Origin of the sequence: Streptomyces sp. NPDC047028 (assembly GCF_040644095.1) — a bacterium.
Lineage (GTDB): Bacteria > Actinomycetota > Actinomycetes > Streptomycetales > Streptomycetaceae > Streptomyces.
In genome coordinates this window covers 1-226,921 of sequence record NZ_JBEYVS010000003.1, presented here as the reverse complement: position 1 = coordinate 226,921, position 226,921 = coordinate 1, and the positions used below count along the sequence as shown (strand labels likewise).

The 226,921-nt window shown below is 71.1% G+C and carries 217 protein-coding genes, 2 tRNA genes and 3 pseudogenes (1 of these 222 cut by a window edge); 109 read left to right on the top strand and 113 right to left on the bottom strand.

Going from position 1 to position 226,921, the window contains the following annotated elements; translation table 11 throughout:
• The 8 genes from ABZ854_RS04595 to ABZ854_RS04560 all read left to right on the top strand — a co-directional run.
• Positions 1 to 771 carry the 3' portion of an amidohydrolase gene (locus ABZ854_RS04595; protein WP_361204122.1) on the top strand. Its footprint begins 627 nt before the window's first position, so only the last 771 of its 1,398 coding nucleotides appear in the window; its start codon lies beyond the left edge, outside the window; it ends in the stop codon at positions 769 to 771.
• A 509-nt stretch (positions 772 to 1,280) separates the two neighbouring features.
• The gene (locus tag ABZ854_RS04590) at positions 1,281 to 1,682 is read left to right on the top strand and encodes a DUF4234 domain-containing protein (protein ID WP_361204119.1); all 402 of its coding nucleotides are present in this window, start codon (positions 1,281 to 1,283) and stop codon (positions 1,680 to 1,682) included.
• 852 nt (positions 1,683 to 2,534) lie between these two features.
• Positions 2,535 to 4,118, top strand: a complete 1,584-nt coding sequence (locus ABZ854_RS04585) for a hypothetical protein (RefSeq protein WP_361204116.1) — start codon at positions 2,535 to 2,537, stop codon at positions 4,116 to 4,118.
• A 12-nt stretch (positions 4,119 to 4,130) separates the two neighbouring features.
• Positions 4,131 to 4,271 (top strand): helix-turn-helix domain-containing protein, encoded by a 141-nt coding sequence (locus tag ABZ854_RS04580; protein WP_361204347.1) that lies wholly within the window; start codon positions 4,131 to 4,133, stop codon positions 4,269 to 4,271.
• Positions 4,272 to 4,303: 32 nt separating this feature from the next.
• A complete protein-coding gene (locus tag ABZ854_RS04575; RefSeq protein ID WP_361204344.1) occupies positions 4,304 to 5,437 on the top strand; it encodes a site-specific integrase in 1,134 nt (377 codons plus the stop codon).
• Between the two features lie 579 nt (positions 5,438 to 6,016).
• The gene (locus ABZ854_RS04570) at positions 6,017 to 7,810 is read left to right on the top strand and encodes a DUF4231 domain-containing protein (RefSeq protein ID WP_361204113.1); all 1,794 of its coding nucleotides are present in this window, start codon (positions 6,017 to 6,019) and stop codon (positions 7,808 to 7,810) included.
• Between the two features lie 662 nt (positions 7,811 to 8,472).
• Positions 8,473 to 9,384, top strand: coding sequence for a hypothetical protein (locus ABZ854_RS04565; protein WP_361204111.1), 912 nt, complete (start codon positions 8,473 to 8,475; stop codon positions 9,382 to 9,384).
• Positions 9,385 to 9,410: 26 nt separating this feature from the next.
• On the top strand, positions 9,411 to 9,917 hold the full coding sequence (locus ABZ854_RS04560) for a hypothetical protein (protein ID WP_361204108.1): 507 nt from the start codon (positions 9,411 to 9,413) through the stop codon (positions 9,915 to 9,917).
• A gap of 6 nt (positions 9,918 to 9,923) precedes the next feature.
• On the opposite strand, the gene ABZ854_RS04555 is transcribed toward ABZ854_RS04560, so the two are convergent.
• Both ABZ854_RS04555 and ABZ854_RS04550 read right to left on the bottom strand, forming a co-directional pair.
• Positions 9,924 to 10,601 (bottom strand): AAA family ATPase, encoded by a 678-nt coding sequence (locus ABZ854_RS04555; protein ID WP_361204105.1) that lies wholly within the window; start codon positions 10,599 to 10,601, stop codon positions 9,924 to 9,926.
• The gene (locus ABZ854_RS04550) at positions 10,598 to 11,356 is read right to left on the bottom strand and encodes a GntR family transcriptional regulator (protein WP_361204102.1); all 759 of its coding nucleotides are present in this window, start codon (positions 11,354 to 11,356) and stop codon (positions 10,598 to 10,600) included. Before ABZ854_RS04550 ends, ABZ854_RS04555 begins: the two co-directional genes overlap by 4 nt.
• Positions 11,357 to 11,807: 451 nt before the next feature.
• Here ABZ854_RS04550 and ABZ854_RS04545 point away from each other — a divergent pair, with 451 nt between their 5' ends.
• The 15 genes from ABZ854_RS04545 to ABZ854_RS04475 all read left to right on the top strand — a co-directional run bounded on the left by ABZ854_RS04545 (position 11,808) and on the right by ABZ854_RS04475 (position 23,531).
• The gene (locus ABZ854_RS04545) at positions 11,808 to 11,972 is read left to right on the top strand and encodes a hypothetical protein (RefSeq protein WP_361204099.1); all 165 of its coding nucleotides are present in this window, start codon (positions 11,808 to 11,810) and stop codon (positions 11,970 to 11,972) included.
• Positions 11,973 to 12,077: 105 nt separating this feature from the next.
• Entirely contained in the window at positions 12,078 to 12,347 is a 270-nt protein-coding gene (locus tag ABZ854_RS04540) for a DUF6284 family protein (RefSeq protein ID WP_361204096.1), read from the top strand.
• Entirely contained in the window at positions 12,344 to 12,793 is a 450-nt protein-coding gene (locus ABZ854_RS04535; RefSeq protein WP_361204093.1) for a Pycsar system effector family protein, read from the top strand. Before ABZ854_RS04540 ends, ABZ854_RS04535 begins: the two co-directional genes overlap by 4 nt.
• Complete coding sequence (locus ABZ854_RS04530) at positions 12,790 to 13,911, top strand: conjugal transfer protein (RefSeq protein ID WP_361204089.1); 1,122 nt, start codon at positions 12,790 to 12,792, stop codon at positions 13,909 to 13,911. Before ABZ854_RS04535 ends, ABZ854_RS04530 begins: the two co-directional genes overlap by 4 nt.
• Positions 13,911 to 14,258 carry an RRQRL motif-containing zinc-binding protein gene (locus ABZ854_RS04525; RefSeq protein ID WP_361204086.1) on the top strand — a complete coding sequence of 116 codons (348 nt, stop codon included), beginning with the start codon at positions 13,911 to 13,913 and terminating at the stop codon, positions 14,256 to 14,258. The genes ABZ854_RS04530 and ABZ854_RS04525 overlap by 1 nt, the downstream gene beginning before the upstream one ends.
• 2 nt (positions 14,259 to 14,260) lie before the next feature.
• Positions 14,261 to 14,581: a hypothetical protein gene (locus tag ABZ854_RS04520; protein WP_361204083.1), complete on the top strand. Its 321-nt coding sequence runs from the start codon at positions 14,261 to 14,263 to the stop codon at positions 14,579 to 14,581.
• A 2-nt stretch (positions 14,582 to 14,583) separates the two neighbouring features.
• Positions 14,584 to 14,754 carry a pRL2-8 gene (locus tag ABZ854_RS04515; RefSeq protein ID WP_361204080.1) on the top strand — a complete coding sequence of 57 codons (171 nt, stop codon included), beginning with the start codon at positions 14,584 to 14,586 and terminating at the stop codon, positions 14,752 to 14,754.
• Between the two features lie 146 nt (positions 14,755 to 14,900).
• Positions 14,901 to 17,024 carry an FtsK/SpoIIIE domain-containing protein gene (locus tag ABZ854_RS04510; RefSeq protein ID WP_361204077.1) on the top strand — a complete coding sequence of 708 codons (2,124 nt, stop codon included), beginning with the start codon at positions 14,901 to 14,903 and terminating at the stop codon, positions 17,022 to 17,024.
• A 207-nt stretch (positions 17,025 to 17,231) separates the two neighbouring features.
• On the top strand, positions 17,232 to 17,726 hold the full coding sequence (locus ABZ854_RS04505; RefSeq protein WP_361204074.1) for a hypothetical protein: 495 nt from the start codon (positions 17,232 to 17,234) through the stop codon (positions 17,724 to 17,726).
• A 16-nt stretch (positions 17,727 to 17,742) separates the two neighbouring features.
• Positions 17,743 to 18,036 carry a hypothetical protein gene (locus ABZ854_RS04500; RefSeq protein ID WP_361204071.1) on the top strand — a complete coding sequence of 98 codons (294 nt, stop codon included), beginning with the start codon at positions 17,743 to 17,745 and terminating at the stop codon, positions 18,034 to 18,036.
• A gap of 89 nt (positions 18,037 to 18,125) precedes the next feature.
• Complete coding sequence (locus ABZ854_RS04495) at positions 18,126 to 18,863, top strand: DNA methylase (RefSeq protein WP_361204068.1); 738 nt, start codon at positions 18,126 to 18,128, stop codon at positions 18,861 to 18,863.
• Positions 18,860 to 19,699, top strand: a complete 840-nt coding sequence (locus ABZ854_RS04490) for a bifunctional DNA primase/polymerase (RefSeq protein ID WP_361204065.1) — start codon at positions 18,860 to 18,862, stop codon at positions 19,697 to 19,699. Before ABZ854_RS04495 ends, ABZ854_RS04490 begins: the two co-directional genes overlap by 4 nt.
• Before the next feature lie 2 nt (positions 19,700 to 19,701).
• Entirely contained in the window at positions 19,702 to 21,177 is a 1,476-nt protein-coding gene (locus ABZ854_RS04485) for an ATP-binding protein (protein ID WP_361204062.1), read from the top strand.
• Between the two features lie 382 nt (positions 21,178 to 21,559).
• Complete coding sequence (locus ABZ854_RS04480) at positions 21,560 to 21,964, top strand: helix-turn-helix domain-containing protein (protein WP_361204059.1); 405 nt, start codon at positions 21,560 to 21,562, stop codon at positions 21,962 to 21,964.
• A gap of 58 nt (positions 21,965 to 22,022) precedes the next feature.
• A complete protein-coding gene (locus ABZ854_RS04475; protein WP_361204056.1) occupies positions 22,023 to 23,531 on the top strand; it encodes a LacI family DNA-binding transcriptional regulator in 1,509 nt (502 codons plus the stop codon).
• Positions 23,532 to 23,650: 119 nt separating this feature from the next.
• On the opposite strand, the gene ABZ854_RS04470 is transcribed toward ABZ854_RS04475, so the two are convergent.
• The 3 genes from ABZ854_RS04470 to ABZ854_RS04460 all read right to left on the bottom strand — a co-directional run bounded on the left by ABZ854_RS04470 (position 23,651) and on the right by ABZ854_RS04460 (position 25,588).
• Positions 23,651 to 23,724 (bottom strand) — tRNA-Pro (locus ABZ854_RS04470).
• 32 nt (positions 23,725 to 23,756) lie between these two features.
• Positions 23,757 to 24,548 (bottom strand): Pr6Pr family membrane protein, encoded by a 792-nt coding sequence (locus tag ABZ854_RS04465; protein WP_361204053.1) that lies wholly within the window; start codon positions 24,546 to 24,548, stop codon positions 23,757 to 23,759.
• A gap of 107 nt (positions 24,549 to 24,655) precedes the next feature.
• A complete protein-coding gene (locus tag ABZ854_RS04460) occupies positions 24,656 to 25,588 on the bottom strand; it encodes a metallophosphoesterase (protein WP_361204050.1) in 933 nt (310 codons plus the stop codon).
• A gap of 116 nt (positions 25,589 to 25,704) precedes the next feature.
• Here ABZ854_RS04460 and ABZ854_RS04455 point away from each other — a divergent pair, with 116 nt between their 5' ends.
• A complete protein-coding gene (locus ABZ854_RS04455) occupies positions 25,705 to 26,172 on the top strand; it encodes a GatB/YqeY domain-containing protein (RefSeq protein ID WP_129307747.1) in 468 nt (155 codons plus the stop codon).
• Positions 26,173 to 26,310: 138 nt separating this feature from the next.
• On the opposite strand, the gene ABZ854_RS04450 is transcribed toward ABZ854_RS04455, so the two are convergent.
• Positions 26,311 to 28,617 (bottom strand): transglycosylase domain-containing protein, encoded by a 2,307-nt coding sequence (locus tag ABZ854_RS04450; RefSeq protein ID WP_361204046.1) that lies wholly within the window; start codon positions 28,615 to 28,617, stop codon positions 26,311 to 26,313.
• Between the two features lie 508 nt (positions 28,618 to 29,125).
• Here ABZ854_RS04450 and wblA point away from each other — a divergent pair.
• Positions 29,126 to 29,464 (top strand): transcriptional regulator WblA, encoded by a 339-nt coding sequence (wblA, locus tag ABZ854_RS04445; protein WP_361204341.1) that lies wholly within the window; start codon positions 29,126 to 29,128, stop codon positions 29,462 to 29,464.
• A gap of 65 nt (positions 29,465 to 29,529) precedes the next feature.
• On the opposite strand, the gene ABZ854_RS04440 is transcribed toward wblA, so the two are convergent.
• A complete protein-coding gene (locus tag ABZ854_RS04440) occupies positions 29,530 to 30,996 on the bottom strand; it encodes an ArsA-related P-loop ATPase (protein ID WP_361204043.1) in 1,467 nt (488 codons plus the stop codon).
• On the bottom strand, positions 30,993 to 31,970 hold the full coding sequence (locus tag ABZ854_RS04435; RefSeq protein WP_361204040.1) for an ArsA-related P-loop ATPase: 978 nt from the start codon (positions 31,968 to 31,970) through the stop codon (positions 30,993 to 30,995). The genes ABZ854_RS04440 and ABZ854_RS04435 overlap by 4 nt, the downstream gene beginning before the upstream one ends.
• A 162-nt stretch (positions 31,971 to 32,132) precedes the next feature.
• Between ABZ854_RS04435 and ABZ854_RS04430 the strand changes: the two genes are divergently transcribed.
• From ABZ854_RS04430 to ABZ854_RS04415, 4 genes are all read left to right on the top strand, one after another.
• Positions 32,133 to 32,294 (top strand): DUF4177 domain-containing protein, encoded by a 162-nt coding sequence (locus ABZ854_RS04430; protein ID WP_129307744.1) that lies wholly within the window; start codon positions 32,133 to 32,135, stop codon positions 32,292 to 32,294.
• Entirely contained in the window at positions 32,291 to 32,755 is a 465-nt protein-coding gene (locus ABZ854_RS04425; protein ID WP_361204036.1) for a RidA family protein, read from the top strand. Before ABZ854_RS04430 ends, ABZ854_RS04425 begins: the two co-directional genes overlap by 4 nt.
• A 324-nt stretch (positions 32,756 to 33,079) precedes the next feature.
• A complete protein-coding gene (locus ABZ854_RS04420) occupies positions 33,080 to 34,006 on the top strand; it encodes an NUDIX hydrolase (protein WP_361204033.1) in 927 nt (308 codons plus the stop codon).
• Positions 34,003 to 34,833 carry an MBL fold metallo-hydrolase gene (locus tag ABZ854_RS04415; protein ID WP_361204030.1) on the top strand — a complete coding sequence of 277 codons (831 nt, stop codon included), beginning with the start codon at positions 34,003 to 34,005 and terminating at the stop codon, positions 34,831 to 34,833. Before ABZ854_RS04420 ends, ABZ854_RS04415 begins: the two co-directional genes overlap by 4 nt.
• Positions 34,834 to 34,935: 102 nt before the next feature.
• Here ABZ854_RS04415 and ABZ854_RS04410 read toward each other — a convergent pair whose 3' ends face one another.
• Positions 34,936 to 35,742, bottom strand: coding sequence for a nucleotidyltransferase domain-containing protein (locus tag ABZ854_RS04410; protein WP_361204027.1), 807 nt, complete (start codon positions 35,740 to 35,742; stop codon positions 34,936 to 34,938).
• A 77-nt stretch (positions 35,743 to 35,819) separates the two neighbouring features.
• Entirely contained in the window at positions 35,820 to 36,494 is a 675-nt protein-coding gene (locus ABZ854_RS04405) for a Crp/Fnr family transcriptional regulator (protein ID WP_361204024.1), read from the bottom strand.
• Between the two features lie 344 nt (positions 36,495 to 36,838).
• On the opposite strand from ABZ854_RS04405, the gene nth reads away from it, so the two are divergent.
• From nth to ABZ854_RS04390, 3 genes are all read left to right on the top strand, one after another.
• Complete coding sequence (gene nth, locus ABZ854_RS04400) at positions 36,839 to 37,633, top strand: endonuclease III (RefSeq protein ID WP_361204338.1); 795 nt, start codon at positions 36,839 to 36,841, stop codon at positions 37,631 to 37,633.
• 265 nt (positions 37,634 to 37,898) lie between these two features.
• Positions 37,899 to 38,684 (top strand): CoA pyrophosphatase, encoded by a 786-nt coding sequence (locus ABZ854_RS04395; RefSeq protein WP_361204335.1) that lies wholly within the window; start codon positions 37,899 to 37,901, stop codon positions 38,682 to 38,684.
• Positions 38,685 to 38,782: 98 nt separating this feature from the next.
• Positions 38,783 to 39,982 (top strand): MarP family serine protease, encoded by a 1,200-nt coding sequence (locus ABZ854_RS04390; protein WP_361204021.1) that lies wholly within the window; start codon positions 38,783 to 38,785, stop codon positions 39,980 to 39,982.
• Positions 39,983 to 40,043: 61 nt separating this feature from the next.
• Here ABZ854_RS04390 and ABZ854_RS04385 read toward each other — a convergent pair whose 3' ends face one another.
• The 6 genes and pseudogenes from ABZ854_RS04385 to ABZ854_RS04360 all read right to left on the bottom strand — a co-directional run.
• The gene (locus ABZ854_RS04385) at positions 40,044 to 40,223 is read right to left on the bottom strand and encodes a hypothetical protein (protein WP_129307738.1); all 180 of its coding nucleotides are present in this window, start codon (positions 40,221 to 40,223) and stop codon (positions 40,044 to 40,046) included.
• A 166-nt stretch (positions 40,224 to 40,389) separates the two neighbouring features.
• Positions 40,390 to 41,325 carry an alpha/beta hydrolase gene (locus ABZ854_RS04380; RefSeq protein ID WP_361204017.1) on the bottom strand — a complete coding sequence of 312 codons (936 nt, stop codon included), beginning with the start codon at positions 41,323 to 41,325 and terminating at the stop codon, positions 40,390 to 40,392.
• A complete protein-coding gene (locus ABZ854_RS04375) occupies positions 41,322 to 41,810 on the bottom strand; it encodes a phage holin family protein (RefSeq protein ID WP_361204014.1) in 489 nt (162 codons plus the stop codon). Before ABZ854_RS04375 ends, ABZ854_RS04380 begins: the two co-directional genes overlap by 4 nt.
• A 77-nt stretch (positions 41,811 to 41,887) precedes the next feature.
• Entirely contained in the window at positions 41,888 to 43,324 is a 1,437-nt protein-coding gene (gene nhaA, locus ABZ854_RS04370) for a Na+/H+ antiporter NhaA (protein WP_361204011.1), read from the bottom strand.
• Between the two features lie 203 nt (positions 43,325 to 43,527).
• Positions 43,528 to 45,483: an acetate--CoA ligase gene (acs, locus tag ABZ854_RS04365; protein ID WP_361204008.1), complete on the bottom strand. Its 1,956-nt coding sequence runs from the start codon at positions 45,481 to 45,483 to the stop codon at positions 43,528 to 43,530.
• Between the two features lie 171 nt (positions 45,484 to 45,654).
• Positions 45,655 to 47,175 (bottom strand): annotated as a pseudogene (locus ABZ854_RS04360) (SulP family inorganic anion transporter); the annotation flags it as partial.
• A 299-nt stretch (positions 47,176 to 47,474) separates the two neighbouring features.
• Between ABZ854_RS04360 and ABZ854_RS04355 the strand changes: the two are divergent.
• The gene (locus ABZ854_RS04355; RefSeq protein WP_361204001.1) at positions 47,475 to 48,740 is read left to right on the top strand and encodes a hypothetical protein; all 1,266 of its coding nucleotides are present in this window, start codon (positions 47,475 to 47,477) and stop codon (positions 48,738 to 48,740) included.
• A gap of 40 nt (positions 48,741 to 48,780) precedes the next feature.
• Here the strand turns inward: ABZ854_RS04355 and ABZ854_RS04350 are convergent, their stop codons facing one another.
• The gene (locus tag ABZ854_RS04350) at positions 48,781 to 49,773 is read right to left on the bottom strand and encodes an ATP-binding protein (protein ID WP_361203998.1); all 993 of its coding nucleotides are present in this window, start codon (positions 49,771 to 49,773) and stop codon (positions 48,781 to 48,783) included.
• Positions 49,774 to 49,874: 101 nt separating this feature from the next.
• Here ABZ854_RS04350 and ABZ854_RS04345 point away from each other — a divergent pair, with 101 nt between their 5' ends.
• Complete coding sequence (locus ABZ854_RS04345; protein WP_361203995.1) at positions 49,875 to 50,699, top strand: oxidoreductase; 825 nt, start codon at positions 49,875 to 49,877, stop codon at positions 50,697 to 50,699.
• Positions 50,700 to 51,075: 376 nt separating this feature from the next.
• Here the strand turns inward: ABZ854_RS04345 and ABZ854_RS04340 are convergent, their stop codons facing one another.
• Complete coding sequence (locus ABZ854_RS04340; protein ID WP_361203992.1) at positions 51,076 to 51,909, bottom strand: HAD-IB family hydrolase; 834 nt, start codon at positions 51,907 to 51,909, stop codon at positions 51,076 to 51,078.
• Between the two features lie 582 nt (positions 51,910 to 52,491).
• Between ABZ854_RS04340 and ssd the strand changes: the two genes are divergently transcribed.
• Together ssd and ABZ854_RS04330 are read left to right on the top strand one after the other, a co-directional pair.
• Complete coding sequence (ssd, locus tag ABZ854_RS04335) at positions 52,492 to 53,598, top strand: septum site-determining protein Ssd (RefSeq protein WP_361203989.1); 1,107 nt, start codon at positions 52,492 to 52,494, stop codon at positions 53,596 to 53,598.
• A pseudogene (locus ABZ854_RS04330) lies at positions 53,595 to 54,200 on the top strand (ATPase, T2SS/T4P/T4SS family); the annotation flags it as partial. The gene ssd and the pseudogene ABZ854_RS04330, both read left to right, overlap by 4 nt.
• A 199-nt stretch (positions 54,201 to 54,399) precedes the next feature.
• On the opposite strand, the gene ABZ854_RS04325 reads toward ABZ854_RS04330, so the two are convergent.
• The 4 genes from ABZ854_RS04325 to ABZ854_RS04310 form a co-directional block, all read right to left on the bottom strand.
• The gene (locus tag ABZ854_RS04325; RefSeq protein WP_361203986.1) at positions 54,400 to 55,053 is read right to left on the bottom strand and encodes a class I SAM-dependent methyltransferase; all 654 of its coding nucleotides are present in this window, start codon (positions 55,051 to 55,053) and stop codon (positions 54,400 to 54,402) included.
• Between the two features lie 73 nt (positions 55,054 to 55,126).
• Positions 55,127 to 55,627 carry a hypothetical protein gene (locus ABZ854_RS04320; protein ID WP_361203983.1) on the bottom strand — a complete coding sequence of 167 codons (501 nt, stop codon included), beginning with the start codon at positions 55,625 to 55,627 and terminating at the stop codon, positions 55,127 to 55,129.
• Positions 55,624 to 55,902, bottom strand: a complete 279-nt coding sequence (locus tag ABZ854_RS04315) for a hypothetical protein (protein WP_361203980.1) — start codon at positions 55,900 to 55,902, stop codon at positions 55,624 to 55,626. The genes ABZ854_RS04320 and ABZ854_RS04315 overlap by 4 nt, the downstream gene beginning before the upstream one ends.
• Before the next feature lie 2 nt (positions 55,903 to 55,904).
• The gene (locus ABZ854_RS04310; RefSeq protein WP_361203977.1) at positions 55,905 to 56,138 is read right to left on the bottom strand and encodes a hypothetical protein; all 234 of its coding nucleotides are present in this window, start codon (positions 56,136 to 56,138) and stop codon (positions 55,905 to 55,907) included.
• A gap of 110 nt (positions 56,139 to 56,248) precedes the next feature.
• Here ABZ854_RS04310 and ABZ854_RS04305 point away from each other — a divergent pair, with 110 nt between their 5' ends.
• Positions 56,249 to 57,004: a GntR family transcriptional regulator gene (locus ABZ854_RS04305; RefSeq protein WP_361203974.1), complete on the top strand. Its 756-nt coding sequence runs from the start codon at positions 56,249 to 56,251 to the stop codon at positions 57,002 to 57,004.
• Between the two features lie 57 nt (positions 57,005 to 57,061).
• Here ABZ854_RS04305 and ABZ854_RS04300 read toward each other — a convergent pair whose 3' ends face one another.
• From ABZ854_RS04300 to ABZ854_RS04085, 44 genes are all read right to left on the bottom strand, one after another.
• A complete protein-coding gene (locus tag ABZ854_RS04300; protein ID WP_361203971.1) occupies positions 57,062 to 57,322 on the bottom strand; it encodes a hypothetical protein in 261 nt (86 codons plus the stop codon).
• Positions 57,319 to 57,504, bottom strand: coding sequence for a hypothetical protein (locus ABZ854_RS04295; RefSeq protein WP_361203968.1), 186 nt, complete (start codon positions 57,502 to 57,504; stop codon positions 57,319 to 57,321). The genes ABZ854_RS04300 and ABZ854_RS04295 overlap by 4 nt, the downstream gene beginning before the upstream one ends.
• Positions 57,505 to 57,507: 3 nt before the next feature.
• Positions 57,508 to 58,383 (bottom strand): glycoside hydrolase family 25 protein, encoded by an 876-nt coding sequence (locus ABZ854_RS04290; protein WP_361203965.1) that lies wholly within the window; start codon positions 58,381 to 58,383, stop codon positions 57,508 to 57,510.
• A 65-nt stretch (positions 58,384 to 58,448) separates the two neighbouring features.
• Positions 58,449 to 58,949, bottom strand: a complete 501-nt coding sequence (locus tag ABZ854_RS04285) for a hypothetical protein (protein WP_361203962.1) — start codon at positions 58,947 to 58,949, stop codon at positions 58,449 to 58,451.
• Positions 58,950 to 58,959: 10 nt separating this feature from the next.
• Entirely contained in the window at positions 58,960 to 62,121 is a 3,162-nt protein-coding gene (locus ABZ854_RS04280; RefSeq protein WP_361203959.1) for a hypothetical protein, read from the bottom strand.
• Positions 62,122 to 62,130: 9 nt separating this feature from the next.
• Positions 62,131 to 64,389 (bottom strand): phage tail tape measure protein, encoded by a 2,259-nt coding sequence (locus ABZ854_RS04275; RefSeq protein WP_361203956.1) that lies wholly within the window; start codon positions 64,387 to 64,389, stop codon positions 62,131 to 62,133.
• A 169-nt stretch (positions 64,390 to 64,558) separates the two neighbouring features.
• On the bottom strand, positions 64,559 to 64,957 hold the full coding sequence (locus tag ABZ854_RS04270; protein ID WP_361203953.1) for a hypothetical protein: 399 nt from the start codon (positions 64,955 to 64,957) through the stop codon (positions 64,559 to 64,561).
• A 16-nt stretch (positions 64,958 to 64,973) separates the two neighbouring features.
• Positions 64,974 to 65,483 (bottom strand): hypothetical protein, encoded by a 510-nt coding sequence (locus ABZ854_RS04265; protein ID WP_361203950.1) that lies wholly within the window; start codon positions 65,481 to 65,483, stop codon positions 64,974 to 64,976.
• The gene (locus ABZ854_RS04260; protein ID WP_361203947.1) at positions 65,483 to 65,893 is read right to left on the bottom strand and encodes a phage tail tube protein; all 411 of its coding nucleotides are present in this window, start codon (positions 65,891 to 65,893) and stop codon (positions 65,483 to 65,485) included. The genes ABZ854_RS04265 and ABZ854_RS04260 overlap by 1 nt, the downstream gene beginning before the upstream one ends.
• Before the next feature lie 73 nt (positions 65,894 to 65,966).
• Positions 65,967 to 66,701 carry a hypothetical protein gene (locus tag ABZ854_RS04255; protein WP_361203944.1) on the bottom strand — a complete coding sequence of 245 codons (735 nt, stop codon included), beginning with the start codon at positions 66,699 to 66,701 and terminating at the stop codon, positions 65,967 to 65,969.
• Positions 66,701 to 66,880 (bottom strand): hypothetical protein, encoded by a 180-nt coding sequence (locus ABZ854_RS04250; RefSeq protein ID WP_361203941.1) that lies wholly within the window; start codon positions 66,878 to 66,880, stop codon positions 66,701 to 66,703. The genes ABZ854_RS04255 and ABZ854_RS04250 overlap by 1 nt, the downstream gene beginning before the upstream one ends.
• Positions 66,880 to 67,329, bottom strand: coding sequence for a hypothetical protein (locus ABZ854_RS04245; RefSeq protein ID WP_361203939.1), 450 nt, complete (start codon positions 67,327 to 67,329; stop codon positions 66,880 to 66,882). The genes ABZ854_RS04250 and ABZ854_RS04245 overlap by 1 nt, the downstream gene beginning before the upstream one ends.
• Positions 67,330 to 67,339: 10 nt before the next feature.
• Positions 67,340 to 67,942 (bottom strand): head-tail connector protein, encoded by a 603-nt coding sequence (locus ABZ854_RS04240; RefSeq protein WP_361203937.1) that lies wholly within the window; start codon positions 67,940 to 67,942, stop codon positions 67,340 to 67,342.
• A gap of 1 nt (position 67,943) precedes the next feature.
• The gene (locus ABZ854_RS04235; protein ID WP_361203935.1) at positions 67,944 to 68,153 is read right to left on the bottom strand and encodes a hypothetical protein; all 210 of its coding nucleotides are present in this window, start codon (positions 68,151 to 68,153) and stop codon (positions 67,944 to 67,946) included.
• A 75-nt stretch (positions 68,154 to 68,228) separates the two neighbouring features.
• Entirely contained in the window at positions 68,229 to 69,617 is a 1,389-nt protein-coding gene (locus ABZ854_RS04230; RefSeq protein WP_361203932.1) for a hypothetical protein, read from the bottom strand.
• A gap of 140 nt (positions 69,618 to 69,757) precedes the next feature.
• Positions 69,758 to 70,429: an HK97 family phage prohead protease gene (locus ABZ854_RS04225; RefSeq protein ID WP_361203929.1), complete on the bottom strand. Its 672-nt coding sequence runs from the start codon at positions 70,427 to 70,429 to the stop codon at positions 69,758 to 69,760.
• The gene (locus tag ABZ854_RS04220) at positions 70,426 to 71,649 is read right to left on the bottom strand and encodes a phage portal protein (RefSeq protein WP_361203926.1); all 1,224 of its coding nucleotides are present in this window, start codon (positions 71,647 to 71,649) and stop codon (positions 70,426 to 70,428) included. Before ABZ854_RS04220 ends, ABZ854_RS04225 begins: the two co-directional genes overlap by 4 nt.
• A gap of 10 nt (positions 71,650 to 71,659) precedes the next feature.
• The gene (locus ABZ854_RS04215; RefSeq protein WP_361203923.1) at positions 71,660 to 73,222 is read right to left on the bottom strand and encodes a terminase; all 1,563 of its coding nucleotides are present in this window, start codon (positions 73,220 to 73,222) and stop codon (positions 71,660 to 71,662) included.
• A complete protein-coding gene (locus tag ABZ854_RS04210) occupies positions 73,185 to 73,463 on the bottom strand; it encodes a hypothetical protein (protein ID WP_361203920.1) in 279 nt (92 codons plus the stop codon). The genes ABZ854_RS04215 and ABZ854_RS04210 overlap by 38 nt, the downstream gene beginning before the upstream one ends.
• 173 nt (positions 73,464 to 73,636) lie before the next feature.
• Positions 73,637 to 73,936: an HNH endonuclease gene (locus ABZ854_RS04205; protein WP_361203917.1), complete on the bottom strand. Its 300-nt coding sequence runs from the start codon at positions 73,934 to 73,936 to the stop codon at positions 73,637 to 73,639.
• A gap of 58 nt (positions 73,937 to 73,994) precedes the next feature.
• On the bottom strand, positions 73,995 to 74,255 hold the full coding sequence (locus tag ABZ854_RS04200) for a hypothetical protein (protein WP_361203914.1): 261 nt from the start codon (positions 74,253 to 74,255) through the stop codon (positions 73,995 to 73,997).
• Positions 74,256 to 74,445: 190 nt separating this feature from the next.
• A complete protein-coding gene (locus ABZ854_RS04195; RefSeq protein WP_361203911.1) occupies positions 74,446 to 74,646 on the bottom strand; it encodes a hypothetical protein in 201 nt (66 codons plus the stop codon).
• A 187-nt stretch (positions 74,647 to 74,833) separates the two neighbouring features.
• On the bottom strand, positions 74,834 to 76,954 hold the full coding sequence (locus tag ABZ854_RS04190) for an FtsK/SpoIIIE domain-containing protein (RefSeq protein ID WP_361203908.1): 2,121 nt from the start codon (positions 76,952 to 76,954) through the stop codon (positions 74,834 to 74,836).
• An 80-nt stretch (positions 76,955 to 77,034) separates the two neighbouring features.
• On the bottom strand, positions 77,035 to 77,220 hold the full coding sequence (locus ABZ854_RS04185) for a hypothetical protein (protein WP_361203905.1): 186 nt from the start codon (positions 77,218 to 77,220) through the stop codon (positions 77,035 to 77,037).
• 2 nt (positions 77,221 to 77,222) lie between these two features.
• On the bottom strand, positions 77,223 to 77,531 hold the full coding sequence (locus tag ABZ854_RS04180) for a hypothetical protein (protein WP_361203902.1): 309 nt from the start codon (positions 77,529 to 77,531) through the stop codon (positions 77,223 to 77,225).
• Positions 77,528 to 77,704: a hypothetical protein gene (locus ABZ854_RS04175; RefSeq protein WP_361204367.1), complete on the bottom strand. Its 177-nt coding sequence runs from the start codon at positions 77,702 to 77,704 to the stop codon at positions 77,528 to 77,530. The genes ABZ854_RS04180 and ABZ854_RS04175 overlap by 4 nt, the downstream gene beginning before the upstream one ends.
• Positions 77,701 to 78,804: a hypothetical protein gene (locus ABZ854_RS04170; RefSeq protein ID WP_361203899.1), complete on the bottom strand. Its 1,104-nt coding sequence runs from the start codon at positions 78,802 to 78,804 to the stop codon at positions 77,701 to 77,703. Before ABZ854_RS04170 ends, ABZ854_RS04175 begins: the two co-directional genes overlap by 4 nt.
• Positions 78,801 to 78,944 (bottom strand): hypothetical protein, encoded by a 144-nt coding sequence (locus tag ABZ854_RS04165; protein ID WP_361203896.1) that lies wholly within the window; start codon positions 78,942 to 78,944, stop codon positions 78,801 to 78,803. The genes ABZ854_RS04170 and ABZ854_RS04165 overlap by 4 nt, the downstream gene beginning before the upstream one ends.
• Positions 78,941 to 79,102 carry a hypothetical protein gene (locus tag ABZ854_RS04160; protein WP_361203894.1) on the bottom strand — a complete coding sequence of 54 codons (162 nt, stop codon included), beginning with the start codon at positions 79,100 to 79,102 and terminating at the stop codon, positions 78,941 to 78,943. The genes ABZ854_RS04165 and ABZ854_RS04160 overlap by 4 nt, the downstream gene beginning before the upstream one ends.
• Before the next feature lie 99 nt (positions 79,103 to 79,201).
• Positions 79,202 to 79,411, bottom strand: coding sequence for a hypothetical protein (locus ABZ854_RS04155; protein WP_361203891.1), 210 nt, complete (start codon positions 79,409 to 79,411; stop codon positions 79,202 to 79,204).
• 56 nt (positions 79,412 to 79,467) lie between these two features.
• Complete coding sequence (locus ABZ854_RS04150; protein ID WP_361203889.1) at positions 79,468 to 79,638, bottom strand: hypothetical protein; 171 nt, start codon at positions 79,636 to 79,638, stop codon at positions 79,468 to 79,470.
• Complete coding sequence (locus ABZ854_RS04145; protein ID WP_361203886.1) at positions 79,638 to 80,261, bottom strand: hypothetical protein; 624 nt, start codon at positions 80,259 to 80,261, stop codon at positions 79,638 to 79,640. Before ABZ854_RS04145 ends, ABZ854_RS04150 begins: the two co-directional genes overlap by 1 nt.
• Entirely contained in the window at positions 80,258 to 80,563 is a 306-nt protein-coding gene (locus ABZ854_RS04140) for a hypothetical protein (protein WP_361203883.1), read from the bottom strand. The genes ABZ854_RS04145 and ABZ854_RS04140 overlap by 4 nt, the downstream gene beginning before the upstream one ends.
• A 14-nt stretch (positions 80,564 to 80,577) precedes the next feature.
• Positions 80,578 to 81,105: a single-stranded DNA-binding protein gene (locus tag ABZ854_RS04135; protein WP_361203880.1), complete on the bottom strand. Its 528-nt coding sequence runs from the start codon at positions 81,103 to 81,105 to the stop codon at positions 80,578 to 80,580.
• Positions 81,106 to 81,179: 74 nt separating this feature from the next.
• Complete coding sequence (locus ABZ854_RS04130; protein ID WP_361203877.1) at positions 81,180 to 81,656, bottom strand: hypothetical protein; 477 nt, start codon at positions 81,654 to 81,656, stop codon at positions 81,180 to 81,182.
• Positions 81,653 to 81,838, bottom strand: coding sequence for a hypothetical protein (locus tag ABZ854_RS04125; protein WP_361203874.1), 186 nt, complete (start codon positions 81,836 to 81,838; stop codon positions 81,653 to 81,655). Before ABZ854_RS04125 ends, ABZ854_RS04130 begins: the two co-directional genes overlap by 4 nt.
• 183 nt (positions 81,839 to 82,021) lie before the next feature.
• Positions 82,022 to 83,638 (bottom strand): YfjI family protein, encoded by a 1,617-nt coding sequence (locus ABZ854_RS04120; protein WP_361203871.1) that lies wholly within the window; start codon positions 83,636 to 83,638, stop codon positions 82,022 to 82,024.
• On the bottom strand, positions 83,635 to 84,489 hold the full coding sequence (locus ABZ854_RS04115) for a toprim domain-containing protein (RefSeq protein ID WP_361203868.1): 855 nt from the start codon (positions 84,487 to 84,489) through the stop codon (positions 83,635 to 83,637). Before ABZ854_RS04115 ends, ABZ854_RS04120 begins: the two co-directional genes overlap by 4 nt.
• An 85-nt stretch (positions 84,490 to 84,574) precedes the next feature.
• Positions 84,575 to 84,829 (bottom strand): hypothetical protein, encoded by a 255-nt coding sequence (locus ABZ854_RS04110; RefSeq protein ID WP_361203865.1) that lies wholly within the window; start codon positions 84,827 to 84,829, stop codon positions 84,575 to 84,577.
• On the bottom strand, positions 84,826 to 85,017 hold the full coding sequence (locus ABZ854_RS04105) for a hypothetical protein (RefSeq protein WP_361203863.1): 192 nt from the start codon (positions 85,015 to 85,017) through the stop codon (positions 84,826 to 84,828). The genes ABZ854_RS04110 and ABZ854_RS04105 overlap by 4 nt, the downstream gene beginning before the upstream one ends.
• Positions 85,014 to 85,343 (bottom strand): hypothetical protein, encoded by a 330-nt coding sequence (locus ABZ854_RS04100; RefSeq protein WP_361203860.1) that lies wholly within the window; start codon positions 85,341 to 85,343, stop codon positions 85,014 to 85,016. Before ABZ854_RS04100 ends, ABZ854_RS04105 begins: the two co-directional genes overlap by 4 nt.
• Entirely contained in the window at positions 85,340 to 85,573 is a 234-nt protein-coding gene (locus ABZ854_RS04095) for a hypothetical protein (RefSeq protein WP_361203857.1), read from the bottom strand. Before ABZ854_RS04095 ends, ABZ854_RS04100 begins: the two co-directional genes overlap by 4 nt.
• The gene (locus ABZ854_RS04090) at positions 85,570 to 85,848 is read right to left on the bottom strand and encodes a hypothetical protein (RefSeq protein ID WP_361203854.1); all 279 of its coding nucleotides are present in this window, start codon (positions 85,846 to 85,848) and stop codon (positions 85,570 to 85,572) included. The genes ABZ854_RS04095 and ABZ854_RS04090 overlap by 4 nt, the downstream gene beginning before the upstream one ends.
• Before the next feature lie 66 nt (positions 85,849 to 85,914).
• Complete coding sequence (locus ABZ854_RS04085) at positions 85,915 to 86,265, bottom strand: helix-turn-helix transcriptional regulator (RefSeq protein ID WP_361203851.1); 351 nt, start codon at positions 86,263 to 86,265, stop codon at positions 85,915 to 85,917.
• Between the two features lie 144 nt (positions 86,266 to 86,409).
• On the opposite strand from ABZ854_RS04085, the gene ABZ854_RS04080 reads away from it, so the two are divergent.
• The gene (locus tag ABZ854_RS04080; protein ID WP_361203848.1) at positions 86,410 to 87,273 is read left to right on the top strand and encodes a hypothetical protein; all 864 of its coding nucleotides are present in this window, start codon (positions 86,410 to 86,412) and stop codon (positions 87,271 to 87,273) included.
• Here the strand turns inward: ABZ854_RS04080 and ABZ854_RS04075 are convergent.
• Complete coding sequence (locus tag ABZ854_RS04075) at positions 87,270 to 88,757, bottom strand: recombinase family protein (RefSeq protein WP_361203845.1); 1,488 nt, start codon at positions 88,755 to 88,757, stop codon at positions 87,270 to 87,272. The two genes, ABZ854_RS04080 and ABZ854_RS04075, sit on opposite strands and share 4 nt — an antisense overlap.
• A 42-nt stretch (positions 88,758 to 88,799) precedes the next feature.
• On the opposite strand from ABZ854_RS04075, the pseudogene ABZ854_RS04070 reads away from it, so the two are divergent.
• The 6 genes and pseudogenes from ABZ854_RS04070 to ABZ854_RS04045 form a co-directional block, all read left to right on the top strand.
• Positions 88,800 to 89,552 (top strand): annotated as a pseudogene (locus ABZ854_RS04070) (ATPase, T2SS/T4P/T4SS family); the annotation flags it as partial.
• 1 nt (position 89,553) lies between these two features.
• Positions 89,554 to 90,405, top strand: a complete 852-nt coding sequence (locus tag ABZ854_RS04065) for a type II secretion system F family protein (protein ID WP_361204332.1) — start codon at positions 89,554 to 89,556, stop codon at positions 90,403 to 90,405.
• Positions 90,402 to 91,187, top strand: a complete 786-nt coding sequence (locus tag ABZ854_RS04060; protein ID WP_361203842.1) for a type II secretion system F family protein — start codon at positions 90,402 to 90,404, stop codon at positions 91,185 to 91,187. Before ABZ854_RS04065 ends, ABZ854_RS04060 begins: the two co-directional genes overlap by 4 nt.
• A gap of 182 nt (positions 91,188 to 91,369) precedes the next feature.
• The gene (locus ABZ854_RS04055) at positions 91,370 to 91,570 is read left to right on the top strand and encodes a DUF4244 domain-containing protein (protein ID WP_361203839.1); all 201 of its coding nucleotides are present in this window, start codon (positions 91,370 to 91,372) and stop codon (positions 91,568 to 91,570) included.
• A 22-nt stretch (positions 91,571 to 91,592) separates the two neighbouring features.
• Positions 91,593 to 91,964, top strand: coding sequence for a TadE family type IV pilus minor pilin (locus ABZ854_RS04050; protein ID WP_361203836.1), 372 nt, complete (start codon positions 91,593 to 91,595; stop codon positions 91,962 to 91,964).
• 224 nt (positions 91,965 to 92,188) lie between these two features.
• Entirely contained in the window at positions 92,189 to 92,590 is a 402-nt protein-coding gene (locus tag ABZ854_RS04045) for an Rv3654c family TadE-like protein (protein ID WP_361203833.1), read from the top strand.
• A 75-nt stretch (positions 92,591 to 92,665) separates the two neighbouring features.
• Here ABZ854_RS04045 and ABZ854_RS04040 read toward each other — a convergent pair whose 3' ends face one another.
• The gene (locus tag ABZ854_RS04040) at positions 92,666 to 95,215 is read right to left on the bottom strand and encodes a DEAD/DEAH box helicase (RefSeq protein WP_361203830.1); all 2,550 of its coding nucleotides are present in this window, start codon (positions 95,213 to 95,215) and stop codon (positions 92,666 to 92,668) included.
• A gap of 81 nt (positions 95,216 to 95,296) precedes the next feature.
• Between ABZ854_RS04040 and bldG the strand changes: the two genes are divergently transcribed.
• From bldG to ABZ854_RS03985, 11 genes are all read left to right on the top strand, one after another.
• Positions 95,297 to 95,638: an anti-sigma factor antagonist BldG gene (gene bldG, locus ABZ854_RS04035; RefSeq protein WP_009189842.1), complete on the top strand. Its 342-nt coding sequence runs from the start codon at positions 95,297 to 95,299 to the stop codon at positions 95,636 to 95,638.
• 294 nt (positions 95,639 to 95,932) lie between these two features.
• The gene (locus ABZ854_RS04030; RefSeq protein WP_361203827.1) at positions 95,933 to 96,370 is read left to right on the top strand and encodes an ATP-binding protein; all 438 of its coding nucleotides are present in this window, start codon (positions 95,933 to 95,935) and stop codon (positions 96,368 to 96,370) included.
• A gap of 657 nt (positions 96,371 to 97,027) precedes the next feature.
• Positions 97,028 to 99,433 (top strand): sodium-translocating pyrophosphatase, encoded by a 2,406-nt coding sequence (locus ABZ854_RS04025; RefSeq protein ID WP_361203824.1) that lies wholly within the window; start codon positions 97,028 to 97,030, stop codon positions 99,431 to 99,433.
• Positions 99,434 to 99,690: 257 nt separating this feature from the next.
• Positions 99,691 to 100,311, top strand: a complete 621-nt coding sequence (locus ABZ854_RS04020) for a small secreted protein (protein WP_361203821.1) — start codon at positions 99,691 to 99,693, stop codon at positions 100,309 to 100,311.
• A 152-nt stretch (positions 100,312 to 100,463) separates the two neighbouring features.
• Positions 100,464 to 101,984, top strand: coding sequence for a class I SAM-dependent methyltransferase (locus ABZ854_RS04015; RefSeq protein WP_361203818.1), 1,521 nt, complete (start codon positions 100,464 to 100,466; stop codon positions 101,982 to 101,984).
• Positions 101,985 to 102,350: 366 nt separating this feature from the next.
• Complete coding sequence (locus tag ABZ854_RS04010) at positions 102,351 to 102,548, top strand: hypothetical protein (RefSeq protein WP_361203815.1); 198 nt, start codon at positions 102,351 to 102,353, stop codon at positions 102,546 to 102,548.
• A gap of 269 nt (positions 102,549 to 102,817) precedes the next feature.
• The gene (gene topA, locus ABZ854_RS04005; RefSeq protein WP_361203812.1) at positions 102,818 to 105,643 is read left to right on the top strand and encodes a type I DNA topoisomerase; all 2,826 of its coding nucleotides are present in this window, start codon (positions 102,818 to 102,820) and stop codon (positions 105,641 to 105,643) included.
• Between the two features lie 197 nt (positions 105,644 to 105,840).
• Positions 105,841 to 109,155, top strand: a complete 3,315-nt coding sequence (tmk, locus tag ABZ854_RS04000; protein ID WP_361203809.1) for a dTMP kinase — start codon at positions 105,841 to 105,843, stop codon at positions 109,153 to 109,155.
• Between the two features lie 154 nt (positions 109,156 to 109,309).
• Positions 109,310 to 110,515 carry a DNA polymerase III subunit delta' gene (locus tag ABZ854_RS03995; RefSeq protein WP_361203806.1) on the top strand — a complete coding sequence of 402 codons (1,206 nt, stop codon included), beginning with the start codon at positions 109,310 to 109,312 and terminating at the stop codon, positions 110,513 to 110,515.
• 163 nt (positions 110,516 to 110,678) lie between these two features.
• Positions 110,679 to 112,268 carry an alpha/beta hydrolase gene (locus ABZ854_RS03990; RefSeq protein ID WP_361203803.1) on the top strand — a complete coding sequence of 530 codons (1,590 nt, stop codon included), beginning with the start codon at positions 110,679 to 110,681 and terminating at the stop codon, positions 112,266 to 112,268.
• Positions 112,269 to 112,376: 108 nt separating this feature from the next.
• Positions 112,377 to 112,453: transfer RNA gene (locus tag ABZ854_RS03985), tRNA-Thr, on the top strand.
• A gap of 107 nt (positions 112,454 to 112,560) precedes the next feature.
• Here the strand turns inward: ABZ854_RS03985 and ABZ854_RS03980 are convergent.
• From ABZ854_RS03980 to ABZ854_RS03945, 8 genes are all read right to left on the bottom strand, one after another.
• Positions 112,561 to 112,791: a hypothetical protein gene (locus tag ABZ854_RS03980; protein WP_361203800.1), complete on the bottom strand. Its 231-nt coding sequence runs from the start codon at positions 112,789 to 112,791 to the stop codon at positions 112,561 to 112,563.
• A gap of 89 nt (positions 112,792 to 112,880) precedes the next feature.
• Positions 112,881 to 114,368, bottom strand: a complete 1,488-nt coding sequence (locus tag ABZ854_RS03975) for a hypothetical protein (RefSeq protein ID WP_361203797.1) — start codon at positions 114,366 to 114,368, stop codon at positions 112,881 to 112,883.
• Positions 114,365 to 116,083 carry a hypothetical protein gene (locus ABZ854_RS03970; protein ID WP_361203794.1) on the bottom strand — a complete coding sequence of 573 codons (1,719 nt, stop codon included), beginning with the start codon at positions 116,081 to 116,083 and terminating at the stop codon, positions 114,365 to 114,367. The genes ABZ854_RS03975 and ABZ854_RS03970 overlap by 4 nt, the downstream gene beginning before the upstream one ends.
• 107 nt (positions 116,084 to 116,190) lie before the next feature.
• On the bottom strand, positions 116,191 to 120,153 hold the full coding sequence (locus ABZ854_RS03965; RefSeq protein ID WP_361203791.1) for an AAA family ATPase: 3,963 nt from the start codon (positions 120,151 to 120,153) through the stop codon (positions 116,191 to 116,193).
• On the bottom strand, positions 120,057 to 120,752 hold the full coding sequence (locus ABZ854_RS03960; RefSeq protein WP_361203788.1) for a hypothetical protein: 696 nt from the start codon (positions 120,750 to 120,752) through the stop codon (positions 120,057 to 120,059). Before ABZ854_RS03960 ends, ABZ854_RS03965 begins: the two co-directional genes overlap by 97 nt.
• 207 nt (positions 120,753 to 120,959) lie before the next feature.
• Positions 120,960 to 122,111, bottom strand: a complete 1,152-nt coding sequence (locus ABZ854_RS03955) for a serine hydrolase domain-containing protein (protein ID WP_361203785.1) — start codon at positions 122,109 to 122,111, stop codon at positions 120,960 to 120,962.
• 215 nt (positions 122,112 to 122,326) lie between these two features.
• Positions 122,327 to 125,152: an N-6 DNA methylase gene (locus tag ABZ854_RS03950; protein WP_361203782.1), complete on the bottom strand. Its 2,826-nt coding sequence runs from the start codon at positions 125,150 to 125,152 to the stop codon at positions 122,327 to 122,329.
• A 157-nt stretch (positions 125,153 to 125,309) separates the two neighbouring features.
• Positions 125,310 to 125,837 carry an ATP-binding protein gene (locus ABZ854_RS03945; RefSeq protein ID WP_361203779.1) on the bottom strand — a complete coding sequence of 176 codons (528 nt, stop codon included), beginning with the start codon at positions 125,835 to 125,837 and terminating at the stop codon, positions 125,310 to 125,312.
• A 154-nt stretch (positions 125,838 to 125,991) separates the two neighbouring features.
• Here ABZ854_RS03945 and ABZ854_RS03940 point away from each other — a divergent pair, with 154 nt between their 5' ends.
• From ABZ854_RS03940 to ABZ854_RS03930, 3 genes are all read left to right on the top strand, one after another.
• On the top strand, positions 125,992 to 128,877 hold the full coding sequence (locus tag ABZ854_RS03940; protein ID WP_361203776.1) for a helix-turn-helix transcriptional regulator: 2,886 nt from the start codon (positions 125,992 to 125,994) through the stop codon (positions 128,875 to 128,877).
• Between the two features lie 372 nt (positions 128,878 to 129,249).
• Positions 129,250 to 129,534, top strand: a complete 285-nt coding sequence (locus ABZ854_RS03935; protein ID WP_361203773.1) for a hypothetical protein — start codon at positions 129,250 to 129,252, stop codon at positions 129,532 to 129,534.
• A gap of 452 nt (positions 129,535 to 129,986) precedes the next feature.
• Positions 129,987 to 133,373 carry a BTAD domain-containing putative transcriptional regulator gene (locus ABZ854_RS03930; RefSeq protein WP_361203770.1) on the top strand — a complete coding sequence of 1,129 codons (3,387 nt, stop codon included), beginning with the start codon at positions 129,987 to 129,989 and terminating at the stop codon, positions 133,371 to 133,373.
• A gap of 36 nt (positions 133,374 to 133,409) precedes the next feature.
• On the opposite strand, the gene ABZ854_RS03925 is transcribed toward ABZ854_RS03930, so the two are convergent.
• Positions 133,410 to 135,095: a bifunctional 3'-5' exonuclease/DNA polymerase gene (locus ABZ854_RS03925; RefSeq protein ID WP_361203767.1), complete on the bottom strand. Its 1,686-nt coding sequence runs from the start codon at positions 135,093 to 135,095 to the stop codon at positions 133,410 to 133,412.
• Positions 135,096 to 135,302: 207 nt separating this feature from the next.
• The gene (locus ABZ854_RS03920) at positions 135,303 to 136,073 is read right to left on the bottom strand and encodes a Clp protease N-terminal domain-containing protein (RefSeq protein WP_361203764.1); all 771 of its coding nucleotides are present in this window, start codon (positions 136,071 to 136,073) and stop codon (positions 135,303 to 135,305) included.
• 132 nt (positions 136,074 to 136,205) lie between these two features.
• On the opposite strand from ABZ854_RS03920, the gene ABZ854_RS03915 reads away from it, so the two are divergent.
• The gene (locus tag ABZ854_RS03915) at positions 136,206 to 137,327 is read left to right on the top strand and encodes a DUF2786 domain-containing protein (protein WP_361203761.1); all 1,122 of its coding nucleotides are present in this window, start codon (positions 136,206 to 136,208) and stop codon (positions 137,325 to 137,327) included.
• 44 nt (positions 137,328 to 137,371) lie between these two features.
• On the opposite strand, the gene ABZ854_RS03910 is transcribed toward ABZ854_RS03915, so the two are convergent.
• Both ABZ854_RS03910 and ABZ854_RS03905 read right to left on the bottom strand, forming a co-directional pair.
• Positions 137,372 to 137,890 (bottom strand): DUF4232 domain-containing protein, encoded by a 519-nt coding sequence (locus ABZ854_RS03910; protein WP_361203758.1) that lies wholly within the window; start codon positions 137,888 to 137,890, stop codon positions 137,372 to 137,374.
• Between the two features lie 187 nt (positions 137,891 to 138,077).
• A complete protein-coding gene (locus ABZ854_RS03905; protein WP_361203755.1) occupies positions 138,078 to 138,581 on the bottom strand; it encodes a hypothetical protein in 504 nt (167 codons plus the stop codon).
• A 451-nt stretch (positions 138,582 to 139,032) separates the two neighbouring features.
• On the opposite strand from ABZ854_RS03905, the gene ABZ854_RS03900 reads away from it, so the two are divergent.
• Positions 139,033 to 139,251 (top strand): DUF397 domain-containing protein, encoded by a 219-nt coding sequence (locus ABZ854_RS03900; protein WP_048910258.1) that lies wholly within the window; start codon positions 139,033 to 139,035, stop codon positions 139,249 to 139,251.
• 108 nt (positions 139,252 to 139,359) lie between these two features.
• Here the strand turns inward: ABZ854_RS03900 and ABZ854_RS03895 are convergent, their stop codons facing one another.
• On the bottom strand, positions 139,360 to 139,848 hold the full coding sequence (locus ABZ854_RS03895) for an ATP-binding protein (RefSeq protein ID WP_361203752.1): 489 nt from the start codon (positions 139,846 to 139,848) through the stop codon (positions 139,360 to 139,362).
• Between the two features lie 371 nt (positions 139,849 to 140,219).
• On the opposite strand from ABZ854_RS03895, the gene ABZ854_RS03890 reads away from it, so the two are divergent.
• From ABZ854_RS03890 to ABZ854_RS03880, 3 genes are all read left to right on the top strand, one after another.
• Positions 140,220 to 141,044 carry a helix-turn-helix transcriptional regulator gene (locus ABZ854_RS03890; RefSeq protein WP_361204327.1) on the top strand — a complete coding sequence of 275 codons (825 nt, stop codon included), beginning with the start codon at positions 140,220 to 140,222 and terminating at the stop codon, positions 141,042 to 141,044.
• A 120-nt stretch (positions 141,045 to 141,164) separates the two neighbouring features.
• A complete protein-coding gene (locus tag ABZ854_RS03885) occupies positions 141,165 to 142,625 on the top strand; it encodes an aldehyde dehydrogenase family protein (protein WP_361203749.1) in 1,461 nt (486 codons plus the stop codon).
• A 60-nt stretch (positions 142,626 to 142,685) separates the two neighbouring features.
• Positions 142,686 to 143,327 carry a PadR family transcriptional regulator gene (locus tag ABZ854_RS03880; protein ID WP_361203746.1) on the top strand — a complete coding sequence of 214 codons (642 nt, stop codon included), beginning with the start codon at positions 142,686 to 142,688 and terminating at the stop codon, positions 143,325 to 143,327.
• Positions 143,328 to 143,372: 45 nt separating this feature from the next.
• Here the strand turns inward: ABZ854_RS03880 and ABZ854_RS03875 are convergent, their stop codons facing one another.
• Both ABZ854_RS03875 and ABZ854_RS03870 read right to left on the bottom strand, forming a co-directional pair.
• Positions 143,373 to 144,779: a glutamate decarboxylase gene (locus ABZ854_RS03875; RefSeq protein ID WP_361203742.1), complete on the bottom strand. Its 1,407-nt coding sequence runs from the start codon at positions 144,777 to 144,779 to the stop codon at positions 143,373 to 143,375.
• 94 nt (positions 144,780 to 144,873) lie between these two features.
• Complete coding sequence (locus ABZ854_RS03870) at positions 144,874 to 146,160, bottom strand: ion channel protein (protein ID WP_361203738.1); 1,287 nt, start codon at positions 146,158 to 146,160, stop codon at positions 144,874 to 144,876.
• Between the two features lie 122 nt (positions 146,161 to 146,282).
• On the opposite strand from ABZ854_RS03870, the gene ABZ854_RS03865 reads away from it, so the two are divergent.
• On the top strand, positions 146,283 to 147,044 hold the full coding sequence (locus tag ABZ854_RS03865; RefSeq protein ID WP_361203735.1) for a MerR family transcriptional regulator: 762 nt from the start codon (positions 146,283 to 146,285) through the stop codon (positions 147,042 to 147,044).
• A 45-nt stretch (positions 147,045 to 147,089) separates the two neighbouring features.
• Here ABZ854_RS03865 and ABZ854_RS03860 read toward each other — a convergent pair whose 3' ends face one another.
• On the bottom strand, positions 147,090 to 147,455 hold the full coding sequence (locus ABZ854_RS03860) for a YbjQ family protein (RefSeq protein WP_361203732.1): 366 nt from the start codon (positions 147,453 to 147,455) through the stop codon (positions 147,090 to 147,092).
• Between the two features lie 156 nt (positions 147,456 to 147,611).
• Here ABZ854_RS03860 and ABZ854_RS03855 point away from each other — a divergent pair, with 156 nt between their 5' ends.
• Entirely contained in the window at positions 147,612 to 148,472 is an 861-nt protein-coding gene (locus tag ABZ854_RS03855) for a VTT domain-containing protein (RefSeq protein WP_361203729.1), read from the top strand.
• 94 nt (positions 148,473 to 148,566) lie between these two features.
• Here ABZ854_RS03855 and ABZ854_RS03850 read toward each other — a convergent pair whose 3' ends face one another.
• Both ABZ854_RS03850 and ABZ854_RS03845 read right to left on the bottom strand, forming a co-directional pair.
• Complete coding sequence (locus ABZ854_RS03850; protein ID WP_361203726.1) at positions 148,567 to 150,228, bottom strand: threonine/serine exporter family protein; 1,662 nt, start codon at positions 150,226 to 150,228, stop codon at positions 148,567 to 148,569.
• Between the two features lie 102 nt (positions 150,229 to 150,330).
• Entirely contained in the window at positions 150,331 to 150,822 is a 492-nt protein-coding gene (locus ABZ854_RS03845) for an inorganic diphosphatase (protein ID WP_129311870.1), read from the bottom strand.
• 124 nt (positions 150,823 to 150,946) lie between these two features.
• On the opposite strand from ABZ854_RS03845, the gene dacB reads away from it, so the two are divergent.
• The 8 genes from dacB to ABZ854_RS03805 all read left to right on the top strand — a co-directional run bounded on the left by dacB (position 150,947) and on the right by ABZ854_RS03805 (position 159,855).
• On the top strand, positions 150,947 to 152,518 hold the full coding sequence (gene dacB / locus ABZ854_RS03840) for a D-alanyl-D-alanine carboxypeptidase/D-alanyl-D-alanine-endopeptidase (RefSeq protein ID WP_361203723.1): 1,572 nt from the start codon (positions 150,947 to 150,949) through the stop codon (positions 152,516 to 152,518).
• A gap of 306 nt (positions 152,519 to 152,824) precedes the next feature.
• Complete coding sequence (locus ABZ854_RS03835; protein ID WP_361203720.1) at positions 152,825 to 153,973, top strand: zinc-dependent metalloprotease; 1,149 nt, start codon at positions 152,825 to 152,827, stop codon at positions 153,971 to 153,973.
• 191 nt (positions 153,974 to 154,164) lie between these two features.
• Positions 154,165 to 155,223: a tRNA lysidine(34) synthetase TilS gene (gene tilS, locus ABZ854_RS03830; RefSeq protein WP_361203717.1), complete on the top strand. Its 1,059-nt coding sequence runs from the start codon at positions 154,165 to 154,167 to the stop codon at positions 155,221 to 155,223.
• Positions 155,224 to 155,269: 46 nt separating this feature from the next.
• Positions 155,270 to 155,830, top strand: a complete 561-nt coding sequence (gene hpt / locus ABZ854_RS03825; RefSeq protein WP_129307679.1) for a hypoxanthine phosphoribosyltransferase — start codon at positions 155,270 to 155,272, stop codon at positions 155,828 to 155,830.
• 231 nt (positions 155,831 to 156,061) lie between these two features.
• A complete protein-coding gene (ftsH, locus tag ABZ854_RS03820) occupies positions 156,062 to 158,101 on the top strand; it encodes an ATP-dependent zinc metalloprotease FtsH (RefSeq protein ID WP_361203713.1) in 2,040 nt (679 codons plus the stop codon).
• 106 nt (positions 158,102 to 158,207) lie between these two features.
• Positions 158,208 to 158,813, top strand: coding sequence for a GTP cyclohydrolase I FolE (gene folE, locus ABZ854_RS03815; protein ID WP_361203710.1), 606 nt, complete (start codon positions 158,208 to 158,210; stop codon positions 158,811 to 158,813).
• 102 nt (positions 158,814 to 158,915) lie between these two features.
• Positions 158,916 to 159,458, top strand: coding sequence for a hypothetical protein (locus ABZ854_RS03810; RefSeq protein ID WP_361203707.1), 543 nt, complete (start codon positions 158,916 to 158,918; stop codon positions 159,456 to 159,458).
• Positions 159,436 to 159,855, top strand: coding sequence for a hypothetical protein (locus ABZ854_RS03805; protein ID WP_361203703.1), 420 nt, complete (start codon positions 159,436 to 159,438; stop codon positions 159,853 to 159,855). The genes ABZ854_RS03810 and ABZ854_RS03805 overlap by 23 nt, the downstream gene beginning before the upstream one ends.
• Positions 159,856 to 159,891: 36 nt before the next feature.
• Here the strand turns inward: ABZ854_RS03805 and ABZ854_RS03800 are convergent, their stop codons facing one another.
• From ABZ854_RS03800 to ABZ854_RS03775, 6 genes are all read right to left on the bottom strand, one after another.
• Entirely contained in the window at positions 159,892 to 160,380 is a 489-nt protein-coding gene (locus ABZ854_RS03800) for a DUF3180 domain-containing protein (protein ID WP_129307676.1), read from the bottom strand.
• A 58-nt stretch (positions 160,381 to 160,438) separates the two neighbouring features.
• Positions 160,439 to 161,050, bottom strand: coding sequence for a 2-amino-4-hydroxy-6-hydroxymethyldihydropteridine diphosphokinase (gene folK, locus ABZ854_RS03795; protein ID WP_361203699.1), 612 nt, complete (start codon positions 161,048 to 161,050; stop codon positions 160,439 to 160,441).
• The gene (gene folB / locus ABZ854_RS03790) at positions 161,047 to 161,406 is read right to left on the bottom strand and encodes a dihydroneopterin aldolase (RefSeq protein ID WP_129307674.1); all 360 of its coding nucleotides are present in this window, start codon (positions 161,404 to 161,406) and stop codon (positions 161,047 to 161,049) included. Before folB ends, folK begins: the two co-directional genes overlap by 4 nt.
• Positions 161,407 to 161,688: 282 nt before the next feature.
• A complete protein-coding gene (locus ABZ854_RS03785) occupies positions 161,689 to 162,240 on the bottom strand; it encodes a nuclear transport factor 2 family protein (protein WP_361203696.1) in 552 nt (183 codons plus the stop codon).
• Positions 162,237 to 163,151 (bottom strand): dihydropteroate synthase, encoded by a 915-nt coding sequence (gene folP, locus ABZ854_RS03780; RefSeq protein ID WP_361203693.1) that lies wholly within the window; start codon positions 163,149 to 163,151, stop codon positions 162,237 to 162,239. The genes ABZ854_RS03785 and folP overlap by 4 nt, the downstream gene beginning before the upstream one ends.
• Before the next feature lie 148 nt (positions 163,152 to 163,299).
• Complete coding sequence (locus ABZ854_RS03775) at positions 163,300 to 165,114, bottom strand: phosphatidylglycerol lysyltransferase domain-containing protein (protein WP_361203690.1); 1,815 nt, start codon at positions 165,112 to 165,114, stop codon at positions 163,300 to 163,302.
• Positions 165,115 to 165,340: 226 nt separating this feature from the next.
• On the opposite strand from ABZ854_RS03775, the gene ABZ854_RS03770 reads away from it, so the two are divergent.
• Entirely contained in the window at positions 165,341 to 166,465 is a 1,125-nt protein-coding gene (locus tag ABZ854_RS03770) for an alpha/beta hydrolase-fold protein (protein WP_361203687.1), read from the top strand.
• 63 nt (positions 166,466 to 166,528) lie between these two features.
• Entirely contained in the window at positions 166,529 to 167,764 is a 1,236-nt protein-coding gene (locus ABZ854_RS03765) for a hypothetical protein (RefSeq protein ID WP_361203684.1), read from the top strand.
• A 160-nt stretch (positions 167,765 to 167,924) separates the two neighbouring features.
• Here the strand turns inward: ABZ854_RS03765 and ABZ854_RS03760 are convergent, their stop codons facing one another.
• Entirely contained in the window at positions 167,925 to 169,265 is a 1,341-nt protein-coding gene (locus ABZ854_RS03760; protein WP_361203681.1) for a PH domain-containing protein, read from the bottom strand.
• Complete coding sequence (locus ABZ854_RS03755) at positions 169,262 to 169,765, bottom strand: PH domain-containing protein (RefSeq protein WP_361203678.1); 504 nt, start codon at positions 169,763 to 169,765, stop codon at positions 169,262 to 169,264. Before ABZ854_RS03755 ends, ABZ854_RS03760 begins: the two co-directional genes overlap by 4 nt.
• A 31-nt stretch (positions 169,766 to 169,796) precedes the next feature.
• On the opposite strand from ABZ854_RS03755, the gene ABZ854_RS03750 reads away from it, so the two are divergent.
• Complete coding sequence (locus ABZ854_RS03750; RefSeq protein ID WP_361203675.1) at positions 169,797 to 170,948, top strand: NADH-quinone oxidoreductase subunit D; 1,152 nt, start codon at positions 169,797 to 169,799, stop codon at positions 170,946 to 170,948.
• A gap of 13 nt (positions 170,949 to 170,961) precedes the next feature.
• Here ABZ854_RS03750 and ABZ854_RS03745 read toward each other — a convergent pair whose 3' ends face one another.
• Complete coding sequence (locus ABZ854_RS03745; RefSeq protein ID WP_361204324.1) at positions 170,962 to 171,921, bottom strand: SAM-dependent methyltransferase; 960 nt, start codon at positions 171,919 to 171,921, stop codon at positions 170,962 to 170,964.
• A gap of 223 nt (positions 171,922 to 172,144) precedes the next feature.
• Between ABZ854_RS03745 and ABZ854_RS03740 the strand changes: the two genes are divergently transcribed.
• Both ABZ854_RS03740 and ABZ854_RS03735 read left to right on the top strand, forming a co-directional pair.
• Positions 172,145 to 173,350, top strand: coding sequence for a sensor histidine kinase (locus tag ABZ854_RS03740; RefSeq protein ID WP_129307665.1), 1,206 nt, complete (start codon positions 172,145 to 172,147; stop codon positions 173,348 to 173,350).
• A 46-nt stretch (positions 173,351 to 173,396) separates the two neighbouring features.
• The gene (locus ABZ854_RS03735; protein ID WP_361203671.1) at positions 173,397 to 174,068 is read left to right on the top strand and encodes a response regulator transcription factor; all 672 of its coding nucleotides are present in this window, start codon (positions 173,397 to 173,399) and stop codon (positions 174,066 to 174,068) included.
• A 44-nt stretch (positions 174,069 to 174,112) separates the two neighbouring features.
• Here ABZ854_RS03735 and ABZ854_RS03730 read toward each other — a convergent pair whose 3' ends face one another.
• Complete coding sequence (locus ABZ854_RS03730; protein ID WP_361203668.1) at positions 174,113 to 175,273, bottom strand: beta-eliminating lyase-related protein; 1,161 nt, start codon at positions 175,271 to 175,273, stop codon at positions 174,113 to 174,115.
• 184 nt (positions 175,274 to 175,457) lie between these two features.
• On the opposite strand from ABZ854_RS03730, the gene ABZ854_RS03725 reads away from it, so the two are divergent.
• From ABZ854_RS03725 to ABZ854_RS03680, 10 genes are all read left to right on the top strand, one after another.
• The gene (locus ABZ854_RS03725; protein WP_129307662.1) at positions 175,458 to 176,414 is read left to right on the top strand and encodes a DUF2520 domain-containing protein; all 957 of its coding nucleotides are present in this window, start codon (positions 175,458 to 175,460) and stop codon (positions 176,412 to 176,414) included.
• 35 nt (positions 176,415 to 176,449) lie between these two features.
• On the top strand, positions 176,450 to 177,451 hold the full coding sequence (panC, locus tag ABZ854_RS03720) for a pantoate--beta-alanine ligase (RefSeq protein WP_361204321.1): 1,002 nt from the start codon (positions 176,450 to 176,452) through the stop codon (positions 177,449 to 177,451).
• Positions 177,448 to 179,193 carry an L-aspartate oxidase gene (locus tag ABZ854_RS03715; RefSeq protein WP_361203665.1) on the top strand — a complete coding sequence of 582 codons (1,746 nt, stop codon included), beginning with the start codon at positions 177,448 to 177,450 and terminating at the stop codon, positions 179,191 to 179,193. Before panC ends, ABZ854_RS03715 begins: the two co-directional genes overlap by 4 nt.
• Positions 179,194 to 179,198: 5 nt before the next feature.
• Positions 179,199 to 180,176, top strand: a complete 978-nt coding sequence (nadC, locus tag ABZ854_RS03710; RefSeq protein ID WP_361203662.1) for a carboxylating nicotinate-nucleotide diphosphorylase — start codon at positions 179,199 to 179,201, stop codon at positions 180,174 to 180,176.
• 5 nt (positions 180,177 to 180,181) lie between these two features.
• Positions 180,182 to 180,979 carry a type III pantothenate kinase gene (locus ABZ854_RS03705; protein ID WP_129307659.1) on the top strand — a complete coding sequence of 266 codons (798 nt, stop codon included), beginning with the start codon at positions 180,182 to 180,184 and terminating at the stop codon, positions 180,977 to 180,979.
• A 248-nt stretch (positions 180,980 to 181,227) separates the two neighbouring features.
• Entirely contained in the window at positions 181,228 to 181,890 is a 663-nt protein-coding gene (locus ABZ854_RS03700; RefSeq protein WP_361204319.1) for a hypothetical protein, read from the top strand.
• A 117-nt stretch (positions 181,891 to 182,007) separates the two neighbouring features.
• Entirely contained in the window at positions 182,008 to 182,187 is a 180-nt protein-coding gene (locus ABZ854_RS03695) for a hypothetical protein (RefSeq protein WP_361203659.1), read from the top strand.
• A gap of 223 nt (positions 182,188 to 182,410) precedes the next feature.
• Positions 182,411 to 182,842: a BlaI/MecI/CopY family transcriptional regulator gene (locus ABZ854_RS03690; RefSeq protein ID WP_361203657.1), complete on the top strand. Its 432-nt coding sequence runs from the start codon at positions 182,411 to 182,413 to the stop codon at positions 182,840 to 182,842.
• 9 nt (positions 182,843 to 182,851) lie between these two features.
• Positions 182,852 to 183,385 carry an amino-acid N-acetyltransferase gene (locus ABZ854_RS03685; RefSeq protein WP_129307657.1) on the top strand — a complete coding sequence of 178 codons (534 nt, stop codon included), beginning with the start codon at positions 182,852 to 182,854 and terminating at the stop codon, positions 183,383 to 183,385.
• A 203-nt stretch (positions 183,386 to 183,588) separates the two neighbouring features.
• Positions 183,589 to 183,924, top strand: a complete 336-nt coding sequence (locus ABZ854_RS03680) for an Lsr2 family protein (protein WP_361203653.1) — start codon at positions 183,589 to 183,591, stop codon at positions 183,922 to 183,924.
• On the opposite strand, the gene ABZ854_RS03675 is transcribed toward ABZ854_RS03680, so the two are convergent.
• Entirely contained in the window at positions 183,903 to 184,565 is a 663-nt protein-coding gene (locus tag ABZ854_RS03675) for an SCO3374 family protein (RefSeq protein ID WP_361203650.1), read from the bottom strand. The two genes, ABZ854_RS03680 and ABZ854_RS03675, sit on opposite strands and share 22 nt — an antisense overlap.
• 442 nt (positions 184,566 to 185,007) lie before the next feature.
• On the opposite strand from ABZ854_RS03675, the gene ABZ854_RS03670 reads away from it, so the two are divergent.
• On the top strand, positions 185,008 to 187,533 hold the full coding sequence (locus tag ABZ854_RS03670; RefSeq protein ID WP_361203648.1) for an ATP-dependent Clp protease ATP-binding subunit: 2,526 nt from the start codon (positions 185,008 to 185,010) through the stop codon (positions 187,531 to 187,533).
• 288 nt (positions 187,534 to 187,821) lie between these two features.
• The gene (locus ABZ854_RS03665) at positions 187,822 to 188,121 is read left to right on the top strand and encodes a hypothetical protein (RefSeq protein WP_361203645.1); all 300 of its coding nucleotides are present in this window, start codon (positions 187,822 to 187,824) and stop codon (positions 188,119 to 188,121) included.
• Here ABZ854_RS03665 and ABZ854_RS03660 read toward each other — a convergent pair.
• Both ABZ854_RS03660 and ABZ854_RS03655 read right to left on the bottom strand, forming a co-directional pair.
• Complete coding sequence (locus ABZ854_RS03660) at positions 188,108 to 188,743, bottom strand: response regulator transcription factor (protein WP_361203642.1); 636 nt, start codon at positions 188,741 to 188,743, stop codon at positions 188,108 to 188,110. The two genes, ABZ854_RS03665 and ABZ854_RS03660, sit on opposite strands and share 14 nt — an antisense overlap.
• Complete coding sequence (locus ABZ854_RS03655) at positions 188,740 to 190,053, bottom strand: sensor histidine kinase (protein WP_361203638.1); 1,314 nt, start codon at positions 190,051 to 190,053, stop codon at positions 188,740 to 188,742. Before ABZ854_RS03655 ends, ABZ854_RS03660 begins: the two co-directional genes overlap by 4 nt.
• A 149-nt stretch (positions 190,054 to 190,202) precedes the next feature.
• Between ABZ854_RS03655 and ABZ854_RS03650 the strand changes: the two genes are divergently transcribed.
• Both ABZ854_RS03650 and ABZ854_RS03645 read left to right on the top strand, forming a co-directional pair.
• Positions 190,203 to 191,294, top strand: a complete 1,092-nt coding sequence (locus ABZ854_RS03650; RefSeq protein WP_361204316.1) for an ABC transporter permease — start codon at positions 190,203 to 190,205, stop codon at positions 191,292 to 191,294.
• Positions 191,291 to 191,977 carry an ABC transporter ATP-binding protein gene (locus ABZ854_RS03645; protein ID WP_361203635.1) on the top strand — a complete coding sequence of 229 codons (687 nt, stop codon included), beginning with the start codon at positions 191,291 to 191,293 and terminating at the stop codon, positions 191,975 to 191,977. Before ABZ854_RS03650 ends, ABZ854_RS03645 begins: the two co-directional genes overlap by 4 nt.
• Positions 191,978 to 192,047: 70 nt before the next feature.
• On the opposite strand, the gene ABZ854_RS03640 is transcribed toward ABZ854_RS03645, so the two are convergent.
• Positions 192,048 to 192,707, bottom strand: a complete 660-nt coding sequence (locus ABZ854_RS03640) for an HAD family acid phosphatase (RefSeq protein WP_361203632.1) — start codon at positions 192,705 to 192,707, stop codon at positions 192,048 to 192,050.
• A 684-nt stretch (positions 192,708 to 193,391) separates the two neighbouring features.
• On the opposite strand from ABZ854_RS03640, the gene ABZ854_RS03635 reads away from it, so the two are divergent.
• Entirely contained in the window at positions 193,392 to 193,940 is a 549-nt protein-coding gene (locus tag ABZ854_RS03635; RefSeq protein ID WP_361203629.1) for a M23 family metallopeptidase, read from the top strand.
• Between the two features lie 88 nt (positions 193,941 to 194,028).
• Here ABZ854_RS03635 and ABZ854_RS03630 read toward each other — a convergent pair whose 3' ends face one another.
• A complete protein-coding gene (locus tag ABZ854_RS03630) occupies positions 194,029 to 194,628 on the bottom strand; it encodes a helix-turn-helix domain-containing protein (protein WP_361203626.1) in 600 nt (199 codons plus the stop codon).
• 125 nt (positions 194,629 to 194,753) lie between these two features.
• On the opposite strand from ABZ854_RS03630, the gene ABZ854_RS03625 reads away from it, so the two are divergent.
• The 3 genes from ABZ854_RS03625 to ABZ854_RS03615 all read left to right on the top strand — a co-directional run bounded on the left by ABZ854_RS03625 (position 194,754) and on the right by ABZ854_RS03615 (position 197,471).
• A complete protein-coding gene (locus tag ABZ854_RS03625) occupies positions 194,754 to 196,367 on the top strand; it encodes an MDR family MFS transporter (RefSeq protein WP_361203623.1) in 1,614 nt (537 codons plus the stop codon).
• 157 nt (positions 196,368 to 196,524) lie between these two features.
• On the top strand, positions 196,525 to 197,031 hold the full coding sequence (locus ABZ854_RS03620; protein ID WP_361203621.1) for a helix-turn-helix transcriptional regulator: 507 nt from the start codon (positions 196,525 to 196,527) through the stop codon (positions 197,029 to 197,031).
• Entirely contained in the window at positions 197,028 to 197,471 is a 444-nt protein-coding gene (locus ABZ854_RS03615; protein ID WP_361203619.1) for a VOC family protein, read from the top strand. The genes ABZ854_RS03620 and ABZ854_RS03615 overlap by 4 nt, the downstream gene beginning before the upstream one ends.
• Positions 197,472 to 197,506: 35 nt before the next feature.
• Here the strand turns inward: ABZ854_RS03615 and cseC are convergent, their stop codons facing one another.
• From cseC to ABZ854_RS03590, 5 genes are all read right to left on the bottom strand, one after another.
• Entirely contained in the window at positions 197,507 to 198,856 is a 1,350-nt protein-coding gene (gene cseC, locus ABZ854_RS03610; RefSeq protein WP_361203616.1) for a two-component system sensor histidine kinase CseC, read from the bottom strand.
• Positions 198,857 to 198,867: 11 nt separating this feature from the next.
• Positions 198,868 to 199,572, bottom strand: coding sequence for a two-component system response regulator CseB (cseB, locus tag ABZ854_RS03605; protein ID WP_361203613.1), 705 nt, complete (start codon positions 199,570 to 199,572; stop codon positions 198,868 to 198,870).
• A 77-nt stretch (positions 199,573 to 199,649) separates the two neighbouring features.
• Positions 199,650 to 200,306, bottom strand: a complete 657-nt coding sequence (locus ABZ854_RS03600; RefSeq protein WP_361203610.1) for a hypothetical protein — start codon at positions 200,304 to 200,306, stop codon at positions 199,650 to 199,652.
• On the bottom strand, positions 200,294 to 200,833 hold the full coding sequence (locus ABZ854_RS03595) for a SigE family RNA polymerase sigma factor (RefSeq protein ID WP_361203607.1): 540 nt from the start codon (positions 200,831 to 200,833) through the stop codon (positions 200,294 to 200,296). Before ABZ854_RS03595 ends, ABZ854_RS03600 begins: the two co-directional genes overlap by 13 nt.
• Positions 200,834 to 201,104: 271 nt before the next feature.
• On the bottom strand, positions 201,105 to 201,980 hold the full coding sequence (locus tag ABZ854_RS03590; RefSeq protein ID WP_361203604.1) for an A/G-specific adenine glycosylase: 876 nt from the start codon (positions 201,978 to 201,980) through the stop codon (positions 201,105 to 201,107).
• 202 nt (positions 201,981 to 202,182) lie between these two features.
• Here ABZ854_RS03590 and ABZ854_RS03585 point away from each other — a divergent pair, with 202 nt between their 5' ends.
• A complete protein-coding gene (locus ABZ854_RS03585; RefSeq protein ID WP_361203601.1) occupies positions 202,183 to 202,992 on the top strand; it encodes a hypothetical protein in 810 nt (269 codons plus the stop codon).
• Between the two features lie 242 nt (positions 202,993 to 203,234).
• On the opposite strand, the gene disA is transcribed toward ABZ854_RS03585, so the two are convergent.
• Positions 203,235 to 204,359 carry a DNA integrity scanning diadenylate cyclase DisA gene (disA, locus tag ABZ854_RS03580; protein ID WP_129307640.1) on the bottom strand — a complete coding sequence of 375 codons (1,125 nt, stop codon included), beginning with the start codon at positions 204,357 to 204,359 and terminating at the stop codon, positions 203,235 to 203,237.
• 80 nt (positions 204,360 to 204,439) lie between these two features.
• Complete coding sequence (radA, locus tag ABZ854_RS03575) at positions 204,440 to 205,849, bottom strand: DNA repair protein RadA (RefSeq protein ID WP_361203597.1); 1,410 nt, start codon at positions 205,847 to 205,849, stop codon at positions 204,440 to 204,442.
• Between the two features lie 196 nt (positions 205,850 to 206,045).
• Here radA and ABZ854_RS03570 point away from each other — a divergent pair, with 196 nt between their 5' ends.
• Positions 206,046 to 207,791, top strand: a complete 1,746-nt coding sequence (locus tag ABZ854_RS03570; protein ID WP_361203594.1) for a hypothetical protein — start codon at positions 206,046 to 206,048, stop codon at positions 207,789 to 207,791.
• Positions 207,792 to 207,859: 68 nt separating this feature from the next.
• Here the strand turns inward: ABZ854_RS03570 and ABZ854_RS03565 are convergent, their stop codons facing one another.
• The gene (locus tag ABZ854_RS03565; protein WP_361203591.1) at positions 207,860 to 208,276 is read right to left on the bottom strand and encodes a hypothetical protein; all 417 of its coding nucleotides are present in this window, start codon (positions 208,274 to 208,276) and stop codon (positions 207,860 to 207,862) included.
• A 313-nt stretch (positions 208,277 to 208,589) separates the two neighbouring features.
• On the opposite strand from ABZ854_RS03565, the gene ABZ854_RS03560 reads away from it, so the two are divergent.
• Positions 208,590 to 211,604: a BTAD domain-containing putative transcriptional regulator gene (locus ABZ854_RS03560; RefSeq protein ID WP_361203588.1), complete on the top strand. Its 3,015-nt coding sequence runs from the start codon at positions 208,590 to 208,592 to the stop codon at positions 211,602 to 211,604.
• A 158-nt stretch (positions 211,605 to 211,762) separates the two neighbouring features.
• Here the strand turns inward: ABZ854_RS03560 and ABZ854_RS03555 are convergent, their stop codons facing one another.
• A complete protein-coding gene (locus tag ABZ854_RS03555; RefSeq protein WP_361203585.1) occupies positions 211,763 to 212,599 on the bottom strand; it encodes a hypothetical protein in 837 nt (278 codons plus the stop codon).
• Positions 212,600 to 212,670: 71 nt separating this feature from the next.
• Between ABZ854_RS03555 and ABZ854_RS03550 the strand changes: the two genes are divergently transcribed.
• From ABZ854_RS03550 to ilvD, 4 genes are all read left to right on the top strand, one after another.
• Positions 212,671 to 213,606, top strand: coding sequence for a Ppx/GppA phosphatase family protein (locus ABZ854_RS03550; RefSeq protein ID WP_361203582.1), 936 nt, complete (start codon positions 212,671 to 212,673; stop codon positions 213,604 to 213,606).
• A 143-nt stretch (positions 213,607 to 213,749) separates the two neighbouring features.
• Entirely contained in the window at positions 213,750 to 214,562 is an 813-nt protein-coding gene (locus ABZ854_RS03545; RefSeq protein ID WP_361203579.1) for a sugar phosphate isomerase/epimerase, read from the top strand.
• The gene (locus ABZ854_RS03540) at positions 214,559 to 215,191 is read left to right on the top strand and encodes a TetR family transcriptional regulator (protein ID WP_361203576.1); all 633 of its coding nucleotides are present in this window, start codon (positions 214,559 to 214,561) and stop codon (positions 215,189 to 215,191) included. The genes ABZ854_RS03545 and ABZ854_RS03540 overlap by 4 nt, the downstream gene beginning before the upstream one ends.
• A 133-nt stretch (positions 215,192 to 215,324) precedes the next feature.
• Positions 215,325 to 217,178, top strand: coding sequence for a dihydroxy-acid dehydratase (gene ilvD, locus ABZ854_RS03535; protein ID WP_361203573.1), 1,854 nt, complete (start codon positions 215,325 to 215,327; stop codon positions 217,176 to 217,178).
• Positions 217,179 to 217,401: 223 nt separating this feature from the next.
• Here the strand turns inward: ilvD and ABZ854_RS03530 are convergent, their stop codons facing one another.
• The gene (locus ABZ854_RS03530) at positions 217,402 to 219,549 is read right to left on the bottom strand and encodes a serine/threonine-protein kinase (protein ID WP_361203570.1); all 2,148 of its coding nucleotides are present in this window, start codon (positions 219,547 to 219,549) and stop codon (positions 217,402 to 217,404) included.
• Positions 219,550 to 219,802: 253 nt separating this feature from the next.
• On the opposite strand from ABZ854_RS03530, the gene ABZ854_RS03525 reads away from it, so the two are divergent.
• From ABZ854_RS03525 to proC, 5 genes are all read left to right on the top strand, one after another.
• Positions 219,803 to 220,123, top strand: a complete 321-nt coding sequence (locus ABZ854_RS03525) for an SH3 domain-containing protein (RefSeq protein ID WP_361203567.1) — start codon at positions 219,803 to 219,805, stop codon at positions 220,121 to 220,123.
• 108 nt (positions 220,124 to 220,231) lie between these two features.
• Positions 220,232 to 220,747 (top strand): EamA/RhaT family transporter, encoded by a 516-nt coding sequence (locus tag ABZ854_RS03520; RefSeq protein WP_361203564.1) that lies wholly within the window; start codon positions 220,232 to 220,234, stop codon positions 220,745 to 220,747.
• Positions 220,748 to 221,041: 294 nt separating this feature from the next.
• Complete coding sequence (locus tag ABZ854_RS03515; protein ID WP_361203561.1) at positions 221,042 to 221,881, top strand: ABC transporter ATP-binding protein; 840 nt, start codon at positions 221,042 to 221,044, stop codon at positions 221,879 to 221,881.
• Positions 221,878 to 222,672: an ABC transporter permease gene (locus ABZ854_RS03510; protein ID WP_361203558.1), complete on the top strand. Its 795-nt coding sequence runs from the start codon at positions 221,878 to 221,880 to the stop codon at positions 222,670 to 222,672. The genes ABZ854_RS03515 and ABZ854_RS03510 overlap by 4 nt, the downstream gene beginning before the upstream one ends.
• A 79-nt stretch (positions 222,673 to 222,751) precedes the next feature.
• Entirely contained in the window at positions 222,752 to 223,564 is an 813-nt protein-coding gene (gene proC, locus ABZ854_RS03505) for a pyrroline-5-carboxylate reductase (RefSeq protein WP_361203555.1), read from the top strand.
• 29 nt (positions 223,565 to 223,593) lie between these two features.
• Here the strand turns inward: proC and ABZ854_RS03500 are convergent, their stop codons facing one another.
• Positions 223,594 to 224,214, bottom strand: a complete 621-nt coding sequence (locus tag ABZ854_RS03500) for a cysteine hydrolase family protein (RefSeq protein WP_361203552.1) — start codon at positions 224,212 to 224,214, stop codon at positions 223,594 to 223,596.
• Positions 224,215 to 224,289: 75 nt separating this feature from the next.
• On the opposite strand from ABZ854_RS03500, the gene ABZ854_RS03495 reads away from it, so the two are divergent.
• A complete protein-coding gene (locus ABZ854_RS03495; RefSeq protein ID WP_361203549.1) occupies positions 224,290 to 225,267 on the top strand; it encodes a helix-turn-helix domain-containing protein in 978 nt (325 codons plus the stop codon).
• On the opposite strand, the gene trpS is transcribed toward ABZ854_RS03495, so the two are convergent.
• Positions 225,228 to 226,283 (bottom strand): tryptophan--tRNA ligase, encoded by a 1,056-nt coding sequence (trpS, locus tag ABZ854_RS03490; RefSeq protein ID WP_361203546.1) that lies wholly within the window; start codon positions 226,281 to 226,283, stop codon positions 225,228 to 225,230. The genes ABZ854_RS03495 and trpS overlap by 40 nt on opposite strands.
• Positions 226,284 to 226,921 lie beyond the last annotated feature (638 nt).

Sequence of the window (226,921 nt, the reverse complement as noted above, 5' to 3'; positions counted from 1 at the left end):
GTGGTCTTCGAGGGGGACGGAGGGCACGCGGCCACCCCGCATCTGACGGTCGATCCGCTGCTGGCGGCGGCCGGGGCGGTGACCCGGCTCCCGGTCGTCGCCGCCCGCGAGACGGAGCCGGCCGAGCGGCTGCTGGTCACCGCGTCCTCGCTGCGTGCCGGGGACACCGGGCGCACCGGGAACGTCATAGCCACCCGCGCCGAACTGCGGGTCACCGTCCGCGCCCTGTCGGAGGCGGCGCTGGTCAGGGGCACGGCGGCGGTGGAGCGGGTGGTGCGCGCGGAGGCCGCCTCGGCCGCGATGGCGCCGCGGGTCACCGTGCGTGAGCTGGCCCGCTCCGGGGTCACCCGGCCCGACCCCGGTGTCACCGCGGCCGTACGCGCCGCCCACCGGGCGGCCTTCGGCGCCGCCCGCGTCACGGGCTGGCCCGCGTCGTCGGCGACGGAGGACTTCTCGCTGCTCACCGGCGCGGGCGGCCATCTGCACGGGCGGCCCGGCATCCGGGGCGCCTACTGGATGCTCGGCTCAGTCGGCCCCACCCAGTGGGCTGCGGCCCCCGGCACCGGGCCCGCCGAGAAGTTCCGCGGCGTCCCCCACAACCACTCCTCCCGCTACCTCCCCAGCGTCCGCCTCACGCTGGCCACCGGCACGGCCGCCCTGGTCACGGCCGCACTGGCCCAACTGGACCCGGCGGCCGTGGGTCAACCGCGCCCGGCCGGAGACACCGGCCTCGCCGGAGAACCTGGTGCTGGCCCGTACCGTGCGGAGTGAACCGTGTTGCTCGCACAGCCGGTCCGTGCGGTCCCGCTGTGGGGCCGGCACGCCTCTCTCATCGTCAGGAGGCCTCCCGGGTGCGGCGCTACACGGTGCGGACCACCTATCGGCATGGCTCCCAGGCGGCTCCCAAGAGCACCCCAGAAACCACTCAGGGACCCGACCCGCTAAGCGGATCAGGCCCCTGACCTGGTAATTCACTGTCGGGGTGGCGGGATTTGAACCCACGACCTCTTCGTCCCGAAGCAACTTGGGCGGGGGCGCTGCCTTGGGCTGGTGCGGCCCTCGCCTGCGCTGATGGTCCGCTGGCGTTCGCGCTCGTCCGCCGTTGTTCGTCGGCGTTGTCACGCAGATAGATACCCACCTGGCTGTCCAGGGTGAGGATGCCTTGTGGCGGGGGCCCGAACGAAGCCTGTGTCGTGGCGCCAGGGGTGCCTGCCTGCCCCACGCGCACGACGCGCGCGTGGCGGCTGGTCGTGATGCACTGGGTTTATGGGAGGTGCGTCATGTCAGGTCGCGCTGGCAAGACCCGCAACATCTTTCTCGTTTGGCTGATCTGGCCACTGATTACGCTGGGTATCTACCACCTAGTCTGGTATTACAAAGTGAATCGCGAAGCTCGGGATTTTGATCAGCGGATCGAGGTCAATCCGGTGATGGCTCTTTTGGCTATCACTGTCGGCTGGCTGGTGATTATTCCCCCCTTCGTATCGGTCTACAACACCGGTCTGCGCATTGCCCGTATGCAACAGTCGGCCGGGATGCAGCGGAGCTGCAATCCCTGGATCGGACTCATCCTTTCCATCGTGGCCGGCCTGTACTCGCTCTACTATCAGCACGAGTTGAACCAGATCTGGGCCCACTACCAGATCCCGGAAGAAGGCGAGCAGGTTCCTCTTGCAGCCTGACGTGTGCCGTGCCACGGCTCCGGAGGGCGCTGCGCCTCATGATTAACGTGCTGGTCAGAGGCTCGATCGCGTCAACTTGTCAGAGATCTGTCCACAAATAGTCCAGAGTCGTGCCGAGGAGCTGCAGGTGCGGGGCGAGGAGCTCACAATGAGTGAGGCCCCTCGCGACAGGTACGCCCCATGTCATGTCAGCCGGTGGTGACGCCCCTGAGGATCTGCGGCTCGAACTCGCCCTCACGGGCCGGCGGGGCCTCGGTCTCAAGCGGCTCGACCTGCGTAATGGGCACGAGGCGTCGACCGGGGCTCTTGCCTGGGTGTGTCCACGCCGCTCTGGCCTCTAGCACAGTCACTCCTCCGGAGCTTTCCCAAGTTGCTACTGCGGACACATGGAGGGACTCTGGCCTGAGAGCGTCGACGTGCGAAAGTGCTCAGGCCCATTCGGGAAAGAGGACTTCGATGACTACAGCGCAGGCTCCTCGCTCGTCGAGCAGTCCGCTCGTGGCGGCTGTGACGAGGCACTTGGACGCCTTTCCCCCCTCTGCCGAGACACGAGCCTGGCTCGCGGCGACAGCGTCGCCGGATGAACGGGCGCGGGCGCAGGACGCGGTGAGGCGTCTTGATACGGCAGTGGGAGCCTTCGAGAGGGAAAGAGCCCTCACCGTCACCGAGATTCCAGACAGCTCCGTCGAACCGCCACCCACCCAGAAAGAGCTTCTCGAAGTCTTGACAAAGCTCTTTGACGCGGTTCCGGCAGCGGCCACCATGCCTGCAGACGAGCTCTATGAAGCAATTAAACGAGGTGCTTCCGACGAACAAGTAATTCCGGCAACATCGCCTTCAAGGGAGAAGTAAATGTCCGATCCAACGGCGATAGTTGGAGTCCAAGTAACCCAACAAGTAAAGGCTCTCAATAGAAAGCAAAAAAGACTGCTAAAGAAGGCGACTCTAACACAGGTGCAAGCTGCGACTCAACTAATCACAAGTGCGACCGAAACTGCGCCCACGACGACAACGACAGGTACACCTAAGCGTAACCCGAAGGAGATGAAGTTCAGCGGAATAGGAGACGATAATGCCATGACAATACAGGCATCATTCAACTATCATGTCGACATTATGAAAGAAGGTGCGCGTAAAATACTTTATTTTGCAGAGGACAGTGACGATTATTCCGAGAAATCACTGAAAGAAGTTTCTGAGGGTGACGACGGCATCATTGTGCGCATACGTCTTGGTAAGGAAAAATCCGGTGAATGCTGGTACGAGGAGACTACGCAGGGAAAGCTGAAGAATTACATTCCACTCAAGTATCGGTTCGATGGCGTCGCCACGGGGCGACAGCAACCGACGCAGCAGATTACGCCGTTCAGTACTGCACGCGACAGAGCCGCAACATTCCTGATTGCCTCTGCTCCGGCGGGAAGCTCGCTTTGGGCGTGTGTCGATGTGCTACCCAGTTCAGGACTCTACGTGATCTATAGGGATCTTACCTGGTACCATGCAACGAGTAAAAAATGGGACGCGCTGGAAAAGCAGCCCACCGGTGTGGATAAGAACACAAACATGTACGCACTATCCCGAGGCCAGAAAGATTGTTTTCGTCTCAATCAAGACCCGAAAAAGCTAGAGGAAGTCGTGAACCTCTGGCTCGAGTCAGAGTTTGTACTCAAAGAGAAGAAGTCAAAAGAAAAGAAGTCTAAATTTGAAGACGGCATGCGCACCATGACGGACATGACTGAGAACATTTGGACTGACAAGAGCGACGGTAATAAGCTGAAATATAGAAACGTGCTCCTTCAAAGCTCTCCGATAACGTTCCTAGGTCAAGAAGTCTCCGTGAGCGGCACAGGCGACGTCACGGCAGGCGGTGATCCACTCTATACCGGCGGAAAAGGTCATGATATCCAATGCAAGATCACCGATCTGTCTGACATAAGGCCCCAGGCTGACCTTTTTGTCGATGATCAAAGCCCTCTGCACAAGCGAGATGGTCACGCATTCCGCTTCGGAATGCGTATCGAGGACTACCGTTACTACGCCCAATTTATGATCGATCGGATCAAGGGGACACAGGGAATCGAACTCGAGCCGGCAAAGTTGATTATCAATCTTGCATTTCCTAGTATGAGGGCCCACTATTCCCTGTTCAACACCCCCGAAAGCACGGTTCAAGGCGCTATAGAGAACGCCCTCGAGAACGGACAGGATCCTGGGACTGTTGTGGCTCAACGGTTGCTCACGGCAAACGGTGCTCATGCCACTCTGGAGCCCACAGGATTCTCCACTACAAATATAAATGTATATGCCGATGGACGTGTAATTTATCAGGGTGGTGCTACGCCGGTCCAATATCAACTCGCCGGGTCGCCGACCTTTGCAGTTCTAACCGGCGGTACCATTACAGCGGCGAAGTTGAACCAATGGATGAGGCCTTAGGCCGTGTCCTACATGGTCAGTTTGAGGAGCCGTAAGGTCTACGACCTGATCCGCACTCACCGGCTCGCCTCCCTCAAGATCGATGGCGCTCGCCGCATACCCGTTGACGCGGTGCGGGACTTCATCCAGAGCCAGCTGGCGGAGGCCGCCTGATGACCTAGCGTCGTAGCCGCGGTGACGGCGGCCTGCACTGGGACGAGAAGCGACAGCGTTGGATCGCCACAGCGAACCTCGGCTTCGACCCGAGCGGGAAGCGGATCGTCAAGCGGGGGAGTGGCAAGACCAAGACGGAGGCGAAAGGCAAGCTCAAGGAGGTGCTCCGAGATCACGAAGACGGCCTCGCCATCGCTCCCACGGGCTACACGGTCGCTGACGCCGTGAACGACTGGCTTGAGTACGGCCTGGCTGGCCGCGACCCGGGCACCGTCGAGACCTGCACCATCCTCAGCAAGAATCACGTGATTCCGGCTCTGGGCGCCCGGAAGCTACGGGACCTTAGCGCGGAGGATGTCGACCGCTGGCTCGCCACGAAGGCTAGGACCCTCAGCACGCGCACGCTGCAGGGCGTCCACTCCTGTCTGAACCGCGCGGTCAAGCGGGCCATGGCGAGGGACAAGGTGAAGCGCAACGTCGTCGAGCTGTGCCAGGTTCCCCAGGGCCAGCCAGGGCGGCCGTCCAAGGCGCTCACCTTCGCCCAGGCGGAGGCCGTCCTCAAGGCCGCCGAGGGGACCTCGATGCACGCGTACGTCGTCGTCGCCCTGCTGACTGGTGCCCGTACTGAGGAGTTGCGGGCGCTCACCTGGGACCACGTCTTCCTGAAGGGACGGCCGGACGCCGATCCGCCGCAGCCTCCGCACATCGCGGTGTGGCGATCGGTCCGGCGTGGCGGGGACACGAAGACCCGGAAGTCCCGGCGAACGCTCGCTCTGCCGGCGCGTTGCGTCGAGGTCCTGTGGCAGCAGTTCGAGGACCAGGGTTGGGAGCGGCTCGCCGCTGGCGACAGCTGGGAGGAACACGGACTGGTCTTCTCCTCGGCCGTCGGCAAGCCGCTCGATGCGACCAACGTCCGGCGGGCCTTCCGCCAAGCGCTCAAGGACGCCGAGGGGATCAACGCCGAAGAGTGGACGCCCCGGGAGCTCCGGCACAGCTTCGTGTCCCTGCTGTCCGACCGTGGCGTCCCGCTGGAGGAGATCTCCCGGCTCGTCGGCCACTCCGGCACGGCTGTCACCGAGGAGGTCTACCGGAAGCAGATCCGGCCCGTGATCCAGACCGGCGCCGTGGTCATGGATGGCATCTTCAGGCGTGGTCCGGAGCGGTAGTCACGCAGATAGACACGCACCAACAGCAGAGGGCCCTCACCGAATCGGTGAAGGCCCTCTGAACTGCTATTTGGCTGTCGGGGTGGCGGGATTTGAACCCACGACCTCTTCGTCCCGAATTAGGCTCTGGAAGATCGCCGACCTGGGACGCAAGTCAAAGATGCAGGTCAGAGCGTCGTGATGTGTCGGTCTCCGGTGGTGCTCCGGGGCCGCTATCTCAAGATCGTCTCCAGGATTTCTCCATGGCGGTATAGCGAGGCTGCGTGGTGGGTTCGCTGGGTTACCGCCCGCTCCAGTGTTGTAGAGAGCGAGGCTTCACCGTCAACAGGCTGATAACGAGACGCAGGTGTGGGAACGCAGGGCGGGCCACTCCATCCCGAGGAGAGCTCCGCCACGGCAGCCTGATTCTGGTCAACTCCCATGTTTCCCAGGTGGGTTGACCACGGCTACAGTCCGTGGCGCCGGTAGCCTTACCGAGTCCCCAGCGTCATCCGGCATTTAGCAGACCACACCACCAAGGGGAGAGCTGACATGCCCCACTTCGCTCCGGCCCCAATCGACATCACGGTGGACTGACCCATGCCGTACGCCCCCTGGGTCTTCGCCATCCTCGCCAAGATGCCGCCGGATGAGCCAACTCTCACGTACGACGACGCGTTCAGGCCGATCCTCGGTGAACCTATCGACTGGGGGCTAGTCGATGACTTCCTCGACGCCGCCACAGCCGCCGGCGTCGAGTGGCTTGACCCGTGGTTCGTCCATCCGTACCGCAAGAAGCCCGAAGGCGCCTTGATCCGCTGTAGCAACGCCGACGGCACCGAAAGCCTGTGGACCGGCGTTCACATCGCAGATCACCGACCGCCTGCGTCTACCCCGACATGGGGTGACGTCATTTCCTGGACCCTGACGAGCATGACCGCTCTGTCGAAGGGAATCGCAACGATCCGCCGCTCAGTCCGCGGCGTCGTCGAGCTCCCCGCCGCCGAGTACGAGTCAGAGCAAGACCCCGAGGAGAACAAAGAGGTGAGCTCGGACGAGCACGTGCCCAAGGGCGGAGTCGACCCGGAGGAGCACATCCCGGGGGAGGAGGAATCCGAGGAGTACGCGCCTGAAGGGGGAGCGTCCCTGGCTGCACGGAAGCCCGGCAAGCGACAGCACAGCGAATGGGTGCGCATCATCCTCGCCCACCTCGGCGAACACGCGGACGCACCCTTCGACGGTGCAACTGAATGGGGCCATATAGCAGATTTCTTTGACGCTGCCCGTGAATCCGATATCGACTGGTTGGCATTTTGGGAAGTCTTGCCGTACCGAAATGATCCGGAACATGCTCTGATTCGCCACGTCAATATCGACGAAGACGGCGCTGAGGAAGTACTTCAGTGGGACCGCGTCGACATACGAAGCCACACCCCGAGAGACACTGCCCCTACGTGGGGGGAGGTTGTTGCCTACGCTGCGCACAGCGTGACTGGGCTACTCGGCAGCGGCCCAACTGTCTACACGCCGGTTTCCAACGGCGAAAGCCACGCACCGGAAGGAGACGAGCAGGCTCAGTCCGCCAGCGAGGAGCACATCGACCGGCTACTGTCCTACCGGCGTACGGCCGCCGCTCTGAACAGCCAGATACGGACTTCTCGAATAGCGCGCTCTCTCGCTGCCGGATCCACCGTGACCGCTTTCGTTGTGGTGGTCGGAGCGCTTTCCGCCAACGCTGCCACGTGGCGGCAGGTGGACATGAAGCCGTACAACGTCGCCATCGGCGCCCTCCTGGCTCTCCTCTTCATCGTGTTCGCTACCGGAATGCGTATGGACTCCGGCCAACCGAAGGACGAGGAAGCAAAGTCGCTTGCTGCGCTGAAACTTGAACTGGACCTTCTGGAGGAGCGGCGCATTCTGGAAGCTGTGCAGGGAGCCCGATCCTCGAAAGACCGCCAGCACTCTTACAGGGAGTCAATCCCGCAGGAGATAGACCGACTACGCGGCGAGACGCGGCGCTACCGGCGGGTGCACAACTTCTTCCAGTGGGGACTCTTCAGTGCCTCGGTGGCGATATCGGTGACCACCGCCATCTACGATCCTCCACAGCCTGGTAAGGGAATCCTGATCAGTTTGGGAGCGTTCGTCAGCTTCACCACTGCCGTAACTGGATACTTCAAGTTCAGGGAACGCGCTTTTAACCTTCAGCAGACTGCCGACGCAATTGAGCAGCACGTCACTGCCTATGACCTGGCCATCAACCCCTATAACCAAGCAGACGAAGAGGCCAACCTGGAACGGCTGGCTGAAACCGTGGAGTCATTACGGGTGGAGCAGCGCAAGCGCGAACAGCAGCTAGAGCAGCCCCACCAGGGACAGCAAGAGGTCATCTGACCGGTCGCCAGGAATTGATGCGGCGAGGTTGAGGGTGCGCTCCGTACGGGCTCAGCGGCAGATCGACCGCCACTACGGCGATACCGATAGATGGGCATCCGCCGGCCCTCCCGGCCGCTCAACGCTGCCGGGGCAGGCGACAAGGTCACCGACCCGCGTGGACGGGTGAGTACCGAGTCTCCCCCCGCCGACCAGCTGTGCCGTAGTTGTCCGGAGGGTGCAGCCTCACGGAGCCCTCTGGGGTCCAAGGAAGCTGCGACTTCGTCGTCCCGATTTGGGCCCTGGAAGATCGCCGGCCTGGGGGTCCATCCCAAAAGTGCAGGTCAGAGTGTCGGGATGCGTCGGGCTCCGTTGGTACTCCCCGGCTCCTACTTCAAAATGATCTCTAGGATTTCTCCATGGGCCGGCAGGGGCCCCCGGCCAGTCCTATCGGTGGCAACGTCGAGTGGCGCATGACTCTCGTGGCTAGGTGATCCTGGCCCTGCCCCGGGGCATGCCGAGGAGGGGCAGTGTCAGACCCATGGTCCATACTGAAACCTGTGATAGATCAGCGCATAAACGCAGGTCAGATCACTTGTGAGTCACTGTCATCGAACATAGAATCGAATCTATGAGTGTCGCTTTCAGTAGTCGCATGTTAACCAGGGAGCTAACATGACGTCATGTTGAAGCGAAGGCTGATATTCCACCGCTGGGGCTCAGTGCACGGCAAGCCCGACTTCGATCCGCGCGACGTCGCTGCACGTCTCGAAGCCGCGATCGCCAATGATGGTGACTTTGCGATCTTCGATGCCGGTGACGCCGTGACTGCGGTCGAGGTGGTGGAGGTCGGTGTAGGGGATGCGCCAACCAACTTGAGACTTTTCGCCTTGAGGGGGGCGGACAATCGGCCGTTTAAGTGGGACAGCGCTGGCAGTGTGAGCCCAATTTCGTTGAGGGATCATGAATATCCTGCGGACGTCAGCCATGTTTCACTGTGGCCGGACGGTATATGTGCTCACGACTACGCCAAGGAGGTCCCGCGCATCTCGCGTCTCTCGCTGTTCATGCGGCGAAAGATGAATTCGCACGTAAAGTTCGATGCTCTATATCGAGAGGACATGCTTGACAAGTTGAAGGCCATGAAGGGGCAGATGCGCTCCGTTGAAGTGGCGATGACTCAGAGGCATGCGGACGCTTCAGGTGGCGTGTTCGGAACCCTCGTTCCGGAAAGCTTCGGACGAAAAGCTCCGTCTATACGATTTAATCTCGGAATGGGGCGTTACGGGCCGCGAGACCGGTATCTTGATGGAGAGACGGAAGAGCAAGTTTTCGCCTTGGCCGAGCAGGCTGACGACTTCGTTTCTAATATGATCATACGGGGGCGGAATCGGAACTCTGAGAGGGTTGAAACCATCAACCTTCTTCACGAAAGACTGCAAGTCGAAACGCAGTTTCGGCAGAGTTCATCCGTGCCCTCTATGCCTGACCCGGGCGAGGTCTTTTTGGCTTTGGATCAGGCGTACAAGGACTTCCAGCGGGACGGCAAGCTCGCGTCAGCTGTTCAGGGGCAGAAGATGCGAGGTAAGGGGTAGCCGTCGAATTCTAGGGGGGAATCTGCATGGCACGGCGAGTAGCGCAGTGGCTTGATCGGCATCTGTGGGTCATCCCCCTTTTGGTCTTCCTGGCCATCGAGGTCGCCCTTGTCGGTATCCGCATTTTCGATACGGACAAGCCTCTTCTCGCCTCTGTGGATATGGAGAATCGAAAAGAGATTTATTCGTCACTGACTGGCTCGTCTAGCGGACTGCTTGGATTCGCGCTCGCCGCTGTAGCAATCATGGCGGCCTTTGGTCGAAGGGGTGTTAGCACGCAAGAGTCTCGCGACCGTGAAAATGCACTTGCAGACGCCAGGGTGGGAATCAGTAAGGTTCTGCTAGCGACTAGTGTATTCTTGATGGTCATTCTTGTTGCTGCCACAGTGGCAATCGGAATCGATGACAAGAAGGCTGGTAGCTTCACTTTGACGAGCGTCATTACTTCTGCCGCCGTGTCTAGCTTGGTGGGGCTTATGGTTAGCGGAGCGGGTCTAACCTTGTCTCTTATGGAAAGGAGCCGCGATTCCTGAGGTTCCTCAGGAGCCAGAAGCTTCCATTGCCGCGATCACGTCCGCAGTGTCGCCCCCGTAGAGGAGGTGCGGTTCGTCTGCTTTAGGAGGGATGAACCGGGTTCGGTACCGCTGAAGGTCGCTCTCTGCGAAGAAGATCGAGTTCGGATCGTCTGCATGGAATTCGTTCCGCTTGCTGATCCTCGCCCAGAGTTCATCATGGCTGGCCGCGAGATAGACGAGTACAGGGGTGGCGCCGGCGTCCATGGCGATAGCTCGCCATCTAGTCCGATCTTCCGGGGTCCAAAAGCCGTGGTCAACGACGACATCGTGCCCCGCCTTGAGCTGATCCCCGAGTTCAACTGCCACATCTTCGAGCACCGGCCGTTCAAGGGTCGGGAACGTGCCTCGAGGGAAGTCGACCCCGTAGACGCCGTGCCGGCGGTACATCTCTTCATCCGGGCACAGGCGAACGAACCCGCGATCTGTGAGGGCGCGGGACAGAGTGGTCTTGCCGGAGCCGGGGAGCCCGGCCATCAGGACGCAGAACGGTGGACGTGGTGACATCGGTCTCGTCATGGTCTGGGAGATGGCGGCCATCTCCGCTTCGGCTTCGAGCGTGATTGTTCCAGCCCTGCGGGCTGCAAGTAGCGACCCTAGGCGCTCTTCGAGCACGTTCGCGAGCGTGTCATCCATCACCGTCATGGGGAGACCTCCGATTCCGTACGCCATGTGCGCCCGGGGCCCCCAAGGTCTACGCCGTATTCCACGATGTTCCCCTCGCTGTCCACGAACTTTGCCGTCATCACGACCACTGGCTCCGTCGGTGGGTGTTCGGGGTCCAGCTCCAAGAGCTGTGCGTACTCCGGCGTCACCAGGCGCGCTGAGGCCGTGTCGATGCGATGGCTGATTGGATGGCCGGTCACCTGGGCGATGAGCTGGAGTGAGGTTCCCCCTGTCAGCCGTTCGCTCTCCGCTAGTTGCGGGATCAGCTTCCTGTAGCGAGCGGGAATCCAGGAGGTGCTGTGGGCCACGATGCCGTGCCGGTCTCGGTAGACCCGGCTTCGGCGGATCACGTCGGAGCCGGGCTGAACGTCCAGCGCTTGGGCCACTTCGGCGGGGGCGGCCACTACGGCTGCTCGATGTGAGTCGGACCTCTCGCCGGCCCCCCAACTAGATCCGGTACGGCGCCCTCGGTCCTGGCGCTGAGACCCCGACGACATAGGAGCGGGCTGGTCCAAGACCTCTGTCCCGATCCCATGGATGCCTCGCACAAGTCCCTCGTTGCGCAGCTTGCGCAGAGCCTTTTCAGCGGTCGCGGTGCTCACTTTCCACTCTTCCGCGAGGTTCTTGATGCTCGGCAAGAGGGTTCCTGGCTCTAGCTCACCAGACGTAATCAGCTCCGTGTAGTGGGCGGCAATCTTCGCGTACGGGGCCCGATTGTCGGCCTGGCCTGCCATGTCGCCTGCTCCCTGTAGTCACTTCCCTGAGGTTCCCTACCTTACCGCTTGACACCGCAGGGAACCCTAGGGAACCTTAGGGATGTGCCCGCCGGTCACTTCGGAGAGCGGCGGTCGCTGAACCTCGGCACACCTGCGTGCAAAACGGGCGTGAACCGAGGGTTGCGCCAACGCCCGGAGGGCTCCGTGAAACGGGCTCGAAGGAAGCGACTGTGGCTTGAGAACTCAATAGCGTGCCGAGGGAGACCGCCCCACCTCTGCGAGCAAGAGGGCGGCGTGCGCGGGTTCTGTCCCCGTGTGCGAGTACAGCGCGATTCGACCTTCCCGCAGCTCAACGGCTGCGGCCGGTTGCCTCCCCCGTCCGTCCGGCCCGCGGTTCGTGCGGTATCCGTACGGGCGGGGTGGCAGGGAGCCGGGTCTACCGACTTCATCCGCCGTGAGAGGACATCGCATGTTCGGCAGTCGCCACCACGTCTCCATCTGGCCCGCCCGCGGCGGCCGCAAGGTCCAGTTCCGCTGCTCCTGCGGCGCCCGTGGCTGGGAGACGGACAGTTCCGCCCGTGCCCGGCAGATGGGCAACGACCACATCGCCAAGGCCAACGCCAAGCGCAAGTAGCGCACGTTCGAGAGCCGATCCACACCACAACGGCGCGCGCCCCCGGAGCGGGAACTCCGGGGGCGCTGTTCGGGCCGTTCCACCTGTGAGAGGAACCACGACCCAATGAGCCACATCGTCACTGTTCAGGATGCTGTTACCGCGTTTGCCGACTTCATCGAGCCGACGGATGCGGAGCTGGACGCGATCGAGCGGGAGATGCCGCTGATCCTGGCGCGCGTCGACCTGCTCGACGCGCAGATCATCACCCTGGACCGCGCCCCGACCGAGCTGGACACCCGCCGTATCCGCCGTGCGCGGCGGCGGGTGCTGGTCGAGGGTCGGGCCCTGGCCAATCGCGCCGCCGCCGCCACTCTGCCGGGCGGTGCCGCATGAACACCACCGACCAGAACCTGACCGCCGCTCACGCCGAGGTCAAGGCGGAGATTGCACGGACCGACAACAAGGTCGCGCTGCTGCTGGCGTTCGTCGGCGCGGTGCTGGCCGGCGCCTGGTCCATCGCCCAGGGCCTGCCGCTGAACCTGCCCGCGTTGGTGGTGGGCGGGTTCGGGATGACGCTGCTGGTCGCGGCGGCCGGACTGCTGCTGCGGTCGGTGCGGCCGAACCTACGGGGCCGGCACGGCTTCCCGCTGTGGGCCACCCTCACCCCCCAGGAGATCACCGCCACCGTCAACGGAGGTGACCTCGCTGCTGACGTCGCCGGTCTGTCGCGGCTGGCGGTCGCCAAGTTCACCTGCCTGCGCCGCGCGGTCGACCTCACCCAGGTCGGCGGCGCCCTGCTCGTCCTCGCGCTCCTGCTCACGGCGGGGGGTGCGGCATGAGCAGGCCTGGCACGGAGCTGACGAAGGTGCAGATCGGTGTGCTGACGGCCGCGTTCGTGCCGATGCTCGCCACGGGTGTGGTCGGCGGGATCGGTACGTACAGCAACATTGGGCACGCCTACGGCAAGGGCACCGCCCTGGGTGCGCTGGGTGCCGGTGAGGGTGCCACGGCCGTGCTCGCCTTGGTCCTGCTGGGACTGACTCTGCTGGGCCAGTCCTCCCCCCGCATCATCCGCACGGGGTTGTGGGCGCTGCCGGCCGCCGCCGCTGTCATGGGCGCCATGGCCGCACCGGACCCGGGCCGCACCGTGATCTACGCCCTGACCCCGTTGGGTATGTCCGTCTCGGCTGAGGGCATGGCGTTCCTGGCCCGGCGGATCGTGGTGCACACCGACGGCCGCGACGCGGAGCACGAGCGGCACACTGCCGACCTTGTGCAGGCGCTTGCCTACCACCGTGCCCGTGCCGCTCAGCACCCGAGCAGCCGGGTTCAGTGGTGGTCGGAGCGCAAGTCGTGGCGCCTGGCCCGCCGGATCGGCGTGGGTGACACGGCGCTGGGATCGAGGCTGCTCGACGTCCAGCGCGATCGAGTCACCGAGGGCGCAGATGCCGCCCTCGCGTCGATGTTCGGCACCCCCGCCACACCCGCGCTCACCGCATCAGCGAATGCGGATGAATCCACCGAGATCATCAGGAAACGGTCTACGGCTGACCTGGGCGAATCGACTCCGGCCCCGGCCGTGACGCTGACCCGGCTGGCCGTGCCGGAACCGATCGCGATCGACCTCGGTAAGTCGATTCTTCCGCTCAAGCCGATGCCCGCCATCCCCGCCCCGACCCCGGCACCGATCGAGGCGGCAGGGCGGAGCGTGGCGGCGGGATCGACTCCGCCGCGTGGGGTGACCGGTCGAGTTCCCGACGCTGCCCGATCCCCCCGGCCCAAGCGCACACCCGATCAGTTGCTCGCTGAGGCCCGGTCGGCGACCGCCGGCCTGCCGGACGCGAAGGTGACCGCTGAGGGCATCCGCCGCGCGATCCACACCTCGCCGGCCAACGCCCGGATGCTGCGTGACACGCTGCTCGCCGAACGCGCCGCTACGGCCGTGCAGACGCCCTGATGGGTGCGCTTCCGGTGTTCCGGTGGCGCCTGGCTCCGGACGGCTACGCCACCCGCCGACAGCTCCGGGCGCTCGACTTGCGCCCTGGTGGTCAGGACGTCGCGGCGCAGCTCGAACGACCGCGCCGCCGCCGGGGCCCGCTGGTCGCCTACCTGTACCGCGTCGACCTGGCCAAACCGGTCCGCCCGATGACGCCGGCACGGTGGGCGGCCCTGGCCAAGGCCAATACCGCGCGCCGCACCTGCCCCGAGTGCCGCCGGGATGCCGGATACGTCATCCCCGCCTCGCTCGGCATGTGCGTGACCTGTGCCTTCCCCGACAACTCCCCCTCCCTCAGGAGTGCTTGACCATGAGCAAGCCCAACACCCGCCGCCTGGACAAGGAGATCAGGCTGACGGAGCGCAAGTTGGAGGCGGTCCGCAACGAGGAAATGTGGCCCCTGACCAGCTCGGAACGGCGTCAGGTCATGGGCGCCCTGGTCGGTGGCTCCTACCGCACGCTGCGGTCCAAGAGCACCGGCCGCGCGGAACGCAAGCTGGAGAGCGTGTGGCAGTCGGTGCAGACCCGACTGATCGCCGAAATGACCGCGCTTCAGAGCGAGCGTCAGCGCATCGTCAACGAGGCCGCCACCGCCAAGGCCGCCAAGAAGTCCTCCGGCTGGATGTGGTGAGCATGGCCGCGACGCAGACCCCTCCGGGTGAATGCCCGCAGTGCTGGGAGCACGCCCACAACAAGAGCATCCACCGCCGCCTCAAGCCGCGCGAGGACTGCCAGCCGTGCCTGGACCACATGCACAACGGCTGCCCCTACCTCGTGCCCAAGAAGCCGTCCCGCTGGTGGTGACCGCGCCCATCAGCGCTCTTCCCGCCGCCTGACGAGCGGCCCGTACACCTCGCCCGCCGGGGTGGTCGTCCTTGCCACGGACCCGGCCACCCCGGCACCCTCCCGCAACTCCCGCCCTACTCGGGGCAGTCAGGAGTACTTCCAGCATGTCCGAGAACGTCGTCAGCCTCCACAAGACCACCGAATCCCCTGATGAGAGCGCGTCCGTGACCACCTTGACCGTGGTCCCCGACCCGGCCCCAGCCAAGCCCGTTCCGCTGTGGGTGCGCTCCTACCGCGGCGTGCGCACGGTCGTCACCCACGAGACCACTAGGACGACCGCCCGCGCGGTCGCCCGCCACGGCCTCTACACCTTCAACGGGGGCCGGATCGTGGCCCGCCGCACTTGGGACGGCCGCACCGGTTCCCGCTACGAACGCCTGCTGCGCGCGGCGGAAGCCGCCGGGAACTACGAGGTGGCGGAGGAGTGGGAGGAGCGGCTGCAGCGCTTCCGCGAGGCCCGCCACCGCCGCCGCATGGACCTGCTCCATTCGCCGGTGGATGTGGCCAAGGGGGTCGGGGTTGGCGTCGGCATGAGCGTCGGCACGCTGGTCGCGCTCGGGGTCGTGATGGCGATCAACAACAAGGACGTCACCGACGTCATCACCCCCCTGAAGGCCACGATCGAGTTCATCGGCACCCTGATCCGGATCGTGCAGATCGTGTGGGGCCCCGCCCTCACCATCGGCCCGCTTGTGGCCCTGCTCGCCCTGTGGGCGGTCGGCAGCAAGCAGCAGGCCGCACCCGCGTGGGCCCTGCCCGCCAACGTCCGCTCCGGTGAAGGCGAGCCGATCACCCCGTCCATCGTCGTCAAGGCCCTGCGCGACCTCGGGGTGCCCGCGCTGCGCAAGGCGATCACGGAGATGGGCGACGCCGGCGCCTCGATGCTCGGGCCGATCCGGATCGCCGGATGCGGGGTCGAGGTCGACGTCACGCTTCCGTCCGGGGTGGCCACGAACGAAGTGCAGGCCAAGCGCCGCAAGCTTGCCGAGAACCTGACCCGGCATGAGCACGAGGTGTTCATCACGATCCCGGAGGCCGCCCGCACGGTCCGGCTGTGGATCGCCGATTCCGGGGCGCTGGACGAGCCGATCGGCCCGTCCCCGCTGGTCACCGACGAGACGATGACCGCGAACTACAAGACCGGCAAGGCCCCGTGGGGCCAGGACCTGCGCGGCGACGCCGCCCTGATCAGCCTGTATCAGCGACACCTGCTGGTCACGGGCCTGTCCAACCAGGGCAAGACCGCCTCCCTGCGCGCGCTCGCCCTGTGGCTGGCCCTGGACCGCTCCGTACAGTTCTGGATCGCCGACCTGAAGGGCATCGGCGACTGGGCCATGTTCGAAGGCATCGCACAGGTACTGATCGAGGGCCCCTCCGACGACCACGTCATCCAGGCGACCGAGATGGTCGAGGACGCGGTCGAGGAGATGAACCGGCGGATCGAGGAGCGTCGCCGTGACTCGGGCATCGTGTTCGATCCGCTGATCGTGCTGGTGGACGAGGCGCAGTTGGCGTTCATGTGCCCGGTCGTCGGCGACGACAAGCGGCCCTACGGCGGCGCCAAGGCCACCTCCCGCTACTTCATGGCCGTCCGCAAGATCCACAACCAGGGGCGTGCGGTCGACGTGCTGATGTGGCAGGGCACCCAGGACCCCACCGACCAGAACCTTCCCAAGCTGGTCCGCGAGGGCGCCCACACCCGCGCATCCCTCGTGGTGGGCACCGAGTCCCAGGCAGAGATGGCGCTGGGTGCCAAGGCCGTCAACGCCGGCGCAGCTCCGCACCTCCTGCGTCAGGGGCTGGACAAGGGAACCCTCGTGGTCGCCTCCGACGGCATCACCATCCCCGCCGGGCAGGCGTCCATCACCGTGCGCACCCACTTCATCGACGACGAGCCCGCCACCGAGGTCGCCGCCCGCGCCAAGGCCCTGCGCGAGGGCGTCACCACCCTGCGCGCGGTCGACGAGGGCAAGGAGAGCGACGCGCTCGCCGACATCGCCTCCGTGCTCGGGGAGGCCGAACGCGTACTCACCCGGGACATCCTCAAGCGACTCGATGTGCTCAACCACGACGCCTACGGCGACTGGACGTTCGCCGACCTCAAGCGCGTGCTGGAGGCCGTTGGCGTCGAGGCGTACAAGTCCCACGGCCTCATGAACGTCCGCCGGGACGACATCCTGCGAGCACTCGCCAACCGCGACGCGGACGGTTCCGCTTCCGCCTCCTGACCCCGGGGAGGCACACCCACCCGACACGGGGAGGCGGGGAGAACTCCCCAACCGCCTCCCCAACCCCGCCTCCCCGCCCTGATCAGCAAAAACATCGTTTCAGGGAGGCGGGGAGGCACCCCAGGTCAGCCCCCCGAAGCCCCCTCTAGAAGCCTCCCGGCAGGGGGTGCCCCTGCCTCCCCGAACCACCTTCGGAAGGGATTCCGTATGCACCCCGAACACACCCCTGACACCATCCGGTCGGACGCCGGAATGACCGAGGACGAGGCCGCCGCAGAGGCCCGCCGGATCATCACCGACGCCTACCGGCCCGCACCCGAGACGCCAACGGCCTACCGGGACGACACCCCGGTGCCCGCCCACGGCAGCATGCCGCCGGTCGCTCAGCCGGGCCGGCCGCCAATGAGTCAGGGCGCCACCGACGCGAGCGTCGTCATGCTCGCCGGCGGGGCAACGGTCTCCATGATCGGGCTCACCGCCGCCGTGCTCATGTACGTCTCGCAGTACGCCGACCCTGTGGTCTGCGGCCTCGTCTTCGGCGCCCCCACCACCCTGGTGCTCGCGCTCGCCAAGCTCGCCAAACGAGCCAAGCCCGCCCCGGACATCCACCAGCACTACACCGGCCCCGTCCGCCAGGAGCACACCACCACGCACACCCGCGCACTGATCGCCCGCACCCACAACGACCACCGCCGCCGCTGAGGAAGGAACAGCCCGCATGAGGCCCCTCACCTTGCCGCGCCTGCGCATCCAAGTCGCGCACTGGCCCCGCAGGGCCCTGGTCCTGACCGACACCCCCGACCCCGACTGCCCCGCCTGCGAGGGCGACGGCGGCACGGAGTACCCGTACGGCGACTACGACACCGGCGAGTACGCCGGAAGCGACTGGGACCCCTGCGGCTGCTGGAACGAAGACCGCCGCTGGACCCTACTGCCCCTGCCGCACCGGCCCCGATGGATGCGCCGACGCAGGCGTCACGCCGACCCGTGGGCCACGGAACCGCCCTTCTAGCTACGCCAAGGGCGACCCCCTCGTCTCGCCAAAGTCGCGGGGTCGCCCTTGTCAGCCAGTCACCCATCAAGGAACTGGAGACATCCAGCATGACCCATCGTCTCGTCATCGGGCGACTGCTCGCCCTGCTCGAACCCCTGCGGGTGTTGGACGCCTTCTGCTGCATCGGGGGCGCCACCACCGGCTACCGGCGCGCGTTCGGCAACTGCCACATCACCGGCGTCGACCTCCAGGCACAGCCCGACTACCCGGGCGACGCCTTCCACCAGGCAGATGCCATCGAGTACATCCGCGCCCACGGCCACGAGTACGACTTCATCCACGCCTCCCCGCCCTGCCAGGGCGAGGGCGCCCCCACTAAGGGCACCAACAAGGCCCGCAACGCCATCATCGGCCGCACCTACCCCCGCCTCATCGCCCCCACCCGCGCCGCGCTGGAGGCGACCGGCCGGCCGTGGGTCATGGAGAACGTGCCCGGCTCCGAGGTCCGCAAGGACATCCGCCTGTGCGGGGAACAGTTCGGCCTCGACGTGCTCATGCACCGCTACTTCGAACTCGGCGGCTGGACAGCCCTCCAGCCCGCCCACCCCAAGCACCGTGGCTACGTGCGCGGTTGGCGACACGGCGAGTACCGCGAGGGCCCGTACGTGGCCGCCTACGGGCAGGGTGGCGGCAAGGCCACAGTGGAGGAGATCCAAGCAGCCAAGGGCATCGACTGGTCAACCGATCACCTCCGGCTGCGGGAGGCTCTGCCGCCCGCCTACACGGAATGGATCGGCCGCGCCTTCCTCGACACCCTCACGCCTGCGTGGGGGGTGGCGGCGTGAGTGAGCACCTGCGCACCGCGCTGCGTCTCGCAGCATCCGGCATTCCGCCCCTGCCCCTGCGGGCGGGCAAGCTGCCGTTCGGGAACTGCCGCTCCTGTGCAGACAACGCGTGCGGCGGCCGGCCGAACATGAAGACCCCGGGCCCCTGCACCTGCGCGTCTCTTTGCCACGGATGGGCCGCCGCCACCCTCGACCCCCAGGTCATCAACTCGCCGACGTGGGCGCGCGCGTGGTGGGAAGCGGCAGCGGTCGCCTACCACCCCGGCGGCGCCGGCCTCACCGTCGTCGACCTCGACAACGCGGACGCCCTCGCGTGGGCCCGCGAGACCCTGCCTGCGACCCGGACCGTGACCACCACCCGGGGCGAGCACTGGATCTACCGGGGCACCATGGCGTCCTCGAACGCGGTCCGGCCCGGTGTCGACATCAAGTCCCTTATGCAGTACGCCCGTTGGCTCGGTCCGGGCGTGGGCGCCACGGCCGCTCTCCCGGACGCTGTCCGCGCCCTGGCAGTAAAGGAGCCGTCCCCGGCTCGCAGGGCGCCGCAGACGCTCACAATGCCCCTGAGGGGCAAAAGCGGAGAATGCCGACACCGCGCACCCGCCTACCTGGACCGTGGCATCGCCATGGCGGAGCAGCGCATCACCGAGGCCACCAGCGCCGTGCACGCCACGGTCTACCGCACGTTCCTCGCCGTGCTCTCCACCCACGGCCAGTGCGGCTGCCTCACCGACGCCCATGTCGCCAGGCTGTTCACCGCCGCGCAGACCAAGGGCGAATCACCCCGGCACTGCACCGACGCGTGGACCAACGCCCGTACCGCACTGGGGATGTGACCGTGTCCGAGGACGAGAAGACTCCGGCCCGCCAGATCATCACCGACTACGCGCAGGCGCACTTCCGGTACTTCCGCACCGTCGACGGCACCGTCTACGCGCAGAAGAACGGCCACCCCGTCGCCCGGCCCATCCGCTCCCAGGGCACCACCGGCAGCCACCGGCAGGAACTCATGGTCGGCCTCTTCAAGGACGGGGTCGGCGTGTTCAACGGCACGGCACTCAAGGAGGCACTCGACTTGATCGAAGCACTCGCCCTGACCGAGGACGTCCAGCCCACCCACATCCGCGTGGCGCCCGGGTTCGACGGCGCGACCTGGCTCGACCTGGGCCGCACCGACGGCCAGTCCGTCCGCATCCACCCCACCGGCTGGGACATCCGCACCCCCGACCCGCAGGAAGTCTGCTGGCGGCGCACCCAACTCACCGGGGAACTGCCCCTGCCCGCAAAAGACACCAACGGCAAGGGCATCGACCTCCTGCTCCGCCTGTGCAACTTCGCCACCGCCGAGACCGAATGCCTGGCCATCGCCTGGCTGATCGGCTGCCTGGAACCGTCCGTGCCCGTGCCCGCACCCTTCCTCACCGGTCCCCAAGGGGCGGGCAAGTCCACCGGCGGCCGGATGCTCGTGCGAATCATCGAGGGGATGAGCGGCGACCTGCGCCGGGCCCCGAAGGACGAAGAGAACATGATCACGGCCGTTGCTGCCGGATGGGTCACCGCCCTGGACAACCTCTCCCACCTGCCCCCGGACCTGTCCGACCTCATGTGCTGCATCGTCACCGGCGCCGAGAGCATCAAGCGTGCGCTCTTCACCGACGGCGACGTCGTCCGCTCCCGCTACCGGCGCCCCATGCTGCTGACCGGTATCGACGTCGGCGTCATCCGCCCCGACCTCGCCGAACGCCTCCTCCCGCTCCGTCTCGTGCGGCCCCGGGTACGGCGCACCGAGGCAGAGCTGTGGGCGGAGTACGCAGAGATCCTCCCCGTCGTTCTCGGCTCCCTGCTGGACCTGACAGTCAAGGTGCGGGCCGCGCAGGCGGACACCCCCACCGACCTGCGGATGGCCGACTTCGCCCACCTGTGCGCGCAGCTCGATGCGGCTACCGGCTTCGGCTCGCTGGCCGCATACCGGGCCAGCCTCGACGACCTCAACGACGACGTCATCGAAGGAGACCTGCTCGCGCAGACGGTCCTCAAGCACGCCGCCGACCTCGATGCGGGAGCGGAAGTCCGCATGACGTCCTCGGAATGGCTGCACTGCCTCACCACCCTCTACAGCGGCGAGGAGTGCCGTCCCCTGCCCAAGGGCTGGCCCACCACCGGCAAGGTCCTCTCCGACCGCCTCAAGCGGCTGCAACCCACCCTCGCCGCACGCGGCGTGCTCATCGACTGGGGACGCACCAGCTCCGCCCGCTACATCGAGATGACCCGCGCCGCCGCACTCGCCCCCCACCAGCAGGAAACGGCGTTCTGACCCGCCACCCGGCGGCGCGGACAAGCAAGAGGAGCACCCCCGCCCGGCGGCGGGTGCTCCTCTTGTTGTTCCGGTGGCTTGCCGCCGCAGAGTCGTGCCGCTGCGCGGCTCCTTCTTCATGTCCTGAGCCGCACCGCACCACCACAGACACCACCCCGTCTCTTTCCTAAGAGAAGAGACTCTGCGTCACCCACGTCACCAGCCACCCGAAACCGGTCGCTGACCAGCGGCTACAGCGGTGACGCAGACGGCCGAAACCTGCGTCACCGCCCGTCATCCGCGTCACGGGTGACAGAACCACGCCCCGCCCTGTGACACGCACCGAACTACCCGCGTCACCACATAACCACAGGTCAGAACCACAAATGACGTGCGTGACGCGATGACGCAGAAATCCGCACCTCGGACAGGTCCAAGCGTCGGAACCCCCGAAGCGAGCCCAAGAGGAGACATGAAAGTGCGTCAGAAGATCACTGACTTGCCTCAGCTCTACTCCGCTGCGGATGTTGCCCAAGCTCTCCGTTGCTCTGAGTGGTGGGTGAAGGAACAGGCCCGCAGGGGACGCATTCCCTTCACCAAGCCCGGAGGCAGCTACCGATTCACGGCTGAGCACGTTGCGGAGATAACGCGCATCTTCGAGAGCCGTCCCACTGGAAGCAGCAGCGCTGCCGTACCAGTCTCACAAGCGGCGCGCCGCCGGGCGGCCACCGCGGTGTCCGTCACCTCGCTGAAGGCAAGGCCCCCGCGCAGGGCACGACACGGCCAATCGCAGTCCACCGCAGCCTGATTCCGTATGCCGCCCGGCCTTCGAGCCGGGCGGCAACCCCGCCCATAGGGAGAGCAAGTTGGGTTACGCCGAGAACCTCGGCAGCTACTGGCGCGGCCGGTACAAGGTCGCGCCCGGCAAGTACGCCACTGTGCGCGACGCCGATGGTGACGCCATCCGCTTCCGGACCAAGGCAGCGGCAAAGAAGGCGGCGGACGCCGAAGAAGCGAAGCTGCTAGCCGGAACGAAGAAGGCGCCTCCCGAGCGGATCACTTTCGGTGCCTACGTGAACCGCTGGTACGCCGCGCAGGACTTGGCGGCATCCACCATGCAGAACTATCGGCGGCACATCGAAGAACACTTGCTCCCCGCGTTCGAGGATTTCGCCGTCGCCGACATCCTGAGCACCGACATCGCCGCTTGGGAGAAGCGCGAACGCGCCGTTCCTTACGCGGCTACCAGCGTCAAGACATGGCGGGCGACCCTGCATCTGATCCTCGCTGACGCTGTTGACGAGGGACTGCGCGATTCCAACCCGGCAACCAAGCGGCGCGGACGAGGGAAGCGCGCCGGCCGCTCCCGCAACCGTGGCCCGGAGAAGGCTGTCACCACAGCGCTCGGCATGCTGCTGCTCGCCGAAAGGATGGCGCTGCTGTCCGGCCGGGACGATGAGTTCGTTGGCGGCATCCTCAAGGGCTACACAGGAATGCGCTGGGGCGAGATCGTTGGACTTGAGACCGAGTTCGTCCGGCCGAAGAGCATTCGCGTTGAGTGGCAGCTCTACGAGCTGGATACCGGCGAACTGCACCGTTGCCCGCCCAAGGACGACTCCTACCGGGACATTGACGTTCCGGATTTCCTCGCCTCACTAGTTGCGAGCCACATCGCCCGGACGAAGCCGAAGCCTTGTGAGTGCCACGGACTGGCCTACGTCTTCCGTGGTCACGGCGCCGCCAACGGCTCTGCGAGCCGCCCCGGAGCGAAGCTGGTCGACGTCGCTCGCCGCGCCGGCGTCTCGACGGGCACGGTGTCCAACGTCCTCAACCGTCCTGGCGCTGTGGCGGAGCCGACTCGCCTGACGGTACTGGAGGCCATCACCGATCTCGGGTACGTCCGTAACGCGGGAGTGGGGGAGTTGGCTGCACACTGGCGGCGCTCGGGCTTTGCCACCTGGCTTTTTCGACCTGCCGCCACGGGACGGTACCCCGGACGCGGCAATCAGGAAGAGCACCCTGTGCCGGTGGTCGCTGAGCCGTGGCCCGGGATTCCCGCACGAGGGCGAGGCGCCTCCAAGCGGGCTGAGGCGTGCTGGGTGCCGATCGCTCCGGGGCTGACGCCGCACGGACTGCGCCATACGCACAAGACCCTGATGAGAGAGGTGGGGACCCCGCCGAAGCTGATGGACGAACGCATGGGTCACGAGGACGGCTCGGTGCAGTCCCGCTATGACCACATCACGGCTGGCATGCGGCAGGCGCTGATGACCGCGCTCACCGGAATGTGGGAGGAGGCGTTGGACGCGCGCCGGGCGATGAGCCCCGGCTCGCCCGTTGCTGCTCTGGATGCGCTGCTGAGGGCTCGCGTGTAGGGCGCTGGTCTGGAGACGATTTCCAAGATCTTCTCCAGGATTTCTCCAGAGAGCCTCTGGAGAACAGTTCAGGGCCGGTGCTGAGAGATCAGCACCGGCCCTGAACTGGTGTTTCACTGTCGGGGTGGCGGGATTTGAACCCACGACCTCTTCGTCCCGAACGAAGCGCGCTGCCAAGCTGCGCTACACCCCGATGTCGCTGCTGTCGCGGCGACGTCGTTTACTTTAGCCCACCGGTGGCCGGAGACGAAATCCGGTTTTGGTGGGGCGGCGGGCCGGGTTCGGGCGGGCGTGGTCCAGGGCGATCAGGAGGATGGCCAGGCCGTAGCAGGCGAGGCCGAGGAGGAGGGCGTTCGCGAGGGTGTGGCGGTAGCCGTCGGCCTGGACGTCGAGGAAGGGGTAGAGGTAGCGGGCCGGGTTGGCCTCGGTGAGGAACTCGGGGCGGGCGAGGGTGAAGGCCAGGTAGGCCAGGGGGTACAGGAGCCAGCTCGCTGCCTGGCGGACGTGGAGGCGGGCCGCCGGGGTGAGGAAGAGCCAGTCGACGAGGACCGCCGCGGGGACCGCCGTATGCAGGACCTGGAGAACGGCCCACTGGGCGTGCCAGCGTTCCGGCGGCGTCGTCGCGGCCGTCATGGAGAACGGGGGCGTCGTCTGCGCCAGCAGCAGGTGGTAGGTGAGGGCCGTGATGAGGGCGTAGAGCAGTGTGGCTCCTGTGACGGACGCCGGCAGAGGGCGGCGCGCCCGCCACGCCCTCGCCGCCGACAGGAGCATCGTCACCGCGATCAGGATGTTCGTCTGGACGCTGAAGTAGCTCAGCGTGCGCGCCGGCGACCCCAGGAGCAGTTCCAGGACTACGGCGGCTGCCGCCAGCGCGGCGGTCAGGAGACGGAACATCCCCGCCAGGGGGCGGCGGACCGGGGCCACCACGGCCGTGGCGGGGACGTACGAGGGCAGCAGCACGGGCGAGCCCGGGACCGCGGGCAGGTCCGGGATGTCCCTGGGTATCGGGGCGGTCATGCCCCTCACGCTAGGCAGAGGGGAGGAATCGGGCCATTTGGGGTAAGCCGGGTGGGTGGGCCCGGTCCCCTTCGGCTCTTTCCACCCCGAAGCCAGGCCGCTGCTGACTACCTCTCCTCGCGCCCCACCAGCGTCAGCAGCGTCGCCTCCGGCGGGCACGCGAACCGTACCGGGGTGTAGCGGTTCGTGCCGCAGCCCGCCGAGACGTGCAGGTAGGACGTGTGGTCCGCCGCTGTGTGCGTGGAGAGGCCCTTCACCCGGTCCGTGTCCAGGTCGCAGTTGGTGACCAGGGCGCCGTAGAAGGGGACGCAGAGCTGGCCGCCATGGGTGTGGCCGGCCAGGATCAGGGGGTAGCCGTCCGCCGTGAAGGAGTCCAGGACGCGCAGGTAGGGCGCGTGGACGACGGCCATCGAGAAGTCGTACGTGCCGGACGGGCCGCCCGCGACCCGCTCGTAGCGGTCCCGCTTGATGTGAGGGTCGTCCAGGCCCGTCAGCTCGATCGACACACCCTCGGTCTTCAGCACGCCCCTCGTGTTCGTCAGGTTCTGCCAGCCGGCCGCGTCGAAGCCGTCCCGCAGGTCCTCCCAGGGGTTGTGGATCGCGCCGACCGCCGGGGCGTTGCCGTTCAGGCCGTGTTTTCCGCTCGTCTTCTCCAGCAGGTAGCGGGCGGGGTTGCGGAGCTTCGGGCCGTAGTAGTCGTTGGAGCCGAAGACGTACGCCCCCGGGAACTCCATGAGCGGGCCCAGGGCGTCGAGCACCTCCGGTACGCCCTCGGGGTCCGACAGGTTGTCGCCCGTGTTGATCACGAAGTCGGGGCGCAGCCCGGCCAGCGAGCGCAGCCAGCGCTGCTTCTTGCGCTGGCCGCCGACCATGTGGATGTCGGAGACCTGCAGCACGCGCAGCGGGCCCATGCCGGGGGGCAGTACCGGGACCGTCACCCGTCGCAGACGGAAGGAGCGGACCTCGAACGCAGCCGAGTAGACGATTCCGGCGGCGCCGGCCGCCACGATTCCCAGGGGTACTCCGTATCGCGCGCGCATATCTCCATCGTGTCAGACCGGGCTGGCGTTCCCGGACGGGCGTCCGTCGGCCCGCGCGGGGCACCGGGCCGTTAATCAGCGGGCGTTCGGGCCGGCACACCTGCGACAATCGAGCCATGACCACCACGCTCAAGTCGAAGCTGCAGGCCGACCTCAACGCTGCCATCAAGGAGCGCGACGAGCTGCGCTCCTCGACGCTGCGGCTGACGCTCGCCGCGATCACCAAGGAGGAGGTCGCGGGCAAGGAGAAGCGCGAGCTCTCCGACGACGAGGTCCTCAAGGTGATCACCAAGGAGGCCAAGAAGCGCCGCGAGGCGGCGGACGCCTTCGCGCAGGGTGGTCGTGCGGAGTCGGCCGAGCGGGAGAAGGCGGAGGGCGAGGTCCTCGCCGCGTACCTGCCCAAGCAGCTGTCCGACGACGAGCTGAACGCGATCGTCGCCCAGGCCGTCGAGGAGGCGAAGGCCGCCGGGGCCGAGGGGCCGCGGGCGATGGGCGCCGTGATGAAGATCGTCAACCCGAAGGTGGCCGGCCAGGCGGAGGGCGGCCGCGTCGCCGCCGCGGTGAAGAAGCTGATCCAGGGCTGACCGGTCCGAAAGGGATGTCAGGGCTGACCGCTCTGAGAACAAGGTCTGACTGGGCCTGGAGCGCTGATACGGCGGCGGGGCCGCACCCTTCTCCCGGGTGCGGCCCCGCCGCCGTATGCGTGTGGAACGGTCAGTGCCTCAGCGCCGGCCCCCGTTGCCGTTCCCCTTGGTCCCGCCGTCCCCCTGGCCCTGGATGAAGTTGCCCGGGAGGGTGAACGTGGGGTCGGGGACGGGGCCACCCGTCGTGCCGCCGGTGGTGCCGCCGTTCGCGCCGCCCATCAGGCCGCCGATGAGGCCGCCGATGGTGTCGCCGTTGTTCCCGTCGTCGTGGCCGCGGTGCCGGCCCTTGCCCTTGTCGCCGCCCTTGTCACCCTTGTCGTCCGGGATGTTCACCAGGTTGAAGTCCGGCGCGTCCTTGCCCTGCAGCGCGCCGTTCATGGCGTCCCGCCAGATCGGGCCGGGGACATCGGCGCCGAAGACCACGTCGTGGTAGACCCCGCCGATGGTGATGTTGGTCATGCTGACCTTCTGCGTGGCGCTGCCCACCCAGACCGCGCCCGCCAGGTTGGGCGTGTAGCCGACGAACCAGGCGTTCCGGCGACCGTCCGTCGTACCCGTCTTGCCCGCGCTCTCGCGGTCGCTCAGGCCCGCCTTCTGGCCGGTACCGGAGTCGATCACGCCGCGCAGCAGGGTGTTGACGGTGTCGGCGGTCTTCTCGCTCATCGCGCGCGAGCAGGTCGACTTCGGCACCGGGATCGACTTCTGCTCGTCACCCACCTGGCGGGTGATCGACTCGATCGCGACCGGCGTGCAGTACATGCCGCGGGAGGCGAACGCGGCGTAGGCGCTGGCCATGGTCAGCGGGGTGAGGCCCTTCGAGCCCAGCGCGATGGAGGGCACCTCGGGCAGCTTGGCGCCGCTGCCCTGGACCACGTGCAGGTTGTCGGTCATCTTCACGACCGGGCAGAGCCCTATGTCGGAGATCAGCTGCACGAAGTAGGTGTTGACCGACTTGGCCATCGCCTCGTTCATGCCGTACGGGCCCTTTTCGGACGCGCTCTCGTTCTCCACGGACTCGTTGTTCTGGTTGACCCACGGCTTGCCGGAGCAGGTCTGGACCGGGCTCGGGTACGTCATCTTGTTCGGCGAGGAGTACTTCTGGGTCGCCGGCTTGCCGCCCTCGATGGCGGCGGCGGCCACGAACGGCTTGAACGTCGAACCGGTCGGGAAGCCGTAGTTCGACCCGCCCATGGAGTGGTTGACCGAGTAGTTGTACTCGGTCTCGTTCTTGCTGTAGCCGAGTGGCTTCGACTGGCCCATCGCCAGGATCCTGCCGGTGCCCGGCTCGACCAGCGTGGACGCGGCGGCGACCTTGTCCGACTTGTTGACATGGTCCTTCAGGGACCGCTCCACCGACTCCTGGGACTGCGGGTCGAGCGTCGTACGGATCGTCAGACCGCCGCGGTTCCAGAGCTTGGCGCGCTCCTCGCGGGTCTTGCCGAAGACCGGGTCGGTGAGGAACACGTGCTCCACGTACTGGCAGAAGAACGCGGAGCCCTTGGTGGCGGTGATGCAGCCGTTCTTCGGCTGGCTGACGTGCAGCCCGAGCGGCGCCTTCTTGGCCTGGTCGGCCTCCTGCTGCGAGATGTCGCCGACCTCGGCCATCCGCTCCAGCACGATGTTGCGCCGCTTGGTGGCCTCGGCCTCGTCGTTGACCGGGTCGTAGCGGCTCGGGGACTGCACGATGCCGGCCAGCAGCGCCGACTCCTGCAGGTTCAGGTCCTTGGCCGGCTTGGAGAAGTAGCGCTCGGAGGCCGCCTCGACGCCGTAGGCCTGCTCGCCGAAGAAGGTGATGTTGAGGTAGTTCTCCAGGATCTTCTTCTTGCCGAGCTTCTCCTCGATCTGGATCGCGTACTTCAGTTCGCGGATCTTGCGGCCGAGGGTCTGCTGGGTGGCCTGGGCGACCTTCGTCGGGTCGTCGCCCGCCTCCTCGACGAAGTAGTTCTTCACCAGCTGCTGGGTGAGCGTGGAGGCGCCCTGGGCGACCCCGCCGCTCTGCGCGTTCTTGTTCAGGGCGCGCAGGACGCCCTTGAGGTCGATCGCGCCGTGCTGGTAGAAGCGCGAGTCCTCGATCGCGACGATCGCCTTCTGCATGTACGGCGAGATGTTCTTGAGGTCCACCACCGTGCGGTCACGGGAGTAGACGGTCGCGAGCTGGTCGCCCTTGCTGTCCAGGATCGTCGTGCGCTGGCTGAGCTGCGGGCTCTTGAGGTTGGCCGGGATCTCGTCGAAGCCCTTGACCGAGCCCTTGGCCGCTAGGCCCAGCGCGCCGGCCGCGGGCAGCGCGATGCCCGCCATCACGGCTCCCGCGAGCACACTGACACCGAGGAACTTCGCGGCCTGCTGCGTTGGCGACAGACCACCGCCCGAGCGCTTCTTTGCCATGGGGGCAGCCTAATCCGTCCCTGTCGGGGTTCCGATGGAGCCGCCGTACGGCGCGGCACGCCGGACGGGTGCCTCATGCGCGGCATGTCACGGCACGGCAAAGGAGACGCCTACGTTCTCATTCGCCGGACACGCGCGCAGGCCTTGGCCTAAGCTGCTATCAACTGTCACAGCAGTGCGGCCACGTATCAATACGTCCGGCGACCCCGAATCGTTCCGGAAGTACCCCGACTTTCACACAGGGGAGTGCCCGAATCCGCCTTGTGTGTCACCTGGCGTCCGGTGTGACGTAGCACAGCTGTCCCGGTTTGCCGGGATGATCGCGTATGTCGCCAGCTCACTCCCGCGGGTGATCTGCCGCTAACCCATAGTCCGTTCGGGCCATTCAAGATTGGGCCCGAAGGGGGTGTTGCGCTGCCCCCACCTTCCGTAACGTCCTCAACTGGCGGCGGTGAATATGCCGCTGCCGCCGTGGGGGAGCCTCGATTCGGGAGAGGACGGCGCCGGTATGGGCTGGGTAACCGACTGGAGTGCGCAGGCCGCCTGCCGCACTACTGATCCGGATGAACTGTTCGTTCAAGGAGCAGCGCAGAACAGGGCCAAGGCGGTGTGCACCGGATGCCCGGTACGTACCGAATGCCTGGCCGATGCGCTGGACAACCGCGTCGAGTTCGGCGTGTGGGGAGGCATGACGGAGCGGGAGCGCCGCGCACTGCTGCGCAGGCGGCCGACCGTGACCTCGTGGCGCAGACTGCTGGAAACCGCCCGCTCCGAGTACGAGCGCGGCATGGGCATCGTCCCCCTCGACAGCGACGAGGTGTACGAGAACTACGCGGCGGTCGGCTGAGGGCCGAGGGCTGAGAGTCGAGGGCTGAGGAGAGGACGCCTTCCGGCTACGGCCCCTGCTTGCGGCTACGACCCCTGCGCGCCCCCGGTCGCCAGGCGTGCCCCGATGTCCCGCAGGCCGGCCAGGTCGTGGACGTCGCCGGGCAGCGCGGGAACTTCGACCACCGCCACCTCGGGGTGGCGGGCGGTGAAGCGGTCCCGCGTGCGCTGCTCGCGGGCGAGCAGGTGCATGCGCTCGGCGTGCAGCCTCAGCAGGCCCGCGGTGAGCTGTTCCACGGAGCGCTCCGTGGTGTCGGGTTCGGGTGAAGTGCCGGACGGGTCAGGGGAGTTACGAAGTCCAGCTTTCCCGTCCCCCTGATCCACAATGCGGGGGTCCTCAAGATTTTCCGCGTCTTCCGCGTCTTCCGCGTCTGCGTCTTCCGCGGCGAGGACTACCGCGGCGGCCAGTGCCCGCTCGGCCGAGAGTCGCTCGGCGCCGCTGCCGTGGACGCGGTTGAGCACCAGCCCCACCAGGGGCATGTCCTCCGCGGCCAGCCGCTCCACGAAGTACGCGGCCTCGCGCAGCGCGTCCCGCTCCGGGGCCGCCACCACCAGGAACGCCGTGCCGGGCGCCTGAAGCAGCTTGTACGTGGCGTCCGCGCGCGTACGGAACCCGCCGAACGTGGTGTCCATCGCGGCCACGAACGTCTGGACGTCCTTCAGCAGCTGACCGCCGAGCAGCTTGCCCAGCGTGCCGGTCATCATCGACATGCCGACGTTGAGGAAGGCCATGCCCGCGCGGCCGCCGAGCTTGGCCGGAGCGGTCAGCAGGCGGATCAGCCGGCCGTCCAGGAACGAGCCGAGCCGCTTGGGCGCGTCCAGGAAGTCCAGCGCCGAGCGGGACGGCGGGGTGTCCACCACGATCAGGTCCCACTCGTCCCGGGCCCGCAGCTGGCCCAGCTTCTCCATCGCCATGTACTCCTGCGTGCCGGCGAAGCCCGCGGAGAGCGACTGGTAGAAGGGGTTGGCCAGGATCGCGGCCGCCCGCTCGGGGTCCGCGTGCGCCTCGACGACCTCGTCGAACGTGCGCTTCATGTCGAGCATCATGGCGTGCAGTTCGCCGTCGCTCTCGGTGCCCTTCACCCGGCGCGGCACGTTGTCGAGCGAGTCGATGCCCATCGACTGGGCGAGCCTGCGGGCCGGGTCGATGGTGAGGACGACCACCTTCCGGCCGCGCTCGGCCGCGCGCAGGCCCAGCGCCGCCGCCGTCGTCGTCTTGCCGACGCCGCCCGAGCCGCAGCACACGACGATCCGGGTCTCCAGATCGTCCAGCAGCGGATCGACGTCGAGCACGCGCGCGGGGGAGAGGGGGTGCCGCGTCTGCTCCCGGCCGTCGGCCTGCTCTTGCCCGTCGGCCTGCTCCTGGCCGTCCGCCTGCTCCCGGCCGTCCGCCGGCGCCCCGCCGTCGGCCCGGTTCTCGCTGCCGGTCCGGTTCTGGTCCTCGGGCTGCCCCTGTGCCGGCTGCCCCTGTGCCTCGGCCGGGTCCGGACTCATGACAACCCCTGCTTCCGCAACTCGGTGGCGAGCTCGAACAGCCCCGCCAGGTCGATGCCATCGACGAGCAGCGGCAGTTCGTGCAGCGGCAGGTCCAGCTCGCCGAGGACCGCACGCTGCTCCTGCTCCAGCGCGAACCGCGCGCCGTACTCCGCGGCCTGCTCCAGCAGCGGGTCCACCAGCCGCTCGGCGTGCCCGCCCCGCCGCGCCCCGCCCAGGCCGGCGGCGGACAGTGCCTGTGCCACCGAAGAACGAGTCGCGGTCCGTACGAGTTCCAGATCGGCCGCGTCCAACACGTCCGGCCGGACCATGTTGACCACGACACGGCCCACCGGAAGCCGCGCCGCGCGGAGCTCCGCGATGCCGTCGGCGGTCTCCTGGACGGGCATCTCCTCCAGCAGCGTCACCAGGTGGACCGCCGTCTCCTCGGACTTCAGCACCCGCATCACGGCCTGCGCCTGATTGTGTATCGGGCCGATCTTCGCGAGGCCCGCCACCTCGTCGTTGACGTTCAGGAAGCGGGTGATGCGGCCGGTCGGCGGGGCGTCCATCACCACGTAGTCGTACGCGAACCGGCCCGCGCGGTCCTTGCGGCGCACCGCCTCGCACGCCTTGCCGGTCAGCAGGACGTCCCGCAGGCCCGGCGCGACCGTGGTGGCGAAGTCGATCGCGCCGAGCTTCTTCAGGGCTCTGCCCGCGCCGCCGAGCTTGTAGAACATCTGGAGGTAGTCCAGAAGGGCCAGTTCGGGATCGATGGCGAGGGCGTACACCTCACCGCCCCCGGGAGCGACCGCGATCTTCCGCTCCTCATAGGGCAGCGCCTCGGTCTCGAATAGCTGTGCGATGCCCTGCCGGCCCTCTACCTCGACGAGAAGCGTCCGCTTCCCCTCGGTCGCGAGGGCCAGCGCGAGGGCGGCGGCGACCGTCGTCTTTCCGGTCCCGCCCTTGCCGCTGACGACCTGGAGCCTGCTCACGTCATCGAGCCTAACCAGTCCGGCCGACAGTCACGTGGCAGGCTGTGGACAAACAGGGGGCGGGGTCGGTCACATGCCCGGCCGACAGGGGTTCCGTCGCGTGGGCGGGGGCGGCGGAAGTCGGCCACGGGACGGCCACCGACAGCGGATACAGTCGGCCACATGAGCAAATGGGAATACGCGACGGTGCCGCTGCTCGTCCACGCCACGAAGCAGATTCTGGACACCTGGGGCGAGGACGGCTGGGAGCTCGTCCAGGTCGTGCCCGGGCCCAACAACCCCGAGCAGCTGGTCGCCTACCTGAAGCGGGAGAAGCAGGCATGAGCGCGGTCGAGGCCAAGCTGGCCGAACTGGGTCTGACCCTGCCCGAGGTCGTACCGCCGCTGGCCGCGTACCAGCCCGCCGTGCGCTCCGGGGTGTACGTCTACACCTCCGGGCAGCTGCCGATGGTCGAGGGCAAGCTGCCGGTCACCGGCAAGGTGGGCGCCGAGGTCACGCCGGAAGAGGCGAAGGACCTGGCCCGCACCTGCGCGCTGAACGCCCTGGCCGCCGTCAAGTCCGTCGCCGGTGACCTGGACCGCGTCGCGCGCGTGGTGAAGGTCGTCGGCTTCGTCGCCTCGGCGACCGACTTCAGCGGACAGTCCGGTGTCATCAACGGCGCCAGCGAACTCCTCGGCGAGGTCCTCGGCGACAAGGGCGTCCACGCGCGCAGCGCGGTCGGCGTGGCGGTGCTGCCGCTGGACTCCCCGGTGGAGGTCGAGATCCAGGTGGAACTGGCGCCGTAGTCGGGCGGACGGGGCGCCGGCGGGGGACGGCCGCCGACGCGCGGATCGTCGCTGGTGCCGGATCCCGCCGGCGGTTCGGCGGGGTGGGCCTGTCGGCGCGCGCTGCGCCCGCGCGGGTCGCGTTTTGTGTCGTACGACCCCGGCGCGGCGACCCGGTGCCGTACGACATGGTCGGGGTCGGCCGGGGGCTGGACCGGGGCCGGCCTGGGGCCGGCCTGGGGCGCTGCGGTCGAGCCGGGCCGGCGAGGCGCCGCAGGGCGGCCGTCGCCCCGTTGACCTCGGGCAGCTCTCGAACATTCGCCCTACACGGGATAGCCTCCGGCCATGGCGAATGGGCAGTGGTACCCACCCGAGTGGCCGGACCGTATCCGCGCGCTCGCGGACGGCACCCTCACTCCGGTGTCCCCGAGGCGCGCGGCCACCGTGCTGCTCCTGAAGGACACTGACGCCGGCCCGGTCGTCCACATGCTGCGCAGACGCGCCTCCATGGCCTTCGCGGGGGGCGCGTACGCGTACCCCGGCGGCGGGGTCGATCCGCGCGACGACGACCACACCGTCCGCTGGGCGGGTCCCACGCGCGCGTGGTGGGCCGAGCGGCTCGGTGTCGACGAGGCCGGCGCCCAGGCGATCGTCTGCGCGGCCGTCCGGGAGACGTACGAGGAGGCGGGCGTCCTGCTCGCCGGGCCGGACGCGGCCTCGGTCGTCGGCGACACCACCGGCGACGACTGGGAGGCCGACCGAGCCGCCCTGGTCGCGCGCGAGCTGTCCTTCGCGGAGTTCCTGGACCGCCGCGGGCTGGTGCTCCGCTCCGACCTGCTGGGCGCCTGGACCCGGTGGATCACCCCGGAGTTCGAGGCCCGCCGCTACGACACCTGGTTCTTCGTGGCCGCCCTCCCCGAGGGCCAGCGCACCCGCAACGCCTCCACGGAGGCCGACCGCACGGTGTGGATCCGGCCCGAGGAGGCCGCCGCCGGGTACGACAAGGGCGATCTGCTGATGATGCCGCCCACCATCGCCACCCTGCGCCAGCTCCTGCCCTACGCCACCGGCGCCGAGGCGCTGGCCGCCGCCCCCGCGCGCGACATGACGCCGGTGATCGCCGGCGCCCGCCTGGTGGACGGCGAGATCGTGCTGTCCTGGCCGGGCCACGGCGAGTTCACCAAGCACATCCCGACAGCTCCGGGCACCGCATCGCCCGCCGCGTCCCCGGCCACTCCGGGCACCCCCAGCACCGGTGGAGACCCCGCATGACCGCCGCCGCCGACCTGCCCGGGCAGCCGCGGGGCGGGGTCCTCTCCGGCCCCGCCACCGAACGCGCCGTCAACGTCCTCGCGCCCAACGCCTCCGCCATGACCCTGGACGGCACCAACACCTGGATCGTCTCCGAACCCGGTTCCGACCTGGCCGTGGTCATCGATCCCGGCCCGCTGGACGAGGGACACCTGAAGAACGTCGTCGACTCGGCCGAGCGCTCCGGCAAGCGGATCGCCCTCACCCTGCTCACCCACGGCCACCCCGACCACGCCGAGGGCGCCGCCCGCTTCGCCGAACTGACCGGTACACGCGTGCGTGCCCTCGACCCGGCGCTGCGCCTCGGCGACGAGGGCCTGGCGGCGGGGGACGTGATCCGGGTCGGCGGCCTGGAGCTGAGGGTCGTACCGACCCCTGGGCACACCGCGGACTCCCTGAGCTTCCACCTCCCGGCCGACCGCGCGGTGCTGACCGGCGACACGGTCCTCGGCCGCGGTACGACGCTCGTGGCGCACCCCGACGGCCGCCTGGGCGACTACCTGGACTCCCTGCGGCGGCTGCGCTCCCTGACCGTCGACGACGGCGTCCACACCGTGCTGCCGGGACACGGTCCGGTCCTGGAGGACGCCCAGGGCGCCATCGAGTTCTACCTCGCCCACCGCGCCCACCGCCTCGCCCAGGTGGAGACGGCCGTGGAGGACGGCCACCGCAGCCCTCAGGACGTCGTCGCCCACGTGTACGCCGACGTCGACCGCTCCCTGTGGCCGGCCGCGGAACTGTCGGTACGCGCACAGCTGGACTATCTGAGCGAGCACGGCCTGATCTAGTTCCTTGCGCCCCGAAGGGGCGCGGGGCACTGCGCGACCAGCCACGACGGAGCCGAGGCCGAGCGACGGCATCAGTACGGGTACTGCACCTCGGCGTAGCGTCTACGCGGGCCCGGGTGCCTTCACGCCGTGCACGCGCGCGTACTCCCGCGCCAGCCACGGCCCGAGGTCGTCGACGTAGGACCGCAGGACGTCCGGGTCGCCGACCGGCTCACGGCCGTACTCGGCGGCCGCGCGCATCCGGTCCGCCCGCTCCGGGTAGTACGCGCCGAACACCTCCGCCATCTCCCGCAGATCACTGGTCCAGCCCTGCCAGCGGGGCATGACGAGCGTGAAGCCGGTGCGCACCAAGTGCCGGGACATGAAGCGGACCAGTGGCCTGCGGGCCTCCTCGGTGCCGGCCGCACCCGCGATGCGGTCGCGCCAGCGGGGCAGCACGAGGGCGAGGTCGCCGTTGGTCTCGCGGGCCAGCGGGGAGTCGGGCCGGTAGCGGGGCAGGCGCTCGGCGAGGTCCTCCCCGAGGAGGGGCGTGCACAGGCAGGCCACGAACCATCCGAGGTCGTACGTCTCCCGCTCGCTCAGCAGCCGGTCGCGGCTCGCCAGCAGGACGCCGACCCCGTCGATCTGCGGGAACTGCGCGTCGAGGGCCGCACCGAGATCGCGTACGGCCTTCCGGTCGCCGGCACCGGGCTCCTCCCGGAGTGCGACCAGCAGGTCCAGATCACTGCGCCCCACGCGCGCGGTGCCGCGCGGGATCGAGCCGTAGAGGTACGCACTGTGCATCCGCGCCCCGAAGGCGCTCGGCAGGCGGTCGCGCGCGGCGTCGACGACCGGCCGGAAACCGTCCTGCACGCGTGCGAGGGAGCCTTCCCGCACGAACCACCCGTCGGCGTCGAGCCCGTGCGGCACGGGAAGGCCTGAGCCGGGTGACCGTGAGCCGGGCGTCCCGAGGGACCGGCCGGCCGGGTCCGGGCCCGGGCCCGGGGTCAGCGGGACCGCTTGGCCAGGCGCTCCACGTCCAGCAGGATGACCGCCCGCGCCTCCAGGCGCAGCCACCCCCGCTGGGCGAAGTCGGCCAGCGCCTTGTTGACCGTCTCGCGCGAGGCGCCGACCAGCTGGGCCAGCTCCTCCTGCGTGAGGTCGTGGACGACGTGGATGCCCTCCTCGGACTGCACGCCGAAGCGGCGGGACAGGTCCAGCAGGGCGCGGGCGACACGGCCCGGGACGTCGGAGAAGACCAGGTCGGACATGGCGTCGTTGGTCTTGCGCAGCCGGCGTGCGACGGCGCGCAGCAGGGCGCCGGCCACCTCGGGCCGCACGTTCAGCCAGGGCTGGAGGTCGCCGTGGCCGAGGGCGAGCAGCTTGACCTCGGTCAGCGCGGTCGCGGTCGCCGTGCGCGGGCCCGGGTCGAACAGGGAGAGCTCGCCGATCAGCTCGCTGGGGCCGACCACGGCGAGCATGTTCTCGCGGCCGTCGGGCGAGGTGCGGTGCAGCTTGACCTTGCCTTCGGTCACGACGTACAGCCGGTCACCGGGGTCGCCCTCGTGGAACAGCGAGTCGCCGCGCGCGAGGGTCACCTCGCTCATCGAGGCGCGAAGGTCCGCGGCCTGCTCGTCGTCAAGAGCCGCGAAGAGCGGGTTGCGCCGCAGAACGTCGTCCACGAGTTCTCTCCTTGTCGACCTGCTCAGGGGATCTTGCTCCCCCACGTGCCAGGGGACCGTGTTCCCCATTTTGCCGGACGGTCCAAACAGTGTGATCTGTCACAAGGATGCCGCACAGGTGTCCCAAGGTAAGCGGCAGGGGTCCAATCGGGGGCTGATCTTCCGGGTCCGGGGCGGATGTCGGTGCCGGGCTTTAGGCTGGCCGGGTGTCCAAATCGCCGGTGAGAGCACAGGCCAAGGGGGCTGGGCGGGTGGTTGTACGTCGTGATTCCGCTGTGGGCGAACAGGGCCCGGGCGGAAGTAGGAAAACCGTCAAAACGGATAAGAAGGCGCCCGTAAAGAAGATCGCCGTGAAGTCCCCGGCAGGCGAGTCCCGTACCGCCCTGGTCCGCAGGGCCCGCCGTGTCAACCGCGAGCTCGCCGAGGTGTATCCGTACGCCCACCCGGAGCTGGACTTCGACGACCCCTTCCAGCTCCTGGTCGCCACGGTGCTGTCCGCGCAGACGACCGACCTGCGCGTCAACCAGACCACCCCGGCGCTGTTCGCCAAGTACCCCACCCCCGAGGAGTTGGCCGCGGCCAACCCCGAGGAGGTCGAGGAGATCCTGCGCCCCTGCGGCTTCTTCCGGGCCAAGACCAGGTCGGTCATAGGGCTGTCCAAGGCGCTCACCGAGGACTTCGGCGGCGAGGTGCCGGGCCGTCTTGAGGACCTGGTCAAGCTGCCCGGCGTCGGCCGCAAGACGGCCTTCGTCGTCCTCGGCAACGCGTTCGGGCGGCCCGGGATCACCGTGGACACGCACTTCCAGCGGCTGGTGCGGCGCTGGCAGTGGACCGAGGAGACCGACCCCGACAAGATCGAGGCGGCCGTCGGCGCGCTGTTCCCCAAGAGCGACTGGACGGACCTGTCCCACCACGTGATCTGGCACGGCCGCCGGATCTGCCACGCCCGCAAACCGGCCTGCGGCGCCTGCCCCATCGCTCCGCTGTGCCCGGCGTACGGCGAGGGCGAGACCGACCCGGACAAGGCGGCGAAGCTCCTGAAGTACGAGAAGGGCGGCTTCCCGGGGCAGCGGCTGAAGCCCCCGCAGGCCTACCTGGACGCGGGCGGCAGGCCGGCGCCGCCGCTGGGGTCCGCATGACGGGTCAAGCGGGGCCCGGTTCCGCTCTGCCGGGTGAATCCGGCCCGGACGCGGAACGATCTCGGCACCCCCGGGCGTTGGACACGGCAGGACGGGGGTGGGCATGAGGCACACGAGCAAGACGCAGGACGGTCCCGTGACGCTGAGCAAGGAGGGCCTGCCGGGCTGGCTGGACCCGGTGGTGCACGCCGCGGAGACGGTCGAGCCGCTCCAGCTCAGCAGCTTCCTCCCCCCGGCCAACGGCTCGGGCCGGCAGTCGGCCGTACTGGTGCTGTTCGGCGAAGGCGGCGCGGGCCGTGGCGGTCGGAGTGCAGGCGAAAGCGACGCGAGCCCGGTAGGCGACGGGCGTGCGGCGGGTGAGGCGGGCGGAGGCCCCGGCGGCGATGGACGTGCGCACGGCGGCACGGACCCGGTCGGCCGAGGACGCGGGGAAGAAGCCGGTGGAGTCGCCGGCACCGGCGGGCACACACGTGTCGGCGGCATACGGGCGCCCGAGGGCGGCGCACGCCCGGCTGGCGGCCGACGCCCGGAGGAGCGCAGCCGCGGGCCCGAGCTGCTGCTCATGGAGCGGGCCGGGTCGTTGCGGTCCCATGCCGGGCAGCCCTCCTTCCCCGGTGGTGCCCTCGACCCCGAGGACGGCGATCCGCAGGCCGACGGCCCGCTGCGGGCCGCGCTGCGCGAGGCCGAGGAGGAGACCGGGCTCGACCCCGCCGGCGTACAGCTGTTCGGTGTGCTGCCCCGGCTGTACATCCCGGTCAGCGGATTCGTCGTCACACCCGTGCTCGGCTGGTGGCGCGAGCCCATCCCGGTCGGCGTCGTCGACCCGAACGAGACGGCGCGGGTCTTCACCGTCCCCGTGGCGGATCTCACGGACCCCGCCAACCGCGCCACAGCCATCCACCCGAGCGGCTACCGAGGTCCGGCATTCCTGGTCGAATCGACGCTCGTCTGGGGCTTCACCGCCGGCGTCATCGACCGCCTGCTGCACTTCGCGGGCTGGGAGCGGCCCTGGGACAGGGGGAAGCTGGTCCCGCTCGACCGGCGGTCATGACAGGGTGTCTGCCGTGCTGTGGCCGCCCGGGCCGACGAAACCTCCCGGCCCGCGGCCGACCGGAGTGACCGCGAAGCGATGAGGCGAGGCCCGAAACAGTGAACGCGCTGGACATCCTGTTGCTGGTCGCGGCCGTGTGGTTCGCAGTCGTCGGCTACCGCCAGGGCTTCGTCGTCGGCATCCTCTCGGTGATCGGGTTCCTCGGCGGCGGACTCGTCGCCGTGTACACGCTGCCCGTCATCTGGGACGCCGTGACCGACAACGCGCAGGTCGGTACCACCGCCGCCGTGGTCGCCGTGATCATCGTCATCGTCTGCGCGTCCATCGGGCAGGCCCTGACCACCCACCTCGGCAACAAGCTGCGCCGCTACATCACCTGGACCCCGGCCCGCGCCCTCGACGCCACCGGCGGCGCCCTCGTCAACGTCGTCGCCATGCTGCTGGTCGCCTGGCTGATCGGTTCCGCCCTCGCCGGGACGACCCTGCCCACGCTCGGCAAGGAGGTCCGCGGCTCCAAGGTGCTCCTCGGCGTCTCCCGCGCGCTGCCCGCCCAGGCCGACACCTGGTTCGCCGACTTCTCGTCCGTGCTCGCGCAGAACGGCTTCCCGCAGGTCTTCAGCCCGTTCTCCGACGAGCCCATCACCGACGTCCGCCCGCCCGACCCGGCGCTCGCCGCGAGCCCGGTGGCCGCCCGCGCCCAGCGGTCCATCGTCAAGGTCACCGGCACCGCCCAGAGCTGCGGCAAGGTCCTCGAAGGCACCGGCTTCGTCTTCGCCGACCGCAGGGTCATGACCAACGCGCACGTCGTCGGGGGCGTCGACGCGCCCACCGTGCAGATCGGCGGGGTCGGCCGCAGATACGACGCGAAGGTCGTCCTGTACGACTGGAAGCGCGACATCGCCGTCCTCGACGTTCCGGACCTGAGAGCGACCGCCCTGCGGTTCTCCGGCCAGGACGCGGCCAGCGGCGACGGCGCCATCGTCGCCGGTTTCCCGGAGAACGGGTCGTACGACGTCCGCGCCGCACGCGTGCGCGGGCGCATCACCGCCAACGGCCCCGACATCTACCACCGCGGAACCGTCCGCCGAGACGTCTACTCCCTCTACACGACCGTGCGTCAGGGCAACTCCGGCGGACCGCTGCTGACCCCCGAAGGGCGCGTCTACGGCGTGGTGTTCGCCAAGTCCCTCGACGACGCCGACACCGGTTACGCCCTGACGGCGGACGAGATCCGACCCGACATCACCCGCGGCCGTACGGCGAACGAGCAGGTGGGCACCGACAGCTGCGCCCTGTGAGCGGGCGGTGGTGCGGGGCTCGTACGTCGCCTCGCGCGGGTGGTCCGGCGCGGACGGCGGTTCAGCCGCGCGGGTGACGCAGGCGCATGGAGACCCAGCGTGCCCGGCGGCGCAGGATGCGCGGAATCCCCACGCGGAGGTCCGCTTCCGCCAGTTGCGGCGTGCCGCGCTGAGGGGTGCTCAGCCCGGCGGCCGAGCGACGGTTGCGGGGTGCGTCACTGTAGTCGTGCGTCCAGCCCATACCCCGACGTCTGCCCCCGCCCCAAGGTCGATAACCGCTTCCGCGCCCCCCAATTGGCCTATGCGGCAGGCATGTGGCCGTTCGAGGGACAGGTGTTCCAGCGGACGCCTACGGCAGGCTCCGGCACCGTCACTATGGGTGGCGCGGGGCGGCTCGCCGACCGGTCTCAGCGGTCGGGTTCGGGGTCCTTCAGCCAGTTGATCAGCTCGCCGGAGAAGGCCGTCGGGTCCTCCTCGTGCGGGAAGTGCCCCAGTCCGTCGAACAGCCGCCACCGGTACGGCGCTTCGACGTACTCGCCCGAACCCGCCGCGCTGCGCGTCCGCGTCACCGGGTCCAGCGAGCCGTGCAGATGCAGGGTGGGCACCCGGACGGGCCGCTTCATCCGGCGGTTGAACTGGATGCCGTCCGGCCGCGCGAGCGAGCGCACCAGCCAGCGGTACGGCTCGATCGCACAGTGCGCGGTGGACGGGATGCACATCGCCCGCCGGTACGCCTCCACCGCCGCGTCCTCCGGCGGGCGCGGCCCGGACCAGTCCCGGATCAGCCGGCCCACCAGCGTGCCGTCGTCGGCGGTGAGCTGCCGCTCGGGGATCCAGGGCCGCTGGAAGCCCCAGATGTAGGAGTTGGCGGCGGTCTGCCGGGCGTCCCGGAGCATCGCCGCGCGCCAGCGCCGCGGGTGCGGCATCGAGGCCACGGCGAGCCGCCGTACCAGCTTGGGGCGCATCGCGGCCGCCGTCCACGCCAGATAGCCGCCCAGGTCGTGCCCGACGAGCGCGGCGTCCGGCTCGCCGAGGGAGCGGATCACGCCGGTGACGTCCAGGGCGAGGTTGGCCGGGTCGTAGCCGCGCGGGGTGCGGTCGCTGCCGCCGACGCCTCGCAGGTCCATGGCGACCGCCCGGAACCCGGCGTCGGCGAGCGCGACCAGCTGGTGCCGCCACGTCCACCAGAACTGCGGGAAGCCGTGCAGGAGCAGCACCAGCGGGCCGTCGCCGAGTTCGGCGATGTGGAAGCGGGCACCGTTGGCCGCGACGTCCCGGTGGCTCACTTTTCGTCCGCCGGGAACGTCGATCCGTACGGCCGCGGGCGCGGCGGGCTCGGTCATGAGGACGAGCGTGCCACAGCCTCGATCGCCGCGGGCGTGCGGTCCTCGGGCAGCTCGGGGCGCGGGTGCGGCTTGGCGTTCTGCAGGACGCCCGCGGTCTCCTTCATCGACGCGGCGACCTTCTGCGGGCCCTTGCTCTTCTTGGCCTTCTTCGCGAACACCATGCCGATCAGGCCGAGCCCGCCGGCGACCAGCACGTTCGCCGCGAAGGACAAAAGGAAGCAGACCGCCAGGTTCCAGTGGCTCCAGGTTCGGATGCCGTACGCCAGCGCGAAGTTGAGCATCGGCAGGGAGAACACCAGTACGGCGCCGGCCACCGAGAACGCGCCGCCGCTCACCGCGCCGCGCTTGACGTCCTGCTTCAGCTGGGCCTTGGCCAGGGCGATCTCGTCGTGCACCAGCGCCGACATTTCGGTCGTCGCCGAGGCGAACAGCTGGCCGATGCTGCGTTCGGCGCCGACCGGGCTGCCGTCGGGTGCGCTCATCGCGGTCTCCCTCTGAGGTCTTTCAAGCCGTGTCTACGGGGCTGTCGGGGCTCTTGATTTTGTACCGTCCCGTCAGATCATGCCGGACGGCCGCCCTCCTCGCCTGCCCCGCCCGGTACTTCGGCAAGCTTGTGGCGCGCCTCTTCCGCCCGCTCGGCGGCGATCCGGCGGTGCTCGGCGGCCTTGCGCTCGTGAATTTCGGCCATGCGCAGGTGGTACGCCGGGTCGTCCTGCTCGTACACGTCCGGGATGCCGTCGAGGTCCTCGTCGCGGTCCTCCTCCTCGCACATCCGGCGGTACTTGGCGTTGCGGACCTTCAGCAGCGCCGTCGCGCACACCGCCGCGATCAGCGACCCGCTGAGGACGGCGGCCTTCACCTCGTCCGTCAGTACGGCGTCGCCGGCGAAGGCCAGTTCGCCGATGAGCAGGGAGACGGTGAACCCGATCCCGGCGAGGGACGCCACCGCGAACACGTCGGCCCAGGCGAGCCCCTCGCCGAGCGAGGCGCGGGTGAAGCGCACGGTCAGCCAGGTGCCGCCGAAGATGCCGAGCGTCTTGCCGACGACCAGCCCCAGGACGACCCCCAGCGTCTCCGGCTTGGTGAACACGTCGCCGAGCGCCCCGCCGGACACCGACACACCCGCGCTGAACAGGGCGAACAGCGGCACCGCTAGTCCGGCGGACAGGGGGCGCACCAGGTGCTCGATGCGCTCGCCGGGGGAGTGCTGTTCACCCTCGCGGGTGGTGCAGCGGAGCATCAGGCCCATCGCCACGCCGGCGATGGTGGCGTGCACGCCGCTGTTGTACATCAGCGCCCAGATGACCAGGGCCAGCGGCACGTACACGTACCAGCCGCGTACTCCCTTGCGCAGCAGCAGCCAGAACACCACCAGGCCGGCCGCCGCCCCGCCGAGTGCGGCGAAGTCGATCCGATCGGTGAAGAAGATCGCGATGATGAGGATCGCGAACAGATCGTCGACGACGGCGAGGGTGAGCAGAAAGGCCCGCAGGGCGCTGGGCAGCGAGGTGCCGATGACCGCGAGGACGGCGAGCGCGAAGGCGATGTCGGTGGCGGTGGGCACCGCCCAGCCCTGCAGCGATCCGTGGCCGGCGAGGCCGGTGACGGTGTAGACGAGCGCGGGGACGGCCATCCCGCACAGCGCGGCCACCACGGGCAGCGCGGCGGCCTTGGGATCGCGCAGGTCACCGGCGACGAGTTCCCGCTTGAGTTCGATGCCGGCGACGAAGAAGAAGACCGCGAGGAGTCCGTCGGCCGCCCAGTGCGCGACGGACAGGTGCAGGCCGAGGGCGCCGGGTCCGAAGTGGAAGTCGCTGACCGTCTCGTAGCCGTGGTGCAGAGCCGGGATGTTCGCCCAGACGAGGGCGGCGACGGCGGCGACCAGGAGGAGGACACCGCCGACGGTCTCGGTGCGCAGCGCGTCCGCGACGAAGGTCCGCTCGGGCAGGGACAGACGGCCGAGGGCCTTGCGGGGGGACAGGCGGGGCGCGGTCACGGGAGACCTCCGGTGGGTGGGCAGGACGGCTCACATGCCGACCAGACTTCCCGGCGCACCCATACTGCTGTTCTCGACGCTTTGTTTAGTTTACCTAATGTGCTGGGGGGCCGGTACCGGGGATCCTCACGATAGGCACCGCGGGCGGACGACGCAGAAGGGCACCCGCGCCTCGCTCGGCCGGGTGCCCCTCGTGCTTCCGCTCAGTCCTCGCTCGACGCGGCCGGGAGCTTGGCCTGGATGAGATCCATGACCGTGGAGTCGGTCAGCGTGGTGACGTCGCCGAGCTGGCGGTTCTCGGCCACGTCGCGCAGCAGCCGGCGCATGATCTTCCCGGAGCGGGTCTTGGGCAGCTCGGCCACCGGGAGGATCCGCTTCGGCTTGGCGATCGGCCCGAGCGTGGCACCGACGTGGTCGCGCAGCGCACCGATCAGCGAGTCGTCCTCGGAGGCCGTGCCGCGCAGGATGACGAAGGCGACGATCGCCTGGCCGGTGGTCTCGTCGTTGGCCCCGACGACGGCCGCCTCGGCGACCGAGGGGTGCGAGACGAGCGCCGACTCCACCTCGGTGGTGGAGATGTTGTGCCCGGACACGAGCATCACGTCGTCGACCCGGCCGAGCAGCCAGATGTCGCCGTCGTCGTCCTTCTTCGCGCCGTCACCCGCGAAGTACCTGCCCTCGAACCGCGACCAGTAGGTGTCGAGGAACCGCTGGTCGTCGCCCCAGATGGTGCGCAGCATCGACGGCCACGGCTCGGTCAGCACCAGGTAACCACCGCCGCCGTTGGGCACCTCGTTCGCCTCGTCGTCGACGACGGTCGCGCTGATGCCGGGCAGCGGACGCTGCGCCGAGCCGGGCTTGGCGTCCGTGACACCGGGCAGCGGCGAGATCATCATGGCGCCGGTCTCGGTCTGCCACCAGGTGTCCACGACCGGCGTCCTGTCGGCGCCGATGTGCTTGCGGTACCAGATCCACGCCTCGGGGTTGATCGGCTCGCCCACCGACCCCAGCACCCGCAGCGAGGACAGGTCGAACTTCGCGGGGATGTCGTCGCCCCACTTCATGAACGTCCGGATCGCCGTCGGGGCGGTGTAGAGGATCGTGACCTTGTACTTCTGGATGATCTCCCAGAAGCGGCCCTGGTGCGGGGTGTCCGGCGTGCCCTCGTACATGACCTGCGTCGCGCCGTTGGCCAGCGGGCCGTAGACGATGTACGAGTGCCCGGTGACCCAGCCGACGTCGGCCGTGCACCAGTAGACGTCCGTCTCCGGCTTGAGATCGAACACCGCCCAGTGGGTGTACGCGCACTGGGTCAGATAGCCGCCCGAGGTGTGCAGGATGCCCTTCGGCTTCCCCGTCGTACCGGAGGTGTAGAGGATGAACAGCGGGTGCTCCGCGTCGAACGCCTCCGGCGTGTGCTCGGCGGACTGGCGCCCCACCAACTCGTGCCACCACTGGTCGTGCTCGCCGTTCCAGGCCACCTCCTGGCCGGTCCGGCGCACCACCAGCACATGCTCGACGTTGCCGGCCTTGGCGACCGCCTCGTCGACGGCCGGCTTCAGCGCGGAGGGCTTGCCACGCCGGTAGCCGCCGTCGGCGGTGATGACCACCTTGGCGTCCGCGTCCTGGATGCGGGTCGCGAGCGCGTCCGAGGAGAAGCCGCCGAAGACGACCGAGTGCGCGGCGCCGATCCGGGCCGACGCCAGCATCGCGATCGCGGTCTCGGGGATCATCGGCATGTAGATGGCGACCCGGTCGCCCTTGCGGACACCCAGCTCCAGCAGGGCGTTGGCCGCCTTGGAGACCTCGTCCTTCAGCTCGGCGTAGGTGATCGCGCGGCTGTCGCCCGGCTCACCCTCGAAGTGGATCGCCACGCGGTCGCCGTGCCCGGCCTCGACGTGCCGGTCCACGCAGTTGTACGCCACGTTCAGCGCGCCGTCCTTGAACCACTTGGCGAACGGCGGGTTGGACCAGTCCAGCGTCTCGGTCGGCTCCTTGGCCCAGGTCAGCCGGCGGGCCTGCTCGGCCCAGAAGCCGAGCCTGTCAGCCTTGGCCTGTTCGTACGCCTCCGCGGTGACGTTGGCGTGCGCGGCCAGGTCGGCGGGGGGCGCGAACCTGCGTTCTTCCTTCAGCAGGTTGGCCAGGCTCTCGTTGCTCACGACATCTCCCTTTCCAAGGGTGTCCGTTGTGTCCCAGGCCACAGCTCATCAGACCGGGGGGCCCGATGACAAGGGCCGACGGCAAAATTGGTTTAGACCTGTAGGGTGAACCGGAGCGGCGCCTGCTCAGCCGGGGGAGACGCCCTGGCCGGCGGGGCCCAGCGGTCGGTGCCGCCCGGTCAGCTCGGCGGTACCACCCCGCACGGTGTGGGTGCTCCGCCAGTCGTGCAGTGACTCGTACGCCGCGTGGTCCATGAACGAGCCGCGCAACTCCACGACGGCGTGGGCTCCTTGGGGCACGAGATGCAGGGCCTGGCTGAGCCGGGGCACCGCGAGGAACGTCAGCTGGCCTCGGACCTGGACGTGATGGACTCCTTCTCTCTCTTCGTGCGTGATGCGGGTGCGGGCGAGGCGGTGCAGGGCGAGCGCGACCGCAGTGGCCACCCCGACGGCCACGCCCTGGAGGACGCCGAGGAAGACCACGCCGACTGTGGTGGCGGCGTACACCGGCACCTCGCGGTGGCGGGTCACCGTACGGATGTGGAGCAGGGACACCATCCGGATGCCGACGGCCATCACCAGGGCGGCGAGGGAGGCAAGCGGGATCCGCTCCAGGAGAGGGACCATCAGCAGTGCGGCGGCTACTACCAGAACGCCGTGCAGCATCGTGGAGTTCCGGCTCACCGCACCGGATTTCACGTTCGCCGTACTGCGCACGGCCACCCCTGCGACCGGCAGCCCACCCAGCGCGCCGGAGACGATGTTGGCGGCGCCCTGGCCCAGCAGCTCCCGGTCCAGGTCGGCCCGGCCGGCCCGGCCGCCGCGGGCCGGGGGACCGGGCCGGCCGGCGACCAGCTTGTCCACGGCCACCGCTCCGAGCAGCGACTGCACGCTGCACACCAGCGTCGTGGTCAGGACGGCGGCGGCGATCCCGAACGCCGGACCGTCGGGCAGTCCCGCCAAGGCATGGCTGCTCCAGGACGGCAGGTCGACCCGGGGCAGCCCCAGCCCGGTGAGCCCGGCGACGGCGGTGGCACCGGCCACGGCGACGAGGGCGGCCGGGATCCTGCCCAGCACGTGTCTCGCGCGGCCGGGAACGCGGGGCCAGGCCGACAGCAGGGCCAGGGTCAGCGCGCCCATCGCCACTGCGGCCGGGTGCGGGTCGGCCAACTGCGCCGGCAGCGCCCGGAGGTTGGCGAGGACGGAGCTGTCCGGGGTGCCGCCGAGCACGATGTGCAGTTGGGCCACGGCGATGGTGATGCCGATGCCCGCGAGCATGCCGTGCACGACGGCCGGACTGACGGCGAGTGCGCCGCGCGCCACCCGCAGGCAGCCGAGGCCCAGTTGCGCGAGCCCGGCGAGGACGGTGATCCCGCAGGTGGCACGCCATCCGTAGCGGTGGATGAGGTCGGCGGTGACCACGGTGAGACCGGCGGCGGGTCCGCTGACCTGGAGGGGGCAGCCGCCGAGCCGTCCCGCGACGATCCCGCCGACGGCGGCGGCGACCAGGCCGGCCCTCAGCGGCGCGCCGGTGGCGAGGGCGATGCCGAGGGACAGGGGCAGGGCGATCAGGAACACCGCGAGCGAGGCGGACAGATCGGCGCCTTCGGCGAGCCGGCGGCGACGCCGGGCCTCGGGCGGCCCGTGCGGCGGATGAGGGTGCGGGGTGCGGCACGGTGCGGGGGTCGGCATGGATCGCCTCCTTCAGATCCTCGATGGACGCGCGTCACGGCGTACGGGCACGAGCAGGCTGGAAATAGTTCAACGATCGGTAAATGAATCGTAACGCAAAGTAAAAATCACGCATAGGTTTTCTGGGCGAACGGCGCATTTCTTCCCTCGAGTGGGTGAACCGGGCAGTTGATCGGCTTGTCGTACTAATTCCTTCTCGACCCCGTGCGACCTTGACCGCGCTGTCGGCAAACCCGGCACACCGCCAGAAAACGCCCTCGTCGGCGTAGGTCTGAGAGAAGGAAGAAGGTGGGCGGAACATGGCCGCCACTCAGAGGATCGCCATTGGTGCCATGGTCGCCGCGGCCTGTGCCGCGTCTCTCGCCGGTTGCGCGACCGGCTCCAGTGGTTCGAAGGAAGGGGCGCACGGCCCGCAGCAGGCGGTGCAGGCACCCAAGCACGTGTTCCGTCTGATCGGTGACGGATCGACCGCGTACACCGGCCTGCAGCCGCACCTGGCGAAGCCCGAACGGCTGAAGCCGGGCCAGAAACCGCCCCAGTTCGTGGTGTTCTCCTGGGACGGGGCGGGCGAGGACAGCCAGAAGCTGTTCTCCCACTTCCGCGAGGTCGCCAAGGAGAACAACGTGCACATGACGTTCTTCCTCAGCGGCGTCTACATGCTGCCGAAGGACAAGCGCGACCTCTATCACCCGCCGAAGCACTCGCCGGGCAGCTCGGAAATCGGCTTCAACGACCTGCAGGGCATCTCCGACACGGCCAAGCAGGCCCGGTTGGCCTGGCTGGCCGGCAACGAGATCGGCACCCACTTCAACGGCCACTTCTGCGGCCCCGACGGTGGCGTCGGCACCTGGTCGGTGAAGGAGTGGAAGAGTGAGATCAACCAGGCCAAGCAGTTCGTGAAGACCTGGAAGACCAACTCGGGCCTGAAGAACGCGGCTCCGCTGCCCTTCGACTACGACAAGGAGCTGATCGGCGGCCGCACCCCCTGCCTGGAGGGGCAGAAGAACTTCATGAAGGCGGCGAGCCAGATGGGCTTCCGCTACGACTCCAGCGGGGTCGACGATCAGGAGTGGCCCAAGAAGAAGGACGGCCTCTGGGACCTGTCCATGCAGCTGGTCCCGTTCCCCGGCCACACCTACGAACAGCTGACCATGGACTACAACTTCATGGTCAACCAGTCCGGCAACAGGACCCAGGGCGACCCCGACAAGTTCGACTACTGGGGCGACCAGATGCGCGACGGCCTGCTCAAGGGCTTCTACCGGGCCTACGACGGCAACCGCGCGCCCCTCATCATGGGCAACCACTTCGAGTCCTGGAACGGCGGCACCTACATGCGCGCCGTGGAGGACGTGGTGAAGAGCGTCTGCGGCAAGCCGGACGTCCGCTGTGTCTCCTTCCACGAGCTGTCCGACTGGCTGGACGCACAGGACCCCAAGACCCTGAAGAAGCTGCGCACCCTGAACGTGGGCGAGGCCCCCAGGCAGGGCTGGGCGTCCTTCCTCTCCGGCAAGCCGGCACCGGCGCCCAAGGGTGTGCCCGGGGCGCCGGCCGAGAAGAAGTAGCCGCCTGGCGGCCGCCGGACAGCCGGTCCGGCGGCCGCCGTCAGGCGGGAGCGGCAGCGGGGGACCGGACGTCCTCGCCGAGCACGAACGCCGGGTCGACCTGGGCCGCCAGGTCGGCCCCCGTGCGCTCATTGCCCCAGGACTCCGCGTTCTTCAGGTGGAAGTGCACCATCTGCCGGGTGTAGCGCTCCCAGTCCCGCATCCCGTACGTGCCGTCGGCGGCGGCCCGAAGCGCTTGCAGGGCGCGGGAGTTGTCCTCCTCCAGGAGGTCGAACCGGGGCGGCCGGCCCTTCTCCATGGCCCGCACCCAGTCCGAGTGCCCGACCGTCACGAGCAGGTCGTCCCCCACCTCCGCACGGAGATAGTCGATGTCGTCCTGCCCCTGGACCTTGTTGCCGACGACCTTCAGGGCGACGCCGAAGTCGCGGGCGTACTCCTTGTACTGGCGGTAGACGGAGACCCCCTTCCGGGTCGGCTCGGCGACGAGGAACGTCATGTCGAAGCGGGTGAACATGCCGGAGGCGAAGGAGTCCGAACCCGCTGTCATGTCGACCACGACGTATTCGTCGGGGCCGTCGACGAGGTGGTTCAGGTACAGCTCCACCGCTCCCGTCTTGGAGTGGTAGCAGGCGACCCCCAGGTCGGCGTCCGTGAAGGGGCCCGTGACCATCAAACGGACGGCGCCGCCGTCGAGTTCCACCGGGCGCGCGCAGGCGTCGTACACCGGGTTGGGCTCCCGCACCCGGACCAGTCGCGAGCCCTCGCCCGGCGGTGTCGTCTTGATCATCGTGGCGGTGGAGGCGATCCGCGGGTTGCTGCCGCGGAGGTAGTCCTTGATCACCGCCAGTCGCTCGCCCATCGCGGGCAGGGCCGCCGCCTCCGCCTCGTCGAGGCCGAGCGCGGGGCCCAGGTGCTGGTTGATGTCGGCGTCGATGGCGACGACAGGCGCGCTCGCCGCCACGAGGTGACGGACGAAGAGGGAGGAGAGCGTGGTCTTGCCGCTGCCGCCCTTTCCGACGAAAGCAATTTTCATGTTCACGAAGAGTAGTCGGTCGATAGCTGTATGTGGCAGGTGGAAGTGAAGAAGACCACTCCTTCGTGGGGTGCGACCCGGACATGCGTAGGGTCGTACTCATGAGTACGACAGGCGCGTCCGCCGATCCGCTCGCGGCCCTGGGTTCGCTGCCCGGCGTGGCCGAGTCCGTGGAGTCCGTGCGCAAGTCCGTGGACCGGGTCTACGGGCACCGGATCATGCGGCGCCGCAGCAACGAGATCACCTCCGAGGCGGCGCTGCGCGCGTCCCGCGGCTCGGCGGCGCTGTCCGGTGCCGACTGGGCCCTGGAGGAGGTGCGACGGCGCACCGACTTCGGCGCCGGCGCCGAGGCGCGGGTGATGGGCGCCGCCCTCCGGCTGACCGCCGAGGCGGGCCAGCTGCTGTCGATCTGGCGGCAGTCACCGCTGCGGGTGCTGGCCAGGCTGCACCTGGTGGCGGCGGCGACCGACGGGGACGACGTGGGCCGGCCGCGGCAGGCGGGCGAGGAGGCCGACGAACCGCTGGTCGAGCTGGCGCTGCCGGACGCGCGGGAGGTGACCGGCAGGCTGGAGGGCCTGGCGGACCTGATCATCGCGGGGACCTCCGCGCCCGCACTGGTGACGGCCGCCGTGGTGCACGGGGAGCTGCTCGCTCTGCGCCCCTTCGTCTCGTACAACGGCCTTGTCGCGCGCGCGGCGGAGCGGATCGTCCTGGTCGGCAGCGGCCTCGATCCGAAGGCGGTCTGCCCGGCCGAGGTGGGCTACGCCGAACTGGGCCGCGCCTCCTATCTGGCGGCTCTGGACGGATACGTCTCGGGCACCCCGGAGGGCATGGCGGCGTGGATCGAGCACTGCGGCAAGGCGGTCGAGCTGGGTGTGCGCGAGTCGACGGCGGTGTGCGAGGCGCTGCAGCGCGGAGCGGCATGAAGGCGGCCCGGAACGGGTTGCGGCGGTACGAGTTCTCGTACCGCCGCTGGTATGAGCACCGGGTTACCAAGCGTCCTCGATGTATTGCCCATCAGGTCGGGGTCTTTGCCCGTCACCTGGTGCGGCTGGCCCGTAATCGACGGGTCGACGTCGCGTGGGTGCCTGGTGTTCATACGGGGTCCGTGGGGCCAACTGCGTAGTGGTAGGGGATCCTCTCGGATGTCCTCTGGTCTCGCGGGCCGTTAAAACCTTTGTACTGCACGTCGGGCACCAAGCGGAACCCCTGCTCGCACTTCTTTACTTGTAGGTTCAAACAGGTGCGAACCGGGCACCGGCCCGACGCCGTTTCGATGTCGGTCCGCTCGACGGGAAGGCGTCAGGAGACCGTGGCGCGGCGCCGGCTCGCGTACCAGACGAGGCCCGCGGTGGCGGCCGCCGCTCCTACGGCCGCCGCGGCCACGAGGACCGGGCGGGGCGCCACGGAGAACGTGGACAGCCGCTGCTTCAGCCGGACCGGCCGGCGGAACTCCAGAATCGGCCACCCGCGCGCGGAGGCCTCGCGGCGCAGCGCGCGGTCGGGGTTCACGGCGTGCGGGTGGCCGACGGCCTGGAGCATCGGCAGGTCGGTCGCGGAGTCGCTGTAGGCGTGGCAGCGGTCGAGGTCGTACCCCTCGGAGGCGGCCAGTTCCCTGATCGCCTCCGCCTTGGTCGGGCCGTAGGCGTAGTACTCGACCTCGCCGGTGAAGCAGCCGTCCTCGCCGACGACCATGCGGGTGGCCACCACCCGGTCGGCGCCGAGCAGTTCACCGATCGGCTCGACCACCTCGGCGCCCGACGTGGACACGATCACCACGTCGCGCCCGGCCGCGTGGTGTTCCTCGATGAGGGAGGCCGCCTCGTCGTAGATGATCGGGTCGATCAGGTCGTGCAGGGTCTCGGCGACGATGTCCCGCACCTGCTGGACGTTCCAGCCCCGGCACAGGTCGGACAGGTACTCGCGGGTGCGCTCCATCTGGTCGTGGTCCATGCCGCCGACCAAGAAGACGAACTGGGCATATGCGGTACGCAGTGCCGCCCTGCGGTTGATCAGTCCGCCCTGGTAGAAGGACTTGCTGAAGGTGAGCGTGCTCGACTTCGCAATGACCGTCTTGTCCAGGTCGAAGAAGGCTGCCGCGCGAGGCAAGGAGTGGTTTTCCACGCCTCTGAGCATAGGCGCCCACCATTCGGCGTAAGGTGGGGCGCGTGGGTTTGCCTGAGAGGGCTCTCGGGTACACCATGGAAGTCACGGATCGTTCGCGACCGTGCTAACCCGGTCCGGCTCCTCCCCCCCCGAGTCGGCCGTGGGGACGACCCCCGCTCTCCCCCCCGGCGGGGGTCGTCGCATGTCCGGGTGGGTTTTCCAGCATTCCGCGTGGCCGCATGGCCGGAGGCGGTCCCTCCGCGTGCGGCGTTCTGTCATGCCCATGTTTGATTACTGATGGTAATCCACGGGCTGCTCTCCGGAAGTCGTACGACGAACCGCGCAGAGGTCACCGGTATGGGTGAAGACGATTTCCACAAGGGACGACTTGTCCACAGTTTTCGACCAAGATCCACAAGATTTCCGGGATCGCTGCACCGTGATTCCAGCGCACTCCGGCGACGGCGAGTTCATGGCCGGTTCCGAATGCCGGAGCGCGTATGGCCGGTTTCCGCCGGCCGCTCATATGGAGGCCGCTCGCCGGTTCTCCACACGGTGGGGAATGGCGTGGCCACGGGGTCGCGCCGCCCACGCAGCGAAGGGGGAACACACATGACCGGAACCGTCACCCACGACCCGTCGTCCGCCACCGCCGGGCGGCCCGGACAGCCTCTCATCGTCACCGAGGACGCCAGCCTCCTCGACGACCTGCTGCGCCTGTGCGCCGCCGCCGGCGCCACCCCCGAGGTGCACCACGGCGTACCGGAACCGGGCGGTGGCTGGGAAGCCGCCCCGCTCGTCCTCGTCGGTGACGACGCCGCCCGCCGGGTCCGCGGCGCCGTGCGGCGCGGCGGGGTGGTGCTGGTCGGCCGGGACCAGGACGACTCCGAGGTGTGGAAGCGGGCCGTCGAGATCGGCGCCGACCACGTCCTGATGCTCCCCGACGGCGAGCAGTGGCTCGTCGACCGCATCGCCGACGTCGCCGAGGGCGTCGGACGCCCGGCCCTCACCGTCGGCGTCATCGGCGGCCGCGGCGGAGCCGGGGCCTCCACCCTGGCCTGCGCCCTCGCCGTCACCTCCGCCCGCGAGGGACTGCGCACCCTGCTGGTCGACGCCGACCCGCTCGGCGGCGGGCTCGACGTCCTCCTCGGCGGCGAGAGCGCCGAGGGACTGCGCTGGCCCGCTTTCGCTGCGTCTCGCGGCCGGGTCGGCGGCGGCGCCCTGGAGGAGTCGCTGCCCGAACTGCACGCCCTGCGGGTCCTCAGCTGGGACCGCGGCGACTGCGTGGCCGTCCCCGCCCCCGCCGTGCGCGCCGTGCTGGCCGCCGCCCGGCGCCGAGGCGGCACAGTCGTCGTCGACCTGCCGCGCCGCCTCGACGAAGGCGTCGCAGAGGCGCTCGCCCAACTCGACCTGGCGTTGCTCGTCGTCCCCGCCGAACTGCGCGCGGTGGCGGCCGCGGGACGGGTCGCGTCCGCCGTCGGCATGGTCGTACGGGACCTGCGCGTCGCGGTGCGCGGACCGTACGCGCCCGGGCTCGACGACCGCGAGGTGGCCCGCGTGCTCGGCCTCCCCCTGGCCGGCGAGGTACCCGTCGAACCGGCCCTTCTGCGCGCGCACGGCACGGCGAAACCACCCGGCGCGAGCGGACGCGGGCTCCTGGCCCGGTTCTGCTCGGACTTCTGGGAACGGACCCTCGCCGAGGCGGGAGGCCCCCGATGAGCCTCCCCGGACTCGACCGGGCGGACGGCGCCGCCCTGCTCGACGGGGTCCGGCGCAGACTGGCCGAGAGCGGCGCCGAACCCACCCCCGCGCGCGTGGCCCAGGCCCTGCGCGAACAGGGCCGGGTGCTCGGCGACGCCGAAGTCCTCGGCGCGGCCGAACACCTGCGCTCCGAACTCGTCGGCAGCGGCCCGCTGGAACCACTGCTCGCCGAACCGGCTGTCACCGACGTCCTGGTGTCGGCACCCGACCGGGTCTGGGTGGACCGGGGCCGCGGCCTGGAGCTGACCGCGGTGACCTTCCCCGACGCCGCGGCCGTACGACGCCTCGCGCAGCGCCTGGCCGCCGTCGCCGGACGCAGGCTGGACGACGCCCGGCCCTGGGCGGACGCCCGGCTGCCCGACGGCACCCGGCTGCACGCGGTGCTGCCCCCGGTGGCCGTCGGATGCACGTGCCTCTCCCTGCGGGTCGTACGGCCCCGGGCGTTCACGCTCGACGAACTCGTCGCGGCCGGCACGGTGCCACCCGGCGGGGACCGCGTCCTGCGGGCGCTCCTGGACGCCCGCCTCTCCTTTCTGGTCAGCGGAGGTACGGGGACGGGGAACCCCAATATGTCGCTAGGACACCTCTATATGGATCATGAACAAGCTGGACGTGTGTCATGCACGCCCAGCCTTCTGACCTGCGGTTATGGAGCCGATTTCCACAGCCTGTGGACCAGCCTTCGAATCCAAGGTGAGCATGAAAAACGGCCCCGGCCAGTGGTTGAGGTCGCCGTCCGGGGCCGCATCGAGGAGACGATCAGGCGCACGCGCTCACGACGAGCGTGCCGATGTGCCCCGCCTTCGGGGCCTCCACCACCCGCGCATCGGCGGTGGTGAACCCCGCACGGAGCAGATGGCGTTCCCACACGGCGGGCTTGTAGCTGTACCGGTAGGTGAACATCGCCTTCCCGGCGAACCCGCCCTTGTACATGCCCTGCGGGCCGTAGGCGCCCGGGATGGCCGGCGGCTGCGAGAACACGAACACTCCGCCCGGCGTCAGGTGCTTGCGGACGAGGGGGAACAGCCGGGACGGGTCGGTGAACCAGGCCGCGCCGAAGATGGAGTACACCGCGTCATACCGGCTGGTGTCGGTGGCGAGCCAGTCGAGGACTTCCGCCTGCTCGATCCGGGCCCCGAGTGGCGCCCACCGCTCACCCGCGAGCTGCACCATGCGCGGCGACAGGTCCACGCCCGTCGCTTTCACGCCTTGCTGTGCGAGGTAGGCCAGTGCGCGGCCGGTGCCGCAGCCGATCTCCAGTACGGACTCCGGTGAGTTCAGCAGTTCGGGGCCGGGCCCGTGGCCGGCGTACTGCGTCCAGTGGAACGAGGGCTCGGCTTCGGCGTCGAACGCGCTCTGCGCGAAGGCGTCCCACAGTTCGGTCTCGGCGGGGATGTCGTGCGGTACGGGCACAGCGGTTCTCCTGGTCGTCGGGAGGCCCCCGCCCTCGAAGGTGCTGTGAGGGCAGGGGCCGACTGTAGCGGGGTCAGTGGCTGTCGGGGACCTTGTCGTCGCACGGCGAGCAGTCCGCGCCGTCGATGGCCCACAGCTCGTCGTCGATCGGCCAGCCTTGGGACCGGAGGAACTCGCCGGTGCGGAGGCACAGGCCGTCGCGGCGGCGCTGGATGAAGGGGGCGTGATGCTTGAACCGGCCGCCGTTGTAGAGGCGGCAGATGCCCCACCAGACGGGTGTGTCGAGGATGAGCTGGTGGACGCCGATGTCGACGAGCTTGCCGACGCCGAGGTGTACGTCAGGGTTCTCGATGGAGCCCATGACGTACATGACGGCGTTGCCGAGGATCCGCTCCGCCATGTCCCGCACCATGGTGTGGTCACGCAGCAGCAGCGCGATTTCGCGCTCCCACAGGCTCATGCCGGAGTCGAAGACGTTGACGGTCAGCTCGGTGATGTGCGGTGCGACCGCGTTCAGCAGCTCCTGCGGGTCGCGGGTGCTGGTCACGGCGGCGTGGTCTAAGGCGACGGTCACAGGTTCCTCCTGTTGTGGACGGTTGCCCCCTGGGTTGAGGGCCTGGCCCCGCCCGCCTCGCTGGTGGGCTGGTGAGAAGGGCGGGAGATCGTGGGCGCGCAGGCCGGGCAGGCGTACACCTCGGTGTCGAGGACGTGGGCGCCGAGCCTGCCTCGCGCGATTCCGGCGCTGGTGCCGCCGGTGTGGAGTAGGGATGCGCCGCACCAGGCGCACGCCCAGCCGGAGTACACCGCGCGCGGCAGGTGCAGCGCGGACGGCAGCTGGCGGCCGCTCATCTCTACTCGCCCTTCCGGACGGAGGCCCACATGCGGACCTCGCCGGTGCCGTCGCTGCTCCCCCATGCCTCGGCGCGACGCAGCACTTCGAGCAGTGCCTGGAACACCTCGCCGCGGGCAGGCGCCGGAACGGACACCCGGATGTGTGTGCCACGGTCGCTGACGGTCGACTTGGCGCCGGTCGCCTGCTCCATGGCGGAGCGAAGGGCGTGCAGCGGTAAGCGGGCAGCAGGCATGACGGAACCCCCGGACTCTTCGAGTAGAGCCGAACTCATCTCGAAGAGTAGACCGAAGGGCCGTAGTCTGTCAGGTGCGTCACACCCGAATCCACCCTTGGAGGTCCCCCGTGGCGGACCCGGCGCCGTACCTCGTCATCGCCGAGCAGCTGCGTGGCCGGATCGTCGGTGGCGAACTGCAGCCCGGTGACCGGCTGCCGTCCGTGGCCGAGCTGGGCCGCGAGTACGGCGTGTCGCCGTCGGTCGGTGCCCGCGCCTACTCGGTCCTCGTCCAGGACGGGCTGGTCGTGTCCCGGCACGGTGCCGGCCACTACGTGCGCGGCACCGAGACCCCGGAGGTCCTCGTCCGGCAGCACCGTCGGCGCAGCGAGGACAGCCCGTTCGCGCAGGGCGCGGCCGAGCAGGGCGCGGCCGGCACCTGGCGGCATGAGTCCACCACGGCCTCGGCCGACGCCAGCACAGCCGGGCGGCTGAACGTCGTCGAGGGCGACCCGGTGATGCGAACCGAGTACGTGTACCTCCTCGACGAGGTGCCGGTGCAGTTGGCGACGTCGTGGGAACCGATCGCAATCACGGGCCAGTCGATGATCGTGCTGCCGGAGGCGGGCCCGTATGCCGGCGTCGGGGTTGCCGCGCGCATGCGGGTGATCGGTGTGGACGTGGGAGACCCGGTCGAGAAGGTGAGGGCTCGCGCTGCGACTCGCACCGAGGCACAAGCCTTGGGCATCAACCCGGCCGCGCCTGTCCTGTTCATCGAGCGAACCTACTACGACCAGACCACCGGCCGCCCGGTGGAGACAGCGGACATTGTGATGCGCGGTGACCGGTGGGTGGCGGTGTACGGGCAGCAGCCCCTCGGGGCCTGATCCGGAACGCACGAAAGCGGCCCCGCCCTCCCGAAGGAGAGCGGGGCCGCAGCGTGTTCAGTGGGCGAAGAGAGCGAGGGCACCGGTGATTGCGCCGGCGGCTCCGGCGAGGACACCGATTGTGGGCATGGGCCAGCGGGCGCGTTCGAGGGTGCGGAGCCGGGACTCGTGGTCGGCGACGTCGGTGCGGATGTCCTTGGTCTCGTTGAGGATTCCGTCGATCTTCGTCTCGATCCTGCCGACCGCCTGCGCCAGTCCCCTCACCTCCTGGTACATCTGCGCCGGGCTGATGTAAACGCCCGGGTCGGGGGTCGTCATGCGCCCTCCGTCGGCGTCCGGTTGGGCACCCGCCAGGTGATGCCGTAGGCGCCCAGGATGGCGAGCACGATGGTGACGGCCTCGGCCGGGGTCACCTTGCCGTCCTGCACCGCCGTGACGGCCGCCGCAGCACCCGCCGCCACTCCGCTGGCGACGGCCTTCCACACAGCGCTGATCTTCATGGGTTAGTCCTTCAGTCGGGTGGCCAGCAGGTCGGCGACGTTGACGGCGAGGGCGTCCAGGTCGACGCCGCCGACGGAGAGGGAGTCGACCTTCGTCTTGATGCCGGCCACTACCTCGGCGAGCGCGTCGACCTTCGCTTCGGTCTTCCGGCCCGTGAGTACTGCGGTGCTGAGGGCGTAGCTCGCCTCCCAGAACTTGTTCTTGTCGAAGTCGCTGTTGTTGTACGGCGGGGCGGCGGCCGGGATGACGTCCGCCTTCCACACGTCGCTGGCTGTCGGCATGTCGTCCTCTTCGGGGGTAGTACTGGCCGCCCATTCGGCGAGTGCGGCGCGGGTGGGGAATGCGGCGACGTCGTGGTCGATGCCGCCTGCGGTGGAGTACTGGTGGAACGTCCACTTGGCCTTGATGCCGGGCTGGCCGGCTGCGGCGCCGGCGGTGGCGATCCACAGGAAGTCCCCACAGTTGCCGGTGGTGTCGACGTGGAGCCAGTAGTCGGTGTTCGCGTACATGCCGACCCGGTGGCCGGGCATGACGCTCTTCACGTACTTCAGCCACGCGTCGCGGTAGGCGACCTGCCGGGACTTGGGGACGCCCTTGTTGTAGGCGTCGTAGCCTTCCCAGTCGAGGACGATGATGTCGCCCGGCTTCCAGTTCACCTGCTGGAGGAAGTAGGCGGCCTCCGCGCGCGGGTCGTTGGCCATGTGCGGGTAGTGGTAGGCACCCCACACCAGCCCGGCAGCCTTGGCCCGGTCCCGCTGCTGCGCCCAGCGCGGATTGGTGTACGTCAGTCCCTCCGTGACCTTCGTGAACACGAAGTCCAGACCGGACGTCGAATACGTCGCCGACTGGTAGGCGGAGACGTCGATGCCGTGGATCATCAGGCCTCCAGGCATGAGAAAGGCCCCAGGCCGGACGGCGAGGGGCGAACGGGGGTGGGGCCGGATCAGGAGGCGGCGCGGTACTGGAACAGACCGTGCAGGGCATTCCCGGACGCCCACGTCCACGGGGATACGGCGTCGATGATCCCGGCGTTGGTGACGGCCGTGGAGTCGACGCGACCGGAGTCGATGCTGAGCCGGATGGAGTCGGATCCGTTGTACTGGACCCGGCCGATCAGTTGTGCGCTGTCGGACTGGCGCATCGTGATGAAACCGAGGGTGTCCCCGGACGATGCCGCGCACGCCACTGGCAAACCGAACGCGTAGTTGTCCGATCCGCCTCCGCCGCCGAAGCTCGTCGTCGACCCGAACGCGATGTCGAACGAACAGACCACCAGATTGCCGGTCTGGCAGTAGTCGCAGGCGATCGTCGCGTTCCCATACGACGGCGAGTGCGCGCCCGTCGTTGTGGTCCAGGCAGGCGTCCACGTCTGCCAGGTCGCCGAGATCGACGCGAGCCGTCCAGCGGTGATCCGCATGCCGGCCTGCCACGGTTCGTAGGTCACAGGCTGCTCCTTACAGTGCGGCGATCGCCGGGTCGGTGAGGCGGACGTCGGTGCCGTCGGTCTGCGCCTTGACCACGCCGTTCAGGCTGCGGACGACGGTGAATGTCTGCGGCGTCGTGGTGCCGGAGATGCCGGTCACCCGCATGCGTTCCCCGCCGACCGTGATGTCGAAGGGGAACTCCGCCGGGTACGTCGTCGAGTCCACCCACACCGGGCCCGCCGTGGTGGCAACGGACAGGCTGGTTGCCGTGGCTGTGGCGTCGGCGGCGAGTTCGCTGCCGTCGGTGTCTGCCCGCATGGGTGACCGGTTGAAGGTGAGGTCGTCGATCCATACGGCGTCCTCCCCGTCGCCGCCCGAGTTGTCCTTGGCGTACTGGAAGGTGACCGCGGCCGCGCCGGTCACGTCGATGGTGGTCGACGTCCAGGCGGTCTCGCCCTGCGCGCGCAGCACTTGGGTGTCGTCGACGAGGACGAGGAGCCGGTCGCCTTCGAAACCGGCCCCAGCCGCTTCGGACGAGGTGCGGTACCAGAACGTCAGCTCGGTCGCCCCGGTGGGCACCGTCAGGACCCAGTCACTGGTCTGGTTGTTGGTGATCGCGCCCGACTGCAGCGACCAGGACCCCGTGTTGAAGTGAGTCTGCGTGCGACCCCAGGGCAGGTCCCCGCCATCGGATGCGGTGACGGTGAGGGTGCTGTCCTCGAAGTCCTCGCTGATGGCGACCTCGGCGACCGTCCACGGCGAGGCTGGGGTGCAGTTCAGTTGCACGTCCCAGTCGTTGGGGTGCCCGATCACCTCGCCGTAGCCCTGCACGATCAGGTCGATCGGTCCGGGAGGCAGCCAGGCCGGCGGGTTCGCGATCTGAATGCGGTCCCCGGAGTCCAGGTCGGTGACCTGGTCGATCAGCGACGGGCCGGCGGCCAGGTTGATGTTGACGACCGGGTAGCGGGCCTCGTCCACGGTACCCAGGTGCAGACGCCATGCCGCCTGCGGCTCGGTCTGGTCGTCGTCGTACAGGTTGAGGGTGACCTGCTCGTCGTAGACGCCGACCCCGTCCGGCGGGGCCTGCGTGGACAGGGCGCCGCTGTCGAGGGTGACCCGCGCGGAGCTGCCACCGTCGCGGGTGACAGTGACGTCGTTGCGGACCTTCTGGTCGTCGTCGACGGGCTCCAGCGGCGGCGCCACGTGCCCGCGGGTCGTGTAGTCCAGCAGCAGGGCCGGCACCTGGCTGTACAGGGTGGCGCGGTCCCGGTAGACGAGGCCGAGGACGTCACGGCGCTCGTACAGGATGCCGCCGTCGACGTCCGCGGCCTCCTCGATGAGGTCGAGGTAGGTTTCCGGGCGCTGCGCGCCGACCAGTTCGTCTTCGCTGACGTCGGCGTAGACGGTGACGGGCTTGTGCTCCTCGCTGCCCAGCCGGATCATGCGCTCGGCGGCGGTCTCCCCGGCAAAACCGATGTCGCCGAGGTTGTAGGCGACGGTGTTGGCTTCGGTAAAAACTCCGATGTGCCCGATCGACGCCCCGGCGAGTTCGCTGGAGTACCCGGGCGGCCCCATCACCTTGGAGATCCGTCCCAGCGTCCCGGTGTAGCTGCCGCTGAACTGGCTGGCGGACTCGCCGACAGCCGTCCAGTTCTCCACCCAGTCCACGCTGCTGCCGTTCTGGGTGGCGTAGATCTTCCACCGGTACCACTTGCCGTACAGGGCGGAGAACGCGCCCAGTGAGGTGACGACGGCGGTTCCGTCAGCGTCGTACCCGTGGAGGTTCGCACCGCTGGACGTGACCTCGATCGTCCACGTCTTGACGGTGCCCGTGCCGACCCACTGCAGCAGGGTCTGCGTGGTCGACGGGGCCGTGTCCATGCGGAACAGGAACTCGGTGTGCCACTCGGTCGGGGATCCGGCCGGCATGGGCACGGTCCCGGACAGGGTGGCGCCTTCCCGGATGACGGGCAGCGGCTTCGAACCGGCGAGGGTGTCGTTGGACGCCATGTCGAAGCCGGACAGGGTCAGCGGCGCCACGCCGTCGATGGGGCTGTAGCACTGGACGGCATTGGCGCCTTCCTCCATCGGCCAGTACGCCACCGGGTTGAACGAGGGCACGCGGCGGGTCAGGGCGGAGTCGAGGGATTTGGCGCCCTGGCCGTAGCGGCGCAGGATGCCGGCGGCCTCCACGGGGACGCGGACGTCCTTGCCGGAGACGTCCCAGCGCGCGGGCCAGGACGAGACCTCGCCGACGAACCGGGTGCGCCGGTTGGAGACGACCGCGTCACCGTTCACCGTCCAGTCCAGGCCGGCGGAGTCGGTGAAACTCTCCGTTCCGGCGGCCTGCGCGGTGAAGTCGGGGGCGGCGACGACGGTGCCGTCGATGCCGTTGCGGACCTCGGCCTTGTACACCCGGCCGGTGACCGGTAGCCGCTGCGGGTCGACCAGGTCGAGTTGCTCGGGCGCGATGGTCAGCGGTGCGGTGGAGGCGAAGATGGTGAGTGTGCCGCTGCTGACGATGTCGGAGGCGATCTGCTCCCAGGGGCCGTCCAGGGTAGGCGCCCAGTACATGCGGGCCGTGGCGCCGCTGGCGCCGTTGTCGACGTCCACGGTGGCGCGCAACGCTGCGTGGGGTGGCAGGGCGGGCAGGGTCGCAAACCAGCTGTGACCGGATGTGCCGTCCTGGGTGGTGTGCAGGTAGAGGTCACCGTTCTGCAGGCGCAGATGGTAGGACCGCTGCCCGGCGTCCCCCCACTTGCCGATGAGGATCTGCGCGCCGGCCGCGTTCCAGTCGGCCTCGCCCTCCCAACGGATGTCGAGGTCGCCGGTGATGTCCAGGGCGGCGGCGTCGGGGGTGGAGGCGGTGTTGGCCGGGTTCCCGTCGACCTCCAGGTAGGTGGTGGGGCCCGGCACGGACACCCGGAGCGGGGTGTTGCGGCCGATCAGCCCGTACAGGTCGCTGAGCGGGTTGCGGGGCGAGTACCGGCCCGAGATCCCGGCGACGATGTTGGAGTCGCCGTTGTTGAAGGTGAGCGTGCACTTCCCGGGGTCGGTGCGGGCCGCCTCGTCCGCCCGCCCCCGGGAGATGCTGATCTTCTCGCTGACGTAGACGTCGTCGGTGACGTCGGTCCACACCCCGCTGAGGGACAGCTCGACACGCACGTCCAGCGGCGTCTGAGGGAACGTCACGACGGCTCCTTACTGTCCGAAGGCGGTCTGTACGTTGCCGCGCCCCTTGACCCGGGTGATCTTCCGCATGAGCTTGTGCAGGTCGTCCTCGGCTCCGGCGGTCTCGTACCGGATGACCAGGACGTTCGCTCCGGGTGCGTTGAGAGGCGCGGCCAGCGCGGCGCGGGCTCCGGGGGCGGCCATTGCCTGACGTCCGCCGGCCGCCGTGGCGCCGAGGGCGTCCGTCATCGCGGTCTGCGCCTCGCCGGAGCTGTCCTGGATGCCCTGCGCGAGGCCCTTCATGAGGGAGTGCCCGGAGTACAGGGTCCAGCCGCGCCCGGAGAACGGGCCCACCTTCGCCGGGCTGAACGGCAGGTAGTTACGGGCCTTGGACAGCACGCCGCTCACCGCGTTCGCCGGGGCGGACGCCATCGACTTGATGCCGTTGACGAAGCCGGCGATCAGCGACCGGCCCGAGTTGTAGAGGTAGTTTCCGAGACTGCCCAGGGCCGCGCGGGCCCTGCCGGGCAGGCCGCGCACCCAGTTGACGGCAGACGTGCCGCGGGAGACGGCGGCCGACTTGAACCGGTTGAACGCCGACGACGCGGTCGCATAGAGCCGGCCTCCCAGGGAGGCGAGGGCGGCGATCGTCTGGCCGGGCAGGCCCTTGAGCCAGTTGACCATGCCGGTCGCGATGCGCACCGTGTTCGACTTGATGCTGTTCCAGTGCTTGATGATCAGCCCTGGCAGGGTCCAGTTCAGGAAGAACTGGACGATCTTGCCGGGGATGGCCTTCACGAAGTTGACCACGGCGTTCCACGCGGTGGTCGTGCCGTGCTTGATGCTGTTCCAGTGGCCCATGATCAGGCCGACCAGGGTGAAGTTCATGAACAGCTTCACCAGCAGGTCCCAGCCCTGCTTGACCATGCCGACCACCCACGTCCAGGCCACCGAAACCGCCTGGGTCATCGCCTTCCAGGCGTCCTGGAACCAGTGCGTCTTGGTGGCGATCAGCACGATCGCGGCGATCAGCGCGATGATGCCGATCACGATCCACGTCATGGGGTTGGCCAGCAGCGCCGCTGTGGACGCCCAGATTTCGGCGTTCCAGATGGTCTGTGCGGCCGAGGCGATCGCCGTGTAGGCGGCGTACACCTTCTGCGCGGCCGACACGGCGAGGACGGCGACGGCGACCCCGGCGAGGATCCCGGCGAGCGGCCCGAAGATCGCCTTGTTCTTCATCGCGAACTGGATGAACTTGCCCGCGACCTGGGTGGTCGCCACGGTCGCGGACCGCTGGAACGACTCCAGGGCGGCCTTCGGGTTGTTGCCCAGGGTGTCGGTCATCTTGTCGGTGGCGCCCTTGACCTTGCCGAGGGCCTGCACGGCGTGCGCCGGGTCCAACGACATCAGCGCCTTCTGCATGTCCTCGGACTGGGTTCCGAAGATGGACGCGGCGATGGAGGCCTTCTTGGAGCTGTCCGGGTACTTCCGCAGCGCGTCCAGGGTCTTCTGCAGCGCGGCGGTGGCCTTGGGGCCGCCCTTGGCGACGTCGGCGGCCATCTGCTTGGCGTTCAGGCCGAGCGCCTTGAACCCGGCCGGCGCCGTCGAGGTGATGTCACGGGCCCGGAGGTTGAACTCCTTCAGCGAGTCGGCGACCAGGTCGGCGTCCCGGGCCCCGCCCTTCAGGCCTTGGGAGAGCAGCCCGGTCGCCATCTGCCCGTTCAGGCCGAGCGCCTTGAACTGCACCCCGTACTCGTTGAGGGTGTCCAGGAAGTCGTCGGCCTTGTTGACGCCCTTCTGGAAGCCCTTGGTGACGATGTCCAGGGCCTCGTCGGCGTTCTTCGCCAGGCCGGTCTTCATCATCTGCCCGACCGCGGCGGTGACCCCTTCGAGGTCCTGGCCGAAGGTGTCGCGCAGCGCGATGACCTTCGTGGTCACCCCCTGCAGACCGCCCTCGGCCTTGGAGACGTCCCCGATGTTCTGGTAGACGCCGCGGATGGCGTCGTTGACGTCCTCGGTGGACTCCCCCCACGCGTTCTTGTAGACGTTCGCGCTCACCTTCGCCAGCTTGGCGGCCTCCGCCTGCCCGACGCCCAGCTGGGCGGCCAGCTTGTCGTTGGCGGCCTCCACGTCCATCGCGGACACGAACGAGGCCCCCACGCCCACGCCGAGCGCCGCACCGATCGCGGTGCCGGCCGAGGAGAACTTCTCCTGCAGCGAGCCGAGTTCCTCCGACGCCTGGTCGCGGGCCACCAGGTTGAACACCAGGGAGGTATCCGACGCCACGACAGATCACCCCCCATCCGTCTTCAGTTGTCCAGGTCCTGGCGGGCCTCGTCGATCTGCCGCTCGTAGTCGTCCAGCCAGGCCAGCAGCGCGTCCGTCTCCTCGACCGTGAGGAGCGCCCACTCCCAGGGCCGCACGTGCAGCAGGTTCGCCGCGTTGCCCAGCTGTCTCAGACGGCGATCGGCGGCAGGGCTTTTCCCTCGGACTCTTCGTCGATGGCGGTGGCGATCTCCCGGTTGAGGGCGTCGATCTGCTCGGGGTCGGCGTTGCCGGCCTCGATGATCTGGTCCCGCATCAGCTCGTACTCCTGCTTGGAGTACTCCAGGCGCAGCTCGTCCCAGGAGAAGTCCACGTCCTCGTACTTCAGCACCGGGTGCTCACGCTTGAGCAGCACCCACAGCAGCGCCCGCCGGCACACCGCATTGCCGTTCAGGACGCCCTTGGTGAAGTCGGCGAAGTCCATGCGCGAGCGCCGCTCCAGCGCCTCCCGCTCCGCCGACATCAGCTTCTGCGGCTTGTACGGGAAGCGCTGCGCCTCGCCCCCGTCGGGCTTGTACACCAGATACACGGAAGGGCTCCTCTGTTCAGTTGCGGACCCGGCTGGCGATGCGCTGGGCCATCTCTTCCATCGCGTCGTGGACGGCCTGCTTGTAGATGCCCTCACGGCCAGTGAAGGAGCGGTCGAACCACTTGAGCTTGCCGCGCTGGTGCGCCCACACCTCACGGTTGCCGTAGACGGGGTGGCGCCAGCCGCGCGGGTTGTTGGTGCGCTTGGGCGCGTTGGGGAAGCCGCGGACGTTCTTCGTCTTGAAGGCCTTCACCCGGGCACCCGTCCACCGGCCGCCGAGCTTCACCTCGGGCCGGATCTTCTTCGCGATCGCCGACCGCAGGGCCGGCGCCGGGTGGGAGTGCAGGGAGATCATTCCCATGACGCTGCCCTTGGCCTGCTCCGCCCCCGGCTTGAGGGCCTCGCGCAGGTTCGCGGCGAGTTCCTTGCGCAGTTCCTTGCCGTCGGCCTCCGCCTTCAGCGCACGGGCGAGCTGGTCCAGGCCCTCATGGGTGGCCCGGATCTCGAACGGCGGCCCGCCGGCCATCAGGCGGTCGCGCGGGCCACGGCGCCCGACGTGGGGTAGCTGACGCCGACGGTGGCCTCGTCACCGACGGACCCGCTCACGGGGTTCCAGCCGTTGATCAGGATGCTGCCGGTGTAGGACGGGTTGGAGGTACCCACCGCCGCGTTGTCGGGCCGCACCTCGAAGGTGACCACGGTGCCGAGCAGCGGCCACATGATCGAGTCGAGAGCGGAGGCGGCGAAGTCCTGCAGGAAGTCCAGGGCCAGCTCGCCGGACTTCAGGCCGCCGAGCAGTTCCTTCCAGCCCTCGGACCCGTAGGTCGTGACGTCCTTCTCCTCAACCTTCGTGGTCAGTTCGGCCTTCTTGGCGTAGTCGGACAGGTCGGTGCCGTTGATCGCCACGTACTCGGCGAGCAGAACCATCTTGGCCATGACAAAGCCCCCTTCCAGGGCGTGAGAGACGGCCCCGGCCGGGCCAGATCAGGGAGTAGCCGCGCGGGGGCGGTTACTGGACGCCGAGCGTCGCAGCGAACAGGAACGACGGCGACGTGCCGGTGATGGTCCAGGCGATCCGCCACCAGGCGTCAGTGATCGCGCTGGCGTCGGTGCGCAGGATCTGCCCGCCGCCGGCCGTGGCCGCGGTGAACGTCAGCCGTGTGGTGGGCGAGCCGAAGGTGTTGTCAGCGGAGGACTCCACCCGGGCCGTCAGGCTCGGCGTCGTACCCGAGGCGGACAGCACATGCAGCGCCGCGTACAGCCGCTTCCCGGTCGCCACCGCACCCAGGTTCAGGCCGGTGCCGTTGCCGTCGGCGGTCCGCGCCGTGCCGGGCGGGTGGGCGAACTGGCCGCGCACCAGCGGCCAGGCACTCTTCCCGCCGGACGTCCACGGGGCGACCTCACCCACCTGGTCGCCGAGCTTGTAGTCGCAGCGCAGCATCCGTGTCGCGTAGGCGAGATCACCGACTGAGGCGCCGACGGGGCCGATGGACCAGGCGCCCACCCCGCCCAGCTGCGTCCAGGCCGCATCGTCGACCTTGCCTGCGTCGCCGGCCTCCCACTGGCCCTCGCCCGCGACCTCGGCCGAGGCGAGGCCACCGAGCAGCTCCTTGTAGCCCTCGGAGCCGTAGTTGGTGGTCTCCTTCTCCTCGACCTTCGTGGTCACCTCGACCTTGTTCGAGACGGACGTCAGGTCTGCGCCGCCGGTGAGGAGGCGCACATTGGTCAGCACGATCTTGCTCATCAGTCCGCCTCCTTCTTGGTCTTGACGCGCCGCTGGGCGGCCACGGGCTCGGCGACCCCGGCGGCGACCAGGTGCCGGGCCTCACCGGTGGGAATGTCCTCGGCCTTGCCCTTGTCCGGCCACGGCTGCCCGTTGCGGCGGGCGCCCGGCGGCATCTGCACCAGCATGCGGATCCGCATCAGCTGCTCCCGTCTCCGATGACCTTCACGATCAGTTCGGCGCCCACGAACTGGGCACCCTCGTGCTCGTACCAGCGGTATCCCTGGACCCGCATCACGTGCAGGTCGTGGGCCAGGCCGCCGAGCGCGTACTCGCCGGGCGCACCCCGCGCCGTCTCAATCGCCGCCTTCAACGAGGCGGTCCCGGAGCCGGACAGCATGCCGTCCAGAATTCGCTGAGACGCCCGGTCATCCGAGCGGGACACCAGGACCCGGCAGGTGAACTCCAACTCGTCCAGCGAGCGGCGCATCGCCTTGTCGTAGTCCTGGGTGTACTCGGCGACGAAGAAGTGCGGGGCGACGATCGAGTCCGGCGTGTACCCGGAGCACGTCAGCTTGCCGATGCCGTCGGGCAACACGACCGCGGCGGCCGCGTCCGCGATGGCGTCACGGACAGCAGAGATCTGCACGACGCACCCCCTATCCGAAGCCGGCCAGGATGTACGGCTCGATCAGGTTCCACACGTCCGGGTCCCGGCGGGACAGCCGGACCACACCCCACTCAGCGGACCCCATGACGCCCTCGGGGGAGTCCTTCCGCTTGAACAGCCGCGAGGCCTGGATCAGGCAGGCCTGCGCCACGTCGTCCGGGACAGCCGGCCATCCGAACTTCGCCGTGACCCGGATCCGCGTGAAGGCGGTGCCCCAGATCGTCAGAGGCTGCAACAGACCAGTGACCGGGTATCCGTCGACGATCGCGTTGTCGGGGGTTGTCTCGTAGCGAGTGACGGCTGTGAACGTGCCGCCCCCGGTCGATGCCGACTCCACCGTCATGCCGGTGGTGTCGCCGATGTCGTCGACCAGGAGCACGTCCCCGTCTTCCTCGCGACAGATCCGCTGGTGCAGCCGGTACGTGCGCGCCGTCGGCGCATCGTCCAGCCAGAACCGGCGGCCCGTCGCCCGGTCGATCCCCCGGGACGCTGCGGTGAGCGCCTTGCTCAGCAGCGTGTCGCGGGTGGTGTCGTCCGTCTCGATGCCCATCTGGGCCTTCAGCTCGTCGAGGGTGGCGTACTCCGTGGCCATGTCAGGTGGTCTCTGTCTTCCTGGCCCGGCGCCCCTTGGGCGGGGTCGACCGGGTCGACGGCGCCCCGGATCCGGACCGGCCGTCCGCCGGCGGTGTGGCGCCGCGCAGCCGCAGCTGCTCGTCGACCTGGGCCACGCGGTCGACCAGGCCACGCTGGACCAGGCCCTCACGCTCACGCAGGAGCGCGGCGACCATCGTGTCTTCGCTCATCGGGTTGCTCCAGACTGTGAGAGAAAGCGCGGTGCGGGCCCGCCGGAGTCGGGGCGGGCCCGCACGGATGAGGGATCAGACGCCGGTGAACGTCGGCGTCACCAGGCCGGTGCCAGCGATCTTCCGGGCCTGCGTGTACCGGGCGTGGGTGTACGCGAAGTAGCCGTACACGACCATCAGCACACCGAGGTTGGCGAGCTTCGGCTGCTCCGCCCGGATGTACATCGGGGCGTTCGGGTCTTCCCACAGGTGGCACTCGTTGCGGTCGACGAGATAGATCTCGTCCTCGTCGGTGCCCGAACCGAGGTTCGTCGCGATGTTGTTGTCGACGATGACCGGCGTGCCGTTCGGAAGCGCGCCACGCACACCGCTGCCGTAGGTCGTGCCCAGGTTCGTGCCGGACATCTGCGCGGCGATACCCGGCTGGCTGATGAGCGGCCAGGTGCTGCTCATGGCGTTCTGCATCCAGTACCAGCGCCGCGAGTGCATCACCGCGATGTTCTCCCCGGACGCCATGTCCAGCAGCGCGGACTCGACACCCGCCAGCGCCTCCAGAACCTTCGGGTAGGCCTCGGCGACGGTCGGCGTGGTGTCGGTGTAGGCGACGGACGTGGCCACGGCGCTCAGGCCGTTGGTGGCCTGGTTGATGAGAGTGGAGTCCAGCGTCGTCGAGTACTGGCGGAACAGGTCGTCCAGCACAACCGGCTCCACGCCGGAGCCGCGCTCGATGGCCTGCCGGGACAGGGTCTGCTGCCCCGCGTTGGTCTGCACGTTGATCGTCATCAGCGTGTCGTCGATGTTCGTCTCGTCGACGGCGCTGTTCTCGGTCTGCAGGTCGGTGCTCGTCGACGTGGTGATCCTCGACAGGTTGACCGTCATGCCCTGCGCGGGCAGATCGTGTCCGCGGATGGCGTCCGCGAACGGGCGTCGGGCGGCCGCGGCCGGCGCGTACAGGTCCGTGAGGTACTGCGGCACCACCAGACCGGAGAACGCGCCCGTACCGGCCGCACGCACCAGCTGGTCGCCGCGCTCGGCACGCTCCTCGGCCATGTGCCGGGCGAGCCGGTCACGGGCCTCGTAGTCGCCGAGGAACGCCGCCGCGACGTCCCGCTCGAAGGCGGAGCCGCGCCGGTCCTGGTCGGGCCGGTAGGTGCGCTCCTCGGCGCCCACACGGGCAACCCGGTCGTAGGCCGGGGCGCGGGTGACGGCCGGGACGGTGCGGGCCTGCAGCGCAGCCAGCTCGTCCTCCCGGACCTGCTCCGCCTCCAGCTGCTCCAGGGCCTGCTGGCGGCGGGTCACCTCGGCGTCCGCAGCGTCACGGCGGGCGACCTGTGCGGCGACGGCCTCTTCGGTCAGGTTCTCGTCGGAACGCAGCGCGACCAGCGCGTCCTGCTCCTGCTGTCGGGTGGTGATCGCCGTGTCCAGCGCGGTGCGCGCCTGGGCGATCAGCTCGGCGAGAGTCATCTCGTCGGTCCTCTCTACGTGTGGATTCCAGGCGCCCCGTGTCCAGGTCAGACGGCCGCCCGAGGCATGGCGCCGGGCGGTCTCGTGCGCGTAGAGCGCAGGGCTTCAACTCCCGCCGGACGGCGGGAAGCTTGAGATGCTCAGCGGGCCAGCGCGATCTCCAGGAGCGCGCGGGCCCTGCTGCTCGGTGCGGCCGCGCTCTGGCGCATGCTCGCCCCGGTGTACGGGTTGGCGCCGTAGCCGACGATCGCGACGTCGCCGCGGTGAATGTCGTACCGGTTGATCCGGTACTCGGTGTAGTCCGGGGACCACTGCCCCGACTCGATCCGGAACGCGAACGACATCTCGTCGATCAGCCCCGACCGCAGCTTCGGCGCGATGTAGGCGACGTCGTAGTCGGACGGGTCCAAGGCCGGCGCGCGCACCGACAGGCCTGTGCCGTCCTCGGACAGGAACAGCGTGCCGGTCGTCGTGCGAGCCATGCGCCGCAGCTGATCGTGACCGAGTACGAGGGGCACGTCGAGGTCGGCGCGAGCCAGCGAGTCGGCACCCGCACCCTCGGTGACGATCTCCGTGTACGGGCCGAACATGTCGTACATCTCGTAGGCCTGCTCGTACACCGAGGCATGGCCCTGGAACTCCAGGGTGCTGCCGTCGGCGGCCTCGCGGACCTGCACGCCGGACAACGCCGCGCGCACCATGGCCCGGGACCCGGACGGCTCAGCGCTGCGCCGCTGCGAGGGCCGGTCGCCGCGCTGGCGGACATGCTGGGCGCGCTCCGCCGCAGCGGCGGCGAGCATAAGTGCGGTCATGACGTGGCTCCCGTCGGTGCGGTCGGAGGAGGAGGCGTTGGCACGGAACGCGAGCCGAACAGCCGGTCGAACTCGGCGAGCTGTTCCTCGGTGAACGGCGGCCGGTCTTCGAGCGCGCGGGCCTCGGACGGCGCGAGCGTGCGGGAGTTGATCTGCGAGGCGATCATGCTGGCCCGGGACTGGGGATCCATCCGCAGCAGCGCATCGGTGTTGAGCTTCACGTACCGCGGGTTCGACACCAGCTTCCGGCTGAACGCGTCCTCGCGGCGGCCCACGGCCGGCCCCAGGTTCATGATGAGGAACTGCAGGTTGCGCTGGCTGATGTTGGCGTAGGTGACGCTGCTGCCGGACACGGCCGCGTCGATCAGGTCGCTGGGCACTCCGAAGAACCGGGCGATGTCCCCCATGCCGAACTGGCGGGCCTCGATGAACTGCGCCTGCTGGGCGACGGCCTGGATCGGCTTGTACTCCCAGTCGGCGCCGTGCACGAACACGTCCCCGTTGGAGACAGCCGCCCGAAACGCTTCCTTGGCCCCGCGCGCTGCCTGCTTGTCGATCGTCTTGGCGGTGTTCTTCAGCGTGCCCGAGGGGATGATGCCGGCCCCGAACCAGTCCCGCGCGAACTGCTGCGCGTTCAGGGACTCCTCGATCGTCCACGCCGCATACGCCACCGGGGACAGGCCGAGCGGGAACCCGGCGACGGTGTACTGCTTCTCGTGCCAGACGTCCCACGGGTCGTACTCGACGCCGCAGATCTTGTACTTGCGGATCCGTGGACCGTTCGCCTGAACCGTGACGTCACCCAGTTCCACCAGGTCGATACGCCCGGGCAGGCCACGGCCGTCCGGGCCGATCACCCCCGTGCGTTCCGTGATCAGCCCGAAGCAGTTCCCGGCCCGGTCCAGGTCGAACTCGGTGGAGTACATCCACTCCTTGATGCCGACTTCACCGCCGCCCGGACTGACCAGGACAGGCGGCTTGGGCACCTCCACCTGCAGGCCCTGCACCTTGCGGTACACGTCGATCGGCATCATCGACACCAGGTCCGCACGCAGCCGCAGCGCCCCCCACACCGCGGAATGCCGCAGCGCGGTGTCGTTGGTGACATGCACGCTGTGTCCGCCGAGCCGATCCTCGCGGGCCAGGTTCAGCAGATCCTCGGCCGTGACGATGTTCGCGTCCCGCTTGAAGACGCGCCGCACCTTCGACCAGGTGCCCATACGTGCCTCCCTACGCGAACGAGTCGCCGACGTCGTAGTCCTCTTCGACCTGCGGGCCCCGGATGAGCAGCGCCCAGCGGGCGAAGACAGCCGCGCACAGCGGGCTGATGTCGACCAGAGAGGCCGTGCGGTCCAGCACCCAGGCGTCCCCGTTGCGGCGCGTCCTGGCCCCGTTCACCGCAGCGGTGAGCGGCACCTGGTCGATGTGCGCGACGGTGCCCTGGTTCAGCGCGTCGGCCAGCTGCCCGCACGCCTCCGTGATGTCCCCCGACCGCATCACGGCCAGGTCCCCGCGCTCGGGATGCTCCTTGTCCTTCGGCACGTCGATCCCGGCCGCCGTCAGGTCGTCGATGAGCGACCCAGCCGGCGCCCCCGACGAGGCGATGGCCACCGCGACCGGCTTCCACAGCGTCCGCAGCTTGACCACCGCAGGGACCACCCAGTCGGTGCCCGGGCGGCGGGCGACCACTTCCAGGTGCACCCGGCCGTCCGCCCGCTTGGAGGCCGCAGCGATCGACGCATACGAGCGGTCCTGGGAGACGTCCACGGCGAGCGCCACGCTCTCGGCCACCGGCCGGCTCTTGGCGTCCACCAGGCCCGGCCACTTGGCCTTGGGAACATTCGGATCCGACGGCGGGGTCGGCTTCCGCGTCCGGTTCAGGTAGGCCCGGTCGAACTCGGCCGGGTCCATCTTCTCCAGCTCGGCGGCGATGATCTCCTCGGTCACCGTGTAGCCGAGCGCGGGCAGCGTGGCCCGCCAGGTCGCCGGGTTCGCACGGTCCATGTCCTCAGGCGCGAACCACTCGAAGTACGCCGCCCGCGGCCGGGCCGCTGCCGCATCCTCGGCGAGCGCCGCCCACAGCGCCTCGATCAGCGCGCGGCCGTTCGCCCGCTTCTTGTTCAGCCACACCGACTTGGTGGTGCCGCCGGCCGACGCCCACCACAGCTGTGCCATCGGCCGGGTCAGCATCGCCGGGCTGAACGCCTGCTCCAGGCGGTCGTCCTCGTGGGCGAACGCCTCGTCGATGAAACCCAGGTCGAGCGGCGGCCCGTGGCCCGCCTTCTCCGTGTTCGCGGTGATGCCCATCCGTGAGCGCGTGCGGCCCCACAGGATCGCCTCGTTGCCGTTGGACTTTCGGATGCGGGCCAGCCGCGCGAGGTCCGAGCCGGAGATCTTCTCCCAGAACTCGTCTTCCCACCGCTGGCGGGCCATGCCCCGGGTCTGCGCCGCGTAGACGATGTTCTGCCGCTGCCAGGCCAGCCCCCGGTGCACCTGCGCGCCCAGGCACAACTCCGTCTTGCCCTGCTGCCGGGACACCGACAGCCCGACCTCGCGATGCGCGAACAACCCCGTGTCGGGGTCGATCTCCAGGGCCACGTCGCTGACGTACTTCTGCCAGGGCATCGGCGGTGCCCCGAGCTTGGTCATGACCTTCCACAGCTTCGGCCCGAGCGACGGCCGGCCCGGATGCCGGGGTGTGCCCCAGCGCGGCGGGCAGGTCAGTCCGTACCGCTCCTTGAGGTCCTCGGCGAACTCAGTCGGGGGATCCCAGGTCTCCGAGGTCGTCGTCATCGTCAGCGGCCCGCCCCTCCAGCAGCTGGGCGAGCGTCTGCCTCAGCTCGCGGTTCAACTGGGGCAGCTGGCGTCCGTCCTCCCCGCCGCCTGCGTCGATCTCGCGGGCCAGGGTGAACGCCATCTCGGACAGGGTCGGCTCGACGCCGACCAGGTCGCCGAGTTGTTCGACGTCGTCCCGGACGGCCCGCTCGACGGGCCCCCCGGCCGCCTGGCCGGCGGCGTGCTCGGGCGTGGCCATCGCGCCCCCTCCATGATCGTCCGGCCGAGATCGGGCCGGGGGGAGAAAAATGAAAGCTGGTCGCGGGGTTGAGAAGACGATCTTGGCTAAAAAATCTTGGGAATCTTGATCAGATTTGATCTGATCATTTCAATCCGACCAAGATCGAAAGGCTCTTGACCTGCATGTTTGTGTCATGGTCCGGCGAACCAGTCGACCGAGGTGACCAGCTGCACCACGTCGGCGAGGGGGCGGTTGCCCTTCTCGCTGTTGCACTTGCGGAGGCAGACGGGGCAGCCGGTCACGCCGTGGATGGGTGCGAGGTTGTCCAGGTCGAGGCGGGCGCCGCCCTTGCTGACGGGCTGGATGTGGTCGACGGCGGTGGCTGCACCGTGGCCGCAGACGACGCAGATGTCGGACTCGGCGAGGACGCGGGCGCGGAGCCGGCGGTATTGGTAGGTGGTGAGTTCACGGCGGTTGGTTGCCACGCTCACCCCCGGACATGGTGAGGCCCGGCCTCGCGGGGTGCGGGCCGGGCCGGGTGGTGCTGGGTCAGCGTCGGCGGAACAGGCAGACGAGTCCGATGCGTTCGCCTCCGAGGGTCTTGCTCTCGGCGGCCGCCATGTTGGCGAGCGCCCAGCCTTCTGCCTCTACGGCTTGGATTTGTTCGCCGATCCCGGTCATGGGCGCTGTGGTTGAGCTGGTCTTGTTCGCCTCGATGAACTTGTAGACGAGTACGTGCTGGCCGTTGGCGTATGCCTTCCTTGCCTCGTCTGTGGCCATGTTCGCCTTGGCGTTGTTGATGAACCCCATGGTCCCCCCTTGGAGTGGTGGTGAGGGGCCCAGTGTGTCGCCGTGTGCAGGTGGCGTGTAGGCGTTGTGGCTGGGTTGTGACACGACGAAGCCCCGGCCGGGGGGACCTGGCCGGGGCTTCGCGTGTGTTTGTGGTGCCGCGTGTGGGCACAGTTGTACACCGAGATCGTGACACCGCCCTGAGCTGGGGTCAAGCGGCGTCTCGTGTGGCGCGCTTGAGGGCGAGGGCTTGGACGTCGGCGACGGCGTACCAGGGTTGGCGCGGTGTGCCGCCGGAGCGGGTGAGTTGGCCGCGCCGGACGAGCTGGCGGACGCCGGCCAGGCCGATGCCGAGGACCTGGGCGGTCTGGTGGGCGGTGAGGTGGCCGGGCCGGATGATCTGCGACTCCATGGGCCCAGTGTGGCGTACCGGTGTCGTCTGCAGGGCAGCTCCCGGAGGGCCGTTTCGGGGGCGGAGCGGGGCTCTGCGGCACGGGCCGAAACCTGAAACTGTGCAGGTGGGGGCCGGTATCGGGGGCGAAACCGGTTTCGGATCACGGTGAAACCAGATCCTTGATCCGAAACCGGTTCGGCGGCCTCTACTCGTCGTCCTCGGCGGCCGGGATGTCGGCCTGGCGGAGGCCCTTGGCGCCGCCGCAGCAGTCCCGGATGGTGAGCTGCCGGGTGGAGACCTTGAAGGGCTTCAGCGCGGCGCTGAGCGCCGTGGACGCGGCGGCGGCGTCCATCTCGGTCCACGGCTTGTACAGGTCCGGCCGGTAGGTCGCGAGGGCCTCGACAAGGCGGTGGGAGTGCACCGACTCCACCCCGTCGGGCCAGATGGCGCGCAGGTGGTCGACGACGGTCTCCACGTCCAGTTCCTCGACCTGCTCGCCGACGGACTGGCCGGAGAGGGTGCCGGCAGCGGTGCGCAGGGCGAGTGCGCGCTTGGCGATGTCCTCGGCCTCGGTCTGCTTGATGAACGCGGCGCGCACCGTCATGCCTTCGCGGCCGCGGGCGAGGATGCCGGTTCCCTGCTCGTCGATGCTGATGTCGGTGGCGCGCAGGCCGCGCTCGTAGGCGCTGGTGCCGAGCACGTTGTTGTTGGCCCGCCAGTCCATGACCGCGAGGCACAGGCGGGTGCCCACCGACGAGGAGACCGAGGTGGGCAGGGACGGGGCGTCGGGGTTCTGGGTGAGCAGGATCAGGATGATGCCGTAGGCGCGGGCCTTCTTGATGAGCCGTGTGGCCAGGGCTGCGGCCTCGTCCTTGTAGTCGGCGTGGGTGAACAGCTCCTGCACCTCGTCGATGACGATGACCCGCGGGCCCAGGTTCTGCTCGGGGTACTTCTCTGCGAGGGCGCGGGTGACCTTGCGGCCCTCGGGGACCTCGGAGGCGGGCAGGCCACGGATGAACGCGGCCCTGCGCTGGTACTCGGCGATCCCGGAGCGCATGCCGGTGAGGGCGGCCTCCAGGTCTTCGTCTTCGTCACCTGACACGTACCGGTGGCAGATGGGCTTGACCGCGTCGAGGTCGCCAGAACCCTTGAGTTCGTAGATCCACAGTTCGGCGGTGGGGTCGAGGGCGACTCCGAGGACGATGGCGAGCGCGCAGGAGGTCTTGCCGGAGCCGGGGATGCCGCCGACCAGCAGGTTGGAGTACATGAGGGTGATCTCGATGAGGTTGCCGCGCGGGTCGAAGCCGTAGGGCAGCGGCTGGTAGACGTCGGCCTGGCCCTCGCGCATGAGGGGCCACAGCTTGCGGCCGGCCTTCGCCGGGTCCCGCTGCGCCACCCAGAGCACGAGGCGGCCGGGGTGGGCGGTGCGGTCGCCCTCCGGCCAGACGGTGCTGATGGGCCGTCGCATGGCGGCGGCGAGCGCGGCTCGCTTCTCCAGGACGGCGGTGGCCTCCACGCCCGGGGGCAGGTCGACTTCGGCGCGCCAGCCGGGGCCGTCGCGCATGACCTCGGCGGCGAACTCGACACCGCGGCGGCCCTTCTTGCCCTCGATGCCGATCGCGGCGAGCGCCTCGATCACCTCCGTGGAGTCGAGGCGGCGGAGCACGTTGGTGGCGACGTAGCGGGTGACCAGTGGTTTGCCGTCGCGGGGCTTGCCGCCCAGGCCGAGCAGGGCGGCGGCGGCGATCGCGGCGGTGAGGGTCCAGCCGGGCACCAGGAACGAGGAGACGAGCGTGGTGATGCCGGTGGCGGTGGCCACGGCGATGGAGGCGATGCGGCGCGGTCGGACCCGGCGGGAGTGCTCGCGGGACAGGCTGAGCCAGGCCTCGATGTCGGCGGAGGCGGCGGCCTTGGCCTCCACCGGGCGGGCGTCGGTGTCGGCGACCCACTTGCCCCACCGGATGAGGAGGCGTCCGGCGCCGCGCGGTGCGCGTAGCAGGAGACGGCCGAGGTAGACGGGGGCGCGCAGGGCGTGGAAGCCGAGGGTGTGCGCGTAGTACGAGAGCGTCCAGCGGGTGGCGTCGGCGAACTCGGTGGCGCTGCGCAGGAACGTGGGCACGACGGGCGGGGCTTCGGCGAGGTAGGCCTGTTTGTCGGCGAGCCAGCTGCCGGCGGCCGCGCTCTGCTCGGGCGGGTCGACGGGCCTGGGCTGGGCGTCCTGGACGACGTCGATGATGGTCTCGGTGAGGGTGTCGGCGGCGGCGTCGGCGACTGGGGCCGGGGCGGCCGGCTGGTCTTTGTGGAGCTGGATGACGTTGTTCGTCATGCTGAGGTCCTGTCTCCCTGGCGGGGATGGGTACGGGGCGGCCGACGTCCTGGCCGGTGGACGGCCGCCCCGTGGCGTAGCTACTTGCGGCGGGCCTTCGCGCGGGCGTCCTCGCGGGCCTGCGCCTTCTCACGGATGCGCTCCACCTCCCGCTCAAGCGCCTTGGTGGGCTTGCCCAACTCCTGACGGCGGGCGATCTTGACGCCGAGGGCGACGGTGCGAGCCAGCTCCCGCAGGTTGTGCGGGTCCTTGCTGGTGAGCGCCATGGTCAGTGGCCCTTCTGGAGGTCGCGCCACATGGCGCGGAGGACGAGGGCGAGGATCGCGACGGACACGGCGCCGATGGCGACCGCGACCGCGAACACCGCGGCGACCAGGCCGACGGAGACGACGACTCCGCCGACGACCAGCCACTGCGTCGGGCTGAACTCCCGGCGGACGGGCGCCGGCTGCTGCGGCTGCTGCTGGGTGGCCTGCTGGGCGGCGAGGACGGCGGCCACGATGCGGACGACGTCGGTGTCCGCGGCGGCCTCCCTCGCGGCAGCCTCCGCCTTGGCGAGCGGGCTGGGATCGGTCACCGGGACCACCGCCGGATGCGCGGCAGATGCGGGCGGGCGGCCAGGCCGAGGCCGAACGCGACCAGCAGCGGCTTGCCGAGCAGCGCGGTGGCGAGGGCGGCGGCGAGGGTGAGGAGGGACGGGACGGCGAGCAGCACCCCGAGCAGGGCGCCGAAGAGGAGCCAGCGCATCACGCGTATCCGCCTTCCATCGGCTCGGCCGGCTTCTCCGGCTTGGGCTTCTTCGCGGCCCGGGACAGGGCGGCCCGGATGTAGGGCTCGTCAACGAGGAGCCGTCGGTGAGTGGCGAGATGCTCGGCGATCTCGCGGGCCTTGACGTCGGGGCCGAGGATGGATGCGGCCTCTTCGACGGCTCCCTGCAGGTTGACCGGTTCCAGAGCGCTGACCTGCTGATGCGCGGGCGCATCATCGCGCTTCACGTCGTACAGCGGAGGCTCGGCGCCAAGGACCAGGGCGACCGCGACGGGGTCGACGGGCACGCCGTAGGTGCCGAGCAGGTGGGCAAGTTCGGCCGGGGGCGCATCAGGTCGCGCATCGTGTGCGAGGCGGATGGCGGCGGCCGGGTCCATCGCGGCGAACCGCTCGCGCAGAACCTCGGTGGCGGACGCCGGGCGGGGCCGGTCGGGTGTGGGCTGGGTGACGTCGAGCATCCCGGCGAGAGCCTTGTCCGCACCCTGCCGCAGCCGGGTGCGGGAGACGTCGACCAGGCCCTCGGCGAGCCCGGAGTCGCCGACGCCGACACGACCGATCAGCTTCCACGCCTTCCGAGTCGCGCTCTCCCGGGTTTCTTCGTCGGGGTGGCCGGCGGCGAGCGCCTGCTGATACGCCAGCTGCTGCACGACGTCGGCGTTGCGCCGGTCGGTCTCGGCGTCGCGGCCCGTGCGGTAGACGACAATCCGGCGGGCGATCAGGCCCAGCCCTTCAGCGGCCCCGCTCATGGCGAGCGGGGTGACGGCGTACACCACAGCATCCGTGCGGGTGGCCGCGACGGAGAGGCCGGTGAAGCAGGCGCTGAGCGGGGCCAGCCAGAGTCCGGCGCGGATCACGGCGGGTGCGGCCTGGCCGAGCATGGTCAGCCCGAGCATGGTGAGGGCGAGGATGAGGGTGAGGCCCTCGCCGGCGGCCACGACGCCGGCGGCGGTCGCCTGCCGGTGGAAGGCGGCCATGACGTTGCTGTAGGTACCCCAGGCGCCAAGGCCTCCGACGCCGGCCATGATGACGGCGGCCCCGCCGAGGACGACGCTCTGCCCGCGAGTCAGTTCCCGGGTGCTCACTGGTCGCCGACCCCCTTGTTCTGCTGGGGGAGCGGCTGGGCGGCGAGGTGCTTGGCGAGCTGGCGGGCCTGCGCGGCGGTGGCCGGGTGGCGGAGGCTGGAGCACAGCTGGCAATCACGCGGGTTGTGGGTGGCGGTCACCGGATCACCGCCTTGCGGATGGTTCCGGTAGCGCCGGCCGCGGTGACGCGCACGGTGATGGTGCGGTCCGGGGTGCGGCGGATGATGCCCGCGGCGATGAGACGCCGGGCGGGGCTGACCTGCGCGCATGCGGGCGCGCTAAGGTGCTGCTGGTCCATGACGAGGTCCGATCTCGTTCGTGGGCTAGAGGGTCGGGCGGTGCGCGCGCCTCCTCGGTGTTCCAGCACCGTGGGGAGCTACTGTCCGGCCCTCACTGTCTATTCGGTTGTGTACTTCTTGATCGCCTTCGCTACGGCGGTCCAGCTGAGGTCCAGCTGTTTCGCCACGGCGTAGACGCTGCCGAGTTCGTCGGCCCCTTCCTTCAGGGCGTTCGCTCGTCGTCTGCGGGCCTGTTCCGCCTGGTCGTCGAGCTGTTCCAGCAACTCGTCTTCAGCGCGGATCCGGTCCCGCCAGGGGGATGTCTCCACCTCCGTAAGGATATCGCATAGGGGATTATATGCAACCCCCCATGCGATAGACGCGCTCATGATTCTGCCTTGGTCCGGCGCGTCCGGGTAAACGCCTCATGGATGAGCCGCTGCGCCTCGGCCAGGTGCCGGGCACAGATCTTCAGCTCGGCGTTCGGGTCGACCGCTTCACCGGTGCACCGGTTGCCCCGCCCAGTGAGGACACGGCACGTCACATAGCTGCCCATCACGCGACCTCCTTCGGTTGAAAGTGCTGCAGCCGGATCCAGTCCAGCCCTGTCTCGTAGACGTACTGGCACCACTGGCACTGAACGCGGGTCTGCCCGGGCAGGCGCGAAATCACCGCGCCGCACACCACGCCCTCGCCCGATATGGCGACGCACGTGCCGAGGCGTTGCGGCCGGGGCGCGGGGTCGCCGACGATCGTGCGCGCGTGCTTCTCCAACTCGTGCACCTCGTGAGCCAGGTCGCCGGCGGCCGGGTAGTGGCTAGCGATCCATTCCAGCTCCATGCCGAGCCAGCGACAGTCTGCGGTCAGGCCGCCCGGGGGCGGCGCGCCGTGGCGGGGCCAGCGCTCACGCTGCACGTCCACCCGCCACAGATGCACGACCTCGGCGGCTCGGGCGACGTTCACCGTGTCGACGACGTCCTCATCGAGCGGGGACCGCGGGCCGGCCGCGGCCTTGGTCGCGACGATCTCGCCCCAGCCGGATCGGCGAGGCACCAGGCACTCGCCAACCTCGTCGTACAGGGTGGGCAGGTCGGCCAGCCGCCTGGCGAGCGCGGTGGTGTGGCGCTCGCACAGATAGCGGCCGGACGAGCCCTCGCCGCACAGTTCACAGCCGATCACAGCAGTCCCTCGTCGCGGGCCGCGCGCTCGACGCGGTCGAGGCCATCGCGCAGGTCCAATTCGAAGTCCCGGACGGCCGCCTCTAGTGCCTCGGCGGGATGGTGCGCCTCCCACTTGGCCTGCAGTTGGTGGAGGCGGAGGCTTCCCAGGAAGCGGTCACCCGCTGCGCGCTTGACGGCCGCGGCAGAGGCGACTCGATCACGCCGGGCGTCCTGTCGGGACCACCACATGTGCATGAGGTTCATCAGCATTGCGCCCAGGGTGATGCCGCAGACCAGTATCTGCGCCTCGTTCGTGGTCATGGTCGTCTCCTCGGTTAGAACGGGGGCTCGTCGGAGTGCCCGGCACCCTGTGCGGCGGGCTGCTGCTGGGCGGGCTGGTTGCCCCAGCCGCCGCCCTGCTGCTGGCCGTTGGCCGCGGGCTTCGCGCCGGCCCACGGGTCCTGTGTGGGGCTCTGCCCCACGGAGGCCTGGCCGCTCGCCGCGTTCTTGGTGATCTTCGCCGTGGCCCGGGCGAGGCTCGGCCCGACCTCGTCGACGTCCAGTTCGTAGACCGTGCGCTTGACGCCCTGGCCGTCCTCGTAGGACCGCTGCTTGAGGCGGCCCTGCACGATGACGCGCACGCCGCGGGCGAGGGTCTCGGCGACGTTCTCGGCGGCCTGCCGCCACACCGAGCAGGTGAGGAACAGGCTGTCGCCGTCCTTCCACTGGCTGGTCTGCCTGTCGTAGACGCGCGGGGTGGACGCGATGCGGAACTTGGCGACGGCGGCGCCGGCCGGGGTGTATCGGAGTTCGGGGTCGTCGACCAGGTTGCCGACGACGGTGATGACGGTCTCGCCTGCCATGGCGGGCTCCTTCTGTGGTGTGCTGGGTGGGAGGCCGGGCCCGATATCCGCGGGCCCGGCCGCTGTTGTGCGGATCAGGCCGACTGCGGCTGCGCCGACGCCCACTCCCGGGCCTGGGCGTCGGAGATGCGGGACAGGACAGCGGCCAGGTGGTACACGCTGGCCAGGTCGCGGGTGCTGTTGGAGCTGGCGTTGAGGACGTAGCGCACCGCCCAGTAGGCGGACGTGAGGTCGAAGCCGCCGGGACTCCGCGTGCACGCGCGGTAGGTGCCGCGGTCGAGCTGGCCGAGGTCGCGGCGCAGCTCCTCCATCCGCTTCAGTCCCCGGCGGACTTTGGCCTCCGACGGGGCGTAGGCCTGTAGCACGTCGGCGTTCGGCCGGCTCGGGTCGACGATCCAAGCCTCGTCTCGGATCTGCGTGCGGTAGCTGTCGATGCGGCCGGTGAGGATCGCTCGCATGGTGGGGTAGGCGGCGTTCCACAGGTCGGCGACCTGGGCGGCGGTGGCTTCGTCGATACGGCCGAAGCTGCGAGCGGTGGCTGTGGTGATCACTGGTTCTCCTTCTCGGGATCTGCGCTGCTCTCCTGAGCACGCAGGCGGGCGAGCTTCTGGGCGTGGCGGGCGGCGAGGCCGCGTTGCCGGGCGGCGGCGAGGGCTGCGCGCCGGCGCTTGGTGGCCTCGGCGCGGGCGCGGGCGGCGGCGATCTTTTCGGCGACGACGTCATCGACGTTCACGGGCGGACTCCTCGGGTGAGGACTGGCCGCCGGACTTTCGTCCATTAATTCCATGCGGCCGTACCGGTAAGGGATGCGAGTCGTGGTGCTGTGGCGCACACAGCGTTAGTTATGTAGTTACGGAGAGTAATAATTAGTTGAAAAATGAGCTTTATAGAGACCCTGGAACTAACTCCCAGCCCCTCAGGCCGCTCCCCGGGACATGGAATTAATGGAAGTAACTCGGCTCATGGAGGTCCCAGCGACGTCCGGATGCGCCACATACCGGGGCTTCTGAGGACGTCCGCGCTGGCCTTCCTTGCGCTCCGGGGGGTCGATCTGCCGGAGCCAGCCCGAGCGCACCAGGACGTCGATCGCGTCGTGAACGTCCGCCATCTCGGTGCACCAGCTCTGCCCGCGCACGCCCTTCTCGACATCGTTCGCCGAGAACCGGCCCTCGATCTGCTCGTCTGCGATCTTCCGGCGCAGCCAGTCCAGCACCGCGCGGGCCGGCCCCAACTTCGACTGCCGCTCGGCGGACATGAGGTCGGACACCAGCCGGGCGTGCGCGATCAGGTACGGAACCAGCGATACGGCGTCGTCCATCACGTCCCCGGGGACAGTCAGCGCGGACGGGTCCTCGAAGAGCGTCAGCACGGCGGCCAGGCGCAGGACTTGGCCCGGCAGCTTCTTCGCCCAGCCTTCGATGGAAGCGAGATCGCCGTGCGCCTTGTGCCGCGGTTCGAGGGCCTCCCAGAAAGCGCGGAACGATGTGCGGGCGTGCCCGTCGAGCTCCATCTGCCGGTACTCGGTGTCGTCCCAGATCGCAGTCATCATGGCGGTGACCGCTTCGTGCCAGGCCTGGCGCACGTGGCCGGGGATCGGGTCGGTGTCGTACACGCGGTCGCCGACGCGGCTGACGGGCATGGAGAAGATGAACCGGGCCATGAGGCCACGCGCCTCGAACACGTCGCCGGTCTCGCCCATGCCGGTCAGGAAGCCCGGCTGTACCGCCAGCCCGAGGGACAGATTGGGTCGCTCCAGCAGGAGTGTGCGGCCGCTCTTCCGGTTGACGGCATGGGCTTCGTGGCTCCATGCCTTGAGCACGATCTCGGGGTTGGCGTTCTTGGAGTACCGGCCGCCGACGTTGCCGAGAAACGAGCTCTCGGTGGACAGCACGGCCAGGCGCTCGCCCTGCTCTGCGATGACGTCGGTGGCGGCCTCAGGGGTGGTGTCGTCGGCGATGAGCTGGGTGTACACCTTCGGCTCGCCGAGGGCTTCCAACTCGTCGCGCGCCAGGTCGAGGTCAGTGCGAGCCTTCTTGCGGGCGTCCATGTCCTTGGCCTTGATGACCTTGGACTCGGCGTCGGAGATGATGGACTCGGCGATGCGCCGGTCCTGCTGGTCTCGGGCGACGGCGACCTTGTCCTCGTCGCGGCGCCGCTTCTGCTCGTCATACAAGGGCTTGGCCATGAGACCGAGCGCCGGCGACTTCATCTCGCCGGGCGCGGCGACGGGCATGGTGTACAGCGTGACGGGTTCGACCCAGTCGGGTTTGGGGCTGACGGTGCGACGGCCGCCGATCGCCGTGGATGCGACGGCCATGCCGAGCCAGGCGGGCAGGTCGACGGGCACCTGCAGGCTGTCGGCGACGGCCTGCGCCATGGCGCCGATTCCTCTCAACTTGGATGCGTCCAACGGCGGTGCGGGTGGGGGCTCCAGCGGGATCGGTTCGTCCCAGCCTTCGGTGTCCTCCGGGTGGATGCCGCTGTCCCAGGACGGCGCTTTGACGTCGTCGGCCCAGTTCATGCGCGCGCTCACTGGGCCTCCGGGTCGCCGGGGTAGGGGAGCGGAGCCCCGACCTGGTGGAAGTCGTAGTCCTTGTGACCGGCGGCGAAGTGGTCGGCGGCGTCCTTGCCGGTCTTGGCCTGGACGATGTAGATGGACCGGGCCATGCCGCGCAGGGTGTTCGCCACGTGCAGGGCATGAGCACGGCCGGGCTCGTCGCGGTCCGCGATGATCGTCACGTCCATGCCTTCGAGGTAACGAGCGTGCTCCGCCGTCCACTTCCCGGCGCCGCCCGCGTTGCAGGTGCCGACTAGCCCGTTCTCAACGCAAGCCAGGACGTCTTTCTCGCCCTCGCAGATGAAGACGACACGGTCCTCCAGGCGGGCCTTCATCAGCTCCGGGAGTCGGAACGGCACCATGCCCACGAGCCGGTTGCCGTGTTCGTCGTTCAGGGACCAGCGGCGCCCCGACTTCGCCGTCGGGTCGGGCCGCCACTGGGCGAAGTCCTTGGCGTCGCAACGGGTCACGCCGTGGATGACAGCTCCGTTCTCGTCGCGGTAGACGTACTGGGCGACCCGCTTGTGCCCGTGGCGCTGGCAGGGGATCCAGGTGTCGTCTGCGGGCCGGTCACGAGGGCGTTCGAGGGGCTCGTCGAACAGGTCGGATTCGGTCCAGCCGAGCGCAGTGAGGAAGTCGGCGTTGCCCTGGCACTTGTGGCAGTAGATGGCGACGCCGTTGTTGATGCGGCTGATGGCGACGGTGTCGGGGGCGTCACCGTCGTGGCAGATGCCGCGGGTGCGGAGCTTGCCGCCCTGGTACCGCGTGGGTTCGCCCCTGTCGCGGAGGAAATCCGCGAGCCGGTTGAAGGCGATGGTGTCGGTCACGAACGTGCTCTCTTCTGCGAGCTGGATCAGGTGGTTCGTGGTGCTGGCGGGCGCCGCGGGGGGAAGCACGGCGCCCGCCAGCGGTTCAGGCGGCCTTGCGCTTCGCGGCGGCGACGTCCTCGGCGATGGCGAGGATCTGCGCGCACCAGATGCGGGCCTTGGCCTGCGCGGAGGACGCGGTGGGCTGCTGCTCCAGGTCGTGCTGGATGGAGTCGAGGCACATTTCGCGAAGGGCTTTCTCCTGCTGCCGTCGCATGTACAGCTCGTCGGCGGAGGGCGCGGCCAGGTCGAGGTCGGCCGGGTTGTCGACGGGCCACTGGCCCGGGCGCCGCTCGTTCACTTCGCCTCCTGGCGGTGAGCCGGCCAGCCGGGGCCGGGCGGGATCTCGGGAAGTCCTTGCAGTGCGCGCGGCGTGTGGGCCGAGCACCGGTTGCCGGGCAGGAAGCGGCGCACGCCGTCGACTTCCTTGCAGTAGCGGCTCTCGTCACCAAGCCAGTGGGTGCATTCGGGCCGCGTCTCTTCGGTCACGCCGCCTCCCGAGTCCGGGCCTGGCTGAAGATGCCGCGCAGGGTGGCGATCTGCTCGTCGGAGAGAGGGGGCGCGGCCGACACGATGCGGTCGATACGGGCCCAGTAGGCGGCGTTGCGCGCCGGATCGTCGAATCGAACCGGCCGGGCGGGAGGGCGCGAGTGCCCCATGTCGTCCTCCTTGGACGAGCTAGGCCCCGCGCCTGGCTCCAAGGACAGCACGGATTCCGCGGGGTGTTCCCTGCGCTCGGTGCGGGCCGGGCGGCGGGTGGTGTCCACGAGCTGCACACCACCCGCCGTCACGGTGTTCTCCGGAGCGGCGGTCACGCCTTGCTCCCGATGGCGTTGATGACCGCCGGGTCGTCCGGTCGCATCTCGGCCAGGGCTGCAAACAGCACGTCCATCGCCGTCTTGGGATCGCGGTACTGGACGATGAGCGCGTTCATCTGGTCGATGAACGCCTCGATCACCGCGGAGGACTTGCCGATCTCGCGGACGCCGGTGCGGAACTCTTCCATCACGGCGATGGCCTGCTCGGTCGGAGATTGGGTGGTCATGCGATCACCCCGGGGTGGACGAGCAGCGCGCGGACGGCGGCCAGCCGGTGCGCGGGGTCCTGGCCGGCGGGGACGACGATGACCTTGCGGTCGCGAGTCTCGATGTAGAAGGCGACGAACTTGTCGCGGAGGTTCTCGTCGAGGGTGCTGGTGTCCCACTCCTCGACCTGGAGGCCGTGCTCGGCGACGAGGGCATTGAAGGCGGCCTCGGTGTTGCACGCTTCCTGGACGGCAGGTGTCGACGCTGACACCCCAGCCCCGGTCATAATGGCCATGAGGATCCTTTCGCAGCGGCGCGTGGGGGCGGCCTGGCAGTTGGCCCCGGCGTCGCTGTTTTGCAGTTAGCGCTGGTGAGAGGTGACTCGCGGGGCGTTGGCGTCGAGGTGGCCTGGCAGCTTTTCCTCGGCGCCTTCGCTCTTTTGTCTTGGCTGACAGCCGTCGGGGTCTGGCAGTCCCCCGCCGCGTAGCAGATCCAGGAGTTCCAGGTAGCCCTCCAGGTGGAGGCCGCGCGGTGACCGCTTCCCGTTCTCCCAGTTACTGATCGTCTGTCTTGTGACGCCAAGAGCGTTGGCGACGTCTTCCGTAGAGACGCCGGACAGTTCCCGGATTGCTCGGCAGGACTTCGGCGGTGGTAGCTGGCGTTGCAAGGCAACCTTCCGCAGCAAGGCCTGCCGACCTTGCGCTTCGAGCATGCGCCCTAGGTTTGCACACAGTGGGGAAAGTGTCCACTGTGGCGGGCGATGTCTTGGGTAGTAACGCTCTGACCTGCGCCGACACGGAATCCCCACTGTTGGCGTGCCGTTGACATGCTGTTGCTCATGCGGTTCCATGGCGGCATGGCGAAGAGTCAATGGACGTTCAGGCCCTCGGTCTGGGGGGCACCTGAGAGCGAAAAGGAGCGCGCTGACAGAAACGACCGCGGTGGAGTGCTCTTTGAGGTGCGCACGCCGGAGTCTGACGAGCATGTGGCGATGCTTTCGCTCGACTGGATGAAGCAGCCAGATCGCCTGGGGGCAACCGTTGAATTCTCGCTCCATAGCTGGGCGGAGGATGGTGACATCCACGCCTTCCCGTCCTGGATGGCGAGCGGTCGTCTGGCTCCGCGGCCAGGCGGTGTAGCGATCACACAGTTGGCCGTAACGCCAGATGCACCTTGGTTCCAGGGGGCGTCGCTCGAAGAGGAAAAGGACTATGCTCTGAATTTTGGAGACCCGCCGCCAAAAAACTGGATGCCAGAGGGTGGGGGTATTACATCGGGGCTCCTGCGAAAACTTCCGCTCGGGATCGTTTACGCTGGCGTTCAGGCGTTGGCCCATGGGGCGGATACCTCGCCCGATCTGGAATGGTTCCTGGCCCACATCGCTCAGGACTACCCCGATTGGCGGAAGGCTATTGAGGAAACAGCGGGCGGCTCGCACCGGGGAACGCAACAAGAAAAGGCCAGGTCAGGTCGACCGAAGACCCCTGACGAATTCCTTCGAGAAGTAGCCCTGGCCTACCTTGAACTATCTGGAACTCGTGGAGCGCACGCCTTGCTCGGGAAACGCTTCGATAAATCCGAGAACGCGATTAAGGAAGCAATCCGCGTGGCTCGAAGGGAGGGCTGGCTAGCGCCCGGTCAGGCTGGGCGGCGAGGAGCATATCCCGGACCCAGGCTTCTCGCTGAGCGGGCGACTGAATCTGACGGAGGCAACGATTAACCGCCTCGCTTCCACTCGAACACGATGGCGTCGTAGTCGAAATAGCTGCCGTCGGGCATGCGCCCGGCCCGCGGCGTCTTCAGCGTGACTTCGACCAGGGACCGCAGCGCACTGCGCTTCTGTTCCAGGTCGAACGCCTTCCAGGCGACTCGCACGTCCGGCGCCCCCACCAGGCCGGCCAGCGGATCACGGCTCGCCGCGCGGGCCAGACGCTGGGTGACTCCCTCCAGCTGGGCCTGCGCTGCACTCATGCCTTCCGTGAACGGCGCCAGCTCGATCTGCCCGGCGCCGAACAGTCCGCCGAGGTCCCGCATTCGCGCCCGGATCTGCTCACTCTCTGCCTGCAGCGCGGTCACGTCCACGCCGTCCGGCGCCTGCTCCAGCAGGGTGTTCGCATCGGGCCGTGACAGGCGGTCGACGACCGTGTCCTCGACGTACTGGTCGACGATCTCAGCGCGCCGGCCGCCACCGTGCCCGGTCTGGCACCGGTAGCTGGGATACCTGCGGCCACCGGACTGGGTGACGTACACGAAGTGCGGGCACTCCCCGCGCCCGCAGCGGTACAGCAGCGAGCCCAGCCACTTCGGCGTAGCGCCCGGCGTCGTCCTGCGGGAAGGATCCTTCAGGATCGCGCAGACGGCCCGGAACTTCGCCTCGTCGACGATCGGCTCCCATTTGCCACGGCCGACCTCCTCGCCCCGGTAGACGGCGATCCCGGCATTCCTGGGGCGCACGAGCATGTCTCGCATGTCCTGGTGGGTGATCGGATTTCCTCTGGTCGTGAGCACGCCTTTATCAGCGCACCACCTCACCAGGCCGTGGATCGACCCGCCGGACAGGATCATGTCCGTCCACACCCTGAGGGCCTCCGCCTCCTCGGAGACGGTCCTGTTCATGTCGAGGACGTCGACCTCGGTTTCCTCGCCGGTCTTTCGGTCGACCTTCTTGCGCTTCTCGCCGGTGGGTACGCCCCAGCCGAACGGCCGGATGCCGCCGGTCCACTCGCCGTTGAGGGCCTTCTGCTGGCGGGCGCGGGCGACGCGGGCCCCCTTGTGCTCCGACTCCAGCCGAGCGACGACACCCATGAACCGGGCTTGCGCCCGGCCGGTCGGAGTGACGAGGTCGAGGGCGCCGGCCTGCACGGTGTGCGTGGTCACGCCGCGCTTCTCGCACAGGTTGATGTAGTTCTCCAGCTCCAGCGGAGACCTGTGCAGCCGGTCGGTGTGCCAGACGATGACGGCCGTGGCGGTGCCCTGGTCGAGGTCGGCGAGCATCTGCTGGTAGCCCTTGCGTCTCTTCCCGCTGTATGCGGAGACGTCGTTGTCCACATAGACCTCGACGACGTCCCAGCCGTTTCGTTCGGCGAGGGCCTCGCAGTCCTCGCGCTGGCGGTCGACGCCGAGGCCGGCGCCGGTGCGGTCCTGGCTGATGCGGCAGTAGATGACGGCGCGTGTCCGGGCGCCCGCCGTCGGAGTGCTCTTCATGGCCTGAGTGTGCCTCAGCAGTGGTGTCTCTGTCTCAGGTTCGGGAAGACGACCCTGCTGAGCGCGTTGCTCGGCCTGGTCGGCCCGGGTGAGCGGATCGTGCTCGCCGAGGACTCGTCCGAACTGAGGCCCGACCATCCGCACGTCGTACGGCTGGAGACCAGACCGGCCAACCAGGAGGGAGCCGGCCTGGTCACCCTGGAGGACCTCGTCCGGCAGGCCCTGCGGATGCGGCCGGACCGGCTGGTCGTGGGCGAGGTCCGCGGCCCCGAGGTGGTGCACCTCCTGGCGGCCCTGAACACGGGTCATGAGGGCGGCTCAGGCACTGTCCACGCCAACGCGGCGGCCGATGTCCCGGCCCGCCTGGAGGCCCTGGGCACGGCCGCCGGACTGGACCGGGCCGCACTTCACAGCCAGCTGGCGGCAGCGCTGTCGGTGGCTGTCCACCTCGTACGGGACCGGTCCGGGCGGCGCCGAATCGCCGAGGTGCACGTGCTGGAGCGGGACGGCTCGGGGCTGGTCCGGACGGTACCGGCCCTGCGCTGGGACGCACGGGCGTTCGCCCGGGAGCGGGGGTGGCCCCGGCTGCGGGAACTGCTCGGGACCGCCGGTTCACCGCTCCCGGACGCCGCGCCCGCGCGGGCCGTGGCCGCCGGACCGGTGAGGGCGGGTGGGTGGAGTGCGAGGAGCGCGGGCGGACCCGGCGTGGAGGACACGCCCGCGCGGGAGGCGGCCGCGGTGGCCGGGACAGTGCGAGGGACGGGGGCTGAGAGGGGTGACGGAAGCGGTGGGTGAGATGTCCTGGGGCGCTGCGGTGGCGTGCGCCGGCGCGGCGGTGTTGTTGCTGGGCGGGCGGCCCTCAGGGGCGCGGCGGGCGGGGCTGCTGTTCGCGGGTGGGGGAGTGGTTCCGACCGGGCCGCCCGCGTGGGAGCAGGCACTCGGCGAACTACGGGGCCTGCGCGGCCGCTTGGGCACCGAGTGGTGGTCCCTCCTCGCCGGGCTGGTGCTCGCGGTGCTGGGCACCTCGCTGATTCCGGTCGTCGCGGGGGCGGCCGGGGTGCCCGTGCTGCGCCGGGTGCGGCTGGCCCGGGAGGCTCGGCTGGTCCGGGAGCGGCGTGCGGACGCGGTGATCGCCTTGTGCGGGGCGCTCGCCGGGGAGGTGCGTGCCGGACGGCAGCCGGGCGAGGCGCTGTTGCGCTCCGCGCGGGAGTCCGGCGGACTCGGGGAAGGGCAGGCGGCTGTCGTGGCGGCGGCGCGGTTCGGCGGCGACGTGCCGGGCGCGCTCGCCGTCGCGGCCGGACCTCCCGGTGCCGAGGGGCTCCTGGGGCTCGCCGCCTGCTGGCGGGTGGCCGTCGACCAGGGAGCCGGGCTCGCGGACGGTCTGGACCGGCTGGACGGCGCCCTGCGCGCCGAGCGGGACCAGCGCGCCGACCTCCGGGCCCAGTTGGCGGGCGCACGGGCGACGGCACTGCTGCTGGCCGCACTGCCCACCTTGGGTGTCCTGCTCGGTTCGGCCATGGGCGCCGACCCGCTGCACGTGCTGCTGCACACCGGCGCCGGGCTGGGCTGCCTGGTGACCGGAGCGGTGTTCGAGGCCGCAGGCGTGTGGTGGGTCGCCCGGATCGTGCGGGGAGCTGAGGCGGTATGAGCGGGGACGTCGTCCACAGGCTGGGGATGACCGTGGCCGTCACGCTGCTTCTGGGCTGGACCGCACGACGGTTCGCGGCGGCCCGGCACCGGCGCCGGGCGCGGCGCCGGCTCGCCGAACTGCTGGCCGCGCGGACGGTGGCGCCCGCGCTGCGGTTCGACACCCGGGGTGCCTGCCGGCGGTGGCTGCCCCTGGCCGGTGCGCTGGGCGGCGCGTGGGTGCTGGTCGGCGGCTTCACCGGGGTCCTGGTGGGTCTGGGCGTCGCGGCGGGGCTGTGGCACTGGCGACGGCGTACCGGAGACAGGGGCCCGGCCGCGGAGGCGGACCGCGTCCTGGCCGCACGCCAACTGCCGCTCGCCGCCGACCTGCTGGCCGCCTGTATCGCGGCCGGCGCCGGCCCGGTCGTCGCTGCTCAGGCTGTTGGAGAGGCGCTCGGTGGACCTGTCGGGACGGAACTGGCCCGCGGAGCGGCCGAGGTACGGCTCGGCGGTGAACCCGCCGACGCGTGGCGGTCGTTGGGGTCGCTGCCGGGCGCCCGGGCCCTGGCGCGGCTCTTGGAGCGCGCCGACGAGTCCGGGCTGCCCGCGGCGGGCCCCGTCGCCCGCCTCGCCTCCGACGCGCGGGCGGAGTGGGCCCGCGGCGCCACGGCCCGAGCACGCCGGGCGTCCGTGCTGGTCTCCGCCCCGGTGGGCCTGTGCTTCCTGCCCGCCTTCATCGCGGTCGGCGTACTGCCCGTAGTGATCGGACTGGCGAGCGGCGTGGTGGGAGGGGGTGGGGGCTGAGGAGGGGGCGGGAACGGGTGGGCCACCGGTACATGACGGACGGAGGTGATCGGGCAGACGGCACGGATCTGATCCACGACGGCAGTGCTCGGACACGGACGTGCTCCCACACGGACGTGCTCGAGACAGCACTCATCAACACATACCAGTGATCAACAGAACTGAACCTGACGGGGGTTGAGATGAAGAAGAAGGCAAGGGACGTTGCGGCACGACTGCGTGGACTGTGGCGCCGGGACACGGGCATGGTGACGTCCGAATACGCGATGGGGATCGTCGCAGCGGTCGGCTTCGCGCTGCTGCTGTACGAGGTCGTCACCAGCGGCCAGGTCAAGGCGGAGTTGCAGTCCATCGTGAAGCGGGCCCTCAGTGCGCGGATGTGAGCGCGGGGCGGACCGGGGCTTCGTGACCGCCGAGGCGGCCATGGCGCTCTGCGTGCTGGTGGCGTTCACCATGGCACTGGTCTGGGCGCTGCTCGTCGTGGCGGCGCAGATCAAGTGCGTGGACGCCGCCCGCGCCGGCGCCCGGGCCGCCGCCCGCCAGGACCCCGCCGGCGCGGTCGTGAAGGTGGCCCGGGAGGCGGCGCCACGCGGGGCGGAGGTGACGGTGCGACGCGAGGGCGACGAGGTCCACGTGACCGTGGTGGCGAAGCCGCCGGTCCTGACGGGGCTGCCCTTCGAGGTGCGGGAGGAGGCCGTGGCGGCGGCGGAGGACGCGGTGGGCGCGCCGGCGGCGGCGCCGCCGCCGGGGAGCCGGTCGAGGGGGCGGGAGCGGTGAGGCGCGGGTATGTCGTTGGTTCTCGGCTCCGGTCCCGCGTGGGCGGGCTGCGCAGCGGGCCCGGAGGCGGGGGCCCCGAGCCGGGCCACCGGCCGGCCGCCGGCGTCCGGGGCATCATCCTCGTCGGACGCCTACGGCGCCGCCTGCCCGGCAGGTGTGCCCGGCGGGCCGACCGTAATGCCGTCGCGGTCCGGGGTGACCGCGCGGCAGCCCTTCGACGCTGGGTGGGTGAGAGGTGCTCCCGGCCGGGGGATCGGGGTTCCGCCACCGTCTGGGGTCTCGGCGCCGTCGCCGTGCTCTGCGTGGTGTTCGGCGCCGTACTCGCCCTCGGGCAGGCCGTCGTGGTCCGGCATCGGGCGGCGTCCGGGTCCGATCTGGCGGCCCTCGCGGCAGCGGACCACTGGGCCGACGGCACCACCGGGGCCTGCGCCCGGGCCGAGCGGGTGGCCACGGCCCAGGGGGTGCGGCTGCTGCTGTGCGCGGTCGAGGGCGAGATCGCGGACGTGACGGCGGCCTCGGGGCGTGGGCCGTTCACGGCGGAGGTACGGGCCAGGGCCGGCCCCGCCGGACCGGTGCCGGAGCCCGCCGGTCCGGTGCCGGAGCCGGTGCCGGGACGGGGGGCCTGAGCGGGGCGCCGCGCGCGAGGCCCGAGGACAGCCGCAGGCCCGGTGAGGGGCCGGGCCCGGGCTGGACACCCCCCGCTACGGCTCCGGCTGCGCAGCCGGTTGCTCGGCCGGCCGCTCGACCGACTGCTCGGCCGGCCGCTCGACCGACTGCTCGGCCGGCCGCTCGTCAGGCTTCTCCTCCGGCGCCCCGCGCAGCAGCACCGTGAGAAGCCGTACGGCGCCCCTCTTGTGCAGCGGATCGTTGCCGTTGCCGCACTTGGGGGACTGGATGCAGGACGGGCAGCCGGCGTCGCACTCGCAGGAGGCGATGGCCTCGCGGGTGGCGGTGAGCCAGGCGCGCGCGGTGTGGAAGGCGCGCTCGGCGAATCCCGCGCCGCCGGGATGGCCGTCGTACACGAAGACCGTCGGCAGCAGGGTGTCCGGGTGGAGCGGGACGGAGACGCCGCCGATGTCCCAGCGGTCGCACGTGGCGAACAGCGGGAGCAGGCCGATGGAGGCGTGTTCGGCGGCGTGCAGGGAGCCGCCGAGGATCTCGGGACTGATCCGCGCCTCGTCGAGCTGGTCCTCGGTGACCGTCCACCACACCGCGCGCGTGCGCAGCGTACGAGGAGGGAGGTCGAGTTTCGTCTCACCCAGTACCTCACCCGTGATCAGCCGTCTGCGGAGGAAGGAGACCACCTGGTTGGTGACCTCGACCGAGCCGAGGCAGAGGCGGCCGGAGCCCCACGGGATCTCGGTGTCCGTGCCCAGGACGGAGATCGCGGTGGTGTCCCGGGCGACCGTCGAGTACGGCGGGTCGGCCTGTTCGACCAGGGCGACCGAGTCCTCCAGGTCGAGGGCGCGCACCAGGTAGGTGCGGCCCTGGTGCAGGTGTACGGCGCCCTCGTGCACCGTGGAGTGCGCGGCGCCCGCGTCGACCGTGCCGAGCAGCCGTCCCGTGCCGGACTCGACGACCTGCACCGGCCGGCCGCCCCCGCCGCGGATGTCGGTCAGGTCGGCGGCCCGCTCGCGGCGCGTCCAGTGCCAGGCCCGGGTGCGGCGGCGGAGCAGCTTCGCGGCCTCCAGCTGCGGCAGCAGCTCCGCGCACGCGGGACCGAAGAGGTCCAGGTCCTCCTCGGTCAGCGGGACCTCCGCGGCGGCGGCGCACAGGTGCGGGGCGAGGACGTAGGGGTTGTCGGGGTCGAGGACCGTGGATTCCACCGGTTGGGCGAACAGGGCCTCGGGATGGTGGACGAGGAAGGTGTCCAGCGGGTCGTCGCGGGCCACCAGCACCGCCAGGGCGCCCTGTCCGGCGCGGCCCGCGCGGCCGGCCTGCTGCCACAGGGAGGCGCGGGTGCCGGGGTAGCCGGCGATGACGACCGCGTCCAGGCCGGAGACGTCGATGCCGAGCTCCAGGGCGGTGGTGGCGGCGAGGCCGAGGAGTTCGCCGGAGTGCAGGGCGCGTTCCAGGGCACGGCGCTCCTCGGGGAGGTAGCCGCCACGGTAGGCGGCGACACGCCGGGACAGCGAGCGGTCCACCTCGGCCAGCCGCTCCTGGGCGATCACCGAGATCAGCTCGGCGCCGCGCCGGGAGCGTACGAACGCGACCGACCGCACGCCCTGCACGGCGAGGTCGGTGAGCAGATCGGCGGTCTCGGCGGTGGCGGTACGCCGTACGGGCGCGCCCTTCTCGCCGTGCAGTTCGGTGAGCGGCGGCTCCCACAGGGCGAAGACCAGCTCTCCACGCGGGGAGGCGTCGTCGGCGACCTCGACCACCGGCAGGCCGGTCAGCCGGCGGGCGGCGACGGCGGGCTCGGCCGCGGTCGCGGAGGCCAGCAGGAAGACCGGTGAGGCGCCGTAGCGGGCGCACAGGCGGCGCAGCCGGCGCAGCACCTGGGCGACGTGCGAGCCGAAGACGCCCCGGTAGGTGTGGCACTCGTCGACGACGACGTACTTGAGGGACTTCAGGAAGGAGGACCAGCGGGCGTGGGATGGCAATATGCCGCGATGCAGCATGTCGGGGTTGGTGAGCACGTAGTTCGCGTACTGGCGGACCCACTCGCGTTCCTCGAACGGTGTGTCGCCGTCGTACACGGCGGCACGGATCCCGGTGCCCAGCGGTTGTGAAAGTTCCTTCACCGACCGGCACTGGTCCGCCGCCAGCGCCTTGGTGGGAGCGAGGTACAGGGCAGTGGCTCCACGGCCGTTCGGCGCCTCGGAACCGCTCAGAAGGGTGGACAGTACGGGTACGAGATAGGCGAGGGACTTGCCGGAGGCGGTGCCGGTCGCGACGACGACCGAATCGCCGTCCAGGGCGTGCTCGGCGGCCAGTGCCTGGTGCGCCCAGGGGTGCTCGATGCCGCAGGCGTGCAGGGCGGCGATCACCTCTGAGCGAATCCGGTCGGGCCAGACGGCATGCCGGCCCGCACGCGGGGGCAAGTGCTCCGTATGAGTGATGCGTGCAGCCCGGCTCGGCCCGGAGGCGAGCCGGTCCAGGACCATGCCCGGAGACGGGCGGGACGCCGGGTCCGCCGGGGGTCGATCAGGTCGGTGATTCTTGGCCATCGGCACCGAGTGTGTCACCGGCGTGACGGACAATGGAGCCAAGGCGTCGTGCACGCCTGCCGGTAAGTGATTGAATGCCATCGCGGCTGGCGTTGCGTCCCGGGGGCCGCAAGTGACGGTGCCCGAGGGACGACCGCTCGATAGCAAGGTGCTGGAGGATCCGTGGACCTGTCCCTGTCGACCCGTACCGTCGGCGATCGTACGGTCGTCGAGGTCGGTGGCGAAATCGACGTATATACCGCGCCCAAGCTGCGCGAGCAGCTGGTCGAGCTGGTGAACGACGGGAATTTCCACCTCGTCGTCGACATGGAGGGCGTGGACTTCCTCGACTCCACCGGGCTCGGCGTGCTGGTCGGCGGCCTGAAGCGGGTGCGTGCCCATGAGGGCTCCCTGCGCCTGGTCTGCAACCAGGAGCGCATTCTGAAGATCTTCCGTATCACCGGCCTCACCAAGGTGTTCCCGATTCACACCTCGGTCGATGAAGCGGTGGCGGCCACCGACTGAGCCGATCCCGGTCACCGGCGACTCCGGGCCGCCGTTCGGCGGTCCGGGGACCGGTGGACCCGTCCCGCGACGGCCCGCACGGGTCCTCGCGTGGCGGCCTCTGCGCGATCTCGGCGGGCCTTCACCCGTGTGGCCTCCTGTGGTCCCGCGGGCTGTGAAGCCGCCCCGCGGGATCTTCCGGGGGCGTTCGAGGGTCTTCCGGGGCCGTCCGGGGTAGAGAAGTTCACACAGGGGGCGTGGGCTGTCATGCGGCCCCGCCCCCGCACCGCACGCCCGTACTTGTGAGGGGGATGCATGGCCACCGTCGAGCTCCGCTTCAGCGCGCTGCCCGAGCACGTCCGGACCGCCCGCCTGGTGGCGGCCGCGGTGGCGCGCAGGGCCGGAGTGGACGAGGCCGTTCTCGACGAGGTCCGCCTCGCCGTGGGCGAGGCCTGCTCCCGAGCCGTGGGGCTGCACCAGAGCAGCGGCGTCATGGCGCCCGTGAAGGTGGCGCTGATCGAGGAGGAGAAACAGTTCTCCATCGAGGTCGGCGACGAGGCCCCGCACGTGACCCCCACCGCACGGGTGGCCGGCGGCGCCTCCGCCGACGCAGACGTGGAGGCCGAGGAGGACGAGATGGGGCTCGCGGTCATCAGCGGCCTCGTCGACGACGTGGAGGTCAGCACCGGCGAGGACGGCGGGCTGATCCGCATGACCTGGCCGACCACCCCGCCGCCCGTCGCCCTGGTCTGACGCTCCCGGGCGCCCCCCGCCCCCTCCATCAGGGCGCCCCCTGCCGGGGTCCTGCCCCGTCCGGGCCGTCGCTGTCCGCGGGCCGGTGGTGGTTGCTCGCGCGGTTCCCCGCGCTCCCGTCGGGGTCCTGCCCGGTGCGGGCCGTGGCTTTCCGCGGGCCGGTGGTGGTTGCTCGCGCGGTTCCCCGCGCTCCCGTCGGGGTCCTGCCCGGTGCGGGCCGTGGCTTTCCGCGGGCCGGTGGTGGTTGCTCGCGCAGTTCCCCGCGCCCCTTCGGGGCGTCGGTCCAGGGCGCCCCGGCCGTCCGCAGTCCGTCGCCGGCCCTGGCCGGCTGTCCGTCCGAGCCGTCGCGCTCGCCGAACCACCGCGCCCAGCGCATCATTGAAGGGCCCTGCTGAGCAGGGCCCTTCCTGTTGTTCCCCCAGCCCCTCAGAATTCGTGAAGAAATTCACGATCAATACCCCGATAATTTGATCAAGCATCAATGTGGCCGTCAATGCCTTTGAGGCGTTACCTCTTTCGGGTTCCATGGCGCGATCTCGATCATTTGCTGAAGAGCGGGTGAAGGCTAATTCCGTTTACCGCGCCCTGTTTAGATCACGTCGGGGTACCTAGAATCCGTCCACATCTTGAGCTCAGCCCAAGCGTCAAGGAGGACGAATGGCGGGGCTTTCTTCCCCTCAGCAGTTGGGTCACCCCACATCCCTCGCAGCCGCGGTCCTGACCGACGACAACCGGATCATCGTGGCGGTCATCGCGGCCGTCGCCCTGGCCGCACTCGTGGTCGCGGGCATCCTGGTACGCCAGGTCCTGGCAGCGGACGAGGGCACCGACAGCATGAAACAGATCGCCGAGGCGGTCCAGGAGGGCGCCAAGGCGTATCTCGCCCGGCAGCTGCGCACGCTCGGCGTATTCGCCGTCGTGGTGTTCTTCCTGCTCATGCTGCTGCCCGCGGACGACTGGAATCAGCGTGCCGGCCGGTCGGTGTTCTTCCTGATCGGAGCCGGTTTCTCGGCGGCCACCGGTTATATCGGCATGTGGCTCGCCGTGCGCAGCAACGTGCGCGTCGCCGCGGCGGCCCGCGAAGCCACTCCGGCCGAAGGAGAACCGGAAAAGGATCTCACCACCGTTTCGCACACCGCGATGAAGATCGCATTTCGTACGGGCGGCGTCGTCGGCATGTTCACCGTGGGACTCGGCCTGCTGGGCGCCTCCTGCGTGGTGCTGGTGTACGCGGCCGACGCGCCGAAGGTGCTCGAAGGCTTCGGCCTCGGCGCCGCCCTCATCGCGATGTTCATGCGTGTCGGCGGCGGCATCTTCACCAAGGCCGCCGACGTCGGCGCCGACCTGGTCGGAAAGGTCGAGCAGGGCATTCCGGAGGACGACCCGCGCAATGCCGCGACCATCGCCGACAACGTGGGCGACAACGTCGGCGACTGCGCGGGCATGGCGGCCGACCTGTTCGAGTCGTACGCCGTCACCCTGGTGGCCGCACTGATCCTCGGCAAGGTGGCGTTCGGCGACTCCGGGCTCGCCTTCCCGCTGCTCGTGCCCGCCATCGGCGTGATCACCGCCATGATCGGCATCTTCGCGGTCGCCCCGCGGCGCGCCGACCGCAGCGGCATGACCGCGATCAACCGCGGCTTCTTCATCTCCGCGGGGATCTCCCTCGTGCTGGTCGCGGTGGCGGTCTTCGTCTACCTGCCCGCGAAGTACTCCGACCTCGACGGCGTCACCGACGCGGCGATCCGGGGCAAGGACGGCGACCCGCGGATCCTCGCCCTGGTCGCGGTGGCCATCGGCATCCTGCTCGCCGCCGTCATCCAGCAGCTGACCGGCTACTTCACCGAGACCAACCGCCGCCCCGTCAGGGACATCGGCAAGACGTCCCTGACGGGCCCGGCCACGGTCGTCCTGTCCGGCATCTCGGTGGGCCTGGAGTCGGCGGTCTACACGGCGCTGCTGATCGCCCTGTCCGTGTACGGCGCGTTCCTGCTCGGCGGTACGTCGATCATGCTCGCCCTGTTCGCGGTGGCGCTGGCCGGCACCGGCCTGCTCACCACGGTCGGCGTGATCGTCGCCATGGACACCTTCGGGCCGGTCTCCGACAACGCGCAGGGCATCGCCGAGATGTCCGGTGACGTCGAGGGCGCCGGCGCGCAGGTGCTCACCAACCTGGACGCGGTCGGCAACACCACCAAGGCCATCACCAAGGGCATCGCCATCGCCACCGCCGTACTCGCCGCGTCGGCGCTGTTCGGGTCGTTCCGTGACGCGATCACCACCAACGTGCAGGACGTCGGGGAGAAACTCACCGGGCCGGGCGCGCCGCTGAGTCTGTCGCTGGACATCTCGCAGCCCAGCAACCTCGTCGGCCTCATCGCGGGCGCCGCGGTCGTCTTCCTCTTCTCCGGACTCGCCATCAGCGCCGTGTCCCGGTCGGCGGGTTCGGTGGTGTTCGAGGTGCGGCGGCAGTTCCGCGAGAAGCCCGGGATCATGGACTTCAGCGAGAAGCCGGAGTACGGCAAGGTCGTCGACATCTGCACCAAGGACGCCCTGCGGGAGCTGACCACGCCCGGTCTGCTCGCCGTCATGGCGCCGATCTTCATCGGGTTCACGCTCGGGGTGGGTGCCCTCGGCTCCTACCTGGCGGGCGCGATCGGCGCGGGCACGCTCATGGCGGTGTTCCTCGCCAACTCCGGCGGTGCGTGGGACAACGCCAAGAAACTCGTGGAGGACGGCCACCACGGCGGCAAGGGCAGCGAGGCCCACGCCGCGACGGTGATCGGCGACACGGTCGGCGACCCGTTCAAGGACACCGCGGGACCGGCGATCAACCCGCTGCTGAAGGTCATGAACCTGGTGTCGCTGCTCATCGCACCCGCGGTGATCAAGTTCTCCTACGGCGACGACAAGAACATCGGTGTGCGGATCATGATCGCGATCCTCTCGTTCCTGGTGATCGCCGGCTCGGTGTACGTCTCCAAGCGGCGCGGCGTCTCCGTCGGCGACGACGAGAGCGCTGAACGAGTCGCCAACTCGGCGGATCCGGCGGTGGTTTCGTAGGCGGTTCCGAGGAGCCCTTCGAGGACCCTTCAGGTTTCCCCGAGGAGTCCTGCTCAACGGGCGGGCGGGCGGCGCGTACTGACGTGCCGCCCGCCCGTTCCTGTGCCCGCCCGCCGCCCCCGGCCGTGCCCATGGTGAGCCTTCTCTCCTACGGCGCAAATCGTCTCACAAGCCTATTTATGGGGCGTTCGGCGTGTGGGTGGTGCCGGTATGCCGGTAGATTCCGGGGGCCGAGAGCCATGGAAGGGACCGATCCGGTGAACAAGAAGCTCGCGGCCGCACTGTCCGGCGGTGCGGTACTGGTAGCGGCGTTGTCGGGATGCAGCACCAAGGACAGCGGCCCCGACCCCAAGCTGGTCGCCTGGGCGAAGACGGTGTGCGACGCGGTTCCGGCGCAGGACGCGAAGATCCGGTCGGCGAACGCGTCGATCGCCTCGATCGCGACGGACAGCAACCTGCCGCCGAAGGACGCCCAGAAGACCTACTCGAAGGCCTTCCAGGACATGTCCGACGGCTACAAGGCGCTCGCCGCCGCCCTCGACAAGGCCGGAGCGCCCCCCGGCGTGGACGACGCCGCCAAGCGCCAGAAGGACGCCGCACAGACCTTCACCGGCCTCTCCACGTCGTACGCCGACCTGAAGAAGCAGGTCGACGGGCTCGACACCAAGGACCAGGGCAAGTTCGCCGCGGGCCTCAAGGAGGTCGCCGCCAGCCAGACGAAGCAGGTCGGCAAGCAGAGCGACACCGGCACCAAGACGCTGGAGCGGCTGGAGCAGGGCGACGTGAAGGCGGCCATGGCCGAGCAGCCGAGCTGCAAGGTCGCGGCGTCCGCGACGGCGTCCGGCGCGGCGGCCCCGAGCGCGTCGACGAAGGGCTGACGACCGGTCCGCCTTACACCGGGAGTGCGAGGGGCCGGCGCTGCTTCCTCGCGCTCCCCGTCCCTCTCGGCGCACCGGTGTCCTGCGACCGAGGGCCCGGGCGGGCCGTGCTGTGGCCGACCCGGGATGCCCTCGCGGGACACAATGGGGGCGTGACTGACTCCGGCCTCGCCCCTCTGCCCGACTCCGACCGTCCCGACGTCACCGCCCGGTTGCGGGACGCGCTGCTCGCTGCGTCCTTCACCGCCGACGGGCTGCTCGACCTGCTCGGCGCCCCCGCGTACGCGGCGCTGGCCCGCAGCGAGATCGTGCCCGCCCTCAGGGTGACCCGGGGCGACACCCCGCTGGAGACGCTCGTACGGCTCTTCCTGTTGCAGCAACCGGTGCCCCACGCGCGCGTGGCGGCCGTTCTGCCGGTCGAGGAGGCCCTGGAGGCCGGGTGGCTCACGCGCGTGGGCGGTGACGAGATCGCCGCGACCGTGGACGTACGGCCGTACGGCGGGCTCGACGGCGAGGACTGGTTCATCGTGTCCGACCTAGGCTGCGCGGTCGGTGGCGCCGGCGGTATCGGACAGCGCGCGGAAGGGGTCGTCCTGGGCGTCGGAGGCGCCTCCACCACCCTCGCCGGGATCACCGTCCGCACGCCCGTCGCCGCGGCGCTCGACCTCGGCACCGGCTCCGGCATCCAGGCCCTGCACGCCGCCCAGCACGCCACGCGCGTGACGGCGACCGACGTCAACCCGCGGGCACTGCACTTCACCGCGCTCACCCTCGCCCTCTCCGGCGCACCGGCCGCCGATCTGCGCGAGGGTTCGCTCTTCGAGCCCGTCCGGGACGACGAGACGTTCGACCTGATCGTGTCCAACCCGCCCTTCGTGATCTCCCCGGGCACCCGGCTGACGTACCGGGACGGCGGGATGGGCGGGGACGATCTGTGCCGCTCGCTCGTTCAGCAGGCGGGGGAACGGCTCAACGAGGGCGGGTTCGCGCAGTTCCTCGCCAACTGGCAGCACGTGGCAGGGGAGGACTGGCAGGACAGGATCAGGTCATGGGTGCCGCGCGGCTGCGATGCCTGGATCGTGCAGCGCGAGGTGCAGGACGTCACGCAGTACGCCGAGTTGTGGCTCCGGGACGCAGGTGACCACCGCGCCGGTCCGGCGGAGTACCAGGCCCGGTACGACGCGTGGCTCGACGAGTTCGAGGGGCGCAAGGTCAAGGCCGTGGGCTTCGGCTGGATCACCTTGCGCAAGACTGGTGCCGCCGAGCCGTCCGTCGTCGTGGAGGAGTGGCCGCACCCGGTCGAGCAGCCCCTCGGGGAGACGATCCGGGCGCACTTCGACCGCGTCGACCACCTGCGCGAGCACGACGACGCCGCGCTCCTGGAGGGCCGCTTCAGGCTCGCCGCCGAGGTCGTCCAGGAGCAGGTCGGGCTGCCCGGCGCCGAGGACCCGGAGCACGTGGTGCTGCGCCAGCACCGCGGCATGCGCCGGGCCACGAAGGTGGACACCGTCGGCGCCGGCTTCGCGGGCGTGTGCGACGGCACGCTGAGCGCGGGCCGCATCCTGGACGCCATCGCCCAGCTCGTCGGCGAGGACCCGGTGCTGCTGCGCGACCGCACGCCCGCGCAGATCCGGCTGCTCGTGGAACAGGGCTTCCTGGAGCCCCTGGCCTGACGACGGCGCCCCGCGCGGCCGTACGCCGGATGCGCGGGGCGTCGTACCGCGTGCTCTGCGGGGCGTCGTACCGCGTGCTCTGCGGGGCGTCGTACCGCGTGCTCTGCCGGGCGTCGTAGCGCACCCGTGGCAGGGCGTCGTGCGGACGGGACATGCCGGGGGCACGGGCCGCCGGCACCTCCCAGCGGAAAAAGGCCGGAAAAAGACCAGAAAAACACGGCTGGGCGGGCGCACCGACTTCGGATCGACCGCGTGTTCGACTGCGACGTGCCCTCCCGTTCACCCGGCCGTCGCCCGCCCGTCTCCCGCGCGTGCCACCCTCCCCGCCCTGGGCACACCGGGACGACGGGGGAAAGGGCAAACGCCATGGAGAGCGAGTCGGCGATCTTCGGAGGAGGGGCGTTCTGCCTGTTCGGGGCTGCCGTGACCCTGTGGACAACGGTGCGGCTGTGGCGGCACGAACCCGTGGCCCTCGGTGTGAACCGGATCGCATCGGCCACCCTCGCGAGCGCCGCCGGAATCGCCTCGCTCGGCCTCGGCGCATACTGCCTGACCCGCCTCTGACGTCGGAGGGTGCCGTTTTCGCGGAAGTGCCGCGAGAGTAAGGGGAGCGTCACCCTCCGGACAGGGGCCGCGGACTGCCGGGTGGTCCGGGCGGCAGGAATGGCGGTAGTCGGGTTACCGTTCGAGTGGCCGTTGTGGGCTTTTCCCGTTTGACACGGGGGCGGGATGTACCGTCACACTCCGCAGCGTCACACGAGCCACCATGCACGCCGCGCCCCCGGGACCATGCCTGGGGAGGCCCCCAGCGTCGACCGGAGAGAAGAGCGAAGTTGTCCCCGACCAGCGAGACCGCACACGGCGGCCGCCGACTCGTCATCGTCGAGTCGCCTGCCAAGGCGAAGACGATCAAGGGCTACCTCGGCCCCGGCTACGTCGTCGAAGCGAGCGTCGGGCACATCCGTGACCTTCCCAACGGCGCCGCCGAGGTTCCCGAGAAGTACACCGGTGAGGTCCGCCGCCTCGGTGTGGACGTCGAGCACGACTTCCAGCCGATCTACGTGGTCAACGCCGACAAGAAGGCCCAGGTCAAGAAGCTCAAGGACCTGCTGAAGGACTCCGACGAGCTGTTCCTCGCCACCGATGAGGACCGGGAGGGCGAGGCGATCGCCTGGCATCTCCAGGAGGTCCTCAAGCCGAAGATCCCCGTCAAGCGGATGGTCTTCCACGAGATCACCAAGGACGCGATCCGCGAGGCCGTGGCCAACCCGCGCCAGCTCAACCAGAAGCTGGTCGACGCCCAGGAGACCCGCCGCATCCTCGACCGCCTCTACGGCTACGAGGTCTCGCCGGTGCTGTGGAAGAAGGTCATGCCGCGGCTGTCCGCCGGGCGTGTCCAGTCGGTCGCCACGCGGCTCGTGGTGGAGCGGGAACGCGAGCGCATCGCTTTCCGTTCTGCTGAGTACTGGGACCTGACGGGCACCTTCGCGACCGGCCGAGCGGGGGACCCGAGCGACCCGTCGTCGCTGATCGCCCGCCTGCAGACCGTCGACGGCAGGCGGGTCGCGCAGGGCCGCGACTTCGACTCCCTGGGACAACTCAAGAGCGCGAACACCCTCCACCTCGACGAGGCGAACGCCCGCGCCCTCGCCGCCGCCCTGGAGAACACCCGCTTCTCCGTTCGGTCCGTCGAGTCCAAGCCGTACCGCCGCTCGCCGTACGCCCCGTTCCGTACGACGACGCTGCAGCAGGAGGCCAGCCGCAAGCTCGGTTTCGGCGCGAAGGCCACCATGCAGGTCGCGCAGAAGCTGTACGAGAACGGCTACATCACGTACATGCGTACGGACTCCACGACGCTGAGCGAGACCGCCGTCACCGCGGCCCGCGCCCAGGTCACGCATCTGTACGGCGCCGACTACCTGCCGCCGCAGCCGCGGACGTACGCCGGGAAGGTCAAGAACGCCCAGGAGGCGCACGAGGCGATCCGCCCCTCGGGCGACCGCTTCCGCACGCCCGCCGAGACCGGACTGACCGGCGACCAGTTCAAGCTCTACGAGCTGATCTGGAAGCGGACCGTCGCCTCCCAGATGAAGGACGCGACCGGCAACAGCGTGACCGTGAAGATCGCCGGTGCCGCCGCCGACGGCCGGGACGTCGAGTTCAGCGCCTCCGGCAAGACGATCACCTTCCACGGCTTCCTCAAGGCCTACGTCGAGGGCGCCGACGACCCGAACGCCGAGCTGGACGACCGCGAGCGCCGGCTGCCCCAGGTCGCCGAGGGCGACGCGCTGTCCGCCGAGGAGATCACGGTCGACGGCCACGCCACCAAGCCCCCGGCCCGCTACACCGAGGCCTCCCTGGTCAAGGAACTGGAAGAGCGCGAGATCGGCCGCCCGTCGACGTACGCGTCGATCATCGGCACGATCCTCGACCGCGGCTACGTCTTCAAGAAGGGCACCGCACTCGTCCCGTCCTTCCTGTCCTTCGCCGTCGTCAACCTCCTGGAGAAGCACTTCGGGCGACTCGTCGACTACGACTTCACCGCCCGCATGGAGGACGACCTCGACCGCATCGCCCGCGGCGAGGCCAAGGCCGTGCCGTGGCTGAAGCGCTTCTACTTCGGCGAGGGCACGATGGCGGGCCCCGCCGCCGACGCCGGCAACGGCGACGGTGACCACCTCGGCGGCCTCAAGGAACTCGTGACCGACCTGGGCGCGATCGACGCGCGCGAGGTGTCCTCGTTCCCCGTCGGCAACGACATCGTCCTGCGGGTCGGCCGCTACGGCCCCTACATCGAGCGGGGCGAGAAGGACTCCGAGGGCCACCAGCGGGCGGACATCCCCGAGGACCTCGCCCCGGACGAGTTGTCCGTCGAGCTGGCCGAGGAACTCCTGGCCAAGCCCAGCGGCGACTTCGAGCTGGGCACCGACCCGGCGACCGGCCACCAGATCGTCGCCAAGGACGGCCGCTACGGCCCCTACGTCACCGAGGTGCTGCCCGAGGGCACCCCGAAGACCGGCAAGAACGCCGTCAAGCCGCGCACGGCCTCGCTGTTCAAGTCCATGTCCCTGGACACGGTCACCCTGGACGACGCGCTGAAGCTGATGTCGCTGCCGCGCGTCGTCGGCGCCGACGCCGAGGGCGTGGAGATCACCGCGCAGAACGGCCGCTACGGCCCGTACCTGAAGAAGGGCACGGACTCGCGTTCGCTCCAGGCGGAGGAGCAGCTCTTCTCGATCACGCTGGAAGAGGCGCTGGCGATCTACGCCCAGCCCAAGCAGCGCGGCCGCGCGGCAGCCAAGCCGCCGCTGAAGGAGCTGGGCGAGGACCCGGTCTCCGGCAAGCCGGTCGTGGTCAAGGACGGCCGCTTCGGGCCGTACGTCACCGACGGGGAGACCAACGCGACCCTGCGCTCCGGCGACAGCGTGGAGGAGATCACCGCCGAGCGCGGCTTCGAACTGCTCGCGGAGAAGCGGGCGAAGGGGCCCGCCAAGAAGACGGCGAAGAAGGCCGCCGCGAAGAAGGCCCCGGCGAAGAAGGCGGCCGCCAAGAAGACTGCGGCGAAGAAGACGACCGCCAAGAAGACGGCGACCGCCGCGAAGAAGACGACCACGAAGAAGGCGGCTGCCAAGACGACGGCCTCCTCCACTGAGGACTGACACCCCGTCCGCCGCCCGGCAGCCGTACCGGTCCCGCGGGAGACGTTCCGTCCCTCGTGGCCGGACCGGCCGCCGGCTCCGACGGATCGTCACCGCCGCGTCGCGAAACGAACGCCCCGGCATCGCTTTGGTGTCGGGGCGGTCGCGCATCCGGACGGCCGAGGTGTGGTGTCAGTGGCTGCGGATAGGCTGAACGCATGACGCGAGCCGAGCAGCCAACGGCCCCCAGCCCAGCACCGGACGACGCCCTCGTCGCGGACTCCCGCGAGCGTGCCGTCCGTTCCCTGCTGCGCCGACCGGAGCTGCGGCGCCTGTGGAGCGCCCAGCTCGTGAGCGGTGTCGGCGACACCCTCGCGGTCCTGGTGCTGGTCGTCCTCGCCCTCCAGGCAGCCATCACGGAGGGCTCCTTCGGCGGTGGATACCGCGGCGTCGCGTTCGCGGTGGCGACCGTCTTCGCGGCCCGCATCCTCGCCACGCTGCTCTTCGGGGCCGTCCTCCTCGGCCCGCTCAGCGCGCTGACCGACAAGGAAGGCCCGCTCGACCGCCGCTGGACCATGGTCGGCGCCGACGGTCTGCGTGCCGTACTGCTGATCATCGCGCCCCTCTGGATCGACTGGACGCCGCAGAACGCGCTGGCGTATCTGCTCGTCACCGCCTTCGTCACCGGAGTCGCCGAGCGCCTGTGGACGGTGTGCCGGGAGAGCGCGGCCCCCGCGCTGCTGCCCGCCCCGCCCCCGGAGGGAGCGACCGTACGGCCGCTGCCGGACCACATGGGCGCCCTGCGCCGCCTGGCGCTGCGCACCACGTTCCTGGCGATCCCGCTCGCGGCCGCCGCGCTCGTCGTCGCCGCGCTCTTCAACAACCTGCTCGGGACCGGTGTCGACTGGTTCGACCAGCACCAGGCGGCCCTCGGGTCGTACGTGGCGGCCGGTCTGTTCGCCGCCTCCCTGTCGGTGCTGACCGCCCTGGAGCTGCCCGGCATCCGCACCCCGCGCGCGCGGTCCCCGCTGGAGGGCCTGCGCCGCCCGCGCACCGGCGCCGGTGTGGACAAGGGCCGTACGGGCGCCATCCCGCTGCTCGTCCCGGCCTGCGCCGCCGTCGCGGGGGCCATCTCCGCCGCCGTCTCCGTGTGCGTGCTGCACGCCAAGGACCTGGGTGGCGGCCCGGTCCTGTACGGCCTGCTGGTCCTCGCGCTGACCGGCGGCGTCGCCGTCGGCATCCGTAGGGCGCCCTCGATGCTGCCCTCGCTCTCGCGCCGCCGGCTGCTGGCCCTGGCGATCGCCTTCACCGGTGTCGCCCTGCTGGCCGCGGGCCTCGTCCCCGACGTCACCACGGTCCTGCTGATCGTCGCGCTGGCCGGCATCGGCGCGGGCGTGGCCGCCAACACCGGGCACACCCTGCTCGACCAGGAGACCGAGGACCACCGCAGGGCGCGCACCACCGAGCACCTGCACGCGGTGGTCCGCGTCTTCATAGCGCTCGGCGTCCTCATCGCGCCCCTGGTCGCCGCCCTCATCGGCCCGCACCGCCTGGAGAACGGCAAATTCGTCTTCGCGCACGGCGGAGCCGCGTTCACCCTGATGCTGGTCGGCGCGCTGTTGCTGCCGGTCGCCGCGCTGGTCCTCGCCAAGGTCGACGACCGCTCCGGAGTCCCGCTGCGGCACGACCTCAGGGACGCGCTGCTCGGCGGCGACGACCCCGTCCAGGCCCCCGCGTCGAACGGTTTCTTCATCGCCCTGGAGGGCGGTGACGGCGCCGGCAAGTCCACCCAGGCCGAAGCCCTCGCCGAGTGGATCCGGGCCAAGGGCCACGAGGTCGTCCTCACCCGGGAGCCGGGCGCCACCCCGGTCGGCAAGCGGCTGCGCTCGATCCTGCTGGACGTGTCCTCCGCCGGCCTGTCCCACCGCGCGGAGGCCCTGCTCTACGCCGCCGACCGGGCCGAGCACGTCGACACCGTCGTCCGGCCCGCCCTGGAGCGCGGCGCGGTCGTCATCTCGGATCGGTACATCGACTCCTCCGTCGCCTACCAGGGCGCCGGCCGCGACCTTTCCCCGACGGAGATCGCCCGGATCAACCGCTGGGCGACCGACGGGCTCGTCCCCCACCTCACCGTCCTGCTGGACGTCGCGCCGGAGGCCGCCCGCGAGCGGTTCACCGAGGCGCCGGACCGGCTGGAGTCGGAGCCGGCCGAGTTCCACGCGCGCGTGCGGGCCGGTTTCCTCACGCTCGCCGCGTCCGACCCCGGCCGCTACCTGGTCGTGGACGCCGCGCAGGAACCCGAAGCCGTCACCACGGTGATCCGGCACCGGCTCGACACCGTCCTGCCGCTCTCCGAGGCCGAGATCAAGGCCCAGGAGGAGGCGCGCAAGCGGGCCGAGGAAGAGGCCCGCCGCAAGGCCGAGGAAGAGGCCGCCCGCAAGGCCGAGGAGGAGCGCCTGGAGCGCGAGCGCCAGGAGCAGCTCGCCAAGCTGCGCGCCGAGGAGGAGGAGCGCAAGCGCCGCGAACTGGAGGAGGCGCAGCGCCGGGAGGCCGAGCGGCAGGCGGAGGAGGCCCGGCAGCGGGCCGAGGAAGCGCGCCGCCGCGCCGAGGAGGAGCAGCAGCGGCTCCTCGCCGAGGAGAAGGCCCGCGCCGAGGAGGAGGCCCGCCGCAAGGCCGAGGAGGAACGGCGCCGCAAGCAGGCCGAGGAGGAGGCCCGACTGCACGCCGAGGCCGAGGCCCGGCGCCTGGAGAAGCAGCGCAAGGCCGAGGAGGCCCTGCTGCGCGCCGAGGAGGCCCGCCGCCAGGCGGCCGAGGCCGCCGCCTCGGCCGACGCGGCGGCCCGCCGGCCCTCGGCACCGCAGCCGAAGGCCCCCGGGATGCCCCCGGAGGCGGCGACGGTCCCGACACCGTCCGTGTCCCCGGCCGAACCGCAGAACCAGCGGCGGACCGCCGCACCGGCGCCGGGCGCCGAGGAGACGGTCCCGACACCGGTCGTCTCCCCGCCCACGGACGAGACGACGGTGCTGCGCCCCGTACGCGAGGACCGCCCCGCGGACGGCTCCCACCCCGACTCCGAGGTGACCACCGAACTGCCGCAGCCGCCGGTGACCCCGGGCGCGGCGGACGACACGGCGGTGCTCCCACCGGTGGCTCCCGGCGCGGCCGACGAGACCGCCGTACTGCCCCAGGTGCCTTCGGGGGCGGCCGACGAGACGGCCGTACTGCCGCCCGTGCGGGACCGTGACCCGGCGGACCGGGTGCCTCCCGGCATGTTCCGGGACGAGCGGGCCGCCTCCGGCCCCGACGGTTCCGAGAGCCGTACCCGGGAGATGCCCCAGCTCGACGCGGACGGCACCCCCCGGCGCCGGCCGCGCCCCGACTGGGCCGAGGAGACCCCGCTGGACGACCTGCCGAGCCTGGCGGACGAACTCCTCGGTTCGTACGACTCCTACGACTCGCACGACGAGCAGGGGCACGGGGACGTCGAGGAGGACAAGGGCCGACGCGGACGCGGACGGGGCCGCCGGGGCTGAGCGGGCCGCCGGGGGCCAAGGGGTCGACGAGGGTCGAGGTCGGGCTCGATCGCGAGGTCGGGCGCGTCTCCGCCGTCTGGACGCGTCCGCTGTCAGTGCTCACCCGCACAATGGATGGCGGAACGCGGAGTGCGAGGGAAAGGCGGCGTGACCCGTGAGCGTGTGGGACGACCTCGTCGGGCAGGAGAAGGTGAGCGCGGTGCTCGACGCCGCCGCGCGGGACGCCGACGCCCTCGTCACGGCCGCAGCGGCGGACGAACCGTTGCCGGGGTCGTCGAAGATGACGCACGCCTGGCTGTTCACCGGCCCGCCCGGAGCCGGCCGTAACCAGGCGGCGCGGGCCTTCGCCGCCGCCCTGCAGTGCGTCAGCCCCGACCGTGCCCTCGGCGGAACCCCCGGCTGCGGCTTCTGCGACGGCTGCCACACCGCGCTGCTCGGCACCCACGCGGATGTCACCACGGTCGCCGCCGCCGGCTCCGAGATCCTGGTGAAGGACATGCGGGACACGGTCCGCAAATCGTTCACCGCCCCGGCGAACGGCCGCTGGCAGACCATCCTCGTCGAGGACGCCGAGCGGCTGAACGAGAAGTCGGCCAACGCCGTCCTCAAAGCGGTGGAGGAGCCCGCGCCCCGCACGGTGTGGCTGCTGTGCGCCCCCTCGATCGAGGACGTCCTGCCGACCATCCGCTCCCGCTGCCGCCACCTGAACCTCAGCACCCCGTCGGTCGCCGCGGTCGCCGACATGCTCGTACGGCGCGACGGCGTCGAACCGGACGTCGCCGCCGAGGCAGCCCGCGCCACCCAGGGGCACGTCGACCGGGCGCGCCGCCTGGCCACGGACCCCGCGGCCCGGGGGCGCCGCGCGGCCGTCCTCAAGCTCCCGCTGCGCCTCGACGAGGTCGGTGCCTGCCTCAAGGCCGCGCAGGAACTCGTCGACGCGGCCGCCGAGGACGCCAAGCAGCTCGCCGAGGAGATGGACGGCAAGGAGGCCGAGGAACTCAAGGCGGCGCTGGGCGCGGCCCAGGGCGGGCGGCTGCCGCGCGGTACCGCGGGGGTGATGAAGGACCTGGAGGACATGCAGAAGCGCCGCAGAACCCGTACGCAGCGCGACAGTCTGGACGTGGCCCTCGGTGATCTCACCGCCTTCTACCGGGACGTGCTCGCCCTCCAGCTCGGCTCGCGCGTCGCCATCGCCAACGCGGACGCGGAGGACGCACTGGAGCGCTTGGCCCGCGACGGATCGCCCGAGTCCACCCTGCGCCGCATCGAGGCGATCGCCGCGTGCCGGGACGCCCTGGACCGCAACGTGGCTCCGCTGCTCGCGGTGGAGGCGATGACGATGGCGCTGCGGGCCGGCTGAGGGGCGGCGGGATCGAGGCCGCCGTACCCGGGCGAGCCACCGGTGGCTTCGGGGCGGCGTCCCCCACACGGGCGTACCGGAGCGAACGCCGCCCCCGTCCCCCGAACGAGCCACAAAGCCGACGCACCGCGCTCGCGAGGTCGCACAGCGTTACGCTCGCTTGATGCAGATCAGGCCCACCCCCCGCCGCCCCCGGCCGACGGCCCAAGTCGCCGCCACCCTCCTCGCGGCCGCCGCCCTCCTCGTCTCCGCCTGTTCCCCGAGCAGTTCGACGGTGTCGGCCGGGGCCGCGGCGGAGGGGGTGCTGGCGGCGCTGCCGCGCGCGACACCGTCGGCGCTGTCGCCGTACTACGCGCAGAAGCTGCACTGGCGCAGCTGCGGCGCGCCCGGCTTCCAGTGCGCGACGATGAAGGCCCCGCTGGACTACGCGAAGCCCGCCGCGGGTGACGTCCGGCTGGCCGTCGCCCGGAAGAAGGCCACGGGCAAGGGCAAGCCGCTGGGCTCGCTGCTGGTCAACCCGGGCGGTCCGGGCGGCTCGGCGGTCGGCTACCTCCAGCAGTACGCGGGCATCGGCTACCCGGCCGGGGTCCGGGCCCGCTACGACATGGTCGCGGTGGACCCGCGGGGCGTGGCCCGCAGCGAGCCGGTGGAGTGCTTCGACGGCCGCCAGATGGACACGTACACGCAGACGGACACGACTCCCGACGACCGGCGGGAGACGACCGCGCTGGTGACGGCGTACAAGAAGTTCGCGGAGAGCTGCGGGGCGCACTCGGCGCGGCTGCTGCGGCACGTCTCCACGGTCGAGGCCGCCCGGGACATGGACATTCTGCGGGCGGTCCTGGGTGACCGGAAGCTGAACTACGTGGGGGCGTCGTACGGCACGTTCCTCGGGGCGACGTATGCGGGCCTGTACCCGCAGCGGGTGGGCCGCATGGTGCTGGACGGAGCGATGGACCCCTCTCTGGACTCGCGCGAGCTGAACCTGGGCCAGACGGCGGGCTTCGAGACGGCGTTCCAGGCGTTCGCGAAGGACTGCGTACGGCACTCCGACTGCCCGCTGGGCGGCAGGGGCACCACGCCGGCGCAGGTCGGCGACCACCTCAAGGCGTTCTTCGGCAAGCTGGACGCCCACCCCATCCCGGCCGGCGACGCGGACGGCCGCAAGCTGGGCGAGTCGCTGGCCACGACGGGCGTGATCGCGGCGATGTACGACGAGGCAGCCTGGGAACAGTTGCGCGAGGCGCTGAACTCGGCGATGAAGGAGAACGACGGCGCCGGCCTGCTCGCGCTCTCCGACAGCTACTACGAGCGTGACGCCGACGGGCACTACACGAACCTGATGATGGCCAACGCCGCCGTGAACTGCCTGGACCTGCCGCCCGCCTTCACCGGTCCCGAGCAGGTGGAGCAGGCCCTGCCCGAGTTCGAGAAGGCGTCCCCCGTCTTCGGCGAGGGGCTGGCCTGGGCCTCGCTGAACTGCGCGTACTGGCCGGTGAGGGCCACGGGGGCGCCGCACCGCATCGAGGCGAAGGGCGCGGCCCCGATCGTCGTGGTCGGCACCACCCGGGACCCGGCGACCCCCTACCCGTGGGCCCAGTCCCTGGCCCGCCAGCTCTCCTCGGCCCGCCTCCTCACCTACGTGGGCGACGGCCACACCGCGTACGGCCGCGGCAGCACCTGCATCGACGGAGCGATCAACACATACCTGCTCCACGGCACCCCGCCGGCCCCCCAGAAGCGCTGCTCATAGCCCTCCCGAGCCGCGCCTTCCCCCACCCCCGAGGGCGTGTACGGAGCACCCCCGGAAACTGTGTAGACTTACCGACGTTGCTGATCGCACCATAGTCGCGGTCGGCGTGCCGCCTTAGCTCAGATGGCCAGAGCAACGCACTCGTAATGCGTAGGTCTCGGGTTCGAATCCCGAAGGCGGCTCCATGGTGAACCCCCAGGTCGATCTTCGACCTGGGGGTTCCGTGTTTTATTCGGTCTCGGTGGACCGGTGTCGGGTGTTCGGGCTCACGCTTCCTCGCCTGCCGGTGCCGCTAGCCGGCGTTCTTCTTGCTGTTGGTGCGGCGGCTGGTGCCGTCGCGCTCCTTCTTGCCGCCGATCGCGCGGATGATCTCGGCGATGGCGAGCAGTGCGTTCACGACGGGGGCCTCGCCGGCAGCGGCGACGGCCAGGACCGCCTTGACCATCACGACAGCGGCGATGGCCAGGATGGCCGTGACGAGCAATGCGACGACGCCTGCCGTCAGTACGATCTCCACCGACATCCCGGTGCCTCCTGAGGGTGTGGGTCCTACTGCCTTTCACGGAGGCATCGCGGTCCCGAATCGGAGGTTTGGGAGCGGGATGTGCGGTTCTACAGGCCGAAGTTGACGCGCAGGCGGGCCCATTCGGCCAGCGTGGGTCGCCAGATGGGACCGCACAGCCGTGGTGCGTCGGTGTCCGTGGCGTCCGGATCCTGCTGGAGGTGCCCGCGTTCGAGACGCTGGAAGTGGTCGGCCGCGGCCCGGGCGGCCTCGACCAGGCCGAGCATCCGGTGGGTGAGGGTATCGGAGCCGCCGCCGGGGAGCGGGGCGGCGGACGGCACGCTAGTGTCGGCGGACACGATGTCGGCCCAGCGGTTGAGTTCGTGGCCGTCCTGACGCGCGATGTGCTCGCGCAGCTGTGTCAGGTAGCGGACGGACTGGCGTTCGGCCTTGGCCTGTTCCGCGGCGGGGCCGAGGCGCGGTGGCCCGACGTAGTGGGGGTGGTAGACGTCCACGGTGAGTCCGTCGGTGGGCAGGGGGCGATCGAGCGGGGCCCCGCCTTCCCAGCTGAGCCCGTTCCTGAGGGGGCGGGGTACGAGCCGGCCCAGGGCGACGGGCAGGGGGCTCCCGGGGGAGTAGGCCCGGAAGCCCAGGGGCGCCTCGGGGGACGCCGACGGACCGCCGCTGACCTTCACCGTCAGGGTGCGGTCCGTGACCTGCCACCGTACGGTGCCCTCCGCGCTGTCCAGGATCCCGGGCGGCAGCTGGGCCCAGTCCGCGTCGGAGGTGTGCCAGCCCTGCTGGTGGGCCTGGGCCCGGATGGCGAGGGAGGGCTGCAGGAGCCGGCGGAGTTCGGCGTCCAGTTCCTCCTGGAGGTGGCGGGGACGGGTGTCGCGGCGGCGGGCCTGCTCGGCGAGTTCGAAGATCCTCGGGTGCAGGGGATGGTCGACGAGGAGGTCCTCGGCGTGTTCCAGGGCGTCGGTGAGCAGTTCGGCGATCCAGGCCTCCCCCGGCAGCGAGCGCTCGGACAGGACGGTGGTCGCGAGGCGGACCAGGCGGGGGGCGCAGCGGGCCAGCCTGACCCGGGCGAGGTCCTCGGCGTCGTCGACGACGTCGGTGAGCGAGCCGAGCAGGGAGCCGGCCTCGATGTCGAGCAGTTCGCCGTCGAGTGCCACGGGGGACCAGCGGGAGAGCCACAGCAAGGTGGCCATGCGCGCGCCGGCCCGGTGGCCGGCGCCGGGGTTCCACGGCGCGGTGCGCCGGGCGACGATGTGGTCGGCGTCGTCGTCGGGGCCGACCACGGCGCGGCCGGCCTCGTCCGCCGCCTCGGTGACCGCGTCGGTGACGGCCTCGCCGAGCGTCAGCGGCAGCATCCAGTTCCGCGGCTCGTGCGCGTCGAGTTCCAAGTACGGGGCGGCGTCGGGGGCGAAGGGGTCGAAGACCAGGAGGCCGCCGATGACGGGCAGCGGCGCGCCGCAGGGCGCCGCGTCGGGCCGGCTGCCGATCCGTACGGTGCCGACGGTGTCCACGGTGATCACTGCCGGGGATCCGGATGTGAGGGTGCGCGGCAGTTCCGGGGGGCGGGGTGTCGTGTTCATGAGTGCGCCCTTCCCGGGCCGTCGGAGTCGGGGAACGTGCTGACGAGGAACGCGCTGACGATGTCGCGGGCCTGCTGCCACCCGATGGCGGGGAGGGCCCCGGGCACCGGCCGCGCGTCGGCGTCGGGGGCGCGGTAGTTCGCGTACAGGGTGCGCCAGGTCTCGGCGGACAACTCCGCCTCGCCGGGGTCGGTGAATCGGCGCAGGAAGGAGAGGGCGTCGTCGGCCGTGAGCCGGGCTTCTGCGAGGTGCCGCACGACGGCGTCGACGACGATCTCCTGGACCGCCCCGGCACCGCTCGTGCCGCGGTCGGCGATCTCCAGGGGGTCGATGTCGGTGTCGAAGTCCGGGGCCTCGTGGTCCTCCGTCCCCCGCATGACGTCCTTGATCTGGCCGGCGAGGCCGTCGATGAAGGTGCGCGCGGCCGACATGACCAGCAGGTTCCAGCGTGCCTCGGGCGGCGGTGGCTGCCTCTGTGACAGCTCGTACCGGTGCAGGATGCTCCACAGGGCGCGGCCGAAGCCGGGTCCGGGGTCGGCCAGTGCCTCGCGTACGGGGCCGTGCTGGGCGTCGCCCAGCCGCAGCGTCTCCTGGACGAACGCGCGCGACGCGGCGACGCGGGCGAGCTGCCGCAAGCGGCGGGGCATGCCGCCGGGCCGGCCGCCCGAACGTGACCGGGAGGTGAAGTCGGCGCTGAGCGCGCCGGCGGAGACGGCGCCCAGGCACAGGACCGCGCGCAGACAGTCGTCGCCGATGCCCAGGGGAGCGGTGGCCCGGTGGGCCTCGTCCTGGGCGAGTCGACGGGTCGTGAGTCGCTGGACCTCCGGGCGCTTCTGGAGCAGCTTCAGGGAGGGGGCCATACGCAGGAACACGGAGCGGTCCAACGGCGGCACGAGCCGGCGACCGCCGGAACCGTCCGGGTCCGTGGTGGCGTCCGCACCGTCCGGGTCCGCCGTGGCGTCCGAACCGCTCGGGTCCGCCGTGGCGTCGGAGGACGTTCCCCTCGCCGTGCGCGGCTCCTGCGCGGAGGGACGCGGTGGGGCGGGGGACCGGGACAGGCCCAGGAGGTTCACGCGGGTCAGGTGTGCCGTCCATGGCCGGGTCGCGGTGTAGGCGTCCCAGAGCTTCTGCCACTCCGTGCTTCCCTCGGGCTGGTCCAGCAGCTCCGTGACCAGCTCGGGGCGGGGCGCCGGGGATCCGGGTGTGCCCGGGTCCCACGACTGGTCGATGACGTCCTGGAGTTGTGCCACCGCCCGGGGGTCGGCGAAGAGCCGCAGCAACGCGGAGAACGACGGCGGGGCCTGGTCCGGGTCGTCGTGCAGCAGGCCGAGGATCACCTGGTCGCACGCGTCGGGGTCCCCGAGGACTCGGGGCTCCGCCGAGTCGCGCCAGACGATCGGGTAGATCAAGTGGAGGAAATCGGAGAAGTAGCGGACTCGGCCGCCCGACGGCTGCTGCTGCCGGTACCGCGTGAAGGCCGCCTTCAGCGCGAGCACCGAGTCGCCTGCTATGCCGAGCCGGGGCGCCTGCGAGGTGATCGCCTCGGTCATGGCGTCGGCCTGCTCGGGGGTGAGGTGCCCGTGGCCCGACTCGGTGACGACGGGGCGCAGGGCGGGCGCGGTGTCCAGGACCACCTGGTAGAGCAGTTGGCGGTAGGCGCGGTCGCGTAGCGTGTCGCAGGAGGTCTTGCCCGTCAGCTTCCTGCGGATGTCCACCGCGAGTAGGAGCCAGGCGCGTTGTGCCGCGGAGCGGGGTGACTCACCCGGAGCCGAAGCCGTACCTGCCGAAGCCGTCCCTGCCGAAGTTGTCTCCGTCGACGTCATCACTGGCCTCCCCGCGCCTCGGTGGCGGCCGCCACGAGCCCGGTCAGCGCGCGTACGGCGCCGCGGACCTCGGCGAGGTAGCGGGTGGGCGTGAACGGCTGGCGCAGGGCCTCACCCACGTCGTCCGGGTCGCCGCCGACGGTCTCGACGTGCACCTGGTAGGGCAGGGCCAGACGGTGGAGCGCGGTGAAGTGCTGGCTCGGGGCGTAGATCGGAGTGGTGACGAGCAGCAGCCGGGCGCCAGGGCGCAGTTGTTCCATGTGCTCGGCGAAGAAGGCGTAGGTGTCACCGGTGTGCGCGCGCCGCTTGTCCGGCTCGGAGGACGGTGCCGCGGCGACGCGTACGGCCGTGCCGCTGGGGCGGGCGTAGTGCCGTACTCCCCAGGTGCCGCCGATGTCGTCGTAGCGCGCGCCCTCGACGTGGGTGGGCTCGCCGAGCCCGAAGGCGGTGCGGGTGCCCAGGTCCAGGGCCTGGTACTCCTCGACGAGCTCGGGGTGCCCGATCCGGCCGGCGAGCACGAACTCGTCGTCGTCGGGGTCCTTGGACGAACTGAAGGGACGGTGGCCGCCGAGGGCGGCGACGCTGCCGGTGCGCACCGCCCCGCCGTCGAGCAACTGGGCGGCGAAGGCGGGGCGGTTGAAGCAGGCCCGGACGAGTCCGCCGAGCAGCAGGACGTGGTCGTAATCCTCGTGCCGCGGGGACGGGCAGTCGTGCAGGCCGAGGGCGGTGGTGGCGGCGAGCACGGTGTCCCGCTGCACGGCGGTCATGGGCAGCTCGGTGCTCTGGTTGCGTTCCTGCCCCTGGGTGCGGTTGTCCCACCGGTCGCTGAAGGCGTAGAGGCGCTGAACGCGGGTCTGCAGGTCACCGGCGGTGCCGAGGAGGTCCTTCTCGTCGCCGTCGAACGCGGTGACCAGCGCGCGCATCGCCTCGGAGGTGATCCAGTCCTCGATGGCCGGCAGGAGGTCGTCGCCGGCGGCGGCCAGGGACACGGCGGGGAAGGTGAGTCGCATGGCGGAGTCCTTACGGTGGGAGGGGGGAGCGGAGGTGGACAGGAAGTACCAGGCACCGCGTTCCCTGACGTAGCCGCTGGTGACGGGGTCGGAACGGTCCTTGTCGCGCTGCGTCGTCATGGCCCGCAGATCCATGCGGGCCAGGGCGATCTTCGCGGTGATTGCGACGGACTTCGCGGTGTTCGGACCGTCGACGGTGCCCTCGACGTGCTGGCGCAGCATGGTCGCCTGGTGGGCGAATTCGGCCGCCCGGCGCAGGCGTTCCGCCTTCTGCTGCACGGAGCCGGGAAGCACGAGCGCCCGGTAGTAGTGCACGAGGGCCTGGCCGTTGACGCAGGTGACGACTTCTTCCAGGTAGCGGGTGCGGTACCGCCGTTCGCGCATCTGAAGGACCGACGTGTACAGCTCCCAGGCGCGGTCCAGGTGGCCGGCCCGCCGGTGCTCCTGGTCGCACTTGGCCAGGTCGATCGCCAGCCCGGCGAGGTTGAACCGGCTCCGGTCCACGTCGGGGCTGTCGGTGTCGCCGGCCAGTGCCACCCGCTGTGCGGCGCTCTCCAGCAGGATGCGCTCGGCCTCACGGTAGATCCGCAGCCGGTCCGCTGCCGGGGTCTCCTCCCGGGAGGCGCGCTTGCGCAGCAGAAGTCCGTACATGGCCTCGGCGCGGGAGGCCGTCAGCAGGAACGCGTTGCGCATGCCCGGGTCGGCCGGCAGGTCCGCGCACAGCGGCCGGCACTCGAGCATCCAGGAGACGGCTTCCTCCAGCTGCTCGGGCGTCGACGAGGGGTCGCGGAAGAGCATGCGGGCCTTGCCGCGCAGACCGTTCACGATCACGAGCCGGGTGCCCGCCGGAAGCGTGCGGACCTCCCGCTCCCGCCACGGGCCGATCAGGTCCTCGGCCGCCGCGTAGAGCGAGGTGGCCAGCGCTTCGTTCTGACGCTCCACCAGACCCGCGAGTGCGTGCAGGCCGCGCGGGTCGGTGTGGGCGACCAGTACCTTCCGCATCTCGTCGACGTCGTCGCTGCTGATCACCAGCCCGTAGGGGGCGTGGTCGGACGAGGCGGGCGCGGGGCGCCCGGCGTCCAGGAGGATCTGCCGGCCGACGCTGTCGATGGCGGCGAAGAGGTGCTCCACCAGAGCCCCGACCATGTCGGAGGTGCCCGGGCCGTCGCGTCGGGTCATGTCCTGGCGGATGGTGTGCCGGAAGAGTCGGTGCATGGTGATCCGGCCCGCCCGCAGGTCCACCAGCCCCAGCCGGTACAGCCGTTGGGCCGCGTGCCGGACGGCTCCGGCCGTGGTGCCGGGGCCGTGCGTGGCGGCGGCCACCGATACGACGATGTCGCAGACCGTGGCGAGGTCGAGGCCGGCCGGCGGGATCCACGCCATGCTCGCGGCGAGGGCCAGCGCGGCGGTGTCCGTGCCCTCACGTGTGTTGCCTTCACCGGCGTTGCCCTCACCGGCGTTTCCATTCGGGCCGGCTTGTGCCCTGCCGCCTGCCTCGCCTTCTGCCCCGCCTTCTGCCCCGTCTTCTGCCGCGCCCTCCCCCTCGTCCGCGCCGAGCGTGGCCCGGACCGCGTGCCAGAAGTGGGCGGGGGCGGTCACGGCGGGCACCACGCGGCCGGTCCACCAGTCGTGTCCGGTCTCCTGCCGGAAGCGAGCGCTGGCGTTGGTGAGCAGGGGGAGTCCGGCGAGGGCCCCGGTCGGGGCGTCGGCGCCGAGTTCGCGGGTCACCTCCTCGCTCTCCAGCGGCGGCAGCGTGAAGACCCGCACACCGGTGCGTGGCCGGGCCCACTTCGGGTGGGTCGTCGTGATCAGCAGGAGCTGGCCCTTGTCCGCCGAGGGCTCGGGGTACCCCTTCAGGTCCTCGGGGGGTACGTCGACGTTGTCCAGGACCGTGACCCAGGAGCCGCGGGCCTGGCGCAGCCGGGCCAGGCCCAGCCGGGCGTACTCCGTTCGCGAGGCGCGGTTGGCGTACTCCAGGCCGATTCCCGACTCCGCCATCTCGTGGTCGCCCAGGGAGGTGGCCAGCACGCTCGAGTCGTTGGCGTCCAGGAACCAGCCGCAGCCGAACTGGGCCTTCGCGGCGATGTCCAGGGCCAGCATCGACTTGCCGGTGCCCTGGTCGCCGTAGAGCACGATCGTGCCGGTCGCTCCGGTGAGATCGTCGAGCAGCTTGCTCCGGCTCTCGTACGGGATGAAGCTGGGGCGCATGGGCAGGCGGCGGGTGATCACCGGGCGTTTGCCGGGCGGCAGCGGCTCGTAGGGAGGGAAGCCGTCGGCGTGCAGGGCCACGACGTCGATCAGGACGCAGTCGCGGTAGTCGGCGTGGAGGAGGGTCCGGGCTCCGTCGGCGCAGGCGGTGGCGAAGTCGTGGCCCTCCTCGTCGTTCTCACCCCGGCAGCCGGCGGTGACGTCCACGGCCAGGCCGGTGGGGCCGAGTTTCGGCGCGAACGGCAGGCGACGGTAGACGTGGCGCGGGTGCGGGCCCTCCGCCAGCGTCACCGGTGGAGGGGTACCGCTCCGGTTCACCGCGGCGGCGGTGTCGACCAGGACCAGGGCGTGGTCCGCGTGGGAGCCCCGGCGCAGGACGGCGATGTAGGGGCGCAGCCCCGCCTGCTTGCACATGGCGGCGAACAGCAGGCTGAGGTCCAGGCAGGTGCCGAAACTGCTGTCGACGGTGCCGGCGTCGCGGATGACCTGCTCGCCCTCGGCGTTCCACGGCTCGTGCTCGTAGGCGATCTTCTTCGCGCGCAGCGCTTCGTACAGCCTGCCCAGCAGGGCGGCGGAGTCGTTCTCCCGCTGGTAGAAGGGGTTCTCCACGAACAGCCGGAGCCGGGTCAGTTCGGCGATGTCCGCGTTCACGTAGCGGGCGAGGTTCTGGTGGTCCGTCTCTTCGCGCAGTGTCCACGGGGTCCACTGCCGGCCGGTTGCTTCGGGTTCCCGCGCTGGTGCCATGGTGTCGTCCGTTCGCCTCGTCCCTCGCTGACATCGGATGTTCCCGCTCCCGAATGGGCGGGCACGGAACGCGCTCTACGGCCCGTCCGTGCAACTGGCGAGCAGCGACGCGGCGGTGACCGTCCGGTCGGGTGACTGACGACGACGCTGTCCCCGGGGAGGTGCGGGATCGCGCGGAGCCCCGTGGTGCGGATACGGGACGCCACCTCCGGCGGAGGGTCGTCCAGGCGCATCTCCAGGTGGTTGCCCAGGCCCATGCGCGGTCCGAGGGTCTGCGTCCAGAAGGTGAGGACGAGGGTGATGCGGGCCACGAGGAGGTAGTCGCCCGCGCGTTCGGCCTGCTCGGCCGCGGCCGCGAGCCAGCGCCACGGACGGTGCAGGCCACTGGCGGCCGCCCGTCCGGTCACGACGTCGTCCAGGGTGGGGGCGCCGCTGGCGACCGCGAGTTCGCGTCCTCGGAAGTGCAGGGCGGCGTCGTTGCCGACGGCTTCGAGAAAGTCGCCGACGATCCGGCTGACGTGGGGGAGGTCCGCGTCGGTGATCACTATCGGGGGCTCGGGCCGCGGTTGGGGTTGGTGCTTCCTGCCGAACAGACTCATGGCGGGTCTCTCTCCTCGCGGGAACGAATCGGATGGAAAGGGGTCGCCGAGGGGCGATTGCGAGGCGCCTCCTCGGCGGGGGATGGGGAGTTGGCCCGGACCGGACCGGACTGGACCGGACTGGACCGGACCGGACCGGGCTGGACCGCGCTGGTCCGGGGCGATGGGGCCCGGGGGCCGTGCCGTGGAGCCGGCAGCCCTCCTACGTCACCCGGTACGGCGAAGTGAGTCCGCGGCCGGGACTGCGGGCAGGGTCGTCGGCCGGTGGCTGTCGGCGCTCAGGAGGCGGGCGACGGCGCTGTGGATGTCGAGGCGGGCCCGGCGCAGGCGGGGGCGTTCACGGCCGGCGTGCACGGCGTTGCTCAGCACCGCCGCCCACCAGCCCGAGACCGGGTCGGCCGCGAGGGACACCCCGGTGAAGCCGGTGTGGCTGATAGTGGTCGCCGGCCACGAGGGGCCGACGTGGTCCCAGGTGCTGTCGCCGGACAGGACCCAGCCGAGTCCGCGCCGGAAGGAGGGATCGGGCAGGGGCTGGAGACGGGACGCCTGTGCCGTCAGGACGTCGGACAGGGGCAGAAGGGCCGGGGTGGACCACGCGGCCGCGTAGGCGGCGGCGTCGTGCAGGTCGGTGAACAGCCCGGCGTGGCCTGTGACTTCGCCCATGGCGAGGGCGTTCTCGTCGTGGACGTGCCCCTGGACGGCGACTCCGTTCCTCACCTCGGTCGCGGCGACGTTCGTACTCGACGGACGGAAGGAGGTCGCCCGCAGCCCCAGCGGCGCGCGGACGTGCGTGTCGAAGAGTTCGGGCAGGTCGGTGCGTGCGGCGCGGCGCAGGATCTCGCCGAGCAGGATGTAGCCGAGGTCGGAGTAGGCGCAGATCGTTCCCGGTGGTGCTGCCGGGGTCTCGCGGAGGACGGCGTTCAGGACGGCGCCGTAGCCGTGGTGCGTGCGCCAGTACTCGCGGTGGGGGACGAGGCCGGCGGTGTGGGTGAGCAGGTGACGGACGGTCATGCGGCCGCCGTAGGGCGTGGCCAGGTCGGGCAGCCAGGTGGTGACGGGTTCGTCGAGGTCGGTCACGCCCGCTTCGTGCAGGCGTAAGGAGACCGGCACCGTGCACATGATCTTCGTGAGGGACGCGGCGTCGTAGAGCGTGGCCTCGTCGACGGGTCGTCGCGGGCCGCCGTACCGGCACGCGTCCCCGGCCCACACCCGGGCGGCGACACGGTCCCGCACACCGCAGGCGACGGCGACACCGGGCATGGTGCCGTCCTCGGAGAGGGCGTAGATGAGGTCACGGAGACGTGTGCGCGCCCGCGCTTCGTCCAGGGCGTGTGTACCGGTCTCCGGTTGCGTTTCCACTACTCCCCCAAGGTCAGTGGCGCCGCCTGGACCGCCCACGAAACCTCGGCGTAACGGACTCGAGGATCGGCATCGGGCCTGCCCCGCGCTGATGCCCCCCAGCGGCAGGCGAGCGGTTGCGCAGCACACTAGGACACCGGCACCGGCCGGGTAACCCAAACGGCCCTTTTGTTTCTTTGGGGATTACAAATCACGACACCGTGCGGAATGGTCCGCTACGGCGCCGTCTGCACGCCCGAGGTCAGATCCGTGATCAGGTTCGCGGTCGCTGTGAGGGCCGCCGTACGCGTGAGCAGCTCGGACTCCGCCGCCTCGTGGTAGGCCACGAAGCGGATGCCGTCGGCCTGGACCCGGTTGTAGCAATAGCAGTCGCTGTGGGAGCCGAAGGCCGTGGGCCGGAGCACGATGAGGGGGGCGAGGGGAAGGGCGCCGCCGCTTTCGTGTGAGTGGAGGTAGAGGGAGTCCTCCTCCAGGGGAAGGCTGCTTTTGATCTGCTGCTGCCGGAACGGGGTGTTGGGGCCCATGGCCAGGTCGACCTCGTGGTGGAACATGCCGTTCCGGAAGCGGGCTCCGCCGGCGCGGACCAGGGGGAAGTCCAGCCAGCCGGCACCGGTCAGGTTGCGCAGGGTGTGCACATGGCCGGTCAGGATGGCGAGTTGCTCCTTGAGGGCGTCCTCGCCGGTCGCGCCCGAGTGGCCGCTCCAGGTGTTGCGGAGGTGGATCACCTCGCCGAACAGGTTGGTGACCTCGGTGCTGACGAGGGTGTCCAGGAAGTCCGGCTGAGCGTCGCCGAAGGCCGCCCGCACGCGCGCGTGCTCGTCGGTGTCGGTGCCGGTCAGTGCGGTGCGGTACCGCTTGGTGAGGCGTTGGAGCACGATGTGCCAGACACCGAGGGTGGCCCGCTCGGGGCTGAGCCCCACCTCGGCGAACTGCGCGGCGAGCGAGGGGAGTTCCCTGTCGAGGACGGAGCGGTCCTGCAGCAGGGCGGACAGGACGACCGTGGCGTGGAACTGGATGGTGGCGTCCCAGAAGTGGAACATCCGGGCGTGACGCGCGTGGGGGTTTCCGTCGCCCTTGGACTCGTACGCCCACAGGGCACTGGCCATGGGGAACGGCAGGCTCGCCGCCCACTGGCCGAGGTCCGCCGACGGGATGAGCCGGCCCGCCTCCCGGTAGATGTCGGCGCGCTTCCTCGGGTCGTTCCACAACTCCCGCTGCGAGTCGGAGAGATGGCGGCGGGCGGTGGCCAGTGCCCGTTCCGTGCGGGCCATGTCGCGCTGTACGGCGAGGTCGGGCAGGGCGATCAGCAGGTTGTCCGCCATGCGCCAGGCCTGGGGGAGGTTGACGGCGCGGGGGCTGACGTAGGTGTCGCCGGGGCTGGTGGCCGCCGAGCGCAGACGCCGGCCCAGCGGGGAGTTCAGCCAGCCGGCGAGGTACTCGGCGTCGACGTGCGCCTCGTCGGGCCGCAGCACGAGGACCCGGTTGGCGGGGGCGACCTCGGCGGGGTCGCCGGTGACCGCGTCCAGGTGCGGTTCGACGGGCAGGACGAGGGCCTGCTCCCCGGCGACGGACGACAGTACGGCGGACCGGTCGGCCGCCTTGGCGGAGGGGACGTAGCAGATGTGCCGGACGAGTTCGGTCAGCCGGGCGGTCCGCCACCCGTGCTGGGTCAGGTCGCGCAGCGCGCGGGGCGCCCGGTCGGTGCGGAAGACCCGGTCCACGTCGAACATCGTGAGCTGGGAACCCGCAACGTCGCGCACGTCGGGTGGCACGGTGCTGTAACGGGCGTCGCGCCACTCCTCGGTGGACTTGGTCCTCGGCACCAGCATGGTGAGCGCGGGCACCCCGGGCCGCGCGGGCCTGCCGGTGGCCGCGGTGGTGGCATGGCTGACCGTGACCTGGCGGAACGAGAGGTCGGGCGCCGAGGCGGTACGGCTGTAGGCGGTGGGCTTCGACTGCTTCAGGCTCCGGGACAGCTCGGCCAGGGCCGCTTCGCTGATCGTGCGGCGTTCCAGGCGGCGGGAGCCCGCGTCCTCGTAGAAGCCGCGCAGGTCGATGAACCGGACCTTGCCGCGGCGGGTCTGGGGCTTGTCGTTGGAGAACACCAGGGCGAACAGCCGGATGGAGGTGTTCGCGCTGAGTCCCTCGGGCAGGGCGACCACGGCGTCCAGCAGGTCCTGTTCGAGCAGCCAGGCGCGGATCGCGCTGCCGCCGGGGTCGAGCAGGGGACCCGTGGCGGTGAACATGATGCCCCGGCCGCCGCCGTCCGCCGGGTTCCGGAGCTTGCTGAGCAGGATCTGCGCGAACAGCAGGGAGGCGTTGCGCGGCTGGGGCAGTCCGGCCGGGAACCGTCCGTCTGGGCGCGCCGCCTCGGCCTGGCACCGGGCGAGGCTGTCGCGCCACGACAGGTTGTACGGGATCTCGGCCACCGTGTAGTCGAACCGCTCGCCGGGGAAGGCATCCTCTTCGAGCGAGCTGGACACGCTGAACTCGGCGTCCGACCCAGCGAGGAACGCGTGCGCACGGGCGCGCTGGACGGTGGACGCGCTGATGTCCTGCCCGGCGATGCCGACCGGCGCCGCCGCCTGGTCCGCCAGCTGCTCCGCCACGTCGAGCGCCAGGGTGGCGGAACCGCACGCCGGGTCGTAGAGCCGCAGCGGGGCGGTGCGGCCGCCGCGCTCGTACGCCGTCAGCGCGGTCGCGGCGACCTTCACCAGCGAGGCCGAGGTGGGGAACTCGTCGTGGTGGTGCACGGGACGCAGCAGCGTGCGCGCGTAGTGCCGGATCTGTTCCCGCGTCCAGCCGCTCAGCAACTCCTGCTCGTCCTCCAGGATGCGGTCCAGGCCGGGGATTCGGGTCCGCACATGCCGCGCGGCGCGCCTCAGCTCGGCCAGGTCCGGCGCCCGCAGTCCGGTGGCGCGGCTTTGCCGGTCGACCGTGTTCCACAACAGGGTGTCGGCCAGCTCGTTGAAGGAGAAGGGGCCCCGGAGGGAGTCGAACAGCTTCCACAGATGCTGCTCGACCGTCTGTCGCTCGTCCATCCTGGCCCCCCGAGTCGTGGACGCGCGGCTCTGCCGTACCGGAGCCGAGCCGCGGTCCGCGCGGTCGTACTACACGCGGTCGTACTACAAGGGGATCAAGGTACCGAAGGCTGTTGGCCGGCGGGATGGGGTCGGGAGCGGCTGGGGGTCGCTTCCGTCACAGGGCGACCACCGCGCGCATCACCGTGCCGTTGGCGGTGCGTTCGAGCGTGGTGTCGACCGCGTACGCGTCGACGAGGGTCAGGCCACGGCCGAACGCGGCGTGCAGGTCGGCGGGCTCGCAGCGGGGGGCGGGACGCTCCCGCCACTGCCCGTTGTCCCGCACGCGCACCGTCAGCGCCGTGTCGTCGATCTCCAGGAGCAGGGCGACGTCGGCACCGCCGCTGTGCAGTACGGCGTTGGCGGCCAGCTCCGTGACGATCACCCCGAGCGCCTCCTCGGCCTGCTCGGGCAGCCGGCGGTTGCGCGCCACCGTCCACGCCAGCCGGCGCAGCGCCGGAACGGACTCCGGACGGGCGGGCATCGTGACGGCGGCCAGCAGGCGGCCGGGCCGGAACGGCACCTCCTCGCGCGGGCGGCCGCTCAGCGGGGCGCCGATGCCGAGGGCGGCGTCTGCCGGGACGCGGGCACCGTCGGGCATGCCGGGGCGGTCCGTGAGGGGGCTCGGACAGGTGGTCTCGTTCATTGTCAGGACTCCTGTCCTGCGCAGCCGGCTGGGGGCGATGACGGCCCCCGCCGGCCTGAGGGGCCGAGAGGCCTTGACCCGTCCCACGCTCCCCGTGACGCCCGCGGGGCGGCAAGCAGGAGAGACTGATTACGGATACTCAAAGAATCGGGACATGCCGGATACCAGGGTGACGGTGACGCACGTGGCCGAACTGACCGAGAACGCGCTGCGCGGGCTGCTGGCTCGCGGACTGGCCGACGGGGACGGTACGGGGCCCGTCCTGCTGATCGTCGAAGGCGCGGCCGGCACCGGCAAGACCAGGCTGCTGAACAGGCTGCTGTCCGGCCTGCCGCTACCGGCCCGCACGAGCGCCGCCGCCGTTCTCGCCGCAGCTGATCCAGCGGGCCCTGAGCCCAGCCCCGCTCCCGGTCCGAGCGGCCCCGGTGGCGCTCCCGGTCCAAGCGGCCCCGGCACCGGCGCCGGCTCCCGCACCGCCCCCCTCCTCCTCGCCGTGGAGGACGTCCATCGGGCCGGTGCGGACGAGGTGGCCGCTCTTCGGGTGCTGCTCGCGGCGCCGCCCGCGCGGTTCGCCTGCGTTCTCACTCACCGCCCGGAGGAACTCGCCGAGCCGGGGCTGGTCCTCGGCCCGCGGACCGAGTTCCCGGCCGCGCTCACCGTCGTACGGCAGACCCTCGGCCCCCTCGACCGGGCCGCCGTCGGCCGGTCCGCCGCCGCCGTGCTGGGGGCGGGACACTGCACGGCCGATCTGGTCACCGCGCTGCACCACGCGTCCGGGGGCATCGCCCAGACCGTCTCCGACCTGCTGGACCTGCTCGCCGCGCACACCGCCGGGCGTCCCGAGGCGCAGCCCGGCCCGGGCGACCTGGAGCGGGTCGGCGTACCGCCCCGGCTCGCGGCGCTCGCCCTGCGCCGTACCGCCGCCGTACCCGAGGTGCACCGGCCCGTCGTGTTCGCCGCCGCCGTTCTGGACCGGCCCGCGACCGCGCGCGAGCTGGCTGCCGTCGCCGGGCTGTCCGAGTCCCTCGGCAGGGCCGCGCTGCTCGCCGCGTTGCGTGGTGCCGCGCTGTGCGAGCACGGCGTCGGCAGGTACGGCTTCGCCGCGCCGCTCGCCGCCGCCGCCGTACGCCGGGAACTGCCCGGCCCGGTGCGGGAGGCTCTGCACGGGCGGGCCGCCGCGCTGCTGGCCCGGCAGCAGCCGGTGCCGTGGGAGCGGCTGGCCGCGCACCGGCGGGCCTGCGGTGACCAGCGCGGCTGGCTGCGTGCCGTGGAGCGGGCCGCGCAGGAGTTCGCCGACACGGGTGAGATCCAGCGCGCGGTACGGCTCCTGGAGGACGCCCTGTCCGGCGGCGAGGTCCCCGCGCACGCCCGCTCCCGGCTCGCCACCCTGCTCGCCCGCAGCGCCGTCATGGGCCTGCGCTCCGACCAGACGCTGGAAGTGCTGCAGAACATCGTCGCCGGCGCCGACCTCCCGCCGACCGTGCGCGGCGAGATCCGGCTGGACCTCGGGCTGCTGCTGTGCAACCAGATGGGCCGCATCCTGGAGGGCCAGGCCGAGCTGGCCCGGGCCGTCGACGACCTGGCCGGCCAGCCGGTGCCGCTGGCCCGGGCGATGTCCGCGCTGTCCATGCCCTACTGGCCGGGCATGCCGCTCGCCGACAACATCGCCTGGCTGGAACGCGCGGTGACCGTGGCCGCCGAGTCCGGGGACCCCGTCGTCCAGGCCGCCGTCGCCGCGAACCAGGTCAGCGTGCTGCTCAACATCGGCGACCCGGCGGCCTGGCCGCTCATCGACGCCCTGCCCCGGGACAGCGAGCTGCTCGGCGCCCGCCAGCAGGCCTCCCGCGGGCTGTGCAACGCCGCCGACGCCGCCGCCTGGCTCGGCCACTACCGGCAGTGCCGGGTTCTGCTGGACGAGGGCGTCGCGCTCGCCGCCCGCAACGGCGCCGCGTACGCCGAGCAGACCGGCCGGGGCGCCATCCTCGTCCTTGACTGGGCCACCGGACGCTGGGCCGGGCTCGCCGCGCGGGCCCGCGCCCTGGTCGACGAGGTCGGTGACATGGCCTCCGGCGCCGACGCCCGGATGGTCCTCGGTCTCCTCGCCCTCGCCCGGGGCGAGTGGGCCGACACAACCGAACACCTGACCGGCCCGGACTCGCTCGACCGGGACAGCGGCCCCGTCCCGCTCTCCGCCACCGCCTCGGGCGCCCTGATCCGGCTCGCCCTCGCCCGCGACGAGACCGGCCGCGCCGTCGCCGAGGCCGACGCCGCCTGGCAGCGGCTGCGCGCCAAGGGCGGCACCTGGGCCTGGGGCGCCGACCTCGCTCCCTGGGCGGTCGAGGCGACCGTGCGGGCCGGGAACGTCTCCGGGGCCCGCGAGATGACCGCCGAGTTCGCCGCCGGGCTGGAGGACCGGGACGCGCCGTCCGCCGGCGCCGCGCTGGAGTGGACCCGGGGTGTCCTCGCCGAGCACACCGGCGACCCGGCCGCCGCCGTCCGGCACTACGCGGCCGCCGCCGAGGCGTACGCCGCCATGCCCCGCCTCTACCACGCGGCCCTCACCGCGGCCGCCGCCGCCCGCTGCGCGCTCGCGCTCGGCATCGACCCCGGCCTCGACGGTCCGCTCCACCCGCTCCACCCCGGCCCGGATCGCGGGCCGGGCTTCGGGCCGGGCCGCCGTGCGGACACCGGGCCCGCCGTCGCCGCGCTCGCCGACTGCGCCGACCGGTTCGAGGCGCTCGGCGCCACCTGGGACGCCGCCCGGACCCGTGCCGACCTGCGCGCACACAGCCCGGCCGAGGAACGGCGGGCGCCCGGCCGGCCCAGCTACGGCGATCTGCTCTCCCCACGCGAGGCGGAGGTCGCCGAACTCGCCGGCGCCGGCATGACCAACAGGGAGATCGCGGCCGCCCTGCACCTCTCGCCGCGCACCGTCGAACAGCACGTGGCCCGGGCCCTGCGGAAGACCGGCGCGCACTCCCGCCAGCAGCTTTCCTGGGCCCACCGCGCGGCGGCTCCCGCCGAACCGACTGCCGAGTGAGCCGAACGGGGGGGAGCAGGGGGGGGGAGCAGCGGGAGCAGGTGGGGCAGCCTCTTGGCCCGTGGCCGGGAATTAAACACGTATCCGTGGTCGGCCGGACCCGGCTTGAGTCGTACCCCGTCGCCGTTGCAGGCTCGCTGCGGGCGGCGTCGCGTCCCATCCCTGCGGCGCCGCAACGGGCCCCGGCACCGCGGTGCCCCGCACAGGCGCGGAGCCGGCCGCCGCTCCGACCATGACGGCCCGGCCCGCGCCCACCCGTGCCGGTCCCGGGCCGCCCGGACGACCCTGACGACGATCCGGACGGCCCGGACCGGTACCGGTCACCGCAGGCTTGCCCGAGCCGGTGGAACGTCGTGTCGTGGAGGTGCCCGGATGCTGCCGGTGTTGAAACTGCTGGAAGACGAGGAGCGGGCCGCCCGCGAGCGGGTGGAGTCGCTGCGCGCGGAGGCCGACCGGGTCCTGGACGAACTGGCGCGTGCGGAGGCGGACTGGGAGGGCTGGGCCGTCGCCCGCCAGCGGGTCAGGCAGGTCATGTCAGCGCCGGCCGAGGGGAAGACCGGCACCGGCGCCGCGGAGGCCGCGCTCACGGCGGCGCGGCAGGAGACCGTCTCCGCGCACGAGCGTGTGCTGGACGCCAGAGCGTGGGCCGCCGACTGATCGTTCCGGCACCCCGAGGGGTTCCGTGGACTGAGAACGGGACAGGACCCCGGTCGTTCACCTCCGCCGACCGGGGTCCTTTGGCGTCCCCGGACCCGGCCTGCGGCGACACTCCCCCGAGTTACGCGATAAAACGCGCGCGCCGTCGGGCCTGATCCGATGGAATGATCACATCAGGGGCCGCCAACAGATCGCTAACATGTGGCCAACGGTTGGTTCGTACGCTCCTCAACGGTTGGCCGGAAGTCGCCGGGCGGAGCGGCGGAGCAGGCCGGAACCCTAACGGATCCCGGCCCGGGCCGACAGAGGGAAGGTGGCGGGAAACCGCTGTGGGCAGGGTGGAATTCCGCCAAGCGACGGCGGGTACGCGCCCGGCGCGGAGCACGATCGGACGGCACCACAGGGGAAAGACGGCAAGCACGGCAAGTACGGGAAGGCAGTGAGGCGGCGTGATGCGGCGGTGCGAGCTGCGGTTCGGGCTGCTGGGACCACCGGTCCTCTACGACCGGTACGACCGACTGCCGCACGACGTGGCGTACGACACGGCGTACGACCCCGGCGACACCGTCTCCGAGCAGCCGGTCCGCGTGATCGGCAGCCCCAAGGTCCGCGCGCTCCTGGCCGCGCTGCTCCTGGAGGCCGGCCGGGTGGTGTCGGTCGAGTCGCTCAAGGACGCCCTGTGGGGCGGCGCGCCGCCCGCCTCCGCGCAGGCGTCCCTGCACAACCACGTCACCCGGCTGCGCCGGCTCCTCGACGACCCCGAGCGGCTCAGGGCCGTCGCACCGGGCTACCTGCTGCGCGTCAACGGCGGCGAGTTGGACGTGCACGTGTTCGACGCCCGCGTCGCCCAGGCACGCGCAGCGCACGCGCGGGGCGACTGGGAGCGGGTCGTGGAGACCTGCACCGCGGCGCTGACGCTGTGGCGCGGCACGCCCCTCAGCGGCGTCCCCGTCGGCGTCGGCGGCTACGCGCTGGTGCAGCGCCTGGAGGAGGCGCGGCTGCTCGCCCTGGAGTGGCGCTACGACGCCGAACTCGCCCTCGGCGGCGACCGCTTGACCGCCCTGGCCCCGGAACTGGCGGCCCTGGTCGCCGAGCACCCGCTGCGCGAGGCGTACCACCGCCAGCTGATGCTCGCCCTCCACCGCACCGGCCGCCAGGCCGAGGCGCTCGCCGTCCACCGCGACCTGCGGGCCCGCCTCATCGACGAACTCGGCATCGAACCGGGCCCCCACGTCCGCGACACCCACCTGCAGATCCTCCGCGACTCCCCGCCCTCGACGCCGGCGGCGGAGCCCCAGACAGCCTCAGACACCCGACCGGCCGTCGCAACCGAAACAGCACGAACCGAAGCAGCACAGGCGCCGCTGCCACGCCCCACACCGGCTCCGCCTGCGGAACACCCGTCGTCCACCGCATCCCGGCCCGTGCCGCCGGAAGGGACGCCGTGCGCCTCCAGCCCCGCTACCGGTCCGACCACAGGACGACCCCACCCCGGCCATCCGCCCACGGCAACACCCGAGGCCGCCGATGGCGCGCGCCACCCGCAGGGGCCACCGGCACCCGACGACGAAACCCGCACGGGTGGTGCGGGTGGAAATTCCGATGCGGCCGAAGGTCGCCAAAGCCCGCACCCCCGCCCACCCGCACCCACAGCCGCACGCGCCCTCGCCCGCACTCCCGCCCCCGCTCAACTCCCGCCACCCCCCGCCAACTTCACCGGCCGGACCACCGAACTCACCAACCTCCACCACACCCTCACCGCCGAGCGCGGCGAACTAGCGGTGATCAGCGGGATGGCCGGCGTAGGCAAGAGCGCCCTCGCCCTGCACGCCGCCCACGCCCTGCGCGGACGGTTCCCCGACGGCCAGCTCTACGTCAATCTGCGGGGCGCGGCCCCGGGCATGACCCCCCTCGACGCCCCGCAGGCCCTCGCCGCCCTCCTCAGGGACCTCGGCGTGGACCCGCGCGGCATCCCCGAACACCCGGACGCGGCAACGGCGTTGCTCCGCTCCCTCCTCGCCCCCACCCGCACCCTCATGGTGCTGGACGACGCGGCCAACGCCGCCCACGTACGGCCCCTGCTGCCGGCCGGCCCCGGCTGCGCCGTGATCGTCACCAGCCGCTCGCCGCTGACCGCCCTCGACGGCGCCAGGCGCTTCCCGCTCGGACCGCTGCCGGAGGAGGACAGCGCGGCTCTGCTACGCGCGGTGAGTGGACGCGACGGCCTCGACGCCTCGCACGCCCTCGTGGGGCTGACCGGCGGGCTGCCACTCGCCCTGCGGGTCGTCGCCGCCCGCCTCGCGGCCCGCCGCGCGCTCACCCCGGACGTGCTCGCCGGCCAACTCACCGCCACCGGCGGGCGCCTGCGGCACCTGGAGTACGACGACCTGAGCGTCCGCCGGTCCCTCGCCGTCGCACACGACGCGCTCGCCGCGAGCGAGCGCGAGACCGACCGGGACGCGGCCCGCGCCCTGCCCCGTATCGGCGCGCTCGACCTGCCGACGTACGGCGCCCCGCTGATCGCCCGCCTCACCGGCACCGACGAGCCCCGTGCCGAGGCCGCGCTGGACCGCCTCGTCGACGTGGCCCTGCTGGAGGAGACGGCGTACGGCCGTTACGTCCCCCACGGCCTGGTCCGCGACTTCGCGCGCGAACTGGCCGGCGGCGACGGCCACGCCCCGGACGGCACCGGTACCCCCGCCTGCCCCGACGTGGCAGCCCTCCGCTGGTACGCCGCCGTCGCCGAACGCGTCCTCACCGCCGCCGTCGGACCCGGCCTCGACCGGGACGACCGGCTCCGCCCCACCGTAGCCCAGCCCGCGCGGCACGCGGCGGACGTGTCGGCCGTACCGTCCTTCGCGTCGGACCAGGAGGCGTTCGCCTGGGCCGACGGCGAACTGGAGAACATCGTCACCCTGGCCGCGCGGCACTCCGGCACCGCCGACGGGACCACCGCCGCTCACCTCTGCACCGTGGTCCGCCTGCTGTTCCCGTACGTACGGGGCAGCGGGCGGCTCGCGGAGATGGAGGTGCTCGGGCGGGCCGCGCTCAAGGCGGCGCGCCGGCTCGGCGATGCGGCGGCCGAGGCGTGCGCCCTCGTCGACCTCGCGGGTCTGCACTTCCTGACCGGCCGGCACAGCGAGGCCCTCGCCCTCAACGACGCGGCCCTGGACATCTGGCGGCGGCTCGGCACCGTCTCCTGGATCCGCCGCTGCCTGAACAACCGGGGACTGCTCCTGGACGGGCTCGGACGGCTCGCCGAGTCCGAGGACGCCCTGCGGCAGAGCCTGACCTACTCCCGTCAGCTGAACGACCCCTACGGCGAGGCGATCACCCACAGCCATCTCGGCAACCTCTTCGAGCACACCGACCCGCGCGCCGCCATCGAGCAGCACCGGCGGTCGCTGTCCATCGGGGAGACCATCGGCGCGGTCATCGTGCGGCACACGGCGCACTGCAACATCGGCTACGCCCACCTCGCCCTCGGCGAACCGGCCGCCGCAGCGCGGCACTTCGAGCAGAGCCTGCGGATCCTCGGCGACCACGGCGACTGGCACGGCGAGTCGCAGACACGGCTGGGCCTGGTGCGGGCGCTGCGGCTGCTGGGCGACCCCCTGCGGGCGGGCCGGGAGTGCGCCGAGCTGCTGCGCCGCGCGGACGACCGCGCCGACCGCTACGTCGGCGGTCTCGCCCGCCACCAGTCGGGTCTCCTGCTGCGCGACGAGGGACGCCACACGCAGGCGTACGACACCTGGCGCGCGGCCCTCGCGGCGCTCGAGGGCACCGACGAGCAGACGGTGGCCGCCGAGCTGCGGGAACTGCTGGCCGAGGGGCCGTAGCCGTACGCCCGGTGTCCGCTGTCGCGCTCCTCGGTCTCACTTGGCGTCCGCATAGCACTCCACCACCGCTGTCGTGAACGGGAACCGGACCGGTGTCTCCCCGAACGTCAGCCGGCCGGCGAGGTCGGCGGCGTCGCCGATGGCCCGGACGACCGTGTCGGCCTCCTCGGCGGGGCAGTGCACGATCACCTCGTCGTGCTGGAAGAAGACCAGTTCGGCGGCGAGGCCCGCGCAGGACCGGCGCAGCGCGGCGAGCATCAGCAGGGCCCAGTCGGCGGCGCTGCCCTGGACGACGAAGTTCCGCGCGAAGCGGCCCCGCGCGCGGGAGTCGGTGGAGGAGTGGCCGGGTGCCCAGGAGCGGCCGTCGGTGTCGTCCTCGCCGACGGGAATGCCCGCCTCCTCTGCCGCGCCCTCGTCCGCCCCGGCGACCGGCGGGCACGTGCGGCCGAGCCAGGTGCGCACGAGCCGGCCCTCCTCGCCGGCCCGCGCGGCCTCGTCGACGTACGCCACCGCGCGGGGGAAGCGGCGGCGGAGCGCGGCCAGGTTCTTCAGACCGTCGCCGGAGGTCTGGCCGTAGACCGCACCGAGCACGGCGATCTTGGCTTGGTCCCGGTCGCCGGAGAACGCGCGGTCCGAGACGGACTGGTACAGGTCGCTCGCCCGGCCGGCCACCTCCATGAGGCCGGGGTCCCGGGAGATCGCGGCGAGCACGCGGGGCTCCATCTGGTCGGCGTCGGCCACGACCAGCCGCCAGCCCGGGTCGGCGACCACGGCCCGGCGGATCACCTTGGGGATCTGCAGCGCGCCCCCGCCGTTGGTGACCCACCGCCCGGTGACCGTGCCGCCGGCGACGAACTCCGGGCGGAAGCGGCCGTCGCGCACCCAGTCGTGCAGCCAGGACCAGCCGTGCGCCACCCAGATCCGGTACAGCTTCTTGTACTCCAGCAGGGGTTCGACCGCCGGGTGGTCGACTCCGCTGATCTCCCAGCGGCGCGTCGACCTCACCTTGATGCCGGCCTGTGCGAACGCCTTGATCACATCGGCGGGCAGGTCGGGCCGGACCCGGCGCCCGAAGGCGGCCGACACCTGGTCCGCCAGGTCGGCGAGGCGCCGGGGTTCGCCGCCGCCCGCGTACCGCTCGCCGAGCAGGTCGTGCAGCAGGGCGCGGTGGACGTCGGCGCTCCAGGGGAGGCCGGCCCGGTTCATCTCGGCGGCGATGAGCGTGCCCGCCGACTCGGCGGCGGTCAGCAGCCGCATCCGGTCGGGGTGGGCGGCCTTCTCGTGCCGCCGCTGCTGGTCGGCGTAGACCGCGAGGAGGTCGTCGAGCGGCAGGGGGGCGCCCTGCGGCTCGAACAGCGGGGACTGGGCGCCCGGATCGGCCGCGCGCTGCCGCGGGTCGGGAGGTACGGGGCCGCCGCGGAGGCGGGCCAGGGCGGCGGCGGCCGAGCGCGGCTCGCCGGACCGTCCCTCGTGGCCCAGCAGGAGTGTCTCGGCGTCCTCGATGTCGTAGCACCGCTCCACTCGCACCCCCGTGGCGAGCAGACGCGGGTAGACCTCGGGGGTGGACCGCCACACCCAGCGCGTCACCTCCGGGCGGCTCCGCACCGCCCCGGCGAGATCGGACTCCCGCCGCACCGGACCGGCGGGCAGCCCGTCCGGGCCGAGGGGGGCGACGTCCACGCCTCCGTCCTCGGCCGGTGCGAGTGCCCAGCGGTCGGCCATGAAAGGGAGTGTGCCAGCGGGGTCTGACAATGGGGGTGACCTGCGGTCCAGCGTGGCCGAAGGGTGTCAGCACCGGCCGCTCGTAGCCCTGCGGGGGCTTCGCCCCCGACCCCGCCAGGGGCTCCGCCCCTGGACCCCGCCTCGCCCACCCACCACCCGACTCGGCGGGCTGCAGAGGGACCGAACCGCCTCGCTCCCGCCCCGGGTTCAGGACTCTGGGGTGTCTGTTGCCGCTTCTGCTGCCGCACCCGCTGCCTTCTTCTGTTCCAGGAGGAGGGCGAGGACCCGGTTGACGTACTGCTCGGTGGCGGCCTTGCTGATGCCGAGGTCGTTGAGGACGCCGTGGCCGTTCTCGTGTTCCAGGAGGGCGAGGAGGATGTGCTCGGTGCCGATGTAGTTGTGGCCGAGGCGGAGCGCCTCGCGGAAGGTGAGTTCGAGGGCCTTCTTGGCGTCGGGACCGTACGGGACGAGTTCCGGTACGTCGTCCGCGGCCGGGGGAAGCGCGGCGGTCGCCGCCTGGCGTACGGCGTCCAGCAGGACGCCCTGCGAGACGATCGCCTTCGCGGCGAGGCCCTCCGGTTCGGCCAGCAGGCCGAGGACGAGGTGCTCGGGGCGGCTCTCGGCGTTGCGGGCGGCCACCGCCTCGTTGTGCGCGGCCATGACCACGTTCCGCGCGCGCGGGGTGTAGCGGTTGAAGCCCTGGCTGGGGTCGAGGTCCGCCGACTCCTTGGCCACGAACCGCTTCTGCGCCGCCTGCCGGGTGACGCCCATGCTCTTGCCGATCTCGGTCCAGGACGCGCCCGAGCGGCGGGCCTGGTCAACGAAGTGCCCGATCAGGTGGTCGGCCACGTCACCGAGGTGATCGGCGGCGATCACCGCGTCCTGGAGCTGGTCGAGGGGTTCGGGGTGAACCTTCTTGATCGCCTCGATGAGGTCGTCGAGGCGTACGGATGCCGTGATGTTCGGATTGGTCGCCATGTGTCAACCGTAGGTTGCGCCTCCCTCCACTGTCAACTGGTGGTTGACAGTCGTTTCCCGACTGTCTTCCGCTGTCCACAGGGTGTGGACGGGCGCCGCCGGGTGTCAGTGGGGCGTGGCACGATCGGTGGCGTGACCAGTGAAGCCAGTACCGTCGAGCGGGCGTTTCGGGGCGCCCTCTACGACGACACCGACGCCGGACTCGACACGGGCGCCTCCCTGCTCGCCGCCGACCCCGGCGCCGACGCCGAACTCGCCCGGCGCGGCGAGGAGTTCCTCGCGGCGGCCTGGCAGCGCGGCTGGCAGCCCGCCGACGTCGTCCGGCTGGTCCGGCGCGAACTGGACGAGAGGCACGTGGTCCTGGCTGCCCGCCTCATCCGCGGGCAGACCGGCCGGGACCGCCCGCGCGGGCACCGCTGGGCCGCACAGCTCGACGCCCTCCCCGCCGCCCCCGCGCGCGTGACCGACCCGCACGGCGGCGACCGCTTCTCGCACGCCACCACCGTGCTGGAGCTGTACCGGCTGCTGCTGCGCCTGCCCGCCCTGGAGCCTCTGGAGGAGCCGCGCCGCGAGCACGGCCCCAGCGCCTCCCGCATGCTCACCCGCATCCGCGCGCTGCTCGCCAAGGCCGAGGCGACCGGCTACCCGGAGGAGGCGGAGGCCCTCAGCGCCAAGGCGCAGGAGCTGATGGCCAGGTACAGCGTCGACGAGGCGCTGCTCGCCGCCGGCGCACCTTCCCCGGACGCGCCGGGAGCGTGCCGGATCGGGGTCGAGGCGCCGTACGAACAGGCCAAGGCGGTGCTGCTGGACGCGGTCGCCACCGCCAACCACTGCCGCGCGGTGTGGAACGAACCGCTCGGCTTCTCCACGGTGGTCGGCTTCGAGGCCGACCTGGAGGTGGTCGAGCTGCTCCACACCTCGTTGCTGGTGCAGGCCACGCACGCCATGACCAGGGCCGAAGCGGCCCAGCGAGCCAGTGGCCGCAGACGCACCAAGACCTTCCGGCAGTCGTTCCTCGCGGCCTACGCCCACCGGGTCGGCGACCGGCTCACGGCCGCCGCGGAGAGCCAGGTCACCCAGGACCTGCTGCCGGTGCTGGCCACACGCGCGATAGCCGTCACCGACCGCACCGAGCGGATGTTCCCGCAGACCACGACGTCCCGGCTGCGCGGCGTGAGCGACGCGGCCGGCTGGACGGAGGGCGCGCGGGCGGCGGACGAGGCCCAGGTCAGAGCCAGACCCCGGCTCGGCTGAGCAGTGGAACACCGGCCTGCCCGTCCGCACCCGCCCGGCCGCGCTCAGTCGCCCGCCGACTGGAAGGCGGTCACCGAGGCGTTCGGCTCGCCCTTGCCGCTCGTGCCGGCGATCGGGCCGTACCGCCAGGGGAAGTTCTCGGTCACGTCGGTGCCGGGCAGGGTGACGTTCATGGACTTCGCCTTCAGCGCCTTGGCGTCGCCGTCCTTGCCTCGCACATAAGTGATGGTGAACGACGCCGAGTCCCCCTTGGCCAGCCGCAGCTTCTGCGCCTTCGCGCCCTGCTGCGGGCCGAGCTTCGGGGCGAGGCCGTCCTGGTGCAGGGTGACACCCGGGAAGTGGTCCAGGGTGCAGGTCGCACTGGAGTTGGTGATGCTGACCGGCACTTCGCCGGTGTCGCCCGCGGCAGGGGCCACGCTCGCCGACCCGACCTGCACCGAGACCCCGCCGATCTCGCACGCGTCGCCGGACTTGCCGCTCGCGCTGCCGCCGCCACCGCTGTCGCAGGCGGTCAGGAGCAGGGCGGCGGCGACGGCGGTGAGGGTGAGCGGAATGGCGCGCATGAGCAGGTCCCATCGAGGTCGAGACGTCGAGGTCGAGACGGTCTCCCCGCATCATGTCGCCTGCGCGCGCCGCCCGGTCACGCGCCCCTCCGCAGTCACCACTTCGAGTGCCCGGGCCGCGAACGTCACCGCCGCACGGACGTCTGCGCCGCACGGACGTCACGGCCGCACCCGCGTCAGCCTCAGGTCACGGCGTCAAGCCGGTCGGCATCCCAGAAGGCAGCTTGCCGCCCTCGGCCTTGGTGTACGTCTCCTCGCCGGTCTTGCCCGACCAGGTGACCTTCATGCCGTTGTCGTCGACCGAGTCGACCATGCCGGTGACACGGTCCTTGCTGCCGTCGGTGCACTTCAGGTGGATCATCTGCATCCCGGACTCGGTGCCAGCGCTGCCGCTGCACACGGTCCCGCCGGTCACGAAGAGCCCGGCCTCCTTGCCGGTGATCACCAGTGCCACGATCTTGCCCCCGCTGGTGCTGACCCAGCTGCCCTGGAGCTTGCCGGACGCGCCCGTCGCCGTAGCGCCGGATCCCCCGCCGCCGGACGCCGACGCGGACGTCCCCGCGCTGGGGGAGGAGTCGTGCCCACTCCCCTTGGAGCCGGAGTCGCTCCCGCTGCACGCGGTCAGGGCGAGGGCGCCCACCAGTCCCGCGGCCACCGCCGCCGTCCGTACCCTTGCGGTCACCGAAGTCACGTCGAGCTCCCAAGCTGTAGCGGGCCGGCCGCCCGTGGCCGGAGGGACCGCAGCAAGTTACCAGCCGTTACCCGGTCACTTCCGGACAGCGGGCCCGGAACGTCAGGTGACACTGGTCGCGCGCGCCCCACTCGGCCGGAACTCGGCGGGCCCGCGGCTGGAACACATTCGGCCCCCCGTGCGTCTTACCCGTAGTAAGCCGAGGTGGGCATGCCCGACCGGTTCCGGGGCAGACGCTGGAGCAGCTTCGGTAAAGCGGACGTCAAAGCTGTAACCACGGGACCACTTGTCGTGCACGTGCATCTGCTCATGCATCTGCACGTGAACAGGGCTATGATCCGGAACTGTTCACCAGAGCATCCATGGCCACATCAGCCAGTGCACCGACCGGGAGCGACCTGTGGACCGCGACGTTGACAGCGTGTACGGGGGGTACGACGTGTACAACGGCATGGCTGCCACGCAGCTGGACGGAGTGGCCTGGCAGAAGAGCCGGCACAGCAACTCCCAGGGTTCCTGTGTGGAGTTCGCGCGGCTGCCCGGCGGCGAGGTGGCCGTACGCAACTCGCGTTTCCCGGACGGGCCCGCGCTCGTCTACACCCGCGCGGAGATCGAGGCGATGCTCCTCGGTGTCAAGGACGGCGAGTTCGACCACCTGATCGCGAGCTGACCGCCGGCGACCGGCCTTCCCGATTTCCGGCAACGATGTCAGGCGGCGCGCGCCGACGCGCGTAGACCCGGGACCCGCGAGGGCCCGGCTGTGCGCAGAGAGGTCCCCTCAGCGGCTCATCCCGGCCGGACCCAGCCGGAACAGTGCCCAGACGACCTTGCCGCTGAGCGTGCCCGCGAGCGGGTGCCAGCCCCAGCTGTCGCTGAAGGAGTCGACGAGGAACAGCCCCCGGCCGGACTCGGCCGCGAAATCGTCCGAGTCGCGCGGGACCGGCGTGTCGTGGCTGGGGTCGCGCACCGCGCACACCAGCCGCTCGGTCCACCGCATCAGGTGCAGCCGCACGTGCGAGCTCTGCTCGGCGCCTCGGGCGGCGGCCTCGGTGGGCAGCGCGTGGCGCAGGGCGTTGGTGACGAGTTCGGAGACGACGAGACAGATGTCGTCGAAGCGGTCACCGACGTCCCACTGGTCGAGCGTCGCTCTGGTGAAGCGCCGGGCCTCGCCCACTGCCTCGTAGCGGGCGGGCAGTGCACAGGAGGCGGCATCGGACACGGCCGCGGGGTCCAGCGGCGGAAGGCCCTGCCGTAACGGCTTGAGCATGGTCGATCCATTCGTCCCCATGCGAGGCACTCCCGGAATTCGCGGTCGTTGCGATGCAGCGGTCGTTGCGATGCAGCGGTGGCGCGGGACCATGGTTTCGGATGCGCAGAGCAGATGCAAGGGCAGATGCACGTGCACGCGACCGAATTGGCCCTGCCCGTACCGCTTCTTGGCCATTTTTTCCGCCACTGTTCTAGGCCTCTTGCCGCATCCGCGCGTTCCTTCCTGTACGGAAACGGCTGACCTCTTTCCGTTTCCGTAACCGGACGAGTACTGCGCGAAGCGTTTTAGTGGCAGACTGCGGCCCCTGAAGACGGTTGGGGAGGCTGGCGAAGGTGAGCGCGGGAGAGCCCGGATCGGTGGTGCGGCGCATGCTGCTCGGCTCGCAACTCAGGCGACTGCGTGAAGCACGGAACATCACGCGCGAGGCGGCGGGCTACTCGATCCGCGCCTCCGAGTCGAAGATCAGCCGCATGGAGTTGGGCCGGGTGAGCTTCAAGACCAGGGACGTCGAAGACCTGCTGACGCTGTACGGCATCACCGACGAGGCGGAGCGCGAGTCCCTCCTCTCCCTCGCCCGCGAGGCCAACGTGGCGGGCTGGTGGCACAGTTACTCCGACGTCCTGCCCAGCTGGTTCCCCACCTACGTCGGCCTGGAGGGCGCCGCCTCCCTGATCCGCGCCTACGAGGTGCAGTTCGTGCACGGCCTGCTGCAGACCGAGGACTACGCGCGCGCGGTCGTGCGGCGCGGCATGAAGGGCGCGAGCGTCGCCGACGTCGAACGGCGGGTCACGCTGCGCCGGGAGCGGCAGAAGTACCTCCTCGCGGACAACGCCCCGGAGTTCCACATCGTCCTCGACGAGGCCGCGCTGCGCCGGCCCTACGGCGACCGCGAGGTGATGCGCGGCCAGCTCCAGCACCTCATCGAGATCTCCGAGCGGCCCAACGTACGGCTGCAGATCATGCCGTTCAGCCTCGGCGGCCACTCCGGCGAGTCCGGCGCCTTCACCATCCTCAGCTTCCCCGAGTCGGACCTGTCCGACGTCGTGTACCTGGAGCAGCTCACCAGCGCCCTGTACCTGGACAAGCGCGAGGACGTCGCCCTGTACGAGCACGCCCTCAAGGAACTGCAGCAGGACTGCCCCGGACCCGACGAGAGCCGGGATCTGCTGCGCGGTCTCCTGCAACTGTCCTGAGACGCCTCCGGTCTCTCCACAGGCATCCCCAACTCGCTTTCATCACAAGTACGATGACAAACGATCAGAGCGATCAGAACATGTCGTGGATCTGGTGTCGGCTACCGATTGAGGGATCACATGTCGTCCTACTTCACCGAACTGGCCCAGCAGTACATCGACGGTGAGTGGCGTCCGGGCACCGGTTCCTGGGACATCATCGACTTCAACCCGTACGACGAGGAGAAGCTGGCCTCCATCACCATCGCCACCACCGGCGAGGTGGACGAGGCCTACCGGGCGGCCGCCCGCGCCCAGAAGGAATGGGCCGCGACCAACCCCTACACCCGCCGTACGGTCTTCGAGCGCGCCCTGCGCCTGGTCGAGGAGCGCGAGCAGGAGATCGCCGACGTCATCATCGCCGAACTCGGCGGCACGCGGCTCAAAGCGGGCTTCGAGCTGCACCTCGCCAAGGAGTTCCTGCGCGAGTCGATCCACCTGGCGCTGCGTCCCGAGGGCCGGATCCTGCCCTCCCCGGGCGACGGCAAGGAGAACCGCGTCTACCGGGTCCCGGTGGGGGTCGTGGGCGTGATCAGCCCGTTCAACTTCCCGTTCCTGCTGTCGATCAAGTCGGTCGCCCCGGCCCTGGCCCTCGGCAACGCCGTGGTGCTCAAGCCGCACCAGAACACCCCGATCGCCGGCGGCACCCTCGTCGCGAAGATCCTTCAGGACGCGGGGCTGCCCGCCGGCCTGCTCAACGTCGTCGTCACCGACATAGCCGAGATAGGCGACGCCTTCATCGAGCACCCCGTCCCCAAGGTCATCTCCTTCACCGGCTCCGACAAGGTCGGCCGGCACGTCGCCACGGTCTGCGCCTCCCACTTCAAGCGCTCCGTGCTCGAACTGGGCGGCAACAGCGCCCTGGTGGTCCTGGACGACGCGGACGTCGACTACGCGGTCGACGCGGCCGTCTTCAGCCGGTACGTCCACCAGGGTCAGGTCTGCATGGCCGCGAACCGGATCCTCGTGGACCGCTCCGTCGCCGACGAGTTCACCGAGAAGTTCGTCGCCAAGGTCCGCACGCTCAAGGTCGGCGACCCGCGCGACCCGGAGACCGTCATCGGCCCGGTGATCAACTCCACGCAGGCGAACGCCGTCTCGGGCACCGTCGAGCAGGCCATCGCCGAGGGAGCCACAGCCCTGGTGCACGGCACCACCACCGGCAACCTGGTCGAGCCCAGCGTGCTGACCGGCGTCCCGGCCGACTCCGCCCTGCTCCAGCAGGAGATCTTCGGCCCGGTCGCCTTCCTCGTGCCCTTCGACGGCGAGGAGGAGGCGGTCCGCCTCGTCAACGACACCCCCTACGGGCTGAGCGGCGCCGTCCACACCGGCAACATCGAGCGCGGTGTCGCCTTCGCGCAGCGCATCGACACCGGGATGTTCCATGTCAACGACGGCACCGTGCACGACGAGCCGCTGGTCCCGTTCGGCGGCGAGAAGCACTCCGGCATCGGCCGCCTCAACGGCGAGACGACGGTGGACGCCTTCACCACCATCAAGTGGATCTCCGTGCAGCACGGCCGCAGCGGCTTCCCCTTCTGACCGGTTCAGCGGCGTAGGGCGGGCGGGGACGAACAGCGGCCCCGCCCTACGCTGGGGCGCATGTCAGCGATCCGTCTTCTCGTGCTGGGGGCCGTCCGCCAGCACGGGCGGGCCCACGGGTACCAGGTGCGCGGCGACCTGGAGTACTGGGGCGCGCACGAGTGGTCCAACGCCAAGCCCGGCTCGGTCTACCACGCCCTGAAGCAGATGGCCAAGCAGGGGCTGCTGCACGCGCACGAGAGCGCCCCCTCCACGGCCGGCGGCCCTCCGCGCGTGGAGTACGAGATCACCGGCCGGGGCACCGAGGAGTTCCTGCGGCTGCTGCGCGAGTCACTCGTCACCTACGACCAGAAGATCGACATCCAGTCGGCCGCCCTCGGCTTCCTCGTCGACCTGCCCCGCGCGGAGGCACTCGACCTGCTCCGCGAGCGCGTCCGGCGCATCGAGCGCTGGCGGGCCACCGTCACCGAGCACTACGTCCCCGACGACGGCCCGGAACGGCTCGGCCACATCGGCGAGATCATGAACCTGTGGGTCCACCGCGCCGACACCGACGCCGCCTGGACCCAGGGCCTCATCGGTCGCCTGGCGGCGGGCGCGTACACGTTCGCCGGGGAGGGCGAGCCGTTCGTCGGTGTCCTCGCCGAGGGCGCCGAGAACCCGTACACGACGGGGGAGCGGCACCCCGGCGACGACCGCTGAGGGGCGCCGCCGGGCGCGAAGCCGGCGTCGCAGTGCCTCCCGCGCTCAGTGGTGGAACCCGGTGGCCTCGCCCTTGTCGCGGGTCGACGGGCCGGACTGGCGGCGCAGCTCCGGCAGCAGACCGGTCAGGTCGGCCAGGAACAGGTCGGCGAGGTCGTGGGAGAAGCCGTTGCGGCAGACGACCCGCAGCGCGGACAGGTCCTCCCGGTTCGCCGGGAAGGTGTACGCCGGCACCAGCCAGCCCCGCTCCCGCAGCCGCCGGGAGACGTCGAACACGTCGTACGACGTCACGCCCTCGGCGGTGGTGAACGCGAACACGGGCAGCTCGTCGCCCCGGGTCAGCAGCCGGAAGTCGCCGAGCGCCTCGATCCGGTCGGCGAGGCGGCGCGCCACGTTCCGCGTCGACTGCTGCACCGCGCGGTAGCCCTCGCGGCCCAGCCGCAGGAACGTGTAGTACTGCGCGACGACCTGGGCGCCGGGCCGGGAGAAGTTCAGTGCGAACGTCGGCATGTCGCCGCCCAGGTAGTTGACCCGGAACACCAGCTCCTCGGGCAGCGCCTCCTTGTCCCGCCACAGCGCCCAGCCGACGCCCGGGTAGACGAGCCCGTACTTGTGCCCCGAGGTGTTGATCGACGCCACGCGCGGGAGGCGGAAGTCCCACACCAGGTCCTCGTCGAGAAACGGCGCGATCATGGCGCCGGACGCCCCGTCGACGTGCACGGGGACGTCCAGGCCGGTCCGCTCCTGCAAGGCGTCCAGGGCCGCGCACAGGTCGGCGACCGGCTCGTACGACCCGTCGAAGGTGGAGCCGAGGACGCCGACGACCCCGATGGTGTTCTCGTCGCACAGCTCGGCCGCCGCCTGCGGGTCCAGGTGGAAGCGGTCGCCCTCCATGGGCACCTGGCGGGCTTCCACCTCCCAGAAGTTGCAGAACTTCTCCCAGCAGACCTGCACGTTGACGCCCATCACCAGGTTCGGGCGCGCGCCCGGGTACCGGTCGGCGTTCTTCTGCGCCCAGCGCCGCTTCAGCGCCATCCCGGCCAGCATGCACGCCTCGCTCGACCCGGTGGTGGAGCAGCCGACGGCGGCCGAGGGGTCCGGTGCGTTCCACAGGTCGGCGAGCATTGCCACGCAGCGCCGCTCCAGTTCGGCGGTGCGCGGGTACTCGTCCTTGTCGATCATGTTCTTGTCCCGGCACTCCGCCATGAGCGCCCCGGCCTCCGGCTCCATCCACGTGGTGACGAAGGTGGCCAGGTTCAGCCGCGAGTTCCCGTCCAGCATCAGCTCGTCGTGCACGAGCTGGGCCGCAGTCGACGGCGGCAGCGGGGCGTCGGGGAGCCGGTGCGTGGGCGGGGCCTCGGTCATTCCGCCGACCGGGTTGGCCTGCCCGAAGAACGGGTTGACCGACATCGACCGCTCGTCGTGCTTCTCAGGACCCTTGTGCAATGCCATGAACACGCCTCCAGAAAGCGAGTCGAACGAATCAGATGAGCCGGATGAGCCGGATGAGCCGGACAGGTCTGACGGGGTCGAGGGGACGGGCGGATCAGCGGACCGGGCTGCCGTCGGCCCGCAACTGCATCTGCGGCCGCCCCGTCACCAGCAGCCAGGCCGGCAGCGACGCCACGCACAGCAGGGCGAGGACCGTCGGCGAGGCCACCAGCACGGCGGCCACGAACAGGCTCACCCAGCCCTGCCGGGTGATCGCCAACAACATGCCCAGAACGGCCGTCGCCACGCCCAGCGCGGGGTGCACGGCCGGAACCAGGGCGTGCGCGCACAGCCCGAGGGCGGTGCCGACGAACACGGCCGGGAAGATCCGGCCGCCGCGGAAGCCGCAGGACGCGGCGACCAGCAGGGCGGCCAGCTTCACCACGGCCAGCGTGGCCAGCCGGCCCGCCGACCAGCCCTCGGGGTCGTGGGCCAGCTCCCCGACCTCCGCCAGCCCCTTGAAGAGCGTCAGATGGCCGCCGAGGGCCCCCAGGGCGCCCAGCACGACCCCACCGGCCGGAAGCATCAGCATCGGGTGCCGCAGCCGCTGGAAGGCCGCGTGGACGTACGGCAGCAGGCGTACGGCGGCCATCCCGAGCAGTGCCGCCGCCGAGGCGATGACAATGGCGGCCGGCAGATCGCCCCACGCGGGCCGGCCGAAGGGCGGCAGCCCCAGGTCGAAGCTCGCCTTGGAGACCAGCGTGGTCGTCAGCGCCCCGCACGCCGCCGCCGTCAGCGGCGCGAACAGGCTGTCCCACAACTGCCCCCTGATCTGCCGCCCCGCCAGCGCCTCGGAGATCACCAGCGCCGCCGCCACCGGCGTCCCGAACAGCGCGCCGATCGTCGCCGCCTCCGCCAGCACAGGCCACAGGGCGCCCGGGATCCGGGGCAGCAGGGAAGCGCCGAGCCAGGCCGCGAGGCCCACGTTCACGGCGATGATCGGGTTCTCGGGGCCCAGGCTCGGCCCGCCGGCCAGCATCAGCCCGACCGCGACCGCCAGCCCCGGCAGCACCACCGGCGGCAGGACAGGCGCGTCCAGCCCCACGGTCGCCGGGTCGGGCCCGGCGTGCCCCGGCACCAGCCAGACGACCAGCCCGACCGCGATCCCCGTCCCGACGAGCATCACGAACATCCACAGCACCGAGTAGCGGCCCACCCCCAGCGCGTCCGGCAGCGGGCCCCACAGCACGTGCTGGAGCTGTTCGGCGGCGTCGCTCACCCCGACGAACACCAGGCTCGCGAGCACGCCCACGGCGGCGGCGGGCAGGACGAGCAACAGCAGCACCCGCGCGGGGGCCGCACCGGCGTTCGGGAGCGCCTGCCGCGCGGAGTCCTGAGCCACGGGCTCACCATAAACGGATAAAACGCCCACAACATCCCGGGCGGCATCCGGGCTTGCACCTCACGCCGCGTGAGGCGGCACCGTGGAGCCGTACCGACGACAGCGACGACGAGGAGCGGACAGTGAGCTACTCCGTGGGACAGGTCGCGGGGTTCGCCGGAGTCACGGTGCGCACCCTGCACCACTACGACGAGATCGGCCTGCTCGTGCCCGGCGAACGCACCCACGCGGGACACCGACGCTACACCGACGCCGACCTCGACCGGCTCCAGCAGGTCCTGTTCTACCGGGAGCTCGGCTTCCCGCTCGACGAGGTCGCGGCCCTGCTCGACGACCCGGCGGCGGACCCGCGCGCCCACCTGCGCCGCCAGCACGAACTGCTGACGGCCCGGATCGAGAAGCTGCAGAAGATGGCCACGGCCGTGGAACACGCCATGGAGGCACGCAAGATGGGCATCAACCTCACACCCGAGGAGCGGTTCGAGGTGTTCGGCGACAAGGACCCCGAGCAGTACCGCGAGGAGGCGGAGGCACGCTGGGGCGACACCGAGGCGTACGCCGAGTCGCAGCGCCGGGCCGCCGCGTACACCAAGGAGGACTGGAAGCGCATCCAGGCCGAGGCCGATGAGTGGGGCGAGCGCTACGCGGCCCTCGTCGCCACCGGCGAGCGGCCGTCCGGCGAGGCCGCCATGGACCTCGCCGAGGAACACCGGCAGCACATCAGCGGGTACTTCTTCGAGGTGCCCTACGAGATGCACCGGTGCTTCGGCGAGATGTACGTCTCCGACGAGCGTTTCAAGGCGTTCTACGACGCGATGGGCGCCGGCGTCGCCGAGCACCTGCGCGCCGCGATCCTGGCCAACGCCGACCGCCACACCTCATGACGGCCTGACGCCCTGACGGCCTCACGCCCGCCCTGGTCCGGGGGCTCACTCCCGGGCCAGGACCACGGCGGTGCCGTAGGCGCACACCTCGGTCCCGACGTCCGCCGCCTCGGTCACGTCGAACCGGAACGCCAGCACACCGTTGGCCCCACGCGCGCGTGCCTGCTCCACCAGCCGCTCCATGGCCTGGTTGCGGGTCTCCACGAGCGTCTTGGTGAGCCCCTTCAGCTCGCCGCCGACCATCGACTTCAGGCCGGCGCCGATCTGGCTGCCGAGATGCCGGGAGCGCACGGTGAGGCCGAAGACCTCGCCGATCACTTGTCGCACCTGGTGTCCGGGCACGTCGTTCGTCGTCACGACCAGCACGTCCGGCTGGGGCCCCTGGCCGCCGCCGTAGTCATCGAGTCCCATGCCCACAGCTTTGACCGAGTCGGCGCACAGTGCATCCTGGAGACAGCGGTGGAACCCGGGGCGGTCACCGGGCGTTGTAGCTTTGTGCGGCGCTCCGCCGCGCGTCAGCCGCCGTAGCCGCCCTCATCTCCCCAGCACCCCCAGGAGCCCGGACCCGTGATGACACTCGCCCTAGGCCCGAGCTGGATGGATCCCAACCACCTGCTCGACACGTACGGCATCTGGGGCCTGCTGCTCGTCGTGTTCGCCGAGTCCGGCCTGCTCATCGGCTTCTTCCTGCCCGGCGACTCGCTCCTGTTCACCTGCGGCCTGCTGATCACGTCCCACAAGCTGGACTTCCCGCTGTGGGCCGCGATCGTCCTGATCTGTCTCGCCGCGATCCTCGGCGACCAGGCGGGCTACATGTTCGGCAAGAAGGTCGGGCCGTCCCTGTTCAACCGGCCCGACTCCCGGCTGTTCAAGCAGGAGAACGTCGTCAAGGCGCACGAGTTCTTCGAGAAGTACGGCCCGAAGTCCCTGGTCCTGGCCCGCTTCGTGCCCATCGTCCGCACCTTCACGCCGATCATCGCCGGCGTCAGCGGCATGCGGTACCGCTCCTTCCTCACCTTCAACATCATCGGCGGCACCCTCTGGGGCGCGGGCGTCACCCTGCTCGGCTCCTGGCTGGGCAACATCACGTTCGTCAAGAACAACATCGAGGCGATCCTCATCCTGATCGTCCTCGTCTCGGTCGTCCCGATCGCCATCGAGTTCCTCCGAGCCCGCTCCAAGAACAAGAAGACCCCGCCCCCGGCCGCGGCCCCGGTTCACCAGCAGCCCCCGGCCCCGATGATGGACGACGCCACGACACGGCTCCGCCGCATCGAACCGGAACCGCACTACGACCAGCCGTACCAGCAACAGCAGGACCAGTACTGGAACCAGAACTACGACAACCAGTACTACGGCGACCAGCAGTACCCGCAGCAACAGCAGCACGGCTACGACTACAACCAGGGCGAGTACCGCGCCCCTTAGGGGCGCGGGGAACTGCGCGAACAACCACAACGCACCCGCACCCGCCCACGGCGAGCACCAGCCGAGCTACTGGGCGGACCTCACCAACCCAGACTCAGAAACCCCGAGTCCGCTTAGCAGCCCGGCGTTTCCCGGCGGAGCCAACCCGCAACGTCAGCCGAGAAATCTCCGCCCCCAGGTTCACCCCGATGGCAATGGCCATCGCCAGCGACGCCGCCTTCGCCAACGACACCAACCCCTTGTCGACCTCGTTGTGCGCCATCGACAACAGCCCGAAGTACGTCGCCGACCCCGGCAGCAGCGGCCCGATCGCCGCCGTCGTGTACGGCAGCGCCGACGCGAACCGGTACCGGGACAGCAGCTGCCCGAACAGCCCCACCAGGCCCGCGGCCACGGCGGTGGACGCCACCGGCGAGATGTCGCCGGCGGAGTGCATCGCGCCGTACACCGACCACGCGATCCCCCCGTTCAGGGTGACCGCCAGCACAGTGGACCGTTCCTGTTGCAACAGCACCGCGAACGTCAGCGACAGCAGCATCGACGCGGCGATCTGCACCAGCGGCCGATCGGGCATGTTCAGAGCCGCGTCCGGATTGAGCTTGGCGCCCACCTTCACGCCGAAGTACAGGACGACCAGCACGCCCACCACGATGCCGACGAAGAAGTACATGACCTCCAGCAGGCGCGCGGACGCGGTGATGTAGAAGCCGGTCAGCCCGTCCTGCACACCCGCCACCAGCGCCCGCCCCGGCAGCAGCGCGAACAGACCACCGGTGATCACCGCGGACGCCTTCACGTCGACGTGCGCGACCGTGAGCGCCACACCGATCGCCGCGGGCGGCATCGCGGCCACCGTGAACTGGTAGAACTCCGGCAGCCCGCGCCCGGCGCAGAGCCAGGCCAGCCGGTCGCCGAGCATCGCGCCGACCGCCGCCGCCACGAACACCAGCAGGTCGCCGCCGACGAGGACGGAGGCCGCGCCCGCCAGCAGCCCGGTGCTCGCGGTGAGCGCCCAGCCGGGGTACGGGTGCCGGTTGCGGCGGATCTCGGCGAGACGCCGGTACGCCTCCTCCAGCGAGATGTGGGCCTCGGGGTCGGTCAGGTCGTCCACCAGGCGGAACACGGCCGCGAGCCGCGTGTAGTCCGTGCCCCGGCGCCGTACCGTGCGGGACGCCGTCACCGGGTCCTCGACCAGGGACGGCTGGTGGGAGATCGACAGCAGGGTGAAGGTGACGTTCGGTTCGCAGCGGTCGAGGCCGTAGGACCGGCACACCGCGAACATCGCGGCCTCCACGTCCTCGGCGTTCTCCCCGCCCGCAAGCAGCAGCTCCCCGATACGCAGGGTCAGGTCGAGCACGCGTGGGACGGCGGGGCCCTCCTCCTCGACCCGCTGCACCGGTTCCGGCGCCGGCCGCTCGGTCACCGGCATGCGCAGCATCGTGCGCATCCGGTCCTGCCAGGGGGCGTCCTTGACGAGGCTGACCAGCGGCACCCCGGCGGCCGGTGTGAACGCGGGCGGGGCGTCCTTGGCGCTGTAGGTGCGCGGGGTGCTGAACGCCGACCCCTCCGGCTCCGCCCCCGCCGGCTGCGGCGACGCCAGGCCCTGCGGGACGGCGAACTCCGACGTCGTCTCGGACTCACCGCCGGCCCTGGGGGCCATCATCCCCTCGGGGAGGGCGAACTCGGAAGTGATCTCCGGGTCGTACGTGGTCCGCGCCTCGTCCGACCGCGGCTTCCTGTCCTCCGCCTCCGTCACCGTGCCTTGCTCCCTGAACGAACCGATCGTCGGCCACCAGTATGCGTACCCGCACACGAACGGGCCGCACGCGTGCGCGTGCGGCCCGTGGGAGACGACCGGTCAGTGACCGCCCGTCTCCTTGAAGCGCTTGTACGACCGCTCGATCTCGATCTCGGCCTCGGTGCGGCCCACCCAGTTGGCGCCCTCGACCGACTTGCCGGGCTCCAGGTCCTTGTAGACCTCGAAGAAGTGCTGGATCTCCAGGCGGTCGAACTCCGACACGTGGTGGATGTCCCGCAGGTGCTCCACGCGCGGGTCGGTCGCCGGGACGCACAGCAGCTTGTCGTCGCCGCCGGCCTCGTCCGTCATCCGGAACATGCCGATCGCGCGGCACTTGATCAGGCAGCCCGGGAAGGTCGGCTCGTCCAGGATGACCAGCGCGTCCAGCGGGTCGCCGTCCTCGCCGAGGGTGTTCTCGACGAATCCGTAGTCGGTCGGGTAGGCGGTCGAGGTGAAGAGGCGACGGTCCAGGCGGATCCGACCGGTCTCGTGGTCCACCTCGTACTTGTTCCGCGAACCCTTCGGGATCTCGATCGTGACGTCGAACTCCACCGGTGGCTCCTCCATGATCAACACATAGTTCTGGTGGTTAAGTGTCCCTCACGCAGGTGTGTGATCGCGAAAGGGGCTGGTGGTCGTGCCAGAGCAGGGGCCTGGACGAGACGCGAGACCGCGGGTGGTGCGGATCGCGAACGCCGTTCGACCACGTCTGGCGCGCGCCGCGACCGCCGCGAGGCCGCGGGTCGCGCGGCTGGCGAGGGCCGTACGGTCCACGCGTGCGCACCTCCCCGGCTCGCGGACCGTCAGGACGGTCCGGACCTGGCAGTTCACCGCCGGTGCCGCCACCGCCGGGCTGGCGCTGGCCGCCGGTGTGGTGACCGTGGCAGGTCCCTGGGACGCCAACGGCCAGCGTACGGCCGAGCGGGACCGGGCGGTCGCCCTGGAGCGGTCAGGTGGCGCAGATCACGGCGCCGGTACGGCCGCTGGGGCGCCCAGGCCCGCCCCGAGCGCCCCGCCCGTGCTGACCGGTCTGGGGGCCGCCGGGACCACCGTGACCACCAAGGAGGCCCCGCCCGGCCCGGACGCCCTGGCGAGCGTCCTGGGGCCCCTCCTGGGCGCCCCCGCGCTCAGCGGCGGCCACGCGGCGGTCGTCGTCGACGTGGCCACCGGCAAGCGGCTCTACGGCGTCGACGCCGACCGGCCGAGCACGCCCGCCTCCACCACCAAGCTGGCCACCGCCACCGCGGCCCTGTCCGCGCTCGGCCCCGACCACCGCTTCACCACCCGGGCCGCGCTCGAACCCGACACCGGGGAACTGGTGCTCGTCGGCGGCGGCGACCCCACGCTGACCGCGCACCGGGACGCCCAGGGCTGGGCCTCACTGCGCACCCTGGCCGCCGACACCGCGAAGGCGCTGCGCGAGCGCGGTATCCACCAGGTCACGCTCTCGTACGACACCACGCTCTTCACCGGCCCCGCCCTGCACCCCATCGGCGTGAACGTCAACCTCGCGCCGGTCACCGCCCTGGCCGCCGACGAGGGCCGTACCGACGACTCCACCCACGGCCCCGTCACCCGGGTCACCGACCCGGCGGCGGACGCCACGCGCGCGTTCGCGGCCTTCCTGAACGACGCCGGCGTCAAGACCTCGTCCCCCGGGCCCTCCAAGGCGACCACCCGCGCCGAGACCCTCGCGACCGTCTCCTCGCCGCCGCTGTCCGCCCTGGTCGAGCGCATGCTGACCAACAGCGACAACGACATCGCCGAGACCCTCGCCCGGCAGACCGCCCTCGCCACCGGCGAACCGGGCAGCTTCGACGGCGGGGCCCGGGCGATCGCCGCCCAGCTGAAGAAGCTGGGGCTGCCGCTGGCCGGAGCGTCGTTCCACGACGGCAGCGGGCTGAACCGGGACGACAAGGTCACCGCCGACCTCCTCACGGCCGTCCTCGTCAAGGCCGCCGACCCCGCCCACCCCGAACTGCGCCCCATCCTCACCGGCCTGCCCATCGCCGGCTTCACCGGCACTATGGCGGGCCGCGAGACCGACAGCGCGGCGGGGCTCGTCCGCGCCAAGACCGGCACCCTCACCGGCGTCAACACCCTCGCCGGCACGGTCGTCGACGCCGACGGCCGCCTCCTCGCCTTCGCCTTCCTCGCCTCCCACACCACAAACGCCGACGCGGCCCAGTCCGCCCTCGACACGACGGTCACGGCACTGACCGCCTGCGGCTGCGAAACGCTCCGCTGAGGTTCCGCCGACTGCCCACGCCCCCGGGTGCCCGTCCCCACCCGCGCAGTTCCCCGCGCCCCTGGGGTCGTGCCCCGTTCCCGCCGTCCGAGGGTGCGACCGCCGTCGTGGCCGCTCGCGCAGTTCCCCGCGCCCCTTTCCCGTTCCCGCCGTGGGCAGGCGTTCCGCAGGGCGGAACGGGTGGGCACGGCCTGCGGCGCCGGGTGCCGTGGCAGTTCCGCCTCAGTTTGCCGACCTCGCCGGAGGCGCGAGGCTGCAAGCCCCACCGCCTGCCCCAAGTGGGAACGCTCACGTACGGTTGGGACCATGACTGGCTTCGGTGGCACTGCCTCGCCCGTGATGGTCGACTGGAACCTCGCGGTGGCGACCGCGACACGGCTCGTACGACCGGGCCCCGAAGTCAGCCGCGACGAGGCGAGGGCCGTCGTCGCGGAGCTGCGCAAACACGCCAAGGCCTCGGAGGAACACGTCCGGGGCTTCACTCGTATGGCCACCGAGGACATCCACGACACCCCCGTCCTCGTCGTCGACCGCCCCGGCTGGGTCCGCGCGAACGTCGCCGGCTTCCGCGAGATCCTCAAACCGCTCCTGGAGAAGATGCAGGAACGCCGCACCGGCAACCCCGGCAGCGCCGTCCTCGGCGCCGTCGGCGGCAAGGTCACCGGCGTCGAACTCGGCATGCTCCTGTCCTTCCTGTCCTCCCGCGTCCTCGGCCAGTACGAGACCTTCGCCCCCGCCACCCGCGACCTCCCCGCCGGCGGCCCCCCGGACTCGCCGGCGGGCGGCGGCCGCCTGCTGCTCGTCGCGCCGAACATCGTCCACGTGGAGCGCGAACTCGACGTGGAACCCCACGACTTCCGGCTGTGGGTCTGCCTGCACGAGGAGACGCACCGCACCCAGTTCACCGCCGTGCCCTGGCTGCGGGACCACCTGGAGGGCGAAATCCAGTCGTTCTTGTCGGAGACCGACGTCGACCCGATGACCGTGCTGGAACGCGTCCGGGAAGCCGCGCAGTCCCTCGCCGGCGGTCGCCCCGAGGCCGAGGAGGACGACGGCGGACGCTCGTTCGTCGAACTGGTGCAGACCCCCGCCCAGCGAGAGATCCTCGGCCGCCTCACCGCAGTCATGTCCCTGCTGGAGGGCCACGCCGACTTCGTCATGGACGGCGTCGGACCCGAGGTCGTACCGACCGTCTCCGAGATCCGCGAGAAGTTCCAGCAACGACGGGCCAAGGGCGCCTCCCGGCTCGACCTCGCCCTGCGCAAACTGCTCGGCCTGGACGCCAAACTCAGGCAGTACCGGGACGGCGAACGCTTCGTACGGGCCGTCGTCGGCCAGGTCGGCATGGACGGCTTCAACCGGGTCTGGACCTCCCCCAACACCCTCCCCACCAAGGCGGAGATCGCCAAACCGGCGGACTGGGTCGCGCGGGTGCACCGCAAGCCCGAGTCGTGAACCCCGTACGAGCGTGGTGAACGAATCCGGCCGACGGCAGGCGAACGCCCCCTCAATCACCCGTCCGAGGGACCGTGAGCCATGAGTAGGCGTGCAATGCTCGGGGAACGCCCCGCTTCTGTCACCATCTACACACTCTGAGTGACCGAATCTCGGGCTCACCCCCGAAAACTTCATGAAGGGAACCGGACATGGGTCCCCATCCTGCGGTCGCGGCGATACGCCTGGCGGTCCGCCGCGCCCTCAACGACCTCCTCACCGACCACCCGCACCACCCCGGCGAGCATCCCGGCGCGCACCCCGGCGAGCACCCCGGCACCGCGGCCGAGCGGCCCCCCTCCCCGCTCGTCCTCGTCGCGTGCTCCGGCGGCGCCGATTCCATGGCCCTCGCCTCCGCCCTCGCCTTCGAAGCCCCCAAACTCGGCATCCGCGCCGGCGGCGTCACCGTCGACCACGGCCTCCAGGCCGGCTCCGACCTCCGCGCGGGCGAAGTCGCCCAGCGGCTGCGCGACCTCGGCCTCGACCCCGTCGAGTCCGTCGCCGTCACCGTCGGCCGCGACGGCGGACCCGAAGCAGCCGCCCGCGACGCCCGCTACGCCGCCCTCGACGCCGCCGCCGAACGCCACGGCGCCGGCGCGATCCTCCTCGGCCACACGCGGGACGACCAGGCCGAAACCGTCCTGCTGGGCCTCGCCCGTGGCTCCGGCATCCGCTCCCTGTCCGGCATGGCCGCGGTCTCGGGGGCCGGCGGCCGCTACCGGCGCCCCTTCCTGCACCTCGACCGGCAGACCGCCCGCACGGCCTGCATGGCCCAGTCCCTCCCGGTCTGGGACGACCCGCACAACGCAGACCCGGCCTACACCCGCTCCCGGCTCCGCCACGAGGGCCTGCCCGCTCTGGAGAAGGCCCTCGGCAAGGGCGTCGTCGAAGCTCTCGCCCGCACCGCCCAGCTCTCCCGCGACGACGCCGACGCCCTCGACACCTGGGCCCGCCAGGCCGCCGCCGCCGTACGGGACTCGGCCGGGCTGCTGGAGTGCGCCAAACTGCACGAACTGCCGCCCGCCGTCCGCCGCCGCGTCCTGCGCCGCGCCGCCATCGAGGCCGGCGCCCCGGCCGGTTCGCTGTTCGCCCGCCACATCGAGGAAGTCGACCGGCTGATCACCGGCTGGCGCGGCCAGGGAGCCATCAACCTGCCGGGCAAGGTCGTGGCTCAGCGACAGGGTGGCAGACTGGTCATTCGGCAGAGCTGAATCCCGGCCCCCGGTGGCCGGGGCAGCCGGTGGACGACCGAAAGTGATGCGGGTGGACGCGAACGACATGGGTGCCGACCTCCAGCAGGTACTCATCACCAAAGAAGAGATCGACGCCAAGCTGGCCGAACTGGCCGCGAAGATCGACGCGGAGTACGCGGGCAAGGACCTGCTCATCGTCGGCGTCCTCAAAGGCGCCGTCATGGTCATGGCCGACCTGGCCCGGGCCCTGTCCACCCCCGTCACCATGGACTGGATGGCCGTGTCCTCCTACGGCGCGGGCACCCAGTCCTCCGGTGTCGTCCGCATCCTCAAGGACCTCGACACCGACATCAAGGGCCGGCACGTCCTGATCGTCGAGGACATCATCGACTCCGGCCTGACCCTCTCCTGGCTGATCAACAACCTCGGCTCCCGCGAGCCCGCCTCCCTCAAGGTGTGCACGCTCCTGCGCAAGCCGGACGCCGCCAAGGTCGCCATCGAGGTGGAATGGGTCGGCTTCGACATCCCGAACGAGTTCGTCGTCGGCTACGGCCTCGACTACGCCGAGAAGTACCGCAACCTCCCGTTCGTCGGTACGCTCGCGCCCCACGTCTACGGCGGCTGACCCCGCGCACCGGGCCACGGGCGGCTGAACCGCTGAGCCAGTCGGCCCAAGACCGGTAGGACGATCGGGAACCCCAGCGGGTTCCACCGCGTTGGAGCATGCAGAGACGGGATTCCCGGCCGTCGAAGCGGCTTCGTGCGGCTTCGGGCAACATTGCTGGGGTACCGTCAGAAGAACTGTCTTATCAAACTCACTATGGCAGGAGGGACGGGGCGACACCGCTCCGTATGGATGGACGTGAAGCGATACTTCCGTGGGCCGGTCATGTGGATCGTGCTGGCCGTCCTTGCCGTGGTCGTGTTGATGCAGGTCGTCGGCTCGTCCGGCGGCTACAAGACGGTGGACACCGGCCAAGTCGTGGCGGCGATCAACGACAACAAGGTCGAGTCGGCCAAGCTCACCACCGGTGACGAGCAGACCGTCAAGGTCACGCTCAAGGACGGGGTGAAGGTCGAGGGCAGCTCGAAGATCCAGGCGAGCTACATCGGCGACCAGGGCGTGACCATCGCCAGCCAGCTGCAGACCAAGTACCAGGACAAGCAGATCCCCGACGGCTACACCGTGTCGCCGTCGAAGCAGAACCCGTTTCTCGGCGTCCTGCTCTCCCTGCTGCCCTTCGTCCTGATCGTGGTCGTCTTCCTGTTCCTGATGAACCAGATGCAGGGCGGCGGCTCCCGGGTCATGAACTTCGGGAAGTCCAAGGCCAAGCTCATCACCAAGGACACCCCCAAGACGACCTTCTCCGACGTCGCCGGCTGTGACGAGGCCGTCGAGGAACTCCAGGAGATCAAGGAGTTCCTCCAGGAACCGGCGAAGTTCCAGGCCGTCGGCGCCAAGATCCCCAAGGGCGTGCTCCTCTACGGCCGCCCCGGCACCGGCAAGACCCTGCTCGCGCGCGCCGTCGCCGGCGAGGCGGGCGTCCCCTTCTACTCGATCTCCGGCTCCGACTTCGTCGAGATGTTCGTCGGCGTCGGCGCCTCCCGGGTCCGCGACCTCTTCGAGCAGGCCAAGGCGAACGCCCCGGCGATCGTCTTCGTCGACGAGATCGACGCGGTCGGCCGCCACCGCGGCGCCGGCCTCGGCGGCGGTCACGACGAGCGCGAGCAGACCCTGAACCAGCTCCTCGTCGAGATGGACGGCTTCGACGTCAAGGGCGGCGTGATCCTCATCGCCGCGACGAACCGGCCCGACATCCTCGACCCGGCACTGCTGCGCCCCGGCCGCTTCGACCGGCAGATCGCGGTCGACCCGCCGGACCTCCAGGGCCGTCTGGAGATCCTCAAGGTCCACCAGAAGGGCAAGCCCGTCGCCCAGGACGTCGACCTCGCCGCCGTCGCCCGCCGCACCCCCGGCATGACCGGCGCCGACCTGGCCAACGTGCTCAACGAGGCCGCGCTCCTCACCGCCCGCGGCGACCAGAAGCTGGTCGACAACAAGGCGCTGGACGAGGCGATCGACCGCGTGGTCGCGGGCCCGCAGAAGCGGACCCGGATCATGTCCGACAAGGAGAAGAAGATCACCGCGTACCACGAGGGCGGTCACGCCCTGGTCGCGGCGGCCTCACCGAATTCCGACCCCGTCCACAAGATCACCATCCTGTCCCGGGGTCGCGCCCTGGGCTACACGATGGTCCTGCCCGACGAGGACAAGTACTCGACCACGCGCAACGAGATGCTCGACCAGCTCGCCTACATGCTGGGCGGCCGGGCGGCCGAGGAACTGGTCTTCCACGACCCGACCACCGGCGCCGCCAACGACATCGAGAAGGCCACCAACCTGGCCCGCGCGATGGTGACGCAGTACGGCATGACCGAGCGGCTCGGCGCGATCAAGTTCGGCGGCGACAACAGCGAGCCCTTCCTGGGCCGTGAGATGGCTCACCAGCGCGACTACTCGGAAGAGGTCGCCGCGCTGGTCGACGAGGAGGTCAAGAAGCTCATCGAGACCGCGCACAACGAGGCCTGGGAGATCCTGGTCGAGAACCGCGACGTGCTCGACAACCTCGTCCTGCAGCTGCTGGAGAAGGAGACGCTGGGCAAGGAGGAGATCGCCGAGATCTTCGCCGCCATCCACAAGCGCCCGGCGCGGCCCGCCTGGACCGGCTCCTCCCGCCGCACCCCGTCCACCCGTCCGCCGGTGCTCTCCCCCAAGGAGCTGGCCCTGACGAACGGCGCGAACGGCGCCACGGCGGCGATCAGCACGGCCAAGTCCACGGCCGCGGAGCCCGCCCCGGCGACGGAGCAGTCCCCGGAGGACCGCCCCGAGAGCTGACCGGCCCGGAATGAATGCCGCGCCCCCCAGGTTCTAGCCTGGGGGGCGCGGCATTTCGTAGGCCCGCATGCCCGTGAACGAGACAGGCACAGGAACGAGGAACCAGATGACCGACCCCGTGACACTGGACGGCGAGGGCCCCATCGGCGAGTTCGACGAGAAGCGCGCCGAGAACGCCGTACGCGAACTCCTGATCGCGGTCGGCGAAAACCCGGACCGCGAGGGCCTCCGGGAAACCCCGGCGCGGGTGGCGCGGGCGTATCGGGAGCTGCTGGCCGGGTTGTGGCAGGAGCCCGAGGACGTTCTCACGACCACGTTCGACCTGGGGCACGACGAGATGGTCCTGGTCAAGGACATTGAGATCGTTTCCCTCTGTGAACATCATCTCCTGCCATTTCATGGCGTAGCTCACGTTGGTTACATTCCTGCTGAATCGGGCAAAATCACCGGCTTGTCGAAGCTGGCGCGCCTGGTCGAGGTGTTCGCGCGGCGTCCGCAGGTGCAGGAACGACTCACCACACAGATCGCGGATTCACTCATGCGGATCCTCGACGCGCGCGGGGCCATCGTCGTCATCGAGGCCGAGCACATGTGCATGTCGGTGCGGGGTATCCGCAAGCCCGGCGCCAAGACGACCACGTCCGCGGTGCGCGGCCAGCTGCGGGACGCTACGACCCGTGCCGAGGCAATGAGCCTGATACTGGCGCACTGACCCGATTGTCAGTGGTGCCCGATACCGTCCTTGATCAGTGGGGTTGATCACTGGTCAAGGGGGGATCGGGAAATGGCGTAGGGACTGCCGAGCAAGCAGCTGGTGACCGTGGTCGGCGGGGGACGTCAGGCCAGGCACGTCGAGGTCGGTGCCAAGTTGTGGGCTTTGGACGGTACCCGGACCATGCAGACGACCGTCGTCGAGGTGACCGCCGTCAAGGCGCGTGAAGTCGTGGATGTGGTCACTGATCGCCTCACGTTCACCGTCGCTCCGATGCAGGAGTTGGGAACCACCCGTGGATGGGTACCCGCCGACGACGCGACGGGGAGCGCGGTCGCCTGGACCCACGCGCGGAAGCTGTGCAGGGAGCGGTTGACGATCCGGCCGGGATACGAGTTCGGGTACTTCGTCGGAGCCACGTGTGCGGATGGGACCGTCGGCAAGAACTACGTGTCGCTCGTGGTCAACGAAGAGCACTTCGCCGCGCGCTACGCCGAGTGCCTGACGAAATCCACTGGCCTGCCGGCACGGTTGGAACCCGTGACCCGCCCATCCGGCTTCCTTCAGCGGGACCTGCCCGGGCTTCCGGGTGCGTGTCGTGTCGTCGTACCTTTCGGATGCGATGCGGCAGTACGTCGGCGGTGACGCCCACCACATGCGGCAGCGGTTCCCGCGTGTGGTCCTCCGGGACGAGGAGACCTTCGCGGGCTTTCTCGACGGCTACGTCGAGGGAGACGGGCACCGGCTTCGCGGCAGGTGGGGGGCCCGGGTGGTGGTGAGTGGGAATGTGCCGTTCCTGCGTGAGATGGCGTCCGTCATCGGCGCGCGATTCACGCCGAATGCCAAGCCCGGTCGGGTGTCGCGTCTGTATATCTCCGACGAGTGGGCCCGGCGAGGGACCTACCAGCCCGAGCACCACCCCCTCGACCCCGGCGAATCGTCCTGGGTCAAGGTGAACGAGGTCAGGCGGAGGGCTGCCGCGGGCACCAAGCCCTTCACCCTCTACAGCTACCGCCTCCACCCCCATCCCGGTTTCTGGTGAACGGGCACCTGGTGCGGCAGGACTGGTAGCCGCGGTTCAGGACGCTGGTTCCGCGCCCTGGGGGTGTTGGTCGTCGTCCTCGGGGAGTTTGCAGACACGTTCCAGGAACAGGGCTGCCGCTATGACGCCGATGCCGGCCGCGACGGAGAGGCCGGCGTAGATGGCCTGGTCGACGCGGGCGGGGATGTCGAGGAGTTCCAGGAGGAAGACGCCCGTGCCGCCGTACATGCCGGCGACGAGGGCGGCGACCAGGGCGCTGGCCTGGCCGAAGACGACGGCGCGGGCGGCCATCAGGAGGTCGACGCCCTTGGCTCCGGGGCGGCGCTCGCGCTGGGCCTTCAGGCGGGCGCGCAGCGAGAGTGCCGTGGCCAGCAGGACCACGGCGATCAGGGCGAGGACGATGGGGGCGGCCAGCGGGACGCTGGGGAGGGTGCCGACCGCGTTCCACAGGCGGGCGGCCGCCCAGGACAGGACTCCCGCCACGACGAACACGCCGACCAGCACCCTGATGCGCAGCTCTTTCACGGTGTCCCTTCAGCTCCCCCGGCGCGGCCCCTGCGGTCGTCCGTCTCGACCTTAACGACTACTCGGGCAGTCGGAGTTCCAGGTCGCCGCGGGCCTCGACGCCGTCGCGGGTGATGCCGGACAGCAGGTCGGCCACCGGGCCGCGGCCGGGGAGCTGGGCCTGGGGGTCCACGTCGTGCCAGGGCGCCAGCACGAAGGCCCGCTCGTGGGCGCGGGGGTGGGGGAGGGTGAGCCGGGGGTCGTCGGAGGTGATCTCGGCGTAGGAGACGATGTCGACGTCGAGGGTGCGCGGACCCCAGCGTTCATCGCGGACGCGGTTGAAGGCCTCCTCCACGGCGTGGGCGCGCTCCAGCAGGGAGGAGGGCGGCAGGGTGGTCTTGAGGACGACGACGGCGTTGAAGTAGGAGGGCTGGCTGCCGGGCTCGACGCCCCAGGGCTCGGTCTCGTAGACCGGGGAGACGGCCTTCACGCGGACGCCGGGGGTGTCCTCCAGGGCGTCCACGGCCCCCTGGAGGGTCTCCAGGCGGTTGCCCAGGTTTGAGCCGAGGGAGATCACGGCGCGTTTGGGGTTACTGAGGGTGGTGTCGGCGGCGTCGACCTGTTCGACGACGGAGGCGGGCACCGGCTGGACGGTCGGGTCGCTCTGACCCCAGGTGAACGGTCGGGTCATACTCGGCTCCGGGTGATCGTGACGGTGACGTCGTCGAAGGGGACGGTGATCGGTGCGTCGGGCTTGTGGACGCAGACCTCGACCTCCTGCACTCCCTCGTGCTTCAGGCAGACCTGGGCGATGCGCTCGGCGAGCGTCTCGATGAGGTTCACCGGCTCGCCCTCGACCGCGGCCACGACCTCTTCGGCGACGATCCCGTAGTGCGCGGTCTTCGTCAGGTCGTCGTCGGCGGCGGCCGGGCGGGTGTCCAGGCCGAGGACGAGGTCCACGATGAAGGTCTGGCCCTCCTCGCGTTCCTTGGGGAACACACCGTGGTGACCTCGGGCCTTCAGGCCGCGCAGCGCGACACGATCCACGCGAATCACTCCTGCAATCGTCGGTAAGGGCCGGTGCGCACCGCGTGCGGGCGGTGCACCGGCCTGAAGACGAATCTACCTGCGGGCACTGACACGGCCGGGGCGCGGGGGCGTGGGGACGGGCCCGCTCGACGAGGGTTCATCCGGTGTTTGCCCCGGGGGACCCGGTCGCGTCAGGGGTTGGTAGCCGCACCTACCCCGGGGATCGTGATTCCAACCACTTCTTGGTCCGTGCGGGGCCCGGGGGCCGGGGCCGGGGATGGCAGCCGGTGCGGCGCGGGCTCAGGCGAGGGTCTCGTCGTCCGGGTTCCCGCCGCTTCCGCCGTTCCCGTCGTCGCCCTCCTCGCCGTCGTCGTCCTCACCGGTCTCGGCGAGCACGGGGGAGGCGTGATGGGACCAGATCTTCCAGCCGAGCGGGGTGCGCCGGAACACGTTCGTGGCGACGACGAGCTGCCCGAGGAGGGGGCCCAGTTCGGCGCCCTCGGCGGGGGCGGGGCCGCCGCTGAGGATGTTCTCGGTGCAGGTCACGACGGCGGTGTCGCCGGTCACGGAGACGTGCACGTCGGTCAGGAAGAACTGGATGTAGTCGGTGTTGGCCATGATCAGCGCGTACGACCTGAGGACCTCGCCGCGGCCCGTGAGCGCCGGCCAGCCGGGGTGCACGCAGGAGATCACGCCGGTGTCGGCGGGGTCGTGGTAGGTCTCGTCGACGCCGAGGTCGCCGGGCGTGAGCCAGAGCGAGGACAGTTCCTCGAAGTCGCCGCGTTCCATCGCCTCGTAGAAGGCGGTGTTGGCGGCCTCGACGTTCTCGACGTCGGTGTGGGGTGCGCTCACCGGGCTCCTTCCGCCCCGCGCCCGTGACCGGTGCCGGGCGCGTCGGGTGTCGTACGTGCCCCTTCCACGGCGCGGGCGACGCGAACCGCGTCCGCGGTGGCGCGTACCTCGTGGACGCGGACGGCCCAGGCGCCGGCGTGGGCGGCGAGCGCGGAGACGGCGGCGGTGGCGGCGTCGCGTTCACGGGCGGGCGGCGGCGCGCCTTCGGGGCCGGCGAGGACACGGCCGAGGAACCGTTTGCGGGAGGCGGCGACGAGCAGGGGGTGGCCGAGGGCGCGCAGGCGGTCGAGGTGGGCGAGGAGGGTGAGGTCGTGTCCGGCCTCCTTGGAGAAGCCGAGTCCGGGGTCGACGACTATCCGGTCCGGGGCTATGCCGCCGGCGAGGACGGCGTCCACGCGCGCGTGGAGTTCGTCGAGGACTTCGGCGACGACGTCGTCGTAGACCCCGTGGACCTTGTCGCCGTGGAGGAAGCCGCGCCAGTGCATGACGACGAAGGGGGCACCCGCGGCGGCGACGACGGGGACCATCGCGGGGTCGGCGAGGCCGCCGCTGACGTCGTTGACGAGGGCGGCGCCGGCCGCGAGGGACTGTTCGGCGACGGTGGCCCGCATGGTGTCGACGGAGACGACGACGCCTTCGGCGGCGAGGCCGCGGACGACGGGGACGACGCGCCGGAGTTCCTCGGACTCGTCGACGCGGGTGGCGCCGGGGCGGGTGGACTCGCCGCCGACGTCGACCAGGTCGGCGCCCTCGGCGACGAGGTCGAGGCCGTGTTTGACGGCGGTGGTGGTGTCGAACCAGCGGCCGCCGTCGGAGAAGGAGTCGGGGGTCACGTTGACGACCCCCATGACCGCGCACCGGTCCCATGCCGGAAGGCCCGCCACTCGGCCGCGCCCGCTGTGGTTGTTCATACGTTCAGCGTAGGCCCCTGGAGGTGGCCGGAACTGCCCGGACATGGTGCGGCCCGGGCGGCGGCCCCCGGCTGGAGGGGGAGGGGCTGCCGCCCGGACCCGTTTTCGGCGGTCCGCGCGCGTGCGAACCGCGGACGCACCTTTCCGGTCAGGCCGCGCGGACGTCCCGTTCCGCCACCGCGTGGGCGCAGGTGCGTTCCGCGGCGGCCCGGCGGCGGCGCAGGAAGCGGGGCAGGGGCAGGGCGAGGGTGACGAAGCCCTCCGCCTGCATGGCGGCGAAGCCGATGCGGGGCAGGTCGGCGGAGGCGCGGTAGACGACGAAGCGGGGTTCCCAGCGGGGCTGGAACTTGGCGTTGAACTTGTACAGCGACTCGATCTGGAACCAGCGGGAGAGGAACACCAGCAGTCCGCGCCAGGCGCGCAGCACCGGTCCGGCGCCGATCTTCTCCCCGCGCGCGAGGGCGGAGCGGAACATCGCGAAGTTCAGCGAGACCCGGCTGATGCCGAATTTGGGCGCGGCCTGGAGGGCGGCGACGATCAGCAGTTCGTTCATGCCGGGGTCGGCGCTGCGGTCGCGGCGCATGAGGTCCAGGGAGACCCCGTCCTCGCCCCAGGGGACGAAGTGCAGGACGGCCTTGAGGTCGCCGTACTCGCCGGGCTCGTCGTCCTGCTTGTGCGCGGTGGCGATGAGGCAGTCGCCGTCGGCGGCGTCGCCGATCCGGCCGAGCGCCATGGAGAAGCCGCGCTCGGTGTCGGTGCCGCGCCAGTCCTCGGCGGCCATGCGGACCCGCTCCAGCTCGGCCTCGCCGAGGTCACGGATGCGCCGTACCCGGGTTTCGTAGCCGGCTCGCTCGATGCGCTTGACCATCTGGCGTACGTTGCGCATCGCGCGTCCGGCGAGTGAGAAATCCGCCACGTCGACCACCGCCTCGTCGCCCAGTTCGAGGGCGTCCAGGCCGGTCTCGCGGGTCCAGACCTCGCCGCCGGTCTCGGAGCAGCCCATGACGGCGGGCGTCCAGGAGTGGGCCTTGGCCTCGTCCATGAAGCGTTCGATGGCGCCCGGCCACGCCTCGACGTCGCCGATCGGGTCCCCGCTGGCGAGCATCACGCCGGAGACGACGCGGTAGGTGACGGCGGCCTTTCCGCTGGGCGAGAAGACGACGGCCTTGTCGCGGCGCAGCGCGAAGTGGCCGAGGGAGTCGCGGCGGCCGTGCTTGGCGAGCAGGGCGCGCAGCCGGGACTCGTCCTCCTCGGTGAGGCGGGCGGCCGGGTGTTCGGGGCGGAAGGCGAGGTAGACGGTGGTGACCGCGGTGAGCCAGCCGAGGGCGCCGAGGGAGAAGGCGACCGTCCAGGAGGTGTTGCCCTTGTAGTCGACGGGTCCTTCGAAGCCGAACAGGCCGTAGACGACGTGTGTCAGCCGATCGGCCAGGCTCGGGTCGCCGACCATGAGGTTCGGGTGGACGCTGACGATGACCAGGCCGAGTGCGAGGGAACCGGCGCCCATGAGGACGAAGTTGGCGAGCGCGCGCCACCGGCTGCGCGGATCGGGCAGGGCCGTGAACTCGTCGCGGTGGCGCAGCAGCGGGAAGAGCAGGGCCATCGAGATGACTGCTCCGACGATCGAGTGCCGGTACACGAACTCGGCGACCGCGCCCGCGGGGAGCAGGGCTACCGCGGCGCGCCAGGCCCGGCGCTTGCGCCGTTTGAGGCCGTGGGCGAGGAGCAGCAGCAGCACGCCGGCGCTGAGCGACAGGGCCGCGGCGAAGGGGCCGAACGAGCCCGGCAGCACTTCCGCCAGGGCGTGCATACGGCTGTGACGGAAGCGCGGGAACACGCCCGCGGCGATGTCCAGGGCGCCGACGAGGGTGCAGGCCCTGCTGACGAGAACGGGGACGGCCTCGGGGCGCGGACCGCGCAGTATGCGCCGCGCCCGGCCTGATCGGCTCGGAACCCCGCCTGACATTTCCCCATCTATCCTGACAGACATCGCATCCCGTAGTTCTGCGAGAGACCTTGAACCCGGGCCCGATCGGGCATCCGGCGACATTGCGCCCTCTAGGACGGTGTCTCGGGGAGAGAGGTTCACTCCCCGCCGGAAACTCGGGTCAAAGGCCAAGGAAAGCACCGGGCAAGCTCAGCCAAAGTTGTGTGGGCGCGCCACGGTCGGAAAGCGCAGGCAGGAACCCCCCATGGGTCTCACGAGCAAAAAAGTGCTGGTGCTGGCGATCTTGTTCGCGGCGTTGCTGTTCGTCGCCACGGTGTGGCTGTGGCCACGGCTGGCCCGCCGCAACTGGCGGAACGTCAGCGGACGCGTCGGGCTGCTGCTGGCCACGCAGTTCGCGTTGATCGCCTCGCTCGGCATCTTCGCCAACCAGAGCTTCGGGTTCTACGCCAGCTGGGCCGACCTGTTCGGTCAGGAAACCGACCAGGGCATCGTCGTCGACCACCTGGCGGGCGGCACCGGCGGCCCCCTCCAGGTGTACTCCACGTCCCGGGTGCCGGGCGTGAAGGGCTCGCTGCCGCAGGCGGTCGGCCAGATACAGAAGGTCGAGATCGCCGGGGCGACGAGCCACATCAACTCACAGGCGTACGTCTACCTCCCCCCGGAGTACTTCCAGCACCAGTACCGCAAGCGCACGTTCCCCGCCGCGGTCGTCCTCACGGGCTACCCCGGTACGGCCAAGGCGCTGGTGACCAAGCTGCAGTACCCGCGCGTGGCGCAGGAGGAGGCGAAGCACGGGCGCATGCAGCCGATGATCCTGGTGATGCTGCGGCCGACCCTCGCTCCCCCGAGGGACACCGAGTGCGTGGACATCCCGGGCGGCCCGCAAACGGAAACGTTTTTTGCCAAGGACCTGCCAAAGGCGGTGACGTCCCACTACCGGGTCGGCAAGCAGTCGGGGAGCTGGGGCATCATCGGTGACTCCACCGGCGGCTACTGCGCGCTGAAGTTCGCCATGCACCACCCCAAGGTGTACGTCGCCGGGGCGGGCCTGTCGCCGTACTACCACGCGCCGATCGACCCCACCACGGGTGACCTGTTCCAGGGGAACGCGCTGCTGAAGAACCGCGCCAGCCTGTGGTGGCTGCTCAAGCACGAGCCCGCGCCTGACACCTCACTGCTCGTCACCAGCAGCAAGGTCGGCGAGCACAACTACAAGGACACGCTGAAGTTCATCAAGGCCGTGCAGGACACGCACCTGACCCGGGTCTCGTCGATCATCCTCGACAGCGGCGGCCACAACTTCAACACCTGGCGGCGCGAGCTCCCGGCGACGCTCCAGTGGATCAGCGGGCGGCTGAGCGACCGCTGAGCCGCGGGGAGTTTTTGCGGGGCGGGGGTCCGCGAAACGCCTACGCGCGGTAAGTTTCTGGCCATGCCACGTGGACGCCACCGCCATTCCCCGCCTCTGCACCGGCTGTTGCCTCCCTCGGCGATCGCCGGTGTCGCCGTCGTCTGCGCGCTGGGCCCGTGGGTCTTCTCGCAGGCCACGGCGTTGCGTGCGCTGGCCGCAGCCGCCGCGGCGACGACCGTCCTCGGCGCGGTCGTCATGCGCCGCTGGGACACCCACGCGGGCAAGCAGGTCGCCGACCTCACGCGCGCGCGTGCCAGCGACGAGTGGCGCTTCGAGGAACGGGTCGCCGAACTGGAGACCGACCTGGAGGAGTCGCGCGAGCTGCGCGTCAAGCTGGAGCAGCGGCTGCGCGCGAAGCGTGCCGAACTGGCCGGGCTGCGGAACGAGCACGCGTCCCTGCTGCGCCGGTACGCCACGGCGGAGACCGAGCGGGCCAGCGCCCTGGAGGGGCGCCGGCTGCTGGAGATCGAGGCGGGCGAGCCGTCGGGCGCGCTCGCGCTGCCACCGGCCCGCAGCGCGGAACCGGAGACGACCGAGGCTCCGGAACAGGGCGCCGAGGGAACGCCGTCGACGCCGGGGGTGTTCTCCCCCGAGGGGGCGGACCTGTTCCGGCGGGCTCTGCTGGCGCTGGCCCGGTTCGAGCGGGAGCCCGCCCCGGACCCCGAGCCGGAACCGGAGGCGAAGTCCGAGGCGAAGGCGGAGGACGAGCCGGACGAGACCGGCCCCGCCGCCCGGGGTGAGGCCGTGGAAGCCGGCGATGCCCCGGACATCGCGGAAGCCGTGACGGATTCCGCGTCGGAGACGGAGACGGCCGGCGTCGCGCGGCAACCCGGGCACGAGAGCGAGGCGGAGGCGTCGTCCGAGCGGGCCGACGGGCACGCGCGCGCGGCCGCCGTCCCGACGGTGCCGGCGCAGTCGCCCGCCCCCGAGGGCCGGCAGCCCGCCGGGCACTACACGGTGCCGACCGCCGTCGCCGTCGTACCGGCCGCCCCGGCTCGGCGCCCGGCGGTCCAGGGCGGGTTCGACTTCTTCGGCACCCAGAAGGAGACCGCGTCCGCCGCGCTGGACTCCGTGCAGAACGAGGACCTGGCGGACGTCGTCGGCGAAGAGGCCCTCGCGCTGCACAAGGCGGAGACCGAGGCGGACTTCAAGCCCGCCGACACGGACGCCCGCGGCATCGGCCAGGTCATCGACCTGACAGCGCACGACGAAACAGAACAAATCGACATCAAGGGCCTACGCTCCGCAGCCTCCTGACCCACCCCAGCGGCGCGGGGAACTGCGCGAGAAGCACCACGCACCCGCAGAAGGCAACGGCCCCCAGCCACCCCTTCCCCAGGGGCGCGGGGAACTGCGCGAATGGCACCACGCACCCGCAGAAGGCAACGGCGCCCACCGCGCCCGGTGTCGGTGGCCGTCAGGTCATCCAGCGGTCCGGGCGGCTCGTCCTGCGGCCGGTGCGGGAGCGATCCGCCTGGGACAGGAGGAGCGCGGCGGCCCGGTCGGCGGGACGCAGACGGGCTGTCACGGTCTTGCCGGCCCCCGTGTCCACGTGAACGTCGGCAAGCCGCCACAGCCGCTTCCAGGGCCCCTGGGTGAGCCGTACGCTCTGCACCTTGGCGTGCGGGACCAGGGAGAGGCGGCGGCGCAGCAGTCCGTGCCGGGCGGCGAACACGGTGTCGGTGACCGCGAGCCCGTGGCCGCGCCACCACACCGGCAGGCAGCCCGCCGCCCGCCGCGGCGGCCGCGACAGCGACGCCGGTACGGTCACGCCGGGCAGCACGCGCGCGACGACCGACTCGGCGACCGCGCGAGGGGCGACCGGCACGAGCACGGAGTTCGCGGACCCGGCCACGTCGAGCTGCACCCGCACCCACCCCAGCCGCCGCCACAGCAGCGGCTCCACGACGCGCACGGACTGCACGCGCCCCGGCGGCACCGTCTCGTGCGTACGGTCCAGGAGCCCGTGGTCGATGCGCAGTCCGTCCGGGGAGTCGCCCACCGTCCAGTCGTACTCGGCGACGAACCGTCCGGCGCTGGTCGCGCCCGCCGCGCTGAGCAGCGGCAGACCGGTGGCGAGGACCGTCCACAGGTTGTGGGTGGCGAGCCACAGCAGCGACGGAACGACGAGCGCGGCCAGCAGCGTGGCCCAGGGCGCGCCGGTCAGCAGCAGGGACAGCGCCAGCGCGCGCGGGGGCACGCGCAGCAGCTCACGGGACGGCGCCTCGCCGACTTCCCGCGCCGCCTCGGGCGCGAAGCCCGCCGCGTGGGCCAGCAGCTCCGCCCGCAGGGCGCGTGCCTCCCGCTCGCCGAGGAAGGCGAGTTCGTCCTTCTTGTCGGCTCCCACGACGTCTATCCGCAGCTTGGCGACGCCCGCCACGCGCGCGAGGAGGGGACGCGTGACGTCGACGGCCTGGATCCGCTCCAGCCGGATGTGCGCCGTGCGCCGGAACAGCAGCCCGGTCCGTATGCGCAGTTCGGTGCCGGTGACCGAGAAGTGCGTGAACCACCAGGACAGGAAGCCGTAGAGGGCGGCGGCCGGGACCAGGACGGCCAGCCCGGTCAGCAGCATGGTGGTGGTCAGCCGGGTCAGCTGCGTCTGCGCCCCGTTCGGGTCGTGCGCCGCCCATCCGACGAGGACGGCGACCGGCGCCCACGCCCGCCGGAACGGCGTGACCGGGTGCAGCCGCCGCTCGGCCACCGCCCCCTGGTCCGCCACGTCGCCCGCCGTGTCGTCGACGGGGCCCGGCGCCGTCACAGGCCCGCCGACCGGGCCTCGCCCAGCTCGGTGAGCCGGTCCCGCAGCCGCTCCGCCTCGCCCGGTTCCAGACCGGGGATCTTCGCGTCGGTCGCGGCGGCCGCCGTGTGCAGTTGGACGCCGGCCAGCCCGAAGTACCGCTCGACGGGACCGGACGTGACCTCCACCAGCTGCATCCGCCCGTACGGCACCACCGTCTCCTCCCGCCACAGCACACCCCGGCTGATCAGCAGGTCGTCGGCGCGCTCGGCGTACCGCCAGGACCGCCAGTTGCGCCCCAGCAGCACCCAGCCCCAGCCGGCGACGGCCAGGGGCAGCAGCGCCCAGACCGCCCAGGGCGGCCCGGCGAGCAGGCCGGGCAGCAGCCCCGCGGCCAGCGTGGCCACGACCGTCCACACCGCCAGCAGCAGCCTGCGCATCCGCAGCAGGCCCGGCGGCAGCCCCCGCCACACCGGCTGCTCCTCCAGCGACCCGGTGCCTTCCGGGATCCCCGTCTCCATGGGCCCAGCGTACGTAGGGGAGACTGGGTCCATGACTCCTACGACGGAGACCATGGTCGGGATCGGCGGTGCCGCGGAGAGCACCGACATGGTGCTCAACATCGGCCCCCAGCACCCGTCCACGCACGGTGTGCTGCGGCTGAAGCTCGTTTTGGACGGGGAGCGCATCCAGCGCGCGGAACCGGTGATCGGCTATATGCACCGGGGCGCGGAGAAGCTGTTCGAGGCGCGGGACTACCGGCAGATCATCATGCTGGCCAACCGCCACGACTGGCTGTCGGCGTTCTCCAACGAGCTGGGTGTGGTCCTCGCCGTGGAGCGGATGCTCGGCATGGAGGTCCCCGAGCGGGCGGTGTGGACGCGCACGCTGCTCGCCGAGCTGAACCGGGTGCTCAACCACCTGATGTTCCTCGGCTCCTACCCGCTGGAGCTGGGCGGGATCACGCCGGTGTTCTACGCGTTCCGGGAGCGCGAGGTCCTCCAGAACGTGATGGAGGAGGTCTCCGGCGGCCGTATGCACTACATGTTCAACCGCGTCGGCGGCCTCAAGGAGGACCTGCCGGCCGGCTGGACCGCACGCGCGCGTGCCGCCGTCGCCGCCGTGCGCTCCCGGATGGACGTCTACGACGACCTGGTGCTCGGCAACGAGATCTTCCGGGGACGCACGCGGGGTGTCGGCGTCCTCTCCCCGGAGGCCGTGCACGCCTACGGGGTCAGCGGGCCCATCGCGCGTGCCTCGGGCGTCGACTTCGACCTGCGCCGTGACGAGCCGTACCTCGCCTACGGCGAGCTCCAGGACACCCTGGACGTGGTCACCCGGGACGAGGGCGACTGCCTGGCCCGCTTCGAGTGCCTGCTCGCCCAGACCCACAACGCGCTGGACCTGGCCGACGCCTGCCTGGACCGGGTGGCCGAGCTGCCGCCCGGACCGATCAACCAGCGGCTGCCGAAGGTGCTGAAGGCACCCGAGGGGCACACGTACGCGTGGACCGAGAACCCGCTCGGCATCAACGGCTACTACCTGGTCAGCAAGGGCGAGAAGACGCCGTACCGGCTGAAGCTGCGCTCGGCGTCGTACAACAACATCCAGGCGCTGACCGAACTGCTGCCGGGGACGCTGGTGGCGGACATGGTGGCGATCCTAGGGTCGATGTTCTTCGTGGTCGGGGACATCGACAAGTAGGTCTGGGCCGGCGTCAGGGGCAGGACGGCGCGTCTCCGAGCGGGTTGGGAATTCCAACCGACTGCACGAGCCAGCCGAAGTCCCCGAGACCGCCCGGCGCGGTGAGTTCTGCGGCCTCGCCCGCGCTCGCCAGGGCCCGTACGTAGGCCGCCGGGTCCGTGGAGGCCAGTGCGAGCGGAGGGCGCCCGCCCGAGACTCCCAGGAGACGCAGTGCCTCGCGCTGCGTGAGGAGGTGTGCGGTGCCGCTGGACGCGTGCGCGCACGCGTCCAGGGCGACGTGGGCCGTGATGTCGCAGGTGCCGTCCGGGACGGGGGTGGTCTCCCGGCCCTCGCGGAATCCGGTGAGGGTGCCGTACGGGGGGCGTGCGGTGGCGGTGTGGGCGTAGTCCACGGCGACCGCGAGGCCGCGGGACAGCCGTCGTACGGCGTCCGTCCAGGCGAGGTCCCGGGGGAGGCCGATCTCCGCGCGCAGTCCCTCCTCGGCCGGCAGCGGCCACCAGCGGGCCAGCCACTCCGCCCCGGATCCCGTCACCGGCTCCCCGAGGGTCTCGGAGCCGTCCGGCGCGACGAGCACCAGCCGGGGGACGCCGGCCGCGTCCACCTCGGCGACGTCCACGGGCACGTTGTCGAGCCACTCGTTCGCGAACAGCAGCCCCGTGACGCCGGCCGGGGGCTCGTGCAGCCAGGTGATCCGCTCGTCCAGGCCGGCCGGGCGGTCGGCGAGCTCGACGGCGTACCCGCGCGCGCGGGCGGCCACGTCGGCCGGGAGGGCGGCGAGCACACCGGTGACCAGTTCGCCGCGGCCGGCCCCCATGTCGACGAAGTCCAGCTCCCCGGGCCGGCCCAGCGCCTCGTCGACCCGGCACAGCAGTCCGGCCACGGCGGACGCGAACAGCGCGGACGCGTGCACGGACGTACGGAAGTGACCGGCCGGTCCCTCGGGCCGCCGGTAGAAGCCACCGGGGCCGTACAGCGCCGCCTCGGTCGCCGCACGCCACCCGCGGCACTCGCCCCGGCCCGGCCGCGCGCGTCCAAGCGCGGGCGCGCGTTCCGCTTCCCGCGCCGTCTCATCCGTCACCGCACCAGACTAGGCGCACAGATGATCACCTCCTCCACCTTGGGGAGTACGCGCGCCGGACCCGGATCGGCCCTCCGGTTGACCCCTGCACCTATCCCGTTTCCCTACTCTGGGTTACGTGCAGCGCCTCTATGACTTCCTTCGCAGACACCCGACGTGGGTCGACGGCTTCTGGGCCGTCGTCCTGGTCGGGCTCTCCGGGGTGAGCATCGTGAACCTGGACGGCACCCCGCACCACCACGGCTCGTACGCCGCGGCCTGGACCGTCTCGCTGGTCCTGTGCGTGGTCGTCGCGCTGCGCCGCCGCTTCCCGGAGCCGATGCTGCTGCTGGCGCTCATGGCCGGACTGGGCCAGCTGGCCCTGGACGTCGAACCCGTCGTCGCCGACTTCGCGATGCTGGTGATCACGTACACGGTCGCCGCGGTCGGCGCCCGCTGGGCCTCCCGGCTGGCGCTCGCCACCAGCCTGTTCGCGGCCTCGCTGGCGCAGGTGCGCTGGCCGACCGAGCACACCAGCGGCCTCGGGCAGATCGCGCTCGCGGTGTTCCAGACCGTGCCGTTCGCCCTCGCCTGGGTGCTCGGCGACTCCATGCGCACCCGCCGCGCCTACTTCGCGCAGCTGGAGGAGCGGGCCGCCCGCCTGGAGAAGGAGCGCGAGGCACAGTCCAAGGTGGCCGTCGCCGCCGAGCGCGCCCGCATCGCGCGTGAACTGCACGACGTCGTCGCGCACAACGTGTCGGTGATGGTGGTGCAGGCCGACGGCGCCGCCTACGTCCTCGACGCGGCGCCCGACCAGGCGAAGAAGGCCCTGGAGACGATCTCCTCCACCGGCCGCCAGGCCCTCGCCGAGATGCGCCGCCTGCTGGGCGTCCTGCGCACCGGGGAACACCAGGAGGTCGGCGAGTACGTCCCGCAGCCCGACGTCGACCAGATCGACGACCTGGTCGAGCAGTGCCGCAGCTCCGGGCTGCCCGTCGACTTCAAGATCGAGGGCACCCCGCGCCCGCTGCCCAGCGGCGTGGAGCTGACCGCGTACCGGATCGTGCAGGAGGCGCTCACCAACACCCGTAAGCACGGCGGGCCGAACGCGGGCGCGAGCGTCCGGTTGGTCTACTTCGACGACGGGCTCGGCCTGCTCGTCGAGGACGACGGCAAGGGCGCCCCGCACGAGCTGTACGAGGAGGGCGGCGCCGACGGCCAGGGGCACGGCCTGATCGGCATGCGCGAGCGGGTCGGCATGGTCGGCGGCACGCTCGACGCGGGCCCCCGTCAGGGCGGAGGATTCCGCATCAGCGTGCTGCTGCCCCTCAAACCGGCGCACTGACGCAGCCGTACGCCCCCCGGCACACCAACCCACGGAAGAGGCCTTGATGACGATCCGCGTGATGCTCGTCGACGACCAGGTGCTGCTGCGCACCGGGTTCCGGATGGTGCTCGCCGCCCAGCCGGACATGGAGGTCGTCGCCGAGGCGGGCGACGGCGTCGAGGCCCTCCAGGTGCTGCGCGCCACCGCCGTCGACGTCGTCCTGATGGACGTGCGCATGCCCAAGCTGGACGGGGTGGAGACCACCCGGCGGATCTGCTCGGAGCCCGGCGCGCCGAAGGTGCTGATCCTGACCACCTTCGACCTGGACGAGTACGCGTTCTCCGGGCTGAAGGCGGGCGCTTCCGGCTTCATGCTCAAGGACGTGCCGCCGGGCGAGCTGCTGGCCGCCATCCGCTCCGTGCACAGCGGCGACGCGGTCGTGGCGCCCTCCACCACCCGGCGCCTGCTGGACCGCTTCGCACCGATGCTGCCGTCGGCCGCCCAGGAGCCCCAGCACAAGGAGCTCCAGCGGCTCACGGACCGCGAGCGCGAGGTCATGATCCTGGTCGCCCAGGGCCTCTCCAACGGCGAGATCGCGGCCCGCCTGGTGCTCTCCGAGGCGACCGTGAAGACCCACGTGGGCCGCATCCTGACCAAGCTCGGCCTCCGGGATCGGGTCCAGGTGGTCGTCCTGGCGTATGAGACGGGGCTGGTCCGCGCGGGCGGCCACGGCTGACGGCGCGCGCCGCCGGACAGGCCGGCCGACTCCGGGCAGTCCGGTCAGGGTGTGGGCAGGCGGGAGACGAAGTCGTCCACGGCCGCGCGTACGTCCGCGGCCGTCCACTCCAGGCCGGCCGCGTCGACCGTGACCTCCGTCGACGCGAGACCGGGCGGCCCGCCCGCCTGCCAGGGGCCGGTGAACAGCAGCACCGAGGTCTCCTCCGCCTGCCGGACGGCGGCCTCGGCCACCGCGTCCGCGTCGTACGGCAGCCAGACCTGGAACTGGTGGGTGTGCGGCTCGGCGGGGTGGACGCGCGCCCCGGACACCCCGGCCGCCGCGAAGCCCTCGCGCAGCGCCGCGGCCACCACGCGCGCGTGCCGGACGTACTCCGGCAGCCGGGGCAGCTCCCGGTCGAGCCCGACGAGCGCCGACAGGACGGTCGGGAACTGCTGGAAGACCATGCCGCCGTAGCGGTGCCGCCAGCACTTCGCCTCCTCGACCAGTGTCCTCGGGCCCGCGAGCGCGGCGCCGCCGAAGCCGCCGAGCGACTTGTAGAACGACACGTAGACGCTGTCGGCGAGGCCCGCGATCTCCGCCGGCGGACGGCCGAAGTGCACCGTGGTCTCCCACAGCCGGGCGCCGTCGAAATGCACCACCGCGTCCCGCTCCCGCGCCGCCTCGACGGTCGCCGTGAGCTCCTCCCAGGTGGGCAGCACGAACCCGGCGTCCCGCAAGGGAAGTTCCAGCATCAGCGCGCCGAACGGCTCGGCGAAGTCCCGTATCTCCGCGGCCGTGGGCAGCCGGGGCTCGGCGCTCAGGTGGACCGGCCGCAGGCCGCTGACCTGGCTGAACGCGTGCCGTTCGTGCACTTCGGGGTGGGCGAGCGGGTGCAGGGCGACAGTGGGGCTCCCCGTGCGGCCCGCCCAGCAGCGCAGGGCGACCTGCTGGGCCATGGTGCCGGTCGGGAAGAACGCGGCGGCCTCCATGCCCAGCAGGGCGGCCACCCGGTCCTCCAGGGCGGACACCACCCCGTCGCCGTAGACGTCCGCCGGCTCGTCCAGGTCGTGGACCTCGGCCGCCGTCTCCGACAGCCAGGCCAGCCGGTCGCGGAGGGTGGCGCGTACGGGGGTGCGCGACAGGGCGAGCCGGGCCTCCCGGTTGGCGGCTGTCCGGCGCTCGCGCACCGAGAGGGTCCCGTCCTTCGCTGCCGTGTCACTCATGCCGCAGATCATGCCGTCCCGGCCCCCGGGAAGCACCGGGATTTCCGGCCGGGGCCCGCGGACCGCGGGCGTGGCGAAACGCACAGCCTGTGGACAACCAACCGCCCCCGGAACGAGATAGCGTTAACATGACGAGAAATCGTCCGGTACCAAGAGCGGACTGGAACGGGAAGGCCGCCGTCGCGTGAGTACAGTCCACCAGTCAGACATCGAGGACCGCCCCGCGCGGCTCACGGTAGGCGTCGTCGGCGCCGGCCGGGTGGGCCCCGCGCTCGCTGCGTCCCTCCAGCTCGCCGGCCACCGCCCGGTGGCCGTCTCCGGCGTCTCCGACACCTCCCGCAGGCGCGCCGAGGCGATGCTCCCCGGAGTCCCCCTGGTACCGCCCGCCGACGTCCTCCAGCGCGCCGACCTGGTCCTGCTCACCGTCCCCGACGACGCGCTGCCCGGCCTGGTCGCCGGGCTCGCCGAGACCGGCGCCGTCCGGCCCGGCCAGCTCCTCGTGCACACCTCGGGCCGCTACGGCACCCGGGTCCTGGACCCCGCCCTGCGCGCCGGCGCGCTGCCGCTGGCCCTGCACCCGGCGATGACGTTCACCGGCACCCCCGTCGACGTGCAGCGCCTGGCCGGCTGCTCCTTCGGCGTCACCGCGCCCGAGGAACTGCGCCTGGCCGCCGAGGCCCTCGTCATCGAGATGGGCGGCGAACCGGAGTGGATCAGCGAGGCCAACCGCCCGCTCTACCACGCGGCCCTCGCCCTCGGCGCCAACCACCTGGTCACCCTCGTCGCCCAGTCCATGGAGCTGCTGCGCTCCGCCGGTGTCGAGGCGCCCGACCGGATGCTCGGCCCGCTCCTCGGCGCCGCCCTGGACAACGCCCTGCGCTCCGGGGACGCCGCGCTGACCGGCCCGGTCGCGCGCGGGGACGCCGGCACGGTCGCCGCGCACGTCACCGAGCTGCGCAAGCACGCCCCGCAGACCGTCGCCGGCTATCTGGCGATGGCCCGCGCGACCGCCGACCGCGCCCTCGCCCACGGCCTGCTGAAGGCCGAACTGGCCGAGGACCTGCTCGGCGTGCTCGCCGACGCGAGCGACCGCGGCACCGGCACCACCGGCCCGAACGGCACCGAGGGGACCACCCGATGACGACCGGCCCGAACGGCACCGAGGGGACCCGCCCGATGACCACCGCCCTGCTGAGCACCGCCGGCGAGCTGCACGCGCGCGTGCGCCACGGCCGCCGCGCGGTCGTCATGACCATGGGCGCCCTGCACGAGGGCCATGCCACGCTGATCCGCACCGCGCGGGAGATCGCCGGCCTGGACGGCGAAGTCGTCGTCACCGTCTTCGTCAACCCGCTGCAGTTCGGCGCCGGCGAGGACCTGGACCGCTACCCGCGCACCCTCGACGCCGACCTGGGGATCGCCGAACGCGCGGGGGCCGACGCCGTGTTCGCGCCCGCCGTGGACGAGGTCTACCCCGGCGGCGAACCCCAGGTGCGCATCACGGCCGGCCCCATGGGCGAACGCCTGGAGGGCGCCGCACGCCCCGGCCACTTCGACGGCATGCTCACCGTCGTCGCCAAGCTGCTCCACCTCACCCGCCCCGACGTCGCCCTGTACGGCCAGAAGGACGCCCAGCAGCTGGCCCTGATCCGCCGCATGGTGCGCGACCTGAACTTCGGCGTCGAGATCGCCGCCGTACCCACCGTGCGCGAGGAGGACGGGCTCGCCCTGTCCAGCCGCAACCGCTACCTCTCCGACCGCGAGCGCCGCACCGCCCTCGCCCTGTCCCGGGCACTGTTCGCCGGCCGCGACCGGCACGCCGCCCAGGAGGCGCTGCGCGCGCGGGCCCGCGAAGTGCCCTCCACGCGCGCGCGTGCCGAAGCCCTCAGCGCCATAGGCGAGTCCCGCGCGGCGGCCGACGCGCACGCCGTGGCCACGGCCACACCCGGCGGTCCGGCCGCCGTCCGCGCCGCCGCCCGCCAGGCCCTGGACGAGGCCGCCCGCATGGAACCGCCGCTCCACCTCGACTACCTGGCCCTGGTCGACCCCGCCGACTTCACCGAGATCGAGGACGGCTTCACCGGTGAGGCCGTCCTCGCCGTCGCCGCCCGGGTCGGCACGACCCGGCTGATCGACAACATCCCGCTCACCTTCGGATCCTTCGGAGCCGCCTCGTGACCCGCACAGGCACCAGCAAAGCCACCAGCACCGGCATACGGCTGCACGCCCCCGCCCCCGGCTGGAGCATCTCCGCCGACGTGGTCGTCGTCGGTTCCGGCGTGGCCGGCCTGACCGCGGCCCTGGACTGCGAGGCCGCGGGACTGACCACGGTCGTCGTCACCAAGGCCCGCCTCGACGACGGCTCCACCCGATGGGCCCAGGGCGGCATCGCCGCCGCCCTCGGCGAGGGCGACACCCCCGAACAGCACCTGGACGACACCCTGGTGGCGGGCGCCGGCCTGTGCGACGAGGAGGCCGTACGCCTCCTCGTCACCGAGGGCCCGGGCGCCGTACGACGGCTGATCTCCACCGGCGCGCACTTCGACACCGACGCCGGCGGCGACATCCAGCTCACCCGAGAGGGCGGCCACCACCGGCGCCGCATCGCCCACGCGGGCGGCGACGCGACCGGCGCGGAGGTCTCCCGGGCGCTCGTGGACGCCGTCCGGGCGCGCGGGTTGCGCACCATCGAGAACGCGCTCGTGCTGGACCTGCTGACCGACGCCGAGGGCCGCACGGCCGGTGTCACCCTGCACGTGATGGGCGAGGGCCAGCACGACGGCGTCGGCGCGGTGCACGCACCCGCCGTGGTCCTCGCGACCGGCGGCATGGGCCAGGTCTTCTCGGCGACCACCAACCCGTCCGTGTCGACCGGTGACGGCGTGGCGCTCGCCATGCGGGCCGGCGCCGAGGTCTCCGACCTGGAATTCGTGCAGTTCCACCCGACCGTGCTGTTCCTCGGCGCCGACGCCGAGGGCCAGCAGCCGCTCGTCTCCGAGGCGGTACGCGGCGAGGGCGCCCACCTGGTCGACGCCGACGGCGTGCGCTTCATGGTCGGGCAGCACGAACTGGCCGAGCTGGCGCCCCGGGACATCGTCGCCAAGGGCATCCTGCGGCGCATGCTGGAGCAGGACGCCGAGCACATGTTCCTCGACGCCCGGCACTTCGGCGCCGAGATGTGGGAGAACCGCTTTCCGACCATCCTGGCCGCCTGCCGCGCCCACGGCATCGACCCGGTCACCGAGCCCATCCCGATCGCCCCGGCCGCCCACCACGCCTCCGGGGGCGTACGAACCGACGCCCGGGGCCGTACGACCGTCCCCGGCCTGTACGCGTGCGGCGAGGTCGCCTGCACCGGTGTGCACGGAGCCAACCGGCTCGCCTCCAACTCCCTCCTCGAAGGCCTCGTCTACGCCGAGCGGATCGCCGCCGACATCGCCGCCGCCCACGCCCGGGACGCGCTCCACGCGCGCGTGCCCGCCCCCGTCGCGCAGCCCGAGACGCCCGCCCACCCGCTGCTCGCCCCCGAGACCCGGTTCGCGGTCCAGCGGATCATGAGCGACGGCGCCGGCGTGCTGCGTTCCGCGGAGTCCCTCCAGCGGGCCGCGGACCAGTTGCAGCGGCTGCACACCGAGGCCCGCGAGGCCCTCCAGGAGAACGGCAAGACCGCCGAGCCCGGCGTCGACACCTGGGAGGCCACCAACCTGCTGTGCGTGGCCCGCGCCCTGGTCGCCGCCGCCCTGATGCGCGAGGAGACCCGCGGCTGCCACTGGCGCGAGGACCACGCCGACCGCGACGACGCCCGCTGGCGCCGCCACATCGTCGTCACGGTCAATCCGGACCGGTCCCTCGCCGCCCGCACCACGGACACCGCAGACTTCCCCCCGATCCGCCGAGACCAGCGTCCCCAGGAGCAGTGACACACGTGAGCACCGACGATCTTCCCCTCGCCCCGACCGGCGGCTGCGGCGACGGCTGCGCCTGTGGCGGCGGAGGCGACGAGGAGTACCTGGAGTGCGGCCTCGACCCCGCGCTCGCCGCCCTGCTGGCCGAGGCCGGCCTCGACCCCGTCGAGGTCGAGGACATCGCCAACGTGGCCATCCAGGAGGACCTGGACGGCGGCGTGGACGTGACGACCGTCGCCACCATCCCCGAGGACGCGGTCGCCACCGCCGACTTCGCCGCGCGCGAGGCGGGAGTCGTCGCCGGCCTCCGGGTCGCCGAGGCGATCCTGTCCGTGGTGTGCACCGACGAGTTCGAGGTCGAGCGGCACGCCGAGGACGGCGAGCGGGTGGCGGCCGGGCAGAAGCTGCTGTCGGTCACCACGCGCACCCGCGACCTGCTCACGGCCGAGCGCAGCGCGCTGAACGTCCTGTGCCGCCTGTCGGGCATCGCGACCGCCACGCGCGCGTGGTCGGACGCCCTGGAAGGCACGCGCACGCGTGTGCGCGACACCCGCAAGACCACCCCGGGCCTCAGGTCGCTGGAGAAGTTCGCGGTGCGCTGCGGCGGCGGCGTCAACCACCGCATGTCGCTGTCCGACGCGGCCCTGGTGAAGGACAACCACGTGGTCGCCGCCGGTGGCGTCGCCCAGGCCTTCAAGGCCGTACGCGAGGCCTTCCCCGAGGTGCCGATCGAGGTCGAGGTCGACACCCTGCACCAGCTCCGCGAGGTCGTCGACGCGGGCGCCGACCTGATCCTGCTGGACAACTTCACGCCCGGGGAGTGCTCGGAGGCCGTCGCGATCGTCGGCGGGCGCGCCCTGCTGGAGGCCTCCGGCCGGCTCACCCTGGACAACGCGGCCGCGTACGCCGGCACCGGCGTGGACTTCCTGGCCGTCGGCGCGCTGACCCACTCCTCGCCGATCCTGGACATCGGCCTGGACCTGCGCGAGGCGGAGTAACGGCCATGCTGCTCACGATCGACGTCGGCAACACGCACACGGTCCTCGGCCTCTTCGACGGGGACGACATCGTCGAGCACTGGCGCATCTCCACGGACGCCCGCCGCACGGCGGACGAACTCGCGGTGCTCCTCCAGGGCCTGATGGGCATGCACCCGCTGCTCGGCGACGAGCTGGGCGACGGCATCGACGGCATCGCCATCTGCGCGACCGTGCCGTCGGTGCTGCACGAGCTGCGCGAGGTCACCCGCCGTTACTACGGCGACGTCCCGGCCGTCCTCGTGGAGCCGGGCGTGAAGACCGGCGTGCCGATCCTCACCGACAACCCCAAGGAGGTCGGCGCCGACCGGATCATCAACGCGGTCGCGGCCGTCGAGATGTACGGCGGCCCGGCGATCGTCGTCGACTTCGGTACGGCGACCACGTTCGACGCCGTCTCCGCGCGCGGGGAGTACGTGGGCGGGGTCATCGCCCCCGGCATCGAGATCTCCGTCGACGCGCTCGGCATCAAGGGCGCGCAGCTGCGGAAGATCGAGGTGGCCCGGCCGCGGAACGTCATCGGCAAGAACACCGTCGAGGCCATGCAGTCGGGCATCGTCTTCGGCTTCGCCGGGCAGGTCGACGGCGTGGTCGGCCGCATGGCCCGCGAACTCGCGGACGACCCGGACGACGTCACGGTGATCGCGACGGGCGGCCTCGCGCCGATGGTCCTGGGCGAGTCCTCGGTGATCGACGAACACCAGCCCTGGCTGACCCTGATCGGCCTGCGGATGGTCTACGAGAGGAACGTCTCCCGCCTGTGAGCCGGCCGGCGCAGTGATCGTGAGCCGGGCGGTGTCATGGCCGTGTGCGGGTGGCGTCACGGCAGCGGCCGGTGGTGTCGCGGTCGTGAGCGGCCGGCGTCCCGGCCGCGGGTGAAGCGGCGACGGGAGGACGCCGGTCGGGGTAACGGAGGGGGCGACACGCGCCCATAAATCACCCCGATCCGTCACTTTTGTCCGATTAGCGATAGCGTCGCCGCATGCCCACGCCATACGGATCCCGCGGCGGCATGGCGTTCGGCGCGGAGGAGCTGCGTGTGCTCCGCCGCGCTCTCGCCCTCGCCCTCCACCCCGGCCAGGCCTCCGCCGAGGAGGTCAAGGACTGCTCCCGGCTCGCCGAGTCGCTCGACGAGGCGATGTGCGAGGGGGCCCGGCTGCGCGCCTTCCTGCGGGCCGACCTGGACCGGTACCGGGCGGCCCTGCCAGGCGCCCTGACCGGCTACCTCGCGCTTCTGGAGGAGGCGCTGGGCGCCGGCCACCGGCCGACCCCGGACGACCTCGCCGCGCTGCGGGCGCTGCGCGGGAACCCGGCGGCGGCGGCCCTGCTGGACCGCTGCCGGGAACTGGCCGAGCGGGACGTGCGGGCCCGCTTCGCGCAGGGCGCGCGGAAGGTGCCGGCGCCCATGATCCCCGCGTCCCGGACCCGCCTGCAGGCCCTCAGGGGCGGCGCGGCCACGCCCTCGGCCAACGGCCAGGACAACCCGCCCAGGCCGGCGCCGAAGCCGGCCCCCAAGCCCGGCCAGACCCCTCCCGCCGAGCAGCCCCCCACACCCCCCAAGCGCCCCGTGCCCACCCCGGGTGAGGTCTTCCCGCGCCGCAAGCCGCCCACGCCCCCGGCGGAGCGGACGGAGCCGACGGAGCCGACGGAGTCGCGGGAACTGGCGGTGGGCTGACGGGCCCGCACGGGCGTCCGGGGCATCGCCGCAGGCCGGACGCCCGTCGGTGTCGGATGTCGGCGGGTTGGGCCACCCCGTCCCTTTCGCCCGGCCCGGCGTGGCTACTCTTGAGGCATGGACTACGTCTCCGCGCTCGTGCCCCCCATCGTCATGGCCGTGTTCTTCATCGGTGTGGTCCGGGTGATCGTGAAGACACAGGGCGGGGCGGCGAAGGACAAGGAAGACGCTGCGGTCGACGCTGCGCTGGCTCGGGTGGAGGGGGCGCGGCCCTCATCGCCGGCTCAGGACGCCTGAAGGGCGCTTCCGCGGGCCCGCCGTAGGGGGTGCGGTGTGTCGCCGGGTGATGGTGCGTCGTGGCTTGTCGCGCCCACGCTGCGGAGCCGCACATGAACACAGCCCCGCGCCCCCAGGGGGTTGCAGTGTGCGTTGATCGCCAAAGTGCCCTTTTTGTTGGGTTCTGTCGAAAAGATGCACGTCCGCCATGCTGTGAGCCGTATCTCCCACTATTGTGCTGAGCGTGCCTCGCCCATTGGGAGAACTCGAAGACGCGGTCATGACGCGGGTGTGGAAGTGGAACCGGCCGGTGACTGTTCGGGAAGTCCTCGAAGACCTCCAGCAGGAACGGTCCATCGCTTACACCACCGTGATGACCGTTCTGGACAATCTCCACCAGAAGGGCTGGGTCCGCCGTGAGGCGGAAGGGCGGGCCTATCGATATGAGGCCGTCTCGACGCGAGCCGCCTACGCGGCCGCACTGATGAACGACGCCTGGTCGCAGAGCGACAACCCCGCCGCCGCTCTCGTCGCGTTCTTCGGGATGATGAGCGAGGAACAGCGTCACGCGCTCCGGGACGCCGTACGCATCGTCCAGGGACCGGAAACCCCCGAACCCCCCGAGGCACCGCCGGCGGAGAACCCCGGCGCGGCGGGGGACACCGCCGGGCGATAGCGTCCGCTCATGTCAGCGACGCGTCCCGAAGCCAGCGCAAAAGCCATCACCGTCCGGCGGGCGAGGACCAGCGATGTCCCGGTCGTGCGCGACCTCCTTGACGCCTACGTCCGTGACCGCATCCTGCTCGACAAAGCCACGGTCACGCTTTACGAGGACATCCAGGAGTTCTGGGTCGCCGAACGCGACGACAACGCCGAGGTCGTCGGCTGCGGCGCCCTGCACGTCATGTGGGAAGACCTGGCGGAAGTCCGCACTCTCGCGGTGAAGCCCGGCCTGAAGGGCGCCGGCGTCGGCCACCGGGTGCTGGAGAAGTTGCTGGAGACCGCGCGGTGGCTCGGTGTTCGCCGCGTTTTCTGTCTCACCTTCGAAGTCGACTTCTTCGGGAAGCACGGGTTCGTCGAGATCGGCGAGACACCGGTCGACACGGATGTCTACGCGGAGCTGATGCGTTCCTATGACGAGGGTGTCGCGGAGTTCCTCGGTCTCGAACGGGTGAAACCGAACACCCTGGGCAACAGCCGGATGCTTCTGCATCTGTGATCGTCATTGCCCCGGTGCCCTATGTCCGAAACGCGTATGTTTCCGGGCGCGGGGCCACCCCTGGTTCCATCCCAGGGGTTTGTGTTTTTCCGGCAAAAGCGGTTTGCTTTCCGACGTACTGCAGTACTGCATATATCAGGGAGCGGTGAAACGGCGGACCCCACACTCCCTGGGCCCTCACGTTATCGATGAAAGGAAATCCGGTGGCACAGAAGGTTCAGGTCCTTCTTGTCGACGACCTCGACGGTGGCGAGGCCGACGAGACCGTGACGTTCGCGCTGGACGGCAAGACGTACGAGATCGATCTCACGACCACCAATGCGGACAAGCTGCGCGGCCTTCTCGAGCCTTATGTGAAGGGCGGGCGCCGTACCGGTGGCCGTGCCGCGGGCGGACGCGGAAAGGCGCGTGCCGCTTCCGGTGGCAACCAGGACACCGCGGCGATCCGCGCGTGGGCCAAGGAGAACGGCATGGAGGTCAACGACCGCGGCCGTGTTCCCGCCACCATTCGCGAGGCCTACGAGAAGGCCAACGGCTGATTCCGCAGACCGGCGGACGGCCGGGCGCCCGCGCGCCGCAGCCGGATCCGGTGGCACCCCGCTGCCACCGTGTCCACCAGTCGCACGAGATCGGGGGCGCCCTCCGGGCCCCCCATGGCCGACGCCAGCGTCGGCAGCGAGGCCTCGACCTCACCTCCCGGCCCAGGGGGCCGCACCCACACGGCGGCCCCCTGAACCGAAGCCCCGGGAACGCCGGCCCCCAGGACCGAAGCCCCGGGAACGCCGGCCCCCGGCAGTCCCGGCGCCGCCATCAGGCCGCCGGCGCCCAGGGCCCGCAGGTCCAGTCGCAGGGCGCCCCACTCCAGCCACTCCAGCAGCCCCGGCAGCTCCTCCGCGCTGCCCGCGGCCACCAGCAGCCGTAGCCGGTCCCCGTGCAGGACCACCGGGGAGTCCGGCGCCAGATGCCGCAGGGCGGCCGCGCCCGCCTCGGCCGGGACGTCCAGGACGTCGAACCGGACGCCGGTGCGCAGGCGAAGCGGGTCCCCGGGCGCGGTCGGCCAGCCCAGCTCCTTCTCGTACCAGTGCCGGACCGCTGAGGCGTCCGGGGCCTGCGGGTCGAGGGGGCGGCGGGGGAGGGGGAGCAGGGGGACCGTGGAGGTCGCGGGGACCGAACCAGCCATGCCAGGTGCAACAGTCACCGGAGCGCCGGAGTTACGCTGGGTGTGCCATTGCTTGCGCAGCGTGCCGTGAACGGGGGCGCGTTGGGGGTGCGGGGAGGCGCAAGGTTGTTCGCCCATAGCGGAGGGAACCGGCGCACGCGGCATGGAGTGTCAGTCCCCGCGGGTAAGACATGCCTAGTGGGAGGGGGCGACACGCGTCCCGGGCCGTCTCACGTTCGCCATCGGCGTACTGGCGACTGGGGTAACTGCCTGGCCTGCGGGAACATCGTCTCGCACCATCAAGTTGGAGCAGATGTCGGCTTACGGGGTCAGGAGGCAGAGTTGGTTCTCGGTCCGGTGTCGGCAGTTGGAATGAGCGGTCCCCGCTTGCGGGACTAAGCTGCGGAAGGACAGGGAGGGGAAGTTCCCCCCACTGCCTGACCGCTCTGAGGAGCGATTAACGATGTTCGAGAGGTTCACCGACCGCGCGCGGCGGGTTGTCGTCCTGGCTCAGGAAGAAGCCCGGATGCTCAACCACAACTACATCGGCACCGAGCACATCCTCCTGGGTCTCATCCACGAGGGTGAAGGTGTCGCCGCTAAGGCCCTGGAGAGCCTCGGCATTTCGCTTGAGGCGGTCCGCCAGCAGGTGGAGGAGATCATCGGCCAGGGCCAGCAGGCCCCGTCCGGCCACATCCCCTTCACTCCCCGTGCCAAGAAGGTCCTGGAGCTCTCGCTCCGCGAGGCCCTTCAGCTGGGCCACAACTACATCGGCACGGAGCACATCCTGCTCGGCCTGATCCGCGAGGGCGAGGGCGTCGCCGCCCAGGTCCTGGTCAAGCTGGGAGCAGACCTCAACCGGGTGCGTCAGCAGGTCATCCAGCTGCTCTCCGGTTACCAGGGCAAGGAGACCGCCGCGGCCGGCGGCCCGGCCGAGGGCACCCCCTCGACGTCGCTCGTCCTGGACCAGTTCGGCCGGAACCTCACCCAGGCGGCCCGCGAATCCAAGCTCGACCCGGTCATCGGGCGCGAGAAGGAGATCGAGCGGGTCATGCAGGTGCTGTCCCGCCGAACGAAGAACAACCCGGTGCTGATCGGTGAGCCCGGCGTCGGCAAGACCGCCGTCGTCGAGGGCCTCGCCCAGGCCATCGTCAAGGGCGAGGTGCCCGAGACCCTCAAGGACAAGCACCTCTACACCCTCGACCTCGGTGCCCTGGTCGCCGGCTCCCGCTACCGCGGTGACTTCGAGGAGCGCCTGAAGAAGGTCCTCAAGGAGATCCGCACCCGCGGCGACATCATCCTGTTCATCGACGAGCTGCACACGCTGGTCGGTGCGGGTGCCGCCGAGGGCGCCATCGACGCCGCCTCCATCCTCAAGCCGATGCTGGCCCGCGGTGAGCTCCAGACCATCGGCGCCACCACGCTGGACGAGTACCGCAAGCACCTGGAGAAGGACGCGGCCCTGGAGCGCCGCTTCCAGCCCATCCAGGTCGCCGAGCCGTCCCTGCCGCACACCATCGAGATCCTCAAGGGCCTGCGCGACCGGTACGAGGCGCACCACCGCGTCTCCATCACCGACGAGGCGCTGGTCCAGGCCGCCACCCTGGCCGACCGCTACATCTCCGACCGCTTCCTGCCCGACAAGGCGATCGACCTGATCGACGAGGCCGGTTCCCGGATGCGCATCCGCCGGATGACCGCGCCGCCGGACCTCCGCGAGTTCGACGAGAAGATCGCCGGCGTCCGCCGGGACAAGGAGTCCGCGATCGACTCGCAGGACTTCGAGAAGGCCGCCTCCCTGCGCGACAAGGAGAAGCAGCTCCTGGCCGCCAAGGCCAAGCGGGAGAAGGAGTGGAAGGCCGGCGACATGGACGTCGTCGCCGAGGTCGACGGCGAGCTGATCGCCGAGGTCCTCGCCACGGCCACCGGCATCCCGGTCTTCAAGCTGACCGAGGAGGAGTCCAGCCGTCTGCTCCGCATGGAGGAGGAGCTGCACAAGCGGGTCATCGGCCAGGTCGACGCCGTCAAGGCGCTGTCCAAGGCGATCCGCCGTACGCGCGCCGGCCTGAAGGACCCCAAGCGTCCCGGCGGCTCGTTCATCTTCGCCGGCCCGTCCGGTGTCGGTAAGACCGAGCTGTCCAAGGCGCTCGCCGAGTTCCTCTTCGGTGACGAGGACGCGCTGATCTCCCTCGACATGTCGGAGTTCAGCGAGAAGCACACGGTCTCGCGCCTCTTCGGTTCGCCCCCCGGCTACGTGGGCTACGAGGAGGGCGGCCAGCTGACCGAGAAGGTGCGCCGCAAGCCGTTCTCCGTCGTCCTCTTCGACGAGGTCGAGAAGGCCCACCCGGACATCTTCAACTCGCTGCTGCAGATCCTGGAGGACGGTCGCCTGACCGACTCCCAGGGCCGGGTCGTGGACTTCAAGAACACGGTCATCATCATGACGACCAACCTCGGCACCCGGGACATCTCCAAGGGGTTCAACCTCGGCTTCGCCGCCGTGGGCGACACCAAGTCCAACTACGAGCGCATGAAGAACAAGGTCTCGGACGAGCTGAAGCAGCACTTCCGGCCCGAGTTCCTCAACCGCGTCGACGACGTGGTCGTCTTCCCGCAGCTGACCCAGGCCGACATCCTCGCGATCGTCGACCTCATGATCGGCAAGGTGGACGAGCGCCTGAAGGACCGGGACATGGGCATCGAGCTGTCCCAGTCCGCCAAGGAACTGCTCTCCAAGAAGGGCTACGACCCCGTCCTGGGCGCCCGTCCGCTGCGCCGGACGATCCAGCGCGAGATCGAGGACACGCTCTCCGAGAAGATCCTCTTCGGCGAGCTGCGCCCCGGTCACATCGTGGTCGTGGACACCGAGGGCGAGGGCGAGTCCGTCACCTTCACCTTCCGGGGTGAGGAGAAGTCGGCCCTGCCGGACGTCCCGCCGATCGAGCAGGCGGCCGGCGGTGCCGGGCCGAACCTGAGCAAGGACGCGTGACCGTCCGGGGGTTCGCCTGAACGGGAAAAGGGCCGGTGTCGGCAGGCACCGGCCCTTTTCGTGCCCGCTCGCTGTCCGGAGAGTGAGACGGCACTTCCGCGGGGGCCGGGGCGTGTGAGAATCCCGCCCATGCAGCGCTCGCTCATTATCGGCGACCGCGTGCCGGCACCGAGCTGACTCCGGGGGCGATCCCTCCCGGCGGCCCACCGCCCGCACGCAGACCTCTCGCATTCCGCGAGGGGTCTTTTTGTTTTCGTCAACAGCACCCCTGGACAGGAAACAACCGGCATGACACACGACGTCTTTCGCTCTCTGAACACCACCCTGGACACCACCCCGACCGGCGGGGTGTGCACCCTCTCCGTGACGCTGCGGGACAGCCGTGGCGCGCTCGGCCGGATCGCCGCCTCGCTGAGCAGCATGCCGGTGCTGGCGCTGTCGTACGCGGTGGCGGACGCCCGCTGGGCTACCGCGGAGATCCGGGTGCCGCGCGCTTACGCCGCGCGGGCCCACGGCCGGCTGAACCGCATGGTGGACGCTCTGGCCGTCTCCGAGCGCCCCGACGGGCCGGGCATCAGCGGCGGATGAGGCCCAGTTCCGTGGCCGCGGCGACCGCTGCGGTGCGCGAGTCGACGTCGAGCTTGGCGTAGATGCGGGCCAGGTGCGACTTGATGGTGCCCTCGGTGAGGTGGAGCCGGCCGCCGACGGCCTGGTTGGACAGGCCCCCGGCGACCAGGGCCAGTACCTCCGTCTCACGCCGGGTCAGGGCGGTGCCGGGGGTCCGCAGCCGGTTCATCAGCCGGTCGGCGACGGTGGGCGCCAGCGTGGTGCGGCCGGCCGCGGCGGTGCGGACGGCGGCGGCCAGGTCCTCGGGCGGGGCGTCCTTGAGGAGGTAGCCCGTCGCGCCGGCCTCGATGGCGGGCAGCATGTCGGCGTCGGTGTCGTACGTGGTGACGATCAGCACGCGCGGCGCCGACGGCCGGGCGGTGATCGCGGCGGTCGCCTCGGCGCCGTTCATGCCCCTGCCGAACTGCAGGTCCATGAGGACGACGTCGATATCGCCCTGCCCGGCCCGGACGACGGCCTCCTCGGCGGTGGCCACCTCCGCCACCACCTCGATCCCGGGCTCGGTCTCCAGCACGGCACGCAATCCGGCCCGTACGACGGGGTGGTCGTCGGCGAGCAGCAGACGGACGGGGATCTCGGTCACGGACGGGCCTCGGCTTCGGACGCGGACGGGGACCCCGGCGGGGAACCGGGCGCGTGAGCCCCGGATCCGTGTGCGGCCTCGGCTGCCCGTGTGGGCTCCGGTTCGGGGACTGGGGTGAGGGGGAGGCGGGCGGTCAGGGTGGTGCCGTGGCCGGGGGTGGAGTCGATCGTGAGGGTGCCGCCCAGGGACTGGGCGCGGGCACGCATCGCGGTCAGGCCGAAGCCGCCGGCCTCCGGGTCGGGGGCGGGCAGCCGGGCGGGGTCGAAGCCGGTGCCGTCGTCGGTGATGTCCACGACGACGTGCCCGGCCGGACGGGCGAGGGTGACGTGGACGGTGGTGGCCCCGGCGTGCCGGACCGTGTTGGCGAGCGCGGACTGCACGATGCGCAGCAGAGCGACCTCGTGTGCGGTCGGCAGCGGCACGGGCTCGCCGGTGCGGTGGAAGCGGGCGGTGACCGGGTGGCGGGCGCTGGTCGTGGCGCACAGCCGCGCCAGCGCGTCGGCCAGGGTCGTGCCCTCCAGCGCGGGCGGGGCGAGGGCGGCGACGAAGCGGCGGGCCTCGGCGAGGTTGTCGACGGCCGCCTGGCGGGCCTGGTCGACATAACGGGAGGCAGTCGCGTGCTCCGGTGTGCCGGGCAGGGCGCGTTCGGCGGCCCGCAGCAGCAGCTGGATGCTGGACAGGCCCTGGGCCAGGGTGTCGTGGATCTCGCGGGCCAGCCGTTCCCGCTCGGCGAGGACACCGGCGGTGTGCTGGGCGGCTGCCAGGTCGGCGCGGGTGGCGGTGAGTTCCTCGATCAGCCGCCGGCGCCGCTCGCTCTCCCGGTACAGGGTCTCGTACCCCCACACCACGGCGACGGCCACGGCGGCGCCGAGGGCCGGGCCGATCACCATGGCCGCGCTGAAGGAGCCCTGGTGCGCGGCGAACGCGGCGATCGCCGCCGCCGCGGTGGCCGCGACGACGGCCAGGCCGGCCCGGCGCGGCAGCAGGTGGAGCTGGAGGAAGTACAGCGGGAACGCCATCCACACCCCGTCGGCGGACAGGGCCAGCAGCACCAGCCATACGGCGCTCACGGCGGCCAGCCACAGCGCGGCGGCCCGGCGTGAACGCCGTACGCGGGGCAGGGCGGGACCGGCCGCGTAGACCAGGCCGCACGCGGCGGCGACGGCGACGACCGCCCCGGCGTGCGCGTGGCCGTCGGCCACGGCCCGGCCGGCCGCGAGGGCGAGCAGCCCGGCGACCAGCAGGTGCAGGCACCAGGTGAGGGCCCGGCTGGTGGGGGTGAGGGCGGGAGCGGGGGCGGTGGTGTTCACGGTCCTCCCAGCCTAAGGAGAGACCCGCCCCGGGGCCTCCATCGAAAGTTACAAGCGAAGTGCTCCCCTGGGCCAGATGTCCGGGCGGGGGGTCCCCGGCGAGGCTGTCGGCATACCGTTTCCCCGCCATGAGAGGGCAGGCCGAGGCCGTGTTCGTCGCCTGGAGAGACCTGAGGTTCGCCAAGGGGCGCTTCGCCCTGATGGGCGCCGTCATCGTGCTGATCACGCTGCTGGTGGGGCTGCTGTCCGGGCTGACCGCCGGTCTCGGCCGGCAGAACGTCTCCGCGGTCACGTCCCTGCCCGTGGACCGGATCGCGTTCGGCGCGCCGGGCGCGGGGGAGAAGCTGTCGTACGCGAACTCCACCGTCACCGAGAAGCAGTGGCGGCGGTGGGCGGACGCGCCGGGCGTGCGCCGCGCGGAGCCGCTGGGCATCACCACCACGAAGGCCACCGCGGGCCACCGCAGCAGCGGGGTCTCCGCCTTCGGGGTCCGCCCCGGTTCCACGCTGGCCCCGGACAGCGGCCGGCTCGACGCCCGTACGGCGGTGCTGTCGACGCCCGCCGCCGACGACCTCGGCGTCTCGGCGGGCGACACCTTCACCCTCGGCGGTCAGCGGCTGACGGTCGGAGCCGTACGCGGTGACGCCTCCTTCAGCCACACCCCGGTGGTCTGGGTCGGCCTCGACACCTGGCAGCGGGCGGCACCGCCGGGCGGCCGTGCCGACGACGGGCCGACGGCCACCGTCATCGCGCTGGACACCGCCCCCGGCGCCGACGTGCGGGCCCTGGACGAGGCGGCCGGCACGAAGACGGTGCCGAAGGACGACTCTCTGTCCGCGATCGGCTCCTACACCTCCGAGAACGGCTCCCTGCAGCTCATGCGCGGCTTCCTGTTCGCGATCTCGGCGCTCGTCATCGGCGCCTTCTTCACCGTGTGGACCATCCAGCGCAGCGGAGACATCGCCGTCCTCAAGGCGCTGGGCGCCTCCACCGCGAGCCTCCTGAAGGACGCGCTCGGCCAGGCCGTCGTCCTGCTGACCGGCGGCACGCTGATCGGCACCGGCATCGCCGCCGGCGTGGGCGCCCTGCTCTCCGGGTCGGCCGTGCCGTTCCTGCTCACCCCGGCGACCGTCCTGGTCCCGGCCGCCGTGATGATCGCGCTCGGCGCGCTCGGCGCCGGGCTGTCCGTCCGCCGGATCACCTCCGTCGACCCGCTGACCGCCCTGGGGAGCGCCCGATGAGCCTGCGCCTGTCCGACGTCACGCTGACCTACCCCGACGGCGACTCCCGCCTGACCGCCCTGGACCGGGTCACCCTGGAGGTGCCCAAGGGCGGCCTGACCGCGGTCGTCGGCCCGTCCGGCTCGGGCAAGTCCAGCCTGCTCGCGGTGGCCGCGACCCTGATCACCCCCGACCGGGGCACGGTGGTCGTCGACGGCACGGCCACCGCCGGGCTGAGCCGCGCGGAACTCGCCGGTCTGCGCCGCCACCGGATCGGGATCGTCTTCCAGCAGCCCAACCTGCTGCCGTCCCTGACCGCCGTGGAGCAACTCCAGGTCATGGCCCGCATCGACGGCCGCAGGGCGCGCGCGGCGCGGGAGCGGGCCATGGACCTGCTCGACGCCGTGGGCCTGGCCGGGCAGGCCGGGCGGCGGCCGCACCAGCTCTCCGGCGGCCAGCGCCAGCGCGTCAACATCGCCCGCGCCCTGATGAACGACCCGACGGTGCTGCTGGTCGACGAGCCCACCAGCGCCCTCGATCACGAGCGCGGCGCCGCCGTCGTCGGCCTCCTCACCCGCCTGACCCGCCAACGGGCCACCGCGACCGTCCTGGTCACGCACGACCGCACCCATCTCACGGCCGTCGACCGGATCGCCGAGGTGCGCGACGGGCGGCTGAGCACGGCGGACGCAGCGCAGGTGTGAACCGCCAAGAGGCCAGGTCGGGTCCGCCCCACCCCCGGCCGGCTGGGGTGAGGCGGTCATCGCACCCGGCTCAGGACAACTGGCCGTCGTAGTCAGGCAGTTTGAACGTCTTCTCGGCGTGGCCGCCGCTGAGGTCGGTGGCGCTGTTGCCGATGTTCGCGATGATCGTGTAGCCGTGGCTCTCGATGTCGGCGCGCTGGGCGGTCTTGTAGGCGGCGACGTCCTTGAAGAGGTCGAGGAAGCCGCGGACGTAGAGGCCGGACACCCGGTAGCCGTCGTACTCCAGGTTCCACTCCGTGGGTTCCTCGATGATGCCCGGGCGGGCGGTGACGAAGAACAGGGAGACGCCGTGCGCCTGGGCGTACTGGGCGACGTTCAGCACGGGCTTGTTGGCGGCCTGCGGGACGCTGAAGCCGAGGTCGGTCTGGAGCGTGGTGTTGTCGATGTCGAAGACGATGGCCTGCTTCTCGCCCGGCCGGGCGTCGGCGATCCGCGCCTTGAGGTAGGGCAGCGCCTGGTCCATGACGGTCTGGCAGTCCCTCTGCCAGGTGCCGTAGTCGACCTTGGCGGCGGTGGCCGAGGCCGTGGCGGTGGTGCCGTTCGCCGGAGCCGTCGTACTGGCCGCGTCCGCCGCGTGGGCGGGGACGGCAACCACGGCCAGCGCGGCCGTGGAAACGGCCGCGGAGACGGCGGTGACGGAGATCCGGTGCGCCCAGGGGCGTCTGCTCATCGTGGGGGTCCTCTCACGTCCGGGTGCTGAACTGCCGGGATTTTCCTGACCGTTGTGCTGCCAGGGGCATGATCAGTGGTGAGGGTGGCGCGAAAGGAACCGTAGGGTTACTGATAGGTAGTCGTACAGAGCGGTAGTCGCACAGAGACGTGCGTCACACCACGCGGGTCGCCCGGGTGAGGACGGGCTCCAGCGGCAGCCGGTACGGGCGTGCGCCCCGGAGGGACGGTTCCGCGGAATCCTGGCGAACAGGGCTGAGGGTGCCGAGGTGTGGGTTCGCGTGGGTGGAGTCACGAACATGTACAGCCGCAGCGCGAGCGCGCGCGCGAGGTCAGCGTAGCGCCGGTCACATTCCGGGGTCCGTGGATCTTGGGTCCCGGTGACATGCCGCACAGGACATATCTCTCGTACTAGGCGGAATAGTGGGCGGCGAATCCATCCTTAATTCGGACAAATCGGGATGTACGTTTCAAGGCTCCCGAACCGAAAGGCGACGTCATCGTCCTTGCTGGCGGGCCTTCGGGGCATCTGTCAAGAAGTGAGTGGTTTTGCGCTCATCTACTACGTGATGCCGTAGAGCGGCTGTTTGAGGCGATGCGGGGCGGCGGGTTACCAAAGACGGGCCGCTGCGGCGCTCATCCGACGCGCCGGGCGGATCCCCGTCCCCGAGCCCACGAGGTCTCCATGTTCAAGCGCGTCACGTCCCGTTCCACCCGTACGTCCTCGCTCCGCAACCGCGTGGCCGTCCTGGCCGCCGGAGTCGGCGCCACGGCCGTGCTGGGGGCCGGTGTCGCGAGCGCTGCTCCGTCCGCCGCGTCCTGGGTGGACCCGGTGCAGCACTACACCCTGACCGCCACCTTCAACCAGGGCGGCAGCCACTGGATGCACAAGCACAGCGGCCAGGACTTCGCCGTGCCGATCGGCACGAACGTCGTCGCCGCGCACGGTGGCACCGTCGTCAAGGCCGGCCCCAACGGCGGCGGTGACGGCCCGGCCTACGGCAACGCGATCGTCATCAAGCACGGCGGTCACCTGTACTCGCAGTACGCCCACCTGTCCCGGATCGACGTCAAGGTCGGCCAGGTCGTCAAGACCGGCCAGCACATAGCCCGTTCCGGGAACACCGGCAACACGACCGGTCCGCACCTGCACTTCGAGATCCGTACGACGCCGAACTATGGCTCCGCCGTGAACCCGGTGGTCTTCCTGAAGGCGCACGGCGTCAAGGTCTGAGGGGCACTCGTGCCCCGAAGGGGCGCGGGGAACTGCGCGACCAGCCACGACGGGCCGTCAGATGAACGACGGCCCGTCCAGGGCGATTTCACCCCGCCCTGCGGGCACCCTCGTGGGCCTGGGTGACCATGTCCACGGCCACTTCGAGCACCGCGGCCCGCTTCTTGTCCGTGTCGCCCTCCAGGTCCTGCATCACGAACATGCCGGCGTGCAGCGTGAACAGCGCACTGATGCAGCGGACCTGGTCGGTCAGTTCCGCCTCCGGGTCGATGATGATGTCCCGCAGGCCGCGCATGCGGTCCTTGAAGGTGTCGCCGATGCGCAGTTCCCGGACCGTCGCCTGGTTCTCCTGCATGAACCGGAACAGGGGTTCCGCGCCCGCGAGCGCCCGGCTGTAGCGCCGTACGATCTCCTGCTTGGTCTCCAGCGTGTGCGGCTGCCGGCGGCCCCACTCGATCAGTTCCTCGATCGGCTGCGTCAGGTCCTCGAAGAGGCTGACGATGATCTCTTCCTTGGTCTTGAAGTGGTAGTACAAGGCCGCCTTCGTCACGTCGAGCCGCTCGGCGATCTCGCGCAGTGAGGTCTTCTCGTAGCCCTGCTCGGCGAAGAGTTCGAGCGCGACGTCCTGGATGCGCTGGCGGGTGTTGCCGCGGCGCTGCTGCTTGGTGCCGTCCATGGTGACGCCCATCCTCGTACTCCTCGCGGTCCCGCAAAAACTTACTTGACGCCCGGCTAGTGGCAAGGCTACCTTCCAGTGTAGTGAACTAGCCGGGCGGCAAGTAAGTACCGGTCGCCAGGGGGAATGGGAAGACGATGGCGGACACACAGACGGCACCGGCCGAGGCGGCCACGCCGGAGCGGCCGGAGAAGCAGCCGAAGAGCGTGCGGGTGGTCCTCCTCGCACTCATGATCGCGATGATGCTCGCGATGCTGGACAACATGATCGTGGGTACGGCGATGCCGACGATCGTCGGTGAGCTGGGCGGCCTGGAACACCTGTCCTGGGTGGTCACCGGGTACACCCTGGCCACCGCGGCCTCCACCCCGATCTGGGGCAAGGTCGGCGACATGTACGGCCGCAAGGGCGCGTTCCTCACCTCGATCGTGATCTTCCTGATCGGGTCGGCGTTGAGCGGTATGGCCCAGGACATGGGTCAGCTGATCGGCTTCCGCGCGATCCAGGGTCTGGGCGCCGGCGGCCTGATGGTCGGCGTCATGGCCATCATCGGCGACCTGATACCCCCGCGGGAGCGCGGCAAGTACACCGGCATGATGGCCGGCGTCATGGCGCTCGCGATGATCGGCGGCCCGCTCGTCGGCGGCACCATCACCGACAACTGGGGCTGGCGTTGGTCCTTCTACATCAACCTGCCGCTGGGCGTCGTCGCCCTGGCGCTGGTCACCGCCGTGCTGCACCTGCCCAGGAAGCGCGCGAAGGCCCGCATCGACTACCTGGGCGTCGCCCTGCTGACCGTCGGCATCACCTCGATCGTGCTGGTCACCACCTGGGGCGGCACGCAGTACGCCTGGACGTCCGCCCGCATCATGGAGCTGATCGGCATCGGCGTCGCCACGCTGGTCGGGTTCGTGTTCTGGCAGACCAGGGCCGCCGAGCCGGTGGTCCCGCTGCACATGTTCCGCAGCCGCAACTTCACCCTGATGTCGGTCATCGGCTTCATCACCGGCTTCGTGATGTTCGGCGCGACCCTCTACCTGCCGCTCTACCAGCAGTCCGTGCAGGGCGCCTCCGCGACCAACTCCGGCCTGCTGCTCCTGCCGATGCTCGGCGCGATGCTCGTCACGTCGATGATCGCCGGCCGGGTCACCACCAACAGCGGCCGCTACAAAATCTTCCCGATCGTCGGCGGCGCCCTGATGATCGTCGGGCTGTACCTGCTCTCGCTCATGGACACCGGCACCACCCGGCTGACCTCGGGCATCTACATGGCCGTCCTGGGCCTCGGCATGGGCTGCCTGATGCAGATCACCATGCTGGTGGCGCAGAACAGCGTAGAGCTGAAGGACATGGGTGTGGCGTCCTCCTCCACGACCCTGCTCCGTACGCTCGGCTCCTCCTTCGGTGTCGCCATCATGGGCGCCCTCTTCAACAACCGCGTGCAGCACGTCATGGCCGAGCGCGGCGGTGAGATGGGCAAGCACATGACGGAGAAGTCCGCCGCGCTGGACGCCAAGAGCCTGGCCAAGCTGCCGCCGCTGCTGCGGGACGCGTACCAGCACGCGGTCTCCGCCGGCACGCACTCGGCGTTCGTGCTGGGCGCCGCGGTCGCGGTGCCGGTCCTGATCGCCGCGTTCTTCGTCAAGGAGGTGCCGCTGCGCAGCGGCCCGCCGAAGCCCTCGAAGGACGGTGCCGAAGGCGCCGACGGCGCGGAGGCGGCGGCCCCGGCGCCCGTCATCGACGCGGTCTGAGACGGATGCCGGCCCTTCTGGCCGGCATCCCTCCCTGAACCGAAGCCCCCCGGCAGGTGTCCGCCCCGGGGGGCTTCGCCGTGCCCGCCACCCCGCAGCGCCCCCGGGGCTTCGCCGTGCCGGGCCGCTGTCAGTGGCGCGTGTCACCATCGGCCGTATGGGCAAGTTGCGGCAGTTGCGGCTGGCGAAGGACGCCATGGACCGGGAGTGGGCCGATCCCGGGCTCGACCTGGACGCGGTGGCCGCGCACGCCGGGTACTCGCGCTACGACTTCCTGCGCGCCTTTAAGGAGGTGTACGGCGAGACCCCCGGCCAGTACTTGATCCACCGGCGGATCGAGCGCGCCCAGGAGATGCTGCGCTGCGCCGACCTCACCGTGACCGAGATCTGCGCGCTGGTCGGCTTCAGCAGCCTCGGCACCTTCTCCGCCCGCTTCAAGGACCGCACCGGTCTGACGCCGAGCGAGTACCGCGCCCGGCACGTGGGCCGTGGCGCCGCCCTCATACCCGGCTGCTACGCCATGCTCTGGGCCGGCGGCTTCCGGACCCCGCGAAACCCCGGCACCGCAACATCCGAGAAGCGCCCCGGCACCGGCCGTGCCTACGGTGAGGAACGGGAATCCACCTCACCGAAGAACACCGCCGACAGGGGTACAGAACCATGATCAAGGGACTCGCCATCACCACCGTATGGGTCCTCGACCAGGACCGGGCCAAGGAGTTCTACACCGAGAAGCTCGGCCTGGACGTCCGTACCGACATGACCATGGGGGACGGCGGCATGCGCTGGCTCACCGTCGGTGCGCCCGGCCAGCCCGACGTCGAGCTGACCCTCATGGTGCCCGGTCCGCCCGCGATGGACGCGGAGTCCGCCGAGATGATGCGGAAGCTCGTCGCCAAGGGCGCGCTCGGCGCCGGTGTGCTGGCCACCGACGACATCCACGGCGACTACAAGAAGCTCAAGGACCGCGGCGTGGAGTTCCTCCAAGAGCCCCAGGAGCGTCCGTACGGCACCGAGGCCCTGTTCCGCGACGACTCGGGCAACTGGTTCTCCTTCACCCAGCGCCGCCAAGGCGACCTGGACCTGGACAAGGACTGGGCCTGACCGGTCCCGGCGGCCCCGCCCGGTGACCGGGTCGCTCAGACTGTCTGCTCCGGCAGGAGCGGATAGCTCCCCGTGCTGGTGGGGGCGTGTTCCGGCAGCCACAGGACCGCCACCGCGCCCTCGGCGGGGATGTGCGCCGGGGCGCCGGCGGGGCGTACGTTGCGGAAGGTCAGCCGGGCGCCCAGCACGCGGGCCTGACCGGCGGCGATGGTCAGGCCCAGCCCGTGGCCCTGGCCCGCGCGGTCCGCGCTGCCCGTGCGGAAGCGGCTCGGGCCGTCGGCGAGGAGTTCCTCGGGGAAGCCGGGGCCGTGGTCGCGGACCCGGATGACCCGGCCCTCGACGGTCACCTCGATCGGCGGCCTGCCGTGCCGGGCGGCGTTGGCGAGCAGGTTGAACAGCACGCGCTCCAGCCGGCGCGGGTCCGTCGTCACCATCGACTCGTGCACCACCCGTACGGCGACGGCCGGGTCCTTGGCCGCCACGCGCCGCGCGACGAACTCGCCGAGCACGATGTCCTGCAGTTCGGCCCGCTCGGACGCCCCGTCGAGCCGGGCGACCTCCAGCACGTCCTCCACGAGGGTGCGCATCGCCTGGGCGCGGTCCAGGACCAGCTCGGTGGGCCGGCCGGGCGGCAGCAGCTCGGCCGCCGTCAGCAGACCGGTCACCGGGGTGCGCAGCTCGTGCGCGATGTCGGCGGTGACCCGCCGCTCGGCGTCCAGCCGCTGCCGCAGCGCGTCCGCCATGGCGTCCACCGCGCGCGCGAGATCGTCGGTCTCGTCCCGTACGACCCCGCCGATGGCCTCCCGCACGCGCACGTCGGTCTCGCCCTTGGCGACCTGGTTCGCCGCGGCCGCCGCCTTGCGCAGCCGCCGCGACAGCTGACCCCCTATCAGCACGCCCAGCGCACTGCCGCCGAGCACGACCGCGATGGAGCCGATGACCAGCGCCTGGTCGAGGTCCTTCATGACGTCGGTGCTGCGGTCGGGGAAGTGGCTGTGCAGGGACAGCACGTGCCCGTCCTTGACCGGTACGGCCGCCCAGATGTCCGGGACCCCGTGGTGGTCGGAGACGAAGCTGGCCCGGCGGCCGTCCAGCGCCTTGGCGCGCAGCGGATCCGGCAGGTCCGGGTCGTCGATCTTGATGGCGGGGAAATTGGGCCGCCCGGACAGCTCGTAGTTGCGCTGCGCGATCTGTACCCGCTGGTCGGCGAGGTCGCGCGCGTTGTCCAGCATGGAGACCCGGGCGGCGTTGTGCACCACCAGGCTGAGCGCTATCGCCACCAGCCCGGCGACGAGCGCGATCGCCGCGCTGAGCTTCCACCGGAGCCCGGTGCGCAGACCCGCCTGCTCCATGCGCCGCACGGGGCGCCGAATGAGACCCCGCATCCCCGCCCCGCTCAGGCCTTCAACTTGTAGCCGAAACCGCGGACCGTCTCGATCCGGTCCTGGCCGATCTTCTGCCGCAGCCGCTGCACGTGCACGTCGACGACCCGGGTGTCCCCGCCCCAGCCGTAGTCCCACACGCGTTCCAGCAGCTTGTCGCGGGAGAGCACGGTGCCCGGCGCCGAGGAGAACTCCAGCAGCAGCCGCATCTCGGTCGGCGTGAGCGCCACCGGCCGGCCCGCCCGGCGCACCTCCATGCCCTCGGTGTCGATCTCCAGGTCGCCGAAGGTCAGCGTGCCGCCGGTGACCGCCGTGTCGGACTCCTCGGTCTGCGCGGCTCCGCCCGCGTGCCCGAAGCGGCGCAGCACCGCGCGGATCCGGGCGACCAGGACGGCGCCGTCGAACGGTTTGGTCACGTAGTCGTCGGCGCCCGCCTCCAGGCCGAGCACGACGTCGATGGAGTCCGCACGCGCTGACAGCATGATCACCGGCACGGTCGACTCGTCCCGGATCCGGCGGCACAGGCTGACGCCGTCCAGGCCGGGCACCATCACGTCCAGCAGGGCGATGTCGGGGCGGTTCGCCCGGAACGCCTCCAGGCCGGACAGCCCGTCGGGCATGGCGGTGACCGCGAAGCCGTCCCGCTCCAGGGCGAGCTGGGTGGCCTCGCGGATGACGTCGTCGTCCTCGACGAACAGGACGTGGGTCTGGTCTGCCATCCCGGTGCTCTCAGTCCTCGTTCTTCTGCGTTGTTCGCGTCGTACCGCGTTGTTCTGCTTTCCGCGTTCTTCCGCGGTCAGTTGTCGTCCGGTACGGGCGTCGGCTGCCCGCCGGTGGCGTTGCCGTACTCGTTGTGGTGGAAGTGTTCCTGGGCGAACCGGCCAGCGCTCCAGCTGTAGGTGATCACGTTCTCACCGGACGGGCTCGACACCGGGTCGCCCTTCTCGTACACCTGCTTCGTCACGCTCAGGTCGCCCTTGTCGATCTCGGCGTAGACCGGGGACTCCTCCGCCTTGAAGACATTCTTGTACGAGCCCCGGACGTCCCGGTACACGTACGAGCCGATGCCGACCGCGTCACCACAGGTCAGCACGTTGACGACGACATCGTCCACGGCGCCGCCGGTCAGGTCCCCGTAGGCCACGTCGACCGGGTAGTCCTCGCCGCTGCACGGCTTCAGCTCCCGTTTGACCGCCGGGGACACCTCGGGGTCCCTCTTGATCAGCGCGACCGCGTCCACCCGCCGGTAGGTGTCCGAGGGGCTGGGCGACGGCGAGGCGACCGCGCCCGCCACCGCCGAGGCGTGCGCCGGGCCCTCGTCCCGGGCGCCGGTACCGCCCGTGCCGCACGCGGCGGCGAACGGCACGACGGCGGCGAGCACGGCCCCCGCCGTGATCACCGCCTGGGTGCTGCCGCGGGCCCGGCCGGGCCCGGCCCCGGTCAGGCCGCGCAACGCTCCCGCTCCTCACGCTCCAGCGCGCGTGCGTCCAGATCGCGGGCCTGAAGCTCCTCACGGAGCCGGGCGAGCGCCCGGTGCAGCGTGCTCTTGACCGTACCGGCCGACATGCCGAGGGCCGCGGCCGTTTCCTCAGTGGACATCTGCTCCCAGTGTCGCAGCACCACGACACTGCGCTGCTTCGGAGCGAGCACCTTCATGATGTCCATCAGCAGGGCCCGGTCGGCGTGCTGCTCGGTGGAGTCCTCCACGGAGGCGTCCGGCAGCTGCTCGGTGGGCACTTCCTCCAGCTTGCGCGCCCGCCACCACTCGGTCCGCGTGTTGATCATGACCCGGCGCAGATAGGCGTCCGCGAGCCGCTTGTCGGCGATGCCCTCCCAGCGGCCGTACGTCCGCACGAGCGCCGTCTGGAGCAGGTCCTGGGCGTCGACGGGGTCCGGCACCAGCCGGCGCGCACTGCGCAGCAGCGCGTCCTGCCGCGTGCGGACGTACTCCTCGAACTCAAGCACCTCGCCCTGCGCCATGATCGACCGCCTCCGTTCCCCGTTTTTCCGTCTCGTGCCCGAAGCACCGTTCTCTTGCGTCCCCGTGGTCCGCGGGGCACGGAAGAGAAGTTACGGAGCGGTTGTCACGGGGCTGTGCGGAGCAGCCTGCGGCCAGCAATCGGCTGTCCGTCGGTTGTGTAACGGAAGTAGGAACGGGGTAAGGCGGCTGGCGTCAATGTCCGTATTTGTACGGCTTTGTCGCGTACAGGGCGCCGTAACAGAGGCTCCCGCACTGTGACTTGGCTGTGCGTCAGGTCAGCGGCAGCCGATACAGACCGCCCGGCAGCGGCTCCACCAGACCGTCCGCGACGAGCCCGTCGAGCGCCCGTGCGCGCTGCACCGGCTCGTGCCACGCCCGGTCCAGCGCCGCCTGCCGCACCGGCGCGTGCGCCTCCCGCAGCACCGCCAGCAGCTTGCCGCGCACCTGCCGGTCCGTACCGGCGTACGTCTGCCCGCGCCTCGGCGGCCCCTCGTGCTCCGGCTTGCCCGCGAGCCGCCACGCGCACTGCGCGGCGATCGGGCAGCGCTGGCAGCCCTCGTTCTTCGCCGTGCACACCAGCGCGCCCAGCTCCATCGAGGCGGCCGCCCAGCGCGCGGCCGTCGTCTCGTCCCGGGGCAGCAGTTCGCGCGCGAGCCGGCGCTCGGCCGCCGTCGTCGCGTTCGGCGGGTACTGCACGCCCGTCACCGCCCGCGCGAACACCCGGCGCACATTGGTGTCCAGCACCGGATGCCGCTGCCCGTACGCGAACGAGGCCACCGCCGCGGCCGTGTACTCACCGATCCCGGGCAGTGCCAGCAGTTGCGCGTGGTCCGTCGGCACGTCCCCGCCGTGCCGCTCCGTTATGGCGGCCGCCGCCCCGTGCAGCCGCAGCGCGCGGCGCGGATAGCCGAGCCGGCCCCAGGCGCGGACGGCCTCGCCGGGCGCCTCCGCGGCGAGGTCGGCGGGGCGCGGCCAGCGGGCCAGCCACTGCTCGTACACGGGCTGCACCCGATTGACGGGGGTCTGCTGGAGCATGAACTCGCTGACCATCACACCCCACGGCCCCGCCTCCTGGCGGCGCCAGGGGAGGTCGCGGGCGTGGGCGTCGAACCAGGCGATCACGGGAGCGTGGAGCTTCTCAGTCATGGCCCTCCGATCCTGCCACGCCTCGGCGGCCATCGGCGGCGACGGCACCGACACGGAGCGTGTTGAGGTGAGCTCGGGGCGTGAAGGGGCGTACCCGTGCCGGGAGTTGCGGCCGTACCACCAAAATGATGATCCGGAAAAGTTGTGGTTACGGCGGCGGGTGGGGCGAGCAAGTCCGGTGATCTCTCGTACAGTTTGCGCCGTGGGATCTCTGCGCAATCCGGTCGGGCCGCTTCCCTCCTCCATCTATTGGCGACGGAGGGTCGTCATGGTGTCCGTGGTCGCCGTGCTGGCACTGCTGATCACCTGGATCGTCACGTCCGGCGGCGGGGGCGGCAAGAAGAACGCCGACGGGTCCGACGGCAAGAACCCCGTGTCCACGATCACCCCGGGCCCTGGCTCGTCGGGCCCGGCGATCAGCCAACGCCCGGGCGGCCGCGACGAGTCGGGCAGCGGAGGGTCGGGCTCGGGATCGGGGTCGGGGTCGGACGGGGGCGGCGCCGGCGACGGCGGATCCGCCGGCGGCTCCAGCGGCTCCAGCGGCTCGGGCTCCTCCGGGGGCGGCGGAACGGTCGGTACGGGCGATGCCCTCCCGGCGTCGACGACGCTGCCGGACTGCACGGCCTCGTCCCTCACGCTGAGCGTGCGCAGCCTGCACAACTCCTTCTCCCCGGACCAGACGCCGTCGTTCCAGCTCACCGCGAGGAACAACGGCTCGGCCGACTGCAAGATCGACCTCGGGCCCAAGCACGCGGTGCTGACGATCACCCCGTCCGACGCGGACGACGCGTACTGGACCTCCTCGGACTGCCCCAAGTCCACGGCGGCCCTGGTCTTCCGTGTGCCGGCGGGCCAGAGCATCACCTACACGGTCACGTGGGACCGCCACCCGAGCGAGCCCCACTGCGCCTCCCCGAAACCGGGCGCCGCCCAGCCGGGCACCTACCTCCTCGAAGCCCAGACCCCGGGCTACCCCAAAACCCAAACCTCCTTCGTCCTGTCGGCGGACTAGAGGAAACTCTCACTCACCGGCGCTGCCAGGGTGCCGCACGCTGCGGTTGCCCGGGGGCGGGTTTCACTTGCCCGCATTGGCGGGGTGCCGCTGCGCCCACCCGTGCCGCCCCTAGCGGCACGCCTGCCCGCAGCTACGAACTCGGCGCAGACGGGGGCAGCGCCCCTTCAGGGGCGCGGGGAACTGCGCGACAAGCCCCCTCGGCCCGGCGCCCGGAAGCGAACCGGAACCGCCCCGAAAAACTAGACGTACCGCTCCAGAATGGAAGATTCGGCCAGCCGGGACAGCCCTTCCCGCACGCTCCGGGCCCGCGCCTCACCCACGCCATCCACCGTCTGCAAGTCGTCCACACTCGCCGCCAGCAACTTCTGCAGGCCGCCGAAGTGCTCGACCAGCCGGTCGATGATCGCCCCCGGCAGCCGTGGAACCTTCGCCAGCAACCGGAAGCCCCGCGGCGACACTGCGGAGTCCAGCGTCTCCGGAGACCCGGTGTAGCCCAGCGCCCGCGCCACCGTGCCGAGTTCGAGCAGCTCCGCGTGGGTCAGCGCGTCCAGCTCCGACAGCGCCTCGTCCACCGTCCGGGACCGCTTGGCCGTCGGCTCCGGCACGTAGTCCCGGACGACCAGCTCACGGTCCGGCTCGACCCCCGCGATCAACTCCTCCAGCTGGAGCGCTAGAAGACGCCCGTCCGTGCCCAGTTCGACCACGTATTCGGCGATTTCGGTGGCGATGCGCCGCACCATCTCCAGCCGCTGCGCGACCGCGGAGACGTCCCGCACCGTCACCAGATCTTCGATCTCCAGCGCCGACAGCGTGCCCGCGACCTCGTCCAGCCGGAGCTTGTAGCGCTCCAGGGTGGCCAGCGCCTGGTTCGCGCGGGAGAGGATCGCCGCCGAGTCCTCCAGCACCCGCCGCTGACCGTCCACGTACAGGGCGATCAGGCGCATGGACTGGGAGACCGACACCACCGGGAAGCCGACCTGCTTGCTCACCCGGTCCGCCGTGCGGTGCCGGGTGCCGGTCTCCTCCGTCGGGATCGTCGGGTCCGGGACCAGCTGCACGCCGGCCCGCAGGATCTTCGACAGGTCCGAGGACAGCACGATGCCGCCGTCCAGCTTGCACAGCTCCCGCAGGCGGGTCGCGGCGAACTCGACGTCCAGGACGAACCCGCCCGTGCACATCGCCTCGACCGTCTTGTCCGAGCCGAGGACGATCAGCCCGCCGGTGTTGCCGCGCAGCACCCGCTCCAGGCCGTCACGCAGCGCCGTGCCCGGAGCCACGGCGCTCAGCGAGGCGCGCATCAGGCCATCGGAGCCGGCGCTCCCGCCGGACTTTCCGGGAGCCGCTGCCCGGTCGTTGGCTGCCACTGCACTCCTCCGGTCGCAGGTTCTCGGGGCGCCGCCGACCCGCACTCGGTTCGTACGGACGGGCGAGACCTGGGCAAAGTCTACCGGCGCTCTTCCCGCTCCTGGGGGGCGTCTCGGCGACGGGAGCGCGGCAGCACCCGGAGCGCGTCCCCCATGTCGGCGACTTCCAGGACCTTCATCCCGGGCGGCACCTTGCCCGGATCACCCGGTACGAGCGCATGCGTGAAGCCCAGCCGGTGCGCCTCGGCGAGCCTGCGCTGGACGCCCGTGACCCGTCTGACCTCGCCCGCGAGGCCCACCTCGCCGATCGCGACGAGATTCTTCGGCAGCGGGGTGTCGCTCGCGGCGGAGGCCAGGGCGAGCGCGATCGCGAGGTCGGCGGCCGGCTCCGACAGCTTCACCCCGCCGACCGTCGCGGAGTAGATGTCCCGCTTGCCGAGCGCGCTGATCCGGCCGCGCTGCTCCAGCACGGCCAGCATCATCGAAACCCGGGACGTCTCAAGACCGGACGTCGTCCGCCGCGGCGAGGGGATCTGGGAGTCCACGGTCAGCGCCTGCACCTCGGCGACCAGCGGACGGCGGCCCTCCAGGGTGACCGTCAGACAGGTCCCCGGCACCGGCTCGTCACGGCGGGTGAGGAACAGCCCGCTCGGGTCGGCCAGGCCCGTGATGCCCTCGTCGTGCAGCTCGAAGCAGCCCACCTCGTCCGTCGCCCCGTACCGGTTCTTCACGCCCCGCACCAGGCGCAGCCGCGCGTGCCGGTCGCCCTCGAAGTGCAGGACGACGTCCACCAGGTGCTCCAGCAGGCGGGGGCCGGCGATCGCCCCGTCCTTCGTGACGTGCCCCACCAGCAGCGTGGACATGCCGCGCTCCTTGGACGCCCGGATCAGCGCCCCCGCGACCTCTCTGACCTGGGCCATGCCGCCGGGCGCGCCGTCGACCTCCGGGGAGGCGACCGTCTGCACCGAGTCCATGATCAGCAGGGACGGCTTGACCGCGTCCAAGTGGCCGAGGACGGCCGACAGATCCGTCTCGGCGGCCAGGTACAGATCGTCGTGCAGGGCGCCGATGCGGTCGGCGCGCAGCCGCACCTGGCTCGCCGACTCCTCACCGGTGACATAGAGGGTGCGGTGCTCGGAGCTCGCCGCCTTGGCCGCCACGTCCAGCAGCAGCGTGGACTTGCCGACGCCGGGCTCGCCGGCGAGCAGCACGACCGCGCCCGGCACCAGCCCGCCGCCGAGCACCCGGTCCAGCTCGGCCACTCCGGTGGAGCGGGCGGTGGCCTGCCGGCCGTCGACCTGGCCGATGGGCACCGCGGAGGTCGTCACGCGGCCCGGCGTCGTCGTACGGACCGCGGGCGCGCCGTACTCCTCGACCGTGCCCCAGGCCTGGCACTCGGGGCAGCGGCCGAGCCACTTGGCCGTCTGCCAGCCGCACTCCGTGCAGCGGTAGGACGGCCGGTCCTTGGTGGTCTTCGTACGGGCAGCCATGCGCAAACCGTAGCCCGCGGCACTGACAACGCCCCGGGGGCCACCTGTGGGTGGTCGGATCCCGGCCACGGCCCGTCGGGTTCGAGCCACGGAATCCGAGGTTCCTGTCCCCTATTGAGGGATCGTTTCACCCGTACGAATTAAAAGTGCTCAAGCCGCAGGAAGGGGCACACTCCCGCCGCCTACGGTCGCACGGGTGATGAGCAGCAGTCCGGAGACCACGACCCGCACCATCGGCGCGCACCGGGCGCACCGGGAGGCGCGTGACCGAGCCGCCGCGCGCACCCTCGCGCAGCGGCCGCCGGAGCGCTACGAACCGTATCTGGACGGCCTGTTCACCTACTGCCTGTCGGTCCTGTGCGACCACGACGCGGCCACCACCGCCCTCGGGGACGTCCTCGCCCTCGCCGAGCGGCGCGGACAGCGCGTCCCGCAGACCGCCGCCGACCGCAGGGCCTGGCTGTACGCGCTGGCCCGCTGGGCGTGCCTGCGCGGGCTGGCCGAGGCCAAGCAGAAACGTCAGTCCACGCACGCGGCGGGCCGCCCCAGGGCCGGCGGCCCCGTCCCCGAGCCGGCCGTCGCGCCCGAGGTCGAGGAGCAGCGGCGGCGTGAACTCGCCCTGCTGGCCTGGCCCGAGGCGGCCGGCACCAGCCCCGAGCAGCGTGAGGCGCTGGAGCTTGCGGTCCGCCACCACCTCGCCCACCACGAGGTCGCCGCCGTCCTCGGCATGGAGCCCGCCACCGCCCGCGAACTGCTCGCCTCCGCCGCCTGCGAGGTCGAGCGGACCCGCGCGGCCCTCGCCGTCGTCCGCACCGGCGGCTGCCCGAGCGTCGCCCACCTCACCGGTGACAGCCGGCTGGTCCTCAGCACCGCCCTGCGCCGCGAACTGGTCCGGCACGTCGACGACTGCCCGCGCTGCCGCCGTACCGCCGAGCGGGCCGCGCCCGGCCACTGGCCCGGCGCCACGGTCACCCCCGCCGAGCTGCCCGTGCTCCCGGCCCCGCGCGCGGGCCTGCACACCGCCCTCGCGCATCCCACGCGCGCGCGGGGAGCGGCCGTCCCGCGCTTCGACCGGCGCGGCTTCCCGATGGACCCCAAGGACCGCGCGGCCCGCCGCGACCGCATCCGCGCGCGTGCCGTCACCACGACCGTCGTCGCCACCGTCGTCGCCGCGCCCGTGCTCGCCCTGTGGGCCGCCTACCGGGGCACCCCGACCGCCGAGGCGGAGGCCCGCTCCGCCACCGCGCGCGAGGCGCAGGGCCCCGACGCCCTCGGCAGCGACACCGCCGGCGGCTACGAGAACGCCGGCAACGCGCGCGTGAAGCCCGGTGCCCACCCCTCCGCCAAGGACGGCGAGGCGGACGTCTCCGTGGAGGTCGTCAGCGTCGTCGGAGCCGACAAGAAGGGGTCCGGACACCTCGCGGTCAGCGCCGGTACCGACGGCGACACCACCCTCGTCACCCTCACCGCCAGCGGCTCAGGCCCCGTCCACTGGTCCGCGTCCACCACGGCGCCCTGGCTCTACCTCAGCCAGTCCTCGGGAACCCTGGACCCCGGCCAGACGTTGACGATCAAGGTGCAGGTCGACCAGCTGACCGAGCCCCACGGCCACTGGCAGGCCCAGCTGGCGATCGCCCCCGCCGGCTCCATCGTCACCATCGACGGCTACGGCCCCGCCCCCCGCACCGGCCCCACCCCGCCCGACACGACCAGCCCCGACCCGACGCCGTCGACTTCCGCCCCGACGACCCCGCCCCCGTCCAGCGAGCCCCCACCCCCCACGGGCTCCCCGACCACACCACCGTCCGACCCCCCGACCACACCACCGTCCGACCCGCCGACCGCGCCGGACAGCCCGTCACCGTCCCCGACCGGCTCCACCTCCGACCCCGGCTCAGGGACGGACGACGGCAGCCCCAGCCCCTCGGGACAGACCCCGTAGCCTCCACCTGAACCGGCTCGGCGCGCCCCCCCGTTGGCTCGGGTGAGGCGCGCCGGTTCAGCGTGCGGTCAGCACTGGGGGATGGTCTTCTCGTGGAAGTTCCAGTTGCCGTCCGCGTAGCCCGCGTACACGTAGGCCACCGAGGTACCCGAGGACGGCCAGTAGCCATAGCTGGCGGAGTAGACCTGGACCACCCGGTACCAGACGTCGCCGTTGCCGGCGTAGTCGCCGGTGGTCCAGCACACCATGTTGACCGCGTCCCCGGACCACGAGTAGGACTCCAGGTCGCCGGCGACCTTGGCCGACGATGTGTGCGGCTGCGCGTAGACGCCCACCCCGTGGCCCGTCGGGTGGTTGTTGAGGTAGTACCAGCCGACGGCGTTCGCGTTGCCGGCCGAAAGGCCGATCCCGGTGGCTGCCAGCGCCACCGTGGCGGCCGCAGTCGCTCCGCGGCGGCCGATCTTCTTGAGGATGCCCTTGGTCATGCCGATTCTCCTGTCCGGTCGAACCGTCCGGTGCCGTCCCGTCGATCACGTGCGCTTGCCCGGCCGTCGCCGGACGAGGCGTCGGTCGGAGCGAGGGGCGGAACAGCGAATCCGGCCTTCCAACGTCGGTGCCACGCTGCTGCCTTGACCGAACGTTTCATCGCAGTTCCTTTCCTTCGCCGTGCGGGAGCGGCAGGCTGCCTCCGGGACGCTACGGACGCGGGTTCGTCGACCGTCCTGGATTCGTCCTAATGCCAGGTCAGCCGGGGGGCGATGCTGACCGTGAAGTTCCGGGGGGAACATGAGGTTCGGCGTGCTGGGGCCGTTACACGCTCAGATCACCGGCCGCGAGGTCCGGCTCGACGGACCGCGGCAGGCGAAGACGCTGGCCGCGCTTCTCGTCGACGCCAACGACGTCGTCGCCATGGACCGTCTCGTCGCCGTGATGTGGGACGCGAAAGCACCCGCCACCGCGGTCCGTCAGGTCCAGGACGCTGTCTCCGGGCTGCGCCGCAACCTTGCCGCGTGCGGAGCGCCCGGCTCCTTGATCAGCACGCGGCGCGGCGGCTACGAGATCCACCTGGACCCGGACCAGCTCGACCTGCTGGAGTTCGACCACGAGCGGTACCTCGCCGAACGCCACACGGCCCCGTTCGAGACAGCCGCCGCGCTGCGGCGTGCGCTGGCCTGCTGGCGCGGCAGCGCCCTGGTCGACGTCTCCAGCCGGATTCTGGATATCGACGCGGCACGGCTGAACGAGAAACGCGCGGCCACACACAAGCAGTGCCTGAGCGTCGAACTCGACCTGGGGCGCCATCGGGAGGTCATCGACGAACTGACCGCTCTGCTCCGTGAGCACCCCTACGACGAGCACCTCGCCGAACACCTGATGGTCGCCCTCTACCGGTCCAGGCGACAAGGCGAGGCGCTGCAAGCGTACGAGCGGCTGCGCCGGACACTGGCCGACGAACTCGGCGTCGACCCCGCCCCACCTCTCCAGGAGCTGCACCGGCGCATCCTGCTCGCCGATCCCGCTCTGGCGGCACCTGCCGCCGCGTCTGCCCCTGCCCCTGTGCCTGCTCCCGCGCGGGGCCCCTCGGACGCGCGACCGGAAGGCCCGGGCGCCCCGGTCGCCGAACCGGTCATGGCGATGCCGGTGCGCCAACTGCCCCTCGACGTACCCGACTTCGTGGGCCGGGCCGACGCGCTGGCCGAGGTCGGCCGGTTGCTCCACTCAACCGGCTTACCGAACTCACCCGGCCTACGGGACTTACCCGGCTTACCGGACTCATCCGGCGCCTCGGCGTCGAACCGGGCTCCGGTGGCCGTCATCGTGGGCGGGCCGGGTGTCGGCAAGTCCTGCCTGGTGACGCACGCCGCGCGGCTGGCGAGCTCCGCCTTCCCCGACGGCCAGCTCTACCTCGATCTCGCCGCGACATCGGACGAGCCGCGGGACCCCGGGCTGATGCTGGCCGAGGCGCTGCGCGCGCTGTCGATCGCCGGCAGTGCGATCCCGAACGGCCTGTCCGAGCGGGCCGCGCTCTTCCGGTCGTTGCTGGTGGACCGCCGCATGCTGGTGGTGCTGGACGACGCAGGCCACGCCGATCAGGTGCTGCCGTTGCTGCCCGGGGCCGACGGCTGTGCCGTGTTGATCACCAGCCGCACTCTGCTGACGCAACTCCCCGGCGCTCGCCACATCGACCTGGACGTGCTGACCCCGGCAGAGGCACGGGAGCTGTTCACCGGGATCGTCGGGCGGCGGCGGGTCGAGCGGGAGCCGGCGGAGGCCGACGCGATACTCGACTGCTGCGGCAACCTGCCGCTCGCGATCCGGATCGCCGGCGCCAAGCTCATCGGCCGCCCGGCATGGTCGCTGCGGGTGCTGCGGGAGCGGATCGAGGACGAGTCCCGGCGGCTGGCCGAGCTGAGGATCGGGGACCTCAGCGTGCGAGCCAGCGTCGAACTGAGCCTGCGGCTGCTGCCGGCCGACGCGGTGCGCGCGCTGAGCCTGCTGGGTCTGCTCGGCCCTTACACCCTGCCCGGCTGGGTGGTCGGCCCGCTGCTGGACCGCTCGGACGCCGAGGAGGTGCTGGACGTCCTCGTCGACGCCAGCCTGGTGCGGCTGACCGCCACCGACGCCATCGGCCAGCCGCGCTACCGGCTGCACGACCTGATCAGGACCTGTGCCGTGGAGATCGCCGCCCCGCTGCCGGCGGCGGACAAGCGGGACGCGATCGTCCGGGTGCTGTCCGCCTGGCTCGACCTGGTCGGGCGCGGCACCGACCGGCTACCGGCCGGGCTGCTGGCCGCCGCGCCCGGTTCGGCGCCGCGCCGGCCGCTGCCCGACACGGTCGTCGACCGGCTGCTGGCCGACCCGGTCGGTTGGTTCGACGTGGAACGCGACAACCTGCTCGGTGCGGTGAAACTGGCCGTGGACTGGGGACTGGACGAGATGGCCTGGGAGCTGGCGGCCGGCCCCGCGACGTACTACGACCACCGGTGCCTGTATCAGGACTGGCAGCACGGGCACCGGCTCGCCCTGGACGCGGCGCTGGCCGTCGGCAACACCCGAGGCACCTCGGTGCTGCTGCGCGGACTTGGCCAACTGCACATCTATCGTGACGAGTTCGAGGAGGCGACCCGGGCCCTGGAGTCCTCCGTCGGACTGTGCCAGGACGGCGGGGACAAGCGCGGCGAGGCGTTGTCGATGGCGATGCTGAGCACGATCAGCAGGGTACAGGGCCGTGACGACGAAGCCGCCGAACGGGTCGAGCAGGCGCTGGCCGTCGCGGTCGGCGAGGGCGACCGGCATCTGGAGGCGCAGCTGTCCTGCTCGATGGCCGTCATGCGACTCATGCAGGACGAACTCGACGAGGCGCAGTCCTGGTTCGACAACGCCTTGCGCCAGGCCAGGGCGCTCGACGACGAGCACCGGGTGGCGGTCGTGCGGCGACGCTCCAGCCGGCTGCACGATCGGCGCGGTGATCCGCACGAGGCGCTGCGCTGCCTGCGGCAGGCGTTGGCCACCTTCGAGAAGCTGGCCGACGAGCGGTGCGCCGCGTACACGCTGCTGGAAGTCGGCCGTGTGTACGCCGGTCAGCACGACCGGGACCGGGCGACCCCGGCGTTGGAACGCGCGGCGGACCTCTTCCACCGGCACGGCGACCGCCAGGACGAGGCCACGTGCTGGCAACTGATCGGCGACCTGGACGCCGCCGCCGGCGCCCACCACCTGGCGCACCGGCACCGCGGACGGGCACAGCGCTTGTGGCAGACGATCGGCGACATCAACCGAACGAAAGCACCAGCGCGACCGTCCTCCCCATGACCCAGCCGCCTCGCTGCCCCCGCAGAGGGGTAGGTACGTGACCGGCCCCCCGACCGGCGAACGGTCCGGGGGTGTGCCAGTCCTCACCCTCGCGGTGCGGTGCGGGCCTCCGCCGTCCAAGCCGCATCGGCTGCCTCGGAGGTGCTGCCGGCCGGCGACTAGGCGTCCGTGGAAGCCTGGGGTGGGTCCGCCGGGTGCGGGGCCACCAGGGGCAGCTGGGACGCCAGTCGCTGTTCGCACAGCTCGACCAGGCGGTGGTAGCCGGCCTTGCCCATCAGCTCGGTCAGTTCCGCGCGGTAGGAGACGTAGACCGGCTCGCCCGCGCCGTGCGCCGAGGTCGCCGACGTGCACCACCAGTGCAGGTCGTGGCCGCCCGGACCCCAGCCCCGCCGGTCGTACTCGCCGATGGACACCTGGAGCACACGCGTGTCGTCGGGACGGTCGATCCAGTCGTACGTCCGCCGGACCGGCAGCTGCCAGCACACGTCCGGCTTGGTCTCCAACGGCTCCCGGCCCTCCTTCAGGGCCAGGATGTGCAGCGAGCAGCCGGCGCCGCCCGCGAACCCGGGCCGGTTCTGGAAGATGCACGAGCCCTGGAAGGGGCGGGTCTGCCGCGAGCCCTCGTCGTCCTCCGAGACCCAGCCGTGCCGCGTGCCCTCGTCGTGGTGCTGCCAGATGTCCGGTGTGAGCCTCGCCACGAACCCGGCGACCCGCTTCTCGTCGTCCTCATCCGAGAAGTGCGCGCCCAGCGTGCAGCACCCGTCGTCCGCGCGGCCCGCCTCGATGCCCTGGCAGCCGCTCCCGAAGATGCAGTTCCAGCGAGAGGTCAGCCATGTCAGGTCGCAGCGGAAGACCTGCTCGTCGTCCGCCGGATCAGGAAACTCCACCCACGCGCGCGGGAAGTCCAGCCCCTGCTCGTCACTTACCGGGGAGGACGCGGCGGCCCTGCCGGTCTTGTCGCTCTTGCCGGACTTCGCCTTCTTCGTCTTTGGCACGCGTCCAGGGTAAGTCGCCCGCGACCACGCGGAGGACCGTGAACCGGTGATGTGGCAGTAGCGTGCCGTACATGAGACTCGGTGTCCTCGACGTGGGTTCGAACACGGTGCATCTGCTGGTGGTGGACGCCCACCCAGGCGCCCGCCCCCTGCCCGCGCACTCGCACAAGGCCGACCTGCGGCTCGCCCAGCTCCTCGACGACGACGGCGCCATCGGCGACCACGGCGTCGACCAGCTGATCGCCGTCGTCAAGGACGCCCTCCAGGCGGCCGAGGACAAGGGCGTCGAGGACCTCCTCCCCTTCGCGACCTCCGCCGTCCGCGAGGCCACCAACGCCGACGACGTCCTCACGCGCGTGGAGAACGAGACCGGCGTACGGCTCCAGGTCCTCAGCGGCGCCGAGGAGGCCCGGCTCACCTTCCTCGCCGTACGCCGCTGGTTCGGCTGGTCCGCCGGAAAACTCCTGGTCCTGGACATCGGCGGGGGCTCCCTGGAGATCGCCTTCGGCCTGGACGAGGAACCTGACGCAGCCGTCTCCCTCCCCCTCGGCGCCGGGCGCCTCACCGCCGCCCGCCTTCCCGACGACCCCCCGCACCCCGACGACGTCCGCGCCCTGCGCCGCGACGTCCGCGCCGAGATCGCGCGCAACGTCGCCGAATTCAGCCGCTTCGGCGCCCCCGACCACGTCGTCGCCACCTCCAAGACCTTCAAGCAGCTGGCCCGCATAGCCGGCGCCGCGCGCAGCGCCGACGGCCTCTACGTCCAGCGCGAACTCAAACGCGAATCCCTGGAAGCCTGGGTCCCCCGCCTCGCCGGCATGACCGCCGACCAGCGCGCCGAACTCCCCGGCGTCTCAGAAGGCCGAGCCGGCCAGCTCCTCGCCGGCGCCCTGGTGGCGGAGGGCGCGATGGACTTGTTCGGCGTGGAGAGCCTGGAAATCTGCCCGTGGGCCCTGAGAGAGGGCGTGATCCTCCGCCGCCTCGACCACATGGAGTCGGAGAAGTAGAGAGGGCGAGCCAAGGCGCCCCCGAAGGGGCGCGGGGAACTGTGCGACAAGCCACGTACAACCCGCACCCGCCGGAATGGCAAAGCTCACAACGGCGAATAGGCACCCGACACCCTCACCTGACCACACCGTAAGGTGACGACGTGGCTGACCCAACGGACGTGAAAACCGCACTGTCGACAGCCTCCGTGTACCCGGAGTCCACCGCGACCGCCTTCGAGATCGCGGCGCGCCTCGGCTACGACGGCGTCGAGGTCATGGTGTGGACCGACCCGGTCAGCCAGGACATCGAGGCCCTGCGTCGTCTCTCCGACCACCACGACATCCCCATCCTCGCGGTCCACGCCCCCTGCCTGCTCATCACCCAGCGGGTCTGGTCCACCGACCCCTGGACCAAGCTCCAGCGGGCCCGGACGGCCGCCGAGAAGCTCGGCGCGTCCACCGTCGTCGTACACCCCCCGTTCCGCTGGCAGCGGCAGTACGCCCGGGACTTCGTGAACGGGATCTGGCGGATGGCGAACGAGACGGACGTACGGTTCGCCGTCGAGAACATGTACCCCTGGCGCTACCGCGACCGCGAGATGCTGGCGTACGCCCCCGACTGGGACGTCACCAAGGACGACTACCGGCACTTCACGATCGACCTCAGCCACGCCGCGACCGCCCGCACCGACGCGTTGGGCATGGCCGCCCGCATGGGCGACCGCCTCGGCCACGTCCACCTCGCCGACGGCCGCGGCTCCGCCAAGGACGAGCATCTCGTCCCCGGGCGCGGCACCCAGCCCTGCGCCGAACTGCTGCACGGCCTCGCCACGAGCGGCTTCGACGGCCACGTCGTCATCGAGGTCAACACGCGGCGCGCGATGTCCGGCGCCGAACGCGAGGCCGATCTCGCCGAGGCCCTGGCCTTCGCACGCGCCCACCTGGCCGCCGGCGCGAAGGTACCCCGACGATGAGCGAGACGTCCGCGCGCGGCCGGGACGGCGGGGCACCGGGGCGCCGCCGGGGCCGGCCGCCGCGCACCGAGTCCGCCGGCACCCGCGCCCGCATCCTCGGCGCCGCCCGCGAGGAGTTCTCCGAACGCGGCTACGAGAAGACGTCCGTACGCGGCATCGCCAAGGCCGCCGGCGTCGACTCCGCGCTCGTCCACCACTACTTCGGCACCAAGGAGCAGGTCTTCGAGGCGGCCATCGCCGTCGCCTTCGCGCCCGCCCTGGCCGAGCCGAACGCGCTGACCGAAGGGCCGCTGGACGGTGTGGGGGAGCGGATGACCCGCTTCATCTTCGGCATCTGGGAGAACCCCACGACCCGCACCCCGCTGCTCGCGATCGTGCGCTCGGCCGTCAACAACGACACCGCCGCCGCCGTCTTCCGCCGCCTGATCGCCGGCCAGGTGCTGCGCCGCGTCGCCGCTCAGGTGAACCTGCCCGACGCGGAGCTGCGCGCAGAGCTGGCGGCGGCGCAGCTGGTGGGTGTGGCGATGATGCGGTATGTGATCAAGCTGGAGCCGCTGGCCTCGGCCGACCCGGAGCAGATCATCGCCCGGGTGGCACCCGTCGTACAGCACCACCTCACGGCTCCCTGAGCCGGAGGGGCCCCGGATCCGGGCCGTGGACGCGCGTCCCGCATTCCGGACAAGCGTGTCCAGCAGTTGGAGCGGCGGCGTAGTCTCGTAGGGAGTCAGAACTCCCAGAAGGACATTGAAGGAGCGAGCGACGATGCCCGAGCTGAGGTCCCGCACAGTCACCCACGGCCGCAACATGGCGGGCGCCCGCGCCCTTATGCGCGCCTCCGGTGTACCCGGTGCGGACATCGGCCGGAAGCCGATCATCGCGGTAGCCAACTCCTTCACCGAGTTCGTGCCGGGCCACACCCACCTGCAGCCCGTCGGCCGGATCGTCAGCGAGGCGATCACCGAGGCCGGCGGCATCCCGCGCGAGTTCAACACGATCGCCGTGGACGACGGCATCGCCATGGGCCACGGCGGCATGCTCTACAGCCTGCCCTCCCGCGACCTGATCGCGGACTCGGTGGAGTACATGGTGGAGGCCCACTGCGCCGACGCCCTGGTCTGCATCTCCAACTGCGACAAGATCACCCCGGGCATGCTGCTGGCGGCGCTCCGCCTCAACATCCCCACGGTGTTCGTCTCCGGCGGCCCGATGGAGTCCGGTCGCGCCACCCTCGTCGACGGCACGGTCCGCACGCTCGACCTGGTCGACGCGATCTCCGACGCCGTCAACGACAAGATCTCCGACGAGGACATCCTCCGTATCGAGGAGAACGCCTGCCCGACCTGCGGCAGCTGTTCCGGCATGTTCACCGCCAACTCGATGAACTGCCTCACCGAGGCCATCGGCCTCTCCCTGCCCGGCAACGGCTCGGTCCTCGCCACCCACACCGCGCGCAAGCAGCTCTACGTCGACGCCGCCCGCACGGTCATGGACATCACCCGCCGCTACTACGAGCAGGACGACGAGTCCGTCCTCCCGCTGAACGTCGCCACCTTCCAGGCCTTCGAGAACGCCATGGCCCTGGACATCGCGATGGGCGGCTCCACCAACACGATCCTGCACCTGCTGGCCGCCGCGCAGGAGGGGGGCGTTCCCTTCGGCCTGGAGCAGATCGACGCGGTCTCCCGGCGCGTCCCCTGCCTGGCGAAGGTCGCGCCCAACGTCGCGAAGAACCGCACGTACTACATGGAGGACGTGCACCGCGCCGGCGGCATCCCCGCCCTCCTCGGCGAACTGCACCGCGCGGGCCTGCTCAACGAGGACGTGCACGCCGTGCACAGCCCGTCCCTCGCCGACTGGCTGAAGACCTGGGACGTCCGCGGCGGCTCCCCGTCCCCCGAGGCGGTCGAACTCTGGCACGCGGCCCCCGGCTGCGTCCGCTCCGCCGAGGCGTTCTCCCAGTCCGAGCGCTGGGAGGCGCTGGACGAGGACGCGGCGGAGGGCTGCATCCGCAGCGCCGAGCACGCCTACTCCAAGGACGGCGGCCTGGCCGTCCTCAGGGGCAACCTGGCCGTCGACGGCTGCGTGGTGAAGACCGCCGGTGTCGACGAGTCCATCTGGACCTTCGAGGGCCCGGCCGTGGTCTGCGAGTCGCAGGAGGAGGCCGTCCAGCGGATCCTCACCCAGGAGGTCAAGGACGGCGACGTCGTCGTCATCCGCTACGAGGGCCCCAAGGGCGGCCCCGGCATGCAGGAGATGCTCTACCCGACCTCGTACCTGAAGGGCCGCGGCCTGGGCAAGACCTGCGCCCTGGTCACCGACGGCCGCTTCTCCGGCGGCACCTCCGGCCTCTCCATCGGCCACGCCTCCCCCGAGGCGGCCTCCGGCGGCACGATCGCCCTCGTCCAGGACGGCGACCGCATCCGCATCGACATCCCCAACCGCACCATCGAACTGCTCGTCGACGACACCGAACTGGCCCGCCGCGAACAGTCCCTCAACGGCACCTACGCCCCCAAGAACCGCACCCGCAAGGTCTCCGCGGCCCTCCGCGCCTACGCCGCCATGGCCACCAGCGCCGACAAGGGCGCAGTCCGAGACGTCACCAGGCTGGGCTGACCCACCCACCGCAAGGAGCCGCCTCCGCGAACGGGGGCGGCCCTTTCACACGGGCCGCGGAAACGACACGGCCCCCGATCCCCCGGGTCGCCTCGAAGCCGACGGCGCTACGACGCGCCTCAAAGGGGCGCGGGCCTGTGTTCGATATGCGGCTCCGCCGCGTGGGCGCGACAAGCCACGACGCACCGTCAGTCGAGAACGCACCCCCGGCCGGCAGGCCCCCTCACCAGTCCGACGGCTTCGCGTCCACCCCGAACACCGTCCCGTCCGCCGCCGCACCGAAGACATGCGACCCGGCGACCACCGGCGAGGGCAGCGCCGCCGCCACCCGGTCAGACGCCGCGCCGGGGTGCGGCCGGGTCTGGCCGGCGAACCGACCGTCCCGCACGTCAACCGCCAGCACGCGCCCGTCCGCCGCCGCCAGGTACACGTACCGCCCGTCGGCCACCGGCGCCGAACCCCGGCTCACCGCGGTCTCCAGGTGCCACACCCGCCGCCCGGCCCCCATGTCGACCGCGTCCAGCGCCCCGTCCGCGCCCAGCACGTACACCACCCCGCCCCGCACCACCGCCCGCGCGTCCGCACGCGGCGCCGGAAGCTTCACGCGCCGGGACGCCCGCTTCCCCGGCTCGTACCGGAGAACGGCGTCCGTGTCGCCGTACACCGGATCGGCGGCCAGGAAGAACACGGCACCCCCCTCCGCGCCGACCGGCCGCAGGCTGCCCGTCAGCCGCGCCTCCCAGCGCACCGCCCCCGAGGTGGGGTCCACCGCCGTGACACGGCTGCTGCCACCGTCGTCCGACGTCGCCGTCGCGTAGACCAGGCCGTCCCCGGCGAACGAGTCGAGACGTGCCACACCGGAGCCGGGCAGCCGCCGCTGCCACTTCGTGGCGCCGGACGCGCTGTCCACCCCGGTGAGCGTGCCGTCGGCGTGCGTGAGCAGCAGCATGTGCGTGGTGTGGCCGAGTCCGGCGTACGCGGCCAGGTCCCGCTGCCAGCGGGTACGGCCCGACGCGGGATCGAGCCCGGCCACGTGGCGTCCGTTCCCGCTCACGATCTGCACCAGCCCGCCCGACACGACCGGCGGCCCGCTCCACCGCGCCCCGGTGACGGCATGCCGCCACAGCAGACGGCCGTCGGCCGGATCGAGCGCGTACACCGCGCGGGACCGCCCGCACAGCAGCTTCCCCGCCCCGTACGCACACTGCGGCGTGCCCTCGCCCGCGCCGGCCGGCCCGGCCCGCCAGGCGTCGAACGCCGTGGACGCCGTACGGGGCGCGGCCTCCCGCGGCCCGGCCCCGCCACCGCCGAGCAGCAACGCCGACACGCCCGCCCCGGCCACGGCCAGCCCGATGCCCCCGGCGACAAGAGCCATCCGCCGCCGGCGCCGACGTACCCGCCCCGCCGCCGGCACCGAAACCGACCCCGGCACCGACGCAGCCCCCGGCTCGGCCACACACTCTGCCCCGGCCTCTCCAGCCTCCCCGGCGTCCGCGACCTCCCCGCTCCGCTGCGCCGGTATGAACGCCTGGGTGTCGTACGACGCCGCCACCGACCGCAGGTCCCGCATCAGCTCGTCCGGCGTAGGCCGCTCCTCCGGCTCCTTGGCCAGGCAGCGCAGCACCAGCGGCGCCAGGTTCTCCGGCACACCGGTCAGGTCGGGCTCGTCGTGCACCACCTGGTAGGCGACGATGTACGGGCTGTCGGAGTCGAACGGCCCCCGCCCCGTCGCCGCGTGCACCATCACCGAACCGAGCGCGAAGATGTCAGCGGCGGGCCCCACCTCGCGCGGCCGCCGGAACTGCTCGGGCGCCATGAAGGGCGGCGTGCCGATCAACTTCCCGGTCTCGGTGCGCAGTTCGCTGTCCTTGGGGAGCGAGATGCCGAAGTCGATGACCTTCGGCCCGTCCTCGGCGAGCAGCACGTTGCTGGGCTTGAGATCCCGGTGCACGACTCCGACCCGGTGGATGTCCCGCAGGGCCTCCGCGAGCCCGGCCATCAGCCGGCGCAACTGGCCGGGTTCCATGGGCCCGTTCCGCTTCACCTGCTCCGACAGGGTCGGGCCGGGGATGAACAACGTGGCCATCCACGGTCGTTCACCCTCCGGGTCGGCGTCCACCACGGGCGCGGTGAAGGCGCCGCTCACCCGCCGGGCCGCCGCCACCTCCTGCCGGAAACGCCCCCTGAACTCGGGGTCCTTGGCGAACTCGGCGTGCACGACCTTGACCGCGAGCTTCAGTCCCGACGTACTGCGCGCCAGGTGCACCACGCCCATCCCACCGGAACCCAGACAGGACTCCAGCCGGTAGTGACCGGCGTATTCGGGACGTTCCGCTTCCGCGCCCGCCCCGGGCCCGTGCTGTGGCGTCACTGGGACCACCCCCGACCACCCCCGTGCTGTTCGACCGCGCGCGCGACGCACGGAGCCTAGTCGATGACTCGTACGAGACAGAGGCGGCTTGCTAGCGTTCGCGTGCGAGTCACGCACATGTGTCTTATGACGCGAACGAGCGGATCCGCGAAGCAACGGATGCGGGAAGCGACGGATGCGCGAAGCAACGGAACGGATCATCGGATCAGCGCGGCCCCGTGACGGACACGGGGCCGGACCGGGGGAGGACGTCATGGCAGTCGAACAGGTCACCGAGGTCGGAGGCACCGACGAGGAACGCTCGCTGACGGCGCAGTCCGCCACCGTGCACTCCTACTCCGTCGCCCCGGGCGTCCGCCTCAACGTCCGCAGCGGCCCCGGCACCGGCTACGGCATCGTCCGCGTCCTGGCCGAGGGCGCCAAGGTCCGCATCTACTGCCAGTCCCCGGGCACGACGGTCACCGGCCCTTACGGAACCTCGAACATCTGGGACAACATCGGCAGCGGCGAGTACGTCTCGGACACCTACATCCACACCGGCAGCGACGGCTACGTGGCAGACCGCTGCGGCTGACGGCATGGGTGCCGGGCGCGGGCCGACCGGCGCGGCCGACCGGCGTGGCTGACCGTCGCGGGCGACCCTGCCCCCGAGCCCGCGTCCCGGCGGCGCCATAATCGTCCCGTGAGCGACGAACCCGGCACCCCGGACACCCCCGCGGGCTCGACAGGCGCCGCCCCCGGCGGGCCGCGGCCCGAGCCCTTGCGTTTCTTCGGCACGTCCTGGGTCGAGCACGACCAGGGCTACGGCGCCCGCCGCGCCGGTGTCGCCGTCGGCTCGCTCGTCGCGGCGGCCTTCTCCTGCCTGGTCCTGCGCTTCGCCTACCAGGGCATCCAGATCGCCGACACCGGCACCTTCGTGACCGTGCTCATCATCGCCATGTTCGCGATCTGCAGCGCCCTCGCCTTCCGCAACACCTGGGACGGCTTCGGCAAGCGGCACGACCCGGCCCGCCAGGCGTCCCTGCGCGGCCTGCTCGCGATCGGCTTCGTCGGCTCCCTGCTCGCCTACTTCTTCCGCTCCCTCACCGAGGCCCCCGGCGAACGGCTGCACCGCGAGGAGTACGACACGGCCCGCGCCGAACACGAACGCCGCACCGCCCGCCGCACCGGCAACCCGAAGAAGAAGCGCCGCAAGTAGCCGCCCCGCACACCGACCTGGCCGCCCCCGGCGGACGCCTCCGCTTCAGGCGTCCCTCGTTCTGCCCGAGCACCGCAGGACCGCATACCCCGACGAGGTGTGCGCCGCCTGCTGAACGTCTTCCCCGACGGCATCGTCGCGTCGAGGAGACGTACGACGTCCTCCTCCCGGTCGCCGTCACCCTCACCCCTGACGTCACCACCCATCAGATCAACGGTCCGCGCGGCGGCCGGCTCACCCAGCCGGCCGCCGCGCCTCTTGACGTGACCGCGGCCCGAGCACATTATTCATCACATGATGAATTACTCGACCGGCCCGGCCACCGAGCCACCGGCCCCGGAGCCACCCGCGCCCGAGCCGTCCGCCCCCCACGCCGTCCGCGCCCAGGACCTCACCGTCGTCCGAGGCCCCCGCACCGTCCTCCACCACCTCGGCTTCACCGTCCCCCGCGGGCAGATCACCGGACTGCTCGGCCCCTCGGGCTGCGGCAAGTCGACCCTCATGCGCGCCATCGTCGGCACCCAGGCCAAGGTCACCGGCACCCTCGACGTCCTTGGCCACCCGGCTGGCCACCCCGCCCTGCGCAGCCGCCTCGGCTACGTCACCCAGGCCCCCTCCGTCTACGGCGACCTCACCGTCCGGCAGAACCTGGAGTACTTCGCGGCGATCCTCGACCCCGGCCGCGCCGCCGCCGAACGCCGCCACGAACACGTCACCCGCGCCATCGCCGACGTCGACCTCACCAGTCACGCCGACGCCCTCGCCGGCCACCTCTCCGGCGGCCAGCGCGGCCGCGTCTCCCTCGCGGTCGCCCTCCTCGGCGCCCCCGAACTCCTCGTCCTCGACGAACCCACCGTCGGCCTCGACCCCGTCCTCCGCCGCGACCTGTGGAGCCTCTTCGACCACCTCGCCGCCGACCGGGGCGCCACCCTCCTCGTCTCCTCCCACGTCATGGACGAGGCCGAGCGCTGCCACCGCCTCCTCCTCATGCGCGAGGGCGAGATCCTCGCCGACGGCACCCCCGACGCCCTGCGCACCCGCACCGGCACCGACACGGTCGAGGCCGCCTTCCTCCACCTCGTCGACGAGGCCACCGCCGACAGCCGCGCCCGCAGCAAGGAGAGCACCCGATGACCACCAGCGCGCCCCACGCCGCGACCCCCGGCCCCATCACGCCCCCCAGCGCCTTCAACGCCTCCCGGACCACCGCCACGGCCGCCCGCGTCCTGCGCCAGCTGCGCCACGACCCGCGCACCGTCGCGCTGATGGTCCTCGTCCCCTGCGTGATGCTCGTCCTGCTCCGCTACGTCTTCGACGCCAGCCCGCGCACCTTCGACGACATCGGCGCCTCCCTGCTCGGCATCTTCCCGCTGATCACGATGTTCCTCGTCACCTCCATCGCCACCCTGCGCGAACGCACGTCGGGCACCCTCGAACGCCTCCTCGCCATGCCGCTCGGCAAAGCCGACCTCATCGCCGGCTACGCCCTCGCCTTCGGCACCCTCGCGATCATCCAGTCCGCCCTCGCCACCGGCCTCGCCGTCTGGTTCCTCGGCCTGGACGTCACCGGCTCACCCTGGCTCCTGCTGCTCGTCGCCCTCCTCGACGCCCTGCTCGGCACCGCCCTCGGCCTCTTCGTCTCCGCCTTCGCCGCCTCCGAGTTCCAGGCGGTCCAGTTCATGCCGGCGGTGATCTTCCCTCAGCTCCTCCTCTGCGGCCTCTTCACGCCCCGCGACCAGATGCACCCCGTCCTGGAGGCCATCTCCGACGTCCTGCCGATGTCGTACGCCGTCGACGGGATGAACGAGGTCATGCGCCACACCGACATGACCGCCACCTTCGTGCGCGACGTCCTGATCGTCGCCGGCTGCGCACTGCTAGTCCTCGGCCTGGGCGCGGCGACCCTGCGACGCCGAACCCCCTGAGCCCACCGCAGGCATCCCCGGCGTCCGCCCACCGGACTGTCCGCTCGCAGCTCATCTCCGCGGTGCCAGACTGAACCCCATGAGCCAGAAAGTCGCAGTCCTCGGCACCGGCAAGATCGGCGAAGCCCTGCTCAGCGGAATGATCCGGGCCGGCTGGGCCCCCGCGGACCTCCTGGTCACCGCCCGCCGCCCCGAACGCGCCGAAGAACTCCGAACCCGCTACGGAGTCGCCCCGGTCAGCAACGCCGAGGCCGCGAAGACCGCCGACACCCTGATCCTCACGGTCAAGCCCCAGGACATGGGCACCCTCCTGGACGAACTCGCCCCGCACATCCCCGTCGACCGCCTGATCATCAGCGGCGCGGCCGGCATCCCCACCTCCTTCTTCGAGGAGCGCCTGGTCGAGGGCACCCCGGTCGTCCGCGTCATGACGAACACGCCCGCCCTCGTCGACGAGGCCATGTCCGTCATCTCCGCCGGCACCCACGCCACCGCCGACCACCTCACCACCGCCGAGGACATCTTCGGCGCCGTCGGCAAGACCCTCCGCGTCCCCGAGTCCCAGCAGGACGCCTGCACCGCCCTCTCCGGCTCCGGCCCCGCCTACTTCTTCTACCTGGTCGAAGCCATGACCGACGCCGGCATCCTGCTCGGCCTGCCCCGCGACAAGGCCCACGACCTCATCGTCCAGTCCGCCATCGGCGCCGCCGTCATGCTCCGCGACAGCGGCGAACACCCCGTCAAACTCCGCGAGAACGTCACCTCCCCGGCCGGTACGACCATCAACGCCATCCGCGAACTCGAGAACCACGGCGTCCGCGCCGCCCTCATCGCTGCCCTCGAAGCGGCCCGCGACCGCAGCCGCGAACTCGCCACCGGCAAGAAGGACTGACCGCCGGTCCCACCGGGGGCGGCGCGCGATCAGCCCGCGGCCCCCGGTGGGACCGGCACCCCGGCACCGCTCGCCGACTCCACGACCTCCGCCGTGGTCACCACCCGCGCGAACCCGCCGCCGTGCAGCGACACCGCCGACGCCTGAGCGACCTCGTCCGCGGTGCGCCGCCAGCCGAACGGGCCCGCCAGATCGAACGTGTACGTCGCGTCGTACGCCACCACCACGTCGTACCCGAGATTCCCGCCCATCCGGGCCGTCGTCTCCACGCACATGTTCGTCTGGATGCCGGCCAGCACGATCTGCCCGATGCCCGACTCCTTCAGCCAGGCCCCCAGATCCGGCGTGCCGAGGAAGGCCGAGTTCACCGTCTTCGTCAGGAACAGCTCCGGACCGGCCCCCTTCCCGCGCCGCCGCGCCACGTACTCCTTCAGTTCATTGCCCTCCTGACCCCGACGCAGCGGCGACTCCGGCTTCACCGAGTCGTGCCGCACGAAGACGACCGGCCGCCCCGTCGACTGCCATACGTCGATCAGCTCCGCGATGTTGTCATCGGCCCCCGGATTGTTCCGCGGCCCCCAGTAGCCCAGCTCCTCGAAGCCCTTCTGCACGTCCACGACCACCAGCGCTGCGTTCTCCGCGATCTCCATGACCACGATCCTGCCGCCGCACCGCGCCCCGCCCCAGAGGACCGGAAGACAGCGATCGATGGTTTACTGCCAGGCATGGCCGACGCCCACCGCATCGCGCTCCTCGCCTTCCCCGGCATCCGCGCCTTCGACGTCTCCGTCATCACCGAGGTCTGGGGCACCGACCGCACCGACCGCGGCGCCCCAGCCTTCGACCTGCGCCGAGTCGCCGCCGACCCCACCAGCCCCATCCCGCTGCGCGGCGGCCTCTCCCTCCTTCCCGACCGCACCCTCACCTGGCTGCACCGGGCCGACCTCATCCTCGTCCCCGGCCTCGACGACCACCTCACCCCGGCACCCACCCCCGTCCTCGACGCCCTGCGCCGCGCCCACGCACGCGGCACCACCATCGCCGCCCTCTGCGGCGGCGCCTTCACCCTCGCCGAGGCCGGCCTCCTCGACGGCCGCCGCGCCATCACCCACTGGAACCTCGTCGGCCTCCTGCGAGCCCACCACCCCCAGGTCACCGTCGTCCCCGACGCCCTGTTCATCGAGGACGACAACATCTGGACGGCCGCCGGCACGGCGGCCGGCATCGACCTCTGCCTCCACCTGGTGCGCCGCACCCACGGCGCCGAAGCGGCCGCCACCATCGCCCGCTCCATGGTCACCGCCCCCTTCCGCACCGGAACCCAGGCACAGTTCATCGAGCACCCCACCCCGCACACCGACCGCGACGCCGACACCCTCGCCGCCGTACGCGAACACGCCCTGCGCCACCTCGACGAGCCCCTCACGGTCGCCGGCCTCGCCGCCCGCGCCGGCATGTCACCGCGCAGCTTCGCCCGCCACTTCAGCGCCGCCACCGGCACGACACCCCTGCGCTGGCTCCTCGACCAGCGCATCGCCGCCGCTCAGAAACTCCTCGAACGCACAGACCTCCCCATGCCCGAGGTCGCCCGCCGCGCCGGCTTCGGCAGCGAGGTCACAATGCGCCAGCACTTCGCCTCGCGCCTCGCCACCAGCCCGCGCGCCTACCGGGCCGCGTTCAGCACGGCCGGCTTGTCCGTGTGAGCGCCCGTCTGAGTGGGTGCATGAGCAGGGAGCAACCCGATCGCCCGGTACGCCGTATCGACGATCGGCCGGGCCATCGCCCGAGCCTTCTGCGCGCCATCACGCAGCACCCCCTCCACATACGCCGGATCAGCGCACAGCTCCCTGTGCCTGGCCTGCACGGGCCGAAGAAGCTCCACCACCGCGTCCGCGGTGTCCTTCTTCAAAGCGCCGTACGAGTGGTAAACGGACGACAGTGACTCAGGGTTCCCGTCCGTGCACGCTGCGAGAATCTCCAGCAGGTTCGCGACGCCGGGCCGCCCCTCCCTGTCGTACTCCACCTCGCTGCCGCTGTCGGTCACGGCCCGCATGACCTTCCTCCGCACCACCTCCGGCTCGTCCAGCAGATAGACGATCCCGGGCCCCGTGTCCTCAGACTTCCCCATCTTCGACGCCGGGTCCTGGAGGTTCATCACCCGCGCGGCCACCTGCGGAGGTGTCGCCTTCGGCACCACGAACGTGTGCCCGTACCGGTGGTTGAACCGGACCGCCAGATCGCGCGCCAGCTCCACGTGCTGCGTTTGGTCGTCGCCCACGGGCACCTCGTCCGCGCCGTACGCGAGGATGTCCGCCGCCATCAGGACGGGATATGTCAGCAGCGACAGCCGCACGCTGCCACCCCGCTCCCGCTCCCGTCCGGCCTTCTCCTTGTACTGGATCATCCGCCGCATCTCGCCGTCGGTCGCCACGCACTCCAGCAGGTACGACAGTCTCGTGTGCTCGTCGACATGGCTCTGCAGGAACACCGTGCACAACCGCGGATCGAGCCCCGACGCCAGCAGCAGCGTGGCCCCTTGCCGGCTGAGCCTGCGCACCCGAGCCGGATCGTGGTCCACGGTCAGCGCGTGCAGATCGACGATGCAGAACAGGGCGTCCGAGCCGTGCTGGTCCACCTCGGCCCAGCGCCGCATGGCCCCGAGGTAGTTTCCGAGCGTCAGGTGCCCGGTCGGCTTCACACCGCTGAAGACCCGCGTCATCTCTGTCTCCGTCTCCTGGTCGGGACCGCCGTCCCGGCGGCCGGCTCCCGGAGTCCTGGAGGGAGAAACGAGAACGGCCGCCGAAGCGGCGGCCGTTGGGTGCATACGTGAGTACGGCCGCCGTCAGGCGGCCCACCACAGTTGGGTGCACGTACGCGTAGTCATGGCCCCAACCGTACGCCGCCGGAGCGCGTCCGGCCACGAGTTGACACACCCCGGGCTGATCCGTAAGGTTCTTCGAGTTGTTCGACGTGAGAGCCGACTCCGGTCGGTCCCCGAACAACCATTCCGCAGGTACCAGCCACTACTCGGCGATCCGTCGCCGTTTCTTTGGCGCGCGTATGTGCGAAATGAGGAATCCGCGTTCGAAAGGGCGCAGGCCCCCGATTAGCTCGGGAGCAAGGAATCCGCTAAAGTCTCACTCGTCGGAACGGCCCAGCGGCCGGGAAGACAAACCCCGCTGACTGGGAATCAGACGCCGAAAGGATCTGATAGAGTCGGAAACGCAAGACCGAAGGGAAGCGCCCGGAGGAAAGCCCGAGAGGGTGAGTACAAAGGAAGCGACCGTTCCTTGAGAACTCAACAGCGTGCCAAAAATCAACGCCAGATATGTTGATACCCCGTTCTCGGTCATCATG

Coding starts and splice junctions, on each gene's coding strand:
- ABZ854_RS04590 (WP_361204119.1), top strand. CDS start 1,281: ATGTCAGGTCGCGCTGGCAAGACCCGCAACATCTTTCTCGTTTGGCTG.
- ABZ854_RS04585 (WP_361204116.1), top strand. CDS start 2,535: ATGTCCGATCCAACGGCGATAGTTGGAGTCCAAGTAACCCAACAAGTA.
- ABZ854_RS04580 (WP_361204347.1), top strand. CDS start 4,131: ATGGTCAGTTTGAGGAGCCGTAAGGTCTACGACCTGATCCGCACTCAC.
- ABZ854_RS04570 (WP_361204113.1), top strand. CDS start 6,017: ATGCCGTACGCCCCCTGGGTCTTCGCCATCCTCGCCAAGATGCCGCCG.
- ABZ854_RS04565 (WP_361204111.1), top strand. CDS start 8,473: ATGTTGAAGCGAAGGCTGATATTCCACCGCTGGGGCTCAGTGCACGGC.
- ABZ854_RS04560 (WP_361204108.1), top strand. CDS start 9,411: ATGGCACGGCGAGTAGCGCAGTGGCTTGATCGGCATCTGTGGGTCATC.
- ABZ854_RS04555 (WP_361204105.1), bottom strand. CDS start 10,601: ATGACGGTGATGGATGACACGCTCGCGAACGTGCTCGAAGAGCGCCTA.
- ABZ854_RS04550 (WP_361204102.1), bottom strand. CDS start 11,356: ATGGCAGGCCAGGCCGACAATCGGGCCCCGTACGCGAAGATTGCCGCC.
- ABZ854_RS04545 (WP_361204099.1), top strand. CDS start 11,808: ATGTTCGGCAGTCGCCACCACGTCTCCATCTGGCCCGCCCGCGGCGGC.
- ABZ854_RS04540 (WP_361204096.1), top strand. CDS start 12,078: ATGAGCCACATCGTCACTGTTCAGGATGCTGTTACCGCGTTTGCCGAC.
- ABZ854_RS04535 (WP_361204093.1), top strand. CDS start 12,344: ATGAACACCACCGACCAGAACCTGACCGCCGCTCACGCCGAGGTCAAG.
- ABZ854_RS04530 (WP_361204089.1), top strand. CDS start 12,790: ATGAGCAGGCCTGGCACGGAGCTGACGAAGGTGCAGATCGGTGTGCTG.
- ABZ854_RS04525 (WP_361204086.1), top strand. CDS start 13,911: ATGGGTGCGCTTCCGGTGTTCCGGTGGCGCCTGGCTCCGGACGGCTAC.
- ABZ854_RS04520 (WP_361204083.1), top strand. CDS start 14,261: ATGAGCAAGCCCAACACCCGCCGCCTGGACAAGGAGATCAGGCTGACG.
- ABZ854_RS04515 (WP_361204080.1), top strand. CDS start 14,584: ATGGCCGCGACGCAGACCCCTCCGGGTGAATGCCCGCAGTGCTGGGAG.
- ABZ854_RS04510 (WP_361204077.1), top strand. CDS start 14,901: ATGTCCGAGAACGTCGTCAGCCTCCACAAGACCACCGAATCCCCTGAT.
- ABZ854_RS04505 (WP_361204074.1), top strand. CDS start 17,232: ATGCACCCCGAACACACCCCTGACACCATCCGGTCGGACGCCGGAATG.
- ABZ854_RS04500 (WP_361204071.1), top strand. CDS start 17,743: ATGAGGCCCCTCACCTTGCCGCGCCTGCGCATCCAAGTCGCGCACTGG.
- ABZ854_RS04495 (WP_361204068.1), top strand. CDS start 18,126: ATGACCCATCGTCTCGTCATCGGGCGACTGCTCGCCCTGCTCGAACCC.
- ABZ854_RS04480 (WP_361204059.1), top strand. CDS start 21,560: ATGACGCAGAAATCCGCACCTCGGACAGGTCCAAGCGTCGGAACCCCC.
- ABZ854_RS04465 (WP_361204053.1), bottom strand. CDS start 24,548: ATGACCGCCCCGATACCCAGGGACATCCCGGACCTGCCCGCGGTCCCG.
- ABZ854_RS04460 (WP_361204050.1), bottom strand. CDS start 25,588: ATGCGCGCGCGATACGGAGTACCCCTGGGAATCGTGGCGGCCGGCGCC.
- ABZ854_RS04455 (WP_129307747.1), top strand. CDS start 25,705: ATGACCACCACGCTCAAGTCGAAGCTGCAGGCCGACCTCAACGCTGCC.
- ABZ854_RS04450 (WP_361204046.1), bottom strand. CDS start 28,617: ATGGCAAAGAAGCGCTCGGGCGGTGGTCTGTCGCCAACGCAGCAGGCC.
- wblA (WP_361204341.1), top strand. CDS start 29,126: ATGGGCTGGGTAACCGACTGGAGTGCGCAGGCCGCCTGCCGCACTACT.
- ABZ854_RS04440 (WP_361204043.1), bottom strand. CDS start 30,996: ATGAGTCCGGACCCGGCCGAGGCACAGGGGCAGCCGGCACAGGGGCAG.
- ABZ854_RS04430 (WP_129307744.1), top strand. CDS start 32,133: ATGAGCAAATGGGAATACGCGACGGTGCCGCTGCTCGTCCACGCCACG.
- ABZ854_RS04425 (WP_361204036.1), top strand. CDS start 32,291: ATGAGCGCGGTCGAGGCCAAGCTGGCCGAACTGGGTCTGACCCTGCCC.
- ABZ854_RS04420 (WP_361204033.1), top strand. CDS start 33,080: ATGGCGAATGGGCAGTGGTACCCACCCGAGTGGCCGGACCGTATCCGC.
- ABZ854_RS04415 (WP_361204030.1), top strand. CDS start 34,003: ATGACCGCCGCCGCCGACCTGCCCGGGCAGCCGCGGGGCGGGGTCCTC.
- ABZ854_RS04385 (WP_129307738.1), bottom strand. CDS start 40,223: ATGGGCTGGACGCACGACTACAGTGACGCACCCCGCAACCGTCGCTCG.
- ABZ854_RS04380 (WP_361204017.1), bottom strand. CDS start 41,325: ATGACCGAGCCCGCCGCGCCCGCGGCCGTACGGATCGACGTTCCCGGC.
- ABZ854_RS04375 (WP_361204014.1), bottom strand. CDS start 41,810: ATGAGCGCACCCGACGGCAGCCCGGTCGGCGCCGAACGCAGCATCGGC.
- ABZ854_RS04355 (WP_361204001.1), top strand. CDS start 47,475: ATGGCCGCCACTCAGAGGATCGCCATTGGTGCCATGGTCGCCGCGGCC.
- ABZ854_RS04350 (WP_361203998.1), bottom strand. CDS start 49,773: ATGAAAATTGCTTTCGTCGGAAAGGGCGGCAGCGGCAAGACCACGCTC.
- ABZ854_RS04345 (WP_361203995.1), top strand. CDS start 49,875: ATGAGTACGACAGGCGCGTCCGCCGATCCGCTCGCGGCCCTGGGTTCG.
- ABZ854_RS04340 (WP_361203992.1), bottom strand. CDS start 51,909: ATGCTCAGAGGCGTGGAAAACCACTCCTTGCCTCGCGCGGCAGCCTTC.
- ssd (WP_361203989.1), top strand. CDS start 52,492: ATGACCGGAACCGTCACCCACGACCCGTCGTCCGCCACCGCCGGGCGG.
- ABZ854_RS04315 (WP_361203980.1), bottom strand. CDS start 55,902: ATGAGCGGCCGCCAGCTGCCGTCCGCGCTGCACCTGCCGCGCGCGGTG.
- ABZ854_RS04310 (WP_361203977.1), bottom strand. CDS start 56,138: ATGCCTGCTGCCCGCTTACCGCTGCACGCCCTTCGCTCCGCCATGGAG.
- ABZ854_RS04300 (WP_361203971.1), bottom strand. CDS start 57,322: ATGACGACCCCCGACCCGGGCGTTTACATCAGCCCGGCGCAGATGTAC.
- ABZ854_RS04295 (WP_361203968.1), bottom strand. CDS start 57,504: ATGAAGATCAGCGCTGTGTGGAAGGCCGTCGCCAGCGGAGTGGCGGCG.
- ABZ854_RS04290 (WP_361203965.1), bottom strand. CDS start 58,383: ATGATCCACGGCATCGACGTCTCCGCCTACCAGTCGGCGACGTATTCG.
- ABZ854_RS04265 (WP_361203950.1), bottom strand. CDS start 65,483: ATGGCCGGCGGGCCGCCGTTCGAGATCCGGGCCACCCATGAGGGCCTG.
- ABZ854_RS04260 (WP_361203947.1), bottom strand. CDS start 65,893: ATGGCCAAGATGGTTCTGCTCGCCGAGTACGTGGCGATCAACGGCACC.
- ABZ854_RS04255 (WP_361203944.1), bottom strand. CDS start 66,701: ATGAGCAAGATCGTGCTGACCAATGTGCGCCTCCTCACCGGCGGCGCA.
- ABZ854_RS04250 (WP_361203941.1), bottom strand. CDS start 66,880: ATGCGGATCCGCATGCTGGTGCAGATGCCGCCGGGCGCCCGCCGCAAC.
- ABZ854_RS04240 (WP_361203937.1), bottom strand. CDS start 67,942: ATGGCCACGGAGTACGCCACCCTCGACGAGCTGAAGGCCCAGATGGGC.
- ABZ854_RS04235 (WP_361203935.1), bottom strand. CDS start 68,153: ATGAGCGAAGACACGATGGTCGCCGCGCTCCTGCGTGAGCGTGAGGGC.
- ABZ854_RS04230 (WP_361203932.1), bottom strand. CDS start 69,617: ATGACTCTCGCCGAGCTGATCGCCCAGGCGCGCACCGCGCTGGACACG.
- ABZ854_RS04225 (WP_361203929.1), bottom strand. CDS start 70,429: ATGACCGCACTTATGCTCGCCGCCGCTGCGGCGGAGCGCGCCCAGCAT.
- ABZ854_RS04220 (WP_361203926.1), bottom strand. CDS start 71,649: ATGGGCACCTGGTCGAAGGTGCGGCGCGTCTTCAAGCGGGACGCGAAC.
- ABZ854_RS04215 (WP_361203923.1), bottom strand. CDS start 73,222: ATGACGACGACCTCGGAGACCTGGGATCCCCCGACTGAGTTCGCCGAG.
- ABZ854_RS04210 (WP_361203920.1), bottom strand. CDS start 73,463: ATGGCCACGCCCGAGCACGCCGCCGGCCAGGCGGCCGGGGGGCCCGTC.
- ABZ854_RS04200 (WP_361203914.1), bottom strand. CDS start 74,255: ATGGGGTTCATCAACAACGCCAAGGCGAACATGGCCACAGACGAGGCA.
- ABZ854_RS04195 (WP_361203911.1), bottom strand. CDS start 74,646: ATGGAGTCGCAGATCATCCGGCCCGGCCACCTCACCGCCCACCAGACC.
- ABZ854_RS04190 (WP_361203908.1), bottom strand. CDS start 76,954: ATGACGAACAACGTCATCCAGCTCCACAAAGACCAGCCGGCCGCCCCG.
- ABZ854_RS04185 (WP_361203905.1), bottom strand. CDS start 77,220: ATGGCGCTCACCAGCAAGGACCCGCACAACCTGCGGGAGCTGGCTCGC.
- ABZ854_RS04160 (WP_361203894.1), bottom strand. CDS start 79,102: ATGGACCAGCAGCACCTTAGCGCGCCCGCATGCGCGCAGGTCAGCCCC.
- ABZ854_RS04150 (WP_361203889.1), bottom strand. CDS start 79,638: ATGGGCAGCTATGTGACGTGCCGTGTCCTCACTGGGCGGGGCAACCGG.
- ABZ854_RS04140 (WP_361203883.1), bottom strand. CDS start 80,563: ATGACCACGAACGAGGCGCAGATACTGGTCTGCGGCATCACCCTGGGC.
- ABZ854_RS04135 (WP_361203880.1), bottom strand. CDS start 81,105: ATGGCAGGCGAGACCGTCATCACCGTCGTCGGCAACCTGGTCGACGAC.
- ABZ854_RS04095 (WP_361203857.1), bottom strand. CDS start 85,573: ATGACCACCCAATCTCCGACCGAGCAGGCCATCGCCGTGATGGAAGAG.
- ABZ854_RS04090 (WP_361203854.1), bottom strand. CDS start 85,848: ATGGCCATTATGACCGGGGCTGGGGTGTCAGCGTCGACACCTGCCGTC.
- ABZ854_RS04085 (WP_361203851.1), bottom strand. CDS start 86,265: ATGCTCGAAGCGCAAGGTCGGCAGGCCTTGCTGCGGAAGGTTGCCTTG.
- ABZ854_RS04080 (WP_361203848.1), top strand. CDS start 86,410: ATGGCGAAGAGTCAATGGACGTTCAGGCCCTCGGTCTGGGGGGCACCT.
- ABZ854_RS04075 (WP_361203845.1), bottom strand. CDS start 88,757: ATGAAGAGCACTCCGACGGCGGGCGCCCGGACACGCGCCGTCATCTAC.
- ABZ854_RS04065 (WP_361204332.1), top strand. CDS start 89,554: ATGTCCTGGGGCGCTGCGGTGGCGTGCGCCGGCGCGGCGGTGTTGTTG.
- ABZ854_RS04060 (WP_361203842.1), top strand. CDS start 90,402: ATGAGCGGGGACGTCGTCCACAGGCTGGGGATGACCGTGGCCGTCACG.
- ABZ854_RS04055 (WP_361203839.1), top strand. CDS start 91,370: ATGAAGAAGAAGGCAAGGGACGTTGCGGCACGACTGCGTGGACTGTGG.
- ABZ854_RS04040 (WP_361203830.1), bottom strand. CDS start 95,215: ATGGCATTCAATCACTTACCGGCAGGCGTGCACGACGCCTTGGCTCCA.
- ABZ854_RS04030 (WP_361203827.1), top strand. CDS start 95,933: ATGGCCACCGTCGAGCTCCGCTTCAGCGCGCTGCCCGAGCACGTCCGG.
- ABZ854_RS04025 (WP_361203824.1), top strand. CDS start 97,028: ATGGCGGGGCTTTCTTCCCCTCAGCAGTTGGGTCACCCCACATCCCTC.
- ABZ854_RS04010 (WP_361203815.1), top strand. CDS start 102,351: ATGGAGAGCGAGTCGGCGATCTTCGGAGGAGGGGCGTTCTGCCTGTTC.
- tmk (WP_361203809.1), top strand. CDS start 105,841: ATGACGCGAGCCGAGCAGCCAACGGCCCCCAGCCCAGCACCGGACGAC.
- ABZ854_RS03990 (WP_361203803.1), top strand. CDS start 110,679: ATGCAGATCAGGCCCACCCCCCGCCGCCCCCGGCCGACGGCCCAAGTC.
- ABZ854_RS03980 (WP_361203800.1), bottom strand. CDS start 112,791: ATGTCGGTGGAGATCGTACTGACGGCAGGCGTCGTCGCATTGCTCGTC.
- ABZ854_RS03975 (WP_361203797.1), bottom strand. CDS start 114,368: ATGAACACGACACCCCGCCCCCCGGAACTGCCGCGCACCCTCACATCC.
- ABZ854_RS03965 (WP_361203791.1), bottom strand. CDS start 120,153: ATGGCACCAGCGCGGGAACCCGAAGCAACCGGCCGGCAGTGGACCCCG.
- ABZ854_RS03960 (WP_361203788.1), bottom strand. CDS start 120,752: ATGAGTCTGTTCGGCAGGAAGCACCAACCCCAACCGCGGCCCGAGCCC.
- ABZ854_RS03950 (WP_361203782.1), bottom strand. CDS start 125,152: ATGGACGAGCGACAGACGGTCGAGCAGCATCTGTGGAAGCTGTTCGAC.
- ABZ854_RS03945 (WP_361203779.1), bottom strand. CDS start 125,837: ATGAACGAGACCACCTGTCCGAGCCCCCTCACGGACCGCCCCGGCATG.
- ABZ854_RS03940 (WP_361203776.1), top strand. CDS start 125,992: ATGCCGGATACCAGGGTGACGGTGACGCACGTGGCCGAACTGACCGAG.
- ABZ854_RS03935 (WP_361203773.1), top strand. CDS start 129,250: ATGCTGCCGGTGTTGAAACTGCTGGAAGACGAGGAGCGGGCCGCCCGC.
- ABZ854_RS03930 (WP_361203770.1), top strand. CDS start 129,987: ATGCGGCGGTGCGAGCTGCGGTTCGGGCTGCTGGGACCACCGGTCCTC.
- ABZ854_RS03925 (WP_361203767.1), bottom strand. CDS start 135,095: ATGGCCGACCGCTGGGCACTCGCACCGGCCGAGGACGGAGGCGTGGAC.
- ABZ854_RS03920 (WP_361203764.1), bottom strand. CDS start 136,073: ATGGCGACCAATCCGAACATCACGGCATCCGTACGCCTCGACGACCTC.
- ABZ854_RS03910 (WP_361203758.1), bottom strand. CDS start 137,890: ATGCGCGCCATTCCGCTCACCCTCACCGCCGTCGCCGCCGCCCTGCTC.
- ABZ854_RS03900 (WP_048910258.1), top strand. CDS start 139,033: ATGGCTGCCACGCAGCTGGACGGAGTGGCCTGGCAGAAGAGCCGGCAC.
- ABZ854_RS03895 (WP_361203752.1), bottom strand. CDS start 139,848: ATGCTCAAGCCGTTACGGCAGGGCCTTCCGCCGCTGGACCCCGCGGCC.
- ABZ854_RS03890 (WP_361204327.1), top strand. CDS start 140,220: ATGCTGCTCGGCTCGCAACTCAGGCGACTGCGTGAAGCACGGAACATC.
- ABZ854_RS03885 (WP_361203749.1), top strand. CDS start 141,165: ATGTCGTCCTACTTCACCGAACTGGCCCAGCAGTACATCGACGGTGAG.
- ABZ854_RS03880 (WP_361203746.1), top strand. CDS start 142,686: ATGTCAGCGATCCGTCTTCTCGTGCTGGGGGCCGTCCGCCAGCACGGG.
- ABZ854_RS03875 (WP_361203742.1), bottom strand. CDS start 144,779: ATGGCATTGCACAAGGGTCCTGAGAAGCACGACGAGCGGTCGATGTCG.
- ABZ854_RS03860 (WP_361203732.1), bottom strand. CDS start 147,455: ATGGGACTCGATGACTACGGCGGCGGCCAGGGGCCCCAGCCGGACGTG.
- ABZ854_RS03835 (WP_361203720.1), top strand. CDS start 152,825: ATGACTGGCTTCGGTGGCACTGCCTCGCCCGTGATGGTCGACTGGAAC.
- tilS (WP_361203717.1), top strand. CDS start 154,165: ATGGGTCCCCATCCTGCGGTCGCGGCGATACGCCTGGCGGTCCGCCGC.
- hpt (WP_129307679.1), top strand. CDS start 155,270: ATGCGGGTGGACGCGAACGACATGGGTGCCGACCTCCAGCAGGTACTC.
- ftsH (WP_361203713.1), top strand. CDS start 156,062: ATGGACGTGAAGCGATACTTCCGTGGGCCGGTCATGTGGATCGTGCTG.
- folE (WP_361203710.1), top strand. CDS start 158,208: ATGACCGACCCCGTGACACTGGACGGCGAGGGCCCCATCGGCGAGTTC.
- ABZ854_RS03805 (WP_361203703.1), top strand. CDS start 159,436: ATGCGGCAGTACGTCGGCGGTGACGCCCACCACATGCGGCAGCGGTTC.
- folK (WP_361203699.1), bottom strand. CDS start 161,050: ATGACCCGACCGTTCACCTGGGGTCAGAGCGACCCGACCGTCCAGCCG.
- folP (WP_361203693.1), bottom strand. CDS start 163,151: ATGAACAACCACAGCGGGCGCGGCCGAGTGGCGGGCCTTCCGGCATGG.
- ABZ854_RS03775 (WP_361203690.1), bottom strand. CDS start 165,114: ATGTCAGGCGGGGTTCCGAGCCGATCAGGCCGGGCGCGGCGCATACTG.
- ABZ854_RS03770 (WP_361203687.1), top strand. CDS start 165,341: ATGGGTCTCACGAGCAAAAAAGTGCTGGTGCTGGCGATCTTGTTCGCG.
- ABZ854_RS03765 (WP_361203684.1), top strand. CDS start 166,529: ATGCCACGTGGACGCCACCGCCATTCCCCGCCTCTGCACCGGCTGTTG.
- ABZ854_RS03755 (WP_361203678.1), bottom strand. CDS start 169,765: ATGGAGACGGGGATCCCGGAAGGCACCGGGTCGCTGGAGGAGCAGCCG.
- ABZ854_RS03750 (WP_361203675.1), top strand. CDS start 169,797: ATGACTCCTACGACGGAGACCATGGTCGGGATCGGCGGTGCCGCGGAG.
- ABZ854_RS03735 (WP_361203671.1), top strand. CDS start 173,397: ATGACGATCCGCGTGATGCTCGTCGACGACCAGGTGCTGCTGCGCACC.
- ABZ854_RS03730 (WP_361203668.1), bottom strand. CDS start 175,273: ATGAGTGACACGGCAGCGAAGGACGGGACCCTCTCGGTGCGCGAGCGC.
- panC (WP_361204321.1), top strand. CDS start 176,450: ATGACCACCGCCCTGCTGAGCACCGCCGGCGAGCTGCACGCGCGCGTG.
- ABZ854_RS03705 (WP_129307659.1), top strand. CDS start 180,182: ATGCTGCTCACGATCGACGTCGGCAACACGCACACGGTCCTCGGCCTC.
- ABZ854_RS03700 (WP_361204319.1), top strand. CDS start 181,228: ATGGCGTTCGGCGCGGAGGAGCTGCGTGTGCTCCGCCGCGCTCTCGCC.
- ABZ854_RS03695 (WP_361203659.1), top strand. CDS start 182,008: ATGGACTACGTCTCCGCGCTCGTGCCCCCCATCGTCATGGCCGTGTTC.
- ABZ854_RS03685 (WP_129307657.1), top strand. CDS start 182,852: ATGTCAGCGACGCGTCCCGAAGCCAGCGCAAAAGCCATCACCGTCCGG.
- ABZ854_RS03675 (WP_361203650.1), bottom strand. CDS start 184,565: ATGGCTGGTTCGGTCCCCGCGACCTCCACGGTCCCCCTGCTCCCCCTC.
- ABZ854_RS03670 (WP_361203648.1), top strand. CDS start 185,008: ATGTTCGAGAGGTTCACCGACCGCGCGCGGCGGGTTGTCGTCCTGGCT.
- ABZ854_RS03665 (WP_361203645.1), top strand. CDS start 187,822: ATGACACACGACGTCTTTCGCTCTCTGAACACCACCCTGGACACCACC.
- ABZ854_RS03645 (WP_361203635.1), top strand. CDS start 191,291: ATGAGCCTGCGCCTGTCCGACGTCACGCTGACCTACCCCGACGGCGAC.
- ABZ854_RS03640 (WP_361203632.1), bottom strand. CDS start 192,707: ATGAGCAGACGCCCCTGGGCGCACCGGATCTCCGTCACCGCCGTCTCC.
- ABZ854_RS03635 (WP_361203629.1), top strand. CDS start 193,392: ATGTTCAAGCGCGTCACGTCCCGTTCCACCCGTACGTCCTCGCTCCGC.
- ABZ854_RS03630 (WP_361203626.1), bottom strand. CDS start 194,628: ATGGGCGTCACCATGGACGGCACCAAGCAGCAGCGCCGCGGCAACACC.
- ABZ854_RS03625 (WP_361203623.1), top strand. CDS start 194,754: ATGGCGGACACACAGACGGCACCGGCCGAGGCGGCCACGCCGGAGCGG.
- ABZ854_RS03620 (WP_361203621.1), top strand. CDS start 196,525: ATGGGCAAGTTGCGGCAGTTGCGGCTGGCGAAGGACGCCATGGACCGG.
- ABZ854_RS03615 (WP_361203619.1), top strand. CDS start 197,028: ATGATCAAGGGACTCGCCATCACCACCGTATGGGTCCTCGACCAGGAC.
- cseC (WP_361203616.1), bottom strand. CDS start 198,856: ATGCGGGGTCTCATTCGGCGCCCCGTGCGGCGCATGGAGCAGGCGGGT.
- cseB (WP_361203613.1), bottom strand. CDS start 199,572: ATGGCAGACCAGACCCACGTCCTGTTCGTCGAGGACGACGACGTCATC.
- ABZ854_RS03595 (WP_361203607.1), bottom strand. CDS start 200,833: ATGGCGCAGGGCGAGGTGCTTGAGTTCGAGGAGTACGTCCGCACGCGG.
- ABZ854_RS03590 (WP_361203604.1), bottom strand. CDS start 201,980: ATGACTGAGAAGCTCCACGCTCCCGTGATCGCCTGGTTCGACGCCCAC.
- radA (WP_361203597.1), bottom strand. CDS start 205,849: ATGGCTGCCCGTACGAAGACCACCAAGGACCGGCCGTCCTACCGCTGC.
- ABZ854_RS03565 (WP_361203591.1), bottom strand. CDS start 208,276: ATGACCAAGGGCATCCTCAAGAAGATCGGCCGCCGCGGAGCGACTGCG.
- ABZ854_RS03550 (WP_361203582.1), top strand. CDS start 212,671: ATGAGACTCGGTGTCCTCGACGTGGGTTCGAACACGGTGCATCTGCTG.
- ABZ854_RS03540 (WP_361203576.1), top strand. CDS start 214,559: ATGAGCGAGACGTCCGCGCGCGGCCGGGACGGCGGGGCACCGGGGCGC.
- ilvD (WP_361203573.1), top strand. CDS start 215,325: ATGCCCGAGCTGAGGTCCCGCACAGTCACCCACGGCCGCAACATGGCG.
- ABZ854_RS03525 (WP_361203567.1), top strand. CDS start 219,803: ATGGCAGTCGAACAGGTCACCGAGGTCGGAGGCACCGACGAGGAACGC.
- ABZ854_RS03515 (WP_361203561.1), top strand. CDS start 221,042: ATGATGAATTACTCGACCGGCCCGGCCACCGAGCCACCGGCCCCGGAG.
- ABZ854_RS03510 (WP_361203558.1), top strand. CDS start 221,878: ATGACCACCAGCGCGCCCCACGCCGCGACCCCCGGCCCCATCACGCCC.
- proC (WP_361203555.1), top strand. CDS start 222,752: ATGAGCCAGAAAGTCGCAGTCCTCGGCACCGGCAAGATCGGCGAAGCC.
- ABZ854_RS03500 (WP_361203552.1), bottom strand. CDS start 224,214: ATGGAGATCGCGGAGAACGCAGCGCTGGTGGTCGTGGACGTGCAGAAG.
- ABZ854_RS03495 (WP_361203549.1), top strand. CDS start 224,290: ATGGCCGACGCCCACCGCATCGCGCTCCTCGCCTTCCCCGGCATCCGC.
- trpS (WP_361203546.1), bottom strand. CDS start 226,283: ATGACGCGGGTCTTCAGCGGTGTGAAGCCGACCGGGCACCTGACGCTC.